The organism is Knoellia sp. p5-6-4, from assembly GCF_029222705.1.
Lineage (GTDB): Bacteria > Actinomycetota > Actinomycetes > Actinomycetales > Dermatophilaceae > Pedococcus_A.
The window spans coordinates 55,559-284,411 of sequence record NZ_JARGZF010000001.1; the positions used below are offsets into that span (position 1 = coordinate 55,559).

The window sequence follows — 228,853 nt, forward strand, 5'->3', positions numbered from 1 at the left end:
CAGCTGCTCCGTCAGCGGACGGCCGTGTCCCGGCATCCGGTCGTGGCGCGGCGTGATGACCCACGTGAGCACGGCGAGGAGCAGCAGCAGCACCGAGTAGATGACGGGCACGATGCGCCAACCGCCCTGGATGACGCCGAAGTAGGTGGAGCCTGCGGTACCCGCGATGAGGGCCGGGCCGATGAACTTCGTGACCGAGGCCCCCACGTTGCCGGCGCCGAACACGCCGAGCGCGAAGCCCTGGTGCTCACGCGGTGTCCAGGCCGAGTTCCAGGCGATGCCGGCACTGAAGGAGTTGCCCGCGAACCCGACGAGGAAGGCCAGCACGAGCAACAGCCCGTAGCTCTCCGCCTGCGACACCAGGTAGGCGGGGATGGCCGTGACGGCCAGCATCACCGCGAAGACCTTGCGCCCGCCGATGCGGTCGGTGACCATTCCCGCCGGGAGGCGCCACATCGAGCCGTTCAGCACGGCTACGGCGGATAGCCACGACAGCTGCACGTCGGTGAGGCCGAACTCCTTGCGGATCGGGATGCCGAGGATGCCGAACATCAGCCACACGGCGAACATCACGGTGAAGCTCAGGGTGGACATCACCAGGACCCGGGTGGCCCCCGACCTCGTCCCCGCGTCGTGATCGTGCATTGCTCTCCTGCCCCACGCTGTCGCAGCCCGCGGGCTGTCACACCACCAGATAAAAGGAGCACGCTCCTTCAAACACTGGGCCTGAATGTATTGACGCACCACCGGGGCGGAGAGGGCCATTGGTCCCTAGTGCGAGGGCCCTTGGGAACGCAATTCTCTGTGCCACTGCGGCAATCCACCAGGCACGTGCCATCGGGAGTAAGGTGCCAGGAGTTCCGCGGAGACATCGGTTTCGACGACCAGGATCCTCTAAAGGAAGGCCGGGCGAGTGGCTGAGCAACCGCCTCGCAGCGCAGCGCTGCTGGTATCGCCTGTGCGCCGCCGCATCGTCGACACCCTCGACCGCCTTCCCCAGTCCCCGGCGCGTGGGACTCCGAGCCGCGCCACCGGCCTGACCGCGGCCGAGGTCGGTGAGCGGCTCGGCCTGCACGTGACCAGCGCGCGCTTCCACCTCGAGCAGCTCGCCGACGCGGGCGTGCTCGCCGCGAGCTTCCACCGCCACGGCACCGGCCGCCCCCAGAAGCGGTATGCCGTCCTGCCGGACCGGGCGCCGGTGCAGCAGAAGGACGATCCCTACCGCATGCTGGCCGAGCTGCTCACCGAGGCGCTCGCGCAGCCCGACGGCGATGCCCTCAGCCCGGAGGACGCGGGCGCCCGGTGGGCCCTGGCCCACGTCAGGCAGCTCAGCGGATCCGGCGATGCCGACCTGCCGCAGGCGAGGACGCCGGGAGAGTGGCTGGCGAAGGTGGGTCGGCTGCTCGACCTGCTCGAGGCCTGGGGGTACGAGCCGAGCGTGCGGACCACCGACCAGGGGCGCACCGCCGAGGTGGCCCTGGCCCGCTGCCCCTTCCTCAGCCTCGCGGAGTCGCACACGGAGGTGGTCTGCGCCGCCCACGTCGGGCTCATCCGCGGCGCCCTCGACGTGTTCGGCGAGCCGGACGCGGAGGTGCAACTCCAGCCGTTCGCCCTTCCCGGCGTGTGCCTGGCCCGGCTGACGACCCTGGCCGCGCTGCAACGACACCCCGAGGAGTCGGCCGATGTGTGAGTACTGCGGCTGCCAGCAGGTCGCGGCCATCGGCGAGCTCACCCGCGAGCACGACGTCGACGGGGCGGCCAAGACCGCGCGCCGCATCGCCGAGATCCTCCAGCCCCACACGGCAGTCGAGGAGCACGGCCTGTTCCCCGCGATGAGCGAGGAGTTCCCCGAGCACGTCGATGCCCTCGAGCGCGAGCACCGCGTCGTCGAGGCCGTCCTGGCGGAGGCCGCCACGGCCACACCGACGGACCCGACCTGGCCGCAGCGGCTCCTCGCGGCCCTCGACCTGCTGCGCAAGCACATCCTCAAGGAGCAGGACGGCATGTTCCCCGCCTCGCTCGCCGTCCTCGACACCGAGGGCTGGGAGCGGGTGGAGGCGGTGCGCCGGCAGGTGGGGTCGGCCGTGGGCCCCGAGCACACGGCTCACCGCCACGACCACCACGCGCACGACCACTCGCACGACCCCTCGCACGACGACGACCACGGCCCCGACCAGGAGGACCACGCGTGAGCACCACCGACCGGCCCGGCACCACCCACGGGACAGCAGGATTCGACGGCCCCCTGTCCGAGGCCCTGGTGGGCACCCGGCGCTTCTTCACGCGCGCCGAGGTCTCCGCGGACAAGCGCAGCCTCCACGCCAAGGGCGGCCGCGCCGGCGACGCGTTCTACCGCGACCGCTGGAGCCACGACAAGGTCGTGCGGTCGACGCACGGCGTGAACTGCACGGGCAGCTGCTCGTGGAAGGTCTACGTCAAGGACGGCATCATCACGTGGGAGGCCCAGCAGACCGACTACCCGTCGACCGGCGCCGACCGGCCGGAGTACGAGCCACGCGGATGCCCGCGTGGCGCGGCCTTCTCCTGGTACACGTACTCCCCCACCAGGATCCGCTACCCCTACGTCAGGGGCGTCCTGCTCGAGATGTACCGCGAGGCCAAGCAGCGCCTCGGTGACCCGGTGCTCGCCTGGGCCGACATCGTGAACGACCCCGCAAAGGCCAAGCGCTACAAGGCCGCTCGCGGCAAGGGCGGTCTCGTCCGCGCCTCGTGGGGCGAGGCCGCGGAGATCGTCGCCGCCGCCAACGTGCACACCATCAAGCAGTGGGGCCCCGACCGCGTCGCCGGTTTCTCCCCCATCCCCGCGATGTCGATGGTCAGCCACGCGTCGGGGGCGCGGTTCACCTCGCTCATCGGCGGCTCGATGCTCTCGTTCTACGACTGGTACGCCGACCTGCCCGTGGCGTCGCCGCAGATCTGGGGCGACCAGACCGACGTGCCCGAGTCGGGCGACTGGTGGGACGCGGGCTACCTCATGATGTGGGGCTCCAACATCCCGGTCACCCGCACCCCGGACGCCCACTGGATGGCAGAGGCCCGCTACCGCGGCCAGAAGGTCGTCGTCGTGGCGCCCGACTACGCCGACAACGTGAAGTTCGCCGACGAGTGGCTGCCCGCCGCACCCGGCACCGACGGCGCCCTGGCGATGGCCATGGGCCACGTGGTGCTCAAGGAGTTCTTCGTCGACCACCAGGTCGAGTACTTCGAGGAGTACACGCGGAAGTACACCGACCTGCCCTTCCTCGTGGCCCTCGAGCCGTATGCCGCCAAGGACGGCTCCACTGCGTACCGCGCCGGCAAGTTCCTCACCGCCTCCGACCTCCGTGGCGCCGAGGCCGCGTCTGAGAACGCCGAGTTCAAGACGGTGCTCGTCGACAGCCGCACCGGCCAGCTCGTGGTGCCGAACGGCACCCTCGGCGACCGGTTCGGCGACAGCGGCGCGGGTAGGTGGAACCTCGACCTCGGCGACGTCGTGCCGGCCCTGAGCCTGCTCGACACCCGCGACGACACCGCGATGGTGGACCTGCCACGCTTCGACCTCGCCGAGGGGGCCGCCCCGGTGCTCAAGCGTGGCGTGCCGGTGCGGCGGGTCGGCGACCGCCTGGTGACCACCGTCTTCGACCTGCTGCTCGCGCAGTACGGCGTCGGGCGAGAGGGACTCCCGGGCTCGTGGCCAGGCGGCTACGACGACGTCGACGGCCTCTACACGCCGGCCTGGCAGGAGCCCATCACGGCCGTGCCCGCGGAGAAGGTGGCCCGCATCGCGCGGGAGTTCGCGCAGAACGCCGCCGACACGCAGGGCCGCTCGATGATCATCGTCGGAGCCGGAACCAACCACTGGTACCACTCGGACACCATCTACCGCTGCATGCTGCTGCTGACGACCATCACGGGCTGCCAAGGCCGCAACGGCGGTGGCTGGGCCCACTACGTCGGCCAGGAGAAGGCACGGCCGATCACGGGCTGGGCGCAGATGGCCTTCGGCCTCGACTGGGCGCGGCCGCCGCGGCAGATGATCCAGACGGCCTACTGGTACATGCACACCGACCAGTACCGCTACGACCACTACACGGCCGACACCATGGCGGCACCCACCGGCACCGGCCTGTTCGACGGCATGAGCACGGCCGACCAGCTGGCCCTGTCGACCCGACTGGGCTGGATGCCGTCGTACCCCACCTTCAACCGCAACCCGCTCGACCTCGCCGACGAGGCCGAGGCTGCCGGCAAGCCGATCGGCGAGTACGTCGTCGAGCAGCTCAAGGCCGGCGACCTGCGCTTCGCGGTGGAGGACCCGGACGCGCCGGAGAACTGGCCGCGGGTGCTGATGATGTGGCGCGCCAACCTCTTCGGCTCCTCGGCCAAGGGCAACGAGTACTTCCTCAAGCACCTCCTCGGCACCGACAACTCCGTGTCGGCGACGGAGACCGCCGAGGCCGCCCGGCCGAAGGACGTGGTCTGGCGCGAGGAGGCGCCCGAGGGCAAGCTCGACCTGCTCTGCGTCCTCGACTTCCGGATGACGAGCTCGACGATCTTCAGCGACGTCGTGCTGCCGGCCGCCACGTGGTACGAGAAGCACGACATCAACACCACGGACATGCACCCGTTCATCCACTCGTTCAACCCGGCGATCAGCCCGCCGTGGCAGACGAAGACGGACTGGGACATCTTCCAGGCGGTCTCCGAGGCGTTCGCGCCGCTGGGCGCCAAGCACCTCGGGGTGCGCAAGGACGTCGTGGCCGCTCCCCTGCTGCACGACACCGCGGAGGCGATGGCGACCCCGCACGGCCGCGTCCGCGACTGGAAGAAGGGCGAGTGCGAGCCCGTGCCGGGCAAGACCATGCCGAAGCTCGTCGTGGTCGAACGTGACTACGGCGCCATCTTCGACAAGATGGGCGCGCTCGGGCCGCTGATGGAGAAGCTCGGCACGACCCAGAAGGGCATCACCTACAACGTCGAGCGCGAGGTCGACTACCTGCGGCACAAGAACGGCGCGATCCGCGGCGGCGTCGCCGACGGGCGGCCCTCGCTCAAGCGCGACGTGCACGTCGCCGAGACGATCATGGCGTTGTCGGGCACGACCAACGGCCACCTCGCCACCCAAGGCTTCAAGACCTTGGAGAAGCGCACCGGCCAGCTCATGCACGACCTGGCCGCGGAGCACGAGGGCAAGCAGATCACCTTCGCCGACACCCAGGCCGCGCCCGTGCCGGTCATCACCAGCCCCGAGTGGTCGGGCTCGGAGTCCGGCGGTCGCCGCTACTCCCCGTTCACCATCAACGTCGAGCGGCTCAAGCCGTGGCACACGCTCACGGGACGCCAGCACTTCTACCTCGACCACGACTGGATCCAAGAGCTCGGCGAAGGGCTGCCCGTCTACCGTCCACCGCTCAACATGACCGAGATCTTCGGGGAGCCCGCGATCGGCAGCCAGAGCGAGCTCGGCGTCAGCGTCCGCTACCTGACCCCGCACAACAAGTGGTCGATCCACAGCGAGTACCAGGACAACCTGTTCATGCTCTCGCTCTCGCGCGGCGGCCAAGCGATCTGGATCTCCGACAAGGACGCCGCCAAGGTCGGCATCAAGGACAACGACTGGGTCGAGGCGGTCAACCGCAACGGCGTCGTCAACGCCCGCGCCATCGTCAGCCACCGGATGCCGGAGGGCACGGTCTACATGCACCACGCCCAGGACCGGCTGATCGACGTCCCCCTGACGGAGAAGACCGGCCGTCGCGGCGGCATCCACAACTCGCTCACCCGCATCCTCGTGAAGCCGAGCCACATCATCGGCGGCTACGCCCAGCTCGCCTTCGCGTTCAACTACCTCGGACCGACCGGCAACCAGCGCGACGAGGTGACGGTCATCCGCCGTCGGTCACAACGAGTCGAATACTGAGGGGCAGTTCCGATGAGAGTAATGGCACAGATGGCCATGGTGATGAACCTCGACAAGTGCATCGGGTGCCACACCTGCTCGGTCACCTGCAAGCAGGCGTGGACCAACCGCGCCGGCACGGAGTACGTCTGGTTCAACAACGTCGAGACCCGCCCGGGCCTGGGCTACCCCCGTGGGTACGAGGACCAGGAGACCTGGGAGGGCGGCTGGAAGCTGGGCCGGAACGGCAAGCTGACGCTGAAGTCCGGCGGCCGCTGGAAGAAGCTGGCCAACATCTTCTCCAACCCCAAGCTGCCGTCGATCGACGACTACTACGAGCCGTGGACCTACGACTACGAGACCCTGCTGAACGCCCCGGCGCAGAAGCACTTCCCGGTCGCCCGGCCGATCTCGCTCATCTCGGGCAAGCCGATGAACGTCAGCTGGTCGGCCAACTGGGACGACAACCTCGGCGGCAGCCACGAGCACGCCAGCCGTGACGTCATGCTCAAGAACATCACCGACAAGGTGAAGATGGAGTTCGAGCAGACCTTCATGTTCTACCTGCCGCGCATCTGCGAGCACTGCCTCAACCCCTCGTGCGCGGCGTCGTGCCCCAGCGGCGCCATCTACAAGCGCGCCGAGGACGGCATCGTGCTGGTCGACCAGGACAAGTGCCGAGGCTGGCGGATGTGCGTCTCGGGCTGCCCGTACAAGAAGGTCTACTTCAACCACAAGACCGGCAAGGCCGAGAAGTGCACCTTCTGCTACCCGCGCATCGAGGTCGGCATCCCGACGGTCTGCTCCGAGACCTGCGTCGGCAGGCTGCGCTACATCGGCCTGGTCCTCTACGACGCCGACCGGGTGCTCGAGGCGGCGTCGGTGGAGGACGACCACGACCTCTACGAGGCGCAGCGCGACGTCTTCCTCGACCCCCACGACCCGGCGGTGCAGCGCGAAGCCGAGCGCGCCGGCATACCTGGTGACTGGATCGAGGCCGCGAAGCGGTCGCCCGTCTACGCCCTGATCAACCGCTACCAGGTGGCCCTGCCGCTGCACCCGGAGTACCGGACCATGCCGATGGTCTGGTACATCCCGCCGCTCTCGCCCGTGGTGGACGTCATCAAGGACACCGGCCACGACGCGGAGGACCCGGGCAACCTGTTCGCCGCGATCGACACGCTGCGGATCCCGGTGGAGTACCTCGCCAACCTCTTCACAGCCGGCGACACCAAGCCGGTCGACGCGGTGCTCAAGAAGCTGGCGGCGATGCGCTCCTACATGCGCGACATCAACCTCGGCCGCGACCCCGACGACTCGATCCCCGAGTCGGTCGGCATGGACGGCGAGACGCTCTACGACATGTTCCGGCTGCTGGCCATCGCGAAGTACGACGAGCGCTATGTCATCCCGACCGCGCACGCCGAGCAGGCCCACGCCCTGGAGGAGCTGGCCACCGAGTGCTCGCTCGACTACGAGGGTGGCCCCGGCATGATGGGCGAGTCCGGCCCGTTCGGCGAGGGCTCCGGCGAGCTCACGCCGGTGGCGGTCGAGAACTTCCAGATGCTCAAGCAGCGGCAGACGGCCGACACCCTCAGCGGGGCCGACCGCGGGAAGCTGCGGGGGCGGGTCAACCTCCTCAACTGGGACGGCAAGGGATCGCCGAGAGGCCTCTTCCCCAAGCGTGGCAAGGGAGATGACCACTGATGCTCGGCCGCACCCGGCACCCGCGCCATCCCGCACCGCGCCTCGACGACCGCCAGCTCGCCACCGCGTGGCAGGTGGACTCCCTGCTCCTCGACTACCCCGACGAGGACCTGCTCGCCCGCCTCGCGGTGGTCCGGGAGGCCGTCGAGCCCCTGCCCGTGCCGGTGCGCGAGCCGGTGCGCCGCTTCACCGCGTTCCTGGAGACGACCCCCGTCGGTGAGCTCCAGCGCACCTACGTCGAGACCTTCGACGTCACGCGGCGCTGCTGCCTCTACCTGACCTACTTCGCGCACGGGGACACGCGCAAGCGCGGCCTGGCGCTCGTGCAGTTCAAGCAGGCGTACCGCAAGGCCGGCGTCGAGTTCGACGCCGCCGAGCTGCCCGACCACCTCAGCGTGGTGCTGGAGTTCGGTGCGGCCCACGACGCCGAGACGGCGTGGAAGCTGCTCAACGACCACCGCGCCGGCATCGAGATGCTGCGCATCGCCCTGGCGGACAAGGCATCCCCGTGGCACGACGTGGTGCTCGCCCTTGTGGCCACCCTGCCGGAGCTCAAGGGCGAGGACGAGGAGAAGATGCTCGCCCTCATCGCCCAGGGGCCACCCTCGGAGGAGGTCGGCCTCGACCTCCAGCCCTACGCGATGGACCCGCGGCTCAACCCCCGCCCGACTGAAAGCGTCGACCTCGGCCACACGATCCCGGTAGGAGCCCCCTGATGGACACCTTCCTGTTCCTGATCTTCCCGTACCTGTGCCTGGCCGTCTTCGTCGTCGGCCACTACTGGCGCTACAAGTACGACAAGTTCGGCTGGACCACGCGCTCGTCACAGCTGTACGAGAACCGTCTGCTGCGCTGGGGCAGCCCGCTGTTCCACTTCGGGCTGCTCGGGGTGATCGCGGGCCACGTCATCGGGCTCGTGGTGCCGAAGTCGTGGACCGAGGCGCTCGGCATCAGCGAGGGCGCCTACCACCTCGTGGCCGTCACCGGTGGCCTCATCGCCGGCGCCGCCACGCTGGTGGGCCTGGTGATCCTCGTCTACCGCCGCCGCACCGTCGGCCCGGTCTTCTCGGCGACAACGCGGATGGACAAGCTCATGTACGTCTTCCTCGGCGCGGTGATCGTGCTGGGCATCTGGAACACCTTGGCCGCCAGCACCTTCGGTCACTACGACTACCGCGAGGACGTCTCCCCCTGGTTCCGCAGCATCTTCCTCTTCCAGCCGAAGCCGGAGCTCATGGCTGACGCGGCGCTCGGGTTCCAGCTGCACGCCCTCGTCGCCTTCGGTCTCTTCGCCCTCTGGCCGTTCACGCGTCTCGTGCACGTCTTCAGCGCGCCGCTTGGCTACGTCACGCGGCCCTACATCGTCTACCGCACCCGCGACGAGGAGCGGGAGGGCACCCGCGCGCCGAGGCGGGGCTGGGAGAAGGCCAGCCGCTGACCGCTCAGTCCCAGGACGGGGCGCGGGTCAGCTGCAGCTGGCTGACCCCGAGGTACCCGGTGCGGAAGCCGGCCTCGCAGTAGGCGAGGTAGAACTCCCACATGCGGCGGAACGTCTCGTCGAAGCCCTGCTCATGGATCTGGGGCCAGTTCTCGGTGAACCGCTCCCGCCACAGGTGCAGGGTGCGGGCGTAGTGCGGGCCGAGCTCACGCCGCTGGGTCACCCGCAGGCCCGTGTGCGACGCGAGCGTCTGGTCGATGGCCTCCAGGGACGGGATCAGCCCACCGGGGAAGATGTACTTCTGTATCCACCCGAAGGACCGCCGGGTGGCGAGCATCCGCTCGTGCCCCATGGTGATCGCCTGGATCGCCACGCGACCACCGGGAGCGAGCAGCCGGTCGATGGCGGCGAAGTAGGTCGACCAGTACTCCTCGCCGACGGCCTCGATCATCTCGACGCTGACGATGGCGTCGAACTCACCCGCGACCTCGCGGTAGTCCTGGAGCCGGATCTCCACGAGGTGACCCACCCCGGCCTCCACCACGCGCTTCTGCGCGAGGTCGAGCTGTTCCTGGGACAGCGTCACCGTGGTCACGTGCGCACCCCGCTGCGCTGCCCGGACGGCCAGGGCCCCCCACCCGGTGCCGATCTCGAGCATCTTGGTGCCCGCACCGACCCCCGCGTAGTCGAGGACGCCGTCGATCTTGCGGAGCTGGGCACCCTCGAGGTCGGTGGCGCTGCGCACGTCGACCGTCTCGTCGAACCAGGCCGACGAGTAGCTCATGGTGGGGTCGAGGAAGGCCTCGAAGAGGTCGTTGCTGAGGTCGTAGTGCGCCGCGATGTTGGCGCGCGACCCCTCGAGGGTGTTCTCCTGGTGCTTGGGGATCCTCTTGTCGACGACGGCGCGCAGCCGCTGGAGCGGTTGAGGGACCAGCGTGCTCAGGCGAGCCGCGAACGGCGTCAGGAGGTCCGCCAGGTCGGTGCCCTCCCCGGCCTTCCAGTCGCCGGCCATGTAGGCCTCGCCGAAGCCGACCTTGGTGTCGCGGCCCAGCCGGGCGAAGAACGCGGTGGGACGCACGATGTGGAACTCGGGGGCGCCCGGGCTGGTGTCACCACCGCACACCCGACCGTCGGGGGTGGTCACCCGGACGGGGACCATGTGGACTGCACGCTCGAAGATGCTCCGGGCGATGCCCGCGTGGAGCGGAGCCCGCGGCGTGCGGACGATCGAGGACCAGCGCATGGTCGTCGTGGACACCGTCATGTCGGTCACACACCTTCCTGTGCAGTGTGGTGGGGGCGCCGGACGACGGGCAGCCGCCGAAGCCAGAGCCAGATGCCGTGCACCCTTATCAGGGTCGAGACTCGTTGCGGCATGAGCGGCTTCGTCACCAGCTGGTGGACGATCGCGCGCCTCGATGCCGGGACGGGGCGGCCGTGCAGCGCCGCGGAGAAGGCGACCCGGCCGTGCCGTCGCAGCACGATCGTGGCGCCGACCCGCTCGGGCTCGAGGGCGAAGCGCATGTCGTAGCGGCCGCTGACGTCGTTGAAGGGTGAGACGTAGAACTCCTTGTCGGTGCCCACCCTCCCGTCGTCGCCCGGCCTCAGCAGGTAGGCGTGGCGTTCGCCGTAGGTGTTGTGCACCTCCGCGACGACGCAGCGCACGGCGTCGTCCCGGTCCAGGCACCAGAAGACGGACAAGGGGTCGAAGACGTGGCCGAGCACGCGAGCGTTGGCGAGCATGAGCACCCGTCCGGCCGGGTCGAGCCGTATGCCGCGCCCCGACACGAAGTGCTCGAGGTTCGCCTTGATGGTGCGGCTGGGGTCGCCGAGGTGGTCTGCGGAGCGGAAACCAGCGAAGGGCCTCAGCCACCACGGGAGCTGCGGGAGGCGGTCGAGGTCGACGAGCCACTGGTACACCCCGTGGCGGAAACCGTGGCGCACCGGACCGGGGCGGTGGTGCGTCACCTGCCCCACGACGAGCGCCGGGACGGCGGGCACGCCTGCCCTGAGGCGTGGTCGGGCGGGCGTCGGCGCCACGAGGGCCGTCGTCACCACTCGACCCCGAAGCGACGCGCGGCCTCCACCCCGGAGCGACACCCGTCCTCGTGGAAGCCCCATCCGTGGTAGGCCCCGGCGTAGACGGTCCGGTCGGTGGCGAGCGAGGCGAGACGGGACTGCGCGGCGACGGACTCCGGTGTGTAGAGCGGGTGCTCGTAGTCCATCACGGCAATGACGCTAGCCGCGGCGATCCGCTCCCGCGCGTTCAGCGTGACGAGGTGCTGCTCGGGCGAACGGTGGCCCTGGAGGCGGTTCATCCAGTACGTCACCACCGGCGCGTTGCCGGGGGTCGAGCACGAGGTCATCAGGTAGTTCCACGAGGCGCGTGCCTGCGCAGCTCGCGGGAGCCGCGCCGGGTCGGTGTGCAGCACGGTCTCGTTGGGGGTGTAGGTGAACGCCTTGAGGGTCTGCACCTCGTCCTCGGTCGGGTCGGCGAGCAGCGACAGCGCCTGGTCCGGGTGCGTGGCCAGGACCACCTTGTCGAACCGTGCGGAGGCCCCGGTGCTGTCCTCGACGTCCACCCCGTCCGGTCCTCGCCACACCGCCGTCACCGCCCTGCCGCGACGCACCGACGGCAGGCGCTCGGCGATCCGCTCGACGTAGGTGCGCGACCCGCCGACGACCGTGAACCACTGTGGTGACCCGGTGACCCGCAGCATGCCGTGGTGGTCGAGGAAGCGGAACAGGTAGCGCGCCGGGTACAGCAGGGCGGAGTCCTGCCCCGCCGACCACACGCACGACACGACCGGCACCGCGTAGTGGTTCACGAAGTGCTCGCTGAAGCCCTCCGTCTCGAGAAACTCACCGTAAGTGGTCGTGTCGGTGTCGTCGGTGCGCTCGAGGAAGGCGGAGGCCCGGCGGTGGAACCGCCGGACCTGCAGGAGCATGGCCACGAAACGGCGGTCGAACAGGCGACCCGGCTGGGCGAGGATACCCTTGAGCCCGCGTCCACCGGCATACTCCAGCCCGCAGTCCTCGCAGCGGATGCTCATGCTCATCTCGGTGGGGCGCGCCTGCACACCCAGCTCGGCGAAGAGCCGCCGCAGGAACGGGTAGGTGCGGTCGTTGTGCACGATGAACCCGCTGTCCACGGCATACCGGCTCCCGTCGGCGGACGGGACGTCGTGGGTGTGGGCGTGTCCGCCCAGCCGCTCCTCGGCCTCGTACAGGGTCACGTCGTGCGTGCGCGCCAGCAGGTAGGCGGCTGTGAGGCCCGACACGCCGGCGCCGATCACGGCGACCGATGGCCGGGAGGGCGATGCAGGTCCGCTCATGCCGGTCCTTCGGTGCGCTTGCCGGTCTGGATTGGTCTCATTGTGCTGCTATGCCGGACTGGCGGCGAGGACGGCCGCGGCCGCCGCGACGGACCCCAGCAGGCCGGCGGTCACGATGAGTCCGTACCGGCGACCACCGCTGGTCAGGGCGACGGCCGACTTCACCACCCCACTGGCCACCAGGAGGCCGAGGACCCCCCAGCGGGCGGCCTCCACGCCGAGGCTGCCCGCGGCCGTCAGCTGCGCGACGGTGGCGGCGGCCGCGTGCAGCTCGGCGAGGGCAGCAACACCTGCCGTCGCCAGGGCGCCGGCGTCGCCGACGACGTCGCGCAGCCACGCCGACACGAAGAGCACCACGGTGATCGCCGCACCGAAGGTCAGCGCCCAGCTGAGCCGGAAGGCACGGGCCGTGGGGTTGCCGGGGAGCGCCTCGGTGTCGGCAACCCTGCCCCAGATGCCGGCCGCGCTGAAGGCGAGCAGCCACAGCGCCGCGGCCGCCAGGGCCCACCCCGTGCTGCGCAGCAGGGCCGGCGACCCCGCTCCCACGACGGCCACGAACAAGAGCAGGGAGGCGAGGTTCGACAGCAGCGCGGCCGAGGCCGCGGGCCGACGCACCTCCGGGGTCTCGCGGGCCCGCTGGCCGAAGCCGGCCGTCGCCGCCGTCGACGAGGCGAACCCGGAGAAGAAGCCCGCCAACGGCAACCCCCAGCGCGCGCCGACCAGCCGGAGCGCCACGTGGCCGGCTGCACCGACTGCCATGACCAGCACGACGTACTTCCACACGGTCCGCGGGTTGAGGGCGCCCCAGGGGTCGAGGCTGCGGTCCGGCAGCAGCGGCCAGATCACCAGGATCGCCGAGGCGAGCAGGAGCAGGTCACCGAGCTCGCGCTGGCTGATGAGCTCGCGGCTCAGCCGGTGCAGTGGGCGCTTGGTGTGCAGCAGCACGGCGACCACGACGCCGATCCCGGAGGCCAGCGCCGGGTTGCGCAGGGCCAGGGCGCCGAGCATGAACGTGACGACCATGGCGACCTCGCCGGTGACTCCCGGGTCCTCGCTGCCCGACCGGGCGTAGCTGACCACGACCAACCCGGCGACGAGCAGGCCTGTGACGAGCAGGAGCCGGGTGTCGACGAGCACGGACAGCGCACCGGCAAGGGCCAGCAGCGCGTGAGTGCGCACGCCGGCGGCCGAACGGACCGTCCCCTGTCCCTTGCGCCGCTCGCGCTCGATGCCGATGAGCAGCCCGATGCCCAGCGCGGCGGCCAGGCCGGAGACGTCGGCCGCCGTGAACTCCATGGGCGCCATCTCACCACGACGGCGCGCGCCACGTCCGGCCATGTGCTCCCATGGTGGCAACTGGTGCCAACCGACCCATCCGCCACGGCGACGACGCCGAAACCCCGACGTGAGGACGACGTGATGCCCGCCCGACGCACCCTGCTCGCCACCGGCGCCGCGGTCACTGCGACGGCCGTGACGGGCTCGCTCGGCACCGACGTGCGCTCCCGCTGGTACCGCGACCTGGACAAGCCGCCGTGGCAGCCGCCCGGCTGGGCCTTCGGCCCGGCGTGGACGACGCTCTACGGGCTCATCGCGCTCGGCTCGGCCCGGGCCCTCGACGCGGCCTCCTCTCCTGCCGAGCGGCGCAGGCTGCAGCGGGCCCTCGCGGTCAACCTGGCGCTCAACGCCGGGTGGAACTGGCTGTTCTTCCGGGCCCGCCGGCCCGACCTCGCCCTCGCCGAGGTCGTCCTCCTGGAGGCCTCGACCCTCGACCTGGCCCGCCGCGCCGGCCGGTCCGACCCCGCGGCCGGCCGCCTGCTCTGGCCGTATGCCGGGTGGGTCGCCTTCGCCACCGCCCTGAACGCCTCGATCGCCCGCCGCAACCGACCCCGGAGGACCTCGTGAAGATCCAGCGCACCGTGACCGTCGACCAGCCCGTGCAGAAGGTCTTCGCCTACCTCTCGGACTTCACGACGACGACGGAGTGGGACCCTGGCACGGTGCGCACCGTCCGGCAGAGCGGCGACGGCGGCGTCGGGACGCGGTACCACAACACCTCCAAGTTCGCGGGGCGCGAGACCGAGCTGGTCTACGTCGTCGAGGCGGTGGAGCCGAGCCGGCGTTTCGCGCTGCGCGGCGAGAACGGCACGCTGGTGGCGCACGACACGATGGAGTTCTCGGGCAGCGACCAGCGCACGACGGTGACCTACACGGCCGACTTCGCGTTCAAGGGACTCACCCGCTTCGTGGCACCCCTGCTCGCCCCAGCCTTCAAGAAGCTGGGTGACGACGCGGAGAAGGGCATGCGCGAGGCGCTCAGCCGGCTCTGAAGCCGACCTCGAACGGCTGGCCGCTGTTCGGCAGGGTGAAGGCACGGGCACCGGCGCCCTCCTCGGCGCTGACTGCCGCCCCGTCGTGCTGCACCTGGTCCGGGGCCGCACCGTGCACGACGAGTCGGAACGCCTGCCGGCGGAACTCCGGGTAGCCCTCGCCGTCGACTGCCGCCCGCACCGTCAGGCTGTCTCCGCTGCGCTCGACGACCAGCGTCGTGCGCAGGTGCCGGCCCTCGTCCGCGGCGAACGTCAGCCCGTCGTCCTCGCGCAGCACCGACTCGTGGCGGCCGTCCATCGCCGGGACGAAGAGGTGCAGCTCGACGGTGTCGGGGTGGTGCCCGTCCGTCGAGGCAGGCGCCTGCGGCCACATCGGCACCACCGCACCGGCCCGGGCGAAGAGCGGGATGTGGTCCATGGGCGTGTCGACCCGCAGGAACCGGGTGCCGTCGTACCGCTCGCCGGAGTACCAGTCGTACCACTCCCCCGCCGGCAGGTAGACCTGGCGAGCCACCTGCCCCGCCTCGACCACCGGGGCCACGAGCAGGTCCGGGCCGAAGAGGTACTCGTCGTCGAGGTCACGCGTGAGCGGGTCGTCCTGGAAGTCGAACACCAGCGGCCGCTGGACGGGCGCGCCGGTCTCCGCGGCGGTCAGGAACGCCGCGTAGATGTAAGGGAGGAGGCGGTAGCGCAGCTGCAGCGCCTCGCGCACGTGCTGGAGGACCAGGTCACCCCAGGCCCAGGCGTACTGGTCGACGTTGCCGATCTCGGAGTGGTTGCGGCAGAAGGGCGTCAGCACGCCGTACTGCATCCACCGCAGGTAGAGCTCGGCGTTGGAGTTGCCGGCGAAGCCCCCGATGTCGGCGCCGACGAACGCCTGCCCCGAGATGCCGAAGCCGGCCGCCATCGGCATGCTCAGCCACAGGTGGTCCCAGCGCGACATGTTGTCGCCCATCCAGTTGGCGGCGTAGCGCTGGATGCCGGCGAAGCCCGCGCGGGAGAGCACGAAGGTGCGCAGGTCGGGCATCGCCTCGCGCAGCCCCTGGGTCGTGCCCATCGCCATCAGCAGGGCGTACTGGTTGTGGTAGCGCTCGTGCGACTCCCGGCCGTGGTCGAAGCGCATCGCCCGGGGGTCGATGACGCCGGTGGCCGGTTCGTTCATGTCGTTCCAGATGCCGGCCAGGCCGGACCTCACGTGCGCCGCGTTGAGCTCACCCCACCAGGACCGCGCCTCCTCGGTGGCGAAGTCGGGGAAGGCGGTGTCGCCCGGCCACACCTCCCCGATGTAGATGTCGCCGCCTTCGGTGCGGCACAGCACGTCGCGCTCGACCGCCTGGTCGTAGACCCAGTAGCCGGGGTCGCGCTTCACGCCGGGGTCGATGATCGTGATGACGCGAAATCCTTTGCCCCGCAACCTCTCCAGCATGCCTGCGGGGTCGGGGAAGGACTTCTCGTTCCAGGTGAAGACGCGGTAGCCGTCCATGTACTCGATGTCGAGCCACAGGGCGTCACAGGGGATGTCGGAGTCGCGGTGGCGCTCGGCGAGCGCCTCGACGGCGTCCTGCGTGTAGTCGAACCAGCGGCACTGGTGGTAGCCCAGCGCCCACAGCGGCGGGGGCGCCGTGCGCCCGGTGAGCCAGGTGTATGCCGTGAGGATGTCCGGCATGCGCGGCCCGGCGAAGATGTACTCGGTGTACTGGCCGCCTGCGAAGTGGAAGCGGTACTCGTCGCGGTGGGCGAACTCGTAGGCGGCACGGTAGCCGTTGTCGACGAAGGACCCGCTCATGGCCCCGGACGGGTAGCTGTGGTGGTAGAAGAACGGGATCGAGACGTAGTAGGGGTCGAACTCCGTGCTGGTGCGGTCGGCCCGCGGGTCGTCCGGGTCGAGGCCCGCACGGAACTCCGCGGTCGCGCTGGGGTTGAGCACGTCGGTGTTCCAGAGCGTGAAGTCGCGGCCCTTGCGGTTGTGCCGTCCCGTCTTCTCGCCGAGTCCGTAGAGAGCGTCCTCCTGGCGGCAGCGACGACGCACGGTGAAGGCGTCGTTGAGCGTGGCGTAGGCCCAGTAGCGCCCCTCGCCGTCCTGCGCCGTCTCCACCACCGGCGTCCCGTCAGGCCGGTGCACGTCCACCCTGAACGGGTCCAGCCACAGGGAGACGACCATCGCCGCCGCACGCAGGCGCACGACGCCGTCGCCCCGTTCCACCGAGAACGCGGGCGTCTGCGCGAGCGGGTCCACCCACACGGCATACGTCGGGGACTCGTCGAACAGCCCGCCCCGGCTGATCTTCACGCGAGCCACGTCGTCGCGGACGACGTCGATGCGCAGCTGCTCTCCTTGGATCCGTGCCAGCAGGCCGGTCGCCGTCTCCGTGACGTCGTCCACCCTCTCGAAGCGCCGGTAGCCGTCGGTCTCGATCACTGGGTCAGGGTCCTCGCTCGCTCGGGTTCGGGGTGCCAGAGGCGAGCATGCCGCAGATGGCTGGGAGACTGAAGCGCCATGAGCCGACTTGAGCCGATCCGTCCCGAGGAGCAGGACAGCGAGCAGCGCGACCTGTACGCCAGCATCACCGGCGGGCCGCGCGCCGATGGTCCGCAGCACTTCGCGCTCACGACCCCAGAGGGCGCCCTCACCGGCCCCTTCAACGCCTTCCTGCTCTCCCCCGGCGTAGGTGGGGCCCTCGAGCGCCTCGGTGCCGCTGTGCGCTACGAGACGGGCCTGACCGGTCGCATCCGCGAGCTCGCCATCCTGGCCGTCGCCGCCCACTGGTCGAGCACCTTCGAGTGGACGGCCCACGAGGCGGTGGGTCGCGCCGCCGGGCTCACCGACGAGGAGCTGGAGGCGGTCCGCCGCGGGGAGGTCCCAGCGCTCGACGACCCGCAGGAACGCGCGTCTGCCGAGCTCGTGCGCTGCCTGCTCCGGGGAGACGTCTCCGACGACGAGTGGGCCCGCTGGGCCGAGCCGCTCGGGAGCAGGGCCGTGTTCGAGCTCAGCGCGCTGGTGGGCTACTACGCCGCCCTCGCCCTCCAGCTGCGGGTGTTCCGCGCCGGCTGACACCCGCGCAAGCAGTGCCCGATACGTCCTACGCAGGGGCACGTATCTTCTGGTCTTTCGCCCACGTCATCCGGCGTACCGCCACCACGATGTGCCCTTGGTCCTCGACCGGAGGGCCGCGCAAGGGGAACACGCAGGGGAAAGGGGTAGCGCATGCACACCATGCGTCGTCTGATCTTGGGGGGAGCCGCGGCCGCCGCGGCAGTGGTGCTCACGGCCGGTCCCGGTCTGGCCCACGAGTGCATCAACGCCAGCCGCAACGGCGCGGCCGGTGCCCAGCTCGTCTTCGGCATGAACGACGAGGTGGTCTGGATGTCCAAGGGCCTGGAGCAGCGGATCGCGGGCGGCCAGGTCGACCTGGAGACCGGCGAGGGCTTCCACGGCCTGGTCGCGTTCGACATGGACGGCGACGGGGTCGGCGACGTCGCCACCTACATCGTCGGTCCGGAGGGCGAGACGCCCCTCAAGGCGCAGTACAACGGCCCCGCGTGCAAGGGCATGACCAACGTCGGGCTCTGGTTCGAGGAGTGCTTCGAGGGCTGACGTCGCCTCGGTGCAGCGTCCGAGGCAGAGGGGGTCGCGCCGCCACCGGTGCGGCCCCCTCGGTGCGCGTAGGGGCCTTCGGCCCTTGGGCACTGCGACGGGCGCCGATCACGCTGGGAGGGAACGAGGAGGGCGCCATCGAACGTACCGAGCAGCGCACCACGCCGCCCCAGACGCAGACCCCCAGGGTCGTCCCGCGACCGGACGGCGAGTGGACGCTGCAGGTCACGGGGCTCACCCGTCGCTTCGGTGAGCGACTGGCCGTCGAGGACGTCAGCTTCCACGTCGCCCCGGGCGAGACCTACGGGCTGCTCGGCCCCAACGGGGCCGGCAAGACGACGACGATCCGCGTCGTGTGCGGGCTGCTGGCGCCCGATGCCGGTGAGGTGAGCGTTGCCGGGCTGCCGGTGACCGCCACCGCGACCGAGGCCAAGGCACACATCGGCTACGTCCCCCAGGAGGTGTCCCTCTACCCGGACCTCACTGCGCGCGAGAACCTGCAGTTCTTCGGCCGCCTCTACCGCCTCGGCGGAGCGGAGCTCAGGGCGCGCGTCGCCGAGGTGCTCGAGCTCGTGGGCCTCACCGACCGACGCGACGACCGGGTGGAGTCCTTCAGCGGTGGCATGAAGCGGCGGCTCAACATCGGCGCGAGCCTGCTGCACCGGCCCGAGCTGCTCGTCCTCGACGAGCCCACGGTCGGCGTCGACCCGCAGAGCCGCCACGCCATCATGGAGAGCATCGCCACCCTCGGCACCGCCGGCATGGCGGTCCTCTACACCACCCACTACATGGAGGAGGCCGAGCGGCTCTGCGACCGCGTCGGCATCATCGACCACGGCCACCTGGTCGCGGAGGGAACCCATCGCGAGCTGGTCGCCCGCGTGGGTGAGAAGGACCGGATCACGCTGTCTGCCAGTGGTTCCCTGGCTCGTTTCGCCGAGCAGTGCCGTCGGCTCGAGGGCATCGAGCAGGTCGACACGGCCGGCTCGTCCGTGCACCTCATCGCCTCCGACGGCCGCCGGCGCCTCGCCGAGGTGCTGGCGGTCGCCACGGCCACCGACACCGCCGTCCGCTCGGTCGAGGTCGAGGAACCCGACCTCGAAGCGGTCTTCCTCCACCTCACGGGCACCGCCCTGCGGGAGTGACGATGGGGCCCGTGCTGGTGATCGCGCTGAAGGACCTGCGCCAGCGCCTGCGCGACCGGTCAGCCCTGGTGCTCGGGTTCATCGCTCCGCTGGCCGTGGCCTGGCTCGTCAGCGCCGCCTTCGGCTCCACCGGGTCCTTCCACATGGACGTCGGGGTCGTCGACCGAGACGGCGGCCAGGTCGCCGCCGGGTTCCAGAGCTTCCTGCGCAGCCCGGAGCTGTCCGACCTGCTCACCGTCACCGTGGTCCCCAGCGAGGCCGAGGCACGGGCCAAGGTCGACGACGGCACCTTGAGTGCGGCCTTCGTCGTGCCCGAGGGCTTCACGCCCGCGGTCGTCGCCGGTGGCGGCCGGCCGATCACGGTGCTCGGCAGCGTCGACTCCACGATCGCCACGCAGGTGTCGACGTCGCTTGCCGCCTCCTTCACCGCCCAGGTCGAGACGGTGCGGCTGTCGGTGGCCACGGCCGTCGACGCCGGCGCACCCCACGAGCACGCCGCAGCCCTCGCGGAGGCGGCGTCGCGGATCCCGCCACCGGAGAGCGTCGCCGCGCAGTCGGCCAGCACGCGGACGATCGACGCGATCAGCTACTACGCCCCCGGCATGGGCATCTTCTTCATGCTCTTTGCGATCAGCTTCGGCTCACGCGGCTACTTCCTCGAGCGCGCGGGCGGCACGATGGAACGCCTCGACGCCGCGCCCATCACCTCGGGAGCGGTGCTGCTCGGCAAGTCGCTGGCCACGTTCGTCTACGGGCTCGCCAGCCTGGGCACGGTCGCCCTCTTCACGAGCCTCGTGTTCGGCGCCGACTGGGGCCCGTGGCCCGCCGTCGTCGCCCTGGTGGTGGCACTCTCGCTCGTGCTGGTGGGTCTGACGGCGCTGGTGATCGCCCTGGCGAGGACCGAACGCCAGGCCGAAGGGCTCTCATCGATCCTGGTCTTCGGGCTGGTGCTCCTCGGGGGCAACTTCATCTTCATCAGCGCCGCTCCCCCGCTGCTGAGGAGCCTGTCGCTGCTGACGCCCAACGGGTGGGCACTGCGCGCTTTCACCGACCTCGCCGGCGGTGCCGACTGGACCGCGGTCGTCACCCCCGTGCTCGTGCTGCTGGCCTTCGCCCTCGCCACCGGGGGCGCAGCCGTCGCCCTCCGGAGAAGGGCGCTCACGCCATGAGGGCCGCGACAGCCCTGGCCGGCGCCGAGCTGCGCCGCGTCGTGCGGGACCGCACGTTCCTGTTCTTCATGGTGCTGCTGCCGATCCTCATCATCCTGCTCATCGGCATCATCATCTCGAGCAACGAGCAGATCCGGATCGGCGTCGTGAACCAGCAGCCTGCGCCGCTGTCCACCAGCCTGGCCCGCGACCTCGGCGCCGACCCGGCCCTGACCGTCGAGACCCTCGACAGCAGGGCGCAGGCGGCGGAGGCGCTGCGCCGGAGCGAGGTCTCCGCCGCGGTGGTCATCCCTGAGGGGTTCGACGCCGGACTCCGCGACGGCGAGCAGGTCACCGTGCCGGTGCTCGTCCCCGGCGCCGCGGAGAGCAGCCAGGCGGCCCTCGCCGCGGTGTCGGCCGTCGTCAGCCGACACGCCGCCCAGGTCCAGGCCGCGCGGTTCGCCGCCGACCGCGGCGGGCGCTCCTTCGAGGAGAACCTCGCTGCTGCCACCCGCCTCCAGGGCGCCGACCCGGCGGTTCCGCTGCGCACCGAGGTCGTCGACAGCGCCAGCAACTACCTGCCGCTCGGCTTCAGCTACAGCGCACCCACGATGCTGGTGCTCTTCGTCTTCATCAACGCCCTGGCCGGGGGTGCGGCGATGATCCAGACGCGGCAGTACGGCATCCTCTCCCGCGCCCTGGCCGCACCGACCCGGCCCCGCGACCTCGTCGGCGGAGAGGCCCTGGCCTACCTCTCGCTCACCCTGGGCCAGGCGGTGCTCATCGTGGCGACCGGCGCCTTCCTCTTCGGTGTCGAGTGGGGCAACCCCCTCGCTGCCGCCGCGCTCATCCTCGTGTGGGCCCTCGTGGGCACCGGTGCGGGGATGCTCAGTGGAACGCTCTTCCGCACTCCGGAGCAGGCCGGCGCGATCGGTCCCGCCGTGGGCATCGCCTTCGGGATGCTGGGCGGCTGCATGTGGCCGCTGGAAATCGTCCCGCCCTCGGTGCGGGCGATCGGCCATGCGACGCCCCACGCGTGGGCGGTGGACGCCTGGGTGGAGGTGCACTCGCGCGGGGGCGGGCTGGCGCAGATCGCCGGCTACCTCGGCATCCTCGCGCTCTACGCCGTGGCCCTGCTCGCCCTCGCCTCCCTGCGCCTGCGCCGTTCGCTCGTCACGCCCTGAGCCGAGGCCTCTCGCACGTCTCGCGCGCAGCGCGAACCGACCCGCCGGCGCGGTAGGTTGCCTCGAGGGAGGGAGAGCCATGCGGATCGCGCTTTTCGTCACGTGCCTCGGCGACGTGCTGTTCCCCGACGTGGGGAAGGCCACCGTCGCGGTGCTCGAACGGCTCGGCCACGAGGTGGTCTTTCCCGCCGACCAGACCTGCTGCGGCCAGATGCACACCAACACCGGCTACCCGGGCGACGCGGCCGGCTTGGTGCGCCACCACGTCGAGGTCTTCGAGCGGGCCCTGGCCGATGGCGCCGAGGCCGTCGTCGCGCCCTCGGGGTCGTGCGCCGGCTCGGTGCGGCACCAGCACGCCATGGTGGCCCGCAGGGCCGGCGACGAGCACCTGGCGGCCCGCGCGGAGACCGTCGCCGCGAGGACCTACGAGCTGTCCGAGCTGCTCGTCGACGTCCTCGGGGTGACCGATGTCGGAGCCTCCTACCCCCACCGGGTGACCTACCACCCGACCTGTCACTCGCTGCGGATGCTGCGCGTCGGGGACCGGCCCCTGCAGCTGCTGCGGCAGGTGCGCGGCATCGACCTCGTCGAGCTGCCGGCATCGGACTCCTGCTGTGGTTTCGGCGGCACCTTCAGCGTCAAGAACGCCGACACCTCGACCGCCATGCTCGCCGACAAGATGAGCGCCGTGCTGGCCACCCGGGCCGAGGTCGTCACGGCCGGCGATGTCTCGTGCCTGATGCACATCGGCGGCGGCCTGACGCGCCTGCGCGCCGGGGTGCGCACGACCCACCTCGCCGAGATCCTCGCCAGCACTGAGAGCGCGTCGGCATGAGCACCTTCCTCGGTATGCCGCGTGGCGGCGACGACGTCGTCCCGGGCCCGCCCGCGGACACCGGGGTGGGTCGGCTGACCGGCAGCCGTCCCTTCCCCGCCGCGGCCCGGGAGGCCCTGGGCAACTCCCGCCTGCGGCGCAACCTCTCGCACGCGACGTCGACGATCCGCGCCAAGCGGGCCCAGGTGGTGCAGGAGGTCCCCGACTGGGAGGAGCTGCGCGACGCCGGCTCTGCGGTGAAAGCCGCCACGCTGGCCCGCCTGCCCGAGCTCCTCGAGGAGCTCGAGGCCAACGTCACCGCCCGCGGCGGCGTCGTGCACTGGGCTCGCGACGCCGCGGAGGCCAACGCGGTCGTCACCTCCGTGGTGCTGGCCACCGGAGCCGACGAGGTCGTCAAGGTGAAGTCCATGGCGACCCAGGAGATCGGCCTCAACGAGGCGCTCGAGGCCGCGGGCGTCACCGCCCTCGAGACAGACCTCGCCGAGCTGATCGTCCAGCTCGCCGACGACCGCCCGTCCCACATCCTCGTGCCGGCGATCCACCGCGGCCGGGCCGAGATCCGCCAGATCTTCGCGGAACGGATGCCCGGCGTGGACGCCTCGACGCTCACCGACGACCCCGCCGTCCTCGCCGCTGCCGCCCGTGCCCACCTGCGCGAGGCCTTCCTGAGGGCGCGGGTGGCCGTTTCGGGCGCGAACTTCGCGGTGGCTCAAACCGGAACGCTTGCCGTCGTCGAGTCCGAGGGCAACGGCCGGATGTGCCTGACCCTCCCGCAGACGCTGATCACCGTGATGGGCATCGAGAAGGTCGTGCCCACCTGGTCGGACCTCGAGGTGTTCCTGCAGCTGCTGCCGCGCTCCTCCACGGGTGAGCGCATGAACCCCTACACCTCCACCTGGAGTGGGGTCACGCCGGGCGACGGCCCCCAGGAGTTCCACCTGGTGCTCCTCGACAACGGCCGGTCGCGGGTGCTCGCCGACGAGTCCGGCCGCGCCGCGCTGCACTGCATCCGTTGCTCCGCCTGCCTCAACGTCTGCCCCGTCTACGAGCGCGCCGGCGGCCATGCCTACGGCTCGGTCTACCCGGGTCCCATCGGCGCCGTGCTCACGCCCCAGCTGACGGGGCTGACCGGCGAGGACGACCCGAACGACTCGCTGCCCTACGCCTCCTCCCTCTGCGGGGCCTGCTACGACGTGTGCCCGGTGAAGATCAACATCCCCGAGCTCCTGGTCCAGCTGCGGGCCGAGCACACCCAGACCCACGCGGAGCGGCACCGCCTGCCGACCGCCGAGGCGGCAGCGATGCGGGCCGCGGCCTGGGTCATGGGCGATGCCCGCCGGTTCGCCCGGGCGGGGCGCGCCGCCGGAGCCGGACGCCACGGCATACGCAAGGGGCGCCCGGTGGTGCCCCTGCCACCGCCCCTGAGCGGGTGGACATCATCGCGTGACGTCCCGCAGCCCCCGTCGGAGACCTTCAGGGACTGGTGGGCGAGGACCCGAGGAGGCCAGTCGTGAGCGGCGCCCGCGACGTCGTGCTGGCCCGCCTGCGCGGCGCCCTGGGCACGCAGCCCCCTGCTCCCCCAGTTCCCCGGGGCTACCGCCGCCACGGCGAGCACGCCGCCGGCTCCGCCGAGCTGGTCAGCCTGCTGGTCGACCGCCTGGACGACTACCGGGCCCGCGTGCTCCGCACCGGCGAGGACGACGCCGAGATCGCGGCTGCCATCGCGGAACACCTTGGCGCACAAGGGATCGACGAGGTGGTCGCCGCCCCCGGCGTCCCCGGCGGCTGGCTGCACGGCATACCGGGGATCCGGCTGGACGACGGGAGTGCCACTCCCCACGAGCTGGACCGCGTCGGGGCCGTGGTGACCGGCGCCTCCGTGGCCATTGCCGAGACCGGCACGATCGTCCTCGACGGCAGTCCAGCCTGTGGCCGCCGCGCCCTGACCCTGGTCCCCGACACGCACGTGTGCGTCGTCTCGACCTCCGACGTCGTGCAGACGGTGCCCGAGGGCCTGGGGCGTCTCGACCCCACCCGACCCCTGACGTTCATCAGCGGCCCGTCGGCCACCAGCGACATCGAGCTGAGCCGGGTCGAGGGAGTGCACGGACCGCGGGCCCTCGTGGTCGTGCTCGCCGGGCCGGACCGGCCCGGGACCAGGGACGGCGTCTAGGCCGCGCCGCCGTCCGCGTCCCGGTCCGCGCCACCCTCCGCGAACAGCAACAGCGTCAGGCGCTCTCGGGCCAGGTCGGTGCCGCCCGGGGGAACATCGGTCGCGACGGCCACGACGTGGTGGGCCAGCTCGCCGAGGGTCGGGAACTCGCGCCCCGCGAAGGCCTTCATGAGCAGCAGGGCCTCTTCGGGGCTGATCGCGAACATGACCGCCAGGATCCCCTTGGCCTGCTCGACCGTGGGGTCCTCGACCTCCGGCGCGGTCGCCGACACGCCCCCGTGTGTGGATTCGACGCTCACCGCTGTCTTCCTCTCTGCGGGCAGCCCGGCCCGCCTGTCGGTGCGGTCCGGTGTCTTGAACCCGCCGGCGACCGTCGGCGCGGCGATTCCGCGCCTACACGGTAAGCCAGGCAGGGAGAAGAGTTACCCAACGGCTGCCGTAAGGGCAAGTCTTCTCCGCCACCGGTGCACGCCTGCTTCCGTCACGGCGAGGGTGTCGGAGGACCTGCTCGAGGGCATCGTCACCCAGCTCATGGACCCGGCTCGAGGCCGACCCCGGCCACCGGCTGCGCCCCGAGGACGGGTGGCAGGCCCACCTGCACTGGCTGGCCCACGAGGTAACGCCTGCGGCCGCTGCTGTCGCAGGACCACGCCAACGACGAGTTCGAGCAGGCCTCGAGGGCCTGCTCGACCGGATCGACCGGGTCGTCAGCCGCTCGCCGACAAGGCTGTCGCCCAGACCCGTGCGGATCTGGGCGACAGCGGGACGCGCTCGTGGAGCTCGCGGGAGGGTGAGCCGGTCAGCGAGCTGCCGGCGCCGCGAGCTGGAGCAGCGCGAACTCGGTGATGCGCACGAGCGCCTGCTTGGCCGACTCCCGCTCACGGGCATCGACCGTCATCATCGGGACGTGCGGCGAGATGGCCAGCGCCTCCCGGATGTCCTCCAGGCCGAACCGCTGCGAGTCCTCGAACTCGTTGACCGCCACGATGAACGGCAGCTGGCGGGCCTCGAAGTAGTCGACCGCGGCGAAGCTGTCGTCCAGGCGTCGGGTGTCGACCAGGACGATCGCGCCGATGGCGCCCTTGACCAGGTCGTCCCACATGAACCAGAAACGGCGCTGGCCCGGGGTGCCGAACAGGTAGAGCACCAGGTCCTCGGAGAGGGTGATGCGGCCGAAGTCCATCGCCACGGTGGTGGAGGTCTTGGACTGCACCTTGTCGATGTTGTCGACCCCCTCCGACACGTTGGTCACGAGGGCCTCGGTGCGCAGCGGGTCGATCTCGGAGACGGCACCCACGAAGGTGGTTTTACCGACGCCGAACCCGCCGGCCACGACGATTTTCGTCGAGGCGCTGGAGCGGTTAGAGGGCGCGAAGTCCACTGAGGGTCCTTTCGATGAGGTCACGGCGTTCGTCGTTGGAGCTGGTTTCGGTGAGGGTGGCCTGGGTCCGCAGGTGATCCGCGGCGACGAGGTCGCCGATGAGCACGCGTGCGACCCCGAGCGGGACCCCGAGCTTGGCCGAGATCTCCGCGACGGACTGGGGGCTCGAGCAGAGGGCGATGATGCGGCCGCCCATGTCGCCGGCGGGCCAGGACTTCTCCCGCGCCGACGGCTGGAGCACGAGGGTGGCCTCGATGGGCAGCTCGACGGCTGCCTGGGTGCGCCCAGCGGTCAGGAAGTAGGGCCTGACCAGGTTGGGGCCCTTGGGCTGTGTGGGGTCCTCGGGCTTCATGGACTACCCCGTCATGTGGCTTCGGGCGGAGGCGTCGATCATCCGCCCGACACGGTCGACGAGGACCGCCATCTCGTAGCCCACCTGGCCGATGTCGGAGTCGGTGCCCGTGAGTGCCGCGAGGTGGGAGCCGTCACCCACGCTCATGAGCAGCAGGTAGCCGAGCTCCATCTCGATGACGGACTGCAGGACCGTGCCCCCCTGGAACAGGCGGGCGGCGCCAGCGGAGAGGCTGGCCATGCCCGAGGCCACGGCGGCCATCTGCTCGGCCCGGTCGGCCGGCAGCTGCTCGCTGGCGGCCATCGGCAGGCCGTCGGCCGACACCAGGATGGCGTGCGAGACACCAGGTGTCTCAGCGGCGAACTTCGACACCAGCCAGTCGTACTGGCCCTGGGTCTCGGCGGCGGTCTCAGTGGGGAACATCGGCTTCCTCTCGGTCGGGGGTTCCGTTCAGGGGGGTCTGGGAGCGAGCCGAGCTCACACCCGTCTGGTGGCGGCTGAGGCTGCGGCGGATCGACTCGGGGTCGCGGCCGCCACGGGTGGGGGGCTGCGAGCCCTCTGCCGCCTCGCCGGTTCCGGGTGCACCGCTGACCCCCGGGCGCCGCACGGGCAGCCCTGAGGCGGTGGCCTGGGGCTGGGTGGCCTCGAGACCTGCCGCTGCCGACGGACCGCCGGCAGGCGCAGCGGGCGACCGGGACGAATCCACTTGTCCTCCATCGGAGTTGGCAAGCCAGGGGGACCCCATGGCCCGGAAGATGGGCGTGTCCTCGTGGGACGAGCCGGACGAGGGCTGGATGCCGGAGGTGCCGGGCTGGCGTCGCGGCAGGCCGCTCGAGGCGGTGGCCCCAGGCTCGGTCGGCTGCCCCGGCTCGGCCACCTGCGGCGCGGGCGCCGGCGCAACGGCGGCGGGCTGCGGCGAACCGAAGGCGTTGAAGGGTGTCGTCGCCTGGTCGGCCGGGGCCATGGCCGCGGCTGCGGCGCTGAACCCGTCGGTCGCCGGGCTCGGGGCGACAGGGGCCGGGACCGGCTCGCTGACCGGGGCGGCGGTCGGGCGCTCCGGGGCGGCGGTCGGGCGCTCCGGGGCGGCGTCTGCGGGCTGGGCCGGGTCGGCCGCCTGCAGCGAGGTCTCGTCCGTCGAGCCCTCGGAGCCCTCAGAGCCCTCGGAGTCGTTCGTCTTCGTCTCGGCCTCCGCGCGGGCAGCGGCGAGCTTGGCACGGTGGTCCAGCCAGGCCGTGAGGTTGGCCGGCATCCGGTGCTCGTCCTCGGCCTCGGCAGCCGCGGCTGCGGCCGCGGCCTCCTTGCCCTTGGCACGGGACTCCTCGCCCGCCTTGCGGGACGGCAGGCGCAGCCAGCCCCGCTTGCTGTCGCCAGCGGCCTCGGCGGCGGCCTCGGCGCGGGTGGCCGGGGTACCGGTGTGCTCGGTGATGCCGGTTGCCATCGGCTTGCGCATCGGCAGGCCGGCGGTGGTCTTCGGCTCCTCGCTCACCTGCTCCGCGGCGGGCGGCTCGCTCGCAGGCGGTGCGGACGGAGCCGAAGGTGCCTTGGCGGCGGGGACGGACGGGGCAGCAGGAGCCGAGGGTGCCTTGGCGGCAGGCACCGCCGGGGCAGCCGGAGCCGTCGGCGGCGGACCCGAGGGGGCGAGGGAGGCGGGGTTGGTCTGCTCGCTGATGTTCGAGGCGCCGGGGCGGCGCGAGGGCAGGCCCTTGAACGTGCGCGCCGGAGCGTCCCCGGCCGGTGCCACGGGCGGTGCCGCAGGCGGTGTCGGACCGGCGCCGGTGTGCTCGTTGACACCACTGGCCATGGGCTTGCGGACGGGCAGGCCGTTCAGGCCCTTCGTCGCCTCCCCCGCGGCGGCGGGCGACGAGCCGCTGGTGGCGGAGCCGCCCGGCTGGATCGGCGCGGAGGCCGGCGCGGCGGCACCGTTCGGCTGCACCGGAGCGGCGGCCGGAGCTGCCGATCCGTTGACCTTTGCGGCGGCCCCCGGGGCCGCCCCCGTCTTCGCGGGGCGGTCGGCCAGCAGCACACCCGGGAGGTGGACCGACACGGTGATGCCGCTCTGGCCCACGTCGTCGTTGCGACGCAGCCGCACGCCGATGCCGTGGCGCTTGGCCAGGCTTCCGACCACGAACAGGCCCATGCGGCGGGCGGTGTCGGTGGTGATGTCGCCGCCGTCGGCCAGTCGCTCGTTGAGGCCGGCCAGCGTGTTCGGCGGCATCCCCAGGCCGGAGTCCTTGATCTCGATGAGGACCCCGCCCTCGGAGGTCCGGGCGCCCCTGATGCTCACGCGGCTCGTCGGCGGCGAGTACGAGAGGGCGTTGTCGACGATCTCGGCCAGCATGTGGATCAGGTCCGAGCCGACGGACGACAGGACGTGGTCGTCCGCGGTCTCGTGCATGTCGATGCGCTGGTACTCCTCCACCTCAGAGACCGCGGCGCGCACGGCGTCGGCGACGGAGATCGAGCGGGCTCCACCTCGGCGGGTGGTGGTGCCGGCCAGCACGAGCAGCGAGTCGCTGTTGCGCCGCATGCGAGCCGCGAGGTGGTCGAGGCGGAACAGGCTCTGCAGGCGCTGCGGGTCCTCCTCGTCGCTCTCGAGGCGCTCGATGAGGGTGAGCTGCTGCTCGATGAGCGAGGTGCTGCGGCGCGAGAGGGTCTCGAACATGTGGCCGACCTGGACGCGCAGGCGGGCCTGCTCGCCCGCCAGCGTCAGCGCCTGTTGGTGGAGGTCGTCGACGGCCCGCGCGAGCTGGCCCATCTCCTCCTTGGTGTGCACCGGGATCGGCTGGAATGCGGGCGCCTCCTCGCCGTCGCGGATGCGCCGCACCGCGTCCGGCAGCCGGTGCCGGGCGATCTCGAGGGCGCCGTGCCGCACCGCACGCAGCGGCACGAGGAGCGAGCGGAGCAGTGCCAGGACGAGGAACAGGGAGGCGAGCAGGGCCAGGACGATCAGGGCGATGTTGGCCAGCGCCTGGGTGCGGTGCTCGCTGGCCTGGGCCCGCAGCCCCGCCTCGAACTCGGAGAGCTGACGGTTCAGCAGCGATCCGTATGCCGTGTTGCTGCGCTCGAAGGCGCCCGCGACGACCGCGAGCTCCTCGGGCGTCATCGACGCCTTCTGGAGGTAGACACCTCGAGCAGTGTTCTCGTTGATGAGCTGGCGTATGTCGGACGCGTTGCTGTTGGCCGCCTCGTCCTTGAGGCGGGTCACGAAGGAGCCCTCGGCACCGACGAGCTTGATCGCGTTCTGGGCGCCGCTGGCGTCGTCCTTGTTGGCGAGGTTCAGCTGCTGGCCGGTCATTGCGCGCTGGGCGGCGACGGTGTCCTGCAACGCCACCAGGGTCTTGACCGAGGACACGTCGTTGAGGCCGAGCTCGCCGATGATGGACGAGACGATGCTGGCGGTGCTCGCCGACTTGTCGATCGCGACGGAGAGCGCGCCGCTCTGGCCGGCAGCCTGACGGACGCCCTTGCCCAGGACGAGCGCCTGCTCGGTCTTGGTGCGGACGCCGTCCGAGACCGACGCCTCGTCGAGGGCCCGGCCGACGTCCTTCACAGCCCGCTCGTAGGCGCCTGCGGAAGCCTTGAGGCCCTGTCCCCCCGGGGCGGAAGACGCGGCGAGCCGCTGGACGGCGAGGTTGAACTCGGCGACGGGACGCAGGAGGAGGGTGCTGTCGGCCGCCCGGGCGAAGGTGCGTTCCTGGTCCAGCTCGGTCTTGACGCGCAGGCCACCGAGCCAGAAGGCAAGCAGCACGGGCGCGATCAGGGCGGCGGCCAGCTTCCGCCGCAGCGGCCACTGGGAGAACGACCACGACACCCGGGGGGTCTGGTCGGCGGCCGACTGCCTTTGGGTCACAGCGACACCTTCCTGATCGGCGGAACCTCAAGCGAACGGAAACATAGGGGCGGCAGCGGACCCACCCACAGACTCCACGAAGCGCTTCACACCTTCGGCGGGGGCAAATCGACCAAAAGGACTAGGGCCGTCCGACCCGAGACTTTCCGAAGTCTTTACCCGAACATGGGTTTCGGTGGCCTGCGGGGCGGGCATCCCAAGGTCACCGCCACGCCCCGACGTGGCGCCGACTGGCTGACTCCTGTGCCACGGCGACCGCGGCGGGCAGAGAGGAACACGACATGACAGCCACGCTGCCGGCCCCGCCCTCGACTCGTCCGTGGGCGTCGAGCGGGCCGGACTGGACCCAGCAACTGGCCGCCCTGCTCCGTCCCGCCACCTTTCCGGCGCGCCAGGACGAGCTGCTGGCGACACTCCTGCGGCGCCGGGCACCGGGCCACCTGCTCTGGCGTCTCGCCCCGCTGCCGCGCACGCGGCGGTTCGGCTCGCTCGAGGAGGTCCTCGCCTACCTCGATGAGCACGTGCCCACGGTCAGCGTGGCCGAGCCGCTCTGACGGGGCTTGACGAGGGTCAGGCTCACCGGCTCGTCAAGGAGCTGTGAGCGCAGCCGGCGCAGCACGCGGGAGAGCAGGCGCGAGACCTGCATCTGGCTCACCCCGAGGGCGCGCCCCACCTCGGCCTGGGTGAGCCCGTCGACGAACCGCAGCCGGATGAGCAGGCGGTCGCGGGGACTCAACGTCGCCAGGGCCACCCGCAGCGAGTCGCGCATCTCCAGCGCGGTGTACTCGTCGCACGCCCCCTCGGCGGCCTCCGTCCCGCAACGACCTGCCGAGGGGTGCTCGAGCGAGACGGCCCGGTAGGCGGCCGCGCAGAGCTGCGCCTCGACGACCTCGGCCCGAGTCAACCGCAGGGCCGCGGCCAGGTCGCTGCGGGTGGGCATGCGGTGCAGCTCGTGCACCAGGCGCTCCTCCTGCTCCTGCAGCCTGGCCCTCGACTCCTGCAGCCGCCGCGGCGGGCGCACGCACCAGCCGCAGTCGCGGAAGTGCCGCTTGACCTCACCGGCCATGGTGGGCACGGCGTAGGCCGCGAACCCGCAGCCCGCCCCGGCGCGGTAGCCACGAACGGCCTTCACCAGCGCCAGCCGGGCCACCTGCAGCAGGTCCTCGTGCTCCAGGCCTCGGCCTGTGTAGCGGCGGGCGACGGCCTCGGCCAGGGGCAGGCTCGCGAGGACCACGGCCTCCTCCAGCTCCGCCCGGCGCGCCGGGTCAGGGCAGGAACGGAGCCGGCTGAGCAGCACCTCGATGCCCTCGTGTCCGTCCTGGGCGGGCGCGAGCTCGCTGGTCTCCTGCAGCTGGGTGGTTCCTGGCGGCATCGCACGTCCTTCGTTCGCGGGACCGTGGCGCCGCTGCTGGACCACTGCTCTGCGGTCAGGGAAGCACCGGCTCCGACCCGGCGCAACCGGACGGCTGCGCTGCGGCGCCCACCGGCAGCCCGGGGCCATCCTCTAGACTCCGCCACTGGTTGAGCCAACAGCCGCTTCTGACGCGTTCGCGCGCCCGGGGCCGCTGTCCCGGGCCGACCACAGGTGGGTGGACACATGAACGACCCGGGACCCGTTGCCCGGCGTGCAGGGGTGCCTGCCGACCGTCCGGCCCTGGAGGGGACCCTCCGGCAGCCGAGGCCCGACCTCGTGGCCCGTTTCCGGTTCGACGCCCTGACGGACAGCTGGTGGTGGTCGGACGGTCTGCTGACCGTCTTCGGCCTCGATCCTGAAGCCTCCCCTCCCTCGCTGGAGGAGCTGATGGGGCAGGTCCACCCCGAGGACCGAGCCCGGGCGTGGGAGACCCTCGAGCGGGCCCTCGTCGACGGCGCGCCGTTCTCGTCACGCCACCGGGTGGTCACCCCCCAGGGCGTCCAGCGGCACATCGTGGCCATGGGCGAGGGCGTCAGGGCCAACGGGAGCGTCATCGCGGTGCGCGGGTACCTCATCGACCTCACCGACTCCCTGCGCAGTGTCGTCGAGAAGGAGACGGCCGAGGGCATCGCGCGCACGGTCGCCACCAGGGCAGCCATCGAGCAGGCCAAGGGAGCCCTCATGGCGACCTACGGCATCTCCGCCGAGGAGGCGTTCGAGGCGCTGCGGGCCTACTCCAACCACACCAACGTCAAGCTCAACGCCCTGGCCGGCTACATCGTGGCGCAGCTGGTCAACCCCGACCTCGCCCACCTGCGGCCCCAGGACAAGCTCGGCGAGATCCTCGCTGCCGTGACGGACCGGCCGGGAGTGCTGCACCGCGCCGTGAGCGACCGGGCGACCTAGCCGGGCCGTGCAGCAGGCGGCAGCCGACGGGGGTCGGCCGCTGGCCACGCCGCCGGGTCGGGCCCGAGGTCGTCGAGGGCCCTGACCTGCTCGACTCCCCACGGGGAGAAGGGCATCCGGCCGGCGCGCACATCCTCCACGACGCGGGCCCACGGCACCCAGGCGGTCTGCGCCACCTCGGCCGGCTCCGGCGACAGCACCACGTCGGACGCGACAGTGGTCGTCAGCACCGGGCAGAGCTCGTGCTCGACCACGCCGAGCATCTCGGCGCGGTAGGAGAAGTCCGGGAGCGCCAGGACGGTCGGGCCCACGTCGAGCCCCAGCTCGGCGGCCGCCCTGCGGCGAGCCGCTCCGTCCAGCGGCTCGCCCGGACCGGGGTGGCCGCACACGGAGTTGGTCCACACCCCCGGGAAGGTCGCCTTGGTGTCGGCCCTGCGCGTGAGGAGCAGCTCCCCCCCGGCGTTGAAGACGTAGAGCGAGAAGGCGAGGTGCAGCGGCGTCTCCCCGTGGTGCACCCCGTCCTTGGGCACCACTCCGATGGCCCGCCCCTGCGCGTCGACCAGGACGACCAGCTCGCGGGTCACCGCACCCGTCCCAGCTCGGCCACGGCCGCGCGGAAGAGGCCCGGCACCGTTGCCGCAGAAGGCACGATGGCACGTCGCGCCCACCCGGCCCGGGTGAGCTGGACGATCGAACCGGTCAGCACGGCATACCGCCAGGTCACCCGACGCCACTCCCGCTCGTAGGACTCGGGCTGCTCCCGGCGCACGGCCTCGACCGCCGCTCGCGCCTGGGCCAGCCCGAGCGAGATCCCTTCTCCCGTGAGGGCATCCACATAGCCGCTGGCATCACCGACCAGCAGGACCCGACCGCATGCCCGGCGCGACGCGCGCTGCCGCAACGGCCCCGCTCCGCGCACCGTGGTGGTGGCCTGCGCAGCCGACAGGCGCTCGCGCAGGCCGGCGAAACCGTCGAGCTGCTCCTCGAACGGCGCTCGCGTCGCGCTGAGCACCGCGACCCCCACGAGGTCGTCGGCCACGGGGGTGACGTAGGCCTCGCCATGCGGCGCCCAGTGCACCTCGACGTGGTCGCTCCACGGCCGCATGCCGTAGTGCCGTCGCTGTCCCCAGCGCTGCGGGCCTCCGGCGGCCACCTCGACGCCGAGGGCGCGCCGCATGGGTGAGTGCAACCCGTCCGCGGCAAGGACGTAGCGTCCCGTGAGACCGGCTCCCTGCGTGCCACCCGGTTCCCGGGTGCTGACGTGGACGGCTCCACCCTCCTGGACCAGGGCGGTCGCAGAACGCCCGACGACCTCGACGCCCGCCGCCTCGGCCGCCTCCCGCAGCGCACGGTGCAGCGTGGTCCGCCGCACCCCCCTGCCGCGGCCCGCGGCGAAGTCGGCGGTCGCCTGCCGGCCCCCACCGACGTAGCGGATGCCCTGCAGCTCGCGGCCGGGCGCGTCGACGCCGAGCGCCCCGAGGGCCACCACCGCGCCCGGCATCAGACCTTCCCCGCAGGCCTTGTCCACCACGCCCGCACGCGGCTCGAGCACCGTCACCGACAGGCCGGCCCGCACGGCATACAGCGCGGCCGCAAGGCCGACCGGTCCCCCGCCCACCACCACGACGTCAGGCACCGGCCACCTCGCGCTCCGTGCCGGAGGCCCCGCGCAGCGCCTCGTCCTCGACGCGGATCCGCACCCGCAGCAGCAGGGCGTTCAGCACCGTGAACACGGCCGCGGTGAGCCAGGCCGAGTGCACCAGGGGCAGCGCCAGGCCCTCGACGACGACGGCGACGTAGTTCGGGTGCCGGAGCGCCCGGTAGGGACCGCCGCTCACGAGCGACAGCCCGGGCACGACGACCACCCTGGTGTTCCACTGGTGGCCCAGGGTGGCGATGCACCACCACCGCAAGGCCTGCGAGGCCAGCACGAGCGCGAGCATGGTGAGGCCCAGGACGGGCACGAACGGCCTGTCGAGGAGCCAGACCTCCGCAACCGCGCCCACCAGCAGACCGGTGTGGAGCGCGACCATGAACGGGTAGTGACCGCGACCGTACTCGACGCCCCCGCGCGAGAATGCCCACGCCGCATGCCTCTTCGAGACGACGAGCTCGGCGAGGCGCTCGAGCCCCACCGCCACCACCAGGGCCGTGAAGAGCACCTCAGACATGACGTCCGTCATGGCCGTCAGGCTGCCCTGGCGCGGAGCAGCACCAGCTCCAGGCAGAAGCCCGGGCCCATCGCGAGCAGCACGCCGTGCGAGTCGGGGGCGGGTGGTCGCTCGCGAAGGGTGTCTGCGAGCACGTGGAGCACCGAGGCCGAGGAGAGGTTGCCGATGCGGTCCAGCGACCGCCACGTCACGCCGAGCGCCTCCCGTGCGACGCCGAGGGCCTCCTCCATGGCCTCGAGCACCTTCGGCCCGCCCGGGTGGGCGACCCACCAGCCGACGTCCTCCAGGCCCAGGCCGTGGTCGGCGAGGAAGCGCACGACGTCGTCGCCGACGTTGGCCCGCACCAGGTCGGGCACCTCGACCCCGAGGACGATCCGCAGCCCCGAGGCGCCGACGTCCCAGCCCATGGCCCCCTCGCTGTCCGGGTAGAGCCTGCTGCGAGTGGCGACGACCTCGGGCAGGAGCGTGGCCTCCCGACGGGACTCTCCGACCATCACCACCGCGGCTGCCCCGTCGCCGAAGAGACCGCTCGCGACGAGGTTCGCCATCGAGGTGTCGTCCCGCTGCACCGTGAGGCTGCAGAGCTCGACCGAGAGCAGCACGGCGATGTCGTCCGGGTGGCCGCGCAGGTGGTCGTGCACGCGCGCGACGCCCGCGGCACCGGCCACGCACCCCAGGCCCACCAGGGGCACCCGCTTGACGTCCTCGCGCAGCCCGATCCGGGCCGCCACCCTCGCCTCCAGCGACGGCACGGCCAGCCCGGTGATCGTGGTGGACACGATGAGGTCGACGTCGGCAGGCACCAATCCCGCGTCGGCGAGCGCCTTCTCGACGGCCTGCGACCCGAGTTCGACTGCCACGCGGATGAACTCGTCGTTGGCCTCACCGAAGTCGGCCAGCGCGGCATACCGGTCGAGCGGCAACGCGAGGTGACGGTGGCTGACGCCGGCGTTGGCGTGCAGCCTCTCGAGCAGGGCACGGTTGACGCCGCGCGAGCCGAGGACGTCGGCGAAGGCCTTCGTGACCTCGGACTGGCGGTAGCGGTGGTCCGGCAGGGTCCCGGCGACTGCGGCGAGGTGGCTCACCCGGCAACCCTAGGCACAGCAGGCCCCCTTGCGCGGCCTGGACGCCGTACTCCACGTCGCCGACCACCCGTCACCGCGCGCCCTTCGCCGTACGCTCGCCCCGTGCGCAGCCTCCTCCCCGGCCTTCCGCCGGTGCTCCCCTCACTGGCGCGAGCCTGCCATCCGGGGCCGACCGTCGCCGTGACGACGCTGACCGCGCTGCTGGCCGCAGGGTCCGGCCACGGCCTGGGCACCGGCGCGCTGGTCACGGCCGCCGTCGGCACCGGGCAGCTCACGATCGGCTGGTCCAACGACCTCGTCGACGCCGGCCGCGACCGGGTCGTCGGACGGCTGGACAAGCCGGTCGCCCGTGGAGAGGTGCCGGAGGCGGTGGTGCGCCTCGCCGTCGGCGTGGCCGGGTTCCTGTGCGTGACGCTGTCCCTGGCGTGTGGTGCGGCCGCCGCCGCCGTGCACCTGCTGCTCGGCGTCGCCTCCGGCTGGGCCTACAACCTCGGCCTGAAGCGCACCGCCTGGTCGGCGGTGCCGTATGCCGTGGCGTTCGGCGCCCTGCCCGCCGTCGTCACCCTGGCCCTCCCCGCCCCCAGCTGGCCCGCTCCCTGGGTGGTCGCTGCGGGTGCGCTGCTCGGCGTGGGTGCCCACCTGCTCAACGCCCTGCCGGACCTCGCCGACGACGAGCAGACGGGTGTGCGCGGGCTGCCGCACCGCCTCGGGGCGCGCGTGGTGCGCCGCCTGGCGCCCACCGTGCTGACCGTGGCCTCGGCTGTCGCCCTGCTCGGTCCGCCGGGCCCCCCGTCTCCCTGGGCGTGGGCGGTCTTCGCGATGTGCCTGCTCCTGGCGGCGGTCGCGGTCGTGGGACGCGGCCGGACCCCGTTCGTGGCGGCGGTGGGCATCGCCGCACTCGACGTCGCTGCCCTGGTGACGGGCGCCTGAGCCGCGCGGTGGCCCCGTCGAGACGGTCGGCCAGGTGGGCAGTGGCTCCCTAGTCCCGATGTACTAGACCGGCTCGCCGCTCACGCGGACCGCGCCTGGTCAGGTCGTGGTCACATCGGCGCAGGCCAACTCCCCGTCGAACCGGCACGGTGACACGCCCTCGTCCGTCTGCCCACAGGCGCCGGTGCGTGGAGCCGTCCGTCCACAGGACTGGTTGTGGAGAACACCCGCCCTCGCCCCGGGCCGGGGGCCACCCGCCTCCAGCAGCGCCAGTGCACCGGTGACTAGTCACCGGGTCCGCACGTCAGAAGTCGCCGCCGCCGAAGTCCCCGCCGAAGTCTCCGAAACCCCCACCACCGAAGTCGCCACCCGCATAGTCGGCGCCACCGGCTTCCGCACTGCCGGTGTCTGACGTGCTGGTGTCGGCTGTGCCCGTGTCCGCGCCGCCGGTGTCGCCGGCCTCGGCCGCCTCCGGCGAGTCTGCGTACCCGTCGAAGAGCGCATCCGCGAGGGCCGAGCCGATCACCACGCCGGCGATGGTTCCCATCATCGAGCCCACGATGCTGCCACCCATACCCATACCCGTGCCCCCGGCGCTGCCACCGAAGCGTCCCCGGCTGAAGGCGTGCTCGAGGTAGCCGGGCCGTCGCAGCTCGGCACGTGTCGCGGAGCGGGCGAGGGACTGTGGGTCCGCACCGGGTGGCCGCTCCCCCGCCGGCAGGTCCCGGCTGAGCTCGGCGAGCACCTGGCTGCGTTGTTCGGGCGTGAGCCGTGCGAAGGCCTCCGCGTGCACCTGTTCGAGCGCCTCGGGCGGGGCGGTGCGCAGCAGGTACCGGTAGCGGGCGACGGCTCGTTCGTCAGGGCCGGCTGCTGGGCGCAGCCCCCCGTCCGGCACGGAATGATCCGGCGGCGGCGGTGCGTACGGCGGTTGCTGCGTCCTCGGCTCACGGCCGAGCAGCCGGTCCAGGAACCCCATGGTGACCTCCACCCTCGGGCCGACCCCGTGGGCCGGCTGGTTCCACCCTGCAGCAGCCCGAGGCGGGCGGCAACGCAGACGACGTCCATCGAGCCCCTGCCCGCCGGCTCAGGACCCGGCGCTCGGGGCTCAGGCTCAGGCTCAGGGCCCCAGCACGGCCCACACGAACTTGCCTCCATCGACAGTGGGAAGTGCGCCCGACCCCCGAGCCAGTGCCTGCACCACGCGCAGGCCGCGCCCCGCGGGGGCATCCGGCGCCGTCAGGCGGGTCACCGGGGGCGCGGGGTTGCGGTCACGCACGCCCACCCGCAGACGGGCCCCGTCCCCGGCCAGGAAGACGTCGATGTCGGTGTTGGCGTGCTGGATCGCGTTCGTGACCAGCTCGCTCACGACCAGGGGGCCCGATGCGAGGTGCTGGTTGAGACTCCAGTCGAGGCAGCACCGGATCAGGAAGCGGCGCGCGTTGCGCGCCGCCATCGCTCCCGGACTCAGCCGCAGGTGGGCGCTGCGTGGCGCACGACGGCTCATCACCTGGGTCCAGCCGTGCAGCATCGAGGAGGCGTAGCTCAGGTGGTCAGCACCCTCACGTCCCGCGAAGTGCGTTGGGGCACCGACGTCACGGCAGGCGAACACCACCGGCACGGCCGGCCAGTCGGCGACGTGCCGACCGGCTGACGCCAGCACGTCCAGCGCCTCGTCGGAGGTGCCCGCCAGGGGTCCGGTGAAGCTGCAGACAACGCCGCGGGGGCACTCGGCGAGGGCGAGCTGGATGCTGTGGTCGACGTCGTCGGCCGTGTCGTCGTAGGGAGGCTCGACCTCGATCAGCCACACGCCCCGCAGCGGGTAGGCGGAGACCCGCCCGGTGGCGCCCATCGGCGCCGGCGCCGACCAGTTCGCGCCTGCCCACGACCCTCGCTCCGCACCCTTCCCGGAGCCCCCGCGCGCTCCCCGGACAGCCGGACGCCGTGCGCGTCTGCGCGGGGTGGCGCCGGAACCCGCGGCGCCTGCCGAGCGTGTAGGACCAGACATCGCAGGCTCCCTGTGTGCCAGCCAGACCGGCGGGCTGGCAGCCCGACATCCCCCTGCGACGCGGTCGCCGACGTCGAACTGCTCGGTGCAACGCTACGCCGTCGGTCCTGCGGAGACTAGGGCGAGCAGCGGGGCCGAGATCAGGCCCCACCTGTCGAGCTCTCGTGGCAGCCGACTGGGGCGCCTGTACTAGGACATCCACCGCTGACGGCTCCACCACATGGCACGAATGTCCTACGGCCGCAGGCTGTTTGGGCCGGGTCTCACTCTCCCTACCGTCAAGGCCCTGGGCTGGTCGCGCCCTCGTCCCGCTCCCGCGGGAGCGCACGAGGTCGCCGCGCCGGAGGGGGGACCATGGCGTCGAAGATGCTGGTCGTGAGCCTGACGGGCGCCGCGGTCGCCGTCATGTGGGCTTCGTCCGCCGCGGGCGGGACGGGCACCCCACCGGCGGTGGGGACAGCCGCCAGCCCGAGCCGACCTCCTGACGTGAGCCGCACGCCCACCGCCACCTCGGCCGAGAAGGACCTGGTCCGGCCCCGTTCCACGTCGGCCCGGCCCACGTCGACGACATCGACCGGCCGGCCGGCCCGGCCCACGGCCCTCGTCCCCTCGAGCACGACGAAGAAGACACCCCCGGCCACCCGTCCCGGCGGCACGAGGACGCCGCCCCCACCGACCAAGGCGAAGCCGAGGCCCGCACCGCCACCCGCACCGCCACCCGCACCGCCGAGGCGGTCGAGCGGACCCACCGGCTGGCCGGCGCTCGATGCCGCGATCGCCCGCATCCCCGGCTACTCCGCGGGCGGCATCCGGTGGAGCGTCACCTCACGCTACGGCCACTGGGGGGCAACGGATCTGGCGACGAGCGAGATCTTCATCTCCCCCGCTGTCAGCCCAGGCCTGCTCGACTCGGTGGTGCGCCACGAGTACGCCCACGTCGTCACCGTCCGCGCCTACGGTGGTGACTGGCGAGCCGCGAAGAGCGCCACGAACGCTGCCTTCGGCGGGTCGGGCCGCACCGGTGTCGAGCTCGCAGCGGACTGCATGGCCAGGGCGATGGGGGCCTCGTGGACGCAGTACACCTCCTGCGCTCGGCAGGACTGGCAGCAGCTCTCCGCCCGGCTGCTGTCGGGCAGGCGCCTGTAGCGGCGCCGGCAGACCAGCCGGCAGTGGCGGGTGCAGTCCCGGTCAGGGCCCGTCCCCGGTGGCGCCGGACTCCTCGCCGGTGGAGCGGGACCGCTCCTCGCCGGTGGGTGCGGGGCTCACCCCGAGCAGGCTGTCGACCTGTTGCTGGCTCAGCACGGAGGGCGCCTCGCTGGCCCCGTCGATGACGTCGGCGAGCAGCTCGATCTCGGACCCGAGGTCCTGGTCGGTCAGCTCGGGGTCCACCGGCATCGTCACCATGCCCGCTCAACGCACGGTCGCGCGCCCCGGTTACGGGGACGGACCCACTTTCGCGCGCAGGGCAGCGCAGTTCACCCGAACGGCTGACCCCGGCCTCGTCGTTTCAGGTGAGGTGCCACCGAGCCCACCCGGCAATCCCCTCGTTCCACGCTTGACCGGTGCAGGTGCTGCCAGGCCGGTGGAGGGGACCTTCCTCCCTGTCGCGGGGCCCCTCGCCCGGCGCACCGTGAAGGGGTGATCACCCCAGCGCGTCCCCTGAGTGCAGCGGCGCCCCTGCCGCGAGGTGCGGCTTGGCGCGCCGTGGCCCGGTCGGTCCTCGTCACGGCCGGCATGCTCCGTCGGCGAGAGGTCCTCCGCCCGCGCGACAAGGTCGGACGCGTCATCCCCTTCGCGGACGGGACGTCCGGGCGCGTGTACCGCGAGACCGCCGTGCGCCGGACACCGGCGGCCCCGTGCGTGCTCGTGGTGTCGTTCAGGCTCCGGCTCGTCCGCGGCCGGGCGCATCCGGTCTTCCGGGCCGAGAGCCTGCTGAACACGCCCCTCTTCGTCGGGTTCCCCGGGTTCGTCTCCAAGCTCTGGCTCGCCCACGACGCCCGCGGGCTCTACCGGGGGCTCTACGAGTGGGACGGTCCCACCCGCGCTGACGCCTACGCGCGCTCACTCTGGCGCGTGCTCGAGCTCGTGTCGCAGCCGGGCTCCATCGACTACCGGGTGCTGCCGGGGCTGGGGCGTGACGCCGTGCTCGCCGAACCCGCACTGCTCGACCGCTTTGCCGCGACCGACGTCGGTGGGGCCGCGTGGTGGCGCGTCGTGGCGGCCTGACCCCGGAGGTGGACGTGCTGGTCGTGGGTGCCGGACCGGCCGGCTTGGCCACCGCACTCCAGGCGCGGGCCCACGGCGCCCGGGTGCGGGTGGTCGAGCGCAGGACCGACGCGTTCCGGCCCTCGCGGGCGATGATCGTCCACCCCCGCACGCTGGAGGGACTGCGGCCGCTCGCCGTGACAGACCGCCTGCTCGAGGTCGGCGACCGCGCGCCGCGCGCCGAGCTGCACCTCGGCAGCCGCACCGTCTCCACACGGCTTGCCGATGTGGCGCTTGCCGACACGGCATACCCGCACCTGACGATGATCCGGCAGATGGACGTCGAGGAGGCCCTGACGGACGCGCTGGGCCAGCGCGGCGTCGAGGTCGAGCGTGGCACGGAGCTGGTGGCCGCCGCGGCAGGCCACGGCCTCGCGCGGGCCACCCTGAGTGCTGCCGGGCGGCTCGAGGAGGCCACGGTCCGGTTCGTCGCCGGGTGCGACGGGCAGTCGAGCACGGTGCGCAGCGTCATGGGCACCGGGTGGCACGGCGGCCCCTACGGCGAGGAGGTCGTGCTCGCGGATGCGGAGCTCGACGGCGGCCTCTCCCCCGGCGTGCTGCACGTCGCTGCCGGCCGTTCCGGGCTGGTGTTCGTCTTCGCACTGGGTGAGGGCGCCACGTGGCGGGTCCTGGCGACCCGTCCCACGACCTGCAGCGGGCTCGCGTACGGGCAGCCGGGGCCCGCGGTGCCGGCCGGCGAGGTGCAGGCGCTGCTGGACGCCGGTGGCATGGGCGCGAGCCTCACCGAACTGCGCTGGTCGGCGGTCGTCCCCCTGCAGCACCGGCTGGCACGCTCCTTCCGGCAGGGGCCGTTCTTCCTCGCCGGCGATGCCGCGCACACGCACTCGCCGGCTGCCGCTCAGGGGATGAACACCGGCATCCTCGACGGGCTCAACCTCGGCTGGAAGCTGGCCTTCGCCGCCCGTCGCGCCGCTGCAGCCCCGTCGCGGTCCGGTGCCGGGGCCCTGCCTGCCACGAACCAGGTGCACGACAGCTCGGCTCTGCTCGACTCCTACGAGATGGAACGCCGCCCCGTCGCGAGGGAGGTGCTCGCGCTCACCCACCTGGTCTTCTTCGCCGAGGCCTCCGCCAACCCGCTGGCGGCCTTCCTGCGCGGGACGCTCGTGCCGCTCGCGGCGCCCCTGGTCCCGTTTGTGCTCCGGCAGCGCCTGCCGATGGCGGAGGTGGTGCGCGTGCTGTCCCAGGGCTGGGTGCGCTACCGCGCCAGTCCCCTGTCCGTCGACGCCGGCCGGAACCGAAGGGGTGCACAGCCCGGCGACCGGCTGCCGGACGCAGCAGTGACCTGCGGGGGGCGCCGGACCCGCCTGCACGAGCGGACCGCGACCCCCGGCATACACGTGCTGCTGCAGCGGGACGGTGTCGTCCCGGACTGGCTGCCTCCGCACGCACCGGTGAGCATCCACCGGGTCGAGAGCTGGTCGGGCACAGGCCTGCTCGCCGTCCGGCCCGATGGACATGTGGGCTTCCGCACGGATCACGCGGACGACGGCGGACTCGCCCCGTGGCTCGACTTGGTCGGCGCGCTGTGACAGGGGCACGCCCGTGGACTCTTGACCTGGGACGGGTACCACGGGTCGTCGTCGTGCTTCCCGCGGGTCGGGGGTGGGGGTGGCCGTGCGGCCGTCAGGACGCCTCTCGTGAACCCGCTTCAGGGTCGTGCGGGTCACGAGAACAGCGAGCAGGAGGATGCCGCCGAGGATGAGAAGCGGGTAGCCAGGGCCTGGCAGCCGGATCAGAACGGTACCGAGGATGGTCATCACAGCTCCGGCGACAATAGGCAGTGTGCTCACGGCCCCCAGCCCAAGGCCGAGGTCATCCCGCGAGGACGCGGTTGGGTGGTCATGCCCCGTCCTCTTGCCCGAGTTTTGGCTCGGACTCAGCGAATTCGACGAGCAGGGGTGGGACGGTCCATCCCTAGGGTGGGTATCCGGTGCGCCGGCCACGGGCGACATTGAGGTTGTTGCCCCACCCTCACCCCTGATCGGAGCCGACCACATGCCTTCCTCATTTCCGACGCTCGCCGCGCGCTCACTGCGCCGCCTCGTCGTCGTTCTCGCCCTCCTGGGCAGCCTCGGCGGTCTTCTGCTCGTCACAGCGCAACCTTCCGCGGCAGCGGTGCCGTATGACCAGGTCGTGTCGTTCGAGTCCAAGAACTACCCCGGACGCTACATCCGGCACCGCAACTGGCTGGGCGAGATCACGCCCCTGTGGAGCGGTCTGGACCGGCAGGACGCGACGTTCATCGTGCGCGGCGGCCTCACCGGTGCGGCGGGCACGGTGAGCTTCGAGTCGGCCAACTACCGCGGCCACTACCTGCGGCACCAGGGTTGGCGGATCAAGCTGGCGGCGCCCGACGGAAGCCAGCTCTTCAGGCAGGACGCGACGTTCACGGCGCGCGAGCTCGGCTACGGAGAGTGGAAGTTCGAGTCGGTCAACTACCCGGGCCACTTCATCCGGCACAGCGGTTTCCAGCTGTGGCTGAACAGGGCCGACGGCAGCGTCCTGTTCGACCGTGACTCCACCTGGCACCGCAAGCCCGCCGCGAATGGCACCCAGGGTCGTGGCGAGTGCACCGACTGGGCCCTCTACAAGCGTCCCGACCTGTCTGGCACGGTCAGTGGCAACGCGGAGCTGTGGACGGAGCAGGCACGCCGTGCTGGGCGCCCGGTGTCCAAGGCCCCGTCCGAGCGCGCCGTGGTGGTGTTCCAGCGCAGCGTCATGGGCGCCGGTTCGACGACCGGCCACGTCGCCCACGTCGAGCGCGTTGCGCGCGACGCCTACGGCAACGCGACGTCGTTCGTTGTCTCGGAACAGAACTGGAACGGCAACAGGTATCCCACCAACCGCACCATCCAGGTGAGGGACCTGCCGCCCACCGGCGTGGACTTCATCCGCTGATCGCGGCGTCTGCGGAACGTCGAAGGAGAGGGCGCCCCCCGGGCGCCCTCTCGCTGTTCCGCGAGTGGTGCGCACTGCCCTGGTAGACACCCGTGACCTGTGCCCTGAGACCGGCGCCTCAGATCCAGCCGCGGCGCTTGAAGAGCACGTAGAGGGTGAGGGCCAGCACCGAGATGACCACCACGCTGGCAACGAAACCGGAGGTCTTGCCGATGCCGGGGTAGGCGACGTTCATGCCGAACCACCCCGTCACCGCAGTCGGGACCGCGATGATCGCTGCCCAGCCCGTCAGCTTCTTCATGACGACGTTCAACCGGGCGTCCTGCAACGCGATGTTCGTCTCGAAGACCGTCGTGACCATGTCGCGCAGAGACTCGGTCCACTCCGAGGCGCGCAGGACGTGGTCGTACAGGTCGGTGTACCAGCCGTCGAGCTCGCCCTGCCCCCCGCCGAGGTCGGACTGGTGCCGCATGACGGTGTTGACGACCTCACGCATCGGCAGCACGACCCGGCGCAGCTGGACCAGCTCCTTGCGCAGCCGGTAGGTCCGCTCCTGGAGCCGACGGGTGCCGCTCTCGGCGAAGAGGGCGTCCTCGAGCAGCTCGATCGCGTCGTCCATCGCCTGGATGGTGTCGAAGTGCCCGTCGACCACGACGTCGAGCAGGCCGTGCAGGAGGGCGCCGGAGCCCTGCTTGACGAGGTCGGGGTGGTCACTCCACCGCTGGACCACCTCGTCCATGTCGAACCGGTCGTCGGGGCGCACCGTCACGACACCGCCGGGCAGGACGAACACCGACAGCCTCTGCAGCTCGAGCCGCGACTCCACCGCTCCGTGCTGCCCGTTGTCGCCCGAGGGGAGGCGGGTGGCGTAGACGGTCACGAAGGTGTGGGTCGCGTGCCGGGTGGCCTTCGGCCGCTCCGCCGACGCCACGGAGTCCTCGACCGCGTGGGGGTCCAGCAGGAGCTCCTGGGCCAGCTTGTCGAGCCCTGCCCGGCTCGGGCCGCACAGGTCAACCCACACCAGGCAGTCGTGGTCCTGCAGGTGGTCCGAGAGCTCGTCCAGCGGGAAACCGTCCACGACGTCCCCCGACCGGCGCCACAGCCTGGTGCGGACGCTGTGCGCGATCTCGGTGGTCACACCGGCAGTCTCCCGCACAGCCGGGGTCGGCGAACCCCGGTTCCGGCACAGCGTCTGCCTCCCACGCGCCGTCTCGGCGCTGGACGTTCAGCGGTGGAGCTCCGGGCCGTGGGCGCAGCACTCGGGCAGCTCGGCGTGCAGGATCTCGATGGCCCGCATGGCCTTGTCGACGAAGCGGGGCGAGGACTCGATGACGAACCGGCGCGGGTGGGCCGACCACGCCTGCAGGATGCGCTCGTCGATCTCGGCCGCCGCCTCCGGTGACTCCGTGCGGAGCGGGTTGCGATGGTTGTAGCCGCGTCCCGGGGACGGCGTGCGCAGGTGGATCACGGCGCCGTAGCGCTCCAGCTCGCGCCGCGGGTCGGTGTGCACCGAGGCCCAGAATTCCGCGGGGTCTCCCGGCCAGTAGGCAACCCCGTCCACCGTCCCACGGTCGCACAGCACGATGGCCGGGCGGTGGGCGTCACCGACCACCTCGAGCTCACGCTGCACGTGGAAGATGGCGCGCTGGGAGGCCTGCCGGCAGGCGGGGTCCTCCTCCCTCGGGAAACCGCCCCCGAACACCACACCGGCGGACTCGGGGAGGATGTGGACGTGGCGGCACACCGCGTGCCGGAGCAGCTCGAGCAGTGCAGTCTTCCCTGCTCCGGGGCCGCCGGTCACCACCACCCGGCGCGGCGTGTGCTCACTCGTGCAGGAACAGGCGACCGTCATCGTGGCTCGCTCCTCCGGTCGACTGCCACAGGGACGTGCGACCTCACTCGGTGCGTCGCACGGCCAGCACGGCGACGTCGTCGTCGTGGGACGGCTCCCGCAACCGGTCCACGAGGTCGGCGAGTCCGTCGGCCACGCCGCGGCCGACGAGGTCGGGCATCGCGTCGTGGACCCGCTTCATCCCCTGGTCGATGTCCTCGTCGCGCCGCTCGATGAGCCCGTCGGTGAACGTCAGCAAGGTGTCTCCAGCCCGGAAGGGCACCCGCGACTGCCTCCGGCGCTGCCGCCCGGCGCCCAGCGGTGCCCCGTCTGCGTAGGGCAGCTGCTCGGTGCTGAGGTCGCCGCGCAGGATCACCCCGGGCGGGTGGCCCGCGTTGGCGATCATCAGCTCGTCGTGGCGGGGGTTGAGCACCATGTAGAGAAGCGTGACCAGCTGCTCGGACCCGTAGCGATCGAGCATCAGGTCCAGGCTGCGGATGACCGCCTCGGGCGAGGGGTCGACGGCGGCGTACGCACGCACGGCCGACCGCATCTGCGCCATGGCGGCGGCGGCGCGGACCCCCCGGCCCATGACGTCGCCCACGAACACGGCCAGCCGGCCGCCGCCGATCGGGATGGCGTCGTAGAAGTCGCCGCCGACCTCGGTGCGGCCCGAGGGGCTGTAGTGGCTCGCGATCTCCCATGCCGGGAGGCTGGGCATGGCTTCGGGCAGCACAGCCTGCTGCAGCTGCACCGCGGCCACCAGCGTCTGGCTGTGCAGCTCGGCGTTGTCGATCGCCACGGCGGCCCGGCGGGCGAGGTCCTCGGCGAACGCGAGGTCCGACGGCCCGAAGTGCCGTTCGGACTCCGCGGCCGCCCAGGTCATGACTCCCAGCACCCTGCCCCGGGCGGACAGCGGCACGGTGAGGGCGCTGCAGAGCCTGAGGTCGCGCGCGATCCGGAGGTGTTCCTCGTCCTTGGCGGAGGCGACGAGCATCTCGTCCGTGACCTCCGGGACGAGCAGGCTCGTGCCCGACCGGATGACCTGCCACGGACCAACCGGGGCGTCCGGGTCCGCGGGGTAGCGGTCCTGGAGGGACCGGGCCAGCTCGACCTTGGCCGGGTCCACGTGGGCGACGGCCAGCCGGTTCAGGCGGGTGCCGTCGACGACGTCGATGCCGCACCAGTCGGCGAACGTGGGGACGGCCAGCTGGGCCACGCGCGCCAAGGTGGTCTCGTAGTCGAGGCTGCTGGCGAGCTCGGCCGAGGCGTCAGCCAGGAACTGGAGCTTGGCGGTCTGGGCGGCCACCTCCTCGGACACGCCGATCCGCTCGAGCGCCTGGGCGCACGTGTCGGCGACGATCTCGAGGAACTCCAGCTCGGCTGCGTCGACGGGACGGCGGCCCTGGAAGGACAGGGCGATCGCGCCGAGGGTCCGGTCAGACGCCCTCAACGGCAGGGCGACGATCGACTGGTCGGGTACCGGGGTGTCCCCGATGACGTCGGGGAACCGCCGCGTCAGCTCCGCCGCCCCGACCACGGTGACCACCCGGCCGGTGCGCACGGCCTCGCTGGACGGCGTTCCGATGGCCAGCGGGTAGCGCCTCCACCGACGCGCGTCGCTCTCCTGGAGGCCCCGCAGGCCGATGATGCGCAGCGCGTCGTCGCCGTCGCGCAGGGTCAGGGTCGCGATCGGCGCCCCGACGGCGTCTGCCGCGTGGGTGATGATGATGCGCTCCACCGCGTCCACCGACTCGGCCACGGCCAGCTCGGAGGTGACGCGGGCCAGCCGGGCCAGGCTGCTGGCGGGGCCCAGCCGGCCGTCCCTGTCCACATCCCCCTGCGCCGGCCCGTCGATCGCGGTCGCGACGCAGAGCATCCCGACGACCGCCCCGTCCCGCCACATCGGAGTGAGGGTGACCCGGCGCTGCACCGGACCAGCAGCAGTGAGAAGCGCCGCGGTTCCTGTCCACGGCGTCCCTGCCAGCACCTGTTCGGCGACCGCCACGAGGCGCGCGTGCTCGGCCCCGTCGAAGACCTCGCTGGGGAGGTCAGCGCCCTCGAGCCGGGCGGAGGACGCCGGTGCCCCGACGGTCCCTCGGGCCGCGGCGTTCGCGTACGTGACCCGACTGGAGCGGTCGACGAGCAGAGCCGCGTCGCCGAAGGCGTCGAGCAGGCCCGGGTCGGCAGGCCAGCAGTCACGCCGTTCGCCACTCACAGCGCACATCATCACAGTCTGCTCGCTGCCCGAACAGCATTTCGCGGAATCCGTAGGACCGAGGCTCCCGAGTCGCGGCCTCAGGCCAGGACGGCTGCCGGCGCCGGGAACGGCGTGCTGTTGACCACGGCGAGCTGCCGCAGGGTCTGGCGGCACAGGGCAGCCAACCCGCGACGGTCGAGCCGCTCGCACACCCATTCCCAGTGGAGCGAGCACCAGTCGCCCGCCGAGACGCCCCCGGCGAGCCCGAGGCCGTCGACCCGCAGGAGGGCCCGCTCCTCGCGCTCCTCGCCCAGGTGCAGGCGACGGCCGTCCCAGCACAGCGGCCGCGACCGGACGACCGCCTCCGGCCCCCGGACCTCCATCACGTGTCCCCAGCGCACGCGGCAGCGGTCGAGCACGTGCAGCGGCTCGTCCACCCGGCCCTCGCGGAGCAGCCCCAGCCAGGGGTAGACACCGAAGACGTGGAACGAGTGGTGCGGCACCGCACCGGCAGGCACCGCGTCGACCAGCCTCGGCCAGGAACGCCGGCCGGCACGGTCGCGGAAACGCGCCTCGAGCGAGTCCCCGAGCAGGCGTGGACCCACCCGGTCCAGCAGCTCGTTCCCGACCCAGTAGGCCTCGACGACGCGCGCGTCGAGGGGGTCGCCGATCCGGTTGGCTGCGGCGATGAGCTCGAGGTAGGGCCACGCGCCCTCGAACCCGCGGGCCAGCCGTCGCAGGTCCGGGTCGTCGACCCCGGCCGCGACCTGCTCGAGCAGCTGCTGCGCCGCGTCGGGCCCGCAGTAGCCGAGCGCGTTCGGCGGGTAGGCGTACGCCGCGAACCGCAGGGCCCCGTGCAGCCCCGACGCTGCGCTACCCGCCGGCACGGACCGTCCCGCTCTCAGGCACGGGCCGCGCCGCGCCCCTCCAGCCGAGCCACACCGCCGCCGCACCCCCGAGCAGCAGTGTGGCGAGCCACAACGCCTGGGGCGCCAGCGCGGTGCCGTTGACGGCGGCGCCCAGGCCGGCTGTGACCGGTGCCGCGAGCACCAGCACGGCCGTGACGTCGACAGCTTGCGCACGGGCGAGGGCGGCGAACCACGAGGCGACGTAACCGGCGAGCAGCAGACCGGTGACCAGAACCCACCCGAGCTGCTCCCGGGTCATCGACCCCAGGGCACCCGCCTGGCCGGTGACCGCGAGCCAGGCCACGAGGGCCACCGAGCCCAGGCCCATCCGTGCCACGCCGACCGTCCACGACGACACGTCGTCCAGCAGCCACTTGGCGACGACGACCTCCACCGACCACAGCAGCGTCGCGGCGAGGATCATGACGCCGGCGGCGCCGAGCTCGCCGGGCAGGCCGCCGGCCAGGCCCACCTGCCCGACGACCAGCAGGCCGATGGCGACCCAGTGGCCCCACTGCAGGCGTTCCTTCAGCAGTGGAAGGGCCAGCAGCGCCACCCAGAGCACGAGGGTCTTGTGGATGAAGGCGGCCTGGGGCGACGACGCCCGGCTGAGCCCCTCGAAGAACAGCACGAACGGCACGCTGCCGCCGATCACCCCGACCGCCGCGAGGGCCAGCCACCGGCCGCGCGTGCGCGGCACGGTCAGGCGCGCCCCGGCTCGGGAGCCCAGCCCGACGACGGCGAGCAGCACGGCCGCCGCCACGAGGTTCTTGGCTGTCGTGTACACCGTGGCGTCGTCGAAGGCCTTGACGCCGTAGGCGTTCACGAAGACCGAGAAGCCGCTGATCGCGGCCGTGACGAGCGCGAGCAGTATGCCGGTGCGGCGGGTGGTGTTCATGGCTCCCTCATCTGTTCGGTGGGCTTAGCCTGTGCGGCGGTCCCTGCCTCTTCTGTGGTCTCTGCGAGCCGCGACGGTGCGGTGGACCGCAGCGCTGCGGCCTCGTACGCCTCCTGCGGCGACAGCCGGCGCAGGGCGAAGCCGGAGTGGCACAGCAGCCAGTCGCCCGGAGCGACGGCCCCGTCGAGGGTCAGCAGCGACACCGTCGCGGTGCGCACGGACGACCGCACCACGGCGGTGCCCACGTCCGGGGCCTCGAGCACCTCGGCCAGCTCACCCAGGCACACGGGCGGCTCCTTCCGGCGTGGTGGTCCCCTCCGACGCCTCCCGCACGACTGCGAGGACGCGGTCGACGGCGGTCGGCACGGCGGCGGCGACGGCGGGCGACAGTGGCGCGCCGTGGTCGAACGACGCCGCCTCGACACCCACCAGCACCACCCGGTCGGGCAGCCGGCGCAGCGCCCTGGCCAGCTCGACGGCGGAGGCCAGGCCGAACGCGTGGGTGCCACCGCGACCGGTCCGTCCCCAGGCAGACTCGCGCAGCCGCTCACCCAGCGCGCCCGTCTCGAGCACCGTCAGGGTGCCGGGTTCCGAGCCGGAGCGGACGGCGTCGACCACGACGGCGAGCTCGTGGCCCGACCACAGCTCGACCAGGTCGGTGGGGTCCTCGTGTGCGACGACGTCCACGCCCGGCACGTGGCACGCCGCGACCCCTCGCGCCACGACGACCCCCACGGCGTCATCGCCCCGGTGCGGGCTGCCCAGCCCCACCACGAGCGGTCGGGAGGTGACCGGCCCCGTCGGAGCACCCCTCACGCCCGTCATCCCCGGTCCACCGTGAGGTCGAGGAAGTGGGTGGCACAGGAGATGCACGGGTCGTAGTTGCGGATGGCCTGCTCGCAGCGGTGCTGCAGCGCGTGGTCGTCGAGCTGGGACCAGCTCTGCACCATGGTGCGCAGGTCGGCCTCGACACTCGGCTGGTTCTGCGAGGTCGGCGGCACGATCTGCGCGTCGCGGATGATGCCCTCGTCGTCGAGGACGTAGCGGTGGAACAACACCCCTCGGGGCGCCTCGCTGGCGCCGAAGCCCTCGCCCGCCCGGGGCGGGACGGGCACGCTGGCCGGGCCGCTGCCCGTCCAGCCGTCGATGATGCGCAGCGCCTCGTGGTAGGCCTCCACCAGCTCGACGGCCCGGACGATGATCGAGCGGAACGGGTTGCGGCAGGTGTCGCCGAGCCCGGCCTCGCGGGCCGCCTCCCGGGCCACGTCGCTGAGCCGGTCGGCGTTCAGGGAGTAGCGGGCCAGCGGGCCCACGACGTAGGGGTCGGGTGAGCCGTCGAGGCGCGCGTGCAGGGCGTTGGAGTGGGGGACGTGGAACTCCTCGATGTGCTTCGTGAAGTCGCGCACGGCGAAGGCCCCGCCGGAGGACGTGACGACGCTCCCGGCCTCGATGGGGTACCCGCTCTCGGCCCGCAGTGCGAGGTACTCGTAGGGCTGCTCCAGGTCGGGGAACTCGAACCCGGCCACGAGCTTCACGGTCTGCACCGCCTCGTCGAGGGCCCGCTGCAGCCGGGGCCGCACGGCCCGCAGCTCCTCGCGGGTGGGGTACCGGTAGAACCCGCCGACCTTGACGTTGACGGGGTGCACCGATCGACCGCCGACGGTGTCCATGAGGTCGTTGCCGGCCTTCTTGATCCGCAGGCCCCGCTCGACCACGTCGGGGTGGTCGGCAGCCATCTCGACCGCGCCGTCGTAGCCGAGGAAGTCGGGCGCGTGCAGGAGGAAGACGTGCAGGGCGTGGCTCTCGATCCACTCGCCGCAGTACAGCAGCCGCCGCATGAGCCGGATCTCCTCCGGCACCTCCACCCCGCAGGCGTCCTCGACCGCCCAGCACGAGCTCATCTGGTAGGCCACCGGGCAGATCCCGCAGATGCGCGCGGTGATGTCCGGCGGCTCCGTGTGGGCGCGGCCGCGCAGGAACGCCTCGTAGAACCGGGGCGGCTCGTAGATGCGCAGCTGCACGTCGGTGACCGTGCCGTCGCGGTACTCGATGTGCATCGCCCCCTCGCCCTCGACCCGCGCCAGGGTGCCGACGTGCATCACCTGGCCGCCGTCGGTGAGCTTGTGGCTCATGCGTCCTCCCCCTCTCCCGCCGGTGGCCCTCCCTGCTCGTGCCGCTCGCTCTCCCGGCGGAACGGCTCCGAGGCCGCGTTGAAGGTCCGGAAGATGCGCACTACCTCGGGCTCGCTCATCCCGAGCTCTCTGAGCCCGTGGGCGATCGAGACGGTGTTGGGTGTGTCCTGGGGGCCGAAGCAGCCGTAGCAGCCGCGGTCGAAGCTCGGGCACAGGGCACCGCACCCTGCCTGGGTGACCGGCCCGAGGCACGGCGTCCCGTGGGCCACGGTCACGCAGACGTTGCCCCGCCGCTTGCACTCGACGCACACGCTGTGCGACGGGATCCGCGGCTTGCGGTCCTGGATCGACGCGGCGAGCACCTCGAGCAGCTGGCGCTTGTTGATCGGGCAGCCGCGCAGCTCGAAGTCGACGGAGACGTGCGCCGAGATCGGCGTGGAGCGCGACAGCGTCGACAGGTACTCCGGGTGGGCGTAGACGATCGAGCGGAACTCGGCGACGTCGCCGAAGTTGCGCAGCGCCTGGATCCCGCCGGCCGTGGCGCACGCGCCGATGGTGATCAGCCGGCGCGACACCTGGCGCACGTGCTGGATGCGCTCGAGCTCCTCCGGGGTCGTGATCGAGCCCTCGACCAGCGAGACGTCGTAGGGCCCCTCCACCACCGCGCGGGTGGCCTCGGGGAAGTAGGCGATCTCCACCTCGCCCGCGAGGCGGAGCAGCTCGTCCTCGCAGTTGAGCAGCGTGAGCTGGCAGCCGTCGCAGGAGGCGAACTTCCACACGGCGAGCGTCGGCCGCGTACGTTCGGTGGCCGTTGCGTCGGATCGGTCGGTGACGGTCATGGCTAGAGCTCCGCCCGGGCCATCAGGGGCTCGAGGACGTCGTAGGTGAGCACCGGGCCGTCCACGCAGAGGAAGTACTCGCGCAGCTGGCAGTGGCCGCAGAGGCCGACCCCGCACTTCATGTTGCGCTCCATCGACAGCCGCAGCCGCGCCGGGGGGACGCCGCGGGCGCGCAGGGCCATCGCGGCATACCGCATCATGACCTCCGGCCCGCACACGAGGGCCAGCGTGTTCACGGCGTCGAAGCCACCCCGCTCCACCAGCTGGGTGACCAGGCCGACCCGCCCCTGCCAGGCGTGCTGTCCGTTGTCGACGGTGACCTGCACGTCGACGGCGTGGTCGGCGGCCCAGCGGCGCAGGTCGTCACCGAAGAGGATGTCCTCGGGGGTGCGGGCGCCGTAGAGCAGCAGCACGCGGCCGTAGGACGCGCGGTCGGCGCACACCTCGAGGACGGCCGGGCGCAGGGGTGCCAGGCCGATGCCGCCGGCGACGAAGACGACGTCGCCACCGCGTCCGGACGACACCTCCCAGCCGGTGCCGAACGGACCTCGTATGCCGAGCTCGGCGCCGGGTGCGGCGTGCACCAGCGCCCGCGTGACCGCGCCGACGTTCCGAATCGTGTGCTCGAGGACCGCGGGCCGGGCCGGGTCGCCGCTGATGGAGATCGGCGCCTCCCCCGCGCCGAACGCCTGCATCATCGTGAACTGGCCGGCGGCGAACGGCATCGGCACCCCGTCGACCGGCTCGAGCACGAGCGTCCAGGTGTCGCGGGTGTCCTGCCGGTGGCGCCGGACGACGAACGGCCGGGGCAGGAAGGGGTCGCGCGGGCGCGCTGCCCGGGAGCCGGCACCGGCCACCGCCGTCATACCGGGGCTCCGTAGACGTCGAGCAGGCGGATGCGCGCGGAGTGCAGCCTGGTGGACATCACCTGCACCACCCGCTGCAGCATCGCGTAGCCGACAGCCGGGTCGGTGTCGCACTTGTCGCGCAGGCAGGCGCCGTCGAAGGCGATGGCGCTGGTCTCCTCGGTGGCCCGCGCGTCGAAGAGCCAGCGGTAGGGCGGCACGAGCCACGACCAGCCCACGACGTCGTCGGCGTGGGCGCTGTCGACGACCACCGGCGAGCCTGCGGGCGCATGCACCTCGAGGCTGACCCGGCCGTGCCGGATCACGTAGAAGGTGTCCGCCGGCTCGCCCTCGTGGAACAGGTGCTGGCCCGGGTGGAAGTGCACGTTGACGGCGCACCCCGCGACCAGCGCGACGAGCGGCTCCGGCAGACCCGCGAAGAAGGGGTGCTGGGGAAGGTACTCGGCGATGGTCTGCACGGCGGTCGTCTCCTCACTCGGGCGCCGGGTCGGGCGGGCTCAGGGGTGCCGGGAGGTTCGAGCCGCGCACCCCGCGCAGAGCGGCCGCCTCCTCGGTGATGTCGATCCCGGCCGGGCACCAGGTGACACAGCGGCCACAGCCGACGCACCCCGAGGACCCGAACTGGTCGTGCCAGGAAGCGAGCTTGTGGGTCATCCACTGGCGGTAGCGGGACCGGGTCGAATCGCGGACGGTGCCGCCGTGGATGTAGGAGAAGTCCGCGTTGAAGCACGAGTCCCAGACGCGGTGGCGGTCGGCGGACTCCCCGCTGAGGTCGGAGACGTCCTCCACCGTGGTGCAGAAGCACGTGGGGCACACCATGGTGCAGTTGGTGCAGGCCAGGCACCTCGAGGCGACGTCGTCCCACCGGGGGCTGTCGACGCTGGCGTAGAGCAGGTCGCGGATCCCGTCGGTGTCGAGCCGGCGCCCCATCCGCTGCGCCGCCTGGTCGGACACGGCACCTGCCGCGGCCAGGTCGCCCGCGGCGGCCGCCGTCGCCCCGATCTCGTCGAGCAGGGCCCCACCCCGCTCGCTGCCGACCTCGACGACGAACCGGTGCTCCGGTTCCAGCAGCTCGGTGAGGGACAGGTCGAACGGCGCCCCGCGGCCCTGCTCGGGCCGCGGTCCGGTGCCCATCGACACACAGAAGCAGGTGCCGCCGGGGTCGGAGCAGGCGACCGCGATGACGAAGGCCCCCTCGCGGCGCTGGGCGTAGTGCGCGTCGGTGAAGCCGCGGCCCGTGAGCACGGTGTCGTGGATGCCGACCGCGCTGAGGTCGCAGGAGCGCACGCCGAGCAGGGCAGTGGGCCGCTGGTCGGCGCCGTCCTCGTCCTCCACGTGGGTCCCGCCGGTCGGGCTGCCCGGCGCGCCACCGACCTCGAAGCCGGTGCCGCCCGCCGTGCGCTGCCCCCGCCACAGCAGCTCGTCGGTCGGGAAGAACACCGGTTTGGCCGACTGCGCCCCGGCGGCGAACCCGAAGAGTGCCTCGTCGTCCCGACGGCGCAGGCGATATCGGCCGGGCTCCTGGTCGTCGCCCCAGCCGCGCGGCAGGTCGGCCACCGCGGTGATCTCCGCGTTGACGACGGCACCGCCTCGCACCGTGGGGCCCATCACGCGGTAGCCGCGCGCGACGAGGGCGTCGAGCAGGGACTGCAGGCCGGTCTCGTCGATCAGCCGTGTGTCCACCATGACGCCCCCCGCTAGGAGCCCAACGAGATCTCTCCCTCACCACGGTAGGCGGGTTCGTCCCCCGGCGAGGGCGGTTTGCCAAGGCCCGGGAAGAGGTCGTCGCCGCGGCGGTGCCGGATGCCCTGGCTGGAGTTACGCTGGCCGGGTGAGCCTGCTCACGGGACGGACCGGGCAATCCGGGAGCCACCTTGCGCTCGTCTACCACGGCGTCGACGAGTTCGTCGGCCGGGTGAGCGGGTACGTGCGCGCCGGGCTGGCCCTCGACGAGCCGGTGCTGGTGCTGGCCTCGCGCGAGAAGGTGGCGCGGGTGCGCGACGAACTGGGGGCCGTTGCGGCAGCCGTGGAGTTCGCCGATGCCGAGGTCGGCTACCACCCCCAGCTCCGGGCGACCTACGAGTGCCTGGACTACATCCAGCGACAGGGGGGCCGCCGCTCGCGGGTGGTGGCCGAGCAGGCTCTCGGCAGGCGCTCGCCCATGGAGGTGGCCGACTACCTTCGGATGGAGTCCGCGGCCAACGTGGTCTACCAGCCCTACCCCGTCGAGATCCTCTGCCCGTACGACGCCTCAGCCCTGAGCAGCGACCTGATCGAGGCGTGTCACCGCACCCACGCGGAGCTGCTGGAGGACGACGGGGCCCGGCGAAGTGCCTTGTTCGTCGACCCGCACCGCTTCATCCCGGACAGCACGACGGTGCCTGCGCCCCCGGCCTCCGCGCCCGCCATCAGCTGCCTCACGGGAGCCGACGTCCCCAGCGCGCGCCGCTTCGCGCGCGAGGAGGTGCGGCGGGCCGGGCTGCCCGACGACGTGGTCGACGACGTGGTCCTCGCCGTCAGCGAGCTGGTGTCCAACGCGCTCACCCACGGTCGTCCGCCTGCCCGCCTGGCGGTCTACACCGAGCACGCGCCGGGGCAGGTGCCGGTGCTGGTCTGCCACGTCCGCGACGACGGGGGCGGCCCCGTAGACGCGCTCGCCGGCTACGCGCCGCCCGCGGACCTCGGCACCAACGGCCGCGGCCTGTGGATGGCCCGGCAGCTGTGCGACTCCGTGGAGGTCAGCACCGACGGTGGGACGACCGACGTGCGCGTGCTGTCGCTGCTCCCGACTGGCTAGGGCTGCACGGGGATGCGGGCGGCGAAGTCCTCCACCTTGTGCTGCCAGCCCTCCTCGAGCGGACCCTTCAGGCCCGTCACGAGCACCCTGTCCTCGGCGACCTCGGTGAGCCCCTTGGCCTGCAGCGCCTCGTTCATCAGGGGCCGCACCCGCTGCCACCGGGCCTGCTCCTCCTCGGTCGGCATCCGGCCCGTCTTCTTGTCCGGCTGGGGCGCGGCCTCCGTGGTCAGCAGGGCATACCTCGTCCCGGGGGCGAGATCCACCTTCTTCAGGAAGCGCCGCATGCCGCCGATGGGACGTCCCATCCGCCCCGGTGAGCTGAAGAGGTAGAGGTCGGCCGACGGCAGCTCCTGCGGCCGCACGTCACGGATGTGGTGCACCGCCACCGCTACCCCCCTGGCCTCCATTCGGTGCTTGAACTCCTGCGCCACCTGGGCGCCGTTCCCGTACTTGGACGCGTGGACGTACTCGATCCTCATGCCTCCATGGGGACCGAGGGTGCACGGCACCCGTCAGGGCCGAACGTCCCCCAGATCGAGTTCAGGTTCGATGCGCGCCCAGACCAGCTTGCCGCCGTCGCCGGTCGGCAGCGCCCCGCAGGCCTGCGACAGCGCCTCGACCACGACGAGCCCTCGACCGTTGAGCGAGTCGTGGTCGGCGTCGACGGTGGCCGGTGCGTCGCGGGCCTGGTCGCGCACCCCCACCCGCACCATCGCCACCCCGTCGCTGACCAGCACCACGCGGACCTGCTCGGCCGTGTGCTGCACCGCGTTCGCGGCCAGCTCACTGACCACGAGGGCGCCGGCATCCGCGCAGGGGGCGACGTGCCACTCCTCGCAGGTGCGAGCGAGGAACCGACGGGCTGCCCCCACCGAGGCGGGGTGCCGCGGCAGGGCCAGTTCGGCCCGGAGCAGGTGTGGTCCGTCGGCGACCAGGGCGGTGGCAGCCAGCATCGAGGACGCGAACGCCAGGCGTGACGTCCCGAGCCGCTCCCGCAGCGCCTCCCGCACCTGCGCGTTCCCACAGGCCACCACGACAGGCGTCTCGGGCCAGGCGTCGGCGTGCCGGGTCAGGGGCGACAGCGAGGCGACCGAGGTGTCGGTGAGCTCGTCCATCCCGTCCGGCAGCACGAGCACGACACCGTCGGGGCACTCCGCGAGCGCGGTCTGGACGGCGTGGTCGACGTCGTCGCCGAGGTCCTCGAGGGGCGCGTCGGCCTCCACGATCCAGACGTCGCCAAAGGGGTAGACCCTCAGGCCGCCGGCTCGGCCGACGGTCGCCGGTGCCGCCCAGTTCGCACCGGCCCACGAGCGTCGCGCACCCTTGCCACTCATCGAATCCCATCTCGCAGCCTTGCCCTGCCGCCTCGAACGCTACTCCCGACCCGAGATGTCCGCCCGGGATAGCGCCGCCGGTGGCAGAGTGGGCGGTGCGACCACGGGCTCGCCCGTGTGCGGACCGAGGCACGGGGAAGGGAGCATGGAGACCTCCACGACCCAGTCCGACCCCTCCCTGCTCGAGGCCTCGTCCGTGGCGAGCGAGCTGGGCTCGGACCCCGCGACCGGGCTCAGCCCCCAGGAGGCGGCTGCGCGTCTGGCCAGCGTGGGGCCCAACGAGATCGCGTCCGCTCCCCCGGTGCCCGCCTGGCGCCGCTTCCTCGAGCACTTCCGCGACCCGCTGGTCTACCTGCTCCTCGCCGCGATCGTCGTCTCGCTCGTCGCGTGGGCGTTCGAGGGCGCCGAGGGGCTGCCGTTCGACGCGATCGTCATCGCGGTCATCGTCGTGCTCAACGCGGTGCTCGGGCACCTCCAGCAGGCGCGGGCCGAGCACGCGGTCGAGGCGCTGCAGCGGATGAGCGCGACCACCGCCACGGTGGTGCGCGGCGGGGCGCAGGTGCGGGTGCCCACCCGCGAGCTCGTGCCCGGCGACATCCTCCTGCTGGCCGAGGGCGACACCGTCGCTGCCGACGCCCGGCTTCTGAGCGCCTCGACCTTGAAGGTCTCCGAGGCCTCGCTCACCGGGGAGAGCGAAGCGGTGCTGAAGGATGCCGCGCCGCTGCGCGCCCCCGCCGCACTGGGCGACCGGCTCAACATGGTGTTCAACGGCACGGCGGTCAGCCAGGGAGTGGGACGCGCCGTGGTCACCGACACGGGCATGGCCACCCAGATGGGGCAGGTCGCCGACCTGCTGCACGTTACCAGGGAGGACCCCACCCCCCTGCAGCGGGAGATCGCCCGGGTGGGCCGGATGCTCGGCACCGCGGTCGTCGTCATCGCCCTGGTCGTCATGACCACGGTGTTCCTCTTCTTCGGCGTCGAGAGCGCCGACGACGTCGTCACCACCCTGCTGCTCGGGGTGTCCCTCGCCGTCGCCGCCGTGCCCGAGGGGCTCCCCGCAGTGTTGTCCGTGGTGCTCGCCCTCGGGGTGCAGCGCATGGCCGCGCACCACGCCATCGTCAAGAAGCTGTCCTCGGTCGAGACGCTGGGGTCGGCCTCGGTGATCTGCTCCGACAAGACCGGCACCCTGACCAAGGGCGAGATGACAATCGGCCGGGTCGTCACCCCGCTGGGTGAGGTCAGTGTGACCGGGGCGGGGTACCGGCCGGAGGGGGACCTCCTCCACGACGGCGCCGATCTCGAGGAGCACGACCCGCTGTGGCTCGCCACGGCATACGTGCTCACCGGCGGCTGCCTGGCCAACAACGCGGTCCTGCAGCAGGAGGCGAACGGTGACTGGGCCATCCAGGGCGATCCCACGGAGGCGGCGTTCCTGGTGGCGGAGGCCAAGCTCGGCACCCACCAACGGCGGGCGGCCCGGTTCAGCCGGGTGGCCGAGATCCCGTTCACCTCCGAGCGCAAGCTCATGACCAGCCTGCACGCGGACGCCTCCCGCGACGGCATGATCGCCGTGGTCACCAAGGGCGCACCCGACGTGCTCCTCGACCGGTGCACGCGGATCCAGGTGGGCGGCGACGTGGAGCCGCTGGACGCGGGGTGGCGCGCGCGGGTCCTCGACGACGTGGAACGCCTGTCGGGAGAGGCGTTCCGCACCCTCGCCGTGGCCTACCAACCCCTCGAGGTGACGGCGACCCCCGCCCTCGAGGAGTCCCTCGAGCACGGCCTCGTCTACGCCGGCATGGTGGGCATCATCGACCCACCGCGCCCCGAGGCCGCCGCCGCGGTCGGGGAGGCCCACCGGGCAGGGATCAGGGTCGTGATGATCACCGGTGACCACCCCCGCACCGCGGCAAGGATCGCCCGAGACCTCGGGGTGGTCTCGTCAGCGGAGTCGCTGGCCGTCACGGGCACCGAGCTCGACGCGCTCGACGACAAGGGCTTCCGGGCCGCGGCCCGGGAGCGCAACGTCTACGCCCGCGTGACGCCGCGCCACAAGCTGCGCATCGTCGACGCCCTGCAGGCCGAGGGCCAGGTGGTCGCGATGACCGGTGACGGTGTCAACGACGCACCTGCCCTGAAGTCGGCCGACATCGGGATCGCGATGGGCCAGACCGGCACTGAGGTCACCAAGGAAGCCGCGAAGATGATCCTCGCCGACGACAACTTCGCGACGATCGTCCGCGCGGTCCGGGAGGGCCGCGACATCTTCCTCAACATCAGGAAGTTCCTGCGCTACCTGCTGTCGTCCAACATGGGCGAGGTCATGACGGTCTTCCTCGGCGTCGTGCTGGCCGGCGTCATCGGCCTCTCGCGGGGTGACGGCGCCGTCGTGCTGCCGCTGCTGGCGACGCAGATCCTCTGGATCAACCTGCTCACCGACAGCGCGCCGGCCCTGGCGATGGGCATGGACGCCGAGACCGAGGACGTCATGAGCCGGCCCCCGCGCACCCTCGAGGAGCGGGTCATCGACCGCCGGATGTGGGGCGGGGTGCTCTTCATCGGCCTGGTGATGGCGCTGGCCTCCCTCGCCGCGATCGACCTCTACCTGCCGGAGGGCCTCCTCGCGGGGACCCACGACCTCGACAACGCGCGCACCGCGGGCTTCACCGTGCTGGTCCTGGCGCAGCTGTTCAACGCGTTCAACGCACGGTCGGAGACGGGCACGGCGTTCCACCGCCTCTTCGCCAACCGCTGGCTGTGGGGTGCGGTGGCCCTGTCGGCGGCGCTGCAGGTGGCCGTGGTGCACCTGCCCGTGCTGAACCGCGCCTTCGGCACCGTGCCGCTGGCCCCCGGGCAGTGGGTGGCCTGTGTCGGGCTCGCCAGCACGGTGCTGTGGGCCGGCGAGCTGCGCAAGCTGGTGCTGCGCCTGACCGCACCGTCGGGCCGGGGTGGGGTCAGGTCAGCGGGATGACGAGCTCGGTGCGCAGGTCCTCCGGCGGGCAGCTGCGCGGGTCGGTCACGTAGACCTCCCGCGGCGGCCCGCTCGGCCGGCGGCCGCTGTCCCCCACCCACTGCGTCAACGTCTGCCACGAGGCTGCCAGGCCGTCGTAGGGGCCGCGGTGCACGAGGGTCGCCCCCTCCCCCTCGGGCAGCTCGCGCGCCTCGATGTCCTGTGCCCCCACTGGGCCCGTCCCCACGGGGACGCACACCTCGATGGGGAACTCCCCGTCGGGCGCCCCCAGGTAGAGCACGAACGGCGGGCCGCTGGGCTGCACCCCCGAGTCCGACAGGTGCTGCCAGAGCGCGCCGAACGCACTGTCCATCCCCGTCGCGATCGACGCGAGAGTCACCTCGCGCCGCACGACCAGCACGTGCTGCGAGGGCAGCGTCGTCACGTGCACCTGCTCGTCCATGCATCTCCTCGGGAGTTCGTCGGCACGACCCCAGCCGCGCCGACGGGCACGCTCAGGTCGCCAGCGGGTAGTGCGGGTGGACCGGCGAACGGCCCTGGAACGACAGGATCGCAGGGTTCTGGACCACCCCGTCGCGGATCTCGATCGCCCGGCGCACCGTCGGGTGCTCCTCCCAGGCGTCGCTGCCGCCGAGCACGTGCCCGAGGAACGGCAGCAGCGCCTCGCTGATCTCCCACGTCGCCGAGCTCCACAGGTAGGACGGGCTGTGGTCGACCGCGTAGTAGAGGACCCCGTCGCCCACTTCGAAGACGGGGTCGGCGAACGTCGTGGGCCGTGCCCAGCTGAACCCCATGCCCTCGTCGCACGAGACGTCGACGACCAGGGTGCCTCGCCGCACGGCCGGCAGGTCCTCCTCGGTGAGGAACACGGCAGGGCGGTCGGTGTCCTGCAGCACGCAGTTGACGACGATGTCGTGCTCGGCGAGGAAGGACGCCAGCGGCACCGGTCCCCGATCGGTGACGGCGTGGCTCATGTGCTCCTCGGTCCGGTCGTCGAAGTGCACGATGCGCGCGGTGTGGATGGGGGCTGCGACGGCAGCCACCTGCCGGTGGGTCAGCACGTCGACGTCGAAGATGCCGAGGCCGTTCAGGGCGGTCACGGCCCCGCGTGCGGTGGCGCCGAACCCGATGACCGCTGCCCTCAGCTTGCGGCCGAAGTCGCCCGTCACCCCAGCGATCTGCATCGCGTGCAGCACCGAGCAGTAACCGGCCATCTCGTTGTTCTTGTGGAAGACGTGCAGGTTGAAGGAGCCGTCGCGGTTCCAGTGGTTCATGGCTTCGAAGGCGATGAGGGTGAGGCGCTTGTCGATGGCGAGCTGCGTGAGCTTCTCGTCCTGCACGCAGTGGGGCCAGCCCCAGAAGATCTGACCCGAGCGCATCTCGGCGAGGTCGCTGAGCACCGGCTTCGGCTGGAGGATGACGTCGCACTGCTCGATGAGCTCCGCCTTGGTCCGCAGGCCCGCCACGAGCTCGCGCAGCGCCTCGTCCGGCACCCCGAACCGCTCGCCGTAGCCCTGCTCGAGGAAGATGCGCTCCCTGAGATCGGGTGCGACGTGCCGCAGGTGCTGCGGGTGGATGGGCAGTCGGCGCTCATTCTCCTTCTGTGAGCGCGCCATGACGCCGAGCGTCAGGGGGTGTTCCCGTATGCCGTCCGCTGCCGTCATCGTCAGACCGTCCTTTGCCGTGGTGCCCCGGCGGGTTCTCGCCGATGAGAACCCGCTCCTCCACCGTAGGAGGGCTCGAGGACCCGCTGTAGGGACTTCCGTCACCCCTGGATGGGCGTGCCGAAGCGGGCCACGAGGTTCCGGACCCTCCACACGTCCACAGCGCGCGTCGGATGGCATGTGAGTGCCACACTCAGCCATGCTGCGCCTCCAGGACCAGTGGGTGTGGGACTCGTGGGTCGCCGACGACGGCGAGCGCTACCACCTCTTCTTCCTCCATGCCCCTCGCTCGCTGGGTGACCCCGCCCTGCGGCACACGCACGCCACGGTGGGGCACGCGGTCTCCGACGACCTCACGCGGTGGCAGCACCTCGGCACTGCGCTGGGTCCTGCGCAGACGGGGTTCGACGACCTCGCCATCTGGACCGGGTCGGTCGTCCACGACGGCCGGCAGTGGCGGATGTTCTACACGGCCATCTCCACCGCGGGTCACCACGTCTACGACCAGCGCATCGGCAGCGTGGTGTCCGACGACCTGCACACGTGGCACCGCTCCGCCGACCAGCCCGTGCTGCCGGTGGACCGGCGCTGGTACAAGACCCTCGACCTGGCACCACCGCCGACGACCGGCCCCCACCTCGAGGGCAGCAGCGAGACGTGGCGCGACCCCCTGGTGCTGGCCGACCCCGCCGGCGACGGCTGGCACATGCTGCTCACCGCCCGGGCGGTCGGAGGCGCCCGCAACGACGACGGGGTGGTCGGTCATGCCCGCAGCGACGACCTGGTCACCTGGCGGGCCGACCCTCCCCTGAGCCGGACCGGCAGCGGTTTCGGGCAGCTGGAGGTGCTGCAGAGCAAGGTCATCGACGGCCGCTCCGTGCTGGTCTTCACCTGCCACCCGCAGGAGATGACGCAGGAGCGGCTGGTGAGGTCAGGCCACTACTGCACCTGGTCGGTGCCGAGCCCCAGCCCCGTGGGCCCCTTCGACATCGACCGGGCCCGGCCGTTCACCGCCGACCCCGACCTCTTCGCCGCTCCCCTGGTGCAGCGCCGCGACGGGAGCTGGGTCCTGGTCGGCTTCCACGACCTCGAACAGGCGGGCGGCGACGGCTTCGAGATCTGCGACCCGATCCCGGTCGGCCTCGACGACGACGGCTACCTCGTGGCGCGGTGACGGGCGGCGGCTGTGACGCGGCGGGAGGAGTGACGCGGCGAGAGCGGTGACGCAGCAGCTGCCCCGCACGCCGGGCTCAGCCGCGCCGCCAGACGTCCACGACCCGCGCACGCCCCGGGTGGCTTGGGTCGTCGACGATCTCGCGACCGTCGAGCCACGACCCGATCACGTGCGCCAGCTCGTCGGGATGGCTGAAGTTGAGGGCGTGTGCCGCCCCTTCGATGAGCACGACCGTGACGTGGCGCGGCGCCAGGCGCCCAACCTCCTGCACGCGGCGCGGCGGCGGCATCAGCGGGTCGCGGCTGCCGAGCACGGCAAGCGAGGGCACCGGGGTCTGCAGCAGCCGCTCGAGGGACGGGAACTGCGTGAGCTCGTGGAAGAGGCGCAGCGCGCTCAACGGGCCGAAGTGGAGGTAGTCGGGTACCGCGACACGGGCCATGCGGGGGCTCTCCCGGAGGGCGTCCGCGCCCAGCTGCACGAGCGCCCGCGCCAGGGGCTGGTTCTGGATGCCGCCGGCAGGAGAGACGAGCACGAGCCGGTGCACCCGCTCAGGAGCCGCATGCGCCACCTCGAGGGCGACCGGGCAGCCCATCGAGTTGCCGACCAGCACGACCTGTTCGAGGCCCAGCGCGTCGAGCACTTCCAGCAGAGCCTGCGCGAGCGAGGGAATGCCGAGGACGCTCTCCGGCTTGGCGCTGCGGCCGTAGCCGGGCAGGTCGGGCACCACGTTGACGCCGCGGGGTGCCAGCACCTGCGCGGTCGGCATCAGGTAGCGGCCCGAGATCCCGAAGCCGTGAACGTGGACGATGGGCGGGCGGTCCTCGACATCGGCGCTCCTGCGGTAGTACACAGGCCTCCCCGCCACCGCGACGGTGCCGTCGGCCCACCCCACGGGCAGGGGCCTCACTCGACTTCGGCCGCGGCCGCGCCGCGCCGCGACCGCAGCACCAGGAAGATGACCGCGATGGCGACGGAGCTGATGCCTCCGGCGACGACGACCGAGGCGAGCGGGTAGCCGGCCAGGACCGACGCCACGGCATACGCCAGCGTGCAGCTGACGACCGACCAGAGGGTCCCGCCGACGGCGGACCACAGCAGGAAGGTCCGGTAGGGCAGTCCGCTGAGCCCGCACGAGGCGTTCACGACGAACCGCAGGCCGGGTACGTAGCGACCGAAGGCCAGCATCACGGCAGCACGCGATCCGATGAGGTCGAGCGCCATCGCCACCTTGTCGTTGCTCAGGGCCCGGTCGAGCTTTGTCTCGAACCGCCGACGGCTCGACCGGGCGACCCAGTACAGCGCCGAGTCACCGCCCACCGCGCCCAGGGCACCCGCAACCATGATCGGCACGAGGTCCAGCGCTCCCTCCACTGCGAGGGTGGAGGCGGTGTTGAGGGTCGTCTCCGCCGGGAACAGGGCGCAGAGCCCGTCGAGGAACACCAGCGCGAAGACCATGAGGTAGGCACCGCTGTCGCTGGCCTGCGCGATCCGCTCGGACAGTTCGGGGCCGTCGAGGAACCGGGCCACCACGACGCCACCGAGGAGGAGCACCACGGCGAGCATGACCCACAGCCACCCGTTGCGGGCCCTCAACAGCTCGTGCCGATCCACCACGCTCCCATCGTGGGCGCGGGCACGCAGCCCCACACCATCTGCGCCGGATGAGGTGGGCCGCGCGGAACTGGTCAGACGGCCTCGAGCACGCTCACGTAGTTGGCCACCGCCAGGCCGCCCATGTTGTGCACGGCCGCTCGGCGGGCGCCGGAGAGCTGCATGTCCCCCGCGGTGCCCGTGAGCTGCATGGCGGCGAGGACGTGCTGGGAGACGCCGGTGGCCCCGACCGGGTGGCCCTTGGCCTTCAGGCCGCCGGAGAGGTTGACCGGCAGCCGGCCGTCGCGCTCGACCCAGCCCTCCTCGATGGCCCGTCGCCCCTCGCCACGCGGCGCCAGACCCATGACCTCGTAGAGCACCAGCTCGGCGATGGTGAAGCAGTCGTGCACCTCTGCGAGGTCGAGGTCGTCGAGGCCGACCCCGGCCATCACCATCGCGCGCTGCCAGGCGGCGACGCTGCCGGTGAACTCGAGCGGGTCGCGCTTGGCCGCGGGCAGGAAGTCGTTCGCGTGCCCGAAGCCGGCCAGGCGAACCGGCGCGGTGGCGGCGCCCGGGGCGGCAGTCGACGAGAGCACCACCGCCGCCGCACCGTCCGACACGGGTGAGCAGTCGGTGCGGCGCAGCGGCTCGGCCACGACCGGGTTCCGGTCCGACACGGTCTGGCAGAACTCCACGCCGAGGTCCTTGCGGAGCTGGGCGAAGGGGTTGAGCACACCGTTGCGGTGGTTCTTGGCGGCGATGAGACCGAGCGTGTCGCCGACCGGGCCGTGCCGCTTCTCGTGGTGTCGCGCCACCTCGGCGAAGATCCCGGCGAACCCGGTGCTCGACGGTGTGCCCGCCAGCTCGTAGTCCGCGCCGAGCAGGGCGGCCCCGACGACGTCGGCCGGGGCGTGGGTCATCTTCTCGGCACCGACCACCAACACCGTCCGGGCCGTGCCCGCCAGCAGCGACTTCACGCCCTGCTGGAACGCGGCCGAGCCCGAGGCGCAGGCGTTCTCGACCCGCGTGGCAGGAGTGTTGGCGAGCGCGTCGGAGACCTGCAGCACCAGTGACGAGGGGAAGCCCAGCGGCACCATGCCGGAGTTGAACTGCCCGAGGTAGATCTCGTCGACCTGGCCCGGCTCGACGCCTGCGTTCTCGAGGGCCTTCGTCGCCACCGAGACGACGAGGGACTCCAGCGTCTCGTCCACCAGCTTCCCGAACCGGGAGTGCCCCCAGCCGGTCAGCAGCACGTCCGTGTCGAACGCCTCGCGCACTCCCATGGTCCACTCCTTCGCCGCCGGGACACCCCTCGTCGGGACAGGCTTCTCAGGCTAGCCAGCCCCGCCGCGCGAGCCATGGTGCGCGGGCACGCGCGGGGCGGCGAGGAGTGGGGCCGGCACACACGGCATACCGCGGGTGGCTCTGGTGGGGTGGCCTGGTGTACGAGCACCTCCACGACCACCACCGCTGGGTCCTCCCGGATGTCCTCGAGGCGCAGGCGCGCGAGCGCGGCGACCAGACGTTCCTCACCGTGATCGGCGAGGGCAGGCTGACGTATGCCGCGGCGGCGCGGCAGGCGCGCCAAGTCGCCGCCCACTGTGCCGGGCTGGGGGTGGCGCCGGGTGACGCCGTCGCGGTACTGCTGCCGAACGGACTCGACTTCGTGCGGCTCTGGCTCGGGCTCGGCCGTCTCGGCGCCGTCATCGTTCCCCTCAACACCGCCCTCACGGGCGACTTCCTGGCCCACCAGCTGCGCGACAGCGGCGCCCGCCACGTCGTCACCACCGAAGACGCCGCCGGTGCGGTGGCCGACGTCCAGCCGACCGTGCCGGGGCTGGAGGTGCTGGCCCTCGACGGCTGGGAGCACGCGCCGGAGCACGACGGCCACTCCCCTGCCGCCTCCGAGACGGCCTGCCTGATGTACACCTCCGGCACCACCGGGCCGTCCAAGGGCGTGCTGATGCCGCACGCCCACTGCTACCTCTTCGGGCTCGGCAGCATCGAGGCCCTCGGCCTCACGGAGACCGACCGCTACTACGTGTCGATGCCGCTGTTCCACGCCAACGGCCTGTTCATGCAGCTCTACGCCACCCTCATCGTGGGCGCCTCAGCGGTGCTGCGCGGGCGGTTCAGCGCGTCGTCGTGGCTCTCGGACATCCGTGAGCACGGGTGCACGGTGACCAACCTCCTGGGGGCGATGACGCAGTTCGTGGTCGCCCAGCCGCCCACGCGCCACGACCGCGACCACGCCCTGCGCGTGGTCTGCCCGGTGCCCAACCCGCCGTCGCACGAGCGGGCCTGGCGCGAGCGGTTCGCCGTGCCCGAGGTCGTCTCGGCCTACGGCATGACCGAGGTCAACATCCCCCTCTACGGGCGGCTCGGCACCTCCCGGCCAGGGACCGCTGGGCTGGTGCTCGACCGCTGGTTCGAGGTCTCCGTGCGCGACCCGGACACCGACGACCTGCTCCCCCGCGGCGAGGTCGGCGAGATCACGGTGCGCCCGAAGGTGCCGTTCGGCTTCATGGCCGGCTACGCGGGGCTGCCCGACGCGACCGTGGCGGCGTGGCGCGGCTTCTGGTTCCACACCGGCGACTCGGGCGTCATGGACGGGGACGGCTGGGTCACCTTCGTCGACCGCACCAAGGACTGCATCCGTCGCCGGGGCGAGAACATCTCCTCCTTCGAGGTGGAGAGCGCGATCGCCCGGCTCGACGGCGTGGCCGAGGTGGCGGCGTATGCCGTGCCGGCCGGTGCCGAGGGCACCGAGGACGAGGTGATGCTCGCGGTGGTTCCCGCACCCGGGGCCCGTCTCGACCCCGACGCCGTCGCCGCGCACGCCGACCTCGTGCTGCCCCGCTTCGCCCGGCCGCGTTATGTGGAGGTCGTGGACACGCTGCCGAAGACCCCGACGCAGAAGGTGCGCAAACATCAGCTGCGCGCGAGGGCCGTCGGGCCGGCGACCTGGGACCGGGAGGCCGTCACGGCGCCTCAGGCGAAGGACTGACCCCCGCGGCCGGTCGCAGCGCCCGCGACCCGTCAGCCGGCGAGCGCCGCGAAGACCTCGTAGACCATGAAGGCCGGCCAGAAGAGCCCCTGGAAGACCGCCAGCACGTACTCCCAGAACCTGTCCGCCTGCTGCCAGAACCAGACCAGGGCCCCGAAGATCCCCAGGCCGTAGACCGCGCCACCGCCGGCTGCACCCGTGTTGCTGCTGCTCATTCCTGCCACCCCTTGGTCCCTGCCACCTGCCACCACCCCCGGCCGCCGGGTGTGACCGCCGGCCTGGACCGCCGGCACCAGTGTGCGCCCGGCTCCACGGTCACGGCAGGGCCGTTCGGCTCCCCCGGCACCGGTGCTCCCTCTGGCGGAGGCTCGCCCTCGTCCGGCCGCCCGATGGTTAGGACATAAGTCCTAGGACGTGCGCCGGGAAACAGGGGTGAACGACCGACTGACAGGGATGCTGCGCACCGAGCATGCTTCTGATCGGGGCGGAGAAAGTGAGGCCCGGCGCAGAACTCGGGGGAAGGGCGCCGGGCCTCACTCATGTCCGGAGACGGGTCTCTACGCGACCATGCCGTGTGGGTCGATCACGTACTTCTTGGCCGCTCCCTTGTCGAACTCCTGGTAGCCCTGGGGAGCCTCGTCCAGGCTGATCGTCGTGGCGTTGACGGCCTTGGCGATCTGCGCCTTGCCACTGAGGATGAGGTTCATCAGCTGACGGTTGTAGCGCTTGACCGGGCACTGGCCGGTGGTGAAGGAGTGCGACTTCGCCCACCCCAGACCGAGGCGCACGCCGATCTGGCCGATCTTGGCGCCCTCGTCGACGCCCCCGGGGTCACCCGTGACGTACAGGCCGGGGATGCCGAGCGCCGCGCCCGCCCTGGCGATCGTCATGATGTCGTTGAGCACCGTGGCGGGCGCCTCCGCGGCGCCGGCACCGTGGCCGCGCGCCTCGAAGCCCACGGCGTCGACGGCTGCGTCGACCTCGGGCTCACCGAGGATCTGCTCGATCATGTCAGGCAGCTCGTTCCCGGAGCTGAGGTCGACCGTCTCGCACCCGAAGCTCTTCGCCTGCTGGAGCCGCTCCGCGTTGAGGTCACCCACGATGACGACGGACGCCCCGAGCAGCTGGGCGGAGTGCGCCGCGGCCAGGCCGACCGGACCGGCACCGGCCACGTAGACCGTCGAACCCGTCGTCGCGCCCGCGGTGTAGGCGCCGTGGTAGCCGGTGGGGAAGATGTCGGAGAGCATCGTGAGGTCGAGGATCTTCTCGAGGGCCTGGTCCCGGTCGGGGAAGCGGAGCAGGTTGAAGTCCGCGAAGGGCACCATGACGTACTCCGCCTGCCCGCCGACCCAGCCGCCCATGTCGACGTAGCCGTAGGCCGCCCCGGGCCGGGCGGGGTTCACGTTCAGGCAGATGCCGGTCTTGCCCTCGTTGCACATGCGGCAGCGCCCGCACGCGATGTTGAACGGGACCGAGCAGATGTCACCCGGCTTGACGAAGAGCACGTCCTCGCCCACCTCGACCACCTCACCGGTGATCTCGTGGCCCAGGCTCTGCCCCACCGGTGCGGTCGTCCGCCCCCGGACCATGTGCTGGTCGCTGCCGCAGATGTTGGTCGTCACCAGCTTGAGGATGGCGGCGTGCGGAGCGCTCTTCTTCAGGCCCAGGCCCTTGACCACATCGTCAGGGAGCTCGAGCTTCGGGTAGTCGATCGACTCCACGGCGACCTCTCCCGGACCCTTGTAGACCACAACACGGTTTCCCGTCATGGTTCTTCTTCCTTTCCTTTGGTGAGAACTTTTCCGCTGGTGAGAACTTCCCGCCGGCCCGGGGCCGTGCGGTGATGACGATGGGCGTGCGCCCGGCTCAGGCCTCCTCGGGTGGGTTCGGGGTGTAGGACTCCTCGGCGGCCGGTGCCTGTGCCCGGCGGGGCAGCTGTCCTCCGAACAGGGCGAGGGCGAGGTACGGCCCGAACGTCCGGGCCGGGTTCCGCGAACCACCGGTCTGGGGGGCGATCAGCAGGATGGCGGCGGCCGCGGCCAGGCCGATCACGAGCCCGGCCCAGCCCAGGGGCGCGCGCGAGTCCACCGCCACCTCCATGACCGCGAAGAGGAGCAGGAAGGTGCCGAGGCTCACGGCGACGATGCCCCGCCAGTGGGGAACGCCCTCCCCCAGCGACGTCGCGCCCAGACCGAGCTCGACCGCGCCGGAGCCGAAGACGGCGATGATGAGCACGGCGCCGACGAACGCGCCGACGAGCCGGGCCAACACGTAGGGCAGGACCTCAGCCCACGGGAACCGCCGGGTGGCGGCGAGCGCACGCGTGACGGCTGGGTTGATGTGGGCGCCGGACACCGGACCGAAGCCGTGGATGACGACCGCCACCACGATGGCGAAGGTCAGGGAGGTGAAGCCCAGGCTCGCGTAGCCCACCTCACCACCGCCCACGCGAAGCGCTGCGACGACGGAGCCGGCCCCCACGAGCACGAGCATCGCGGTCCCGCCGCACTCGGCCACCACACGGCGCCACAGGCCTGCCTGCATTGCGTGCCCCCTTGCACGAAACGGTCGCGGCCCCCGTAGCCCAGTCACGACCTGAGTCGCCGGCAGCCGCGTCCCTGGCAGCTGCGCCCTGCGCCCGCGCCTTCCTGACGCTAGACCGGTACCTCCGCCTGTTCAACCCCCACCGAGCGCTAGTCGGTCGTGGAGGCCACCGCCTCGACCTGGGCCGGGCCAGGCGGGTCCGTCGGGTCCGGGATGTCGGACCGGTGGCCGAGGAGGCGCAGCCAGCGCACGAGCTGCCGGTGCACCTCGTCCGCGCCGGCGAGGGGTGCGTCCTGGTCGAGGGGCCACGCGGTCGGGTGCACGAGCACCGCCTGGGTCTGCCAGCCTCCGAGTCCGCCGTGGTTGCCGACGAGCTCCTCGTAGGCCGCGACCTCGTCCGTCCCCGGGTACAGCGGGCTGTTGAGGACCAGGTCGCCGACGTGCTCGAGCGCCGCGTGCCGCCCGACCTGGTGCTCTGCCCGACCACCGAACGCCCGCAGCGGGTCGCGCCCCTCCACGCGGCCCTCGTCGAGGTAGCGCGTCCCACCACGGCCCAGCGCGACGGTCCCGTGCTCCTGTGAGCGCACCACCACGTACCCGATGCCCGGGTGCATGGCCAGGGAGGCGACCAGCCCCGGGTAGGCGGCGTCGATCTCCTCGCGGCTCATCCGTCCGGTGAAGCGCGTGAAGTAGACCATCGCCAGGTTGCCCGACGCGATGACGACGACGTCACCAGCGCCGGCGCCGTCCGGCGAGGCCTGTGTCGGAGTTCCGGCGACCGTGGCCTTCGGCGCACCGCTCTCGAGGTGCACCTCGTCGCCCACGGACCGGTGACGGGTGGCCCGTCTGACTGCCTTCCCCGTGGCGCCTCCCTGCTCCCCCACCTGGGACAGCAGCGTGTTGGCCGGCCCCGCGGTCTCCTCGAGGTTGGTGGCGGCGGTCACGGTGTCGACACGGCCGGCCAACAGCTCACGGACCAGGTCCTCGAGGCTCTGGCCGTGGCGTTGCCGGAACGTCGCCCCCTGGCTCTGGCCGTGGTCCGAGACGATGACGAACTCGTAGGGCCGGGGCGCCTGTTCGGCCGCGGCGTGGAGCACCCCGATGAGGTGGTCCAGGCCCGCGAGCGAGGCCAGCGACTCGGGCCGGGTGGGCCCGGCGTGGTGGGCGATCTCGTCGTAGTCGGTGAAGTCGCAGAAGATGGACGGCCTCCCCGACATCATCTGCTCCACGATGAGCCCGGCGTTGAGGTCCCTCAGCAGGACGTTGGTGACCGCCCGCAGCACGACGTAGGAGCCGTGCCGCTCGATCCTGGGCTCGACCGCACGGCGGCGCTGCCTTCGGCCCTGGTGTCGCTCCTTGACCATCTCCCCCACCGAGAGGACCAGGGAGCGGGACAACCCGTACGGGTTGATGAAGTAGGTGGCGTAGCCGCGTGACGGACCCCTCCGGGAGCCGGGAGCGGTGACGGCACTCATGGTGAGCAGCGCCGTCGGGGCGTCGCCGGTGAAGATGTTCGAGATCCCGACACCGCCGTCGGCGAGCAGGCCCCGACCGTCCGAGAGTCGCTGCTGGATCACGTACGCGTCCTTGGGGCGGTTGGCCACGAGCAGGCGGTCGTTCTCCTTCTCGTACCACCGGAACGCGGGGACCTGCGAGCTGGCGCCGTGGAGGAGGCCCGCCTGGCTGGCCGGCGTGGTCGACGGCAGCTGGACCTCCCACTCGGTCAGGGTGTGGCTACCCGAGCGGATCCAGCGGCTCAGCGTCGGGAGGTCACCGCTGCGGATCGCCCAGCGCAGCAACGGGGCCGACAGCCCGTCGATCTGCAGGAAGACCACGCCCGGGACCGTGGTCGTGGTGGCCTGGGCCCTCGCCTTGCGGGACTGGCGCAGCAGGTTGGTGAGGAACGCCGTGTCGTCTCCGGCACTGACGAGCCACGTGGCCGCCGTGACGAGCAGGGAGAAGAGCCAGGACGCCCAGAAGGCGTTCCAGAAGCCGTCCACGGAGATGCCCGGCGTCAGGCTCAGGGCGGCGTAGAAGAACGCCGCCTCGGCGAACACGCTCGCCAGCAGGACGCCCAGCCAGCCCACCATCAGGGCCACCGAGGTCACGAGCGGCTGGACGAGCCCGTGGAGCACGCCGAGGATGACGGCGGCGAGCAGCACGTCGAGGGTCGCCGCCGCGTTCACCCCGGGCGTGACCCAGATGGTGACCGAGAGCACGATCCAGCTCAGGACCAGGTTGACCGCCGCTCGCCGGATCTCGGACCACGACGTCGGCTTCCGCCCCTTCAGCAGGCGCCATCCGAGGCCGGCTCGCGACCGCGCGCTGGGGGCAGCGGATCTCGTCGGGCCGGCGTCGCCGCCGGGGCCGCCGTCCGCTGGACCTGTGCTCGTGGTCTCCACCGCCACGATGCTGGCAGCCCTCCCCCGCGATGACCCCACCCCTGGCGGATGAACGTGGGTGGGCTCACCCGTGGCGGCGCCGCCCTCCGACGACCGCCAGCAGCAGGCCGAGGAAGGCGACCACCGGCCCCAGCACCGCCCACAGGGTGACGCCGCTCATGGGACTGCCTCCGACGTAGCCCAACCCCTGGAGGGTCCACAGGGCGCCGACCAGGAAGATCACGCTCCCGAGCGCGATGGCCAGAGCACGACTCACCTGCCGAGCGTAACCCGCCCGCCAGCGCGAGCGCCCAGCCAGCGCGAGCGCCCAGCCAGCGCGAGCGGTCAGCCAGCCCGGTCGAGGTCAGCGCGGTCGGTCGGGCTGAGCTCGACGTCCACGGCCCGAGCGGAGTCCCGGGTCGAGCTCGGGCGGGAGGCGCCGGGAATGGGGATGACCACCTCTGCCAGCGAGAGCTCCCAGGCCAGCGCGACCTGCTGCGGGCTCACGCCGTACCGCCGAGCGACCTCGGCGAAGGCGCCGTGCTTCGAGCCGAGCTCCGCGGCGTTGGAGATGCCGCCCAGAGGGCTCCACGGCAGGAACGCGATGCCGCGCTCCGCGCAGTGCTCGAGCTCCGCCCGGCTGGAGAGGAAGGCCGGCGAGAACTGGTTCTGCACCGATGCCAAGCGGCCTCCCAGCACCTCGTTGGCCTCCTCGATCTGGGCGATGGAGGCGTTGGAGATGCCGGCCCGCACGATGACGCCCTCGTCGAGCAGCTCCGCCAACGCCCCGATCGACTCGGCGTAGGGGACCTTCGGGTCGGGTCGGTGGAACTGGTACAGGCTGATGGCGTCGACACCGAGCCGCTTCGCGGAGTCCCTGGCCGCCTGCTTGAGGTAGGCGGGGTCCCCGTTCAGCGTCCACGACCCGTCCCCAGGGCGCAGGTGCCCACCCTTGGTGGCGATGACCACACCGGAGGAGTCCCCGCCCCAGGACCGCAGGGCCTTGGCGACGAGCTCCTCGTTGTGGCCGACCTCACCAGCCTCGAGGTGGTAGGCGTCCGCGGTGTCGATGAGCGTGACACCGGCATCGAGGGCCGCGTGGATCGTGGCGAGGGAGCGCTGCTCGTCGGGGCGTCCCTCGATGGACATGGGCATGCCGCCGAGGCCGATGCTCCCGACCTTGAGGTCGCCGAGGATGCGCTGCTTCATGTCGTCACTCCTGTTCGTCGCGGTCAGACCTGCGGGTGGTCCTCTGGGGCAAAGTCATCTGCTGTCGGAGTTGTTCCCGGTTGTCCGCGTTGCCGGTGGCGGCAGGCTGCCGTAGACAGTGCGCATGCCCCTTCCGACCGACGTCCGCACCACCCGCTCCGAGCGACTGGACCGCCTCCCCTTCACGCGGGAGCACCGGCGGCTGGTCGTCGGCTCGGGCCTGGGATGGGCCCTCGATGCCATGGACGTCGGGCTGATCAGCTTCGTCATGGCGGCCCTCGCCAAGCAGTGGGGACTGGGCGCCGGAACCCTGTCGTGGATCGCGTCGGTGGGGTTCATCGGCATGGCCGTCGGGGCGAGCGTCGGCGGCCTGCTGGCCGACCGGATCGGCCGCCGGCAGGTGTTCGCCCTCACGCTGCTCGTCTACGGCACCGCCACCGGCCTCTCGGCGCTGTCGTGGTCGGTGGGCGCCCTCATGGCGTTCCGGTTCCTCGTCGGCCTGGGGCTCGGGGCCGAGCTGCCGGTGGCGGCCACGCTCGTCAGCGAGTTCGCCCCCGCCCGGATACGCGGTCGGGTGGTCGTGGCCCTCGAGGCGTTCTGGGCCGTGGGGTGGACGCTGGCCGCGCTGATCGGCTATCTCGTCGTGCCCGGTTCGGACTCGGGGTGGCGCTGGGCCCTGGCCATCGGCGCCGCGCCAGCGGTCTACGCCGCGGTCGTCCGCTTCGCGCTGCCGGAGTCGGTGCGTTTCCTCGAGCAGCAAGGGCGGCACGACGAGGCCGAGACCGCGGTGCGCCGGTTCGAGGCAGCCGCAGGAGTCGCGGCACCGACCGAGGTGCGTCCCGCCGGCCCCAGCCCGACCGGGCCGCTCGACACGACCCGAACGCAGCGTGCCGGTCTGGCCGAGCTCTGGCGCCCGGAGCGGCGACGCACCACCGCTGCGCTGTGGGTGGTGTGGTTCGGGGTGAACTTCTCCTACTACGGGGCCTTCATCTGGTTGCCCACCCTGCTCGTCGCCTCCGGGATGGACCTCGTCCGCTCCTTCGGCTTCACCCTCGTCATCACCCTGGCCCAGCTGCCCGGTTACGCCCTCTCCGCCGTGCTGGTCGAGCTCTGGGGACGTCGCGTCACACTCTCGCTGTTCCTGCTGGCCTCGGCGGTCTCGGCGGTGGCGTTCGGGATGGCCGACACCGAGGCGATGGTCCTGGCGGGCGGCATGGCGCTGTCCTTCTTCAACCTCGGCGCCTGGGGGGCGCTGTACGCCGCCACCCCCGAGGCCTACCCCACGGCCCTGCGCGCGAGTGGCTCGGGAGCGGCCGCCGGCTTCGGCCGAATCGCCTCGATCCTCGCGCCGCTGTCGGTGCCCCCGCTGCTGGGCCTCGGCGGCAGCGCCGTGGTGTTTGCCTGCTTCGCCGCGTTCTTCGTGCTCGCGGCCGCCGGGGCGTGGGGCCTGCCGGAGCGCCGCGGCGAGACGCTCGAGACCGCGGCCTGACCGGGCCGCCAGCCGACCGCCGCTCCTGCCCGGCGCTGGCCGCGGGCCGCGCGACGGGCTGGGCTCCGCTCGCCCTAGCCTTGGGGCATGGACCTGGGCCTCGATTTCGGCACCACGCACACCGTCGTCGCCCTCTCCGACCGGGGCAACTATCCCGTGGTCGCGTTCCTCGACGAGCACGGCGACGCCCACGACCACTTCCCCACCGTTGTCGCCGACGACGACGGTGCGCTCGTCTACGGCTTCGCGGCGCTCGAGGCGGCCCGTCGCGGCGCCCCCTTCGTGCGCTCGTTCAAGCGCGTGCTCGCCGAGTCGAGCGTCACTCCCGACACGGTGCTGCGGGTCGGCCACCGGGACGTGCTGCTGCTCGACGTGCTCACCGGCTTCTTCCAGTCACTGCAGGACGCCCTGCGAACGGCGTCGACCGCCGAGGGCCTGCTCGACAGCGCGGCCACCCGGACCGTGTTGGGCGTGCCCGCCCAGGCCAACAGCGCCCAGCGCTTCCTGACGCTGGAGGCCTGCCGGCGCGCGGGGTTCCACGTCGCCGGCATGGTCAACGAGCCCTCCGCGGCGAGCTTCGAGTTCGCCCACCGCCAGGCCCGGTCCATCTCGTCGCGGCGCAACCTCGTCATCGTCTACGACCTCGGCGGTGGGACGTTCGACGCCTCCCTGGTGCAGCTCGACGGCACGGCGCACGAGGTGCTCGACTCCTTCGGCGTGAACCGGCTCGGCGGTGAGGACTTCGACGAGGCCCTCGCGGGGGTGGCCCTGACGGCTGCGGGTCGCGCGCGCGACGATCTCACCGAGGCCCAGCGGTCGGACCTCCTGGACGAGTGCCGCGACGCCAAGGAGCGCATCACCCCGCAGTCGCGCCGGATCAACCTCGAGGTGCCGACGGCCGGTGGTGAGACGCAGGTCGTCACCGTCGGGGTCGACGATTTCTTCGACGCCGCAACGCCTCTCGTCGAAGCGACCACGGATGCGATCGAGCCCCTGGTGCGAGCCCTGGGCTCTGCTGCGGACGGGGGCGACGAGCTCGAGGGTGTCGCCGGCATCTACATCGTCGGTGGGGCGAGTGCGCTGCCCCTCGTTCCACGCCTGCTGCGAGCCAGGTTCGGCCGCCGCGTCCACCGGGCGCCGATGCCGAGCGCGTCGACAGCCGTGGGCCTGGCGATCGCCGCCGACAGCGCCGCCGGGTTCTCGCTGCGCGACAGGCTCTCCCGCGGCTTCGGGGTGTTCCGCGAGCGGGAGGGCGGGGCCGCGGTCTCGTTCGACCCCGTGCTCGACAGGTCTCTGCTCACCACCGAGGTGGTCGGTGCGCCGTCGTCAGCCGAACCGGTTGTCGTCACCCGCCGTTACCAGGCGGCACACAACATCGGCTGGTTCCGTTTCGTGGAGTACTCGTCGGTGGACGACCAGGGCGAGCCCCGCGGCGACCTCGCGCCGGTGGCCGAGATCGTCTTCCCCTTCGACCCGGACCTCCAGCGGCAACACCCCGGCTCACCGTCGGAGCCGACGTATGCCGCGCAGGCGCTGCGCGGCACACCCATCGTGCGGTGGTCCGGGCCCATCGTCGAGGAGCGCTACACGGTCGACCCTGCCGGCATCATCTCGGTCGTCATCACCGACCTGAGCACCGGCTACCGGCAGGAACACGTCCTGTCCACGTGACCCCGGCAAGGGAGCCGACGGCCCACCGGGGCTCGCTCAGCGGCCGCCGAAGGTCTCGAGCAGGACGGCGCGCTCGGCGTCGGTGAGGTTCGTCGCGACCAGCTTCTTGGACACCCCGCGGAACCGGTCGCCCAGCCGGTCGAGGTCGCCCTCGTCGGTGACCACGAAGAGGGCAGAGGTCCCTTCGGTCACCTCGGTGCGGATCGTCTCCAGCTGGTCCTTGGTGATGCCCGTGCCCTCGGTGGCCTTGCTCAGCGCGCCGATCGCTGCACCCACGACGCCGCCGACCACGGGCACGAAGAAGAGCGCGCCGACCAGCACGCCCCAGAAGGCTCCCCAGCCCGAGCCGCGGACCGCGTCGTCGTGGCTGTGCCGCGTGGTGGGCCGTGACTGCCCTTCCGGCCACGACACCACGGCGTGGTCGAGGATCTTGACCATGCCCTCGGAGGCGGCATCGGCGAGCACGTGGGCGGCCCGCTCCGCGCCGTCGGGCGACTCGAACTTCCACACGGTGAAAGCGGTCATGGGGCACTCCTCACGTTCGGTTGGTGCAGGCCCCTCACCCCTGCCGCCGAGGCTACCCCGGCCGGGTAGGACGAGCAGGGGTTTTGTCGAACCTAGGCCAGCCGGAGAGGGCTGGCCCCGGCCCGGGAAATGTGGTCCCGACGAGCCATCGGCTGCCCGGCCCGGCGGGCCTAGGTTCGAGTCAGAGGCGATCGAGGAGGCTGTCATGGGAGGACTCGAGTCGAGGAGCTTCGACTCTCCGGAGGAGGTGCGCCCCTTCACGGACAAGGGTGCGGCAGAGGTCGTCACGCTGGCCGGCAGCACCGTCCTGAAAGGACGCTTCGAGCCGGGGTGGCGCTGGTCGGAGCACGTCCGCCCGCTGGCGGGCACCGACAGCTGCCAGTCGCCCCACCTGCTCTACGTCCTCTCGGGCCGGATGCACCTGCGCATGAACGACGGCACCGAGGGCGAGGCCGGACCCAACGAGGTCGTCCGGGCCGAGCCGGGCCATGACGCGTGGGTCGTGGGCGACGAGCCTTGTGTCGTGGTCGACTTCGGCGCATCACCCTCCTACGCCCGGCCGGCGTAGCCGGCACCCGTCCCCGCGCCGAGCCCCGCGGCATACCCGTCTGAGTTCTTGATTCATTCCAGTAAATGCAGCAGACTCCAGGCGTGCCCACCACCACGGACCTCGAGCGCATGCTGCGCGGCGCAGACCTCCGTGTGACCCGCCCTCGCCTGGCCGTGCTCGCCGCCGTGCGCGAGCACCCGCACGCCGACACCGACTCCATCATCGGCGCCGTGCGCGAGGAGCTGCCCGGAGTCTCCCACCAGGCCGTCTACGACGTGCTGCGCGCCCTGTCCGCGGCGGGACTGGTGCGCCGCATCCAGCCGGCCGGGTCCGTCGCCCGCTATGAGGCGCGCGTGGGCGACAACCACCACCACGTCGTATGCCGCGTGTGCGGCACCATCGCCGACGTCGACTGCGCCGTCGGCGACACCCCCTGCCTCACCGCCTCGGGCGACCACGGCTTCGCCATCGACGAGGCCGAGGTCACCTACTGGGGCCTGTGCCCCGAGTGCGCGACAGCAACCGCCACACGCTGACCGCGCCACCAACCAAGCCCCCACCCCACAATGAAGGAGATGGACTCACGTGGTCGAACACGGCAGCGAGAGCGAGAACCCGGTAATCCCCGCCCCCGAACCGAAGACGGATCGGCGGCCGCACAGCAACAGGGACTGGTGGCCGAACCAGCTCAACCTCCAGGTGCTCCACCAGCACTCCTCCTACGCCAACCCCCTGGGTGGGGGCTTCGACTACGCCGAGGCGTTCCAGGGCCTCGACGTCGAGGCCCTGAAGCAGGACCTCATCGACGTGATGACCACCTCGCAGGACTGGTGGCCGGCCGACTTCGGCCACTACGGAGGCCTGTTCATCCGGCTCAGCTGGCACGCTGCCGGCACCTACCGCATCGAGGACGGCCGTGGTGGCGCCGGTGACGGCTCCCAGCGCTTCGCCCCTCTCAACAGCTGGCCCGACAACGCCAACCTCGACAAGGCCCGCCGACTGCTCTGGCCGGTCAAGAAGAAGTACGGCCAGAAGATCTCCTGGGCCGACCTCCTGGTGCTCGCGGGCAACGTCGCCCTGGAGTCGATGGGCTTCAAGACCTTCGGCTTCGGCTTCGGCCGTGAGGACATCTGGGAGCCCGAGGAGATCTTCTGGGGCCCCGAGGACACCTGGCTCGGCGACGAGCGCTACAGCGGCGACCGAGAGCTGTCCGGCCCGCTGGGCGCGGTGCAGATGGGCCTGATCTACGTCAACCCCGAGGGCCCCAACGGCAACCCCGACCCGATCGCAGCGGCTCGCGACATCCGCGAGACCTTCCGCCGGATGGCGATGAACGACGAGGAGACCGTCGCCCTCATCGCCGGTGGCCACTCGTTCGGCAAGACCCACGGCGCCGGCCCTGCCGACAACGTGGGCCCCGAGCCGGAGGCCGCTCCGCTGGAGGAGCAGGGCCTCGGCTGGCACAGCACCTACCGCTCCGGCAAGGGCGCCGACACGATCACCAGCGGCCTCGAGGTGACGTGGTCGAACACGCCCACCCGTTGGGGCATGGGCTTCTTCGAGAACCTCTTCCGCCACGACTACGAGCTCGTCAAGAGCCCGGCGGGTGCGCACCAGTGGGTCGCCAAGGAGGCCGAGGCCACCGTGCCCGACGCCTTCGACCCGGAGAAGAAGCACCGTCCGACGATGCTCACCACCGACCTCGCGCTCCGGCTCGACCCGGAGTACGAGAGGATCTCGCGCCGGTTCCACGAGAACCCGGACGAGTTCGCGCTGGCCTTCGCCAAGGCCTGGTACAAGCTGCTCCACCGCGACATGGGCCCGGTCTCCCGCTACCTCGGCCCGTGGGTGCCCGAGCCGCAGCTCTGGCAGGACCCGGTGCCGCCGGTCGACCACGAGCTCGTCGGGGCCGAGGACATCGCGGCCCTCAAGCGCACCATCCTCGACTCCGGCATCTCCCCCTCCGACCTCGTCTCCACCGCGTGGGCCGCTGCCGCCAGCTACCGCGACACCGACAAGCGGGGCGGAGCCAACGGCGCGCGGATCCGCCTGGCACCGCAGAAGGACTGGGAGGTCAACGCCGGCACAGCACCGGTCATCGAGCGCCTCGAGCAGCTCCAGCAGGAGTTCAACGGCGCGCAGACCGGCGGCAAGCGGGTCTCGCTGGCAGACCTGATCGTGCTCGGTGGCTCCGCCGCGGTCGAGCAGGCCGCCAGGGCCGCCGGCGTGGAGGTCGAGGTGCCGTTCGCCCCCGGACGCACGGACGCCACGCAGGAGCAGACCGACGTGCAGTCGTTCTCGGTGATGGAGCCGCGGGCCGACGGGTTCCGCAACTACCTCCGGGCCGGCGAGAAGCTGCCGCCCGAGACGCTGCTGCTCGACCGGGCGAACCTGCTCTCCCTCACCGCCCCCGAGATGACCGTCCTCGTCGGCGGCATGAGGGCGCTCGGCACGAACCACGGTGGGGCACAGCACGGGGTCTTCACCGACCGCCCCGGCGTGCTGAGCACCGACTTCTTCGTGAACCTGCTCGACATGGGCACGGAGTGGAAGGTCTCGACCCACTCCGAGAACGTCTACGAGGGCCGCGACCGCACCACCGGCGAGGTCACCCGCACGGCCACGGCCGTCGACCTCGTCTTCGGCTCGAACTCGCAGCTGCGGGCGATCGCCGAGGTCTACGCCGAGGACGACACCAAGGAGAAGTTCGTCAAGGACTTCGTCGCGGCGTGGGTCAAGGTCATGAACCTCGACCGGTTCGACCTGCGCTGAGGTCCGACCTGCCCTGACGCGCAAGGGCCCCGGTCACCCCTGAGGTGACCGGGGCCCTCGCGTTCTCCTCAGACCGGACGCCGGGCGGGCGCGTTCTCCGCGGTCCGGCCCGGGTCGCGCTCGACGACGTCTCCGAGGGCGTCGTCGATCCTCGCCATGAGCTCGTCGGGAATGGTCACCCCGGCGGCCTTGACGTTCTCGCTGACCTGCTCCGGACGCGACGCACCGATGATCGCCGAGGCCACGTTTTCGTTCTGCAGCACCCATGCGACAGCCAGCTGGGCCATCGAGAGCCCCAGCTCGTCGGCGACCGGCTGCAGCTGCTGCACCCCAGTCAGGACGTCGTCGCGCATGAACCGGGAGATCATGTCCGCGCCGCCCTTCTCGTCGGTGGCGCGGGACCCCTCCGGCGGCTGCTCGCCGGGACGGTACTTGCCCGTGAGCACGCCCTGCCCGATGGGTGACCAGACGATCTGCGACACGCCGAGCTCCTTCGACGCCGGGACGACCTCGCCCTCGATCACGCGCCACAGCATCGAGTACTGCGGCTGGTTCGAGACGAGCTGGAAGCCGAGCTGTCGGCTGAGCTCGACACCGGCGCGGATCTGGTCGGCCGTCCACTCGCTGACGCCGATGTAGAGCGCCTTGCCCAGCCGGACGATGTCGGCGAACGCCTGCATGGTCTCCTCCAGCGGCGTCTCCGTGTCGAAGCGGTGGGCCTGGTAGAGGTCGACGTAGTCGGTCTGCAGGCGCTGGAGGGAGCCGTTGACCGACTCCATGATGTGCTTTCGCGACAGCCCGGTGTCGTTCTTGCCCTTGGGCCCGGTGGGCCAGTAGACCTTGGTGAAGATCTCGAGCGACTCCCGGCGCTCCCCCTTCAGCGCCTCGCCGAGCACCGTCTCGGCTGCCGTGTTGGCGTACGCGTCCGCGGTGTCGAAGGTCGAGATGCCCGCGTCGAGCGCGGCTCTCACGCACTGGGTGGCGGTGTCGTTCTCCACCTGGGAGCCGTGGGTGAGCCAGTTCCCGTAGGTGATCTCCGAGATCTTGAGGCCGCTCTGTCCGAGGTACCTGAACTCCATCCCGCCACCGTAGGGCCCGGCGCCCGAGGGCGCGCTCTGCGAGATCTGCACAGAACCTTCACACCATCTGCGCCGCTCCCTCCCCGGCTCTCTCCTACGCTCCAAGGGTGAGCCACAAGCCCCGTGTCCTGGTCGTCGAGGACGAGCGCACCATCGCCGAGGCCGTCGCCGCCCGCCTGGAGGCCGAGGGCTTCGAGGTCGACCAGGTGCACGACGGCCTCGTCGCCCTCGAGCGTGCTGCCGCGTGGGACCCCGAGCTGGTGGTGCTCGACGTCATGCTTCCCGGCCTCGACGGGCACGAGGTGTGCCGGCGCCTCCAGGCGGACCATCCGGTGCCCGTGCTCATGCTCACCGCCCGCGACGACGAGATCGATATCCTCGTCGGGCTCGGCGTGGGCGCGGACGACTACATGACCAAGCCGTTCTCCATGCGGGAGCTGGTCGCGCGCATCCGGGCGCTGCTCCGCCGCGTCGAGCGCGCCCGCTCCGTGACCGTCACGGCCCCCGACGTCCGGGTGGGCGGCCTGCGCATCGACGGCCCGTCGCGCAGGGTGTGGTCGGACACCGACGAGGTGCACCTCACGCCGACCGAGTTCGACCTGCTGTCCTGCCTCGCCGCCCGGCCGGGGACGGTGCTCACACGGGAGCTGCTCCTGGCGCAGGTCTGGGGCTGGGCTGACGCCTCCGGCACCCGCACCGTGGACAGCCACGTGAAGTCGTTGCGGCGCAAGATCGGTGCAGACCGGGTGCGCACCGTCCACGGTGTCGGCTACGCGCTGGAGACCGGGTATGCCGCGGAGCGCCGGTCATGAGGTACGACGTGCGCCCCCTCGACCGGGTCAGCTCCATCAGGACGAAGCTCGGTCTGCTGGTCGCCGTCACGATCGTGGTCGCCTCCGTGCTGGCGGTCATCGGCACCCGGCTCGGCGTCTCGCCGTGGGCCACCGTGCCGGTCGCCGTCGCGGCGGCACTGGTCGTGACCCAGGTGCTGGCGAAGGGCATGACGGCACCCCTGCGCGAGATGACGGTCGCCGCGCAGCGGATGGCGCAGGGTGACTACTCGCAGCGGGTGCACACCTCCTCGCGCGACGAGGTCGGCGAGCTCGCCCGGGCCTTCAACCGGACGGCGGCAACGCTGGAGATGGTGGACCGGCACCGGCGCGACCTGGTGGCCAACGTGTCGCACGAGCTGCGCACCCCCATCTCCGCGCTGCAGGCGGTGTTGGAGAACCTCGTCGACGGGGTGTCGAGCCCGGGACCCGCGGAGCTGCGCACCGCCCTCGCCCAGACCGAGCGGCTGGGGCGGCTGGTGGGCGACCTGCTCGACCTCTCCCGCGTCGAGGAGGGCGTGACACCGCTGCGGGTCAAGGAGATTCGGCTCGCCGACATCTTCGACGACGCCATCGCGCAGGCGCGCACCGATGGCGTGCACTACGTGGTCGACGTCAGGCCCCACACCCTCACGGTGGAGGCAGACCCCGACCGGCTGCACCAGCTGCTCGCCAACCTCCTCGACAACGCCGCCCGCCACAGCCCGACCGGTGGGGAGGTGACGATCAGCGCCGCTCGCCACGATGACGAGGTGCTGCTCTCCGTCTCCGACCAGGGGCCGGGCATCGCCGCGTCCGACCGCAACGCGGTCTTCGAGCGGTTCACGACGAGCTCCGCCCAGAACAGCGGCACCGGTCTCGGCCTGGCCATCTCCCGCTGGGTCGCCCAGCTGCACGGCGGCAGCATCGCCGTCGCCGACACCGACCGCGGCTGCCGCATCGAGGTGAGGCTGCCGGCCGAGGCGCACCAGCCGACCACGCGAAAGGAGCCCGTCGTGAGCACGTTCACCCCACCGGCCCCGGCCCCCGAGACCCCGGTCGGGCCACCCCACGCCGGTCTGGCCGCGTACTGGCCCGACGCCCCCCGCCGCCGCCCCGGCATCGTCGCCGCGGCCGCAGCCGCCGGTGCGCTCGCAGCCACCGTCCTGCCCGATCGCGACCTCGGCCTGGGGACTGCCCTGGTGTTCGGCGTCGTGGCCGGCACGGTCTTCGTCGCCGCGACGACGCGCACCGCCCGACGTCGCTGGACCCGCGTGCAAGCCGTCGACGCCGCCCTGGTGGGGCTGCTGCTCGTGCCGCTGTTCGTCCGCGACGCGGAGTGGATCACCATGTTGTGCCTCCTCGCCGCTCTGGCGTTGACGGCGGCGAGCTCCACCCAGGCCTCCTCAGTCCTCGCCCTGGTCGGGACCGCGGTCGCCGTGCCGCTGGCAGCACTGCGCGGGCTCCCCTGGCTCCGTCGCACGCTCAAGCCTCACGGCAGCGTCCAGGCCTGGCTGCCGGCGGCCCGCACCGCCCTCATCTCGGCCGTGCTGCTCCTGGTCTTCGGCGCCCTGTTCGCCTCTGCCGACGCCCTGTTCGCGTCCTGGGTGGACGCCGTCACGCCCGACATCACCTGGAACGACCTGCCGGCGCGCGTCATCCTCGCCGCCTTCATCGGCGCAGGCACCCTGGCGGCGGCCTTCGTGGCCCTCGCCCCACCCGCCGTCGAGCGCCTCCGGCTGCCGTCGCCCGTCAGCCGCAACGAGTTCGAGTGGCTGGCCCCGGTGCTGGTCGTGGACGCGGTCTTTCTGGCGTTCCTCGTCGCGCAGGCGACCGTCCTGTTCGGCGGCCACGACTACCTGCAGCGGACCACTGGCCTCACCTACGCCGAGTACGTGCACGAGGGCTTCGGCCAGCTCACCGTCGCGACGATCCTCACGCTCACCGTCGTGGCGTGGGCAGCGCGCAAGGCCTCGTCCGGGCGCCGACGCGACCTGGCGCTGGGGGCACTGTGCGCGATGACGCTCGTGGTCGTCGTCTCGGCGCTCTACCGGATGCACCTGTACGAGGAGGCGTACGGCTTCACCCGGCTGCGCCTGCTGGTGTCCGTCTTCGAGGGCTGGCTGGGGGTCGTCGTCCTGCTCGTCATCGTCGCAGGGGTCGTCGGCGGCAGCGGCTGGCTGGTCCCGGTCGCGGTCCGGCTGGGAGCGGCCGGGCTGCTCGGGCTGGCCCTGCTCAACCCCGACCTCTACGTCGCGGAGCACAACATCGCCCGTGAGGACTCCCCCGTCGGCATCGACTGGGAGTACCTGGGCGACCTTTCGGCGGACGCCTACCCGGCCCTGGTCGACCTTCCCGACGAGCAGTTCACCTGTGCCACCCGCGGCCTCGAGCCGCTGGGTGACGACGACTGGCTCGAGTGGAACCTGTCCCGCGAACGGACGAGGGACCTGATGGCGGACCGGCCCCCGACAGGCGCGGGCGACACGACCACGCCCTGCCCCTCCAGCCCCAGGTGAGACCAGGACGCGTCACACCAGCCAGGTGCCGTCGCGCATGAGGGTGCGGCCGGCGATCTCGTTGGCCTCGCGCCAGGCCTGCACGCGGGTCGGCCGCAGCACCAGGAAGACGTAGCCCTGGCTCGTCCGTGGGTCCCAGTCGGCCTGCGTCGCGTAGGCCTCGCCGACGGGGTCGTCGGCCACGACGTCGACCGACCTCTCGAGCACGACGTCGATCGCGACCACGTCGCGCGTCGGCCCGACCGCGAGGCGAGCCGTGCCGGAGGTGGTCAGGTTGCGTGCGGTGACCGACGTCGCCTCGACCGCGACCACCACCCGCTCCCCCACCCAGGCCAGCGACAGCGGGACGAGGTGCGGGGTGCCCGCGGCAGACGCCGTGGCGACCCACACGTCGATCGCGGGTGTCGCCAGCATCGCCAGCGTGTCGGCCTTGCGGGTCGCTCGGTCACGCGCGGGGGCGCTCACCACCGTCAGCGCACCTCATTGATGCGGACCATGTTCCCGGCCGGGTCGCGGAAGGCACAGTCGCGGATGCCGTAGGGCTGCTCCGTGGGTTCCTGGACCACCTCGGCGTCACCGGCCTGCAGCTTCTCGAACGTTCCGTCGAGGTCCCTGGTCGCCAGCACGATCATGCCGTAGGTGCCCTTGGCCATCATCTCGGCGATGGTTCGGCGCTCCGCCTCGGTGACGCCCGGGTCGGCCCCCGGCGGGTACAGCACGATGCTCGTTGCGGGCTGGCCGACCGGACCGACGGTGATCCACCGCATCGCGCCCCTGCCGACGTCGCCCCGGACCTCGAAGCCGAGTGCGTCACGGTAGAAGGCGAGCGAGGCATCCGGGTCATCGTGCGGCAGGAAGGCCGAGCTGATGGTGATGTCCATGGTTCTCACGCTAGGTGCGAGAGGGGCATCGGCGCTTCTCGATTCCTGACCGGTCGGGTGACCTGCTTTGCCACACACGCCGGCATCGCGGCCGCTCCACCGGCGGCCAGGGCCCGGTAGGTGCTGGGCGGCATGCCCACCAGCTCGGTGAACCGGGTGCTGAAGGTGCCCAGCGAGGCACAGCCGACGGCGAAGCACACCTCGGTGACGGTGAGGTCGCCCCGGCGCAGGAGCGCCATCGCGCGCTCGATGCGCCGGGTCATCAGGTAGGAGTACGGCGACTCCCCGTAGGCGGACCGGAACTGGCGGCTGAGGTGCCCGGCCGAGAGGTTCACGCCTCGGGCCAGCGCCTCGACGTCCAGCGGCTGCGCGTACTCCCGGTCGATGCGGTCGCGGACCCGGCGAAGCAGCGCGAGGTCACGCAGTCGCTGCGACTCGGCCGTTCTGGTGCCCACGTGCCGCATCGTCCCACAGCCGGTGCTCCTAGGTGTCGGAGCTGTAGGCGCCCGGCGTGATGACCACCACCGGGTCGAACTCGGTGACCTGCACGTCCGCCGGGTCCATCGTCACCCCGGCTCTCTGAATGGCGGCGGGCAGGATGTCACGGTTGAACGCGTCCAGGAGGTCCTTCGAGTGCCACACCTCGGTCACCTCGAAGCCGTTGGCGGACGGTGCGGCCACGTGGAGGATCAGCCCGTCGCGGTTGTCACCCATGAGGTCCACCACCGCCTGGTGCATGGCCCGGTACGTGCCGATGTCCTGCGCGACCCGCATCGTGTAGCCGTACATCGTCAGCTCCTTCTCTCGGTCCTCCCATGGACTCGCCGTCCTGAGGTCGTGTCAAGGGCAGGTTGGCGTAAGCCACTCCTGCGGCCGGCCTACTCGCCGAAGTAGACCCGGCGCGCCGTCTCGTCCGGGACGAGCCCGTCCGGCCCGCGGGCCTCGATGGTGGCGAACCCGCCGAGTGTGGGATCCGTCTCACGGGCGGCGGCGTTGCGCTCCCGCCGCCGGTCGGCCTCAGGCCCCACTTCCGCCTCCAGGAGCGCGCACCACCGGTCGTAGGCACGCAGCACGTCGTAGTACGCCTGCCGTTGCCGCTCGTACTCGGTCGTCGCCCGAACCCAGTCCCCGTCCGCCAGGAGCAGTTCGCTCAAGGCGCGGACGTCCCGGAACAGCAGGGACGTGCCGAGTCCCTGGGTGGGGTCCACCGCCCCCGCCGCGTCTCCCACCAGCACCAGGTGCCCGAGCGCGATCCGGCTCGACCAGGTGCAGCTGTTCGGGAAGAAGCCCACCGGGCCCGCCGCATGCGCGCCCTCCAGCGTTCCCTCCGGCATGAACGTCGCGGCGAACGACAGGAACGCGTCGGCATCGTGTCCAACCCCCTTCGCGCGAACCTGCTCGGCCGTGAGCCGGACGTAGAGGCGGCACGAGTCGGCACCGTTGGTGAACCACGCCACTGCCCCGGCCGGTGTGGTGGCCCACGCGATGCTGTCGTCCCAGCGCGCGCCCGACACGAGGAGGCCGCCGAACCAATGGTGCTCAGGGTCGGTCACGGTGTCCGCCCCCAACCACCGCCGGGCGCCCGACCTCTTCCCGTCGGCACCGACGACCAGCCTCGCCCGGATGTCCACGGCGCGTCCGTCGCTGACGACGGACACCGTGGGGCTGTCGCCGTCATGGACCCCGACGACCTTCGCCGACCGCAGCACGGTCGCGCCCTGCGACTCGGACCAGGTCAGCACCACCTCCTGCAGTCGCGGGTGGGAGAACCCCACGGCGGGCAGGGCGTCGATCGAGACCGTCTCCCAGCACAGCGAGTCCGTGCGCCGTCCGTCCTGGTAGAAGTCGAGCACGGGCAACGGCACGACGCCGACCTGCTCCAGGGGTTCGCCCAGTCCCGCGCGCAGGGCCTCGGAGTGTCCCCAGGGAAAGGTGAGCTCACCCCGGATGCGGTCGCGGAAGCGTCCCTCCTTCTCGACCACGAGGACACCGAGACCGGACCGCGCCAGCACACCTCCCAGCGCCGACCCTGCGAGCCCGCCGCCGGCGACCACCACGTCGTATGTTCCGTCGGCCATGACTGGTCCCAGGGGTTGCAGGTGCGTCACCGTCCATGCAATGCCCGGGGCGCGCGTTCGTCAACCTCCTCCACGTGCCCCGCGACACGCTCCCCGCAGGGCAGGCCGGCTGCCACCAGACGACCCCGCCCCCGGTCGGCTGGCGCGGACCGCTCACCGATTCAGGTCTGGTGCGGCGATGCCCGCCGGAGGACAGTGTGGAGAAGAGGGGGCGGCACCGGTCCTGCCAAGCGAACGAGGTTCCCCACATGACTGCCACACCACGCCGCCTCGCCGCCTTGGCCGCGGCCAGTGCTGCCGCCCTTGCCCTGCTCATCCCCTCCGCGCCGGCCACGGCATCTCCCCCAGTCCGCGTTGTGACCGCGGCAGCTCCCGCCGCTGCCCGCGCCGACGAGGACGACTCGAGAGCGGCTCTGCGAGAGGCAATGCAAGCCGTCATCGACGCAGGGGCCACGGGCGTCAACGCCCTGGTGGACGACGGCGACGACATCACCCGCCTCGCCGTCGGCCGCGCCCGCCTCGACCCGGAACGCCGGCTCCACCCCCAGGACCAGGCACGAGTCGGCAGCATCACCAAGACCGCGATCGCCGTGATCGCGCTCCAGCTCTCGCGTGAGGGCAAGCTCGACCTCGAGGACTCCATCGACGACTGGCTGCCGGGGGTGGTGCCCGGCGGTTCCGCGATCACCCTGCGCATGCTCCTCAACCACACCAGCGGGATCTTCAACTACACCGACGACCCCGACTTCTTCGCCAAGGCCTTCGCGGACCCGTACCGCGCGTGGACACCACGCGAGCTCATCGACCTCGCCCTCGAGAACAAACCGATGTTCCGGCCGGGCACGAGCTGGTCGTACAGCAACACCGGCTACATCCTGCTGGGCCTCGTGATCGAGAAGGCTTCCGACACCTCTGTCGCAGACCTGGTCAAACGGCGGGTGACCAGGCCGTTGCACCTCGAGGACACGTACTTCGCGAACGCGCCACGCTTCCGGGGCCCGTACGCCCACGGGTACACGCCGCCGGGTCTCTACTCCGCCGGCTACCTCGACACGTCGGGCTGGACGCCGACGTGGGCCTGGGCCGCTGGTGCCCTCGTGTCCAACACCAAGGACCTCAGGACGTTCTACCAGGCGCTGCTGTCCGGTGACCTGCTGCCCCGCTCCCTGCTCCGCGAGATGACCACCACCGTCAGCGTCTTCGCCGGGGCCGGGTACGGCTTGGGCATCCTCACGGTCGACACGCCCTGCGGGACGATCTGGGGCCACACCGGCGGCATCCCGGGCTACATCACCATCTCGTACCACAACCGCTCCGGCACTCGCAGCGCTGTCCTGGTGATGTCGACCGAGCCCAACGAGGCCATCGCGAAGAAGTTCGACGAGCTGGTCCTGCAGGCCGTCTGCACGATGTTCGGCAAGCCTGTCCCGGAAGCGGCCACCACGACGCCTCAGGCGGCGGGCGCGCCGGGCGCGGCGGCGCCGGTCGCCGCTGACCTGGGGTCGCGCAACTGACACGAGAGCGCGCCCACCTCTCCGGGAGAGACCCCTGAGAGGTGGGCATCTGGCCCACCTAGGGGTGGTGCCCCGTTGCCCTGTCGAGGAACCACAGTGGTGAGCAGGCCACCACCAAAGCCCTCGACACGAACGGAATCGCCATGACCCTGACTCCTCGTCGCCGGTCCGCCCTGCTCGGTCTCGCGCTCGCGAGCACAGCCGCGTTGGCCGCGGGTGGCTCAGCGGCCCTCGCCACTCGTGCCGCGAGCGACGTCCCCCGTCAGCACGTGAACGCCCCCGAACCCCCGGTCGGGGTCGGCCATCGCGCAGCAGCCACGTCGACGACGCCTCCGCCGACACCGGCACGCCCCTCGACCACGACGACGTCCGCACCTTCGGGGGTGCGGCCGCTGACCCTGGCGCAGGTCGTCGCGCTGGCCGTCCAACGGGGCGACGGCCGCGTGGACAAGGTCGAGGTGCAGGACGCTCCGACGGGACCCTTCTACGAGGTCGACGTGACCCGCCGGGACGGCACCGACGTGGAGGTCACCGTGGTCGGCCGCACAGCGCGGGTGACCGGGCAGGACCGTGACTCCGACGGTGCGAAGCCCCAGCACCGGGCCGCCCTGCGACTGACACTGCCCGAGGCTGTTGCGTTGGCCGTCAAGGCGACCCGCGCCAGTCTCGACTCGGTCGAGGTGCAGGACGCACCGACGGGACCCTTCTACGAGGTGGACCTGACCCGCCGGGACGGCACCGACGTGGAGGTCACCGTGGTCGGCCGCACGGCGCGCGTGACCGAGGACGACCGGAAGCGGGGGCAGCACTGACGCCGAACCCCCAGAGCCCCCGGAGTCTGACGGGTGGGAGGTCACCCATCCCTCCACTCTCAACGTATAGGGCACAGGGGGCCTTGCGGCAAGACCCGGGTCGTGCCGCAGAATCGCCGGCCGAGGCCAGCACCAGTGATGGGAATCGCACAATGCCCTTGACCACCCACGCGTTCGACCTTCCGGAGCACCTGGCCGCAAAGGCCGACCCGACGCTGATCGCCGACGACGAGCAGCACTTCGCGGCAATTGCTGCGAGCCTCGAGCAGACGGTCGCCGAGCTCTCCGAACGCCTCGACGCCGAGCGCGTCTCGCCCGCCCGAGCGGGTCAGGAGGTGCTGGAGCGAGACCTGGAGGTCCATCGCCTGACCGCACGCCTGCGCGCCCTGCGACGCTTCGGCCTGGACCTGTGCCTCGGGCACATGGTGATCGGAGACGAACCCGCGCCGGTCTACGTCGGACGGTTCGGCCTCACCGACCGCACGGGGCGCCAGCTGCTGGTCGACTGGCGCTCGCCCGCGGCCGAGCCGTTCTTCGCGGCGACCCACGCCAACCCGATGGGGCTGACCAGCCGGCGCCGGTACCGCTGGACCAGCGGCAGGGTCACCGACTACTGGGACGAGGTCTTCACGGCGGAGGCGTTCGAGGGCCACGCAACCGCGCTCGACGACCAGTCCGCCTTCATCGCCAGCCTCGGCGCCACCCGGTCTGCGCGCATGCGGGACGTGCTCGGCACCATCGCCGCCGACCAGGACGCCATCATCCGTGCGGGCTCGCGCGGGGCCCTCGTCGTCGACGGCGGTCCGGGCACGGGCAAGACCGTCGTCGCCCTGCACCGGACGGCATACCTCCTCTACTCCGACCCGCGCCTCGGGCACCGCCGTGGCGGCGTGCTGTTCGTCGGACCGCACCAGCCCTACCTCTCCTACGTCGGAGACGTCCTCCCCAGCCTCGGTGAGGAGGGCGTGCAGACCTGCACCCTGCGCGACCTCGTCCCCGAGGGAGCCGAGGCGGCGCCCGAGCCCGACCCGGACGTGGCCCGTCTCAAGGCCTCCGTCACCCTCGTCCGGGCGATCGAGCCGGCCGTCGCCCTCTACGAGGAACCGCCCACCGAGGGCATGTCGGTGACGACCCCGTGGGACGAGATCTGGCTCAGCCCGGACGACTGGGCCACAGCGTTCGACGCCCCGGCACCCGGCACACCGCACAACGAGGCCCGCGACGCGATCTGGGAGGAGCTGCTCACGATCATCGTGGACCGGCACGACGACGAGGCCTCGCCCGTGCTGGTCCGCAGGTCGCTGGAGCAGAACCGCGAGCTGCGCTCGACCCTGAACCGCGCCTGGCCGCTGCTCGAGGCGACCGACCTCGTCGGTGACCTGTGGTCGGTGCCCGCATACCTGCGCAGGTGCGCTCCGGCGCTGGGCCTCGAGGAGGTCCGCCGGCTCCAACGCCCCGACGCCAGTGCGTGGACGGTGTCCGACCTGCCTCTGCTCGATGCGGCACGCCAGCGACTCGGCGACCCGGCGGCCTCTCGGCGCAAGCGGCGTCGCGAGGCGGTCCTCGCCGCCGAACGAGAGGAGATGGCGAAGGTCGTCGAGCACCTCATCGCGACCGACGACTCCGAGATGCACGTCATGTCGATGCTGCGCGGGCAGGACCTGCGGAGTGCGCTGGTCGACGAGGCCGCAGAGCCCGGCGCCGACCCCGACCAGCTCGCCGGACCGTTCGCGCACGTGATCGTGGACGAGGCCCAGGAGCTGACCGACGCCGAGTGGCAGATGCTGCTGGGCCGCTGCCCGTCCCGCTCATTCACCATCGTCGGAGACCGCGCCCAGGCCCGGCACGGGTTCACGGAGTCGTGGCAGGAACGGCTCGGGCGGGTCGGGTTCGACCGCGTGAACCTGGCTTCCCTGAACATCAACTACCGCACGCCGGAAGAGGTCATGGCGGCGGCCGAACCGGTCATCCGGGCCGCCCTCCCGGACGCCAACGTGCCGACCTCCGTCCGCAGCGCCAGCGTGCCCGTCACCCACGGATCCACGGTGGAGCTGGGCACGATCCTCGACGCGTGGCTCGATGCGCACGTCGAGGGCATCGCCTGTGTCATCGGCACCGGTGACGTCCATGCCGGCAGGGTTCCCGTGACCTCCCGGGTCCGGTGGCTGACGCCAGAGCTGGCGAAGGGGCTCGAGTTCGACCTGGTCGTCCTCATCGACCCGGAGGCGTTCGGCACGGGTGTCGAAGGAGCCGTCGACCGCTACGTGGCGATGACCCGGGCAACCCAGCAGCTCGTCATCCTCACCAGCCCCTGACCGCGAGAAGGAGCGGTAAGGGAGGCCAAACCCGTTACGACACAGCGCTTCTCGTGGTCGTCTCCGGCAGCGGGTCACGCGGTGGGCGCGTCGCCGCGCTGGCCTGCAGCGCCGCGTCGAGGGCGTCGAGGATCAGCCCCAGCCCGACGTCGAACTCGTCGCCGAAGGTGTACCCCGGTCGCAGGTAGTACTCGCTGACCATGTCGGCCATGTGTGGGTACTCGTCCGTGGCGAACTGTTCCACGATCGGGCCGGCCACATCCGTGGTGACCGCTTCAGTGGCCTCGAACGGGAGGCTGGCCTCCTGGAGCGCGAAGCCGTAGGTGTAGCTGTCGATGAGCGCATACGCGTGGGCGGTCATCTCGCGCGAGAAGCCTGCCGCGCGCAGGGCGCCGAGCACCGCGTCGTGGTGCCGCAGCGTCGCCGGACCGGGGGTGGGACGCGACTCCAGCAGCCCGATCGCCCAGCGGTGGCTCCGCAGCACGCTGCGTGCGGAGTGTGCGCGTCGGCGCATCTCCGAGCGCCAGTCGCCGCCGCTGGACGGCAGCTCGATCTCGCTGAAGACGATGTCGACGAGCCCGTCGAGGATCTCCTCCTTGTTGGCTACGTGGTAGTACACCGACATCGGTTTCACGCCGAGCTCGTGGGCGAGTGAACGGATGGTCAAAGCGCCGAGACCGCCCTTGTCCGCGATCGCCAGGGCACCACGGAGCACCAGGTCCCTGCTCAGCCGGGGCCGGTTCGGTCCGCCCCCGCCTTCGGTGTCAGCCATCCACTTTCCCATCGGTCCAGGTCGATCCCTAGGCGGGTCTTACTTTGTACGGTACCGTCGTTCGTACAAAGTACCAAAGCGGCCCGGGGACCGCCCGCCGGCGGTGCTCGGGGCCAGACCACAGATCGGAAAGACATGGCCAAGACCACGAGGGAGTCCGCTCTCACCCAGCAGCCCGCGGCCTCGGAGCACGAGATGCGGGCCATCGCCCAGGACGGCTACGGCACCGTGGACGTCCTTCGGCTCGAGCGGGTCCCCCGCCCCGAGCTCGCCGACAACGAGGTGCTCGTGCGGGTGCACGCGGCCGGGCTGGACCGGGGCACCTGGCACGTGATGACCGGCCGCCCCTACCTGATGCGCGTGATCGGCTTCGGGTTCCGTCGTCCCAAGAACGGCGTGGCCGGTATCGACGTCGCGGGCACGGTTGTCGCCGTGGGTTCGGCGGTCACGAGGTTCGCGGTGGGCGACGAGGTCTTCGGGATGAGCCGAGGGTCGTTCGCGGAGTATGCCGCGGCCCGCGAGGACAAGCTCGCTCGCAAGCCCGCGAACCTGTCCTTCGAGCAGGCGGCGGTCGTTCCGATCTCCGCAGGCACTGCCCTTCAGGCGCTGACCGACTCCGGCCGAGTCGAGCCGGGCCAGCAGGTGCTGGTCATCGGCGCCTCGGGTGGGGTCGGCGGCTATGCCGTGCAGCTCGCCAAGGCGCTCGGTGCCGAAGTCACGGCCGTGTGCAGCACCGGCAAGCTCGACCTGGTGAGGGCCCTCGGAGCCGACCACGTCGTCGACTACACCCGTGAGGACTTCACCGACGGTGCCCACCACTACGACCTGGTCCTCGACATCGCAGGGAACACTCCCCTGTCGCGCCTTCGTCGCACCCTCACGCGCACCGGGACGCTGGTCATCGTCGGTGGCGAGGAAGGTGGCAGGTGGACCGGGGGTTTCGGCCGCTCGCTGCGGGCGCCGCTGCTCTCCCCCTTCGTCTCGCAGCGGCTGACCATGCTGGCCAGCAAGGAGCGCGCCAGCGACCTCGAGCGGCTCACCGAGCTCATCGAGTCCGGCAAGGTCACACCCAGCATCGACCGCACCTTCCCGCTGGAGCGGGTGCCGGACGCCATGCGCCACCTCGAGGCCGGCGAGGTCCGGGGAAAGGTCGCCATCACCTTGAGCACGCCGTAGCCGCTGCGGCGCCGGGAGCCGGCGCCTTGGCCCCGACCGTCCGGGACAGGACCACGATGTCTAACCCCACCGCGCCACCACCCATCGGGCACGACGGCCCGTCACTGCCAGCAGTCCTTCGGCCGCCAAGGTGGGGGGCCAAGAGCTCACGCCACCTCGCCGCACGTGTCGCCGGTGGCGGCATCCTGCTGCTGGCAGCGCTGGCCGCCTTCGCCAACATCGCCGTCCTCCAAGGGCTGGTGACCGACGGCGACGCGACCAGGACGGCCGCGGACATCCTGGCCTCCGACGGCACCTTCCGCTTCGGCGTCGCCAGCCTGTATGCCGTGGCGGCCCTGGACGTCCTGGTCGCCTGGGCACTCGTGGGAGTCTTCCGCCCCGTCCACCCCGGCCTCGCGAGGCTCGCTGCCTGGTTCAGGCTCGCCTACGCCGCAGTCTTCCTCGTGGCCATCGCCCAGCTCGCAGGAATACCCGACCTGTTGAGCACCAGGGACTCCGCGGCGTTCACCCCCGCCCAGGTCGACGCCACGGCCCTGGCCAAGGTCGACACGTTCACAGACATCTGGATGGCGGGCCTGCTGCTGTTCGGGGTCCACCTGGCCCTGCTCGGCTACCTGGTTCTCCGCTCCGGAGAGATGCCGAGGCTCCTCGGCATCCTGCTCGTCGTCGCCGGGCTCGGGTACGCCTTCGACACCATGGCCGCGGTCCTGTCCGCGGGGTCACTGCCTGCCGTGTCCACGGTGACCTTCGTCGGCGAGTCCCTGCTCGCCGTCTGGTTGCTGGTTCGTGCCCACCGGCTCGCGCCGGACCACCCGTCGTTCGACGCCGCACCCAAGACTGCCGTCACGGCATGACCACCCGGGGCGCACCGGCACTGCAGGACCGGCTGTGGCTGCCGTTTCACGCAGTCAGGGTCCGGACCGCGTCCGCAGCGGCGCACATCTCGGAGGAGTCCTCATGAACCGCACGCTCACCGCCGTCCTTCTCATGGCAGCAGCCATCCTGACCAACGCAGCCTTCACCGTGCTCGGTTCCGTGTTCAACTACCCCGACGTGCTGAAGGAGTCCACTGTCGACATCCTGGCGAGCTTTCGCGCCCACCAGGGACAGGTCACCTTCTGGTTCGCCATGATGGCGGTCTCCGCGGCCCTGTTCGCGCCCATCGCGATAGGCGTGGGCCGCCTGTCCACCCACCGGGCCATGGGCTGGGCCGTCCCGGTTGGCATCGCCGCCGCCGTGGTCCAGGTCATCGGCCTCTCCCGCTGGCCGCTGCTGGTGCCCGGGTTTGCCGCCGATGCTGCCAGCACCGACCCGGCCACCGCGGCGAGCGGTCGCGACGCGTTCGAGATGGCGCACTTGATCTTGGGCAACGTCATCGGCGAAACCTTGGGGTACATCTTCACCGCCGCATGGACACTGCTCGTCCTCGTCGCCCTGCACCGGACCCTGGCTGGTCTGTGGTTCACCGTCCTCGGCGCCGTCTCGGCGATCCTCATCGTCGCCGGAGTCCTGTCCCCGCTGGACCTGCCCATCATCGACAACGCGAACTTCGTCGGCTACGTCCTGTGGAGCGTCTGGGCCATCGTGTTCGCCGTCCTGCTGGTGGTGCGGCGTCCTCGCGCCACGGTCGATTCCCCTCAGGCAGCCGCCCTCCTCGGGGAACATGGCTGACCGCCGAAGGCCTCCTCAAGCCGGCGACGGCTGACCCGGCAGTGGGATCCAACCCAGTGCCCGGGCTCCACTAGCGGCTGGGGTTCGAGGCGGTCCACGACGACGGCGACGCCGTCATCATGCTCTGGCGGGCCGCCACTCCGTGGCCAACACGGCATACCGCCGCTTCGGGTGGCAGGTGGTCCAGCACGAAGGTCACTGCGCGGTGCACCTCCGGCGCCTCGATGACGTGGTAGTCGTCGAGCACCAACAGGGTCCGGCCCGGCTCGAGGTCGAGGTCGTTGACCACGGCGGTCAACACCACCTCGACCGGCGCCTCGGCCCCCGTGGCGACGAGCTGGGCCGCCTCGGGGAGCCGGCCCTGCACCTGCAGGGCGGCGACGACGTTCTCGAGGAACCGCCGCGGGTCGTTGTCGGTTGCGTCGAGCGAGAGCCACGCGACCTGGGGGTCGTCGTCGGCCTCGGCGAGCCACTGGCAGAGCAGCGTGGTCTTGCCGAACCCGGCCGGAGCCGACACGAGCACCAGTCGTGGGCGCTCCCCCGGCCCCAGGCGTTGCGCAAGGCGCGACCGCGGGACGAGGTCGCGGCGCGGGGCCGGCGGATGGATCTTGGTTGCCAGCATCGCCACAGGACGAGCATACGATCGACGGCATGGACTTCGACCGCTACACCGTCGTGCTGCTGGTGACCCCTGAGCACCCGCCGCAGCTCTCGGAGGACGAGGCCGACCGGCTCCAGGACGCGCACCTCAGCCACCTCGCCGACCTGCACGACCGCGGTGTGCTGCTCGCTGCCGGCCCGCTCGGCGAGCCTGGCGGTCGGCGGCACTACCGCGGCCTGTCGATCCTGCGTTGCGACCCCGAGGAGGCGCTGCGGCTGAAGGGCGAGGACCCGGCCGTGCGAGCCGGCGTCTTCGAGCTGGTCGCCATGCCGTGGATGCTGCCAGCCGGCGCCATCCACTTCACCCCGACGACGTTCCCCCGGTCGACCCGCGACGTGTGATGCCCTTGGCGTGGAAGGGGATCGGCTCCCGGGCGGCGACACCTGACCGCTCAGCCGCTCCCGCCCGGCTGCCATCGCCGCCGGTCGTCCATCCTGTCCTTTGCTAACTTCAGCGGGTGGACATAACGCGGATCGGACCTGCCGACTGGGAGAGGTTTCGGGCGGTGCGGCTGGCGTCGCTGTCCGAGTCTCCGGCGGCCTTCGGCTCACGACATGCCGACTGGGTCGATGCCCCCGCCGAGCGCTGGCAGTCCCGCCTGACTCAGGTTCCGCTGACTCTCCTGGCGCAGGAAGCCACACAGGTGGTGGGTGTCGTCAGTGGACAGCCTGTCGGAGAGGAATGGGTTGAGCTGATGTCGATGTGGGTGGCTCCGGCTGCTCGAGGCACGGGTGTTGCCGGTCAGCTCATCGGCGCGGTCGCGGAGTGGGCCGCTGGCCAGGGCAGGATGACCTACCTGATGGTTCGCAGCGACAACCCCCGCGCGCGGAAGTCGTACGAACGGGCTGGGTTCGTCGACACAGGAATCCCTGACGGTTGGCCTGCCGACGAGCCCCCGGAGCACCGGATGGAGCTGCGCACCTGACGCCGCTGCCCGAGCGGTGCCACAGACCGGCGATGTGCGTCCACGCGTCGATGCCCTGCTCACCGGTGAGGGGCGGGCGTGTGTGTCAACGGCCCAGGCCGCACTGCGTACCGCTGACGGGCTGGATAACCTCTCCGCATGGGGACCCGGGTTGAGCAGTACCTCGCGCATCTGGATCGCCTCAGCGGCGGTGTTGAGCCGCGGTTCTACCCGGTCGATCGCCAGGCCGGCGGCCCGCACAAGGTCACCAACATCATCTACCGCGACTTACCCGAGCCCGGCATGCTCACCGGCCTCACCTACGGCCTGTCCACGGCCGACCACGAGGAGTGGAGGCTCGGCCGGCCCGAGCTCTGCATCAGCATGGCGTCTGACGACGAGCGGTGGGGTCACGCCATCGGGCACCTCGCCAGCAGCCTGGTCCACGACTGCCCATTCGCGTACGGCGACACCATCGACTTCGGCGAGCCCATCGCGACCGATACGACGATGACTGCGTTTGTCGTATTCGCTCCTGCCGTGATGGAGCGAGCCGACTACCTCAACGTTCTCGGCGCACCTGAGGGCGCGGGCCCGCAAGACGTGGTCAACATCGCCGGCATGTACCCCATCCACGACAGCGAGCGCCTGTTCATCCGAGCTGAAGGCCTCGAGCGGTTCTGGCAGCTCGACTGGGACCCCTTTGACCCAGCTCGCCCGGCCATCGTCTGACACGTTCGCACCTGCTGCTCTCCCCGAGTTGGTCAACTGGCTCACGGTCGAGAACCTCGACTTGGGCGATCTCGTCACCAACGACGTCGAGGGTGAGCATGCCGGGGTGAACGGGCGCAGCCAGTCCAAGCGGGTGCGCCGCGAGTGCCCCCTCGGGTCAGCCGGGGAGGATCGTGAACGACGCCCCCTCCGCTTCACGTGCCGACCCATCGTGAGCCCGGCAACCGGCCCCGATGACGACGACGTCCAGCGGAGTGCGCTCCCGTAGGCCGTGACGCTGGGGCGGAGGGCCCCGCTCACCCCCGCAGCCCTAGTGCTCGGGGAGGGCAGCTTTGTCGCGCTCGGCACGGCGGTGGCCGTCGGCACGCTCGACCAGCGCGTCGACAGCCATGTGCGAGAAGAGGAGGAGGGTGAAGCGGTGGCGCACCAGGTCGAGGTCACCGCCGCGTGGCTGGCGGGAGAGCTCGAGCACGGCACGAGCCACCTCGGCCAGGCTCCAGCGCCGCTGGTCCACAGCCAGGCTGAGCAGGCCCACGGCCTCCGACGGAGTGATCGCGAAGATCAGCGCCACCATGGCCTTGGCCTGCTCGATCTCGGCGTGCTGGACCGTGGCCTGCTCGACGTCGGCCTTCTCGATCTCGGCCCGAACCCGACCCGGGTCGTCCGCGCTCATGGTTGCACCGCCGAGCCGGCAGGAAGAGTCACGACCACGCTTCTCCCCATCCCCCGATTTCCCGCAATGTGGCGGAACCGTCACACAGTGCGGTCTTTTCACGCAATTGTGGCACGCCCGAGACCGCAGGACGCCGATGTCGCGGCACGAGCTCGCGACGGCCGAGCACCCCTCCCGGTGCGGAACCTCCCCGACGGCGGGCGCACCGATCATGGCACTGCTAGGTTGCGGCAACCACCTCTTGGGAACTCAGAGAGAGGCACGGCGACGGCGACAGACGGACACGAGGGCCCTGACGACGCGGCGTACATCACTCCTCGGGTGCGCCTGGTCCTGGCGAGCGCGCTCATGCTCTTCGTGGAGCTGGCGCTCATCCGATGGACGTCGTCGAACAACCTGTACCTCGTCCACCTCACCAACTTCGTCCTGCTCGCCAGCTTCCTGGGCATCGGCCTCGGGTTCCTGCGAGCGTCGGCGCCTCAGGAGCTGTTCCGAGCCGCGCCGATGCTGCTGGCAGCACTCGTCGGGTTCGTCCTGCTCTTCCCGGTGCGGACCGGCACGGGACGCGGCGGGCGCTGGGAGCTCGTCGGCCTGTTCGACACTCCGCCGCTGCCGCGCCCGCTCAGCCTCACGATCGTGTTCCTTCTCACCGTCGCGGTCATGGTCGCGCTCGCGCAGGAGGTGGCTCGCACCTTCGCCCAGTTCCCGGCGCTGGAGGCATACCGACTGGACGTGCTCGGCAGCCTCAGCGGAATCGTCGCCTTCGCAGTGGTGTCGTTCCTGCGGATGCCGCCGCTGGCGTGGGGACTTGTCTCGGCGAGTGTCCTCGGGCTCCTGCTCGGGCCGCGGCTGTGGGCCGCAGCGCCCGTTCGGAAGAACGGGCGCGATCGGGTGGGTCGCCGGCTCCGGGCCTGGCCCGTGCTCGGCCTCGTGACACTGGTGCTGGTGCTCGGCGTCGAGTCGTTCGCCGGGACGTTCCAGTGGTCGCCCTACTACAAGATCCACACCCAGGACGTCGCCGACGGGCTCGTGCGGGTCGAGGTCAACAACACACCGTTGCAGACCGCGCTGCCCGTCGCGGAGATCCGTCGCAGCTCTCCCTTCTACCTCTACCCGTACGCCTACGCGACCACCCACGACGACGTGCTCGTCGTCGGCGCGGGCACAGGCAACGACGTCGCGGTCGCACTGGCCGAAGGTGCCCGGCACGTCGACGCCGTCGAAATCGACCCCGCTCTCGTGGAGATCGGCCGGGACCGGCACCCCGACCGGCCCTACTCCGACACCAGGGTCACGGTGCACGTCGACGACGGGCGGGCGTTCATGGAGCGCACCGACCGCCGTTACGACCTCATCCTGCTGGCACTGCCCGACTCGGCGACCATCGTCACCGGGCAGTCCGCGTTGCGGCTGGAGAACTACCTGTTCACCACGCAGGCGCTCGATCGTGCCCGGTCGCTGCTCAAGTCGGACGGCACCTTCGCGATGTACAACTACTACGAGCCCTGGCTCCTCGACAGGTACGCCAACACGATCAAGACGGTGTACGGAGTCGCGCCGTGCGTCCAGCTCGGACCCGCCTACGGGCCGCGCCAACAGGCGGTGCTGTCGCTGCACAAGGACGCCGGCACCGGGGGCTGCCCGCAGACCTGGGCGCCACGCGGCACGGCCCTCGAGCCGTCGGTCGACGACCGGCCGTTTCCCTACCTCGGGACCCGGTCCGTCCCCACGTTCTACCTGTGGATGCTCGGGTTGGTGCTGCTGGCGTCGGTGGTCCTGGTGAGGGTCACCGCGGGACCGCTGCGCCAGATGGTGCCCTACGTGGACCTGTTCTTCATGGGCGCAGCGTTCCTTCTCCTCGAGACCAAGAACGTGGTGCAGTTCGCGTTGCTGTTCGGCACGACGTGGGCGGTCAACGCGGCGGTGTTCGCTGGGGTGCTGGTCAGCGTGCTGGCCGCGATCGAAGTCGCGCGGCGGGTGCGCATCCGGCATCCGTTGTGGTTGTACGCAGCCTTGCTCGCCGCCCTCGCGGCGGCCTGGCTGATCCCGCAGGAGTCGTTGCTCGACCTGGCGCCCGCCCCCCGGTTCGCTGCAGCAGTGACGATCGCCTTCCTCCCGGTGTTCCTGGCCAACCTGGTGTTCGCGGTCCGGTTCAAGGACACGGCGTCGTCCACAACGGCGTTCGGCGCCAACCTGCTCGGTGCGATGGTCGGCGGGGCACTGGAGTACCTCTCCCTGGTCCTCGGGTTCGATGCGCTGCTGGTCGTCGTCGGCCTGTTGTACGGACTCGCCCTGCTCACCGGCTACCGACACCTCGTCGCACGCCGCACCTGAGCGCCTGGCTGAGTGATGCGTTCGCGCGGATCAGGGACGTCCTGGCCTGGTTGGCGACCTCCGCCTGAACGGGGGACCTCTCAACGGCGGTCAGTCGGCCGGGTCCTGCTGCAGCAGCTCCGTGAGCGAGGCGGCCTCCTCGGCGCAGGCAGGGCAGCCGAGCAGGTGGCGTTCCATGGCGACGTCGCGGGGACCCCCCTCCAGCACGGCCTCGACGTGGGTGTCCAGCCGCTCGAAGCACTCCTCGCAGGAGAGCCATGGCGTGGTGTCCAGCAGGAGGTCGGCGACGACGCGGGGAGTCAGCTGGCGTGGCGAAGGGGTGGTCATGAGGTCCCTGCCTCGGGTCGGAGGGTGCTGCGGTGTCGCGCGCCCCCGCCAGGGGACGACGCCGCGTCGAGGTGTCCGGTCAGGGTCAGCTCGTCGCGGAGGCGAGACCTGACGTCGTGCACGGTCTTGTAGAGGGCGCCTCGCGTGGTGCCCAGGCGTTCCGCGAGGACGTCGATCGGCACCTGCTCGACCAGCAGCGCCACAGCGATGCGGCGCTGGTAGGGGGTGAGCCGGCGCCGCATCGCGTCGGCGACGGCCCGAGCCAGGTCGGTCGCCTCCGCCTGCTCCTCGGGTCCCTCGCCGGCTGTCGCGGGCACGTCGAGGTCTCCCAGCTCCACCTGCCGGTGCTGCCACTGCAGCCGCCGCACGTCGGTGCCCGCCTGCACGATCGCGAACTTGAAGGCCCACGTCGTGAACCGGCTGCGCCCCTCGAAGGTGTGCAGCTTGCCGAGCAGGCTCGTCATGGCCTCGTCGGCGGCCTGGTTGACGATCTCGTCGACGGCGGCCGGTGACGGGTCCGGCAGCGCGTTGCGCAACCGCCACACCTGGTGCGCCGCAGCCCGAACCATCAGACCGTGCAGCTGCCGCTGGGCTGCGGTCTGCTCCGGCCCGGGGGTCGTCAGGGCCGCGATCCAGTCCAGCGGTTCGTGCGGTCGGGTCCGCGGGCCCTGGTCCGTCGACACGCGCCCGCCGCAGCCTGCGCTGCCCACCGTCATCGGCGCAGCCCCTCCAGTGGCGAGAGGATCCGTGCCGCGAGCTCGGGTGGGCACCCACGGTCGACCAGCTGGAGCAGAGCGTGCAGGTCGACCCGCTGTCGGGCCAGCTCGTCGGCCAGAGCGGGCGGGAAGCCGTACTCCAGCAGGCGGCACCGTCGCCAACCGACGATGTCGGTCGCAGCACCAGAGCCCAGGCACGGACGCCGGGCGGGAGAGAAGTTCGTCGTCATGCCCTGTCTGCTGCGCGCGGAGGTCGATGTCTTACCGCAGTCCGCGAGGTCGGTAAGACCGACGCGAGCCGTGCGCTCTAACACGATGACAGCCTCCCACGTGCTCGGCGTCCCGTCACGGGTCGCGCACCGCGGAGGACGCGCCTGGACCGAGGAGGACCATGATGGCGACCACATCCACCGACCAGCCGGCGGGAAGGGCTCGACTGCGCACCGACCCCGCGCACCAGGCCTACGTGCTGCTGCGCAGCACCTTCGTGGTCGCGCCCGTGGTGTTCGGAGCCGACAAGTTCACCAACCTGCTGACCGACTGGGAGACCTACCTCGCGCCGGGCATCAGCGACCTGCTTCCCGTCACGCCACAGCAGGCGATGTATGCCGTGGGGCTCGTGGAGATCGCGGCGGGCCTTCTGGTGGCGGTCCGTCCGCGCGTCGGCGCCGCAGTGGTGGCTGCCTGGCTTGCCGGCATCGTGGCCAACCTGCTTCTGTTGCAGAGGTTCTACGACATCGCGCTGCGTGACGTCGGCCTGCTGGTAGCAGCAGTCGCGTTGCAGCGCCTCGGCACTCGGTACGACTCCGCGCACGCCTCATGGCGGCGGAAGGCAGCGCCGTGAGCGCGGAGCCAGTGACCCACGGCTCCGGTGGCCGGGCACTGCGTGGGGTGGCACCCGGGCCGCGACCACACGGTGGGCGACCCGGCGCCGCAGCCGAGACGGCCACCTCCGGCGCCCGGCTGCTCCTGAGCGGTCTCGGGATCGACCTGACGAGCGAGTCGCTGCAGCGCACGCCCGAGCGCATGGCCGGTGCGCTGTCCGAGCTGCTCACCCCGAGGCCGTTCGAGCTCACCACCTTCCCCAACGACGGGGGCTACGACGAGCTGATCGTGGCACGCGGCATACCGATGCGGTCGCTCTGCGAGCACCACATGCTGCCCTTCGTGGGCACCGCCCACATCGGCTACCTGCCGGGCGAGCGCATCCTCGGCCTCTCGAAGCTCGCACGCGTGCTGGAGCACTTCTCGCGACGCCCGCAGGTGCAGGAGCGCCTGACCACCCAGGTGGCGGGCTGGCTCCAGGAGCACCTCCAGCCGACCGGCGTGGGCGTCGTCATCGAGGCCGAACACTTCTGCATGACCCTGCGCGGGGTGCAGGCCCCCGGCACCACCACCATCACCTCGAGCCTGCTCGGCTCGCTGCGCACCGACGCCCGCTCCCGCGCCGAGTTCCTCGCGCTCACCCACGGCCCTCGCTGAGGCCCGGCACCACCACAGGAGGTCTGATGTCCAGGAGCACTGTTGCGATCGTCGGAGCGGGGCTCGCCGGCGCCAGGACAGCCGAGGCGTTGCGGGCCCGTGGCTACGACGGAGACGTCGTGCTGGTGGGCGAGGAGCCCCACCCGCCCTACGAGCGGCCGGCGCTGTCCAAGAGCCACCTCATCGACGGTCCCCTCGGCGAGAAGATCCTCGTCAACGCCGAGGACTGGTACGACGAGCACGAGGTGGAGCTGGTCACGGGACACGCCGTGACCGGCTTCGACCCGCGCGAGCGCCGGCTGTCCGTCGCCGGCACGGCCGAGATTCGTTACCGCGCACTGGTGCTCACCACGGGCGCAGGGTCACGACGGCTGCGCCTCCCCGGTGCCGACCTCGCAGGTGTCCACCACCTGCGCACCGTCGAGGACAGCACCGCCCTGTATGCCGCGTTGGGGCGCCGTCCCCGGACCGTCGTCATCGGGGGTGGCTGGATCGGTCTGGAGGTCGCCGCCGCGGCAACGTCGCACGGAGCGGAGGTGACGGTGCTGGAGCAGGCACCGGTGCCGATGGAGCACGTGCTCGGCGCCCGGATGGCTGGCGTGCTCCTTCGCGCCCACCGCGACCACGGAGTCGATGTCCGCGGCGGGGTGCACGTCACCGCCCTCCGGCAGGGCGGCCGCGGTCGGGTGGCCGGCGTGGTGCTCGCCGACGGCCGCAGCCTGGACGCCGACGTCGTGGTCGTCGGGATCGGGGCGGAGCCCCGCACCGAGCTGGCCCTGCAGGGCGGTCTCGAGGTGTCGAACGGTGTGGTGGTCGACGCGGGCCTGCGCAGCTCGGCTCCCGCCATCTACGCGGCGGGAGACGTGGCCAACGCCTGGCACCCGACCCTGCACCGACGGCTGCGCGTGGAGCACTGGGACAACGCCCTGCACCAGCCCGACACGGTGGCCGCCTCGATCCTCGGCGTCGACTCCCCCTACGACCGGCTCCCCTACTTCTTCAGCGACCAGTACGACCTCGGGCTCGAGTACACAGGGTGGGTCGACCCTGCTGCAGCCCATGAGGTGGTCGTCCGCGGAGACGAGGAATCCGGCCGGTTCATGGCCTTCTGGGTGCGTGACGGAGCGGTGGCAGCCGGCATGGGCGTGAACGAGTGGGGGCAGGTCGACGCCGTGCAGGCGCTCATCCGCTCTGGTGCGGTCGTCGACGCCTCGCTCCTGGCCGATACCGACGTGCCCCTCGAGCAGCTGCAGCCTCCTGGTGCGTCATGAGGCGTGGTGACCCGGCGGCCGTCGACGCAGGCGGCACCGGCTGTGTCGGTGCGACAGCAGTCCCAGCCACGCGCCCGCGCAGGACCGACGGGTTCGCGCCGCTGCGCGGTTACGCGGCGCTCGGCGACGGCCGCAGCGTCGCCCTCGTCGCCGAGGATGGCTCGATCGACTGGCTCGCCTGGCCCAACCTCGACTCCGACGGCTGCCTCTTCGCCCTGCTCGACCCCGACCGAGGAGGCGCGTTCACCCTCGCCCCGGTCGAGGCCTTCACCGTGCAGCGCCGCTACCTGCCCGGCACCAACGTGCTCGAAACGGTCTTTCGCACCGAGTCCGGATCGGTCCGGGTGCTCGACGCGCTCACGCTCAACGGCAGCCGGCTGGGCCCGGTGCGAGAGCTCCAGCGGCGCGTCGAGGGACGCGAGGGCACCGTTAACCTGGCCTGGTCGGTGCGGCCGCAGTTCGGCTTCGGGAAGCGCCGGGTGCGCCTCGGCGAGCGGGCCGGTGTGCCGGTCGCCACCGCAGGCTCTGACGTCGTCGCCGTGATCTCCTTCGGCGCGGGTGTGCCCTCGGCCACCGACGGCCGCATCCGGGGTCGGCTCACCACCACGCCCGGCTCCCACAGCGTGCTGGCCCTGTGCGGCGCATTCGGTGAGCCGCTGGTGATTCCGTCGGCAGGTGACCTGGCCGAACGCTTCGACCGCACCCTGGAGGGGTGGCGCCGCTGGTGCGGCAGACTGACCTACGACGGCCCGTGGCGGGAGGTCGTGCTGCGCAGTGCCCTGGCGCTGAAGCTGCTGGTCTTCAGCCCCTCGGGCGCGGTGGCGGCAGCGGCGACGACGTCGCTGCCCGAGCTCGTCGGCGGCGAGCGGAACTGGGACTACCGTTACTCATGGGTCCGCGACGCCGCCCTCACCCTGGGCACTCTCCTGCGGCTGGGCTGCACGGCCGAAGCCGAGGCCTACTTCTGGTGGCTCGTGCAGGCCACCCAGCTGACGCATCCACGACTGCAGCCGCTCTACCGTCTGGACGGCGGACCGCGGGCCAGCGAGCGGGCGCTGCCGTTGAGGGGCTACCGCGACTCCCGACCGGTGAGGGTCGGCAACGCCGCCGCGACCCAACAGCAGCTCGACACCTACGGCGAGCTGCTCGACTGCGCCTGGCTGCACGTCGAGGCCGGCGGGAAGCTCGACCCCGACATCGGCCGGCGACTGGCACAGGTGGCCGACCTCGTCGCGCGCCAGTGGTCCGAGCGCGATGCCGGGATCTGGGAGGTGCGCAGTGCACCTCGGCACTTCACGCACTCGAAGATGTTGTGCTGGGTTGCCCTCGACCGGGCCTGCCGCCTGGCGGCCCGTGGGCTCATCCCGACCACCCGGCAGGCGCAGTGGCGCCTCGCCGCCGTCGAGTGCGGGCGATTCATCGAGCAGCGCTGCTACTCCCCCACCCTCGGCAGCTACACCAGGTCAGCCGAGAGTGAGGAGCTGGACGCCGGTGTCCTGCTCGGACTGCTGGCGGGGTACGGCGAGGCTCGCGCGGACCGGTGGCGCGGGACCGTCGACACCATTCGCGGTCGCCTCGGGCGGGGCGACCTGCTGCGGCGCTACACCGGAGACGACGGCCTGGCCGGCCACGAGGGCGCGTTCGTCGCCTGCTCGTTCTGGCTCGTCGAGGCGCTGGCCCGCACCGGGCGCGTGGCCGACGCGGCCGCCCTCATGGACCGGCTCGTCGGACTGACCAACGACGTCGGGCTCCTGGCGGAGGAGATCGACCCTGCGACGGGGGACTTCCTCGGCAACCTTCCCCAAGGGTTGAGCCACCTGGCCCTGGTCAGCGCCGCCATGGCGGCCTCGGAGGGGATCGACCACCCATGAACCTCCTCCAGGCGGTGGCCGGCGGGCTGGTGGGGACTGTGGTCCTCACCTCGGTGCTCCGCGCCGCAACCGAGCTGCACCTGACCCGCATGGACCTGCCGTTCCTGCTCGGCACCGCTGTGACCGACGACCGCACCGCGGCGAAGGCGCTCGGTTACGTGCTGCACCTGCTGTTCGGCCAGCTCTTCGCCCTGGTCTACCTCCTGCTCTTCACCGCCCTCGAGCGGCACGACTGGTGGCTCGGTGCGCTGTTCGGCGCCGGCCACGGCCTGTTCGCTGGCACCGTGCTCATCAACGTGCTCCTCCCCCTCGTCCACCCACGGATGGGCAGCGAGATGAGCGACGCGACGGAGGTGTCCCTCCTCGAGCCACCCGGCTTCCTCGGCCTCAACTACGGTCCCCAGACAGCGAGCGTCGGACTGTTCGCCCATGTGGTGTTCGGCATCACCATCGCCGCTTTCGTCACTGGTTCCGGCTGACCCGGACAAGGGTGCTGGTTTCAGTCGACCAGGAGCGCAGGCCGCGAGACCCAAGCCTGGCGGCCTACGCGAATCGCCCTGCGTTGGCTCACCGAGCGCTGGTGTCCAGCATCGGCAACGCCGTCACCGCCATGGCTCGCCGCGTCCGTGGACGAACGTCCGCCAGGCGTGACCCCAGGGCACAACCGCCCTGATCACGACGACCAGCGAGCAGTTGACGATGGTCTCGCGGATGCCTTCGTCGACGTCACCGGCCAGAACGCGCGGCAGCGCAACTCGCCCGCGTCCTCCAACATGGCGTACAGCACCGGCGCCGCTCAGCCGACTACGTCGCCAGCATCCAGCTCACCGCCGCCTCGGCGTGGATGGCGGTGGTGTCGTAGAGCGGCATGGGCGAGTCGCTCGCGCCGACGAGCAGCGTGATCTCGGTGCACCCGAGGATGATCGCCTCGGCACCGCGCTCGGCGAGTCGATCCATGACCTCCCGGTAGCGCTCCCGGGACTCGTCACGGATGACGTCGAGGCACAGCTCGTCGTAGATGATCCGGTGCACGTCCGCACGGTCGGCCGCCTCAGGCACCAGGACCTCCAGCCCGTGCTGGCGCAGCCGGTCCGTGTAGAAGGCCTGCTCCATGGTGAAGGCGGTGGCCAGCAGGCCCACCGTTCGCCGGCCGTCTGCCACCAGGCGGGCGGCGGTGGCGTCGGCGATGTGCAGCAGCGGTATGCCGGTCGCGGCCTCGATCTCGTCGGCCACCTTGTGCATGGTGTTGGTCGCGACGAGCAGACCTTCGGCGCCCGCCCTCTCGAGGCCCTGGGCGGCCTCGACGAGCACCGCCGCGGTGCCGGCCCAGTCACCCTCGTGCTGCATCGCCGCCACGGCCGCGAAGTCCACGCTGTGGAGCAGCAGCCGGGCGGAGTGCAGCCCACCCAGCCGGGTGGCGACGCCCTGGTTGAGCAGCCGGTAGTACTCGGCCGTGCTCGTCCAGCTCATCCCACCCAGCACACCCAGGAGCCGCATCACGCCACCCTAACCCGGGGCCGGGAGCGCAGGTGCTCTGCGATGAACTCGGCGCCGTCCCTGAACGTCCAGCCGAGCCGGCTCCCCCGGCGTCCCTCCATGGGCACCCGGCCGCGCCCCCGTTCGTCAGTTGCACCCAAGGTGACTTGCCATGATGAGGCGTTGCGCCACGCGGCCTCGTAGTCATGTCACGTCATGGTCTTTGGTCCTTGGAGGTCTGGCGGGCGACACGCGGCGGCGAAACGATGGAGCCGCACCAGACTCTGCCGAGCCTGCGTGTCGATCTCGAACACATCGCCCAAGGAGGAGTCATGCCGACGATCATCGTGACCCACGAAGTCACCGACACCGACCGCTGGCTCTCATCGCCGAAGCGTGAGGAGATCCTGCCCTCATTGGGCGCCAGCAACATCCGGACGTTCGTGAACCCACAGGACCGGACGAAGGTCGGATTGGTCATGGACATCGCGGATCTCGACGTTCTCTTTGCTGGCCTGGAGCAGCCTTCGGACGAACTGGCTGAAGCGATGAAGTACGACACGGTTCGCCCCGAGACAATGGCAATCCTCGTCGCGTCCTGAACTCTGCGATCTCACACGCCGCTCTGCGGCTTCACCGGACCCCGCGACGGGCTGGACTTGAACCGGTTCCTCCGGCTCACGCAGACCACCACCGTGCACCACGCGGGGTGGTGGACGTCAAACAGGCAAGCGATCACGCGCACGCGAGAGGCACCCCCCGTGACACGAGCCACGTGGCCGCCAGGCTGGCTGCGCGGTGTCGATGTTGCGTGGGCATCCGACCTAGGAGGACCGATGGACAAGGCCCCAGCAGGGCGAACTTCAGGTACGGCTCGGCGTGCCGGACGTCGATGTGCCTTCGTCACCGCCGAAGGGCACTGAGCATGGCGGCGCTCGACGACCTTCTGCCCTTGGGCACCGGGTTGGAACGCTCGTACCCGGTCTGCGTCCGCGGCCGTGTGAAGTTCCGGGTCAAGCAGGTCGTCTACGTGGCGTTTTCCCTCGACGAAACCGTCATGGGCTTCGCGTTCCCCAAGGAGGAGCGCAAGGCGCTGCTCGAGAGCGAACCGCACAAGTTCCACATGCCGTCACCATCGGACCTGCGCTTCAACTGGGTCCACGCCGACCTTGCCGCAATGGAGCCGACCGAGGCCCGAGAGCTGGTCGTCGATGCCTGGCGCATGGTCGTGCCCAAGAAGATCTCCCGTGCCTACGATTCGGCGCACCCCGACGGACCAGGCTGAACCACGATCTCCCGACGGCGCAGGTCGCTCATTTGCCGCGCGGAACTCATGCTCCGAGGCCTGACAACAGAGATGGACAGAGCCTCGGGGACAGGACTTTGCGAACTGGTGCCTTGCCCGACTGAGCCGGAACCGGCCGCCAGCCGGCCTGAGCGAATCGTGCTGACTCGGTAGCGTGCCACCCATGCCCATCAAATTCGAGAACGTCGGGATCGCCGTCCGCGACCTCGAAGCGGCGATTGCCTTTTTCACCGATCTCGGCCTCACCCTCGTCGGCCGTGACACGGTCAGTGGAGAGTGGACCGACACCGCGGTCGGCCTCGACGGCAACCACGCCAACATCGCCATGCTCCAGACGCCAGACGGCAACGGTCGCCTCGAGCTCTTCGAGTACATCCACCCCGAAGCAATCGAGACGGAACCCACCCGGCCCAACGAGATCGGCATGCACCGCGTGGCGTTCTCGGTCGACGACATCGACGAGGCCCTCGATATCGCCGCGAGACACGGGTGCCGCCCGCTGCGCGCCGTGGCGACCTATGGGGATGTGTACAAGCTCACCTATGTCCGCGGCCCCAGCGGCATCCTCGTGATGCTCGCCGAAGCGCTGAAGAAGAGCTGACCCGGGGCCACGGGTCGGTCCTCGACAGCCACGCCGCGCAACGCTGCTACCGATCGCCCGGATCCCGCCTCCGATGAAGGCAGCCGGCCTGAGGACGTCCGAAGAAGCCCGACCGCTGCCCGCTGGCGCAAGAGGCGTCACTTCGCCGCTGGGCGGGCTCGGCCAGTCAGCTCTCCAGCTGCCTCACGATTCGCTGAACAGTGAGCCAGCTACGGGTGGTGATGTCCTTGCCGCAGGACCTCTCCAGCCACGACATGAAGCCAGAGGCTGCGCCAGGGTCGCTGTTGTCAGTGACGGCTAGAACGGCGCGAGCGGCGCGGTCATATCGGACAACCCGTGTGGACCGAACTGGCTCCGCCGCCATGACGTCAGGGGATAGCTGAGCGTCCTTGAGGAACGTTGCGGTGAGGTAGGTCCGACGATCATGCGTCAACCCGGGAAAGGGGTCGCTGTCCACGAGCGAGCGCAGTTCAGAGGAATCGCGGATGATCGTTCGGCTGCTGACACGGAGACTGCTGACGAGCGCCTCCTCAATCCGTGTCTCGAGCGAGGTCACGTCCGCTTCGGCCGTGCGGAACGTGATGTTGCCGCTCGCAAGCACCGACCCCACCGCCGTGAACCCGAGCCCCTCGAACACCCCGCGCAGCTTGTCATTCGTCATGTTCGCGCCGCTCGGGGCGATACCGCGCAGAAGTGCGACGTAGCGCTTCATGATGCCGACCATAGGTCAACCGCCCTCTGCAGCTCCCTTGGGCACCGCAAGCGGGACTGTGGAATCAAGCAGTCGGTCAACCGTCAGGCAGGACGCGGTCACCGCCGCGATCCGACAAGACAGCCCCTGGCCGGCCAGGCTCAACCAGATCAACAATGATGGGTACATCGTCGCGATCGTCAGCGGTGACTGGGCACGCAGCCTCACCTCAGAGCCCGTCACCGCCGCTTCGTGCCCGAGGAGGATCTGCTTGTGTCCACGTTCGTCATCGTCCCCGGAGCCTGGGATACACCCTTGACCATGGAGCCGGTCATCGAACCGTTGGCTTTGGCTGGCCACGACGTGATCGTCGTTGATCTGCCGTGTGGGAAGGCTGGGGCGACCCTGGAGGAGTACGCGGACGCCGTGCGCGCCCTCCTGCCCGATGACTTGACGGAGGTCGTGCTGGTCGGTTACTCGTTCGGGGGCTTCACCGCCTCCATGGTCGCCGTCGACCACCCCGACGTGCCGGTGGTCTACGTCGCGGCTTGGATCCCGCGGGATGGTTCCTCGGTGCTCGACCTCTTCGTGGGCGGCGATCCGTTCGAGGCCGGCGAGGAAGCAGGAATCGCCGCCTTCGACGGACTGGTACTAAGGGCCGGCCCTGGTTTGTGCGCCCTGAACATCGACATGTACGTCGCCTCATCCGAGCCTGCCGAACGGGACGCGGTACGGATCTACCTGGAACGGACGCAACGCGCGCAGGGCATCGCTGCGTTGCGCCAGAAGTGGCGCGGGAAACCACCGGCTTCTCGCCGCTGCACCTACATCCTGACGACCGCCGATACGCTGGTGCCGCCGGAGGCCCAACGGGTGATGGCAGCGTCGGTGGGCGCCGAAATCGTCGAGATCGCTGCGGACCACGGGATCTTCCGCGAGCAACCCGCGCGTCTCGCCGAGCTGTTGATCGCCGCCTCCCACTGACCTCCTACCTCGTCAGCACCTGGAGGACGAAGACGTCGGCACAACGACTCGGCCGCGGCCCAGGTCCCAAGCAGCCGCCGAGGTAGTACGTGGGCGAAGCGCGCGGAGTCTGTGCTGCCCTTCCAACAGGTGACTGCCTTCCGATGGAGGCGAGCAGCTCGCCCTTCGTGCCCTGGGCCAAGATCCGGCCTTTGCCGATGAGGACGAGTCGTCCGCGACCACCGCTGCCCCATGCCGAGCGAGTCGTCGCGGACGCGTCGTCCGGCCTCCCCCTCGGTCAGGCTCACCAGGTCGAGCATCTCGTCGACCCGACCGGCCCGCAGGCCCATGGTCTTCTGTGCGAGCGTGAGGATCTCGCGACCTGTGCGGCCACCGTTCTGGGCGGAGGCGTCGAGGCGCCGTACCGCTTGGTGACGCCCTCGACGCGGATCATCGCTCGTCATCCATTCCTTCGGTGACCGCTGACGGCTTGAAGCCCTTGACGACGAGGTAGATCCCCAGGCCCAGCTCCCAGAAGAACTCGGGGACCGCTGCCAGTATCTGCCAGGTCCCGTCGAGCTCGATGACGCCGACCATCGCGGCGGCACCGGACAGGATGATCAGCGGCCCCCCGACCAGCCCCAGGGCGGCCAGCTTGCGCGGCACCAGCCGGGAGCGGTACATCAGGTAGCCGAGGATCAGGCCGTTGCCGACCCCGACCACGAAGCTGGGCCCGAGCCCGAACGTCCACTCCTGGAGGGTGACGAAGGCGTCGCCGGTGACGCTCAGGCCGGCGGTCGCGCCCGCGTCGCCGCCGGCGTACGTCTGCCGCAGGGTCACGACCGTGAGCACGCTGAGGACGCCGACTGCGATGAAGACGGACTCCATGATCCGCGCCGCCACGTAGCTCATCGCAAGGCTCTCGTGCTGTCGTTTGAGGACCGGCCACAAGTAGGTGGCAGTGCCGATGTTCGCGATGATCAGCACGGCCTCGGAGACGGCCCCCCAGAGCACTCGAGTGTCCTCCCCGGGGCCGGTGACGTAGTCGCCGTCGAAGAGCGGTGGGTAGAACGCGAGCTTCGAGGCGATCGACGTGATGTAGGTGACGATGAACAGCCAGCCGACAACGGAAGCGGTGGTCCTCAGCGAGTTCCTGGGCACCGGCCCACGTCGGAGGGTGGGGGCTTTCTGGAGCGTGCTCATGGGGTTCTCCTTGTCGTCATGCGTTGGGTGGGCTGCTGTGCTGGCAGCTCATGGGAAGTCGACCTGGGCGACCGAGATGATCGGGACACCGATGTCCCGTACCTTGTGCAGGACGCCGTGCAGCGCCGCCTGGTCCGGAACGCGACCGCGAAGCACGGTGCTGCCGTCCTCGCCCGGGTTGAGGTCAAAGCCCTCGAACCACGAAGCCCAGCGAGGGTCCAGTCGACCGTCGAGGCGAATCTCGTACCAGCCGCCCGGCTGATCTCTGGTGGTCCGGTCCACTGACCGCTCCCTCGTCGTTTCCGCCCACCGGGTGTCTGGTGGGCTCCGGTTGATGTCCGGAACGTAGGAGTCAGGGTGATGAGGGCGCGTCATCACAGGTGACGAGCGCGGTGATGATTCGTGGATGAGGGCCAGGGACCAGCTTCCAGCGGCTCCCCCGCGAGGCGAAGCGTCAGAGGTCGAGCTGGTGGGCGCGACGCACCGCTGCACGTCGATTGTTGACCCCGAGCTTGGTGTAGATGTGCTGAGTGTGGGTGCGGACCGTGCTCAAGGAGACGCTGAGCTCGCGAGCGATGGCCGGCCCGTCGAGGTCGGACCCGAGCAGCCGCATCACCTCGAGCTCACGCTCGCTGAGCGGCTCGACGTACGAGGGCCGTGGGTCCGGGGTGTCCACCGGTCCTGCCTTCCTGGTCCTCGGCGAGTCGGTCCGACCGCCGCGTAGAGGTCCCCCCGCCGAGGACGCCGACCCACCGGCGGCCGCACGCACTTCAGCCAGGAACTGGGGGTCGCCGTCGAGGTCCTCCAGCTCGTCGAGGAGACCGTGCAGCCCCACGGCATCGTCGGCGATCACCCGAACCCACGCTTCGGGATGAGCCAGGGCGAGGGCCAGGTGCAGCGACTCGAGCGCCTGGGTCCGGTCGCCCACGACGTGGCGGGCCAGCGCCGTCAGGACGGCCACCTCGACGGTCGTACCGATCCGCCCACCGGCGTCAGCGGCCTCTCGGAGTCGTCCGAGGAGATGCAGGGCGTCGGCGATCGTCACGTGGTCCTGGGACAACGCGTACTCGGCGAGCAGGATCCGCGCAAGCGTGAGCTGCTCGTACTCGCGAACGTACGTGACGTCCTCGCGCGGAGACAGCCGTCGTTCCCTCGCCCACCGTCGCGCTGCGGCGAGGTCACCGGCACGGACCCAGAGCCGCGCGCGGGTCGCGCCCACCGGGCGCACGTTCGGTGAAAAGTCCCCGACGTAGAGGCGACCCGCCTCCTCGAGAAGGGCGTCGGCGCCACTCCAGTCGCCCACCGCTGCCCGCACGTCCGCCATGGCAACCCGCCACCGGTAGGGCTGCTGGGGCAGGCCGGCGCCTTCCCCCAGGTCGGCCGCCCGGTCTAGATGGCGAGCCGAGGTGGCGGCATCGCCGTACTGCCAGGCGACTCGGCCCAGGGCGACCCACATGTCGGCCGTCCCACGCACCACCGCGCCGGTGGTCGCCGATCGGGCGAGGCCCAGGGCCTCGGTCGCCAAGCGCTGGGCGTCGCCGAGCCGGCCAAGTGTGAGGGCCAGGTCCACGAGGGTCACCGTGCACCCCAGGACGTCGGCGACGTGCCCGGCTGCCGCGAGGTCGTGGGCTGCGGCCGTGTACGCCTCGTACGCGGACCGCAGGTCGCCAACCGCCCACGACGCCAGGCCCTTCAGCGCACGAGCGGCGGCCAGGGTGAGCAGGTCGTCGGTACCTGCCACGGCCAGGGCACCCTCGGCGTCGGAGATGGCGAGGTCGAGGTCACCGGCGACCAGCGCCAGTCCCGCCCGCTGGGTCGCGATCAGTGCCGGGAGCCGTTCAGCCTCCGCCCGGTCGCGCACCACCACGGCATCAGTCGGCCCTGCCAGCACCGCCTCCAGGTCGTCCAGTCGCTTCCCCACTCCACCAAACTCGTTGTCGGCCATCAACGCCGCGATGAAGATCCCCGCCAGCACCGGCCGCCTCTCCACGACCTCGTCGGGGATGATGTCGATCCACCTCCGGATCACGCCCTCGCTTCGTTGCCGGCGGAGGGCCGGGGCGGCGATCTCGACGAGGTCGGCGGCCCGGACCAGATCCCCGGCTGCCACCGAGTGCCGAACCGCCGCATCCATCTCGCCCACCTGCTCGAACCACGCGCTGGCGCGCCGGTGCAACGCGCTCACGTCGATGGACGTTTCGGTGAGCAGCCGGGAGCGGAGCACATCAGCGAACAGGTGGTGGTACCGGTACCAGTGGCGACGGTCGTCCAGCGGCACGATGAGCAGGTTCTGCCGCTCCAGCGCGACCAACGTCGACCCTCCGTCCTCTTGGTCGGTCACCGCATCACAGAGCGGTCCGCTCAGGCGCTCAAGCACCGACGTCTCGAGAAGGAAGCGGCGAACCGCAGCAGGTTGCCGGTCGAGCACCTCGTCGGCGAGGTAGTCGACGACGAATCGGTCGTCGCCGGCGAACCCGGAGATGAAGGCCGTCTTGTCGTCGCGGTCGCGCAGCGAGGCGGCCGCCAGCTGGAGTGCGGCGATCCATCCCTCGGTTCGGGCCTCGAGGGACGCGACGTCTGCGGTACTCAGGTCCAGGCCGTGGATGCCGTTGAGGTACGTGCCTGCTTCGTCAGCACTGAAGCGCAGGTCCTTGGCGCGCACCTCGACCAGCTCGCCCCGTGCGCGAAGTCGGGCCAACGGGAGGGCGGGGTCGGCACGGGTGCCGATGACGAGATGGAGCTGTGGCGGTCGGTGGTCGAGCAGGAAGGCAAGGTCGTCGCTGATCGCGGGGTCGTCGACGAGGTGGAAGTCATCGAGCACGAGGGTGACTTCGCCAGGGTGGACGCTCAGCTCGTTGACCAGGGCGGCGATGACACCCTCGAGGGTCCCGATCGCCGAGTCCAGGAGATCCAGTGCCGATGCGGCGGCGCCAGGGCTCGCCCGCTCCACTGCGTGCAACACGTAGGACCAGAACCGGCGTGGTTCGCCGTCACGCTCGTCGAGGGACACCCAGGCGACCGCGTGCCCTCCCGGTTGCTCGTCGAGGCCTGCTGCCAGCTGTGCCAGAAGAGTCGTCTTTCCGAAACCTGGTGGGGCCGACACCACGGTCAGGGCACAGGTGGAGGCACGGTCGACGATGTTGGTGAGGCGACGGCGCGGGACCAGGTCCCGGTGAGGCTGCGGAACGAGCAGCTTGTTCTCCACGAGAAGGTCACCCATCGGCGGCTCCCTTCGGTCCAAACCGTGCAGTTGGAGCGTAGAGGAGCGACCCCGGCGGCGTCTGCCCACCCCGAACCCCGGCATGCACTGGCTGGCCGGTCCTCCGCTCGCGGCGCTCCTCCTACTGATGCGGGCCCTGATGCGGCTCGGGTTCGTCCACAAACCATCCCTCAGCCCGACCCGACGACTCCCGCACACTTGGTCGCACCGAAGCCGCAGGTCCTCAGGCCACGCACCAGCCGGCAATCATGATCTGGAGCGCGGTCTTCCCGACCCTCACCGTGCTCAACCTGTCGATCGGCACCTGGTTCCCCGACGGGGGCCGGTCCTGCGAACCTTCGTGCTTGCCACCATCGCGGTGCCGATCGTCATCTACGGGATCATGCCCCGGCTGCACCGCATCCGGATGCGGCTCCTGTCGCGACGGGCCCACCCCGGACTGCCCATTGGCACCACACGCCGCCTGCTGGATGCTGGTCACTGGCCAGCTCCATCCGATGACGAGGCAGGCGGTATGGAACCACCTGATCCTGACTCGCCACGTCGAGGCGTCACCCTCGCGCCGCTCGACCCACCCCGGGCCGGGCGGCGGTTCATCACGCTGTACGCCCTGTCCTACGCGGGCGGGTCACTGCTCTTCCTCGGCCCGCTACTGGTGTCGCTGGCGCTGAAGGTCAACGACCTGGTCGGGATCGCCGACGCACCGAAGAACCTCTCCCTCGTCACGGGAGTCGGCTCCCTGCTGGCCATCGTGAGCAACCCGCTCTTCGGCCGCTTGAGCGACCGCACCACCTCACCGCTGGGCATGCGACGCCCGTGGATGATCGCCGGCCTGGCCGGCGGCACGATCGGGACGCTGACCGTCGCCCTCGCCCCCAACATCGGGGTCGTGCTCGTCGGCTGGTGCATCGCGCAGGTCTTCCTCAACGCCCTGCTCGCCGCCCAGGCCGCGATCCTGCCCGACCAGGTGCCCACCGTGCAGCGTGGCCTGGTCTCCGGCATCCTCGGCGTCTGCCTTCCGGTCGCCTCGGTGGCCGCCACCTACCTGGTCCAGGCCTTCGAAGGACGCCAGCTGATGACGTTCCTCGCGCCCGTGCTGGTCGGCGGCGTGCTCGTCGTCATCTTCACCACCTCCCTGCACGACCGTCGGCTCGACGTGGCCGACAGGCCGCCATGGTCGCTGCGCCAGGCGGTCGGGACGTTCTACGTCAGCCCACGAGCCAACCCCGACTTCGCCTGGGCCTTCATCAGCCGGTTCATGCTGGTCATGGCCTACGCCTTGCTGGTGACCTACCAGGCCTACTACCTGATCGACGAGGTCGGAGTCTCGCAGAGCGAGGTCGCGCACCAGATCTACCTCGGAACCCTGGCCCAGTCCCTTGCCCTCATCAGCGCCTCACCGCTCACCGGCCGTCTGTCCGACCGACTCCAACGCCGAAAGATCTTCGTCATCGCAGCCGCCGTGATCTATGCAGGGGCACTGTTCCTGATCGCCACGGCCCACGGGACCGGTGGCTATCTGGTCGGCATGGCCATCGGCGGCCTGGGCTTCGGCATGTACATGGCCGTCGACCTCGCCCTCGTCGTCGACGTCCTGCCCGACACCGGTTCTGCCGCGAAGGACCTCGGCGTGCTGAACATCGCCGGGGCCTTGCCCTTTGCTCTCGCGCCGGCTCTCGCGCCGGCCGTTCTCGCCATCAGGGAGAACAGCTACTCCGTCCTGTATCTCGTCGCGGGCACCTGCGCTCTCCTTGGAGCCCTCGCCGTTGTCCCGATCAGAAGTGTCCGATAGACGCCCCGGTCGACACCGCGCCTCGCCAGGCGCCGGTCCTGCGTCAATGAAACAAGCAGCCGAGTTGAGGATGTTGGTTCGGGTGTCGTGGCTGCGGCAACTTGGCCAGTCAGCGCGAACGAGCGCTGTACCGTCGCCTTATGCGATCACTGCGTCGCGTCGCGAGCACCTGGCGCTGGGCATGGCCGCTGCTGCTCGCCCTGACCTCAGTCACTGTGTTGTTCGCGATCACTCCTCCAGGTGGCCCGGGGTGCCCCTCGGTCTGGAGCGCGGCGCAGTACCACGGGCACGGGATGGGGCCGCACTTCTACGACTGTCGAACCTGGGGGGAGCAGACAGACGCCACGATCCATTGGGCATACCTCAGCTTGGTTGTCGGGCTAGGCCTGCTGTTCGGCGGGTACGCACTCGAAGGGCTGCTGCGCCAATCCCATCGCTCGTACGAGGCCAAGGACGAGGCCGCCTCGCTGTACCCGGCCAGGAGGTTGGTAGCGACCGCGCTGCTTGGCCCCAGTCCCACATCGTCAACGCGATGGGCATCTTCCGCACGTGCGTCAAGACATGGATCGACCGCTACGCAGCCGAGGGCGAGGCCGGGCTGCACGACCGGCCGTCCCGGCCGCACACCTGCCCACGACGGACCCGCCCCGAGGTCGAGCGCCGTAGGCCTACCGGCAGGTCTTCACCAGCAACGCCGAGCGCGCCGATGCCGTTGCGCCCTGGCTGGAGCACACTCGACGACGCCACAGCGCACTCGGCGGGCTACCCCGGATCAGCCGCCTGTGACCAAACTGATGGCCGGGTGCACCTAGCGCAGGTGCTCACCGGACCGATGTAGGCGTGGTGCCGGGGATACCTCGGCGCCACTGGCAGCCGAAGAGCGAGCCGCCGCGCGGTCCATCGACCCTAGGCTCTTCGTCACCGGGACGTCCGCCTGCAAGACGCGAGCTACGCCATCCCCGGGCCCGCAGGTGCACGCAGTGGCGGGCCCCTGCGGCATGTCCCGATGTGCGGACTCTGGCTCGAGAACATCAGAGCTGCACCATGCCGATCAGCGCCAAAGGGATGACTCCGACCAGCATGGCGATCAAGCCAAACCTCGCTGTCCTCCACTTCCATGGCTGGTTCCCCGGCGCCAGTAAGGGGATGCAGGCCAAGGCACCGGCCACTGTGAGGGCAATGAGCGCCCAGAACAGGGCTTCAACCAGGCGGATGGGTAATGCAGCTGCGACGTCTCTTGCAAACCATCCGACGACCGAGCCCAGCGCAAGCGAGGCGATCACGAGTGCGACGGGTTGAACGCCTTCCTGCTTGGTGCTTTCCTTCATGCCCACGCGTCCCGCTCCTCTGTTTCGATGACTCATCACTGGCTCGAGTGCGCGTCCCACAGTCGCTGACGCCCCCCGAAGGACCTATAGCTCGACGCCTCACCTGGCGACCGTCCCTGGGGCCTTCTCCAGGTGTGAGAGCTCGCCGTCCGCGCAGAACCTCGTCTGGGCGACGGCCGGGTCGCTGGGGCTGATGTGGGTCGATGACTTGTCAGCGTGCGGCCAGTCGGTGAACCGCTGCGCGGTCTCGTCGACCGCCAGGAAGTCCCCTCCTTCTTCCCCCAGCGACGACTCGGCCCATACCCCCATAAGCTGCTGGTCGATTCCTCGGACTCGGAACTGGGGCGCGACCAGGTAGATCGGTTCGGGGTCCGGCAGCCGGACCGCCCGTGACCGCGTCGTGTCCTCGACAGGACCCGGCTTGGCCCGCAAAAGGGCGTCGCCCGCACTGCCGCCTGCGGGAATGCAGTCCACCGGGGGTGTCGGCTGCTCCCGGGAAGCGGACGGCCGGGTGCAACCCGTCACAACGACAGCCGACAAGACCAGCGCCGCTGCCTGTGCGGGGCGTGGGCGCCACGGTGTCACCGTCTGCTTGCCCTTCATGGTGCCCTCAGATGCTCCGGGTCGATGACCGCCCGCCGGGGTCGGCGCCGCACCCGCACCGCGACCAGGGCGACCAGGATGAGCAGGAGACCAGCTGCGCCGACGCCGAGGGGCAGCGCGATACCGGGCCCGTCCGGGTGCTCGGGGGCCGCGAGGGGCGTGCCCGTCGGTGTCTGCCCGCGGGGTGCCGTCGAGGTGTGGGCCTCGACCAGGGTGCCGGGTCCGGTGACCGCCTCGACCTCGGCCACGAGCTCGTTGGACACGAGCCTGGTTCCGTCACACAGTGAGGCCCGCAGCTCACTCCTCGCACGTCCGGCAAGGACGAGGTACTCGGGCCCCTCCCGCACCCCGATGCCACAGGTCGCATCGCCAACAGGGGACCGCACGATGATCGTGGCGGAGGGCTCGTCCTTGAAGACCTCCGCCACGGCGACCTCGTAGGCCGCCCAGGGGTCGCTCCCCGTCCCGACCGGGTCGGGCACTTCGGTGAGGGTGCCACGCACCACCACGTCGGCGCGCTCCACCTGCTGCGCGGTGCTGTCATTCGGCGGGCAGCTGCAGGCGTGCGCTTCGGGGGCCGGCGCCGTCAGGACGAGGACGATCACCAGAGCCAGGAACGCGGGCACCCGCACCAGGAGGCGCGCTTCATCGTCCTCGGATGGCACCACGTGGCGCCCGGTTTCCCACCGACCGCTCCTCCGCGCCCACGGGAACACGGTATGCCGCCCGAACGACGTGCGCGGTCGGTTCGGTCATCACCTGCGAGTACCAGCAGAGGTCGGACGTCCTCATCTGCCTGACAACGCGTGGCGCCGAACAGCACGTCACACCGGGTGCGCCGATGCCCGCGCTCCTCTCGCGGTAGCCCCGAGCGCCGGCCACAGGGAACGGCAGCCGCCGTAGCGCATTGAGCTATCTGAAGGTTGTTACCGCCGGAACATCTGCGGGCGCCCATTCACGGGCGCAGCGTGGTCAGGGCTGATTGGGCCGCTGCGACGCGAGTGGCGTAGGCCGGGTCGTTTGCTCGGTTGGTCAGCTCATAAGGGTCGGCGCTCAGGTCGTAGTACTCCTTGAAGCCCTGCGCGTAAACGATGTACTTGGCCTGGACGCTCTTGACCGCCTGCCAACTGTTGGCCCGCCGGGGTCCTTCCATGTAGACCCATGTGCGGCTTGGGCCGCCTTGGGGGTCGGAGATGATGTTCTTCAGACTGATGCCGCGTGCAAGCGGCATGGTGATGCCCGCGAAGTCGGTGAAGGTGGGGGCGAGGTCGAGCAGGCTGACCTGTACGGCCACGCTCGCGGCTGGTCGCCCTGGCATCCGCACGAAGAACGGCATGGTGGCCAGTTCCTCGTAGGCGTAGGACTTGGACTCCACACGGTGGGATCCGAACCCGTACCCGTTGTCGCTGGTGAAGAAGACGACGGTGTTGTCGAGCAGCCCCTTTTGTCGCAGGTGTCCGAGGATGGCTGTGATGCTGTCGTTGACGGCCATCAGTGATCGGGCCTTGTTGGTCCGTTCCTGTATCCAGCGGGAGATGGTGGTCTGGTCCGCCAGCGGCAGGGCGCGGATCTCTGGCGGCTTGTCCGAGACGTCCACCTCGTTGAAGTTGGGTGGCCAGGGCGCGAGTTGCACTGCGGCGGTGGCGTACCGGTTCGGCGGTTTGGCGGGAAGGTGGGGTTGGTTGTAGCCCAGGTAGAGGAAGAACGGCTTGCCCACCGGCGTGCTGTTGATGAAGTTCTTGGCCGCCACCGTGAGGTAGTCGGCCGTGTAGTAGCCCTTGGACTCGGTCGCCTTGGCAGCAGACCCGTCGGCCCGCCAATAGTCCCATCCTGGCGGGACATTGGTGTTCGGCCGCGTCCAGGGGAAGTCGTTGAGGTACTTGCCGGCCAGGCCCGTCCGGTAGCCAGCGCCTCTCATAACCGTGGCGATCGTGCGGCTGTCGTTGAGGTTCATGCCATCTGCATTGGTCCGGACGCCGACCTCGCTGCTGTAGCGCCCGGTCAGGATCGAGGCCCGGCTGGGACAGCACATCGGCACCTCTACCGCAGCCGACGTGAAGTTCAGCCAGGTACCGTCGTTGCGGAACGTCAACGGCGCCAGCTCGTCCTTTCGCATGTCGTCGACAAGCAGGAACAGAACGTTCGGCTGCGAGCTGATCGCTTGCGCCTTGGGCGGTTCAAGGGCCGTTGCAAGGGTGCCGCAGAGGGCTGCACCCAGGGCAGCGACCGGCCACTTCATCGACCGTCTCATGCCCGTGACCTCCGGGTGGCTATAAACATCTCTCTTGGCAGTGGCTGAGAGGACCCCGCCCGTGGCTCGTGCGGAGTCTGTTCGTGCACCCACAACGTTAGGGAACCTAACGACGCAGGACTTCCCGCCCTCGACGTACTTGCAAACCGCGGCTCGTCATCGCGGTCGGAGGCAAGTCGTCGCCACAGGAGGAACTCATGACTCAAAGCGACTCGCAAGGGCAGCGAAAGCTGCCCCCTCAAGGTGTCATGACCCGGCTGGGGCACCCACGACTGCCCCTCCTCGATTAAGGACCAGGCACGAGCAACCATTACCAGGGACCGCGCCGCCGACTCCGAGGGGATAACCCGTCGAGGCTGGCGTGGAGCCGCCGCGCATTCCCGCACATGCTCCGGCACCTTCGTCACCACGCTGCTCGACACGTGATGGGGGCCGCAGCCTCAGGGTCGGGCGGCGCGCTTCGCGCAGGCGAGGGTCTCGCCTGATGAGGCCCTGCCTGACTTCTTCCCCGAACGGGAAGAGGTCAGCGGCGGCTCGGACGTCCACGCACGTCGACAAACGGCGCGGACACCGACTTCAGGCCGAAATCGGCACCGTTAGACGCGCACGTAGTCAGACAGCGGCCGATTCCTGACCCTCGAAGCAGCCCCACCACGAAGGCCCTGACCGGCGTCTCCGCTGGTCAGGGCCTATTAATCGATGTTAGTCGATACTGGGTTTGAACCAGTGACCTCTTTCCGGGTCAACGAGTTTCGTCCGTCCGCGGACGTCCGCCAGCGTCTCTTCTGAGCACGAGCTACTCCCCCACCGTCCGCCAACATCCGCTCAAGTCGGGCGTCGTTGTCACCCACGTAGTCACCCAGCCCGATCCCGGCTGCAGTCCCGAACCAGCAGCGCCACACGTGGGAAACGGAGCCCACGGGGACTGGGCTTCGTGCCCTGATCGTGGGCTCGCGGGGAGAGACGCACGCGGTCAGAGCGTCGCGCGCTGCCCAGCTGGGACCTTTGACTCAGCCACTAAGTGCGTCCCCTTCGCCGAGAATGGGCGCCTGACCGGACCCCGAGGATCGGTCCAGGTGCTGTGAGAGCCGATTAGTGGGTACAGATCGCAGGATATGGCCATGGGAGCCTGACCCGGTTTCCCGGACACGGTTGGTGTGGTGATCGGGGACATCCTGGGTGTTCGGTAGGGACTGGCGGGCCTGATACGTCGGCTCGTCTTGGCGGGTGCCAGTGACGCGGACGACGACGTTGCCGCGCTTGGGGGTCGGTGTCGACGATGCGGTGCCGAGCTGCGCATCCGATGACCTGACCTGCCGGTGGGGGCCCTGGAGGGCCCTACGCGACGTCCCAGTGGTAGTTGGTGTCCCAACGCCAGGAGGCCCACACCGCGGCACGAAGGCAGGTGCCTCCGAAACGACGGGACTGCTCTTGGGTTCACGCTTGCTGCCGGGCGCGAACGGCTTCGCGGTCCGGGCTGGTCGCCATGGTCGCCGACGGTGCGATGCGGGGCCAGGTCCAGGCGTACCGCACGATGAGGGCGAGAAGGATCAGTTCCAGTACGACGCCAAGGCCGTAGAAGTACAGCCAGGACTCGCCCACCGCGTTGAATGCCGTGACGGGGACGTAGAGCGAGGCCACGATGAGGTTCGTGATGCGGCTCGCCCGGGCGGGCAGCGTCATCGACAGCACGACCATGAGGATCGGGATGGCCACAAGGGTCAGCGCCGTGGTCGAAAAGGTCTGGGAGAGGTCGAACTCGAAGACCTTGCCGTCGAGGATGTCTTCGACGACGCCCGGCGTGAAGAAGTTGAGAATGTCCACGTAGGCGTACAGGAACATGAAGCTTGTCCACGTTGCGGCGAGCTTGGCTCTCACCGGGATCCGCTGGTCTTCCAGTGTGGCGGTGGTGGGTTGACGTGTTCTCATCATGGGCTCCGTTGCTGTGGTGAGGATCGGTGGGTCCACGATCGCTGAGCCCGGCGGCGGGCGCCTCGGCCCGGAGGCTGCGGTTCGCCTGGCCGATGGGATGGTCTACCTCTCGTTCCTTCGGCGGCTACGCCGAGGCGCGCCGATCCCTACGCTGGAGCCGTGGTCACTGTCCGGCGCTCCATCTGGCATGAGCCGCGGCCTGCTGACGCCCCACCCATCGGTCAGCTCGACTGGCTGCTGGTGGGCGTGTTCGCGGCCGCCGCCTTGGTCGAGGGCATCACTCGGCCGGGCTTGGCCTGGCGACCCCTTGTGACGGTGCTCGCCCTGGCGCTGATGCCTGCCCTGCTCTGGCGGCGGGGTCGCCCCCTGGTGGCCGCCCTGGTCGGATGGGGCGCCGTCGGGCTGCTCTCGGTCCTCCAGTTGACTGCGCGCGCCGGGGACCTCGGCCTCTATTCAACGATGGCCGTCCTGATTTTGCTCTACTCCCTGGTGCGGTGGGGCTCGGGCCGGGAGATGGTCTTGGGGACGGCGTTCGTGACGGTCGTCGTCGCGCTGGGGATGTACGTCTCTTCCGCGGGCTGGGCCGACGTTTTCGGCGGGAGCGTCCTCTTGCTGTTGTTCGTCGCCCTCGCGGCGGTGTTTCGCTACCGCGCGGACCTCTGGCATCGCCAACAGCGCGAGATCCGCAATCAGGAGCGGGTGTCGCTGGCGCGCGAGCTCCACGACACCGTGGCCCACCACGTCTCGGCCATCGCGGTGCAGGCGCAGGCCGGTGGCGTGGTTGCCGGGATCGAGCCTGAGAAGGCTGCCGAGGTACTGGCCGCGATCGAGTCTGAAGCGTCGCGAACCCTGGCGGAGATGAGATCCATGGTGCGGGTGCTGCGTGAGGAGGAAGCCGTCGCCTACTCACCGCAGCTGGGTGTCGCGGACCTGCCGGCTCTGGCGCGCGCCGACGCGACGCCCACCGTCGAGGTCTCGCTGGACGGTTCGTTAACCCGGCTGGCGCGACCCGTGGATGCCGCGCTATATCGGCTCGCGCAGGAGTCGCTGACCAACGCCGTACGACACGCCCGGAGCGCGACCCGCGTCGGGATCGACGTACGCCGGGAGGGCGACGCCGTCAGGCTGCGGGTCAGCGATGATGGACAGACCGAGCCGGGGCCAGCCCCGGAGCCTGGGTTCGGCCTGCTGGGCATGGCCGAACGCGCCCGGCTCCTCGGGGGATCGCTCTCCGCGGGGCCGGGGCCCGAGGGTGGCTGGGTGGTCGAGGCCGTGCTGCCGGTGGGGGCGCTGGCATGAGCATCCGCGTTGTCGTAGCCGACGACCAGGACTTGGTCCGGACCGGGCTGGTGATGATCCTCGGCGCGCAACCCGACCTCGAGGTCGTGGGGCAGGCAGCAGACGGGCTCGCAGCGCTCGACCTGGCGACCCGGCTGCGTCCCGATGTCCTCCTCGTCGACATCCGGATGCCCGGGCTCGACGGTGTCGAGGTGACGCGGCGCCTGGCCGGGCCAGACGTGACGGACCCGATGGCGGTCGTCGTGATCACCACCTTCGACCTCGATGAGTACGTCCTCGGCGCCCTACGCGCCGGCGCCCGCGGCTTCCTGCTCAAAGACGCCGGGCCGGAGCTCCTCGTGCAGGCCATCCACGCGGCGGCCAACGGGGACGCGCTGATCGCCCCCAACGTCACCCGCCGGCTGCTTGCGACCTTCGCCGACCAGGCGCCGGTGGTACCGGTCCAGCCCATCGACCCGCTCACCGAGCGCGAGGAGGAGGTGCTCGCGCTGGTGGCACGGGGCCGGACCAACGCCGAGATCGCCACCGAGCTCTTCGTCGGCCTGAGCACGGTCAAGACCCACGTCGCATCGTTGATGACCAAGCTCCGCGCCCGCAACCGCGTCGAGATCGCGATGTGGGCATACGGCACCAGACGCGTGCGAGCCGACTAGTGGGTACAGATCGCAGCGCAGGCCCGTGGGGTCCGGTAGCCCAGCGATGAGTGCGGCCGGTCGTGGAAGCCTGTGACAGCTGGGGACCTTGGTCCCTGTCGGGTGGCACCGTGAGGAATGAGACTGCGCGGGTCGGAAGAAAGAAGGTCTGGCCATGAGTCAGACGACAACACCGACGGGACCGACCCCCGGCCGCCAGGAGAGTTCGGTTCGGCAGGACGAGGCTCTCGAGCCGGAACCAGACCCTCGTTCCACCCGGGCACGACCCGAGGTGCACGGTGGTATCGACGTGGTCAATGGCGCCTTGCTCCGCCTGCAACTGGACGCAGCCGCTCACTGTGGCGCCGCCGCCCTGCCAGGCCGAGCAGGGCAGTCGTCACGATCCACCTGAGGAGGCCACCGTGCAAACCATCCAGCAAGCAGCTGCACAGTTCCTGTCCAAGAAACGGATCGCAGTCACTGGTGTCTCCAGAAGCGCCCAGAACCACGGCGCCAACGTCGTCTTCAACCGCCTGAGAGACCGTGGGTACGACGTGTTCCCGGTCAACCCGAACACTGAGCAGGTCGAAGGTGTAACCAGCTACCACGATCTGCACAGCATCCCCGGAGGCGTCGACGCGGTCGTGATCGCCACCGCACCCTCGAGGGCCGAGGGGACGATGCGCGAGTGCGACGAGCTGGGGATCGAGCACGTCTGGATGCACCGCTCCTACGGCGCCGGCAGCGTCAACGAGGCCGCGGCCACCTATGGACGGGAACACGGCATCACCGTGATCGACGGAGGGTGCCCACTGATGTTCGACCCGACGGCCGACTTCGGCCACAAGGTCATGCGCGTGGTCTACCGGAGCCACGTTCCCAGGACCGTGTGAAGGCTCGGTCATCGCCCACCCACGAAGGGGAAGACACCATGTCCTTCCTGGAAGTGACCGTCCGCGCCGAGGTGCGGCCGGGTCAGTTTGACGGCTTCAAGGCTGAGGCGGCCGAGATCGTGCGCCTCACCGCAGAGCAGGACACCCACACCTTGCGCTGCGACTGGTTCATCTCTGACGACCAGACCCACTGCCAGGTGCACGAGCTGTTCTCGGACGAACAGGGTTTGCTCGAGCACAAGATGCACACGATGGAGGCGACGACTCGCCTGTTCCGTGAGTACGCTTCCGGCCACCAGGCGACGCTCTTCGGCCAGGTCTCGCCCAGCTTCACCGACATCGTCCGAGCGCGCACGGGGACAGCGCCCCCCGTCTTCACCTTCCTGCAGGGACTCGACCCGAGCGGGCCCGGCGCCAGGACGGCCAGGCCCGAGGATGTGCGGAACCCGGCCGGCGAACGCCTCGAGGTGCATGCGCACATGCGGGTCCGACCGGGGCAGCTGGCGGGGTTCACCGCCCAGGCCGCCGAGCTCGTCGCGATCACTCGCGAACTGGACACCCAGACCAGCCGGTACGACTGGTATCTCGACGAGGACAGCTCCGTGTGCGAGGTTCACGAGGCCTACGTGACCGGCCACGGCCTGTTCGAGCACAACGCGCACATCGTGGGCGCGCGGGCGACCCTGTTCGAGCGCTACGCCGACGACCACCGGATGTCCGCCTTCGGCCACGTCTCACAGGAGCTCAGGGAGCTCGGCCGCAAGCACGCCGGCGGAATCGCCGTGTACTCGCTGCTGCAGGGCCTCGGAACCGCTGCCACGGTGTAGCAGGCCCAAGGGACACCAGCCATGACCCGCACGCGCCCACTGGAACGGGTGACCGCCTCCGACCCCTTCCTGCTGCTGTGGGAGGACTACGGGTGGCCCACCGACATTGGAGGGGTAGCCTTCCTCGACGGCACCGACCTCCTCGACGCGGGGGGCACCGTACCCATCGACAAGGTGCGACGCCACCTCGAGCCCAAGCTCAGCTCCGTGCCCCGCTCCCGCCAGGTGCTCCACCAGCCGCCACTCGGGCGGGGCTGGCCCCTGTGGGTCGACGCACCCTCCTTCGACCTCGCCGAACACGTCCGGGTCCGACCGCTGCCCGAGCCGGCCGACGAGGACCAGCTGCTGCGAGTCGCAGCGGCCCTGGCCGCCTTCGGCGCCTTGCTGGATCCGAGCGCTGACACGCCCAGCCCACCGGCACGATCCTGGTCCCCTAGTCCTGCGCCCACGCCAGCCCAGCTCCTTCGCGACAACATCGTCCGCCGGCGGAGTGAACTCGGACGGGCTCTGGCGGGACTCGCCCACCCGCGCGCGACGATCCGTCTGGCCCGGCAGGTGCTGCCGGCGTGGCGGGAGGTCCTGTCCGAGGCGCCCGCGCCGAGCACCAGCCTCAAGGTTCCGGTCAGTGCCGACCGGCGGTTCCTCGTCATCCGTGCCGAGCTTGGCACCGCGAGGCAGGTCGCGCGCTCACACGACGCCAAGGTCAACGACGTCCTGCTCACCGTGGTGGCCGCAGGCCTACGTGAGCTGCTGGGCAGTCGCGGTGAGGATGTCCGTGGGCTGGTGAGCAACGTGCCCGGTCCGCCCACGCCGCTGTTCCTCGCAGGCGCGAGAGTGCTGGAGATGTTCCCGCCCATGCCCACGATGGGCAACCTCACCCTTGTCGTCGGGGCGCTCTCGTATGCCGGACAGCTCACCATCACCGCGTCTGTCGACGCCCAGCACCGCGCCGACGCGGGGACGTTCACCCAAGGCGTCCGAGCGGCGCTCGACCACCTCACGCGCACGCTCGCGCGCGCTGTCTCATGAGCGCCAACGACGTGGGACCCGGCGGTCGGGCAGTCCGGGGTCCGGGCCCAGCCGCCGATGTCCCACCTGAGGAAGCACGCCACGTCGCGCACGAACCTGCGAATGACGCCCTGACGGGTTTCGTCCAAGCAGATGGATGCGAGCTGTACTACGAGCAACGGGGCGAGGGGGTGCCGATCCTGCTCATTCCTCCCGCGGGAACGACCGCCTCGACCTGGGGGCCGGTGACGCAGGAGCTGGCCCGGGTCGCGAGGGTCATCACGTACGATCGCCGCGGCTACGCCCGCAGTGCCGGCCCACCCGTCCGCACCGTCTCACGGCATACGGCCGACGCCGCCACGATCCTGGAACACCTGGCCACCACGCGGGCCATCGCCGTGGGAACCAGCGCCGGGGCCACCATCGCGGTCGACCTGGCCGTTCAACGGCCAGACCTCCTCCGGGCGGTCGTCGCGCACGAGGCTGCTTGGCGTGCCAACCGCCACGTGCCGACCCGATCCCAGCTGGCGTCTGTGGTCCATCTCGCCTGGCTGAGTGTCCTCAAGCGGCACGAGGAAGCGGCTGAGATCTTGCTGCGTGCCGCTTACTCCTACCGAGAGGGCGGCACCGCGTGGGACGCCTTCCCGGAGGAGTGGAGACGGATCGCCCGGGAGAACGCTCGAGCGGCGCTGTGGGACTTCCGCAACTCGATCGGTAACCACCCGTCCCCTGCGCAGCTCGCCACCCTCCGTCTCCCGGTCGTGTGCAGCTACGGCGCCCGCAGCCCCCGCAACATCGTCCGCCTGACCCGTGCTCTGGCGGCTGCCATCCCGACCGCGCGTACCCAGGAGGTCCCTGGTGCAGGGCACGCGGCACCATTTGATGCCACAGCCGACTTCGTCCACCTCATCACCGACGTCATGACCAGCAGTGCCGACGTCCGCGCCATCGACTGGTCCGCTGCTTCAGGACCGCGCTGGAACGAGCCTCAAGGGCGAGTCGGGGCGGTCGCAAGCCGCGCACCGACAGGGTTGAGGAAGGGATTAACGGCTCCGATCGAGGCCTTCACCCGGTGGCTCTACCGCGGGGGTCGACCGAACTCGCTGGCACGCGCCCTCAACGGTGCGTGGGCGCGAGTCTTCGCGACAGGTCGCGGCCCCACAGCGGTCGCAACCCTCGAGGTCGTGGGCCGCAGATCGGGACGCCCCGTGAGGCTGCCCGTCGTGATCGCCGACCTGGCTGGTGAGCGATACCTGGTGTCCATGCTCGGGGACGGCACCAACTGGGTGCGTAACGTCCGTGCTGCGGGCCACCGGGCCGTCCTCATCAAGGGCGGCCGAACACCGATCCGCCTGGAGGAGGTGCCGATCGAGCAGCGTGCCCCGATCATCAAGCGCTACTGCCAGGTCGCCACCAGCGGCCGCGTCCACATCCCCGTCGACCCCGCAGCGCCCGCTTCCGAGTTCGAGGCGATCGCCGCCCACTACCCGGTGTTCCGCATCACGAGGCTGCGCTGAGAGCAGACAAGCGCCACACCCTCATCATGCACCGGCGCACCCGCGGCATTCGCGTCGTCGAGGGCACGGCAGCCGTAGGGACGCTGCGCGCGAAATGCGGCAAAGTCAGCAGTGAGTGGCCGTGGTTCCGGTGGGTCCGACTCGCCCGCGAACACCTCCTCAGAAGAACACGCTCTTGACCGACCCCCGCCTGAACCCAGGAACCGGTCCGCGTGTGCCGGAGCCGACCTAACACCTCGAAGGCGGGCATCGCCACGCTCCGCCGGGCGCGAACCGCGCCATGACGGCATCCGCGACGATCCACCGCATCTCGCACACGCTTCCGGCTACTCAGCGGCGCCTCGAGAGCGGCTCACCGGCTCCTCGTGTTCCACGCCCACACCCTCCTCAGGGTGGGGCTAGGAGAAGTGGCACTCGGGCACGACGGAAGGCGTCAACCCAGGAGCCGAGCGCGAACACGGAAGAAGTCACGTACTCACTCAGTGCGCGGAAGGGGCCAACCCCGGCCTCTCGGGTCTGCTGCACGAACGGGGATCCTTGGCGCGGGTCAGACGTCACGCGCCGCGGCCGTCACTGCAGACCGTGTTCGTACGCGTAAGCGGTGGCGGCGGTGCGGCTGGGCAGTCCCAGTTTCGTGAGGATGTGGCTGACGTGGGTTGCCACGGTCTTCTCGCTGACAACGAGACGCTCGGCGATCTCACGGTTGGTGAGCCCCTTGGCGATGTGGGCCAGGACTTCTTCCTCACGGCTGCTCAGACCGCTGGACGGTGGGGCTGCGAGGTGCAACTCAGCCCTGGCAGCGGCCGCGTCGCGGACCGCGTCGAGGCGATCGAAGACGGCGACTGCACCGGCGAGCTCCATCTCGGCGCTGTCGTTGTCGCCAACCGCTCGGCACGCGGCCGCGATCAGGACCCTCGTGCGTGCGGCCTCGTAGGCCGCGTCCATCTCGCGCCATCCGGCGAGCGCTTGCCGAAGGGCGGTCTGGGCGGGTTCGGGCTGATCCTCCGCCAGGAGCACGGCGCCCAGAGCCTTCAGGTGCAGCGCGGTCGGCAGCGGCCTCCCGAGCGCGCTGGACACCGTGCCGAGCTCATCGGCGGCAGCTCGCGCGTCGGTGACATCACCGTCCGCGAGGGTGATCTCGACGTAGCCGGCAGCCAGTCGAGCGCGGGACATCGGGTCACCGGCCTCGCGATAGGCACGCCGGATGGCGGCAGTGGCCGCCTCGACCCTTCCCGTGGCCAAGCGCAGCAGCGCGAGCCCCGGCTGCGGATCGTGACCGAGCTCGCTGGCCAGCCGGAACTCGGCCTCGGCTGCGCGGTCTTGGGCACGGACCCGGTGCAGGTCGCCCTTCAGGTAAGCCGCGGCGCCCAGGGCCGGATGCCCCGTCGGCTGCGCCAGGCGTCGGCAAGCCTGCTCGATCTGATCGGCCGCGGCGTCCCAGTCGCCGCGAAGGTACAGCATCTCAGCGCGATGGAGAAGGCACTGACCTCTGTACAGCATGAGCTCTGGCTGGCTGTCGACCCAGTGGCTCAGCGAAGCGGTCCACGCGTGGGCGCGACGGACGTCCAACAGTTCGTTGCAGCCCTCGATGACGGTGCAGTAGGCATCGCCGATGGCGACCGCCGAGACGTCGTTGGCCTCGATGGCGACCATCCCCTCGTCGAGCAGCGCAACCCCTTCATCCACCTGGTCGAGGTAGATGAGGCACCTGCCTTCGCCGATGCGTGCCAGCGCTGCGAGTTCTGGATCGTGGAAGAGGACGCCGATCTCGGCCGCCGCGTGGAACGCCTCATACCCGGCGCTCACGTCGCCGGAGAACGTTGCGCGCATCGCGTTCGCGTAGCGCAGGTAGCCGCGTTCGACGCAGTCGATCTTGCGGTCGTCCAGCAACCGCTGGGCGCGGTCGATCCAACCGCCTGCGCGCGCCAAGTCGCCGTCGTTCAACAGCGCGAAAGCCAGCCAGAAGGCGCACCGGACCGCCCGTGCGATGTCGCCGCCGTGGGAACACTTCTCGTGCGCATTGATCCAGGCGGCCCGGCTCTCGTCGCTGAGTCCGGCGAGATAGGCCGCGGACGCCAGCCGCTCCAGATCGTCGACCTCAAGCGGCTCCACGACTGCGGCCGCGGACAACTCGTCGTATGCCCGCCGCCAGGCCTGTCGGTTGAACGCGTCCCGTGCGCTTCCGATGCCGGTGCTGCCCACGGGCTCATTGTCGCGCGACTACGGCGCCTACGCCCAGAATGACGCCGCCTCGGCCGGCCCCGCCGCGATGAACCACATCTCCCGGATTCGACCGTCGTCGAACCGGTAGATGAAGGAGTCATGCATCTCCAACGTCCGCCCGTTGCGGCCAAAGACGGCGCGTTCCCACTCCGCCCCCCATTCGTCGTCAGCCAGGCAGAACAACTGCTCGAGCTTCACGTCCCCCTCGGTCAGCTCGAAGACGGTGCGAAGGGCTGCCAGCAAGCCGTCGACTCCGTAGTGGTCGCCTGCGAACGGAATGGGACCGCGGCCGTGGAAGACCATGTCGTCGGCGAAGATTCGGGTCAGCGTCTCGCGGTCGTTGTCGACGATCGCCTGGGTCATCCGGGCAATGGCCGCAATATTCGGGTGGCTGCTCATGGTGTCCTCCTTCGCTCGGGCTACCTCACGAAGCCACAGTAGGAACCACATACCGACTGCCACATCGGGAACACTGACGATCCCGCGACAAGGACCGATCAGCAATTCCACTGATCCCGAGTGCGGATTCTTGGCTGGACCACCGCGGCTTTGCCCCTTGCGATAGGTGACCTCCTGCGGATGGAGGCTCCCGCCCGGCGCCTCGACTTCACAAATATCTGTATCACCACCTAGCTGAAGCGCCCCGAGTTCACTGCCGCACCGATACGAGTCGCAGTGCTCGGTGGAGGTCGCCGGAGTGGAACACTCGACGCCCCACCTGACGCATCGCGCCCCTCCGACTGCGCCTTGCACTCCCCCGCGCATTTTCGTAGCTGGCGAGTTCGTCGACACGGTGGCCGGCATTGCGGACCCACGCACGGAGATCGTCGGGCCGCGCGCGCCCGGCGGAGGGACCTGGATCGAGCTCTCCAGCTCCCTCAGACCGGCGCACCAGCCCGGATCGCCCACCGCGATCGCCACGGAGCTGGGCTTGGGCAATACGCCGACGGCCGCCAACGTTCTCTTCTGAGCACGAAGTACTGCCCCCATCCGGACGCCCGGCGCCCACCCATTAGGGGCGCCCCGCGTCGCGCACAACGATGCGGCCCAACCTTGGCGCTTCACGTTGCTGGGGGTGAGCGGCCCAACTGTTGGCGCGCTGGAGCTGGCCGAACTGTCTGCCGTGACGGACGCTGTGAGGCTTGAGTGGCTTTGCCCGTCACGGCGCCGCCGTCGTGCTCGTGGCCCGCAGCCAGGTGCCGGCCGTCAGGACGGACGCGGATCCCAGGTCGACCGGGATGACGACCGCCGCCGTCGCTACGGCAGACGGATGATCTGCCGCAACGACGAGCCGACGTCCACACAGGATGCGGCGGCATCGGGACCTCGTGTGCGAGGGACCTCGCGCGCTATTGAGGGACTTCGGCCCTTTTCTCCGGGTGTCGCTCAGCGTTGCGTGGTAACTGCCGGAGGCCCACGCCGGGGGTCGCCACTCGGACACTCGAGTGACAAGTTCAGGAGGAGGTGAGGGGGCGGTGAAGTTGCCATGCGCCGCGACTTCAGCATTGCTCGCGCTCGTGGTCAGTTTGGGTGCATGCGGCGCTGGCAGCGATAAGCCCCGCGTTCGCTCAGGGGGAGAGGTCGCGAACGGGCAGACGACGCAACCGACAACGGGCGAGACACCATCAAGCAGCCAGAGAATGATCCCGTCGAGCTCACCGACGACATCCCCAACCAGCCCGACGTTCTCGCGTACCTCGCCACCAGACAGGGATCTGGTATCGAACCTGGACGCCCGGGCCGCACAGTTCATGACGCTCAGGAGCGCGCAACGATCTCAATGGCACGGCATGGCGGCATACCGGCTGCGGCTCTCAACAGGCAGCGCTTGGGCGATCGCAGGAAGCCCCGACAGGGTCGTCCCGCTAGTTCTGAAGGATAGCGCCTACTCCCCCGCCGCCTCCCTGCTCTTCCGATCGGGCCCTTACGTTCTCTTCTTCCCGGAAGAAGTGCCGGAAGCGTTCTACACGCACCTCGGTCCCATCCCTGGCATGGCATTCATCGACTCTGATCTCTACCGATAGCCCCGACACAAGGCTCGTGCGCCGCCACGCACCCGCCCAGCATTCTTTTCTCGACGGTCGGCAGTGCGGCTGATTAGGCCGGGAAGACGCCGCGTGAGCGCGCAGCCCGCGCACGGCATCACCAACTTCCCTCAGCAACTCCGCACCCCTTCGACCGCTCGCTTTTCAAACGCCCCACGCGGTTTCATGGCAATCGCCGGAAGAGGAGCATGGGAGGGCATCCCGTTAATCCAATCCGGGGTCCGCCCGTAAGGAAGCACCAGCGATGACAGCTACGTCGGACGCCTCCACACTTCCCACGGACTGGCCCACGGCCGCAGGCAAACGTGGGTACGGTCGGGGACTCGGCGGCTGCGTTGTGGTAGGAGTCGCCCTTGGACCCCACGAAGGCGACCGCACCGGCCGAGGCGAGGCGTCCGCTGTAGCGAATCGCGAGATAGCGCCGCTACCTCGGGCTCGAGGCTCTGGCCCGTTCACGCGCCGTCCTGACCACCACCGACGCCAAGGAGGACATCACCACCATCGTCAACGCCCTCAGCGCCTGACACGCACACACGGATCGCTGACGTACACCACGCTCCGGGACTTGACCCTCGAGGTAACGCCTTCGTGCGAATGACGGTGGCCCTCCTAAGCCAAATCACGTCGTTCGCTCTCGGCTCGCGTGGGTCGACCGGACGACCGTGTACCGGGGCGGGCGCACTTTTCGGTGAGGACCGCGACTTCAGGTATCGCCGTCCGCACCCACGAGCCGCGAGAAGGCCGGTCGCTTCGGTCTTCGCTCAGTTCGCCCACCATCATCGCGTTTTGAGTGAAGGGTCCGGGGTGCTCCCCCGAATATTGTTAGAAGACGCGATGGGAGATGCGTAGACCCCTCGCTTGAAGTGCTTCAGGGTCTACTGCTCTAGCTTGGGAATCGGATCCATCGGCGTCCCCATCCCCAGTGGGGAGCGCCTCCTCCGACGACGAGTTTCCTGATTCCTGCTCGAGAGGGCATATTTCGGATATCAGCGACGCCCCTGAGTCCGCCACGCGCATGAACGACCGCACCGGACTTGCTCGTCAACATGCCGCATCAGCATGTCGTGGTCAGCCCTATCCGTGCAACATCCGACCACGGAGGCATCACGGAACTAGGTGATCGTATGCTTCCGTTTCCCGGTCTGAAGATCAGCACGCCCATATACGTCCTTAGGGGACTGGTGACTTTGGACTTACCGGTGCTTCGTCTCCTAGGCCCGGTGCGCTCCCGCTTACGTGGGAGACATGAGGCATCTGGCCTAGACAGGTGGGTTCGTATAGTCGCAGGGCAGTGTCGGCGCGCCTGGCGTTCGCGGTCCTTGGCGGGCAAGCACGACGGTCCCCGAGGCGCATCCTTGGACAGGGAAGCGCGTGAGGGACCGACCATCACAGCCATAGCCCCTGCGTTCAACATGAACGCCACCTACCCGTCCACCTCCGGCGCGGTCCTCACGGCCCGCTCGACGTTCGGCTCGGCAGAGGGCAACTTCGCCTGGAACGAGTTCGGCACCGACATCGGAACCCTGACCCGTCACCGCCGGCACCACGGTCAACGCCGTTCTCTTCAACCACAAGACGTCGATCGCGCAAGGTACGAAGGCCTCCGGCCAGACCTGGACCGCGACGGCAACGATCACCTTCAGCTGAGGACATCATGAAGAAGATCTACGCCCTGGTGGCTACTCTGTGCCTGGCCCTCGTGGCCGGCGTGATGCTCGCCGCTCCCGCCTCCGCCCTCGGCAAGGTGAGGTGCGACCTGAACAAGTCCGGTGTCGAGCTGAATTTCCCCAGTCACGTCGGCACCGCTCGCGCCGAGATCGACCCTATCGTCAACCACAACCAGTACGGTGCCTCGCACCTCCACGATTTCTTCGGAGCTGCTTGGATGAAGGGCGTTGCGGGAGAACCGCACTGGGTGACGCAGGTCGGGAACGCGGCGAACTACTCCAGCCTGACGAACACCAAGACGTCGTGTCGGATCGCAGGGGACACGGCCGGCTATTGGACTCCGGCGCTGAAGTACATCAGCGGACCCAAGGCCGGCCAGTACGTCCCGGTGACCCAGTTCACCGCGTACTACAGGGGCTTCAACGGCCAGACCACTCACGCCGGCTCCCAGGCTCACCCGGCTGACGTGAGGCTCGTTGCCCAGGACATGGTCGGCAAGGGCCTGTCCGGCTGGACCTGTGGCCAGAACTCGACGGTTACGGGTGGTGTCAACGGGATTCCCAACTGCTCTGCCTCGAACGGCGGCCCAGGGGATCAGCTCACGGCACACATCAACTCCCCGTCTTGCTGGAACGGCAACGCGCCGAACCACTCGAGCAGCGAGGTCGGCGACACCCGTGACAACGCCGACTGGACCTACCCGGCGAACTCCGCCAGTGCCTGCCCGGCGAGCTACCCGATCGAGGTCACCCAGCTTCGCCAGACCATCCAATACGCGTACTACGGCGCGGGCGCCGACGGCACCAACGTCGCCCTCGAGTCGGACCCGCCTGGCGGCGACGGCACCACGATGCACGGCGACTTCTGGAACACCTGGAATCAGTCGATCTTCGAAGGGTTCATCCGTAAGTGCGTGCAAGGTCTCTCGGCGACGACCTACACCGGTTCTTGCGGCCCGTGACCGACGTCGCTTAGACAGGCGCCCCTGCTCCTACCCTGGGGCAGGGGCGCACTCATCTGGAGGAGGTGAAGACCCTGGGCACGCCCACACTGCAGGCATCGTTGGTCTCCGGCGACCAGCCCGCAGACGTCCGCGTCATTCACTCCTCACTCGCCACAGACAGGAACAGGACCGTCACAGGGAGGCAGAACAGGGCTGTTCGCCTCGCTTGGGCATGCCCCCTGTGCCGGCAACTTCCTGACCGGGCGGACGAGCCCGCGCGGCTACATGGCGAGTCCGCACCACGCGCGATCAACCGATGATGCGAACGGGGTGTGTCTCTCCGCCGCCTGTCGGCACGTGAACGCCCCTCTGCGCCCGCCCGAGGTGAGCGCTACCGACCGTCAGGGCGACGCGTCGAGTCGGTGTCGCACCACTCTCCGGCGCAGGGTAGGCGACGCCTCGACCTCGTAGCCGGCGTCGAGGAAGACCTGGAGCAGCCCGACCGACGCCTCGTCCCAGATCACGGTCTTCCCCGGCGGTGGCTCGGTGGGGTAGCCCTCGAGGACGCGGGCGCCGACCTGTCTGCCGTACTCGACGGTGGCGGCGGCGAGCTCGTACATCAGCCCCTCTCGACGGAAGCCCTTACGCACGACGAAGCAGGTGACCGACCAGACGCCCTCGAGGGCGGGGTCCATTCGCATCCACGACTTCTGCCGGGCCCAGATCCTCGGGTAGTTCTCCCGCGGCTCTACCGCGACCCAGCCGGCCGGCTCGTCGTCGACGTACCCAATGAGGCCGGACGTGGGGCCGCCCGTGCCGCAGCCGGCCTGCTCCAGGAGCGCGGCGTCGCGCTCCTCCTGAGTCGTGTCGCGCCAGATCCAGCCCGGGACCTTGAGCGCCTGGCAGCGGCACTTGCGGGCGCCGCCGGAGTCGAACACGGCCTCCACGTCCTCGCTCGTCGCGTCGTTGGCCGGTCGCCAGCTGAACTCGGGCATACCGCGAGACTAGTGGCGGGCCGGGCGCCAGTTGCGACGCCATGACAGTCGATCCGTGACCTCGTCGGTGCGTCACTCCGCCGCCTGCCGGCCGCGGTCTTGGGGGGGACCGTCGGTGCGCGCGGCGTGCCGTGCCGGTAGACCTCCTCCAACGTCCTCGTGTCGGGTCCGCCCCTGCAGTGAGGAGATCCGGGCACCTCGGTCGCTCGACCAAGAACCGGGGTGCCACTCGTTGGATCGTGCCCGGTCAGGAACTCGGTGACTGCGTCGGATCGGTAGGAGGCGAAAGCCGTTCCTGCAGCGCCCGCGCCAGGCATCCGTACGCCCCGTCGAGCAGGTCGGGTACGCGTCGCCTCACCTCCTCGGCGGCCCCGCACGTGTCGAGGGCGTGCAGGATTGCGTGGAGGAGCACCTCGGCGTGGATGTGGACGAGGCCGAGGCGTTGCTGCTTGTGGCCGGTGTCGTGCAGGTATGCACGAAACGAGGACCAGCGGGTGGTGCCTTCCTTGTGGTATTCCCACACCTCCCACTCCTCGCCGGGACGGGGCCCGCCGACCGGGACCAGCAGCGAGCAGTTGGCGTCGAAGCCACGCGCGATGGCAAGCGCGTCCTGCATCGGCCGGTGGTCGCGCACCTCGTCGCCCTCGAACACAGGCGTCAGGTCGACACCGCCGCCGTCCGCGTCGATCTCGTCTTGCAGCTCCAGCCAGATCTCGACCGCCTGAGGATCGACCTCGACGTACGGTCGTACTTCAGCGACCGGAACGAAGCCCCATGCCTCGCCGGAGTCGCCGGACCGATACGAGCTCGTCGTCAGGGCGCCCATCGTGTCGCCGTACGCGCCGTCGGAGAGCAGCAGGAACTGCCGGTAGGACGGCGGAAGATGCACGCCCAACCTACGTTCAGCGGCAGCCACAGCGGACTCAGTAGCAGGCGCGCGGAGGAGGCTGCCGGTGCGCGCGGCCGCCGCGACGGGGCGCTCCAGCGCTCCGAGGCGCGCCAAACAGGCAGCACTCCACTGGCGCAACAACCCGTCAAGGTCGTCGGCCGGCCACTCTTTCAGTCGGACCACCCCAGAACCCTAGAACCGGGTGCGCCTCCGCACAGCCGATCAGCCGCAGCACAAAGCGCTGCAAATGCACCCCACGTGGCCTGTCGGTCTCTCCGACACTTCGGGCCTTTGGCAGAACAACTCCGGGGCGCGTCTTTCCGCCGCGTGTCTACTGATCGCCGCTTCGGCCGTGGGCGCATGCCCGGGTTGGGCGTCGGTCAGCCCACCGAGTTGGGTATGAACGGCGTGAGGCAGACCGGATGGCCGGCCGGATCGAGTAGCACTCGGCAGCGTGGATCCGGCTGCTCTGGAAGCCTGGCGCCAAGCGCGACCGCCCGCTCCTCAGCCGCGTCGAGATCGTTCGCGGTGAGATCAAGATGCACGACCGCGGTCCCTGGCCAGTGTGGGGGACATAGTCCTCGACGTGTTGCGCGATCAGCACAGCCTCGGGAACCTCGATCCCGACGCTCGACCCCTTCCCCCACATCTGACGCCCCCGAGCAGCCCGCGATAGAAGTCGGCAAGCCGCTGCGGGTCGGGGGAGCCCAGGGAGATGCCCACCAGCTTGGCTTGGCCAAATGCGGTCACAGCGGCACCCTATGCGCTGTGTCGCGCCTGGACCGGTTCTCAACGTCCGAATTGCTGCCGCGAGCCACCCGCTCGAACGAGAGGATCGGAGATGTGTCTATTCGCCGCGAGGCCACAGCTTCGCCAGCACCAGGGCCCACCGACGCCGCATGCTCGAAGGTGCTACTCCCTCGGCACCACACACTCGCAGTCCGGGGCAGTTGGCACCCAGCCACGCCCCGACCGCGCGTAGCTTCGGAAGAAGTCAGCAGTGAGTGAGCTCAGAATCCGCCGCGGTGGCGCACACCACGGGGCACCCCCACTTACGACGAGGGACCCCCGCGGACGGTCGTGCCGAGTGAGTGCGAACGACTTAGTCACTCAGTTGGTCACTCAGAGCCATGGAAGAGGTCAGATTTAGCCCTTCCCGGCGGACAAGAGAACAACCCCCGATCCGCGCTTCCGCAGCTCAGGGGCCGTTCGTGTTGGTGGGCGATACTGGGTTTGAACCAGTGACCTCTTCCGTGTCAAGGAAGCGCGCTACCACTGCGCCAATCGCCCTGGGGTGTTGCTCGGGGTCTTGCGTGATCGAGGTGGAGACGGGATTTGAACCCGTGTACGCGGCTTTGCAGGCCGCTGCCTCGCCTCTCGGCCACTCCACCGTGAAGGCGGTCTTGATCCCTCCGAGCGGATGACCGGTCTCGAACCGGCGACCTCAACCTTGGCAAGGTTGCGCTCTACCAACTGAGCTACATCCGCGCTGCTCACAGCGTTGTTATTCCTTCGCTGTGCGGCGGGAGAGACATTAGCCGATCCCCGCCGTGAACTCCAAACCGGCTGTCCAGCGGCCCCGGTCACCGCCTCGACGGACCCCGTTGGACCCGCCGACACCCCCGTTCAGGAGGCCGACCGCGCCGCCCTCCGGGCGGCCTTCCGGGCCGCCTTTCGCGCGACCCGCTCGGGGTCCTCGGGGAGCGGCGTCAGGGGTCTGGACTTCTTCCGCTTCGCAGCAGCCGGCTCCTCACTGCCGTCCCCCGCCCCCGCACCGGCCGGCGCCCCGACAGGCTCGTCCGGCGTCCCCACAGGCCCACCAGGCGCCCCGCCGAGCCCCCCGAAGACCTCGGCCGCAGCCTCGGGCTCCCCCGCCCCTCCCGAGCGGCCGGCGGCCTCCTCGGCGGTCCGGCGACGGCGCACCTCCCGCTTGACCCACCCGACAGCCCGGGCCCGCGCGCTGGGCCGCTCCTGCACGGGCCACAGCAGCCGGATGGCGGCGTTGAGGGCAGCGCCGATGAGGATGGCGATGGCGAGGAAGTACAGCCAGATCAGCAGCACGATCGGCGTGCTCAGCGGCCCGTAGATCGACGTGCCCCCCAGAGAGGCCGCGACCGTGCCGCGGAGCACGAACGACGACAGCGCCCAGATGACCAACGTCAGCACGGCGCCGGGCATGTCCCTCAGCCACGGCGTCCGGCGTGGCGTGGAGATGTGGTAGAGCGTCGTCAGGCTGGCGACGGCGATGAACGTCACCACCGGCCAGTAGAGCCAGAACAGGAAGTCCAGGCTCTCCGGCAGCAGCGCCTCCAGCCACGTCGGGCCGATCAGCACCAGTGGGATGACGATGATCCCGACGACGAGCGAGACCAGGTACAGCGTCAGCGACAGGGCACGGGTCTGCACGATGCCTCGCACACCCGACTGCCCGTACATGATCGAGATGGTGTCTACGAAGACGTTGAGGGCGCGCGACCCCGACCAGATCGACAGCAGGAAACCGACGGAGATGAGGTCCAGGCGCCCCCTGCCCAGCACGTCGTTGACGGTCGGCAACAGCGCGTCCGTGATCAACGTGTCGGTGAGGAAGCGCTCCGCCCAGGTCTGGATCCCGCCGGTGATCTCGTCGACCGTCTCCTGGCCGAGCCACTGCCCGACGTAACCGACCCCGCCGAAGAGCCCCAGCACCAGTGGTGGCAGCGACAGCAGCGCGAAGAAGCCCGCCTCGGACGCCAGCCCGGTCACGCGGTAGCGCAGACAGACCCGGATCGTCTCGACGGTCAGGCGCGCCAGAGCCGTCGCCCCCGGCACCCGGGCGAGGTGTCTCTTCACCCGCGCCTTCACGCTCACCACTCCGCAACGGTATCCCGGCGCCTCTCCGTCGGCCCGCATGTGACACGTCTGACGCGGCAACGGCCTGATCACGCCGCCCTGTCCGCCCTAGGCTGCCGAGGTGAGCACCCACGCCGTCACCAACCAGGTACCGCCGCTTTCCGGCCACAGCCTGCTGACCAGCGACCCCGCGCTCGAGGAGGGCCTGCGACGCTGGGCCGGCGCGACGGCATACGAGGACATCGCCGTCCTCGCGGAGCTGGCCGGCCGTCCCGAGGCCCAGCGGGCCGGCGACCTGGCCAACCTCCACACGCCGGTGCTGCGCACCCACGCACCCACCGGTGAGCGGGTCGACGAGGTGGAGTTCCACCCCTCCTGGCACGACCTCATGGACACCGCCGTCGTCCACGGCCTCACGGCCGGACCGTGGACCGAGCCTGCGGGCAGCGGCGCCCACGTGCGCCGGGCGGCCGGTTTCATCGTCTGGTCCCAGGTGGAGGCCGGGCACCTGTGCCCCGTGTCGATGACGTATGCCGCCGTGCCCGCCCTGCGCGCCAACCCCGAGCTGTCTGCGGCATGGGTGCCGAAGCTCGCCTCCCGGGAGTACGACTTCGGTCTGCGCCCCCTGTCCGGCAAGCGCGGCGCCATCGCCGGCATGGGCATGACGGAGAAGCAGGGCGGCTCCGACGTGCGCGCCAACACAACCGTCGCGACCGCTGCACCGGGTGGCCCCCTGGCCGGCGGCCACACCTACCGGCTCACCGGCCACAAGTGGTTCCTCTCGGCGCCGATGAGCGACGCCTTTCTCGTGCTCGCCCAGACCGAGGCCGGCCCCACCTGCTTCCTCGTCCCCCGTGTCCTCGACGACGGGACCCGCAATCCCTTTGCGCTGCAACGCCTCAAGGACAAGCTGGGCAACCGCTCCAACGCCTCGTCCGAGGTCGAGTTCGACGGCACCTGGGGTGTGCGCGTCGGCGACGAGGGACGCGGCGTGCGCACCATCATCGACATGGTCGCCTCCACCAGGCTCGACTGCGTGCTCGGCTCCACGGCCACCATGCGGCAGGCCGTGGTGCGCGCCGTCCACCACGCCCGGCACCGCTCCGCCTTCGGGGCTCGGCTCGTCGAACAGCCGCTGATGCGCAACGTGCTCGTCGACCTCGTCCTCGAGACCGAGGCCGCCACCACGCTGTCGCTGCGCCTCGCACACGCCGTCGACGAGGGCGACTCCGACTTCTCCCGGCTCGCCGTCGCGGTCGGCAAGTACTGGGTGTGCAAGCGCACTGCGCCGGTCGTGGCCGAGGCGCTGGAGTGCTTGGGCGGCAACGGCTACGTCGAGGAGAACGGCCTCGCCCGCCTCTACCGCGAGGCGCCGCTGAACTCGATCTGGGAGGGCTCGGGCAACGTCAACGCCCTCGACGTGCTGCGCGCCGTCTCGCGCCAGCCGCAGGCCGTCGAGGCGTTCGTCCGCGAGGCCAAGCGCGGCCTCGGCCACAGTGCCGCACTCGACGACGCCATCGACGGCCTCGAGGAGGTGGCCCGGTATGCCGCAGAGCCCGGCGCCGCCGTCGGCGCCCGTCGGGTCGTCGAGACGCTGGCCGTGACCCTCCAGGCCGCGCTCCTGGCCCAGCACGCGCCGAGCGAGGTGGCCGACGCGTTCGTCGCCAGCCGGATCGCCGGCGGTCACGGTCACACGCTGGGCACCCTCGACGGCTCTCTGGTGCAGGACAGCGCGGAACGGATCCTCGAGCGCGCACTCGTGCTCTGACACGCCGGCGGTCGGGCCGGCGTGTCAGAGCGCACGGGTCAGGCCTCGCCCTCGTCCCTCTCCCCCGAGGCCATCGCCGGCGCGGAAGGCGGGTTCTCAGGGCTGTCCTCGTCGGTGGGCCGGGCCACCAGGTTCTGTCCGGTCTTGGCGTCGAAGATCTGCATCTTGCTCGTGTCGTACCAGAGCTCGACCTCCGCTCCCTCCCTCACCCGCGAGGCTGCGTCGAGGCGCGCGGTGATCGTGATGCCGTCCCCGTGCAGGTCGTAGCCGGTGTCCGCCGCCAGGTCCTCGAGGTCCTTGGAGTGCGCTTCCTCGGCCCGCAGGGTGAAGTAGACGAACACGTCAGAGCCCATCGACTCGACGAGGTCGACAGTCGTTGTGAAGCGCCCACCCTCGCTGTCGCGCACGATCTTCGCGTCCTCGAAGTGCTCGGGGCGGATGCCGATGATCACGTCGCGGACGTCACCGGCCTTCTCGATGGCCTTGCGTGCGCCCTCGGGCAGCTTGGCCTCGCCCAGCGGGCTCGTGATCCTGCCCTCGCCCACCTTGCCCGGCAGGAAGTTCATCGACGGGCTGCCGATGAAGCCTGCGACGAAGAGGTTGACGGGGTGGTCGTAGAGCTCCTGCGGGGAGCCGACCTGCTGGATGAGACCCCCTCGCATCACGACGACCCGGTCGCCGAGGGTCATCGCCTCGGTCTGGTCGTGCGTGACGTAGATCGTCGTGGTCCCCAGCGCCTTCTGGATGCGGGACACCTGGGTCCGCATCTGCACCCGCAGCTTGGCGTCGAGGTTCGACAGCGGCTCGTCCATGAGGAAGGCCTTGGGCTGGCGCACGATCGCCCGTCCCATCGCCACGCGCTGGCGCTGGCCACCGGAGAGGTTCGACGGCTTGCGGTCGAGGTGCTGGGTGAGCTCCAGCATCTCGGCTGCCTCCTTGACCTTCTTGTCGATGGTGGCCTTGTCGACGCCGGCGAGCTTGAGCGGGAAGCCCATGTTCTCGCCGACGGTCATGTGGGGGTACAGCGCGTAGGACTGGAACACCATGGCGATGTCACGGTCCTTGGGGGCCTTGTCGTTGACCATTTGGCCGTCGATGATCAGCTTGCCCTCGGTGATGTCCTCGAGGCCGGCAATCATGTTCAGCGTGGTCGACTTCCCGCAGCCCGATGGGCCGACGAGGATGATGAACTCACCATCGGCGATGGTGAGGTTGAAGTGGTCCACGGCCAGCGCACCATCGGGGTAGCGCTTGACCACGTTCTCGAGGACGATCTCGGCCATCTCTGCTCCTTCAGTCGTTCACGGTGATCGGGCGCTCAGCCCTTGACGGCGCCGGAGGTCAGGCCGGCCACGATGCGCCGCTGGAAGAGCAGCACGAAGATGACGATGGGGACGGTGATGACCACGGCCGCAGCGGCGATGGGCCCGACGGGCTTCTCGAAGGTCGTGGCACCGGTGAAGTACGACATGGCCGCGGGCACCGTTCGGGATGCCGACGTGGAGGTCAGCGAGATAGCGAACAGGAAGTCGTTCCAGCAGGCGATGAAGACGAGGATCGCGGTGGTGAACACCCCAGGCATGGCCAGTGGGGTGATCACCTGGCGGAAGGCCTGGAAGGGCGTGGCCCCGTCCATCTTGGCCGCCTTCTCCAGCTCCCAGGGGATCTCGCGGAAGAACGCCGACAGGGTGTAGATCGCCAGCGGCAGCGCGAAGGTGACGTAGGGGATGATCAGGCCCATCCACGTGTCGAACAGCCCTATGCTCGTGAGGATCTTGAACAGCGGCGTCACGAGCGCGATCTGCGGGAACATCGAGATCAGCAGCGACACGGCCACGATCGTCTTCTTCCCCGGGAAGTCCAGGCGCGCAATCGCGTACGCCGCCATCGTGCCGAACACCAGCGCGATGAACGTGGCGATGAGGCAGATGCCGATCGAGTTGATCAGCGCGCGGGTGAAGTCGCTGTTCTCGAAGATCTGGGTGTAGCTCTCGGTGGAGGGCGAGACCGGCAGGAACCTGCCGTCGTTGAGCGTCCCCGCGTCCTTGAGGGACATCGAGATGATCCAGACGACCGGGATGAAGGCGTAGAGCAGGACGATGGTGTTGATGCCCCACCACGTCCACTTGCGCTGAGCGGTCTCCTGGCGCATGTCAGCGCCTCCCTTCCGTGTCCGCACCTGGTGCCGCCGCCCCGAACAGCTTGATGAAGAGGAAGGCGATGATGGCGATGGTGATGAAGATCAGGATCGCCATGGTCGAGCCGATGCCGAGGTTGAGGCCTCTGATGAGGTTGTTGTAGGCGACCATCGACACCGACGACGTGCCGTTGGCGCCGCCCGTCAGCACGAAGATGTTGTCGAAGATGCGGAACGCGTCGAGGGTGCGGAAGAGCAGCGCCACCAGGATGGCCGGCTTGATCAGGGGCACCGTGATCTGCCAGAAGCGCTGCCATGCCGTGGCCCCGTCCATCGAGGCGGCCTTGAGCAGGTCCTCCGGCACGAGCGCGAGCCCGGCCATGAGGAGCAGCGCCATGAACGGCACCGTCTTCCACACCTCGGCGAGGATGATGATCGCCACGGAGGGCCACCTCTCGGTCAGCGGCGCGTTCTCGCCGGCGAGCCACCCGAGGTTCTGCGTCCAGGCGAACCGCCACGAGAAGGCCGCCACGACCGTGACGATCGCGTAGGGCACCAGGGCGGAGGTGCGGACCAGGCCGCGGCCGACGATGGTGCGGTGCATGACGATCGCGAGCAGCATCCCGAAGACGAGCTCGAGCGCTGCGCTCACGACGGTGATGAGCATCGTGATGCCGAATGCGTCCCACCAGATGGGGCTGGACAGGACCGTGACGTAGTTCTCGAGCCCGATGAACTCGTTCTGGTCGGGGGTGCGGAGGTCGGCGCGCTGCAAGGAGAGCCAGAAGGCGTAGAGGATCGGGTATGCCGTCACCGCCAGCATGGTGATGACGGCCGGCGCGCAGAGCAGCAGGCCCAGCCGACGCTCGGCCCGCTTGCCCTCGCTGAAGCGCTGACGGGCGATCTCGGTGCCGCGGTCGGTGCCGGCTCCCCGTGCCTGGTCCCGTTCGACCTCGGCGCCGGGCTGCGTGGGGAGGTTGGTGCTCACGGCAGGATCCCCTTTCCGTCAATGGCCTGCTGGATGGAGTCATCGAGCTCGGCCGCACTCTGCTCGGGGTTGATGTCTGCCGGTGGCGACAGCGAGGTGGAGACGATCGTCGAGATGTTCTGGTAGATCGGCGTCACCGGGCGAGGAACTGCGTTCTTGAGCTCCTCGAGCATGACGTCACCCATCGGGTACTGCTTCCGGAACTCCTCGTTGGAGGTGTAGATCCGCTCGAAGACGGGAGCGTCACCGGCATCGAGCGCCGCCCGCAGCTGGTTCTCCTCCGACCGCAGGCACATCCCTGCCTCGAAGGCCTCCTCCTTGTGCTCGCTGTAGGTGCTCACCGCGTAGTTCATCCCGCCCAGGGTCACCTTCGGCGCGTCACCCTCGTTGACGGTCGGGAACGGCGCGTAGCCGAGGTCGTCCGCGACCTCCTTGCTCTTGGGGTCGGTCTCGCCTGCGCTGCGCATGGCGCTGAGCACATAGGGCCAGTTCAGGGCGAACGCGGCTCTGCCGGCCTGGAGGTCGGCGAAGACCTCGGGCTCCTGGGAGTTGGACAGCGATGCACTGGTCAGGCCCGAGGTGGCCAGCTTGTTGAGCAGGGTGAGGCCCTGAACCGCCTTCTCGTCGATGGTTGCCTCGGTGCTGTCCTCGTTGACGAACGTGCCGCCGTAGGCGTTGAGCATGTTGTTCACGTTCACGACGTAGCCCTCGTACTGGGCGGCCGTGAACGCGATCTGGTACGGCTTGCCCTCGTCCTTGAGCTTCTGGGCTGCGGCCATCAGCTGGTCCCAAGTCTTGGGTGCCTCGGGCACGAGCGACTTGCGGTACCAGAGGATCTGGACGTTGGTCGTCCTCGGCACGGCGTACAGCTTGTCCTTCCACGTCGCGGTGTCGACCGGCGGCTGGAGGACGCCCTCGATGGCCTGGGCCTTCTTGTCGCCGGTGATCTCCTCGATCCACCCCGCCTCGGCGAACTCGGCTGTCCAGGTGACGTCCATCCCCAGGAGGTCCATCCCCGTGTCCTTGGCCGCGAGCCGGCGGACGAACTGCTCGCGCTGGCCGTCGGCGTCGCTCGGCAGCAGGTTCCCGACGATGGTGTACCTGCCGGCCGCCTTCTTGTTGCAGTCCGCGAGGATGTCCTCGAAGCCGACCGCACTCGCTCCGCCGTAGAGATTGACGACGACGCCCTCGTCTCCGCCGCCGGCGCAGGCGGCAAGCCCGCCGGTGAGCCCCAGCACGGCCCCCACGGCCAGCACGCGGGCGCGTCGCCGCCTCCCTGCCCTACCTCGTCCGGTCAGTGACCTCATCGTCGCTCCTTCGGCAGGCGGCGGCGTGTGATCGGTGTCACACATCCTGTGGGTCGAAACTAGGCACTCGTGGCGGTGCGCGCAACAGTTGTGACGCAGGAGTCATCCGCCCCGTCTCAGGTCGCCGCCAGCCGGGCCTTCTCCGTCTCCACGTCGTAGTCGGCGGCAGGCCACTGGGGGTCCATGGCCCGCAGGTGCTCGAGCACGAGGTTCTGCACCGCGAGCCGGGCGTACCACTTGCGGTCGGCCGGCACGACGAACCACGGGGCCTCGGCAGTGGAGGTCTTCTCCAGCACTGCCTGGTACGCCTCCTGGTAACGCGGCCACAGCATTCGCTCGTCGACGTCGCCGGGGTTGAACTTCCAGTTCTTGTCCGGCCGGTCGAGGCGCCGCATGAGCCGGGACTTCTGCTCATCGGACGAGACGTGCAGCATCACCTTCACCAAGGTCGTCCCGGACTCGACGACGGACTGCTCGAAGGCGTTGATCTGGGAGTAGCGCCGCGACCAGGTGCTGCGCGGCACCAGTTCGCGCACCCTCACGATCAGCACGTCCTCGTAGTGCGAGCGGTCGAAGACGCCCACCTGCCCCGGCTGCGGGAGCGCGTTGCGGATGCGCCAGAGGAAGGGGTGCTTCCTCTCCTCGGCCGTCGGCGCCTTGAAGGCGGTGTAGCTGACGCCCTGCGGGTCCATCTCCCCCACGACGTGCCGCATGATGCCGCCCTTGCCCGAGGTGTCCATCCCCTGCACGACCAGCAGGAGCGAGCGCCGGCCGCCCATCCTCGACTCGGCGTACAACCTCTCCTGCAGCTCGCTGGTCTCACCGGCGAGAGGCACCATCGCCTCCTCGGCCGCCGCCTTGTCGCCGTCCCAAGCCGGCGTCGCCCGCGTGTCGGTGTCGAAGAGGCTGAAGCCCTCGCCGACGCGCAGCGCCTCGGTGAACGAACCGGGCTGCATCGGCTTAGCGGCCGCCTTCGGCGTCGGCAGCACCTCAGCCGTGGCGAGCGGGTCGCCGCCCGACGCGCCCTTGCCCCGAGCCTTCCCGGCCTTGGCCTTCCCGGACTTCTTGCCGCTCTTCTTCTCCGACTTCGCCATGGAGGGCATCGTGGCATCAGCCCATGCCGTGCGCGACCTCTCCGACTCCCTCGCGTGCCAGCGCGGTCAGCCGCGACACCGCCCGGAAGTACTTCTTCCGGTACCCGCCCTTCATCAGCTCGGGCGTGAACAGCTCGCCGAGCGGGTGGCCGCTGGCGAACACGGGGATGTCGTTGTCGTAGAGCCGGTCGGCCAGGACCACCAGTCGCAGCGCCACCATCTGGTCCGAGATTGGCCGCACCCCCTGCCAGCCGACCGAGGTGACCCCGTCGAGCAGCGCGTGGTAGCGGCTGGGGTGCACCTTCGCGAGGTGAGTCGTGACGTCGTCGAACCGGTCGCACAGCCCGCCCACCTCCGAGACGCGGGCGGCCACCTCCTCGTCCGACAGCGGCGGTGGGCTCGGCGCCAGGCCTCGGTGCCGGTAGTCCTCGCCGTCGACCGTGAGAACCTCGAACCGGTCGGACAGCGCCTGGATCTCGCGGAGGAAGTCCTCGGCGGCGAAGCGACCCTCGCCGAGGGCGCCGGGCAGGGTGTTGGACGTCGCCGCGAGCCCCACCCCGGACTCGCTCAGCCGGGTCAGGAGGGTGGCCATCAGCACGGTGTCGCCCGGGTCGTCGAGCTCGAACTCGTCGATGCACAGCAGCCGGTAGCCCTGCAGGGCCGTGACGGTCTCCGAGAACCCGAGCGCGCCCACGAGGTTGGTGAGCTCGACGAAGGTGCCGAACGCCTTGGGTTCGGGAGCGGCGTGCCACAGGCTCGCGAGCAGGTGCGTCTTGCCCACGCCGAAGCCGCCGTCGAGGTAAACGCCCTTGGGCCCCTGCTGACGGTCGCTCCCCCGGCGCCACCAGCGGCCGCGACCACCGCCCGCCCCGTTCCCGGCAGCGCCGTCCAGCCGCGCGGCATACTCCTCCAACCGCTGCACCGCAGCGGCCTGGCTCGGCTGGGCGGGGTCGGGCCGGTAGGTGGAGAAGCGCTCGGCGTCGAAACGCGGCGGGGGCACGAGCTCGCGGATCAGCCGCTCGCGGTCGAGGAGGGGCTCGCGGGTGGTGATCGAGGTGGACACACCGGCAGCGTAGTGAGTGGCACACTGCGGGGCATGCGCCTGCTCCTCGACGAGACCGGCTCGCACTCCCCCGGCGAGACCCTCGACGAGGCCGCCCTGGCCGAGGTCTACGCCCCGCCCGCCGGCCCGTGGCTGCGGGCGAACTTCGTCTCCACCCTCGACGGCGCGGCCACCGGCGCCAACGGTCGCTCCGGCACGATCAACACCGCCGCGGACGGCGTGGTCTTCCGGCTGCTGCGACGGCTGAGCGACGTGGTCGTCGTGGGCGCGGGCACGATCCGCGCCGAGGGCTACACGCGGCTCGGCGCCGAGGACGGGGGCCCGCTGCCACTCGCCGTGGTGAGCAACAGCGCCCGGGTGCCGCAGGCCCTGCTCGCTCCCGCGCCGGGCCGGGGCGACGTCCTGCTCGTGACGCACCGTGCCGCGCCGGCCGACGCGGTCGCGGCGGCTCGCCGAGCCCTGGGCGACGCCGGCGTGCTCCTCTGCGGCGACGACGCGGTCGACCTGCCAGAGCTGCGCCGGCAGCTGACCGACAGGGGTATGCCGCGCGTGCTCACCGAGGGCGGTCCGAGCCTGCTCGGCGCGATGCTGTCAGCCGGCGTCGTCGACGAGCTGGACCTCACGTGGTCGCCCGTCGCCGTCGGCGGCGACCAGGGCCGGATCGCCCGTGCCCCGGCGTTCGAGGTGCCGCTGGCGCCGATGGCCCTGGTGGAGGGCGACGGCACCGTCATGGGCCGCTGGCGGGTGGTGCACCCGGCGGCCGACCACTAGGGGGAGACGAACTCCCGCACGGCGTTCTCCCAGCGCTGCGGATCGGTGTTCCACTCCTTGGTGTGCCGCGCGGTCTCCCACGGCTCGAACCGGACCAGGTCGGGCCGCGCCTCGGCCAGCCGCTCGGACGGCCCGACCGGCACGAACTCGTCGTCGACGGAGTGGATGAGCAGGATCCGGTGCCGCAGCTCGTCGGCCCTGGCCACCCAGTTGGTCTTGGCCACGTCGACGGGGTCGTGCACACCGACGAGCCTGCGGGCCCAACGCTTGCCCATGAGGGTGCGGCTGAGCGTCCCCACGGGAGCCGGCACGCCGTGGCCCCGGGCGTGGTGGGCGAGCACGTCGTTCCAGTCGATGACCGGCGCGTCGAGCACGACGTGGCTGACGTGCCCGGTGAGCCACGAGCGGTCGAGCGTCTGCAGCACGATGGCGCCGCCCATGGACCATCCCACCAGCACCAGCTCGCGCGCTCCCTGCTGCACGGCCCACAGGGCGGCATCCTCGATGTCGCGCCACTCGGACAGCCCCAGGTTGTAGCGGCCGTCGGGACCGCTCGGCGCACCGAGGTCGTTGCGGTACGACGGCACCAGGACGTTGATCCCGCTGTCGCGCAGGGGTGTGATGGCGCGCAGACACTCCTCGCGCCGCGCGCCCCGCCCGTGGACGAGGACCGCCCAGCGGTCCGTGGGCCGCTCGGCCTCCACGACCCAGGCTGCCATCGGCCCGAGCTCGGTCGGCACCTCGACATGCCGGGTCGGGAGGCCGAGAGAGCGGTCCGGGGACGAGCCGTAGTAGTACTGGTTCCACCGGGCGAACCCCGGCGCCAGGCGTCCGAAGTCGACACCGAGCAGCTCGCGTCGCACCCTGCCCCGCTCCTGGTCGAGCTCCAGGACGTCACCGACCCGGCAGTGGCCCTCCGTGCCGTCCAGCCACAGCCCGTACCGCCCCGGCACGGCGCTGTCGGCGCTGAGCCCCAGCGTCACGCTGTGGTCGTCCACCGCGAGGATCTCGGTGTCGTCGGGCCGCTCCCGGTCGGGGGTGAGGGCGCGGCGGGCGAAGTAGGCGGCGGCGCTGATCGAGGACAGGGCACCGAGGGCGGTGACGGAGCCACCGGTGATCGCCGCACCCAGCGCGGCCCGCCGGACGACGTCGCGACTGGCCCCCATCAGGTCAGTCCCCGCCGCTCAGCACGTCGGCGAGGTCGAAGCTGACCGGCTCGTCAAGCTGCTCGTAGGTGCACGAGCGGGGCTCGCGGTCCGGCCGCCACCGGACGAACTGGGCGGTGTGCCGGAAGCGCTCGCCCTCCATGTGGTCGTAGCGCACCTCGACGACCCGCTCCGGCCGCAAGGGTGTGAACGAGAGGTCCTTGCCGGCGGCCCACCGGCTCTGCTCGGCGTTGCGGGGGGTGCGGGTGCCCTCCTCCTGGCGCGCCCACGCCCAAGGGTGGTCGTCGAAGGTCGTCACGAGCGGCTGCAGCTCCTCGAAGAGCTCACGGCGGCGCGCCATCGGGAAGGCGCCGATCACCCCCACGCTCACCAGCTCTTCGCCCCGGTAGAGCCCGAGCAGCAGGGAGCCGATCGCGTCGGGCCCGCTCTTGTGGGTGCGGTATCCGGCCACCACGCAGTCGGCGGTGCGCTCGTGCTTGACCTTGAACATCACCCGCTTGTCGGGCTGGTAGGTGCCGTCGAGCGGTTTGGCGACGACGCCGTCGAGCCCGGCGCCCTCGAACTGCTCGAACCACTCGAGCGCCAGCGCACGGTCCCGCGTCGCACGCGTCAGGTGCACCGGCGGCTCGGCGTCGGCCAGCGCCTCCTCGAGCAGCGCCCTCCGCTCGGCGAACGGACGCTCACGCAGGTCGTCGTCACCGAGGGCGAGCAGGTCGAAGGCGACGAAGTGGGCCGGCGTCTCCTGCGACAGCTTCCTGACCCGGCTGGAGGCCGGGTGGATGCGCTGCTGGAGCAGGTCGAAGTCGAGGCGGTCGCCGGTCGGGCCGACGACGACGATCTCGCCGTCGACGACGCACCTCTCCGGGAGGTTCGCCTTCACGGCCTCGACCACCTCGGGGAAGTAGCGGGTCATCGGCTTCTCGTTGCGGCTTCCGATCTCGACGCGGTCGCCGGAGCGGAACACGATCGAGCGGAACCCGTCCCACTTGGGCTCGTAGAGCAGGTCGCCCTCCGGCATGGCCTTGACCGACTTGGCCAGCATCGGGGCGACGTGCGGCACCAGCGGCAGCCCCCACTCGGCGTCGCGGTCCGCCTTGGGCCCGAGGTAGTCGCGGTCCTGGCGGTCCTGGCGGCGCTTGCTCGGCTGCACGCGCGGCGGCTCCCCCGGCATCTTCGGGTAGTCGGGCGGGAACGGCATCTCCCCCAGCCCACGCTCGTGGACGTCCTTGTCCCACAAGGCGATCGCTGCCGACACGTCACCGACGGCGTCGTCGATGTCCGCCCAGGCGTCGCCGTCGGCCGCGAGCATCGAGGGCACCGTCCGCACGGTGAAGTCGCCGGGACTCACGCCCTTCAGCGCCTCCCAGCTGACCGGCATACTCACCGGTGCACCCGGCAGCGGACGCGGGCTCCATGCCGAGGCGATCGTGCGGTCACGGCACGCCTGGTTGAAGTCGACGAAGACGCGCTCGCCCCGCTCCTCCTTCCACCACGCCGTGGTGACGAGGTCGGGCAGGCGGCGCTCGAGCTCGCGCGCGATGCCGATGACGCCGTGGCGCACGTCGAGGAACTCGTGGGTGGGGCGCACGCGGCAGTAGACGTGCACGCCGCGGTTGCCGGAGGTCTTCGCCCAGCCGGTCAGCCCGATCTCGGCGAGCACGTCGCGCAGCGCGAAGGCCGCCTCCACGGCGTCGGTGAAGGTACGGCCCGGCTGGGGATCGAGGTCGATGCGCAGCTCGTCGGGGTTGTCGACCGCTTCCGTGCGCACGGGCCACGGGTGGAACGTCACGGTGTTCATCTGCACGGCCCACACCGCGGTCGCGGCCTCGTCGACCACCAGCTGCGGGTGCCTGCGCCCCGAGGGGTAGGTGCACATCACCGTGCGCGCCCACTCGGGCACCCCGCGGGGCGGGTTCTTGGAGTAGAACTCCTCCCCGTCGACGCCCTCGGGGAACCGCTGGAGGGTCACGGGGCGGTCGCGCAGCGCACCCATGAGCGGCTCGGCCACCGCCATGGTGTAGGCCGCCAGGTCACCCTTGGTGATGCCTGCGTCAGGCCACATCACCCGGTCAGGGCTGGAGACGCGCACCTCGCGCACCCCGTCGGGGCCGGGCACCTCCAGGACCAGCGGCTTGGCGCTCATGGCGGGAGCCTAGTCGGCGCGACCACCGGCGGCGGGAACGTTCGGGAGGCCGTCGCGGTTGTCCCCAGCATGGAGCAGACCAACCGCACGTATGCCGTCACGAAGTCCGAGGACGAGTGGAAGGCTCAGCTCAGCCCGGCGGAGTACCAGGTGCTGCGACAGGCGGGCACGGAGCGCCCCTTCGTCGGCGAGTACACCGACACCAGGACCGAGGGCGTCTACGCCTGCCGGGCCTGCGGTGCGGAGCTCTTCACCTCCGACACCAAGTTCGAGAGCCACTGCGGCTGGCCGTCGTTCTACGCCCCCCTCGCCGAGGACCGGGTCGAGTACATCGAGGACACCAGCCTCGGCATGAAGCGCGTGGAGGTGCGCTGTGCGACCTGCGGCAGCCACCTCGGGCACGTCTTCGAGGGCGAGGGCTACGACACGCCCACCGACCAGCGCTACTGCATCAACTCCATATCCATGACGCTGCGCCCGAAGGCCGGCTGAGGTCCCGCTCAGATCCGGCGCAGCGTCTCGGGGTCCTCGGCTCCGCCGAAGTACCTGTCGAGCACCGCCCGGAACGACGCGCGCTGCTCGTCGGTCTCGGCGGCGTGGGCGAACAGCGTCATCGACGACTTGAGCTTCATCGCGTCGACGGTGCCGAGGACCGCCACCGGGTCGTGCGTCGGCAGGCCTGCCAGGGTGTCGGCGCACTCGACGAGCCGCGGCCCCAGCGTCGGGTGCGCGAGGTAGGCGCGCGCCTCGTCGAGGCCGGACAGGGCGTAGAACCGGGCGGACTCGCTGCGGCCGAGTCCCGCGACCTGGGGGAAGACGAACCACATCCAGTGGCCCGTCTTGCCCCCGGCCCGCAGCTCGCGCAGGGCTGAGGCGTACCTACCGCCCTCCTCCTGGGCCGTGACGAACCGGGTGAGGTCGAAGGGCGCACTCATGCTGCCCATCCTGCCGGGTGCGCGCTGCCTGCGTCACCGATGCGTCCATGGCATACGCACCGCCGGACCTGCCCTACGTCCTGTGGCTGGCCACCAGCTGCGCGGGAGGGGCGGGGGGCTGGGTCGGGTCGACCCCGTGGACCTTGGGGATCACGACGTCCCGCACGTACCGCTCATGGTCGGTCGTCGGGTTCTGCAGCATGTCCGCGAAGAGCTGGCTCATCTGGTCCTGGTCGACGCCCTCCCACACCAGCACCATCAGGTCGCCCATCGGCGTCGGCTGGTGGAAGACGTGCTCCGCCGTCACCCCACCGCGACGCAGCAGCTCGCGCTGCGCGTCCCCCCTGGCGCCGGACGTGGCCTCGTCCAGGAACTGTTTCCAGCCCCCCATGTCGGCGATGGGCATGACTGCCACGGCGAACTTCTCCATCGGAGACCTCCTGTGCTGGTGTCCCCTGCTCCTGCAGTCTCGTCGCGAGGTCAGGACCGAACCATGGCTATTCGGGATGGCACATCCGAGGGAGGTGGGCCAGTGACCGCCCTCAGCGCAGCGACTGGAGCAGCTCGCCGACCTCGACCCGGCGCCCGGTGTGGAACGGCACCTCTTCCCGGACGTGCATCCGCGCCCGGGACGCCCGCAGCTCGCGCATGAGGTCGACGATGCGGTGCAGCTCGTCAGCCTCGAACGCCAGCACCCACTCGTAGTCGTTGAGGGCGAAGGACGCGATGGTGTTGGCCCGTACGTCGGGGTAGTCGCGCGCCATCTGCCCGTGCTCGCGGAGCATGTCGCGGCGCTCCTTGTCCTCGAGCAGGTACCACTCGTATGAACGCACGAACGGGTAGACGCAGATGAAGTCCTTGGGCTCCTCGTCGGCGAGGAACGCCGGGATGTGGCTCTTGTTGAACTCCGCCGGCCGGTGCAGCGCAGCAGCCGACCAGGTCGGCTCGAGCAGCTGCCCGAGTCGCGTCTTGAGGAAGCGCCGGTAGGCGCCCTGCACGTCCTCGATGCGCTCGGCGTGCCACCACACCATGAAGTCGCAGTCGGCCCGCATGCCGCCGATGTCGTAGACCCCGCGGGTCAGCACGCCCTCGCCCTCGAGCTCGGCGAAGAGCTCCTCGACCTCCTTGGCCATGACGTCACGCTCGTCACCGAGCGGCGCGGTCACGGCGAAGACGGACCACATGGCGTAGCGGATGGAGGCGTTGATCTCGCGGATGCGCGACGGGGAGGGCTTGCCGGTCATGTGCCCCATTGTCACCCGTGCGCCCCGGCGATGGTCAGGTGGGTCGCGACCCCGGCGGCCGCTGCCCGCCCGCTGGCGATGCACGCCGGTATGCCGACGCCGTCGTAGGCGGCCCCGGCGACTTCCAGCCCCGGCAGGTCCGCGACGGCTGCCCGCACCCGGGCGACGCGCGCCGTGTGGCCGACGGCGTACTGCGGGAGCCCACCACCCCAGCGCTGGACGTTGGCGTCCAGCACCCGGGTCAGCGGGCGGCCCAGCGCCTGGCCGACCTCCTCTGCGGCCAGGGCGACGAGGCCGTCGTCGGGGCGCTGCAGGTCGGCCTCCTCCCGCGCCCTGCCGACCGACGCCCGCAGGAAGAACACGTCGTCGGACAGGGCGCCGACCCACGCCCACTTGTTGGACGAGAACGTGCTGGCCTTTATGCCGCGGCCGTCGACGGGCGGCACGAGGAAACCCGATCCGGGGAGGTCGCCGAGACCGTCCTTGGCGACGGCGAGGGTGACGATGGCCATCGACGCGTACTCGATCGCTGAGAGCTCCTCGGCTGCGGCCGGTGCGTGCCGACGCAGCAGGCGGGCCGCCGGCGCAGCAGGCACGGCCAGCACGATGGCGTCCGCCTCGAGCCGTTCGGGAGCCGGACGCGGGCCCGTGACGACGGTCCACCCACCGTCTGGGCGCCGGTGGAGATCGCGAGCGATCAGCCCGGAGCGGATCTCCACGCCCCGCGCCCGGAGCGCGTCGACGAGCAGCTCCGCGAAGCGCCCCATCCCGCCGACCACTCCGGCGAAGACGGGACTGGTGTTCGGCGCCCCGGCCGCCGCCGCAGCGCGGGCGGCGGCGCCGAGGCTGCCCCCGGAGCGGGCCACCTCGAACAGGCCCGGCACACACGCCTGCAGGGACAGGCGGCTGGCGTGCCCGGCATACACGCCGCCCAGCAGCGGCTCGACCAGGCGGTCCACGACCGCGGTCCCCAGCCGCGCGCCGACGTAGTCGCCCACCGCGACGTCGTCCTCCAGCGCCCCCGCGGGCCACGGCTGCTCGTCGGCTGCGCGGGCCACCTCCTCGTTCGTGAGCAGGCCCCGTGCCGCCTCAGGCTCACCGGGCACCCCCATCAGCGTGCCCTTCGGCAGCGGGTGCAGGTCGCCTCGCGACCAGACGCTCGCCGCCGTGGTGGCGGGATGGGTGAGCAGGCCTCCGGCACCGGCCTCCTCCACCAGCTCGACCGCCTCGGGTCTGCGCGCGAGCACCGACTCGGCGCCGACATCGACGCGCCGACCCGCCACGGTCTCGAGGCGGAGCTTGCCGCCCGGCCGGTCCGAGGCGTCGACCACGCAGATGTCGCAGTCGGGCAGGCGGTGTGAGAGGTCCCAGGCAGCGGCCAGCCCTGCGATGCCCCCTCCGAGCACGACGACGCGGGGGGCGGGAAGGGAGGTGCTGGACACGGGCCCACTCTGCCAAGGCCGTGACCGAATCGACACCGCGGGGTGGGAACCCGGGACGGGCGACGACCCCTCCCACAGGTGTCCAGCCGTGCAGCGCCAGTCGAGCCCAGGGGGCCGCCATGAACGTCAACCGTCACCTCCGCCGGACCACCGCGGCGCTCGTCGCCGGGGCAGCAGCCCTCCTGCTCGCGTCCGCGTGCAGCGGATCCGGGAGTGACTCCTCGACGGGCGCGGTGGCCCGCGACAGCGCCGGCAGCGAGGCGCAGCCCCCCAGCGCCGGGCAGGACAGGTCCGGCGGCGCCAAAGGCGGCCCCGACAACGGCAGCTTCGGCCGGGTCGACCCCGCAGCGGTGACCGCCCAGTCCGAGTACCTCGCCCGCAGCGCCGTGCTGGCCCTGAAGGTGAAGAGCATCGCTGCGGCGGCGGCCTCCGTGCGCTCCATCAGCACCGCGCACGACGGGGTCATCCTGAGCGAGAGCATCGGGGACGGCGGCGAGACCCCCGTGCCCGACCGGGGCAGGATCACGGCGATGAACTACGGCCAGATCACCATCTCGGTGCCCGGGAACCGGCTCGACCAGGCGCTGGCCGCGCTCAGCGAGGTCGGAACCGTGATCCGGCGAGAGTCCACCAGCGAGAACGTCCGCGAGGAGTACATCGACACCGAGAGCCGGGTGAAGACGATGCGGGCGAGCGTCGACCGCGTGCGGGCGCTGATGGCGCGAGCCACCGACATCGCCCAGATCGTGACGCTGGAGTCCGAGCTCAGCCGGCGCCAGGCCGACCTCGAGGCGCTCGAGGCGCAGCTCGCCTCGCTCAAGGACCGGGTGGCTCGCGCCCCCATCCAGGTCAGCCTGACGACCGACTCCGACGTGATCGTCTCCGACGACAACGATGGCTTCCTGGCGGGTCTCCAGGGCGGCTGGAGTGCCTTCACCGCGTCGGTGGTCGTGCTGCTGACCGCGCTCGGCGCCGTGCTGCCCTTCGCCGTCACCGCCGCGGTGGTCGCCCTGCCGGTGTGGTGGGTGGTTCGACGCCGTCGGGCCCACCGCTCCCCCGTGAACGCCGCCGGCTGACAGACTCGGGCCCCATGGGTAGACGCGACGAGGGGTGGTGGCGCTCCGCCGTCGTCTACCAGGTGTACGCGCGGTCGTTCACCGACAGCAACGGCGACGGCGTGGGTGACCTGGCCGGCGTGACGAGCCGCCTCCTGCACATCGCCGACCTCGGCGCCGACGCCATCTGGCTGACGCCGTTCCAGCGCTCACCGCAGGCCGACCACGGATACGACGTCGGCGACTACTGCGACGTCGACCCGCTGTTCGGCACCCTCGGCGACTTCGACCACCTCGTCTCTGCGGCGCACGCCCTGGGACTGCGCGTCATCGTCGATTTCGTGCCCAACCACTGCTCCTCCGAGCACCCGGCGTTCCGCGCGGCGCTGGCCGCTGGGCCAGGCAGCCCCGAGCGAGCCCGGTTCCACTTCCTGCCCGGGCGCGGCGTGCGAGGTGAGCTGCCACCCAACAACTGGCCCAGCGTCTTCGGCGGGCCTGCGTGGACGCGCGTGACCGAGCCGGACGGCAGCCCTGGTCAGTGGTACCTGCACCTGTACGCGCCCGAGCAGCCCGACTGGAACTGGCGGCACCCGGCCACCGGGGCGCTCATGGACGAGGCCCTGCGCTTCTGGCTCGACCGCGGGGCCGACGGCGTGCGCATCGACGTCGCGCACGGTTTGTTCAAGGCCGACGGCCTGCCCGACCACCGGGCTCCCAGGGAGATCGAGCCCATGCGGCTGCGTGGCAACCCGCTTGCCTGCGACCAGGAGGAGGTGCACGAGGTCTACCGGCGCTGGCGCGGCATCTGCGAGGAGTACTCCCCCGAACGCGTCCTCGTGGGCGAGGTCAACCTGCTGCCGCAACGAGCGGCCCGCTACCTGCGGCCCGACGAGCTCCACCAGGCGTTCGCGTTCGCCTTCCTCGCCGCCCCCTGGGACGCCCAGGCGTGGCGGGCCGCGGCCACCGAGCTGCTGGAGTCTGCCGAGGCAACCGGTTCGCCTGTCACGTGGGTCGTCGAGAACCACGACGTCGTGCGCACCCCCACCCGCTACGGCGGCGGCTCGCGGGGCACGGCCCGAGCCAGGGCCGCCGTGCTGGCCGTGCTGGCCCTTCCGGGTTCGGCCTACCTCTACCAGGGTCAGGAGCTCGGGCTGCCCGAGGTCGACGTGCCGGTCGCGGCGCGGCAGGACCCGGCGTGGCTGCGCTCCGGCGTGACGCGGGACGGCGCACGGGTGCCGCTGCCGTGGACCTGCGACCCCGCGGGCGCCCACGGCTTCTCGTCGGAGCCCACCGCCCAGCCCTGGCTGCCGCTGCCCGTCGACGGCTGGGCCGCCCTCTCCGTCGCCGCCCAGAGCGGTCGGCCGGAGTCGACCCTCGAGCTGTGCCGGCGGGCGCTGGCGCTGCGTCACCGGCTCCACGCCGAGGGACGGCTCGCCCCCGACGACGCCACAGCGGTCGTGGTGCAGGGCGGGGGCCTCCTGGTGGCGGACCGCGGCAACCTGCGCCTCGTCGTCAACCTCGGCGAGGAGCCCGCGGTGCTCCCGCCGGGCGAGGTGCTCCTCACGAGCGGACCGCTCGTGGTGGTGGACCAGCTGCCGCCGGACACGGCCGCCTGGCTCAGTGGGTGGTGAGCGCGCCAGCTCAGCGCGTCGTGAGCAGGCCGCTCAGCGCGTCGTGGGCACCGCTCAGCGGGCGCTGATCTCGTGCACCAGCTCCGTGACGCGGGTGAGCACGTCGGGGTCGGTGTCGGGCAGGACGCCGTGGCCGAGGTTGAAGATGTGGCCCGGGGCCTGGCGGCCCTGCTCCACGATCTCGCGCACCTTGGCCTCGAGGGCGTCCCACGGCGCGAACAGCAGGGCCGGGTCGAGGTTGCCCTGCACCGCGTAGTGCCCACCGAGCCTGGACAGCGCGTCGGAGAGGGAGATCCGGAAGTCCACGCCGACGACGTCGGCGCCGGCCGCGCCCATGAGCGGCAGGAGCTCGGAGGTGCCGACGCCGAAGTGAATCTTCGGCACTCCGAGGTCGGTCACGGCCGCGAGCGCCCGCGCCGAGTGCTTCTGCACGAAGCGCTCGTAGTCGGCCCGGGGCAGCGCACCCACCCAGGAGTCGAACAGCTGCACCGCCGAAGCCCCGGCCGACGCCTGCACCCGCAGGAACTCCCCGGAGATCTGGGCCAGCCGGGCGCACAGGTCGTCCCACAGCTGCGGGTCGCCGTACATGAGCGCCTTGGTGTGCTCGTGGTTCTTGCTGGGCCCGCCCTCCACGAGGTAGGAGGCGAGGGTGAACGGCGCCCCCGCGAAGCCGATGAGCGGCGTCGTGCCCAGCTCGCCCGTGAGGATCTGCACGGCCTCGGTGATGTAGGGCACGTGCTCGGGCGTCAGCTCGGGCAGCCGGTCGAGGTCGGCACGGGTGCGGAACGGCTCCGCCACGACGGGCCCGACCCCGGGCTTGATGTCGAGGTCGACGCCCACGGCCGCCAACGGGACGACGATGTCGGAGAAGAAGATCGCGGCGTCGACCCCGTGGCGGCGCACCGGTTGCAGCGTGATCTCGGCGACCAGGTCGGGCCGGCGGCACGACTCCAGCATGGGGATGCCCTCGCGCACGCGCCGGTACTCCGGCAGGGACCGACCGGCCTGACGCATGAACCACACGGGCGTGTGCGTCACCGGTTGCTGGCGCGCGGCCCGCACGAGGTTGCTGTCGTCGAGCTGGGGGTTGTCGAGCATGTGGGAGGCGGTCACCGGGCGAGTCTTTCACGCCGCCCTCGCGACGGCTCAGGCGGCGATGACCGCGACCCCGACCAGGCTGAGAGCCACCCCGACGGACTGGATGAGCAGCAGCCGCTCGTGCAGCAGGAACCGCGCGAGCAGCACCGTGACCACCGGGTACAGCGAGCCCAGCACGCTGGCGACACTCACCAGGCCGCGGGAGGAGGCGAAGGCGAACAGGCCGTTGGCCGCGAGGTCGCCGACCCCGATCGCGAGCAGGCCCGGCATGTCGCGGGCCACCATGCCACCGGCGGTGCGCAGCGCCAGGGCCGCCACCACGAAGACCGTGACCGAGGTCAGCCGCATGCCCCACAGCGTGTGCAGCAGCGACTCGCGCGCCCCCCGGTCGAGACAGTAGAGGGCCAAGCCGAAGCCGACGGCCGCCACGCTCGCCAGCAGCACGGGTCGGGCGGACACGTCCCCGGACAGCTCCGGCCCTGAGGCGAGCGCGATGCCCAGCACGGCCAGCAGCATCCCGAACCACGTGCTGGCGGGCGGTTGCTCACCGCCGAGCAGCCCGAGCAGCACCGGCACCACCACGCCCAGTGACGCCACCGGCGCCACGACGCCCATGGTGCCGCTGCTCAGCGCCGAGTAGAAGCTGACGAGGCCGATCGTTGCCGACGCCCCGGCCGCGACCGACCACAGCGGCCAGCCGTCGACGGACATCTCGCCCCACTGGAGCAGGACGACGACGGAGACCACGACCAGGCCCAGCCCCTGCGACCAGGCGACCACCGCTGCTGCCGGCCGGCTCTTGGACTTCAGGCCCGCGAAGAAGTCCGCGGTGCCCCAGCACACGCTCGAGGCGAGGGCGAGCAGCGACAGCATGGCGGCACGGTACCGAGCCGCGCCGGGGCCGGGCGACGACGCCCCGCGCCGCCCGGCTCGGCTCAGCTGGCTGGCTCCGTGGTGCCCCAGACCTGCTTGCTGTGCTGGTAGGCGCTCTTCTCCAGCTTCAGCGCGGCGGCCCGGGCCTTGGCGAGAGCGGCGGAGTCGAGCGTCTCCGCCGACACCAGCTCGAGGGTCTCCCTGGTCGGGTCCGTCCCGCCCCAGCCGACCCGCACGTTCCCGACGCCGGGCGCGTAGTACTTCAGCTGCAGGGCCCCCGGCTCGTCGTCGCTGGACTCCTCGGTGACCTTGACCCCCTCGTAGCAGCCCGCCTGGACGCACGTGCGCTGGTCGACCTTGATGACCCGGGCCCGGTCGGACCAGCCCACCTCCGGCCCCCAGCCCTGCGAGTAGCTCGGGTCACCCGCCGTGTCGCCCTCCCGGATGGTGATGCCGGCCTGGGCTCCCTTGACGCCGTGGACCCACGCGGGCGTCTCGACGACCTTGCCCTCCTCGTAGACCTCGGGGTACTGGCCCAGGTGCCAGATCGTCTTGTCGTCGGCCTGGGCGAAGAGCGCCAGCTCGGCCTCCTCGAGCTGACCGTCTGAGTAGTCGAGCTCCAGCACCATGACCGCTTCGACTCCCGCGACGACCTTCGTCAGGTCGGTCACCGTGAACTCGACCCGGTGCGGGATCTTCTCGTCCTCCTCGATCGTCTGGCCCCGGTAGACCATGTGGGTGCCGGGCTTCATCGGCAGCCAGGTGCTGTCCACCGTGGTGGGGCTCGTGAACCTGGAGACGTCGAAGCCCTTGGCCGGTCCGGTCGTGGGCTGCTCGACCGGTGTGGGCGTAGCCGTCGTGGTCGTCGACGACGTGGTCGTGCCCGCGCCGGCCGGCTCGGAGGCGTCGCCGCAGGCCGCCGCCGCGAGGGTGAGTGCCGTCCCCAGCACGATGGCCGCGGAGGTTGTCGAACGTGGTTGTCGCATCTGGCCCTCCCTGAGGTCCATCGGCCCCGGCCCTGCGGGCCCACCCGTCGGGGCGACTTCGGGTATGCCTTCAGGTTCACCCCGGGCCCGTGGCACCGGGCAACCTCCACAATGCCTAGCCCGGCTCCGCGGAAGGGTGGAGTACGGGTCGCGGGGGCGACACGAGCACGCGGACCTCCCCGGGAAAGGCGCCCCCGCGGCATACGCTGTGGAGGTGGGCAGCAGATCGGTCACCGGTGACCAGTCACCCGAGTTCGCGCAGGCGCTCAGCGAGCTGCGCGGCGCACGGCTGCGCCCCGAGGTGCGTCTGAGCGAGGTGCCTGCACCGCAGCGCATCGCACCGTATGCCGTGGCCCTCACCGCCGAGGTGGTGGGCAGCGCCGGGTCCGAGGACGAGCTCGCCTCCGGACGGTTCGTCCTGCTGCACGACCCCTCCGCACCGGAGCCGTGGGACGGGATGTGGCGGGCGGTGACGTTCGCGCGCGCCGAGCTCGAGCCCGAGCTCGCGAGCGACCCCATGCTCGGGTCGGTCGGATGGGCCTGGCTCATCGACGCCCTCGACGGCCACCGGCTCCCCTACACGGCCGAGGCCGGCACGGTCACCCGCGTGGTCTCGGAGAGCTTCGCCGGCCTTTCAGACCGCCCGGCCAGCGTGGAGATGGAGGTGCGCGCCTCCTGGACCCCGCTGGGCGGGAGCCTCGGCGACCACCTCGAGGCCTGGTGCGACCTGCTCTGCACGATCGCCGGGCTGCCCCCGCTGCCCGAGGGCGTCATCGCCCTGCCCGGGCAGCGGCGCTGACCTCCCGGGCACGTGGCCGGTAGGTTAGCCGCGTGACACCATCGGAACCCGCGGCGGCGGCGGCCGCGGTCGAGCCCGCGCTCGAGCCTGCCGTCGAGCCCGCGCCCGAGGCGCTCACGCCGCTCGACGCCCCCGCCGAGGGTGTCCCCGACGTCGTCACCGACGAGCGACGGCTCCTCGAGGCGGCAGAGGCGATCCGCGCCGGCGAGGGCCCGGTGGCCCTCGACGCCGAGCGCGCCTCGGGGTACCGGTACGGGCAGCGCGCCTACCTCGTCCAGCTGCGCAGGGAAGGTTCCGGCACCTGGCTGATCGACCCCATCGCGGTACCCGACCTCTCCCCCGTCGGTGAGGCCATCGGCGGCGCGGAGTGGATCCTCCACGCCGCGACCCAGGACCTACCCTGTCTCGCCGAGGTGGGGCTGCGACCACGGCAGCTGTTCGACACCGAGCTGGCCGGGCGGCTGCTCGGCCTCCCCCGCGTCGGGCTCGCCGCCGTGGTGGAGCACTACCTCGGCCTCTCGCTGGCCAAGGAGCACTCGGCGGTCGACTGGTCGACCCGACCGCTGCCCGAGCCGTGGCTGCTCTACGCGGCTCTCGACGTCGAGGTGCTCGTGGAGCTGCGCAACCTCATGGGCGTCGACCTCGCCCGGCAGGGGAAGGCCGGCTGGGCCCGCGAGGAGTTCGAGGCCCTGCTGGACTTCACCGGACCGGGACAGCGGGTCGACCCGTGGCGCCGCACCTCCGGCATGCACAAGGTGCGACAGCGGCGCGGGGCCGCCGTCGTGCGCGAGCTGTGGGAGACCCGCGACCGCATCGCCATGGACCGTGACGTCTCCCCCGGCCGGGTCCTGCCCGACGCGGTGCTCGTCGAGCTGGCCATGGCGGCGCCTCGGAGCGTGCACGAGCTGCCGCGCGGCCACCGCGCCATCCAGCGCTACCAGCGGCAGTGGCTCGAGGCGGTGCGGCGGGCCCATGCGATCCCCGAGACCGACCTGCCGCCGCTGACACTGCGCTCCGACGGGCCGCCACCCCAGCGCGCCTGGGCCGACCGCGACCCCGTGGCCGCCGAGCGGCTCACCGCCACCCGTGCCGCGCTCACCGCGTTCGCCCAGGAGCACGACATCCCGGTCGAGAACGTCATGTCGCCCGACCCCCTTCGCCGGGTCATCTGGACCCCGCCGGCGGACCGTTCAGCCGCCGGCTTCACTGCCGCGCTGCTCGCGCTCGGCGCCCGGCAGTGGCAGGTCGACATCGTGGCGCCCATGGTGGCTGCGGCGTTCGAGGCGCACCCTGACGCCTGACGTCCCGCAGGCACGCCGGACGCTCGTACGGGGGGCACCGGGCCCCTCGCCCCACTCCCGGGGTGACGGCTCTCACCCGAGGGACTGACTGACTCTGCGGTTACCGGCAAGTAGCATCGCTGGAGTACCCACCGGCTCGCCGGTGACGTCCCACCGACCACCTAGCCAGGAGGCCACCCGTGCCCCGCACTCTGCGTGAGGTCGTGTTCGTCGACGGTGTGAGGACGCCGTTCGGCAAGGCCGGGGAGAAGGGCATGTACGCCCAGACCCGTGCCGACGACCTCGTCATCAAATGCATCCGCGAGCTCATGCGCCGCAACCCCGGTCTGCCACCGGAGCGGGTCGAGGAGGTGGCGATCGCCGCCACCACCCAGATCGGCGACCAGGGCCTGACCATCGGCCGCATGGTCGGCCTGCTGGCCGGTCTGCCCAAGACCACCCCCGGCTACTCCGTCGACCGCATGTGCGCCGGAGCCCTGACCGCGGTCACCACCACGGCCTCCTCGATCGCCTTCGGCGCGATCGACGTCGCCATCGCCGGTGGTGTCGAGCACATGGGCCGCCACCCGATGGGTGAGGGCGTCGACCCCAACCCGCGGATCGTCGCCGAGAGGCTCGTCGACCCCTCTGCCCTGGTCATGGGCAAGACGGCCGAGAACCTGCACGACCGCTTCCCCGAGCTGACCAGGGAGCGCTCCGACGCGTTCGCCGTGGGCTCCCAGGACAAGCTGGCCAAGGCCTACGCCAACAACCAGATCCAGCCCGACCTCGTGCCGGTCGCCACCCGCCACGACCAGCTCGGCTTCGGCCTCGCCACGGCCGACGAGCCGCCGCGCCCGGGCACGACCACCTCGGACCTGGCCGGCCTGAAGGCCCCGTTCCGCCCGCACGGCAAGGTCACCGCGGGCAACAGCGCCGGCCTCAACGACGGCGCCACCGCGTGCGTCCTGGCCAGCGCCGAGGCTGCCGAGGAGCTCGGCCTGACCGTCAAGATGCGCCTGGTCGACTACGCCTTCGTGGGTGTCGAGCCCGAGGTCATGGGCATCGGCCCGGTCCCGGCCGCCGAGAAGGCCCTGAAGAAGGCAGGGCTCACCATCGACGACATCGGCCTCTTCGAGCTCAACGAGGCCTTCGCCGTGCAGGTCCTGGCGTTCCTCGACCACTTCGGCCTCGCCGACGACGACGAGCGCGTCAACCCCTACGGCGGCGCCATCGCGGTCGGCCACCCGCTGGCCTCCTCCGGCGTCCGCCTCATGAACCAGCTGGCCCGCCAGTTCGAGGAGCACCCCGAGGTGCGCTACGGCATGACCGCGATGTGCATCGGCATCGGCATGGGCGCAGCCGTCATCTGGGAGAACCCGCAGCACGCCGACTACGGCAAGGAGGTTGCCGCGTGAGCGAGCAGCAGACCCCCCAGACCCCGCGCACGGACGGCTTCGAGGAGGTCGTGACCCACGCACACGTGCGCGACGTCCAGCTCCCCGGCGGCGCCGGCACCCTTGCGCTCATCACCCTCGACAACGGCTTCGACCACACCAAGCCCAACACCTTCGGGCCGCAGGGCATCGCGGGCATCCACGCGGCCGTCGAGGGCCTGCGCGGGCGCGCCGAGGCCGGCGAGGTCCAGGCCGTGGGCATCACCGGCAAGCCGTTCATCTTCGCCGTCGGCGCCGACCTCAAGGCGGTGGCCGGAGCGGCCGAGCGTGGGCAGGCGCTGGCCGTTGCCCGCGCCGGCCACGCGGCATACGCGGCCGTCATGGACCTGCCGGTCCCGACCTTCGCCTTCGTCAACGGCGCCGCCATGGGCGGCGGGGTGGAGATCTCGCTCGCGTGCGACTACCGCACCATCTCCTCCGGCGTGCCCGCGGTGGCGCTGCCGGAGACCTTCCTCGGGCTCGTCCCCGGTTGGGGCGGCTGCTACCTGCTGCCGAACCTCATCGGTCCGGCGAACGCGCTCAAGGTCATCATCGAGAACCCGATGAACATGAACCGGATGCTCAAGGGCCCGCAGGCGTTCTCGCTCGGCATGGCCGACGTCATGTTCGAGCCTGCCGACTTCCTCGAGGAGTCACTGCGCTGGGCGGCCGGCGTCGTCTCCGGCGAGGTCACCGTGCAGCGTCCCGAGGTCTCGCGCGAGGAGGCCGAGTGGGCTGCGGCGGTCAAGGCTGCCAAGGGCCTGGTCGACCTCAAGACCGGCGGCAGGTCGCCGGCGCCGTACCGCGCGCTGCAGCTCGTGCAGGCAGCCCGCACCGCCACCCGCGACGAGGCGTTCGCGGCCGAGGACGAGGCGCTGGCCGACCTCGTCATGGGTGACGAGCTGCGCGCCGGGTTGTACTCGTTCGACCTCGTGCAGCGTCGCGCCAAGCGACCGGCCGGCGCGCCCGACAAGGCGCTCGCCCGCCAGGTCACCAAGGTCGGCATCGTCGGGGCCGGCCTCATGGCCAGCCAGCTCGCCCTGCTGTTCGCGCAGCGGCTCGAGGTGCCGGTCGTGATGACTGACCTGGACGAGGAGCGCGTGGCCAAGGGCGTGGCCTACGTCCGGGGCGAGGTCGACAAGCTGCTCGCCAAGGGCCGGCTGGGCCAGGACAGGGCCAACCGCCTCAAGGCGCTGGTCACCGGCTCCACGTCCAAGGACGGCTTCGCCGACGCCGACTTCGTCATCGAGGCCGTCTTCGAGGAGATGGGCGTCAAGAAGACGGTGTGGGCCGAGGTCGAGGCCATCGTGAGCCCCGAGTGCGTGCTCGCCACCAACACCTCGTCGCTGTCGATCACCGAGATGGCGGCCGACCTGACGCACCCCGAGCGGGTCGTCGGCTTCCACTTCTTCAACCCCGTCGCCGTCATGCCCCTGCTCGAGATCATCAAGGGCGAGCGCACCGACGACGCCACTCTCGCCACGGCGTTCGCCACCGGCAAGGCGCTGAAGAAGACGACCATCCTGGTCAAGGACTCCCCCTCCTTCATCGTCAACCGCCTCCTCGGCCGCTTCATGGGCGAGGTCGCGAAGGTGGTCGACGAGGGCACCCCGATCGAGGTGGCCGACAAGGCCTTCGCGGGCCTGGCCCCGATGCCGCCGTTCGTCCTGCTCGGCCTGGTGGGTCCGGCGATCGCCCTGCACAACAACGAGACCCTCGCCAAGGCCTTCCCCGACCGCTTCTACGTCTCGGAGAACCTGCGCCGGGTCGTCGAGGCCAGGAAACCGGCGATCTACATCTGGCCCGAGGGCAGGCCGGTCGTCGACCCCGAGGTCGAGGCGCTCTTCGAGAAGCCGGCCGACCCGGTGGTGCTCACCGTCGAGCAGGTGCGCGAGCGCGTGCTGTCGGTGCTCGCCGAGGAGGCCCGCCTCATGCTCGACGAGGGCGTCGCCCAGGCACCGATGGACATCGACCTCGCCATGATCACCGGCGCCGGGTTCCAGTTCTGGAACGGCGGGCTGACCCCGCTGCTCGACCGTGAAGGCATCTCCGAGAAGGTCGCCGGCAAGCGCTTCCTGCCCCCGGGTGTGGCCAGCGTCCCGGCCTGACCCACGGAGCCCACGTGGCCGGCACACCGAAGTGACGGTGTGCCGGCCACGTGGGTGGCTCACCCGGCGCCCGGTGACGGTGCGGTCGCTCACCAGCTGAGATCGCACTGGGCTGCTGTGCTGGGTGCGGGTACCGTGCTCTGGGTTTCCGCCCCTCGGCCGGCTACTTGGGCCTTCGGCGCGTCGGTGTGCATCTATCTCATATGTGAGTTATCTTCCTTGGCGTGACTTCGACCTACCTGACGCGCATCGGCACCCTCATTCGTGACGCCCGCCGCCACAAGGGCATGACCCAGAACGAGCTTGCCGAGTCCCTCGGCACGAGCCAGAGCGCCGTGGCCCGCATCGAACAGGGCAAGCAGAATCTCAGTCTTGAGATGCTTGCCCGCATCGGCGAGAGCCTCGACTCCGAGTTCGTCTCGCTCGGCCACAGCGGGCCGCAGCACCTGCGCATCGTCGGGGGCACCCCTCTGTCGGGGTCGATCGACGTCAAGACCTCCAAGAACGCCGCGGTTGCGCTGCTGTGCGCCTCGCTGCTCAACAAGGGCCGCACCACGCTGCGCAGCCTGGCCCGCATCGAGGAGGTCAACCGCATCATCGAGGTGCTCACCTCGATCGGCGTGCGCACCCGCTGGCTGCCGGACAGCAACGACCTCGAGATCACGCCGCCGGCCCAGCTCGACCTGGCCAACATCGACGTCGCCGCCGCGCGTCGCACCCGCACCGTGATCATGTTCCTCGGGCCGCTCCTGCACGAGCTCGAGCAGTTCCAGCTCCCCTACGCCGGCGGCTGCGACCTCGGCACCCGCACCGTCGAGCCGCACCTGGCCGCGCTGCGCTCCTTCGGGCTCGGCGTCACGGCCACCGCCGGCTTCTACGACGCCTCGGTCAACCCCCAGATCACCCCCGGCAAGCCGATCGTGCTCACCGAGCGCGGCGACACCGTCACCGAGAACGTGCTGCTCGCCGCCGCCCGCCACGAGGGCGAGACCGTCATCCGCAACGCCAGCCCGAACTACATGGTCCAGGACCTCTGCTTCTTCCTCCAGGAGCTCGGCGTCGAGATCGAGGGCATCGGCACGACCACGCTCACCGTGCGCGGCCGCCGCCACATCGACGTCGACGTCCAGTTCTCTCCCTCGGAGGACCCGATCGAGGCGATGAGCCTGCTCGCCGCAGCGGTCGTGACCAGCTCGGAGATCACCATCAAGCGGGTGCCGATCGAGTTCCTCGAGATCGAGCTCGCCACGCTCGAGGGCATGGGCATGAAGTACGGCATCACCGAGGAGTACCTCTCCGCGAACGGCCGCACCCGACTCGTCGACCTGACGACGATGCCGGGGCAGCTGCACGCGCCGATCGACAAGATCCACCCGATGCCGTTCCCCGGCCTCAACATCGACAACCTGCCGTTCTTCGCCCTGATCGCCGCCTGCGCCGAGGGCACGACGATGGTGCACGACTGGGTCTACGAGAACAGGGCGATCTACCTGACCGAGCTCACCAAGGTGGGCGCCAAGGTGCAGCTGCTCGACCCGCATCGGGTGATGATCGAGGGCCCCACCCGCTGGCGGGCCGCCGAGGTCATCTGCCCGCCGGCGCTGCGGCCGGGCGTGGTCGTGCTGCTCGCGATGCTGGCGGCCCCCGGCACGTCGGTGCTGCGCAACGTCTACGTGATCAACCGTGGCTACGAGGACCTCGCCGAGCGCCTCAACGCCCTCGGCGCGACCATCGAGACCTTCCGCGACATCTAGGACCGGCCGCCCACCCCGAGGGCGGGCCCACACACGATGGGGTCGAACTGTGGGGTCGGCGCACACGCCCGCCGCCGGGGTCGCTACCTAGTCTTCGGCGCATGTCGACGACGACCGAGCCAGCCCCGCAGCTCGACCTCACCGGGCGCACGGCCCTGGTCACCGGCGCCGCCAGCGGCATCGGCGCGGCCTGCGTGACGCGCCTCGCCGGGGCCGGCGCGAAGGTGTATGCCGTCGACCGCGACGGCGAGGGCCTTCGCCAGTTCGCCGACGTGGGCGCGGTGACGCCCCTGCCCGTGGACCTCGCCGACCTCGACGCCGTGGACACCCTGCCGGCGCAGGTCGACATCCTCGTCAACAACGCGGGCATCCAGCACGTCAGCCCCATCGAGGACTTCCCGACGGAGACCTGGGACCTCATCATCCGGCTCATGCTCACCTCGCCGTTCCGCCTCGTGCGGCGCGTGCTCCCCCACATGTATGCCGGTGAGTGGGGCCGCGTCGTCAACGTGTCCAGCGTCCACGGCCTGCGCGCCAGCCCGTACAAGTCGGCTTACGTGTCGGCCAAGCACGGCCTCGAGGGCCTGTCGAAGGTCACCGCCCTGGAGGGTGCCCCGCACGGCGTCACGAGCAACTGCGTCAACCCGGCCTACGTGCGCACGCCACTGGTGGAGCGGCAGATCGCCGACCAGGCCCGGGCGCACGGCATCGGGGAGGACGAGGTGGTCGAGAAGGTGATGCTGACCCCGGTCGCCGTCAAGCGGCTCATCGAGCCCTCCGAGGTGGCCGACCTCGTCGCCTACCTGTGCGGGCCGTCGGCCGCGTCCATCTCAGGGAGCTCCTTCACCATGGACGGCGGCTGGACCGCCCACTGAGCCCGCCATGAGCCTGACCGGAGACAGTCCTAGGATCGCCCCGATGGAGACCGACGAGCCCGCCGCGCTGCGCCTGCTCCGACTGCTGGCCGAGGGAGCCCCCGTGGCCGAGCTGTCGACGGTGGACGACTCCGACGGTGAGGCACGCGAGCTCGCCCTGCGGGTGCGCGCGGCCCTGGAGTCCCGCCGGCGCCGGGAGGCCGAGCTCACCGCCCTGGTCGACACGGCCCGCGACCTCGCCGCGCTCCGCGACCCCTCGGGCGTCCTCGACGCCATCGTGCGACGCGCGAGGACCCTCCTGGGCACCGACGTGGCCTACCTGACGCTCTACGACCCCGAGGCCGGCGACACATTCATGCGGGCGACCGACGGCTCGGTGAGCGCCGAGTTCCAGGTGGTGCGGCTCTCCTTCGGCGACGGCCTCGGCGGCCTGGTGGCCAAGAGCCGCAAGCCGTACTGGACGGCCGACTACTTCCACGACGACCGGTTCCAGCACACCGGCCAGATCGACAGCGCCGTGGGCGACGAGGGCCTGGTCTCCATCTGCGGCACCCCGCTGCTGGCGGAGGGCGAGTTCCTCGGTGTGCTGTTCGCGGCGAACCGCTCGACCCGCCCCTTCAGCCCCGACCAGGTCGCCCTGCTGGCCTCGCTCGCCGCGCTGGCCGCCGTGTCGATCGTGCAGACCCGGGCCGCCGCCGAGACGGCGGACGCCCTGGCCCAGCTCTCGGCCGCCCACGACCTGGTGCGGCACCACACGGCGGGCATCGAGCGGGCCGCCGCGGCCCACGACCGGTTCGCGGCGCTGGTGCTCGAGGGCGGTGGCGTGGAGGACATCACGGCCGCCCTGGCCGAGCTGCTCGGCGGCTGGGTCGTCCTGCTCGGTGACGAGGGCGAGCTCCTGAGCCAGTCGGACGGCTCGTCCCAGGAGGACCCCGACCTCGCCGCCCTGCAGGCGAACCCGGCCGTGCGCGACACCACCCGCACGGGCCGCCTGGCGCACGACGGCACGACGTGGGCCATCGGCGTGCAGGCCGCGCACTCGCAGATGGGGGTGCTCGTCCTCGGCGGAGTGGCGCACCTCGACGAGTCCGACCAGCGCACCCTGGAGCGCGCGGCGGTCGTCTCGGCCCTCGTGCTCCTCTTCGAGCGCGCCGCCGCTGACGCGGAGCAGCGGGTGCGCACCGACCTCGTCTCCGACCTCATCACGGGGCGAGGCGACACCAGCGCCCTCCAGGCCAGGGCCCGGGCCAGCGGCGTGGACCCCACCCGGCCCCACGTGGTCCTCGTGGCGACCGCCGGCGACGACGTCCCCCGCAGGACGCTGCTGATGTCCGCGCACGCCGCAGCGGGACCCGGATCCATCGCCGGCGAGCACGACGGCCGGGTGGTCGCGCTCGTGCCCTCCGAGGACCCCCAGGGCGCCGCAGCCGAGCTCGCCCGCCGGCTGCGCCGGCTCGGCAGCATCACGGTCGGCGGCGCCGGTCCGGTGCGGGCGCCAGAGGACGTGCCCGCGTCCTGGGCGGAGGCGGCCCGCACCTCTGCCGCGCTGTGCGCGCTCGGGATGGGGGGCACGGGAGCCTCGGCAGCGCACCTCGGCTTCGCGGGTCTGGTCGTCGGGAACGACCCGGACGTCGACGGCTACGTGCGCCGCCACCTCGGACCGCTGCTCGACTACGACGAGCGCCGAGGGGCCGAGCTGGTCAAGACGCTCGCGGCCTACTTCGACGCCGGCACCAGCCCGCGCCACGCCGCCACGGCCCTGCACGTCCACGTCAACACGGTCAGCCAGCGGCTGGACCGCATCTCGGCGCTGCTCGGCGCGCAGTGGCAGCACCCGCGGCAGTCACTGGAGCTGCAGCTGGCCCTGCGGCTGCGTCACCTGATGACGTCGAGCTGACCCTCGATGGCGTCGGCGACGGCCGCCACCCCGGGGGCGTCCAGCCTGCCGCGCCGCAGCGCCCCTCCGGCCCAGGGCTCATGGGCGCGCAGGATCGAGGCCCGGGCGGGCGCGGCGGACAGACCCGAACAGGCCGCGGCAGGTCCTCGTGCTGTTCGACGGTGCCGGGGTCAGGACAGGCGGGCCACCAGCTCGCTGGCGATGCTCTCGGGAGTCAGCCCGAGCCGGTCGAGGATCTGGCCGCGCGAGGCGTGGTCGATGAACTCGGTGGGGATGCCGTGCTGGTGCACGGGCACCGACAGCCCCGCCTCGGTGAGCGCGGCCGCGATGTGCGTTCCCACGCCGCCGATCTCGAGGTTGTCCTCGATGACGGCGACGGCGCGGGCGGAGCGGGCGGCCTCGACCAGGTCGGGGCTGACCGGGAGCGACCAGCGCGGGTCGACCACCTGGACGCGCAGGCCCTGGGCCTCGAGCTTCTCCCCGACGGTGAGCGCCGGCGCCGCCATGCAGCCGATGCCCACCACGAGCAGGTCGATCCCGTCGCCGTCGCCCGCGGGCTGGCGCAGCACGTCGACGCTGCCGAGGCTTGCCACGGCCGGGATCGGCTCGGGCGCAGTGCCTTTCGGGAAGCGGATCACGCTCGGCGCGTCGCTGATGTCGACCGCGTCGCGCAGGGCGGCGCGCACCTGCTCGCCGTCACGGGGCGCCGCGAGGTGCAGTCCGGGCACCATGCCGGTGAGCGTCATGTCCCACATGCCGTGGTGGGAGGCGCCGTCGGGACCGGTGATGCCCGAGCGGTCGAGCACGAACGTGACGCCTGCCTTGTGCAGCGCACAGTCCATGAGCAGCTGGTCGAAGGCGCGGTTCAGGAACGTCGCGTAGACGGCGATGACCGGGTGGAGCCCGCCGAAGGCCAGGCCTGCGGCCATGGTGGTGGCGTGCTGCTCGGCGATGCCGACGTCGAAGATCCGTTCGGGGTGTGCCGTGGCGAAGTCGCTGAGGCCGACCGGGATGAGCATGGCTGCGGTGATGCCCACGACGTCGTCGCGCTCCGCGCCGATGGCGACCATCTCGTCGCTGAACTCGTCGGTCCAGGAACGTCCGGAGATCTCCAGGGGCAACCCGGTCTCGGGGTTGATGACGCCCACGGCGTGGAAGCGGTCGCCCTCGTGGTTGCGGGCGTGGTCGTAGCCGCGGCCCTTCTGCGTGATGACGTGGACGAGGACGGGAGCGCCGTACGAGCGGGCCCGGCGCAGCGCCGCCTCCACCGCCTGCTCGTCGTGCCCGTCGACCGGACCGAGGTACTTCAGGCCGAGGTCCTCGAACAGCCCCTGCGGGGCAACGATGTCCTTCAGGCCCTTCTTCATGCCGTGGAGCGTCTCGTACATCGCACCGCCGACCACCGGGGTGCGGTGCAGCGTGTGCTTGCCCCAGTCGAGGAAGCGCTCGTACCCACGGGTGGTGCGCAGCGTGGCGAGGTGGTCGGCGAGGCCGCCGATGGTCGGGGCGTAGGAGCGGGTGTTGTCGTTGACGACGATGACCAGCGGCAGGTCCTTGTCGGCGGCGATGTTGTTGATCGCCTCCCATGCCATGCCGCCGGTGAGCGCGCCGTCGCCGATGACGGCGACCGTGTGCCGGTCGCGCTCGCCCCGCAGGCGGCGCGCCTTGGCGATGCCGTCGGCCCACGACAGGGACGTGGAGGCGTGCGAGTTCTCCACGACGTCGTGGGGAGACTCGGCGCGGCTCGGGTAGCCGGAGAGGCCGCCACGGGTGCGCAGGCCCGTGAAGTCCTGCCGGCCGGTCAGCAGCTTGTGCACGTAGGACTGGTGGCCGGTGTCGAAGACGATGGCGTCCCTGGGGCTGTCGAAGACCCGGTGCAGGGCGATGGTGAGCTCGACCACGCCGAGGTTGGGGCCGAGGTGGCCCCCGGTCTTCGACACGGAGTCGACGAGGAAGGTGCGGATCTCCTCCGCGAGGCCCGGCAGCTGCGAGGCGGAGAGCCGCTTGAGGTCGTCAGGGCCGGTGATGGTCTCGAGCACACCCACGATGAGGACAGTCCTTTCCAGGGGAACCGTCTGAGTCTATGCGCTCCCCACGGACACCTCGAACTCGTCCGGCAGCCCGGTCACCAGCGCGGTGCCGTCGTGCCCCGCCTGCACCGAGAACGGGTGGCCGTGGAACCGCAGCCCGTGGACCGTGACGGCCCCGAAGGGCGCGGTCGGAGGCGGGGTCACCAGGAGCCCGCCACCCCCGTCCGGCCTCAGCCCGAGCGCCACGGTGACGAGCACCGCGGCCGACGCGGCCGACCAGGCCTGTGGCAGGCAGGACGCGGGGTACGGCGCGGGCCGACCCAGGAGCGGCAGGCCGGAGTACAGCTCCGGGTAGCGGTAGCCGAACGCCTCCCCCGCGTCGAGCAGCGCACGGGCGACGCGTCCCGCGGCCGCCCGGTGCCCCTCGCGGGCCAGGCCCCAGGCGGCGATGGCCGTGTCATGGGTCCAGATCGAGCCGGTGTGGTAGCCGATCGGGTTGAAGCCCCCGTTGCGGCTGCCCAGCGTGCGCACGCCGAAGGCGTCGAGCATCTCGGCACTCGTGAGCACCTCGGCGACGCGCACCGCCTGGCCGCCGGTCACGGTGCCGGTGCCGAGGACGTGGCCCATGTTGGAGCCGAGGCCGTCGACGGCCGCTCCGGACCCGTCGAGCGCCATCGCCAGGTGGTCGCCGGCGTCCGTGGACACCCAGAACCGCTGCGCCACGCGGTGGCGGAGGGCGGCCGCCGCCTGCTCCGCCTCGAGCGCCCCCTCCTCCCCCAGCGCCCCGAGGAGGCGGGCCGCGTGGTCGAGGGCCTCGACGGCATACGCCTGGGCCTCGACCAGCGCGATCGGTCCTTCCGCAATGCGTCCGTCGCGCCAGCGGATCGCGTCGACGGAGTCCTTCCACCCCTGGTTCGCCAGACCGGTGCCGGTCGTGTCGAGGTACTTCAGCAGGCCGTCGTCGTCGGGCTGGCCCGGGCCGGTGAGCCACCCGACGGCGGCCCTCAGGGCGGGCAGCAGCTCGCGCACCTCGCTCTCGGGCAGCCCCCACTGCCAGGCCTCGCCGAGCAGGGTCACCCACAGCGCGGTCGCGTCGACGGTGCCCCAGTAGACCGGCGGGAGCGACAGGCCGCTCTCCGGGTCGTGGTATGCCGTGCGGCGCAGCTCGTGGGGGATCTTGCCGGGCGCCTCCGCGGTCTCCTCGTCGAACCGCCGCCCCTGGCGGCGGGCGAGCGTGCGCAGGGTCCCGGCCGAAAGCTCGGTACCGAAGGGCAGCATCATCCGGGCCGTCCACAGCGAGTCACGCCCGAACAAGGTGAGGTACCAGGGCGACCCGGCCGCCGCGAACACGTCGTCCGGCGCCTGCGGGTCGCGCAGCAGCAGGTGGCGCAGGTCGTCGACGGCGGCCGTGAAGGCCCTCCCCAGCCGGGGGTCGTCGGACTCCACCACCAGGCCCTGCCAGAGCGCCGCATCGGACCCACGGTCGGCGTCCAGCGCCGACACGGCGGTGCGCCGGACGTCGGCGCTGAGCACCACGGTGGCGGTCGCCTGCGGGGGGACCTCGAGCGCGAAGACGGCACGGACGACACCTCCCTCCCCGGTGACCTCCTCGGGCGCCGGGTCGAAGGCGACGGCCGTCTCGTGCCGGTCGAGCGCGAACGTGGCGACGACCGGTGCGATGCGCGGCTCGACCGGCTGCTCAGCGGTGTGCCCCGCCTTCACCGCGGCGATGCCGCGTCCGTCGGCCGCGACCTCGAGCTGCAGCCGGCAGCTCACCGGGTCGGGTCCCCGGTTGGTGACGGCGACCCGTTCGCGCAGGTGCGGCCCCTCCAGTTCCCTGGTGCGCCGGACCTCGACCTGGGGGTCGGCACCGGGGACGCCGAGGTTGCGGGCCGACAGGAGGAACTCGGCCGTGGCGCCGCGCGCCTCGCTCGCCACCCACGCAGGGGCCTCGCCCTGCACCGTGAGTGCGAGGTGGCTCAGGACGCGGACGTCGTCGACGTAGAGACCGTGCGCCGAGCCGGCGGTGACGTCACCGGAGCGGCCCGACAACACGGTGGTGTTGCCGTCGACGCAGGTCGTCAGGGTGTGCAGCCATGGCTGGCGGGCCGGTCCGTCAGCCGGACCGGCTGCAGCTCGCGACTGCGGGGGCACGCTCCGACCCTAGACCTGCCCGTCACAGGCGGGGGACGAATCGCCTGCCCTGGAGGGCCTCGTACAGCAGGGCGGCGCTGCGCTTGGCCGCGAGCAGCCGCACCCCCTCGGCCTCGATGTCGGCCATGATCTGCGCCAGCCCGTCGGCGGGGACCCGGTCACCGAGCTCCACGCGCGACTCACGGTAGGCCTGGCGCATGGCCACCAGCTGCGCCTCGATGTGCCGGGACGCCACCCAGGCGAGCGCCACCGGGTACCGCCGCCAGCCGGCATACCCGCGGTAGTCGGGCGGGCAGTGGTCGAGCAGCCACGACACGGCGGGCACCTGCCACCCCTCGCTCTCGGGCGGGGGGACGCCATCGGGCCAACCGGGGGGCACAGCGCTGCTCACAGCGCCATTGTCCGCGACGGGGCCGACAGACCCCGTCCCGGACCCGACCGCCGGCTCAGTCCTGCGGCACCCCCGTCTGGTCACGCACGTACTGCCAGAAGCTCTTGCGTGCCTGCTCCGTCTCCCGGTGCAGGGGCCCGTAGTGGGTGGGGCGTGGGCGCCGGTCCTGCCAGAAGAGGCCGGTAGGCCACGGGTCGGGCGTGGCCGTCAGCCAGACGGTGGTGTCGGCGCCGGCCTCGGCGGTGCGCAGCAACGGACCCATGACGCGCACGAAGCCGGGCAGCGCCTCGTCGAGGCCGGGCGTGCGGCCCCAGCCGGGGTGCAGGGACGCCACGTCGATCCCGTGCCGGCCCAGTCGCTGCGCCCACTGCTCGGCCAGCACCACCTGCATGCGCTTGGTGCGCGCGTAGGCCGTCACCCCGGAGTACTCGCCCCGGGCGTACTCGTAGTCGTCCTCGGGCAGCCCCTGGCCGTACATGCCACCGGAGGCGACGACGAGCACCCGGCCACCACGCAGCACCTCGGCCAGGCGGAAGGTCATCAGGTGCGGCCCGAGCACGTGGGTCGCCAGCGTGAGCTCGTGGCCCTGGGGTGTGGTCCCGCGTTCCGGCGGCAGCAGGCCGGCGTTGTGGACGAGGGCGTGCAGGGAGGTCACCTCGCGCGACAGCGTCGCGCAGTAGTCCTCCACCGCTTCGAGGTCGCCGACGTCGCAGGCGGCGGAGTGCAGCCGCGCGTCGGGGTGCTGTGCCCGGATCTGCTCCTCGGCGGTGTGCAGGCGGTCGAGGCTGCGCCCGACCAGGTGCACGTCGGCGCCCAGCCCGGCCAGGCCGGCGGCCGTCGACAGGCCCAGTCCCCCGCTGGCGCCGGTGACCACGACGTGCTTGCCGCGCAGCGCGTCAGCGGGCGGGTCGGCAGGCCACCAGTACTGCCGCAGGGCGGGGCCGACCCTCGACCACCCCAGCACGACGGACTTGTCGAGCAGCCAGTCCAGGGCAGTGGCAGGACGCGATGAGCTCATGACGCCAACGTAGGCGTCGTGGCCTGCAACCGCGCGCCGCCGGGTGAGCCACCGACCCCGGACACGACGGAGGGGTATGCCGCGTGGTGACCACGCGGCATACCCCTCTCGTTGCGGTGCTAGGCGTCAGCCGTTCACGAGGGAACGGAGGACGTACTGCAGGATGCCGCCGTTGCGGTAGTAGTCGGCCTCGCCGGGGGTGTCGATGCGGACGACCGCGTCGAACTCGACCGCCTCGCCGCCCTCCTTCTGCGCCACGACCTTGACCGTGCGCGGCGTGGTGCCCGAGTTCAGCTCGGTGACACCGGAGATCGAGAAGGTCTCGGTGCCGTCGAGGCCGAGGGAGTCCGCGGACTCACCGGCGGGGAACTGCAGCGGCAGGACGCCCATGCCGATGAGGTTGGAGCGGTGGATTCGCTCGTAGCTCTCGGCGATGACGGCCTTGACGCCCAGCAGGCGGGTGCCCTTGGCGGCCCAGTCGCGGGACGAGCCCGAGCCGTACTCCTTGCCGGCCAGGATCACCAGCGGCACGCCGGCCTCCTGGTAGGCAGCCGAGGCGTCGAAGATCGTCGTCTGCTCGCCGCCGGCGAGGAAGTTGCGGGTGAAGCCACCCTCGACCCCGTCGAGCAGCTGGTTCTTCAGGCGGATGTTGGCGAAGGTGCCGCGGATCATGACCTCGTGGTTGCCGCGGCGCGAGCCGTAGGAGTTGAAGTCCCTCCGCTCGACGCCGTGCTCGGCGAGGTACCTGCCCGCCGGGCTGTCTGCCTTGATCGAGCCCGCCGGGCTGATGTGGTCGGTCGTGACCGAGTCACCCAGCTTGGCGAGCACCCTTGCGCCCTCGATGTCCTCGACCGGGGTCGTCTCCATCTGCATGCCCTCGAAGTACGGGGGCTTGCGGACGTAGGTGGACTCCGCGTCCCACTCGAAGGTGTTGCCCTCGGGGGTGGGGAGCGACTGCCAGCGCTCGTCACCGGCGAAGACGTCGGCGTAGTCGCTGGTGAACATCTCCTTGGTGATGCTCTCCGAGATCGTCCGCTCGACGTCCGCGGGCGCCGGCCACAGGTCACGCAGAAAGACGTCGTTGCCCTCGGTGTCCCTGCCCAGCGGCTCGGTCTCGAAGTCGAAGTCCATCGTGCCGGCCAGGGCGTAGGCGATGACCAGCGGCGGCGACGCGAGGTAGTTCATCTTCACGTCGGGGTTGATGCGGCCCTCGAAGTTGCGGTTGCCCGAGAGCACCGACACGACGGCGAGGTCGTTGTCGTTGATCGCCTTCGAGATCTCGTCGTTCAGCGGGCCGGAGTTGCCGATGCAGGTCGTGCAGCCGTAGCCGACGAGGTGGAAGCCGAGCTTCTCGAGGTAGGGCCACATGCCGGCCTTCTCGTAGTAGTCGGAGACCACCTTGGAGCCGGGCGCCATCGAGGTCTTCACCCAGGGCGCGACCGACAGGCCCTTGTCGACGGCGTTCCTGGCCAGCATGGCCGCGGCCATCATCACCGACGGGTTGGAGGTGTTGGTGCAGCTCGTGATCGAGGCGATGGAGACGATGCCGTGGTCGATCTCGAAGGTGTTGCCCTCGGCGGTGGTGACGCTCACCGGGCGCGACGGACGGTCGACGCCGTTGCCCTCGTCGGCCGGCTTGTCGCCGCCGTTCTGGCCATCGGTGCTGCTGCCGGCCTGAGCCGTGGGGTCACTGGCGGGGAAGCTCGACGCCTGGCCCGGGTCGCCCTCGTGGTGGGAGACGTAGGTCGGCAGTACCTTGCGGAAGGCGGACTTGGCGTCGGTGAGCGCGATGCGGTCCTGCGGGCGCTTGGGGCCGGCGATGGACGGCACGACGGTCGACAGGTCGAGCTCGAGGTACTCGGAGTAGCGCGCCTCGGGCTGGTCCGGGCCGGCCTGGAGCCACATGCCCTGCTCCTTGGCGTACGCCTCGACGAGCGCGACGGACTCCTCGGAGCGGCCGGTCAGGCGCAGGTACTCCAGGGTGACGTCGTCGATCGGGAAGATCGCGCAGGTGGAGCCGAACTCCGGGCTCATGTTGCCGATCGTGGCGCGGTTGGCCAGCGGCACCTGGGAGACGCCGTCGCCGTAGAACTCGACGAACTTGCCCACCACACCGTGCTTGCGCAGCATCTCGGTGATCGTCAGCACGACGTCGGTGGCCGTGGCACCGGAGGGGATCGAGCCGGAGAGCTTGAAGCCGACGACGCGCGGGATGAGCATCGAGACCGGCTGGCCGAGCATGGCCGCCTCGGCCTCGATGCCGCCGACGCCCCAACCGAGCACGCCGAGGCCGTTGACCATCGTGGTGTGCGAGTCGGTGCCGACGCAGGTGTCGGGGTACGCCACGCCGTCGCGGACCATGACGGTCCGGGCGAGGTGCTCGATGTTGACCTGGTGGACGATGCCGGTGCCCGGGGGGACGACCTTGAAGTCGTCGAACGCGGTCTGGCCCCAGCGAAGGAACTGGTAGCGCTCGCGGTTGCGCTCGTACTCGATCTCGACGTTCTTCTCGAACGCGTCGGGACGGCCGAAGACGTCGATGATGACGGAGTGGTCGATGACGAGCTCGGCGGGGCTCAGCGGGTTGATCCGGGCCGCGTCACCGCCGAGCTCGGCGACCGCCTCGCGCATGGTGGCGAGGTCGACGACGCACGGCACGCCGGTGAAGTCCTGCATGATCACGCGGGCCGGCGTGAACTGGATCTCGGTGTCGGGCTCGGCGTTCTCGTCCCAGCCGCCGATGGCCCGGATGTGGTCGGCGGTGATGTTGGCGCCGTCCTCCGTGCGCAGGAGGTTCTCCAGCAGCACCTTGAGGCTGTAGGGCAGGGTCTCGCTGCCCTCGACCGCCGAGAGCCGGTAGACCTCGTAGGAGTTTCCTCCCACCTTCAGCTCGCCGTGTGCATTGAAGCTGTTCGCGCTGGCCACAGCCTGCTCCTTCCGCAGCAGAGTCTCATTTATCTTGACGTCAAGATATCTAACCACATCGGCACCGTCCAGTGCTCCCCCGCCCGCGTACGGCGCGACGGGGAGGCTGCGCCGCTACGAATCCAGTCGATCCTTCTCCAAAGCCTCCCGCAAGGAAAGGGGCAGCGGCTTCTTGGCCCGCACGGCCAGGCCCGCGGCGACGTAGGTGATGGTCACGACCGCGCACAGCAGGCCGTCGCCGGCCCGGTGGATCTCGTGGCGCAGGGTGAAGGACGACTCCCCCACGCGCACGGGCCGGACCACGATGTCGGCGTGGTCCCCCGCCTGGAGGCTGGCCAGCCACTCGATGTCGGCGTGGCGCACCAGCGGCACCGCGTCATCGGCGATCGCCTTCTCCAGCGGGTACCCCAGGGACGCGAGGTAGGCCAGCCGCGCGTCGTCGCACCACGCGAGGTACCACGCGTTGAAGACCACCCCCGCCTGGTCGACCTCGAAGAAGCGCACCTCGACGGTGTGGGTGAACGGCTGGCTCACTCAGGCTCCCTGCGGCTCGAAGACGGCGAGGCACTCGACGTGGTGGGTCATGGGGAAGGCGTCGAAGGCGCGCAGCGCGCGCAGGCCGTAACCGGCCTCCTTCAGGTATGCCGTGTCGCGGGCGAGCGCGGCCGGGTCACAGGCCACGTAGGCGACGACCCTCGGGCCCAGGCTCGCGACCTGCTGCGCGACCTGTCGGCCAGCGCCGGTGCGCGGTGGGTCGAGCACCACGAGATCAGCGCGAATTCCCTGTCGCACCAGTGGCTTCAGCACCTTGTCCACCCGCCCGGGTCGCAGCTCCACCCACGGGTGCGTCCGCGTGTTGCGGCGGGCGCTGGCCATCGCCGGCCCCTCCGCCTCGACGGCGAGCACCGCCCCGTCCGGCCCGACCGCGTCGGCGAGGGCGAGCGCGAAGAGCCCCACGCCGGCATACAGGTCGACCGCGCGCTCACCCTGTCGCGGACCCAGCGCCTGGAGCACCGCGTCGACGAAGGTCGCCGCGGCACCGGGGTGCACCTGCCAGAACCCGCGCGAGCCGACCTCGAAGGTCGCCTCCCAGGCCCCCGCGCGGACCGACTCTCGGACCACCGGGGCGGTCTTCTCGCCGCTGGGCACCGGCACCACCACGGCTTGCTCGGTGGTGCTGGGCGCGACGACGTCGACGGCCCGCTCACCCGGCCAGCTCCTGCCGAGGACTCCGGCCTCCCGCACGCGGTCGTGGGCGATGAGGCAGTCCTCGACGGTGAGGACGTCGTGGGAGCGGTGCCGGCGCAGGCCGGGTCGGCCCTCGGCGTCGACGGCGAACTCCACGCGCGTGCGCCAGCCGAGGCCGTGGCGGTCGCCCGGCACCGCCTCGACCTCGATGTCGACGTCCAGCCCCGCCAGGCGGGCGAACTGCTCGCGCACCACGCTCGCCTTCAGGTGCCGCTGCTCGCTCAGCTCGACGTGCTGGAAGTCGCAACCACCGCACAGCCCGGGACCGGCATACGGGCAGGGCGCGGCGACCCGGTGCGGGCTGGCCTCGAGGACGTCCACGGCATCGGCGCGCACGAACCGCTGGCCGGGCCTGGCCTCGGTGATGCGTACCCGGACCCGCTCCCCGGGCAGCGTGTGGCGCACGAACACGACGCGCCCCTCGTGCCGGGCGACGCAGTGGCCGCCGTGGGCCACCGGTCCCACGACCACCTCGACCTCGTCGCCGGTGGCCAGCTCGCCGAGGTCCGGGGCGTCGGTCATTCGCCGCGCCGCACGGCGCCGACCGAAGGACCGTCGAGCCGCTCCTCCTGGCCCTCCGAGGAGGCGAGCTGCCACGGCACGCTCGCGACCATCACGCCCGGGGTGAACAGCAGTCGTGACTTCAGCCGCAGGGCGCTCTGGTTGTGCAGCACCTGCTCGTACCAGCGGCCGAGGACGTACTCCGGGATGTAGACCACGACGACGTCGCGCGGGTTGCCGCTGCGGATGGACTTCACGTAGTCGACGACCGGCCGGGTGATCTCCCGGAAGGGCGAGTCGAGCGCCTTGAGGGGGACGGGCAGGTCGCGACGGTCCCACTCCTGCTGCAGCGCCTTGGTCTCCTCCGTGTCGACGTTGACCGTGATGGCTTCGAGCACCGAGGGCCGGGTCGCCCTCGCGTAGGCCAGCGCGCGCAGCGTCGGCTTGTGGATCTTGGAGACCAGGACGATCGCGTGCACGCGCGAGGGCAGCCGCTGGTGGTCGATGTCGCTCTCGGAGACAGCGAGCTCCTCGCGGACCCGGTCGTAGTGCCTGCGGATGCCGAGCATCAGGAAGAACAGCACGACCATGGCGGCGATCGCGTAGCCAGCGCCGTGCATGAACTTCGTGGCGAGGACGACCAGCAGCACGATGCCGGACATCGCCGCGCCGATGGCGTTGATGATGCGGCTGCGCTGCATCCGGGCCCGCGCGGCGGGGTCCCGCTCCAGGGGCAGGTGCCGGTTCCAGTGCCGGATCATGCCGGTCTGGCTGAGGGTGAAGGACACGAAGACGCCGACGATGTAGAGCTGGATCAGCTTCGTCACCTGGGCGTCGTAGAGGACGATGAGGAACGCCGCGGCGCCCGCCAGGATGATGATGCCGTTGGAGAAGGCGAGCCGGTCGCCGCGGGTGTGCAGCTGGCGGGGCAGCCAGCCGTCCCGCGCCAGGATCGACCCCAGCACCGGGAATCCGTTGAAGGCGGTGTTGGCCGCCAGGAAGAGGATGAGCCCGGTCACGATGGAGACGAGGATGACTCCGGGGGTGAAGTCGTCGAAGACCGCATGGGCGACCTGGCCCATGATGGTCTCCTGGACGTAGTCCTCCCCCACCGGCTGGCCGTTGCGCCTCAGCTGCTCGGCCGGGTTCTCGGCGTACTTCACGCCGGTCCACGTGGCGAGCGCGATCATCGACAGGAGCATCGTGACGGCGATGGTTCCCATCAGCAGCAGGGTCGTGGCGGCGTTCCTGCTCTTGGGCTTCTCGAAGGCGGGGACACCGTTCGAGATCGCCTCCACGCCGGTGAGCGCCGCGCAGCCCGAGGAGAACGCGCGGAGCATGAGGAAACCCATCGCGAGCGCGCTCATGGCGGCGTGCTCCGGGTCGGCCACGAGCTCGAGCGAGGCGCTCTCCGCCTGGGGCAGCGTGCCCGTGAAGTGCCTGACCATCCCGACGGCGGCCATGCCGAGGACGCTGACCATGAACAGGTAGGTCGGGGCGGCGAAGGCGGCACCACTCTCCTTGACACCGCGCAGGTTGATCGTGGTCAGCAGCACCACGAGCCCGACCGCCACGAGCGCCTCGTGGCCCCGCACGAAGGGCAGCGCCGCAGCGGCGTTCTGCACACCGGAGGAGATCGACACGGCGACGGTCAGCACGTAGTCGACCAGCAGGGCGCTGGCGACGGTGAGGCCCGCCCTCGGGCCGAGGTTCACGGTGGCCACCTCGTAGTCACCACCACCGGAGGGGTAGGCGTGCACGTTCTGGCGGTACGACGCGACGACCACCAGCATGACCGCCACGACGCCGAGCGCGATCTCCCAGGAGTGCGTCAGCGCCAGGGCACCACCGGCCAGACCGAGGGTCAGGAAGATCTCGTCCGGTGCGTAGGCCACCGACGACAGGGCGTCGCTCGCGAACACGGGGAGGGCGAGCTTCTTCGGGAGGAGCGTCTCCCCCAGCCGGTTGCTCTGCATGGCACGACCGACGAGGAGGCGCTTGACGAGGCGTCCAGAAGTTGGCACGCAGACACTCTAGGCCGCCGCCGCATGGGCTTGCGCATCCGTAGGCCCGCACCGTGTAGCGTCGCTGTCGTGCATTTCGTGATCATGGGCTGTGGCCGTGTGGGCTCCACGCTCGCCCGCAGCCTCGAGCGTCAGGGACACGACGTCGCAGTGGTCGACCAGGACGAGTCCGCGTTCCGCAGGCTGGGCTCCAGCTTCGAGGGCCGGCGCGTCACCGGGGTCGGCTTCGACCGCGACACGCTGATCGACGCCGGCATCCAGCAGGCCTACGCCTTCGCGGCGGTCTCGAGCGGTGACAACTCCAACATCCTCGCGGCTCGTGTGGCCCGCGAGACCTTCGGGGTCGAGCACGTGGTCGCCCGCATCTACGACCCCGGCCGTGCCGAGGTCTACCAGCGCCTCGGCATCCCCACGGTGGCCACCGTGAAGTGGACGGCCGACCAGATGCTGCGCCGGCTCCTCCCCCAGGGCCACGTCCCCGAGTTCACCGACCCGTCGGGCAAGGTCGTCCTCGCCGAGGTCCCCGTCAACCCGGGCTGGGTCGGGCGCCGGATCACCGACCTCGAGGGCGCCAGTGGTGGCCGCGTGGCCTTCCTGACCCGCCTCGGCTCCGGCATGCTCCCCGGCGCCGACACCGTCTACCAGGAGGGCGACCTGCTCCACATCGCCACCCTCGCCGGGGAGCTGCCCGTGGTCGAGCGCGTGCTCGACTCCGCTCCCCAGCCGGCCGAGGCCTGAGGCAAGGAAGGACCCCCATGCGAGTCGTCATCGCCGGAGCGGGCAGCGTCGGGCGCTCCATCGCGCGCGAGCTGATCCACAACGGCCACCAGGTGCTCCTCATGGACCGCGAGCGCAAGGACGTGCAGGCCAGCCGGGTGCCGGAGGCCAACTGGCTGCTGGCCGACGCCTGCGAGATCGCCGCCCTGCACGAGGCCGGCCTCGCCGACTGTGACACGGTCGTCGCCGCCACCGGCGACGACAAGGTCAACCTCGTGGTGTCGCTGCTGGCCAAGACCGAGTTCGGGGTGCCGCGCACCGTGGCCCGCGTCAACAACCCCAAGAACGAGTGGATGTTCGACGAGGCCTGGGGCGTCGACGTCGCCGTCTCCACCCCGCGGCTGATGACGGCCCTCGTGGAGGAGGCCGTCAGCATCGGCGACCTCGTGCGCATCTTCCAGTTCCAGCAGGGCCGGGCGACGATGGTCGAGCTCACGCTGCCCGCCGACAGCCCGTATGCCGGCAAGCGCGTCGGCGACATCACCTTCCCCGGTGAGACGGTGCTGGTGGGCATCATCCGCGAGGACCACCCGATCGCCCCGTCGCGCGACGACTCCCTCGAGCCCCACGACGAGCTGCTGTTCATCACCACGCCGGAGTTCGAGGACTCCCTCGAGGCGATGCTCAGCCCCGGAGACCGCCACCCGCGCGAACGCGACTGAGGGCCGGGCCGGTCACGGCCTGGGTTCGCCGCCGGCGTGGTGCGCGGCCTGCCAGGTCTGCTCGCTGTCGGGCGCCGGCACCACCTGCGGGGTCTGGCCGCGCAGGAGCATCCAGCCCATGACAGCGACCGCGACCACCCAGGCCGGCCACCCGAGCGCCACCTTGGCGACCCCCAGCCAGGCGACCTGCCCGGCGAAGTAGAGCGGGAGCATGATCGCCACCCGCACGGCATACAGGGCCACCAGCACCATCGTGAGCCGCTGGCACACCCGCACCAGACCGGGGTCGCGTCGCCACGCGAACGGGTCCTCGGCCATCCGCGGGTCACCCACGCCCACCATGAACCCGACCACGGGCCAGCGCACGAGCACCGAGACCAGCGTCCCCACGCCCCACGCGGCGCTGGTGAGGATCCCGGGCAGGAAGGCGTCCTCGGCGCGCCCGCTGCGCAGCGCGAAGAACGCCGCGATGGCGGTGGCGAACACCGCGGAGAGGATGAACTGAAGGCTCTGCCGCTGGACCACGGCCACGACCGCGAGGACCGCCGTCAGCACGCCGGCGGTGACCACCGCGGTCATGATGTCCTTCTGCCACGTCCACACGACGACGAACGCCACCATGGGCAGCGCCGACTCGATGGATCCGCGCCATCCGCCGAGCGCTGTCGAGAGCCGGTGGCGGATGACCTCCTCGACCGTCGGCGCCGGGTGGGTCGCCGCGACGGGCTCCTGCTCAGTGGCCACGGGACGGCACGATCTCGTAGGCGGGGTTGAAGATGGTCGGCATTCCTCTCAGGTACGTGACCCGTCCGGTCGCGCGCAGGTAGGTGCCCGGCTCGATGCCACCGATCGTGCGACGCCCGAGCCAGATGAGGTTGATGGTCCGGCTGCCGTCGTAGAGGTCGACGACGAGGGCCGGCACGTTGACCCGCGGGCGCAGCGTCACGGCCCGCACGGTGCCGGTCACGGTCGCGACCTGGCGGTCCTTGAGGTCGGACATCCGGGTGGCGCCGTGCCGGGCCGTGTCCTCCTGCAGCTCGGCGGCCTCGATCTGCTGGGCCGTCCTCGTCAGCCGCTCACCGAGCCGCCCGAGGAGCGAGCGGTGGTGGCCGTCCGCTGTGCTGGTGCCCGAGGATGCAGGGGTTGCCGCCATCGAAAGCCCTACCGGACCTCGGTGATCTCGGGCCCGCGCTCGAACGGGTTGAGGTCGTCGGCGCTGCGGCCGGTGCCCTCGTCGTCCACCTCGTCCTCGACCGCATCGGTGACCTCCTGCGGGAGGCGCAGCGGGAGCAGCTCGCGCGGCGCCATGGCGACGTCGCCACGCACCACCACGGTCTGGCGGAGCACGTCCATGAGGGCCTCGGCGGCCTCGTCCTCGATCGCGGCACGGCCGGAGAAGACGGCACGCAGGAACCATCGCGGCCCGTCGACACCCACGAACCGCGCGGGGGCGAAGACGGTGCGGCCGTCCGGGCCGGCGCTCGGCATGCGGGTGCGCAGCTCGGTGCCGAGGACGCCGCGCTGCTCGTCGGCCGTGCCGCCCTGGCTCACGATCGACTCGGCGATCTCGGAGCGGATGTCGTCCCAGATGCCCATGGTCTTGGGCGCCGCGAACGCCTGGAGCTGCACAGCCGAGTCGCCGAGGACGGCGGTGGCCCCCACGACGTTCTGGGTCGCCTCCTCCACCTCGAGCCGCAGCTCCATGCCCGCCACGCCCTTGATCCACAGCGCGCCGAGGTCGAGGCGGCCGGTGGGGCCGTCGACCTCGCTGGCGTCGAAGGGCCCCTGCGCCTCGGCGGCACCCGCGTCGCCCGTGGCCTCGGCGGCCGACGATGTGGGCTGGCCCTCGACGTCCTCGGGAGCGCGGTGCTCCCGGGCCTCGTCGGGGGTGACGGTGTCGTCGCCGGTCGGCTGCTGGTCCTTGTTGCGTCGGAAGATGCTCACTGCCTCGTCAATCTCTCGATGGTGCGTCTGGTGCCAGTGCGTCCGGGGTGGCGCCGAAGCCACCACTGGCCCCGTGTCCAGTCTCCCCCCGAGCGGTCTCGGTGAGCGTGTCGACCTCGGTGAAATCGGCCAGTGCGACCTGCTGGACGACCAGCTGGGCGATCCGGTCACCCCGCTGGACGGTGAACGGCTCCCGCGGGTCGTGGTTGACCAGGTTCACGAGGATCTCTCCACGGTAGCCCGCGTCCACGGTGCCGGGCGCGTTCACGATGCCGATGCCGTGCCGAGCCGCCAGGCCCGAGCGCGGGTGCACCAGGCCGACGAAGCCGACGGGCAGCGCGACGGCCACGCCGGTGGGCACCAGGGCCCGTGCCCCCGGCTCAAGCGTCACCTCCCGGGCGGCCCGCAGGTCGGCTCCGGCGTCACCGGGGTGAGCGTATGCCGGGAGCGGCAGACCGGGGTCGAGTCGCCGGATCTGCACGGGGACGCGAGAAGGGCCAGTCACGAGGACTGACCCTATCTCTGCCGCGGCTCTGCTCAGGCGGCGCACTCCGTGCACACCATCTGGCCGTTGACCTCCTTGGCCAGCTGGCTGCGGTGGTGCACCAGGAAGCAGCGCGAGCAGGTGAACTCATCGGCCTGGCGCGGCAGCACCCGCACGGAGAGCTCTTCGCCGGAGAGGTCGGCCCCGGGCAGCTCGAATCCCTCGGCCTGCTCGGTCTCGTCCACGTCCACACTGGACGCGCTCTTGTCGGCCCGTCGGGACTTCAGCTCCTCGATGGAGTCCTCGGACAGCTCGTCGTCAGTCTTGCGCGGCGCGTCGTAGTCAGTCGCCATGATCGCTGTCGCTCCCCTTTGCTTAGGTTTCGTGCGTCGGTGGTGTGGTGCCCGCCCTGGCCGGCGCGCGTGTCTGCTGCATCAACGCAGCCGGTCCTGCTTTTGTGCCCGGTTCTGGTGGTCGGCGTCAGCGGATTGTGCCCTATCCACATCCCCCCGGCATCACCCGGGGCCCAGATGCCCACCGACCGGACCGGAGACCTTGGCAAACAGGGCAATCCGGGCATTGTGAGCAGGGCCACACGGGGGCGGCAAGCACGCAGGTCAGGCGGGCGCCTTGACCGTTCCTTTACTGCCCGTTCACCGAGATATCGGCAACCCGGATGCCTGCCTTGGGCGTCTTTCCCCTTAGAGTCCTTGCGCCAGCCGGGAGCGAGACGCTTGAGAAGAGGTGCACCATGACCGAGTTCCACGCCGAGATGCGCGATCGTGCCACGACCGCGGTCGAGTCGCTGAAGCAGGCCCAGGACAGCGGCGACGACTTCCTCGTCGAGGTGCGCGAGGCAGAGCTGGAGAACCTCGCCCGGCTCGCGAGCGAGCACGGGCTGCGGATTCCGGAGCTCCAGGCCTTCACGGCGGCCTGATCCCTTCGTCCAGCCCACTCAGCCCGCCGCTTCGACCTCGGGAGCGAAACGCCGTCGCAGGACCTCGGCGACAGCGCCGGGCGTGAACCACTCCGGGAGCGACTCGCCGCGCGCGAGTCGCTCCCGCACCTCGGTGCCCGAGATGACGTGGACCCGGGTCCCGCGCGAGACCTGCTCCACCGGCTCGTAGCTGCCGGTCGCCTCCACGTAGCCCAGTTGCGGGTAGGCCACCATCGAGATCTCGAGCTCGTGCTCGTGACGGCGCACCAGCGCCTGCGCGGCATACGGGTCGAAGAACGGCCCCCCCGAGCTGTCGGTGCCGGGGCCGGCGTGGTCCCGGCCGACGATCATGTGGGTGGCACCGAAGTTCTGGCGGATGATCGCGTGCCACAGGGCCTCTCGTGGCCCACCCATCCGCATGGCCAGCGGCAGGAGCGCCAGCGTGACCTCGCCCCGCGGGTAGCTCGGCATGAGCTGGCGGTAGCAGGCGACCCGGGTCGCGACGTCGATGTCGCCGGGCTTCGTGGGACCGACCACGGGGTGCACCAGCAGGTGGGCCCCGGTCTCCCGGGCCGCCCGGACCGTGAGCTCCTGGTGGGCGCGGTGCATCGGGTTGCGGGTGTTGAACGCCACGACCCGACGCACGCCGAGCTCGTCGAAGTGCCGTCTCAGGGCGGCCGGCGAGAACCGCAGGTCGGCACCCTCCCGCCCGGCGGTGTGCACGGCGCGCGGCAGCACCTCCAGGGCACCGGCGACGTACCAGGACTGGGTGTCGTTCAGCAGCCGGTGGACCGACGGGTGCGCCGGGTCGCACTTGCCGAAGACCGCTTCCGCCTCGCTGCCGGGATCGACACGCCAGGAGCTGCGGGGTTCGAGCGCGGCCAGCAGGCGCCCCTGCCCGTCCCGCAGGGCGAGGCGCCCGGCAGCGGTCGCCCGGCGCAGGGTGGGCTCGTCGACGTCGAGGACCACCGGCATGGGCCACAAGGTGCCGTCGGCCAGGCGCAGCCGCTCGCAGACACCTCGGTGGTCCTCCTCGCCCATGAAGCCGGTCAGCGGCGAGAAGGCCCCGCAGGCCAGGAGCTCGAGGTCGCACTGGAGCCGCTCCGTGAGCACCCGGTCCGGCCAGTGCGCGGCAGCCTGCTCCAGCTCGCCGGCCCGCTCCGGGCCGACGACCAGGTCGACCAGCCGGTTGCCGTGTGGTCGCGACAGTCCCCGGTCAGCGTGCATCTGCCCCCTCCAGCGGTCGGGTCCGCTCGTGCCGTCATTCTGGGGCGCGGCGCGGGGCGGCGGCTCACACGTTTGACGGAGATGGCCCATCAGGGCCCACGAGCCGCACGGCCGCCGCCACGACCTCCTCGAGCCTGGCGAACAGGCCCGGCGGGCCCGCGATGACCATGCGCGAGTCGGCAGGCTCCCCGTACAGGCCCCCGAAGGCCCCTCCTGCCTCGGTGACCACCAGCCAGGCGGCTGCCATGTCCCAGGCGTTGAGGCCGCGCTCGTAGTAGGCGTCGAGCTCGCCGTCGGCCACGTGGCACAGGTCGAGGGCCGCGCTGCCGATGCGCCGGATGTCGCGGACCTGCGGGATCACCTCCAGCAGCACCTTGGCCTGCCAGACGCGCACGCTCGCCTCGTAGCCGAACCCACTGCCCACCAGGGCCTGTGACAGGTCTGCCTGGTCACCGACCCGCAGCCGCTCGGGATCCTTTCCCGCCGACCTGCGCCAGGCGCCGCCGCCGAGGCGGGAGTGGAAGGTCCGTCCCCGCTCGGGGTCGACCACCGCGCCGGCGACGGGGCGCCACCGACCCGGGGTCGCCGGGTCGCCCACCACGGCGGCGACCGACACGGCATACGCGGGGATGCCGTAGAGGTAGTTGACCGTGCCGTCTATGGGGTCGACGACCCAGGTGACGCCCGAGGTGCCCCTGTCGCCCCCCTCCTCCTCGCCCAGGAAGCCGTCACCGGGGCGGGCGGCCCGCAGCCGTTGTCGGAGCAGGTCCTGCGCGCGCTGGTCCATGACGGTCACCACGTCGGTGGCGCTCGACTTGGTCCGGGCGACGCCGAGGCCGTCGGGCCGGTCCTCCACGATCAGCCGGGCCGCCTCCTGCGCGACCTCGACGGCGAGCCGCTCGAGCTCCTCGAGCGGCAGCCCGTCCGGGACCTCGACATCTGGGCCGGCCGGCACGGCGCCCACCCGTCAGTCCTGCCCGCACAGGGCGGGCTTGGCCACCCGCAGGTTCGGGCAGCAGCCGGGACGACAGACCGAGGGCCGCACGTCCGAGCCGGGCCACACCGGCCTGGCAGGCTCCTCGCCCCGCGCCTCCCCCGCCCGCTCCAGGAGCAGGTCCACCAGGCCGGAGACGAACTCCGCGTCGGTGCCCACCGTGGGGACCCGCACCATCCTCAAGCCCAGCCGCTCGGCCGTCTCGGCCGCCTCGGTGTCGAGGTCGTAGATGACCTCCATGTGGTCGGAGACGAAACCGATGGGCGCCAGCACCACGGCGGCCGCGCCCTCGGACGCCAGCTCCTCGAGGCGGTCGTTGACGTCGGGCTCGAGCCACGGCTGGGTCGGCGGGCCGGAGCGCGAGCAGAACACCAGCTCGCCCTCGAGGTCCAGGTCGAGGGTGGCCCCCACCTCCGCGGTGATGGCTGCCCCCAGGGCGATGTGCTGGCGGCTGTAGAGGTGGCCCTCGGAGTCGCCCGGGCCGGAGGTCTCGTCCATCGCGGTGGGGACGGAGTGCGTGACGAAGAGCAGCCGGATGGCGGCCGGCGCGACGCCCTCGCGCACCAGGCTGCGGACCGCCTCGGTGACCAGCCGGGAGTTGACCCGCGAGAACCCGGGGTGGTTGTAGTAGGGCCGGATCTTGTCGACCTCGATCTCGATGCCCTCCTCCTGTGCCTGGGCGACCGCCCCCGCGAGGTCCTCGCGGTACTGCCGGCACGAGGAGTAGGAGGAGTAGGCGCTCGTGACCACCGTGACGAGGCGGCGCAGGCCTCGCCCGTGCGCCTCGCGCAGCGCCTCGATGGTGAAGGGCGTGAAGTTGCGGTTGCCCCAGATGAGGGGCGTGTCGACCTCGCGCCGGTCGAGCTCGGCTCGCAGCGCGGCCAGCAGGGCGCGGTTCTGGTCGTTGATCGGGCTCCTGCCGCCGAACCGGTAGTAGTGCTCCCCCACCTCCTGCAGCCGCTCGTCGGGGATGCCCTTGCCGGCGGTCACGGTGCGCAGGAACGGCAGGACGTCCTCGGGCTTCTCGGGCCCGCCGAAGGAGAGGAGCAGGATGCCGTCGTAGGGCTGGAGCGGGTTGTCCGGGGCGGCAGCGGGCTCGGTCACGTCAGGTCTCCGGTGCGTAGGGGTTTGGGGGCGTGGATGTCGAGGATGACAGCGGCCATCCTGATGACGAATACGAGGCCGACGCAGCCCCAGATTGCCGCTGTGCTGATGAGGTCGTAGTGGTGAGCCGCCACGATCAGCGCCGAGCCGAGCAGAGCCGGCAGGGCGTACATCTCGCGCCGGAGCACCTCGGGCACCTGGCCGGCCAGGAGGTCGCGCAGCATGCCGCCCCCCACCGCCGTGATGCCGCCGACCACGACGGCGGCCAGCGGGTCGACGCCCGCGCCCAGAGCCTTGAGCGAGCCGCCGACCGCGAAGGTGGCCAGCCCGGCGGCGTCGAGGACGAGGACCACCTTGGAGATCCGTGCCACGCCCGGGTGGAACAGGAACGTGATGATCCCGGCGACGACGGCCGCGCCCAGCAGCCGCCAGTCGCTGATGCCGACCGGCGGGATGTCGCCGATGAGCAGGTCGCGCAGCACGCCCCCGCCCAGGGCCGCCGCGGACGCGAGGACGAGCACGCCGAAGAGGTCTAGCCGCTTCCTCACGGCGACCAGGCCACCGGTCAGGGCAAAGGCGAAGATGCCCACCAGGTCGAGGGCCAGCTGGAGGTTCGCATCGAGGGTGAGCATCGCGAGCCCAACCTACCGCCGCGGCGTGGGCGCTTTGCCCTTGCGTGGCAAGGTGGCAGAGTCAGGGGTCGAGTATGGCGAAGTCGGGAGAGGCAATGCAGGACCTGCGTCTGATCGGTGTCCACGAGGACGGGCAGCACCTGCTGCTTGCCGACCCCGAGGGCAACCGCTACCGCGTGCCGCTCGACGAACCGCTCAGGGCGGCCATCCGCAAGGACCGGCCGCGCCTGGGGCAGCTGCAGATCGAGATCGAAGGTGGAATGCGACCCCGTGAGGTGCAGGCGCTGATCCGCGCCGGAGCGACGGCCGAGGAGGTCGCCGAGCGCGCCGGCTGGCCCGTCGAGAAGGTCCGCCGCTACGAGGGCCCGATCCTCGCCGAGCGCGAGCACGTCGCGGGCCTGGCCCGCTCGGTGCGCCTGCGCGGGCGTGGGGGCAGCCAGGGCTCGGCGCCCACGCTGGCCGCCCGCGTCAGCCAGCGCCTGTCCGGCCGCGGGGTGGACCCCGCCACGGCCGAGTGGGACTCGGCCCGCAACGAGGAGGGCGAGTGGACCGTCACCCTCGCCTTCGCCGCCGGCGGCCGCCAACGGCAGGCCCACTGGCACTTCGACGTCTCGGCGCGCACGGTCGTCGCCGCCGATGACGAGGCCCGCTGGCTGAGCGAGGACGACCAGCCCTCCACCGGCAGCCCCATCCCGGCCCCCCACCTCGTCGCCACCCCCGTGCGTGCGACCACGGTCTACGACGTGGAGGCCGAGGGAGGGGTCGCCGCGAGCGCCCGCCCCAAGGCGGCGTCGCCCGCCTCCGAGCGTCCCTCCCGCGAGGAGCCCCTCGACCTGATGACGGCCATGCGCGAGCGCGCCTCGGCCCGCGGGCGCCGCTCCGGCGGCCGTCGCAAGAGCGCCCCCGCGCAGACGCCGGTCGACGAGGCTCCCCGCAGCGACGCCCTCCCCCTCGAGGACATCGCCTACGACCCCGAGACCATGCCGCCTCCCCCGGCGGCCCGCGGCGCCCACCCCGCCGACGGACCCGAGGCCGCCGTCGGCGACGACGTGCTGCCCGCGGCCGAGCCGCACGAGCCTGACGTCGCGCACGGGGCCGAGGTCAGCGAACCCGAAGCAGAGGCTGAGCCCGAAGCTGAGCCTGAGGCGGAGCCGGAAGCCGAGGCCGAGGCGGTGCCGCACGCCGCGGCTGGCGTGGAGCCGGAGGCCGAGCCCGAGGCGGAGCCGACGTCGGCTCGCCCGACCCGCAAGAAGGGCCGGCCCAGCGTCCCGAGCTGGGACGACGTGGTCTTCGGTGCCCGACCGCGCGACTGAGCGGTATGTCGCGTGGTCACCACCCGGCATACCCGTGTGCGTTTATCGGGTGACCCGATAAACGGTCACTTCTCCCCCCGTGCCACTTGGGGGTAGGCGCACCTTTATCGGGTGACCCGATAAAGGTGCGGCGCCCGGTGAGGGGTCAGCAGGGTGGGACGGGGCAGAGGTCGAGGTCGAACGGCAGCGTGTCGGGCGAGGTCGCCGCGGCGCGGGCAGCGGCGGAGTTCATCCGGCGCATGAAGTGACGTCGGCAGAGCACCTCGTACTCGACCAGCCCGGCCTGACCCGGCTTGGTGTCTCCCACGACGACCTGCTCGCCCTCGACGACCATGACGCCGTCGACGACGCGGGCGTTGTGGGTGGCCCGACGGCCGCACCAGCACAGGGCCTCCACCTGGAGCACCTGCACCCGGTCGGCGAGCTCGATCATGCGGCGCGAGCCGGGGAAGAGCTGGGTGCGGAAGTCGGCGGTGATGCCGAAGGCGAAGACGTCGACGGCCATCTCGTCGACGATGCGGGCGAGCTGCTCGACCTGCTGCGGCGTGTAGAACTGCGCCTCGTCGCAGATGAGGTAGTCGACGGTGTGGCCCGTGGTGGCGAACTCGACGACCTCGTCCCAGAAGTCGAGCTCGTCGGTGACCTCACGGGCCGTGGTCGACAGGCCGAGGCGCGAGGAGAGCACCGACTCGCCCATGCGGTCCATCTTCGTGAAGATCAGCCCGGCACGGCCCCGCGCCTGGTGGTTGTGGTCCATCTGGAGGGCAAGGGTCGACTTGCCGCAGTCCATGGTCCCGGAGAAGAAGACGAGCTCAGCCACGAGGGGACAGCCTAGGCGCTGTCGCGAGCCGGGACGTGGAAGAGGGGCACGGCCGACTCCTCCTGTGTCAGCGAGCCGTGCAGGCCGAGCAGGGCGAGCAGCTGCGGCCGGGCACGGCGGGAGTCGACGATGGCGAAGTTCTGCCGCATCGCCACGATGATGTCGCCGACGCGCGGCAGGTTCTGCTCGCTCACGGGGCCGAACCAGCCCTCCTGCACGGCCTCCTGCTTGGTGCGGATCCAGGCGCGCTCGCCCACCCGCTCCTTCCAGGTCGCCAGCACGTCCGCCGCGGCGCCGTCCTCGCAGTAGAGCTGCAGCGCCCGCGCCTCGCCGCCGACGTGGCGCACGCCGGCGGCGAGCTCCGGGTCGTGGGCCAGGTCGATCCGCAGCGCGTGCGGGGCATCGACCATGCCGTGGTCTGCGGTGATGTAGACGGCGGTGTCGGAGGGGACCGAGCGCACCAGCCGGCTGAGCTCGGCGTCGATGGCCTCGAGCTCGTCGCCCCACTCGTAGGACTGGCAGCCGTGCACGTGCCCCACCTTGTCGAGCTCGCCCCAGTAGAGGTAGACGAGGGAGCGACGCTCGGCGCGCAGCGCTGCGAGTGCCGCGTCGACCCGGGCCGACAGTGCCCCGGCGGCGCGGAACCGGCCGCCGCGCAGGGCGGCCCGGGTCAGGCCCGAGCCGTCGAAGAAGCCGGGGCCGATCGAGGTGACGGCCACGCCGTCCGCGGTGGCCCGCTCGAACACCGTCGGCTGGCTCTGCCAGGTCGTGGGGTCGGGGCCGTCCTCCCACGACAGCTCGTTGAGCAGGCGGTCCTCCCCGGGCACGAGCACCTCGTAGCCGAGCAGCCCGTGCGCCCCGGGCGGCTGGCCGGTGCCGAAGGTGCCCATCGAGGTGGCCGTCGTGGAGGGGAACCCTGCGGTGATCCGGTATGCCGCCGGCAGCAGCGAGCGCAGGAACGGCGCGTGCCCGCCGCGCCGACGGACCAGCTCGTAGCCCAGGCCGTCGACGAGCACGACCACCGCGCGGCGGGCCGGTCGCATCGGCACCGACCCGACCTGGTCGAGGCCGGGCACCCCGAGGCTGGTGGCGACCCCGGGCAGCACCCCGGCAAGACCGGCGCCGTCGTACCGCGGCTCGAGCAGCCCCAGGTGCGGCACGAGCGCCCTAGCGCCCGATGCTGGCGGAGAGCTCGCGGGCGAAGCCGAGCGCCTGCTCGAGCGCCGTCTCCCCCTCGGCGTCGGCGCTGATGCGCAGCGAGATGTCGTCCGAGGAGATGGTGCCCTCGAAGCCGTGGTCGGCGTCGCAGCCGGGGTCCGAGCACGTCGCCGGCAGCAGGTCGACCCGGTTGACCGCGCCCCAGCCGAGGGTGAGCGTGATCTCGCGGCCGAGCGAGCCCGGGCGGTAGTCCTGCGGGCGGGGCACCACGTGGGTGAGCATCACGCCGCGCACCGCGCTCAGCGGGACGCTCTCTGTGGTGGCCGTCGCGACCTCCTCGTTGCCGGTGTGCTCGTCGGCGTGGTCGTCGGCGTGGGCGATCACGAGCCGCGTGGCCGTCAGGGCCAGCACGGTGATGTGCCGGCGGACGACGTCATGGTCGAACGTCGTCTCCTGGTGGACGAGGTGCGAGACGACCTCCTCGTGGCCGAGCGCTGCCTGCACCACGTCGGCGACCAGGGCCGGGTAGTAGCCCGCCCGCTGGATGGCGCGGGTCAGGTCGTCGGGCAGGGGCACAGCGTGCGCCACGGCGCGGTGAGGAGAGGTCGAACCCATGGGGCCATCTTGCCCTAGGTGAGGGAGCGCCGCCCCGGGTCCTTGCGCCGCGGGGGTGCGGCGACCGTCACCTCGGCGCCCAGCACGTCCACGCCCCCTGGGTGGGCGTTGACCGGGTTGAGCACGAGGGACGCCACCTCCGGGAGGTTGTCGGCGAGCACGGAGACCCGCGCGATGAGGTCGGCCAGGGCCGCGCGGTGCACCGGTGCCGCCCCCCGGTGACCGTGGAGCATGGGGGCCGCCTTGACGGAGGAGATCAGGTCCGACACATCGACGTCGGTCAGGGGCGGGATGCGGTGGCCGATGTCGCCGAGCAGCTCGGTCGGCGGCCCGGCCACGCTGAAGCTCACCACGGGCCCGAACAGCGGGTCCTCGTCGCTGCGCACCACACAGGGAACCCCGGGGGTGGCCATCTTCTGCACCACGAAGGTGTTGGCGGCCAACGGGGCCAGGCGGTCGTTGAGGCCGGCGAACGCCGCCCGCACCTCGGCCTCGGTGGCGAGGTCGACACGGATGCCACCCATGCCCGGCTGGTGCCGCAGCAGCGGCGCGACGGACTTGACCACCACGGGGTAGCCGAGCGCCTCGGCGGCCGCCACCGCCTCGTCGACGGTGCGCACCGGCACGCTCCCCCACAGCTCGATCCCGTAGGCGGCCAGCAGCTCGGTCACCTCCTCGAGGGTGAGCTTGCGCCCCTCGGGGTGGGTCTCGAGCGCCGACGTGACGACGCGCTCGGCCGCAGCGCGGTCGATGCCGGTGGGCAGCACCGGCACGCCGCGGTCTCGTCCCAGCCACTCGGCATACCGAGTGGCGGCGGCCAGCGCACGGACGGCGTCCTCGGGCATCGCGTAGGCGGGCACGACCTCGCGGCGCTCCTCGGGGTCGGACGCGCTGCCCGAAAGCCGGTCGGTGACCCCGCGCATGCCGAGGAAGGTTGCGAGACATGGCTTCTCGGACGTCAGGGCGGCCTCGCGCACCGCGGTGGCGACGTCCTCGTCGGAGGTGACCAGCGGTGGGATGAAGCAGGTGAGCACCGAGTCGACGCGGGGGTCGGCGAAGGCCTTCGCCAACGCCTCGGAGAACTGCTCCCCCTTGGCCTCCGACGGGAGGGAGACCGGCCCGTGCGCGACCTCCAGCCCCCAGCTGACGCACGCCTCGGCGGTGAGCGCACCGAGGGCGTCGGAGTTGCCGACGACCGCGACCCGGTTCCCCTGCGGGAGCGGCTGGTGCACGACGAGCTGGGCGACGTCGAACATCTGGTGCACGTTCTCGACGCGAATCACGCCGGCCTGGCGGAGCATGGCGTCGAAGGCCTCGGGGCGCACCCGGGTCTGCCGCGCGCGGTGGCCGGGCGGCACGCCGTAGCTCGAGACCCCGGACTTCACGACGATCACGGGCTTGGTCGCCGCCAGCCGTCGCGCGATGCGCGAGAACTTGCGGGGGTTGCCCATCGACTCGAGGTAGAGGCCGACCGCGTGGGTCTGCGGGTCGTCGATCCAGTACTGCATGAGGTCGTTGCCGGAGACGTCGACCCGGTTGCCGGCCGAGGCGAACACCGAGACGCCGAGGTTGCGGCGGGCCGCGGAGGCGAGCACGGCGATGCCGAGGGCGCCGCTCTGCGAGAAGAGGCCGAGGTGGCCCGGCGGCGGCAGCTGTGGGGCCAGGGAGGCGTTGAGGCGCACCTGCTGGTCGCTGTTGATCACCCCGAAGGAGTTGGGCCCGATGACCCGCATGCCGGCGCCCCGGGCCGTGTGCAGCAGCTGGTTCTGCAGCTCCTCGCCCTCCGGTCCCGCCTCGGCGAAACCCGCCGAGACGACGAGCAGCGTCTTCACCCCCGCCTCGGCGCAGTCCTCCACGACCTCGATCACCTGGCTCGCCGGCACCGCCACGACCGCGAGGTCGACGTGGTCGGGCACTTCGCTGACCCGGGCGTAGGCGGCGAGGCCGAGCACCTCCATGGCCTCGTTGTTGACGGCGTAGACGGCCCCGTTGAAGCGTGCCGCGATGATGTTGGCCAGGATCTGGTGGCCGATGGAGTCGGTGCGCCGGCTGGCCCCGATAACCGCGATGGTGTCGGGGTAGAGCACCGAGCGCATGCTGACGGCCTCGGCGCGGTGCTCGCGCGAGAGCCGCACGGCCTCGGAGCGCTCGGTCGGCTTGATCTCGAAGCGGATCGAGACGATGCCGTCCTCGAAATGGCGCTCGACCTCGTAGCCGGCGTCGCTGAACACCGACAGCATCTTGCGGTTCTGCGGCAGGACCTCGGCCACGAACTCCGTGATGCCGGCCTCCTGCGCGATGGTCGCGAGGTGCTCGAGCATCACCGAGCCGACCCCGCGGCCCTGGAACTGGTCGGAGATGTTGAACGCCACCTCGGCGCTGCCCTTCCCGACCCGGTCGTAGCGGCCGATGCCCACGATCTCGTCGCGGACCGTCGCGACCAGCGCCACCCGGTCGGTGTAGTCGACGTTGGTGAAGCGCTTGACGTCGCGGTCGCTCAGCTGCCGCAGCGGCGCGAAGAAGCGCATGTAGATCGACTCGTCGGACTGGCGCGCGTGGAAGCGCCGGATCCGGTCGGCGTCAGCCGGGGTGATGGGGCGGACGTGGGCCACGGAGCCGTCGCGGAGGACGACGTCCGCCTCCCACTGCACGGGGTAGCCAGGCGGCAGCGTGGCGGCGTCCGTCATGCGGCCAAGGATGTCATGCCGGGCAGCCGTGCCGGTGGCACCACGGCGTCCCCCGTATGCCGTGGGCGCACCGGCGACCTGTCGTGCCCGGGGACCTTGGCCTCTGCCCCCGCCCGCGGCTTGTGAACCAGCATGGGTCCGTGAGGACGTGGTGGTCGGCACCGGCAGCGACCGCGCTGCTGGTGCTCGCGGCATGCGGGGGGCAGGCTCCGAGCCCGGCACCGGCGGCACCGACCACCGCGTCCCCGTCGACCACGTCGGCAGGGGCCCCCAGGCCCACGGCATCGAGCCCCACGCGGCCCACAGGGTCCACCAGCGCCCCGTCGACCACCCGGACCACGGGTGCGCCCCGTCCCCCGCGGCCCCCACAGGCCCCGACCCCCAGCACCACGCCCCCGGCACCGCGGACCAGCGCGTCCACCGCGCTGCCCAGCGCCCTGCGCGGCCGGGTGGTCGCCGCGCTGCCCACCTCCCGGCGGGTCGTCGCGCTCACCTTCGACGGCGGCGCCGGCAGCCAGGGCGCCGCGTCGATCCTGGCGACCCTGCGCGCGCAGGGGGTGCCCGCGTCGTTCTTCGTCACCGGCGCCTTCGCGAGCGCCAACCCGGCGGTGGTGGGCCAGATGGCGGTCCTGGGGCCGGTCGGCAACCACACCTGGAGCCACCCGGACCTCACCGAGGCCACGGACGCCGCGGTCCGTCAGGAGCTTGCCACCACCCGGGCCGCCATCCTCCGCGCCGGCGCGCCGGACCCCCGCCCGTACTTCCGTTTCCCGTTCGGCGCGTGGGACGCCCATGCCCTGGCCCTCGTCAACGCCGACGGCTACGCCGCCGTCGGCTGGACCACCGACTCGCTCGGCTGGAAGGGGACCTCCGGCGGCATGACCGTCGACGGGGTCGTCGCCCGGGTGCTGGGCGGGATGTCGCCGGGGCAGGTGGTGCTCCTGCACGTCGGCGCCAACCCGGACGACGGGACGACGCTCGACGCGAGCGCCCTGCCCCGCATCATCGCCGGCTACCGCCAGGCGGGCTACGGCTTCACGACCCTGGCGGCGCTGCGGTGAGCAGTCGCTCGGGACGTGGGAGAGGAGAATGACGCCGTGGAGTTCAGCGAAGTGGTGCGGCGCCGACGGATGGTCCGGCGCTTCGACCCTGACCGGCCCATCGACCACAACACCGTGCGGAAGGTCCTGGCTGCCGCGCTGCGCGCGCCCAGCGCCGGCCACACCCAGGGGTGGGACTTCGTCGTCCTGGACACGCCCGAGGCGCGACAGCACTTCTGGGCCGCCACGGCCGACCGTGAACCGGACGCCTGGCTGCTCGGCGTCAGCGCGGCCCCCACCCTCATCGTCTGCTGCTCCAACCCCGAGGCCTACCTCGACCGCTACGCCGAGCCCGACAAGGGCTGGACCGACCGCGACCTCGCCCGGTGGCCGATCCCCTACTGGGACGTCGACACCGGCATGGCGGCCCTGCTCATGCTGCTCTCCGCCGTGGACCACGGGCTGGGCGCCCTGTTCTTCGGCGTGCCCGCCGGCACCCACGACGAGGTCCGGCGTGCCCTCGGCATACCCCGCTCCCACCGCATCGTGGGGGTGGTCGCCCTCGGCCACGAGGCCCGGCGGGTCACCAGCCCGAGCCTGAAGCGGGGCCGGCGGACGCTCGAGGACGCCGTGCACTGGGGCACCTACGGCGAGTCGGCTCCGGGGCTGCACCACGCGTAGGTGATGATGGGGTGTTCCACCCCCATCCCCGCCGCAGGAGACGCACCACGCATGGCCCGCCGCACAACCGCCCCCCAGGACGCCGGAGACAGCGCGGACTACGCCGAGAAGATCGTCGACATCGACGTCGAGGAGGAGATGCAGGGGGCGTTCCTGGAGTACGCCTACTCGGTCATCTACTCCCGCGCGCTGCCGGACGCCCGCGACGGCCTCAAGCCGGTGCAGCGGCGCATCCTCTACTCGATGGCCGAGATGGGCCTGCGGCCCGAGCGCGGCCACGTGAAGTCCTCCCGCGTCGTCGGCGACGTGATGGGCAAGTACCACCCGCACGGCGACTCGGCGATCTACGACGCCCTCGTGCGCATGGCGCAGCCGTTCACCATGCGGCTCCCGCTCGTCGACGGCCACGGCAACTTCGGCTCCCTCGACGACGGCCCCGCGGCCAGCCGCTACACCGAGGCCCGCCTGGCGCCGGCGGCCCTGCTCATGACGACCGGCCTCGACGAGGACACCGTCGACTTCATCCCCAACTACGACGACCAGCTGCTCCAGCCCGAGGTGCTGCCGGCCGCGTTCCCGAACCTGCTCGTCAACGGCGCCAGCGGCATCGCCGTGGGCATGGCCACCAACATGGCCCCGCACAACCTCGTCGAGGTCATCGGCGCCGCCCGCCACCTCATCGCCCACCCGAGCTGCTCGCTCGACGACCTCATGAAGTTCGTCCCGGGCCCGGACCTGCCCGCGGGCGGCAAGATCGTGGGCCTCGACGGCATCCGCGACGCCTACCTCACCGGCCGCGGCTCGTTCCGCACCCGGGCGACCACCCGGATCGAGAAGATCACGCCGCGCAAGATGGGCATCGTCGTCACCGAGCTGCCCTACCTCGTCGGCCCTGAGAAGGTCATCGAGAAGATCAAGGACAACGTCCAGTCCAAGAAGCTGCAGGGCATCTCGGACGTCAAGGACCTCACCGACCGCAAGCACGGCCTGCGCCTGGTCATCGAGGTCAAGAACGGCTTCAACCCCGAGGCGGTCCTCGAGCAGCTCTACAAGCTGACGCCGATGGAGGACAACTTCGCCATCAACAACGTCACCCTCGTCGACGGCCAGCCCCGCACCCTGGGCCTCAAGGAGCTGCTGCGCGTCTACGTCGACTTCCGCACCGACGTGGTGCGCCGGCGCAGCGAGTTCCGCCTCGGCAAGCGCAAGGACCGCCTGCACCTCGTCGAGGGCCTGCTCATCGCGATCCTCGACATCGACGAGGTCATCCAGGTCATCCGCACCTCCGACGACGCCGGCACCGCCAAGGCCCGCCTCATGGACGTCTTCGACCTCTCCGACCCGCAGGCCACCTACATCCTCGACCTGCAGCTGCGCCGCCTGACCAAGTTCTCGCGCATCGAGCTCGAGAACGAGAAGAGCGAGCTCGAGCGTCAGATCGAGGAGCTCGAGGCGCTCCTGGGCGACGAGAAGCTGCTCCTGAAGCTGGTCTCCACCGAGCTGGCCGACGTGGCCAAGGCCCACGGCACGCCGCGCCGCACCGTGCTGCTCGAGTCGGCCGGCAGCCCGGTCAGCGCCGCCACCCCGCTCGAGGTGGCCGACGACCCCTGCTGGGTGCTGCTGTCGTCCACCGGCCTGATGGCGCGCACGACCAGCGCCGACCCCATCCCCGCCGAGGGCGGGCGGAGCAAGCACGACGTCATCGTCGGCGCGGTTCGCACCACCGCTCGCGGCGAGGTCGGCCTGGTCACCTCCCGCGGCCGGATGGTGCGCCTGTCGGCGCTCGAGCTGCCGACGCTGCCGCCCACCAACGGCTCCCCCAGCCTCTCCGGCGGGGCGCCGCTGGCCGCCTACGTCGACCTGCCCGCCGGGGAGGAGCCGCTCACCATCGTCTCCCTCGACCCCGAGGCCGGCGGCGTCGCGCTGGGCACCGCGTCGGGGGTCGTCAAGCGGGTCACCGCCGACTACCCGGGCAGGACCGACTTCGACATCATCGGGCTCAGGGACGGCGACAGCGTCGTCGGCGCCGTCCAGCTGCGCACCGGCGAGGAGGACCTGGTCTTCATCACCACCGACGCCCAGCTGCTGCGCTTCCCCGCAGGCGCGGTCCGACCGCAGGGCCGTGGCGGTGGCGGCATCGCCGGCATCAAGGTCGCCGCCGGCCAGCAGGTCGCCTTCTTCGGCGCGGTCGACCCCGGCTCCGACGCCGTGGTCGTCACCTCCTCCGGCTCCTCGGGTGCCCTCCCGGGCACCGAGGCCGGCTCGCTCAAGGTGACCCCGTATGCCGAGTACCCGGCCAAGGGGCGCGCCACCGGTGGCGTGCGCTGCCACCGCTTCCTCAAGGGCGAGGACACCCTGGTGCTCGCCTGGGCCGGCGCCACGCCGGCGCGGGCCGCAGGCGCCAACGGCGTGGCCCTCGAGCTCCCCGCACCCACGGGCCGGCGCGACGGCTCCGGCACTCCGGCGTCGGCGGCCATCGCCCGGATCGCGGGTCCGGTCCCGGGTGCGGGCCAGCCCGCTGCGGCACCCGCGGCTGCGGACCCCGCGACCGAGGGGTGACCGGACCCCGCCCCGAGGTGTCCGCCGGCCACGGGTCGAGCGCCCCTGACGCCTGCTCGGTCGGCTTCGACCGGACCTCGCTGAGCGCCCACGGCACCGCGGCCAGGGCGGGGTTCTGGCTGGCGCTGGAGCAGGAGGGGCCGTGGGGCCGGGTGGCCGCCACCGAGTCGCACCTGCCCGCGGAGACCGGCCGCCGGCTCGACGAGGAGTGCGCCCGGCGGGGCGGCCGGCTGGCCCTCCTGCGGCGACCCGGTCGCCACCCGGACCCCCGCCACGGGGGCGGTCGCACGGCATACCTGGCGTTCTCCGGGCCCGCACCGTGGCTGCTGGTGGCCCACGGCGTGAGCCTGGACGACCTGCTGGCCGTCGACCTCGACGCGCTGGCGCGGGGCGACCGGGCTGGTGTCACGGCGAGCGTTCCCGGCGCCGAGCCCGCCGACCCGGTGCTGCTGGTGTGCACGAACGGACGCCGGGATGTCTGCTGCGCCGTCCGCGGCCGGCCGGTCGCGATCGAGGCCGCCGCGCTGGCGCCCCAGCGGGTCTGGGAGAGCTCGCACACCGGCGGCCACCGGTTCGCCCCCACCGGGGTGCTGCTGCCGCACGGCGTGGCCCTGGCCCGGCTCGACGGAGCGCGGTGCGCGCAGGTGCTGGACGCCGCCGACCGCGGGCACCTGCCGCCGTGGGTCCTCGGGCCGCGGCACGACCGTGGCCGCAGCGCCCTTCCCGCCGAGGCCCAGGCCGCCGAGTCGTTCGTGCGGGAGCTGCTCGGCGAGACCTCGCTGACGGCCCTGGCCACCGAGGTCGAGGAGACGTCCGAGGAGGGCGCGCGCGTCGTGGTGCGGCACGTCGACGGGCGGGTGTGGACGGTGCTGGCCCAGCGCTCAGCGGCAGGAGTCGACCTCGCCGAATCATGCGGTAAGCGGGCAATCCCGGCGCAGGAGTGGCTGCTCCGCCTGCTGTGACGTCCTGCGGTTACCAGAACGTTATCCAAACGCTTGCACAACGCCGTTGCGGCCCTGTGGTGAAAGCGTTTTTATTGGGGGCGGTCAACCTCAGTGCCGAGGCCAATCCCGCCTCGGCAGGACGCGAAATGGAGGCGGGCATGGCCCACCAGATGAACAAGGGTCGCCTCGCGGCCCTGGCCGGCATCGCAGCGGTGTCACTGACGGCCGCTGCCTGTGGCGGCGGGGACGACGGCGGCGGGGGCAGCACTGCTGGCGGCGGCACGACGCAGGACTGCGCGGCGTACAAGCAGTACGGCGACCTGAAGGGCAAGACGGTGACGGTGTACACCTCGATCGTGGCCCCCGAGGACGAGCCCCACCAGAACTCGTACAAGCCGTTCGAGCAGTGCACCGGGGCCACCATCAAGTACGAGGGCTCCAAGGAGTTCGAGGCACAGCTGCCGGTGCGCGTCCGCGGTGGCAACGCGCCGGACATCGCCTACGTGCCGCAGCCCGGTCTGCTGCGGACCCTCGTGGCCACGGGCAAGGTCAAGGAGGCCCCGGCCGAGGTCGCCACCAACGTCGACAAGTTCTTCGGCGAGGACTGGAAGGCCTACGGCACCGTCGACGGCAAGTTCTACGCCGCCCCGCTCGGCGCGAACGTCAAGTCGTTCGTGTGGTACTCCCCCAGCATGTTCTCGGACGCCGGCTACACGGTGCCGAAGACCTGGGACGAGATGATGCAGCTGACCTCCAAGATCGCCGCGGACAACCCCGACGCCAAGCCGTGGTGCGCCGGCATCGGCTCGGGCGACGCCACCGGCTGGCCGGCCACCGACTGGCTCGAGGACGTGCTGCTGCGCACGGCCGGCCCGGAGACCTACGACCAGTGGGTCAACCACGAGATCCCCTTCAACGACCCCAAGGTCGCCGAGGCACTCGACAAGGCCGGCGCCATCCTGAAGGACCCGAAGTACGTCAACGGCGGTCTCGGTGACGTCAAGACGATCGCCTCGACCACCTTCCAGGACGCCGGGCAGCCGATCCTCGACGGCTCCTGCTACATGCACCGCCAGGCCTCGTTCTACGCGGCCAACTGGCCCGAGGGCACCAAGGTCGCCGAGGACGGCGACGTCTGGGCCTTCTACCTCCCGGCGGTTGACGAGGCCAAGGGCAAGCCGGTCCTCGGTGGTGGCGAGTTCGTAGCGGCCTTCGCCGACCGGCCCGAGGTCAAGGCCTTCCAGGCCTACCTCTCGTCCGTCGAGTGGGCCAACGAGCGCTACAAGACCTGTGGCACCGGTGGCTGCGTCACGGCCAACAAGGAGGCCGACGCCAACCTGCTGAAGAACCCGGTGGACAAGCTGTCGGCCGAGATCCTGCAGGACCCGAAGGCCGAGTTCCGCTTCGACGGCTCCGACCTCATGCCGGGCGCCGTGGGTGCCGGCACCTTCTGGAAGGGCATGACCGACTGGATCGTCGGCAAGGACACCAAGTCCACGCTCGACTTCATCGAAGGCTCCTGGCCGAAGTCGTAACAGTCCGCAGTTCGCTGCTCGTGGGCGGGGGTGGGGTCACCGCCCCCGCCCACGAGCGCATCGTGAAGGAGGTGTGCCCGTGACGACGCCCGAGAAGTTCACCCAGATGTTCGTCGCCCTCGGCCTGTTCATCGTGGTCTTCGGCGGGATCCTGTTCATCGCCTCGCGCTTCGCCGGTCGTCGCGGCGAGCGCGTCCAGGCGGTGTCCTTCGTCGGTCCCGCCCTGCTGTTCCTGGCCGTGGGCCTGCTGTACCCGGCCATCCTCACCATCATCGCGTCGTTCCAGAACTCAGCGGGCACGGAGTCGGTGGGCCTGCGGAACTACATGGACATCTTCACCAAGCCCGAGCTGCTCATCGTCCTGCGCAACACCGCGGTGTGGGTGGTCCTCGTGCCGTTCCTGGCGACGGCGATCGGCCTCGCGTACGCGATCCTCATCGACCGGGCGCGGGTCGAGGCGTTCGCCAAGGCCCTGATCTTCCTGCCGATGGCGATCTCGATGGTGGCGGCGTCGATCATCTGGAAGTTCATGTACGAGTACCGGCCCACCCCCCGGCCGCAGATCGGCGTCTTCAACGCCATCCTCAAGGAGCTCGGGCTCGACACCTACCAGTTCCTGCTGGGCGACCCCTGGAACACCCTGTTCCTCATCGCGATCATGGTCTGGATCCAGGCCGGCTTCGCGATGACCGTGCTCTCGGCCGCGATCAAGTCGATCCCCGACGACATCATCGAGGCGGCCAAGCTCGACGGCGTCGAGGGCTTCAAGATGTTCCGCTGGGTCACCCTGCCGAGCATCCGGCCCGCGGTCATCGTCGTCCTCACCACGATCGGCATCGGCACGCTCAAGGTCTTCGACATCGTGCGCACCATGACCGGCGGCCAGTTCAACACCTCGGTCATCGCCAACGAGTTCTACAACCAGAGCTTCCGGTACGACCAGTCCGGCCTCGGCGCCGCCTTCGCGGTGATCCTGTTCGTCCTCGTCATCCCGATCGTCGCCTACAACGTCGTGCAGCTGCGGAAGGACATGTAAGTGAGCACCTCGACCCCGCAAGCCACCGCCACCGCCGAGGAGCTCGTCGCGCAGCCGCGGCCGAAGCGGCCGCGCCAGCGCAGCGCGGCCGGCAACGCCGCCCGGGCGGTCACCTCGCCCTGGGCCTCCCTCGTCGCGATCATCATCGCTGCGCTGTGGACCGTTCCCACGCTGGGCCTGTTCATCACCTCCTTCCGGCGCCAGATCGACATCCAGCGATCGGGCTGGTGGACCGTCTTCACCGACCCCGGTGAGCTGACGACCGCCAACTACCAGGAGGCGCTGACCGGGGGCACGACCGGACTCGGGCAGTACTTCGTCAACACCCTCGTCATCACCATCCCGGCCGTGCTGCTCCCGCTGCTCCTCGCGTCACTGGCGGCCTACGCCTTCGCGTGGATGGACTTCCCCCTGCGCAACACGCTGTTCGTCATGGTCTTCGCCCTCCAGATCGTCCCGCTGCAGGTGGCCCTCATCCCGCTGCTCGACATCTACGTCAACACCCTCGACCTGGCCAACACCTACTGGAGCGTCTGGCTCTCGCACACGATCTTCGCGCTGCCCCTGGCCACCTTCCTCATCCACAACTTCATGAAGGAGATCCCCAAGGAGCTGCTCGAGGCGGCGCGGGTCGACGGTGCGGGCCACGTTCGGGTGTTCTTCCAGCTGCTGCTGCCGCTGCTCACCCCGGCACTCGCCGCGTTCGGCATCTTCCAGTTCCTCTGGGTGTGGAACGACCTGCTCGTGTCACTGGTGTTCCTCGGCGGTACTCCCGACGTGGCGCCGCTGACCGTGCGGGTGGCCGAGCTGTCCGGTACCCGCGGCAACGCGTGGTTCCTGCTCTCGGCCGGTGCCTTCATCTCGATGGTCGTGCCGGTGGTCGTGTTCCTCGCGCTCCAGCGGTACTTCGTCCGAGGTCTGCTCGCCGGCGGCCTCAAGGGCTGACGCCATGGCACAGGGATGCCGCAAGGAGGTGCCCTCATGAGCACCATCACCGATGTGGCGCGGGCGGCCGGGGTCTCGGTGGCCACGGTCTCCCGCGCCCTGCGGGGGCTCGACCGCGTCAACCCGGAGACGCGGGCGCGCGTGCGACGGGTCGCGGCGGAGCTGGAGTACGTCGCCTCCCCAACGGCGGCGAGCCTCGCCTCGGGACGCACCCGCGTCGTGGGCGTGGTGGCGCCCTTCCTGACCCGGTGGTTCTTCTCGACCCTCATCAGCGGCATCGAGAAGACGCTGCGCTCCTACGGCCACCACGTCCTGCTGTTCGACCTCGAGGACGAGTCGTTCGACCGCCGGATGCGACTGACCCAGAGCATGCTGTGGAAGCGGGTCGACGGCGTCATCGTGCTCAACATCCCCATGGACGAGCAGGAGCAGGCCCTGATCGACCGCCTCGACCTGCCGGTCGTGACGGTGGGCAACGTGGTCGGCACGTGGCCGTGCGTGCGGATCGACGACCGGGCCGCCATGACGCTCGCCACCGAGCACGTGCTCGACCTCGGGCACACCGAGGTCGCCTACGTGGGGGCGGTGCCCACCCAGAGCGCCCACCTCCAGACCCCACAGGACCGCCGGATGGCGTTCCTCGACACCCTGGCGGCCCGGGGCCTGTCCTGCCCCGACGCGTGGGTGATCGAGTCGGACTGGACGGCGACGGGGGCCCGGCGCGACGCCCATGACCTGCTCACCGGCGAGCGCCGCCCGACGGCGGTGGTCGCCGCGTCGGACGAGATGGCCTTCGGCGTGATGGCGCTGGCCCGACGGCTCGGGCTCGAGGTCCCCCGGGACCTCAGCGTGGTGGGCATCGACGACCACGAGCTGGCCGACGTGCTCGACCTCACGACGGTGCGCCAGGACGTCGACGCCCTCGGCCGGCGCGCGGGCAGGATCCTCATCCACCGGCTGCTCGACGACGGCAGCCCCCTGCCCCCCGACACGCTCTTCCCCGTGGAGCTCGTCGTGCGCGCCTCGACCGCTCCCCCGCGTTCGTCCGACTAGAGCGCAAGTCGGAGCGCCACGCCTTCCCCCGCGGCGAGCCGAAGGGTGCCCAGGCTCACCTCTGCCGGCTCGGACAGCTCCCCGGGCGATCGGCCCGGGGCCGTCCTCAGGAGCAGTCGTGCGCTGCCCTGCAGGTTGGGGGGAAGCACCGCGGTGAGCGGCTCAGCCGCGAAGTTCACGACGACCAGGACGCGCTCGCCGTCGACCTCTCGCACCCAGGCCAGCAGCTGTGCACCCGCGTCGACCGTGCGCTGCCGTCCCTCGCGCAGGGCCGCTGACCCCTCCCGCAGTCGGGCGATCCGCCGGGTGAGGTGAAGCGTCGACGCCGGGTCGTCCTCCTGCGCGGCCACGCACAGGTCCTCTGCCCGTTCCACCAGGGGCAGCCACGGTGTGCCGGTGGTGAACCCCGCTCCGGCCCCGCTCTCGGAGGGTCGCTCCCAAGGGATCGGCGCGCGCTCCGGGTCGCGACCGTCGAGGTCGACCACCCGGTCCGCGGGGATCTCTGCGTCCGGCAGGCCCAGCTCCTGGCCCTGGTACACGAAGGGCGTACCCCGCAGGGCGTACACCATGAGCAGGACCGCCCGGGCCCTGGCCGCCCCCAGGCCGTCGTCGTCGACACGGGAGGCGATCCGCGGCAGGTCGTGGTTCTCCAGGAACCAGCAGGGCCAGAGGTCGGGCACCTCACCCGTCTGTGCCTCGAACCTGTCGATGAACTCGCGGTAGCGGCCTGCGTCCCAGGGAAGCTCGACGAACTCGAAGTTGTGCGCGAGGTGCATGCCGGTGCCGGTGAGGAAGGTGACGAACCGTGGCAGGTCCCTCGCCCACAGCTCGCCCACGAGCATCCGGTCGGGGTACTCGTCGACCACCTGGCGCAGCCGGGCCAACCTGTCGTGGATCGTCTCCCAGTCCTCGTGGTGCGGGACCGCTGCAGCCGGGGTGTCCCGCAGCTGTGGGTCCTTGGCCACCTTGATGATGGCGTCGAGGCGCAGCCCGTCGACCCCGCGGTCGAGCCAGAAGCGCACGGTCTGGTGCATCGCCGCCTCGACCTCAGGGTTGTCCCAGTTGAGGTCGGGCTGCTGCGGGGCGAACGAGTGCAGGTAGTACTGGCCGGTGACCTCGTCCAGCGTCCATGCCGGGCCGACGGCGCGGAACGCGGACGCCCAGTTGTTCGGCGGCCCTCCGTCGGGGCGAGGATCGGCCCACACGTACCAGTCACGCCTGGGGTTCGTCCGGCTGGAGCGGGACTCCCTGAACCAGGGGTGCTCCTCCGACGTGTGGTTGGCCACCCAGTCGAGCACCACGCGCAGCCCCCGGGCGTGGGCGTCGCTGACCAGCCGGTCGAAGTCGGCCAGGGAGCCGAACACCGGGTCGATGTCGCAGTAGTCGCTCACGTCGTAGCCGAAGTCCGCCATGGGCGAAGGGAACACCGGCGAGAGCCAGAGAGCCTCGGCCCCCAAGCTCGCGATGTGGTCCAGGCGGCGTCGCAGGCCCTCGAGGTCGCCCACGCCGTCGCCGTCGGAGTCGGCGAAGGAGCGGGGGTAGACCTGGTAGACCGCCCCGCGGCGCCACCACGGCAGGTCGACGCCGGCCACCTAGTTGACGCCGCCCTCTCGCTCGCTGATGTCCTCCGGGTGGCGCATGTAGGTCTTCTTGGCGAAGAAGGCGCGGTTGGCCATCCAGGTCAGCGCCCAGAGAACCACCCCGATGGCGAGCAGCACTGCGGCGATCTTGTACTGGATCGTGTCGCGGCCGGTCCACGGGGTGACGAAGAACGCGCAGGCCAGCGCCCCGACGACGGGGAGCGCGGTGGGCGCCACGAAGTGCGGGCGGTCCTTGACGTCCTTGCGCAGCACGAGGACCGAGATGTTGACGATGGCGAAGACCCCGAGCAGCAGCAGCGCCGTGGTGCCGCCGAGGGCGGTGACGGCATCGTCGGCGAGGTTGGTCACCACCACGATCAGCCCCAGGGCGATGGCGGTGGTGAACAGGATGGCCGTCCAGGGGGTCTGGCGCGTCGAGTGCACCCACCCCAGCACCGGCGGGAGGACGTCCTGACGAGCCATGCCGTAGAGCAGGCGGCTGGCCATCAGCATGTTGATCAGCGCGGAGTTGGCGACGGCGAACATCGAGATGAAGGGCAGGAGGGTGTCGATCGGCACCGCGGGGGCCGCGACCTCCACGACCTTGGTGAGCGGGGTGTCGCTCTGCCCCAGCTCGCCGACCGGCACCACCGCCACCGCGAAGAGCGCGACGAGGATGTAGACCACGCCGGTGAGGCCGATCCCGGTGATCATCATCTTGGGGAAGTTCTTGACCGGGTCGTGGGTCTCCTCGGCCATGTTGACGGAGTCCTCGAACCCGACCATCGCGAAGAACGCCAGCGAGGTCGCGGCGGTGACGGCCAGGAACACGCTCTTGTCCCCGGGACTCTCGAAGACCATCGTGCGCGAGAAGTCGGTCTTGCCGGCGAAGAGCGCGTAGAAGCCGACCATGATGACCAGCAGCAGACCGGAGAGCTCGACGCAGGTCAGCACGATGTTGGCCTTGACGCTCTCCCCCACCCCCCGGAAGTTGACCGCGGCCACCAGCGTCATGAAGCCGAGGGCGATCGCGGTCACCATCGTGGTGTTGCCGTCGTCGAGGCCGAAACCCTTGGCGAGGTTGGAGGCGAACGCCTTGGAGGCCGTCGAAGCGCTGGTGATGCCCGAGCACATGACCGTGAAGGCCACCATGAAGGTGAGGAAGTGCACGCCGAAGGCCTTGTGCGTGTAGAGCGCGGCCCCGGCGGCCTGGGGGTACTTCGTCACGAGCTCGAGGTAGGAGAAAGCCGTGACCATCGCGATGGCGAAGGCCAGCAGGAAGGGCGCCCAGGCCGCACCACCGACCTCTTGGGCAACCGTGCCGGTGAGGGCGTAGACGCCTGTGCCGAGGATGTCGCCGACGATGAAGAGCAGGAGAAGCTTCGGGCCCATCACCCGGCGCAGCTGGGTCTGTTCCTCGCCTGTCTCGACGGATGCTGGAGAGCTCATGGGGACTCCTCGGGGGCGCGGTGGTCCGGCGGTCGGCACCACAGTGGCGCACAACCCCCGGGACGGCAACGGCTGGGACCACAGCGCAAGGGCCGGTATGCCGCGTGGTCGCCCACGCGGCATACCGGCCCTGCGCGGTGGCGGGACCCAGGCAGGGGTCAGGCGTCGATGCGCTCGCGGTCGAGCTCGGCCGCGGACTCGATGATGAAGTCCTTGCGGGGGCCGACGTCGTTGCCCATGAGCAGGTCGAACATCCGCTCGGCGATCTCGGCGTCCTTGAGGGTCACGCGGCGCAGGGTGCGGTGGCGCGGGTCCATGGTCGTCTCGGCGAGCTGGTCGGCGTCCATCTCGCCGAGGCCCTTGTAGCGCTGCAGGGGCTGCTTGATGTTCTTGCCGCGCTTGTTGAGGGAGGCGACCGTCTTGCGCATCTCGCCCTCGGAGTAGGTGTAGATGAGCTCGTTCTTCTTCGCGCCCGGGTTCACCACCTCGATGCGGTGCAGCGGCGGGACGGCGGCGTAGACCCGGCCCGCCTCGACCAGCGGGCGCATGTAGCGGAAGAACAGCGTCAGCAGCAGCGTGCGGATGTGGGCGCCGTCGACGTCGGCGTCGGTCATGATGATGACCTTGCCGTAGCGGGCGGCGTCGAGGTCGAACGAGCGGCCCGAGCCGGCCCCGATGACCTGGATGATCGCGGCACACTCGGCGTTCTTGAGCATGTCGGTGACCGAGGCCTTCTGGACGTTGAGGATCTTGCCGCGGATCGGCAGCAGCGCCTGGTGGTCGCTGGAGCGGGCCAGCTTGGCGGTGCCGAGGGCGCTGTCCCCCTCGACGATGAACAGCTCGGACTTCTCGACGTCGGTGCTGCGGCAGTCGGCCAGCTTCGCCGGCAGCGACGAGCTCTCGAGGGCGTTCTTGCGGCGCTGGGTCTCCTTGTGCAGCCGCGCGCTGATGCGCGACTTCATCTCCGCGACGACCTTCTCGAGCAGCAGGGCCGCCTGAGCCTTCTCGCCGCGCTTGGTCGAGGTGAGCAGCGCGGTGAGCTCCTTCTCGACGACCTTCGCGACGATGGCGCGCACGGCGTTGGTGCCGAGCACCTCCTTGGTCTGGCCCTCGAACTGCGGCTCGGCCAGGCGCACGGTCACGACCGCGGTGAGGCCGGCCAGCACGTCGTCCTTCTCGGGCTTGTCGCCGCCGACCTTGAGACGGCGCGAGTTGACCTCGAGCTGCTTGCGGAAGACCTTGAGCAGGGCCTGCTCGAAGCCGGCGACGTGGGTGCCGCCCTTGGGGGTGGCGATGATGTTGACGAAAGAGCTGAGCTTGGCGTCGTAGCCCGTGCCCCAGCGCACCGCGATGTCGACGCCGCACTCGCGCTCGACCTCGGTCGGGGTCATGTGCCCCTTGCCGTCGAGCACCGGGACGGTCTCGGTGAAGGTGCCGCTGCCCTGCAGCCGCCAGACGTCGGTGACCGGCGGGTCGGTGGCGAGGAACTCGGCGAACTCGCTGATGCCGCCGTCGTGGACGAAGGTCTCCTCATGGGCGCCGTCCTCGCCCGAGGTGCCGGGAAGGCCGCGCTCGTCGCGAATGACCAGGGTGAGCCCCGGGACCAGGAAGGAGGTCTGCCGGGCGCGCCCGATGAGCTGGTCGTAGTCGAAGCGGGCGTCCTTGAGGAAGATCTGGTGGTCGGCCCAGTAGCGCACCCGGGTGCCGGTGACCCCGCGCTTGGCCTTGCCCACCACGGCGAGCTCGCTGGAGCGCTCGTAGGGCGTGAACTCGTGGTCGGGGGCCTTCTCCCCCGTCGCCACGTCGGGGAAGTAGCCCGGCTCGCCCCGGCGGAAGCTCATCGCGTAGGTCTTGCCGCCGCGGTCGACCTCGACGTCGAGGCGGGCGGACAGCGCGTTGACGACGGAGGCGCCGACGCCGTGCAGCCCACCGGAGGCGGTGTAGGAGCCGCCGCCGAACTTGCCACCGGCGTGCAGCTTGGTGAAGACGACCTCGACACCGGTCAGGCCGGTGCGAGGCTCGATGTCGACGGGGATGCCGCGGCCGTTGTCGCGGACCTCGACCGAGCCGTCCTTGTAGAGGATGACCTCGATGCGGTCGCACTCTCCGGCCAGCGCCTCGTCGACCGCGTTGTCGATGATCTCCCACAGGCAGTGCATGAGGCCGCGGCTGTCGGTAGAGCCGATGTACATGCCGGGGCGCTTGCGCACGGCCTCGAGGCCCTCGAGGACCTGCAGGTGGTGGGCGCTGTAGTCGGACGAGGACTTGCTCGTCGCGGCCTTCTTCGCGGTGGTGGCGGTGGCGGTGGCCACGGTGGTCCCTTCTGCTCACGAACTGCGGCGGCCCGCGCGCAGGCGCCGGCCGGTGAGGGCAGGCTATCCCGGCGGCCGAGGTGGTCCGCGCAGGCACGCGGCCGCCTGTGCGGGGAAGGGGCCTTTGTGCCCACCGAACCGGGGCGGTGGTCTGCACCGAACACCTCATGAAGTCGAGACCATGGTCTCGGGCAGCGGCGTAGGCCACTCGCCCGGCGGCTTCATCGCCTGTTCGGGCAGGCCCCTTGGCCCGAACAGCGCGACATGACGCAGACCACATCGCGGGCCAATGCGAGGTGGGAAGGATTGTCCATGCTTGACTGTTACATCCAGCGCCGGGACGGCAGCGGGCTCGACCTCGGGCTCAACCCCAACGCGGCGACGGACGTCAAGGCAACAGACGTCAACGGAAGTACAACCGGTCCGCACCGAGCACATCGCGGACCCACTGACGAGAGAAGGCTGACGTGACCACTGCACTGGCACCCTCCCTGACCGCGGCTGACCGCTGCGACCGCTGCGGCGCCCAGGCCTACGTGCGCGCCCGCCTCTACACCGGTGGCGAGCTCCTCTTCTGCGCCCACCACGGCCGCGAGCACCTGCCGAAGCTGCGCGACGTCGCAGAGATCCACGACGAGTCCGACCGGCTCAACGAGACCCCGGAGTCCGCTCCGGTCGACGAGCGCTGACGCTCACCGGTGGCTGACACCGGTCTGACGCCCCCACACCGCTCACCAGCACGCGCCCACCGCCCGTGACGGAGATCTGGGTCCCTGCGGTCCTGATCCTCATCGGGCTGGTGGGCATCGTCGTGCCCGTGCTGCCCGGACTGCTCCTCGTCCTCGGCGCGGTGCTGCTGTGGGCGTGGGAGGTCTCGACCCCCCTGGGTTGGTGGGTGTTCGGCATCTCCGCCGCCCTGTATGCCGGTGGGGTGGCCCTGCAGTACCTCGTCCCCGGCCGCCGGATGCGGCAGGCCGGGGTGCGCACGTCGACCCTCGCCCTGGCCGTGGCGCTGGGTGTCGTGGGGTTCTTCGTGGTGCCGGTGGTGGGGGCAGCGGTCGGCTTCGTCCTCGGGATCTACCTGGTCGAGCACGGTCGCTCGCGGGACGCCCGGGCCGCGTGGAACGCGACGAAGACCGCCCTCAAGGCGGTCTTCCTCAGTGTCGGCATCGAGCTGCTGGCCGGCCTGGCGATCACCACGACGTGGGTGGCGGGAGTTCTCGCCAGCCGGTAGGGACGAGCCCGAGCGAGTCGGTGGTGGGGATCGCTAGTAGCGGTCTCCGCGGCGGCGGTCCCAGCGGTGCTCGAGCCGCTGCATGAACGACTCGTGCCCACGACTGCCCCGGCCGCCCTGGCTGCCGCTGCGGGGTCCACGAGCAGCCCGCATGCTTCCGCCCTTGCCCTTCGCGCGGCCCTCGGCCCTCCGGACGCTGCCGTCGGGCTGCACCGCCCCGAGCTCCATCTTGGCTCGCCGCGGCGGGGTCAGGGCGAAGACGACCGCGAGCACCATGACGGCGAACCCGGCGGCACCGACCCACATCGTCGTGCTGACGCCGACGAACACGAGCGCGAGACCTGCGAGGACCCCGACTCCACCGATGATCATGCGACGGCGGGCAGCGGCCCGCGCCCCGGCGCCCTGCATCTGCGAGGCGAACTTGGGGTCCTCGGCATACAGCGCCTGCTCCATCTGCTCAAGCAGCTGCTGTTCGTGCTCTGACAGCGGCACGGTGACCTCCCGGTGTTGCCTGCGATGCCATCGTCTCTAACGCACGAGCGGGCCGAATCGTCCCCTGCGGATGAACCGCCGTCGTCGCCGGTCAGCAGCCTGCGTTGGGTTCAGGATAGGTCCCCCCGCTGAGTTCGGAAACCGGTATGCCCATCCTCGATCAGGCTCGCCGGACGCACGCTCCCGGCGCCGAATCGGGCGCTGGCGCGGTCGACCGCGCGGTCGGCCTCACGCCACCCGTGGTCGGGCTCGTCGAGCAGTCCCTGGATGGGCGCTCCGTCGGAGTCGACGAGCTGTTCGACCCGCACCCCGACCAGCCGGATGCGGGCCCGCTGGAGCCCGAGGGCGTCGTAGAGGGTGCGGGCGGTCTCGTAGATGTCACGGCTGACGTCGGTGGGGTCGCGCAGGGTCTTGGAGCGGGTGATGGTGGTGAAGTCCGAGAAGCGCACCTTGATCGAGATGGTGCGGCCCATGAGCCCGGCAGCGCGCACCCTGGCCGCGGTGCGGTCGCTCAGCTTGAGCAGCTGGCGGTGGATGTAGGCGGGGTCGTCGACGTCGTGGGCGAAGGTCTCGTCCGAACCGATGCTGCGCTCGCGGCGCACCGGTTCGACGCCGCGCGGGTCACGGCCCCAGGCGAGGTCGTGCAGGTGGGCGCCGGCCGCCTCTCCCATGGCGCGCTTCAGGGTGGCCACCGGGGTGTGGGCGATGTCGCCGACGGTGCGCAGCCCGAGCCGCAGCAGGGCCTCCTCCGTGCGGTCGCCCACCCCCCAGAGTGCGCCGACCGGCAGCTGCTGCACGAAGCTGACCACCTCGGCGCGCGGCACGACCACCATGCCGTCGGGCTTGGCCAGCCCCGAGGCGAGCTTGGCCACGAACTTGGTCGGGGCCACGCCGACGGAGCAGGTGATGCCCTGCTCGTCGGCGACGGTGTCGCGGATGAGCTGGCCGATGGTCGCCGGGGAGCCGAGCCGCCGCACCGCCCCCGCCACGTCGAGGAACGCCTCATCGAGCGACAACGGCTCCACCGCGGGGGTGACGGAGGCGAAGGTGGCCATGACCGCGTCGGAGATCCGGCTGTAGAGGCGGTGGTCCGGCGGCAGGACGGTGGCCTGTGGGCACAGCCGGCGGGCCCTGGCCATCGGCATGGCGGAGGTGACACCGAACCGCCGCGCCTCGTAGGTGGCCGAGAGCACGACCCCGCGGTTTCCGCCGCCCCCGATGATCACGGGGGTGCCCACGAGGTCGGGGTGGCTGAGCAGGGTCGCGGACGCGTAGAAGGCGTCCATGTCGACGTGCAGGACGGTGCAGCCGGTGTCGTCCGGCGGGGAATCGGAGGTGCGCTCGGGGAGCACGAACTGGCGGCGGCTCACCGCTGGCCTCCCCCGGCCGGGTGGCGGGAGGGGCTGGGGGCGCTGCCGCCGCGCAGGTCAGTCGCGGCTGGCGAGGACGTGCAGGGATGCACCGAGCTGTCCGAGGAAGCCGAAGTCGGGGTGCCGGCTGGCTTCCTGCTCGAGCCGGAGAAGGGCCAGGCGGTCGGCCTCGGAGTCGACCAGGGCCGACGGGACGAGGTCGCTGAACAGGCGCACCCCGTGGGAGTCGCGGACGGTGAACCCGGCGGCGGTGACCATGGCGGTGAGGGCCTGGGCGTCGAACCGTCGTGGCAGCGGGTCACCGGCACCCCACCGGCCGTCGGCGCTGGTGAGGGCGGTGTGGGCCTGAGAGAACTGCCCTGCCAGCACCCGGGCGAGCACCACCGCCAGGCGCTGGGCTGCGACCAGGCTGAGGTGGCCACCGGGGGCCAGGACGCCCGCGAGCGAGACCAGCGTGGCCTTCGGGTCGTCGACCACCTCGAGGGTGCCGTGGCAGCAGACGAGGTCGACCGGCTCGCCGCCGAGGAGCTCACCGAGGGTGTCGGCGTCGCCCTGCAGGGCGGTGATGCGCTCGGCGACACCGGCCTCGGCGCTGCGCCGGGACAGCGAGGCGAGGGCGTCGGGGCTGGGGTCGACCACGGTGACGTGGTGGCCGTGGTCGGCGAGCGGCACGGCCAGGCCACCGGTGCCCCCGCCGAGGTCGAGCACCCGCAGCGGCCGACCGAGCTCGGCCTCCTGGCGGGTGACGAGGTCGAGCACGGAGGACCAGACCGCCGAGGTGCGCAGCGAGGTCTCGACAGTGCCCCGGCGCCCGCGTCGGTGCTCCTCGGCCACGGCTGGCTCCTCTGCTGGTGGGATGGCTGATGTGACGGCTGCACGTCGTGCTCCACCCTAGTGCCCCGAGCTTCCCGGGCTGGAGTGCCACAGCTTGCGCGGCGGGCTGAGGTCCTCGGGCACCACCGCGCCCGTCGCCAGGCGGCGGCTGCCCTGCACATCGCTGCCGGCGGGCCTGGTGTCGGCGTACGGCGACTGGCGGAACCCCGAGGCGTGCACCAGCACCCGGCGGCCCCGCGGACGCCCCTGCTGCCCCTCGCTGCCGTCCTGCCCGGCCGCTGCGGCCTCGTGCGCCTGGAACTGCGCCCGGGCGGTCGCCTCGTCGTCGTCGATGGCCGTCAGGACGGCATCGAGCCCACCGACGGCCCAGGCGTCCCAGAGCCGGGACAGCTCCCAGGCTCCGGTCGCCCGGATGGACACACCCCGGGCGCCGGTGCGGCGCACCACGCCGCGGACCAGCAGCATCCACGAGTGGAACACCACCTCGGCGTAGGGGCCCTGGACGTCCTCGAAGAAGGTGGCGTCGACCGGCCCGGTGGAGTCGTCGAGGGTCAGGAAGACCACGCGGCGCCCGGAGCGCACCGGAGGCGTCTGGGTGGCCACCTTGACCCCGGCGACCCACACCGTGGAGCGACTGCGGGCACCCAGCAGGTCGCGGCTGCGGGTGACGCCGAGGGCACGGAGCATCGGCTCGTAGAACCCGACGATGTGGGCGCTGGCATCGAGGCCGAGGATGTCGAGCTCGGCCCGGACCCGCTCGGGGCCGGTCATCTCGGGCAGGCCGGTGCCGGCAGTCAGCTCGGGGCTGTCGCCGAGGTCGAGGGCGAGCTGGGTGGGCTGCTCCGCGGCCGCCGCGACCGGCAGTGCCGCCTGGGACTGCGCCGCCGCGCGACCGCGCACGTCGGCGCCACCCACGTCAAGGCTCGGTATGCCGTCCTGACCCGGCCCGTCGGCATACGTCGCCCCGCTCTTTCGTCCGTTCCGCGGGCTCACCCGGCGGCTCGAGCTCGCGACCGAGCGGGACCACCGGTCGAGCTCGGAGACGTGCAGCAGCAGGTCGCGCCGGGTCACCCGGCCGCGGCGGCCGAGGCCGCCGGTGCTGGAGGCCATGCCGTAGAGGGAGTCGAACCCGCCGGCGAGCACCAGCCGCTCGGCGACCGGGCGGGAGACCCGGGCCCGGTTCCAGAAGTCGGCGAGGCTGAAGTAGGGCTGGCCGGCGACGATGCGCGCGACCTCGGCCTCGCTGATGCCCTTGACGTCGGACAGCGACAGCCGGATGCCGTAGGCCCGCCCGTCCGGCAGGTCCGGGTGTGCCGGCGCCTCGCGCGAGCACTCCAGGTCTGGGGTCCCCGCGCTCAGCGCGGGGCGGATGCGCGGAGGCGGCTCCTCCCACGGGTCGACCTTCTCGACGCGGTACTCCCCCGTCGAGGCGTTGACGTCGAGGCCGAGCACCGCGATGCCGAGGCTGCGGGCGTCGTCGAGGATCAGGCGCTTGGGGTACATCCCCGGGTCATGGGTGAGCACCCCGGAGAGGAAGGCGGCCGGGTGGTGCGTCTTCAGCCACGCCGAGTGGTAGGTCGGCAGCGCGAAGGCGGCGGCGTGGGCCTTGCAGAACCCGAACGAGGCGAAGGACTTGAGCACCTCCCAGATGCGGTCGACGTCAGCCGGGGCGTAGCCGCGGGCCGTGGCGGCGGGGCGCCACCATGACTCGACCTCCTGCTGGCCCCTCGGGCTGCCCATGGCACGGCGCACCTCGTCGGCCTGGGCCAGCGAGACGCCGGTCGTCTCGGCGACGATCTTGAGCACCTGCTCGTGGAAGACGACGACGCCGGCGGTCTCCTCCAGCGCGGGCACCAGCGTGGGGTGGAGGTACTCGACGGGCTTCCACCCGTGGCGGGCCTCGAGGAACGGCGTGATCATGTCGGACTTGACCGGGCCTGGCCGGAACAGCGAGATGTCGATGACGAGGTCCTCGAAGCGCTCCGGCCCGAACTTGCCGATGAGCTCGCGCTGGCCGGGGCTCTCGATCTGGAAGCAGCCGAGGGTGTGGGCGGTGCGGACCAGGCGGAAGGTCGCCTCGTCGTCGAGGGGCACCTGGGCCTGGTCGTCGAGGTCGACCTCGACCCCGTCGACCCGGGCCACCTCCTGCACGGCGTGGGCCATCGCCGACTGCATCCGGATGCCGAGGACGTCGAGCTTGAGCAGGCCGAGGGTCTCGACGTCGTCCTTGTCGAACTGGCTCATGGGAAAGCCCAGCCAGCTGGCCTCGACGGGGGTGCGGTCGAGCAGGCCGCTGTTGGACAGCACCACCCCGCACGGGTGCAGCGCGATGTGCCGGGGCAGGCCGTCGAGCCGCTCGACGAGGTCGAAGAGCAGGCGCAGCCGCGGGGAGCCCAGCCCCCGGCTGCGCAGCTCGGGCAGCTCGGCGATGGCGCTGCGGGCGTCACGGGCGCGGATGTGCGGGAAGGCCTTGGCGATCTCGTCGACCTCCTGCGGCGGCAGGCCGAGGGCCGCACCGACGTCGCGCACCGCGTGGCGCACCTTGTAGGTGTCCATCATCGACACGCAGGTGACCCGGTCGCCGCCGAACCGCTCGAGGATGCGCTCGTAGACCTCGGTGCGCCGGGCCGACTCGACGTCGATGTCGATGTCGGGCAGCTCCGCCCGCAGCGGAGAGCAGAACCGCTCCATCAGCAGGTCGTAGCGGATGGGGTCGACCCCGCTGATGCCGAGCAGGTAGTTGACCAGCGACCCGGCGCCCGAGCCGCGCGCCGCCACCCGCACACCCATCTCCTTGATGAGGTCGACCACGGCGGCGACGGTGAGGAAGTAGGTGGGGTAGCCGAGCTCGGCGACCACCTTCAGCTCGTCGGTCAACCGGCTCTCGATGGCGTGCCGGTCGCGCTCCCCCACGTCCGGGTAGCGGGTGGACACGGCGGCCCGGCAGCGCTCCTCGAGCACCGACTGGGGGTTGGTGCCCGGCTCGATGGCCAGGGCGGACGGCTCGGGCAGGTGGACGGCGCCGATGCCGAGGTCGCGGCGGGCGTCCTGGGCGCACTCCAGCGCGAGCGCCAGGGTGCGTGCGACGAGCGCGTCGGCCCGGGCGGTGTCGCCGGAGGTCACCTGCCGGGCGACGGCGTGCATGGCAGGGGTGCTGGCCAGGTGGGCGGCGTCGGTGACGCGGTCGAGGTGGCGGGTCTCGAGGAGGACGAGCCGCCGGGCCGCGTCGAGCACGTCGACCACGGCGCTCTCCCCCGGGTCGACGTGCCGGACCGCCGCGGTCAGCACCGCGGGCACGCCGCTCTCATCGGCCAGCCCCAGCAGGCGGGCGGCGTGCCCGCGCGAGGCGGGCGTGCCCTCGGGACCGCCGTGGCAGACCACCTCGATCGCCAGCGCGTCGGCCGGCAGGAGCCGCTGCCAGACGGCCAGCAGTGCCCGGGCCCGGTCGGGGCGCCGGGCGAGCAGCGCCCGACCGACGTCGGAGTCCGGCCCGAGCAGCACCACCAGCGGGCTGGGCTCGTCTCCGTGCACCACGCTCACGCTGCGCGCGGCGATGGTGCCCGGGGTCGTGACCGGCTGGCCGCGCTCGCCGCGCAGGTGGGTGTCCGTGACCAGCCGGCACAGGGAGGCCCAGCCCACGCCGGCGGGCACCCCGGCGCCGCGTCCTCGGGCGAGCACCGTGACCCGCGGGTGGCGCGGGTCACGGACGGCGCCGCCGCGCACCGGGGTGCGCTGCTTCACCTGCTCACCGGCGCGTTCCGTGCCGTCGCCGAGGGGCTGCGGCTCGGGCTCGACGGCGAGGTCGACACCGAGGACCGGCGCGATGCCGGCGGCCGTGGCTGACTGGACGAACCGGACCGCTCCGTAGAGGCCGTCGCGGTCGGTCAGGCCCAGAACGGGCTGGCCGTGATGGGCTGCGCGCTCCACCAGCGCCGCCGGGGTGGATGTACCGTAGCGCATCGAGAACCCTGAGGCGACGTGCAGGTGGGCGAAGTCACCGTTCACGCCCACGCCGTCGGGACGAGCACGTCGTGGTGCACCGGGCTCACGGGCAGGCCGAGGTTGCGGCAGACCAGTCCGATGAAGGTCTCGGCCTGCCGGAGCAGGTCGTCGGCCTCCCGGGCGCTGACCGCGAGCCGCGCAGGACGCTCGGGGTGTTCGGGCCGCTCGGGCCGCTCGGGTCGCTCGGGCCGCTCGGGCCGCTCGGGTCGTGCGGTGGCGACCGCGAAGAACTCGGCCCACTCGGTCAGCTCAGGCGCTGCCGCGGGCACCAGCTCCCAGAGGCTCTGCGGCCCGCCCGGACGGGACCCCCTGGCCCGGGCTGACACCAGCGCCGCCGCAGCCCGCATGGCCCCCAGCCGGGACTGGCGGTAGCGCTCGGTGACGTCACGGGTGTGGCAGGCCTGCAGCAGGTCGGCCCGGGCGCGCTCGACCAGCTCGAGCGTGGTGGCGGCCGTTGCCCGGGGCGGGGGCGTGGCAGGTGACGGGGGCGTGGCCGGCGACGGGGACCGGGCGGACAGGCTCATCGTGGTCACCGCCCTCTCAGTCCGCGACCCGCAGGAGGCGCCACTGCTGCGAGCAGGCACCGGACCCGGGGTCGATGCCGAGGTCGTAGACCCCGGTGCCGGCCATCCGGCCCGCGCTCGCCTCGACGCGCCACACCTGCCGCTCCCGGGCGTCCCCGAGGACGTCGGCGCCGACGTGAGGGCCGGGGGTGCCGGTGTCAGGGCCGGAGCCGACCGTCGCGACCGCAGCGGGGACGCGTCGCTCGTCGAGCGCGTCGCGCCACCACGGACGGCGCTCCTTCCAGTGGTCGAGCACCTGGCGGACGACGTAGAGCCGCCCACGCCAGACGAAGGCGTCGGGAACCGCCCCGGATCCGGTGGCACCACCCGGAACGGCCTGCTCGGTCGTGGCCCGGACCTCGATGGGCTCTTCGTATCGGCGCACCACGGCAGACTCCTTCCAGGGTTCAGGGGATGTGGGGCCCTGGCCCTGCGAGGGCGGGGTCGAGGCGCCTGTCGCAGGGCCAGAGCCGTACCGGCCCGGTGTCAGACCCGAGGCGGACGATGGGAGTCCGGGAGAGGACACCACTGCCGCGGGGGCGTACGCCGGATCCGGCATGTTCGAACAAGTGTTCGAATAAAACGAATGTACACCCTTCCTCCGACAGCGCGTCAAGAGCAGCGCCGGGGCCGGTGATCACCACTACGCTCACGCCATGACTGAGGGGAGGGTTACGCCGCAGGAGAGCTCGAAGGAGAGCCCGCTGGAGCACCCTGCCGTCCAAAGGGTGCTCGCGGCCTTGGCAGTCCACCAGGTCCATCCACAGGTGGTCGTCCTCCCCGACGCGGTGCGCACCGCCACAACCGCTGCCGCGGCCCTCGGCGTCACCCCCGCGGAGATCGCGAACTCACTCGTGTTCCGTGCCCACGACCCAGACGGTTCCATCACCCCCCTGCTCGTGCTCACCTCCGGCGCCCACCGTGTCGATGTGGCAAAGGTCGCCGACCTCACCGGCATCACCTACATCGACCGCGCCGACGCCGAATTCGTCCGCAACGCCACCGGCTTCTCGATCGGCGGCGTGGCGCCGGTGGGGCACCCAGTCACAGTGCGCACCCTGGTCGACGTCTCGCTCAGCCGTCACCGCCATGTTTGGGCGGCCGCTGGCCACACGCACACCGTCTTTCGCACCACCTACGAGGAGTTGCTGCGCGTCACCGGCGGCCATGCCATCGAGGTGGCCTGACTTCCCTGATCAGACTGCGCTGCCGCTCACGCGCGAGGACCAGACGACGCAGGCCTCCGGTCGGACAGTGGTTCGCGCGGGCTGTCGATGAGCTTGACCACCCGAGCCGGTACGCCAGCCACGACTGCGTTGGCGGGAACGTCCTTGTTGACCAGCGCTCCTGCTGCCACGATCGCCCCCCTTCCAACGGTGACTCCACCGAGGATGGTCGCACCGGCACCGATCCAGCACCCGTCCTCGATCCGGATCTCAGGCCACCTGTTCCGTCCGGCACGACGTTCCGGGCCGCCGATGTCGTGGGTGTCGGTGATCAGGCGGACGAAGGGACCGAGGAAGACCCGGTTGCCGATCGTGGTCCCACGACGTGCGTAGAGGTCGCGGTTGATGAAGCAGTCGTCACCGATCGTCAGTGGACCGTTCATCTCGGCGTTGCGGTACAGCCGAACCGAGTTCCCGATGCGGATCTCGCGACCTTCGGACGCGTACATTGCCACGTTGCCCTGGATGGAGCAGCCCGTCCCGACGATGACATTCGGGTTGTCCTGCCAGCGAGGCTTCACCAGGGGCTGCACCTGCTTCTTCAGGGCCAGCAGCTCCCTCTCCAGTCGCGCCACTTTGCTGCGCCTCGCATACCGCCGGTCGAGCTGCGCACTGGCCACCTTCTTGACGAGCCTCTTCACGGCGCGCACCCTACTCGCCGCCTGGTGTCTGCACCCAAACCGTCCACACAGACTGCGTGGTCGGGGCAGCCGCCCCGACCACGCGACAAACGGCTCTTCTCAGGCGGGTCAGAACCCCTGGTGGATGCAGAGGACGTTGCCGTCCGGGTCGAGGAACCAGGCAGCCTTGTCGCCGTCCATCTCGGCGATGTGGTTGACCGTCTTCAGGCCCGGCAGGTCGTAGTCCTCGAAGGTCACGCCTCGGGCCTCCAGCTCGGCCATCTCCTTCTCGACGTCGCCGACCTCCCAGCTCACGGCTGTGCTCTTCGACTGGCTTCCGGCCTCACGGGGAAGCAGCACGAGCGAGTCGCCGTGGGCGAGGCCGAACCGCAGCTCCCCCATGCTGTTCGCCCCCTCGAAGGGCAGGCCGAGCCGGTCTGCGTAGAACTCCTTTGCGCGATCGGTGTCCGTGACAGGGAGCATCGTCGCGATCGTGCTCGTGGTGAGGGACATGGGTGAGCACCTCCTTCGACGTCTTCCAGCGTGCGCCTGTCCCGCCACGCGGCACCATCCACCACAGTGACTAGCCCCCGCGGCAGAATGGGGCGCATGACGACGCCCCGACCGGTCGAGTGCTGGCTCACGGACATGGACGGCGTGCTCGTCCACGAGGAGCGCGCCATCCCCGGCGCGAGCGACTTCATCGCGGCGCTGGTCACCTCAG

General features: G+C 71.3%; 211 protein-coding genes, 3 tRNA genes and 1 pseudogene (2 of these 215 cut by a window edge). 91 read left to right on the forward strand and 124 right to left on the reverse strand.

Translation table 11 applies throughout. The annotated features are described in order from the left end of the window. Nucleotides 1-645, reverse strand: the start of a protein-coding gene (locus P2F65_RS00295; RefSeq protein WP_275803031.1) for a nitrate/nitrite transporter. 717 nt of this gene lie to the left of the window's left edge; the window shows 645 of its 1,362 coding nt (coding positions 1-645); the start codon lies at nt 643-645; the stop codon falls past the left edge of the window. Between the two features lie 268 nt (nt 646-913). Between P2F65_RS00295 and P2F65_RS00300 the strand changes: the two genes are divergently transcribed. From P2F65_RS00300 to narI, 6 genes are read left to right on the forward strand one after another with little or no spacing between them, the layout of a single operon-like run. Then, on the forward strand, nt 914-1,690 hold the full coding sequence (locus P2F65_RS00300; RefSeq protein WP_275803033.1) for a helix-turn-helix domain-containing protein: 777 nt from the start codon (nt 914-916) through the stop codon (nt 1,688-1,690). Further along, nucleotides 1,683-2,192 carry a hemerythrin domain-containing protein gene (locus tag P2F65_RS00305; protein WP_275803035.1) on the forward strand — a complete coding sequence of 170 codons (510 nt, stop codon included), beginning with the start codon at nt 1,683-1,685 and terminating at the stop codon, nt 2,190-2,192. The genes P2F65_RS00300 and P2F65_RS00305 overlap by 8 nt, the downstream gene beginning before the upstream one ends. After that, on the forward strand, nt 2,189-5,920 hold the full coding sequence (locus P2F65_RS00310) for a nitrate reductase subunit alpha (protein ID WP_275803037.1): 3,732 nt from the start codon (nt 2,189-2,191) through the stop codon (nt 5,918-5,920). Before P2F65_RS00305 ends, P2F65_RS00310 begins: the two co-directional genes overlap by 4 nt. A gap of 12 nt (nt 5,921-5,932) precedes the next feature. Then, the gene (narH, locus tag P2F65_RS00315; protein ID WP_275803039.1) at nt 5,933-7,606 is read left to right on the forward strand and encodes a nitrate reductase subunit beta; all 1,674 of its coding nucleotides are present in this window, start codon (nt 5,933-5,935) and stop codon (nt 7,604-7,606) included. Then, nucleotides 7,606-8,322: a nitrate reductase molybdenum cofactor assembly chaperone gene (narJ, locus tag P2F65_RS00320; protein ID WP_275803041.1), complete on the forward strand. Its 717-nt coding sequence runs from the start codon at nt 7,606-7,608 to the stop codon at nt 8,320-8,322. Before narH ends, narJ begins: the two co-directional genes overlap by 1 nt. Then, nucleotides 8,322-9,044, forward strand: a complete 723-nt coding sequence (gene narI, locus P2F65_RS00325; protein ID WP_275803043.1) for a respiratory nitrate reductase subunit gamma — start codon at nt 8,322-8,324, stop codon at nt 9,042-9,044. The genes narJ and narI overlap by 1 nt, the downstream gene beginning before the upstream one ends. 4 nt (nt 9,045-9,048) lie before the next feature. On the opposite strand, the gene P2F65_RS00330 is transcribed toward narI, so the two are convergent. The 4 genes from P2F65_RS00330 to P2F65_RS00345 are packed head-to-tail and all read right to left on the reverse strand — an operon-like array spanning nt 9,049 to nt 13,717. Continuing rightward, nucleotides 9,049-10,308: a cyclopropane-fatty-acyl-phospholipid synthase family protein gene (locus P2F65_RS00330; RefSeq protein ID WP_275807181.1), complete on the reverse strand. Its 1,260-nt coding sequence runs from the start codon at nt 10,306-10,308 to the stop codon at nt 9,049-9,051. 5 nt (nt 10,309-10,313) lie between these two features. Beyond that, entirely contained in the window at nt 10,314-11,099 is a 786-nt protein-coding gene (locus P2F65_RS00335) for a DUF1365 domain-containing protein (protein ID WP_275803045.1), read from the reverse strand. Continuing rightward, nucleotides 11,096-12,379, reverse strand: a complete 1,284-nt coding sequence (locus P2F65_RS00340; RefSeq protein ID WP_275803046.1) for an FAD-dependent oxidoreductase — start codon at nt 12,377-12,379, stop codon at nt 11,096-11,098. The genes P2F65_RS00335 and P2F65_RS00340 overlap by 4 nt, the downstream gene beginning before the upstream one ends. A 48-nt stretch (nt 12,380-12,427) precedes the next feature. Beyond that, complete coding sequence (locus P2F65_RS00345) at nt 12,428-13,717, reverse strand: DUF4010 domain-containing protein (RefSeq protein ID WP_275803048.1); 1,290 nt, start codon at nt 13,715-13,717, stop codon at nt 12,428-12,430. Between the two features lie 81 nt (nt 13,718-13,798). Between P2F65_RS00345 and P2F65_RS00350 the strand changes: the two genes are divergently transcribed. After that, nucleotides 13,799-14,284: a TspO/MBR family protein gene (locus P2F65_RS00350; RefSeq protein ID WP_275803050.1), complete on the forward strand. Its 486-nt coding sequence runs from the start codon at nt 13,799-13,801 to the stop codon at nt 14,282-14,284. Next, the gene (locus P2F65_RS00355) at nt 14,281-14,709 is read left to right on the forward strand and encodes an SRPBCC family protein (RefSeq protein WP_275803052.1); all 429 of its coding nucleotides are present in this window, start codon (nt 14,281-14,283) and stop codon (nt 14,707-14,709) included. Before P2F65_RS00350 ends, P2F65_RS00355 begins: the two co-directional genes overlap by 4 nt. On the opposite strand, the gene P2F65_RS00360 is transcribed toward P2F65_RS00355, so the two are convergent. Next, nucleotides 14,696-17,128: a TIM-barrel domain-containing protein gene (locus P2F65_RS00360; protein WP_275803054.1), complete on the reverse strand. Its 2,433-nt coding sequence runs from the start codon at nt 17,126-17,128 to the stop codon at nt 14,696-14,698. The two genes, P2F65_RS00355 and P2F65_RS00360, sit on opposite strands and share 14 nt — an antisense overlap. Nucleotides 17,129-17,206: 78 nt before the next feature. On the opposite strand from P2F65_RS00360, the gene P2F65_RS00365 reads away from it, so the two are divergent. From P2F65_RS00365 to P2F65_RS00400, 8 genes are all read left to right on the forward strand, one after another. Then, nucleotides 17,207-17,761, forward strand: coding sequence for a carboxymuconolactone decarboxylase family protein (locus P2F65_RS00365; RefSeq protein ID WP_275803056.1), 555 nt, complete (start codon nt 17,207-17,209; stop codon nt 17,759-17,761). A 153-nt stretch (nt 17,762-17,914) separates the two neighbouring features. Beyond that, nucleotides 17,915-18,304 carry a hypothetical protein gene (locus tag P2F65_RS00370; protein WP_275803058.1) on the forward strand — a complete coding sequence of 130 codons (390 nt, stop codon included), beginning with the start codon at nt 17,915-17,917 and terminating at the stop codon, nt 18,302-18,304. Between the two features lie 62 nt (nt 18,305-18,366). After that, entirely contained in the window at nt 18,367-19,449 is a 1,083-nt protein-coding gene (locus P2F65_RS00375; RefSeq protein ID WP_275803060.1) for an ABC transporter ATP-binding protein, read from the forward strand. Between the two features lie 11 nt (nt 19,450-19,460). Continuing rightward, entirely contained in the window at nt 19,461-20,618 is a 1,158-nt protein-coding gene (locus P2F65_RS00380; protein ID WP_275803062.1) for an ABC transporter permease, read from the forward strand. Further along, nucleotides 20,615-21,781, forward strand: a complete 1,167-nt coding sequence (locus P2F65_RS00385) for an ABC transporter permease (protein ID WP_275803064.1) — start codon at nt 20,615-20,617, stop codon at nt 21,779-21,781. Before P2F65_RS00380 ends, P2F65_RS00385 begins: the two co-directional genes overlap by 4 nt. Before the next feature lie 79 nt (nt 21,782-21,860). After that, nucleotides 21,861-22,616, forward strand: a complete 756-nt coding sequence (locus P2F65_RS00390; protein WP_275803066.1) for a (Fe-S)-binding protein — start codon at nt 21,861-21,863, stop codon at nt 22,614-22,616. Then, nucleotides 22,613-24,130: a LutB/LldF family L-lactate oxidation iron-sulfur protein gene (locus P2F65_RS00395; protein WP_275803068.1), complete on the forward strand. Its 1,518-nt coding sequence runs from the start codon at nt 22,613-22,615 to the stop codon at nt 24,128-24,130. Before P2F65_RS00390 ends, P2F65_RS00395 begins: the two co-directional genes overlap by 4 nt. Then, entirely contained in the window at nt 24,127-24,789 is a 663-nt protein-coding gene (locus P2F65_RS00400; RefSeq protein WP_275803069.1) for an LUD domain-containing protein, read from the forward strand. The genes P2F65_RS00395 and P2F65_RS00400 overlap by 4 nt, the downstream gene beginning before the upstream one ends. Here the strand turns inward: P2F65_RS00400 and P2F65_RS00405 are convergent. The 5 genes from P2F65_RS00405 to P2F65_RS00425 all read right to left on the reverse strand — a co-directional run bounded on the left by P2F65_RS00405 (nt 24,786) and on the right by P2F65_RS00425 (nt 30,372). Further along, nucleotides 24,786-25,088 carry an ANTAR domain-containing protein gene (locus tag P2F65_RS00405; protein ID WP_275803071.1) on the reverse strand — a complete coding sequence of 101 codons (303 nt, stop codon included), beginning with the start codon at nt 25,086-25,088 and terminating at the stop codon, nt 24,786-24,788. The two genes, P2F65_RS00400 and P2F65_RS00405, sit on opposite strands and share 4 nt — an antisense overlap. Nucleotides 25,089-25,588: 500 nt before the next feature. After that, the gene (locus P2F65_RS00410) at nt 25,589-26,170 is read right to left on the reverse strand and encodes an ATP/GTP-binding protein (protein ID WP_275803073.1); all 582 of its coding nucleotides are present in this window, start codon (nt 26,168-26,170) and stop codon (nt 25,589-25,591) included. After that, nucleotides 26,151-26,522 (reverse strand): DUF742 domain-containing protein, encoded by a 372-nt coding sequence (locus tag P2F65_RS00415; RefSeq protein WP_275803075.1) that lies wholly within the window; start codon nt 26,520-26,522, stop codon nt 26,151-26,153. Before P2F65_RS00415 ends, P2F65_RS00410 begins: the two co-directional genes overlap by 20 nt. A 3-nt stretch (nt 26,523-26,525) precedes the next feature. Continuing rightward, complete coding sequence (locus tag P2F65_RS00420) at nt 26,526-26,945, reverse strand: roadblock/LC7 domain-containing protein (protein WP_275803077.1); 420 nt, start codon at nt 26,943-26,945, stop codon at nt 26,526-26,528. Next, a complete protein-coding gene (locus P2F65_RS00425; RefSeq protein ID WP_275803079.1) occupies nt 26,932-30,372 on the reverse strand; it encodes a sensor histidine kinase in 3,441 nt (1,146 codons plus the stop codon). Before P2F65_RS00425 ends, P2F65_RS00420 begins: the two co-directional genes overlap by 14 nt. A gap of 281 nt (nt 30,373-30,653) precedes the next feature. Here P2F65_RS00425 and P2F65_RS00430 point away from each other — a divergent pair, with 281 nt between their 5' ends. Beyond that, entirely contained in the window at nt 30,654-30,926 is a 273-nt protein-coding gene (locus tag P2F65_RS00430; RefSeq protein ID WP_275803081.1) for a DUF2795 domain-containing protein, read from the forward strand. On the opposite strand, the gene P2F65_RS00435 is transcribed toward P2F65_RS00430, so the two are convergent. Further along, nucleotides 30,878-31,744: a sigma-70 family RNA polymerase sigma factor gene (locus P2F65_RS00435; RefSeq protein WP_275803083.1), complete on the reverse strand. Its 867-nt coding sequence runs from the start codon at nt 31,742-31,744 to the stop codon at nt 30,878-30,880. The two genes, P2F65_RS00430 and P2F65_RS00435, sit on opposite strands and share 49 nt — an antisense overlap. 225 nt (nt 31,745-31,969) lie before the next feature. On the opposite strand from P2F65_RS00435, the gene P2F65_RS00440 reads away from it, so the two are divergent. Further along, nucleotides 31,970-32,692, forward strand: a complete 723-nt coding sequence (locus P2F65_RS00440; RefSeq protein ID WP_275803085.1) for a PAS and ANTAR domain-containing protein — start codon at nt 31,970-31,972, stop codon at nt 32,690-32,692. Here the strand turns inward: P2F65_RS00440 and idi are convergent. The 4 genes from idi to P2F65_RS00460 are packed head-to-tail and all read right to left on the reverse strand — an operon-like array spanning nt 32,689 to nt 35,948. Next, nucleotides 32,689-33,276 (reverse strand): isopentenyl-diphosphate Delta-isomerase, encoded by a 588-nt coding sequence (idi, locus tag P2F65_RS00445; protein ID WP_275803087.1) that lies wholly within the window; start codon nt 33,274-33,276, stop codon nt 32,689-32,691. The genes P2F65_RS00440 and idi overlap by 4 nt on opposite strands. Continuing rightward, the gene (locus P2F65_RS00450; RefSeq protein WP_275803089.1) at nt 33,273-34,328 is read right to left on the reverse strand and encodes an NAD(P)/FAD-dependent oxidoreductase; all 1,056 of its coding nucleotides are present in this window, start codon (nt 34,326-34,328) and stop codon (nt 33,273-33,275) included. Before P2F65_RS00450 ends, idi begins: the two co-directional genes overlap by 4 nt. Next, nucleotides 34,321-34,875: an isoprenylcysteine carboxyl methyltransferase family protein gene (locus P2F65_RS00455; protein WP_275803091.1), complete on the reverse strand. Its 555-nt coding sequence runs from the start codon at nt 34,873-34,875 to the stop codon at nt 34,321-34,323. Before P2F65_RS00455 ends, P2F65_RS00450 begins: the two co-directional genes overlap by 8 nt. 5 nt (nt 34,876-34,880) lie before the next feature. Continuing rightward, the gene (locus P2F65_RS00460) at nt 34,881-35,948 is read right to left on the reverse strand and encodes a 3-oxoacyl-[acyl-carrier-protein] synthase III C-terminal domain-containing protein (RefSeq protein ID WP_275803093.1); all 1,068 of its coding nucleotides are present in this window, start codon (nt 35,946-35,948) and stop codon (nt 34,881-34,883) included. 102 nt (nt 35,949-36,050) lie between these two features. Here P2F65_RS00460 and P2F65_RS00465 point away from each other — a divergent pair, with 102 nt between their 5' ends. Beyond that, a complete protein-coding gene (locus tag P2F65_RS00465; RefSeq protein ID WP_275803095.1) occupies nt 36,051-36,878 on the forward strand; it encodes a UbiA family prenyltransferase in 828 nt (275 codons plus the stop codon). 304 nt (nt 36,879-37,182) lie between these two features. Here the strand turns inward: P2F65_RS00465 and P2F65_RS00470 are convergent, their stop codons facing one another. Next, a complete protein-coding gene (locus tag P2F65_RS00470; RefSeq protein ID WP_275803097.1) occupies nt 37,183-37,854 on the reverse strand; it encodes a hypothetical protein in 672 nt (223 codons plus the stop codon). Nucleotides 37,855-37,995: 141 nt separating this feature from the next. After that, nucleotides 37,996-38,727: an ATP-binding protein gene (locus P2F65_RS00475; RefSeq protein WP_275803099.1), complete on the reverse strand. Its 732-nt coding sequence runs from the start codon at nt 38,725-38,727 to the stop codon at nt 37,996-37,998. Nucleotides 38,728-39,237: 510 nt separating this feature from the next. On the opposite strand from P2F65_RS00475, the gene P2F65_RS00480 reads away from it, so the two are divergent. Further along, a complete protein-coding gene (locus P2F65_RS00480) occupies nt 39,238-40,029 on the forward strand; it encodes a hypothetical protein (RefSeq protein ID WP_275803101.1) in 792 nt (263 codons plus the stop codon). Nucleotides 40,030-40,071: 42 nt separating this feature from the next. On the opposite strand, the gene P2F65_RS00485 is transcribed toward P2F65_RS00480, so the two are convergent. Next, nucleotides 40,072-40,287 carry a hypothetical protein gene (locus P2F65_RS00485; RefSeq protein WP_275803103.1) on the reverse strand — a complete coding sequence of 72 codons (216 nt, stop codon included), beginning with the start codon at nt 40,285-40,287 and terminating at the stop codon, nt 40,072-40,074. A gap of 234 nt (nt 40,288-40,521) precedes the next feature. Here P2F65_RS00485 and P2F65_RS00490 point away from each other — a divergent pair, with 234 nt between their 5' ends. The 3 genes from P2F65_RS00490 to P2F65_RS00500 all read left to right on the forward strand — a co-directional run bounded on the left by P2F65_RS00490 (nt 40,522) and on the right by P2F65_RS00500 (nt 44,067). Next, nucleotides 40,522-41,109 carry a hypothetical protein gene (locus P2F65_RS00490; protein WP_275803105.1) on the forward strand — a complete coding sequence of 196 codons (588 nt, stop codon included), beginning with the start codon at nt 40,522-40,524 and terminating at the stop codon, nt 41,107-41,109. Next, complete coding sequence (locus P2F65_RS00495) at nt 41,085-42,698, forward strand: FAD-dependent monooxygenase (RefSeq protein ID WP_275803107.1); 1,614 nt, start codon at nt 41,085-41,087, stop codon at nt 42,696-42,698. Before P2F65_RS00490 ends, P2F65_RS00495 begins: the two co-directional genes overlap by 25 nt. Before the next feature lie 466 nt (nt 42,699-43,164). Further along, a complete protein-coding gene (locus P2F65_RS00500; RefSeq protein WP_275803109.1) occupies nt 43,165-44,067 on the forward strand; it encodes an AbfB domain-containing protein in 903 nt (300 codons plus the stop codon). Between the two features lie 118 nt (nt 44,068-44,185). Here P2F65_RS00500 and P2F65_RS00505 read toward each other — a convergent pair whose 3' ends face one another. From P2F65_RS00505 to P2F65_RS00560, 12 genes are all read right to left on the reverse strand, one after another. Continuing rightward, the gene (locus tag P2F65_RS00505) at nt 44,186-45,205 is read right to left on the reverse strand and encodes a magnesium transporter CorA family protein (RefSeq protein WP_275803111.1); all 1,020 of its coding nucleotides are present in this window, start codon (nt 45,203-45,205) and stop codon (nt 44,186-44,188) included. 87 nt (nt 45,206-45,292) lie between these two features. After that, nucleotides 45,293-45,919, reverse strand: a complete 627-nt coding sequence (locus P2F65_RS00510) for an ATP-binding protein (protein ID WP_275803113.1) — start codon at nt 45,917-45,919, stop codon at nt 45,293-45,295. A 43-nt stretch (nt 45,920-45,962) separates the two neighbouring features. Continuing rightward, on the reverse strand, nt 45,963-48,116 hold the full coding sequence (locus P2F65_RS00515) for a SpoIIE family protein phosphatase (protein WP_275803115.1): 2,154 nt from the start codon (nt 48,114-48,116) through the stop codon (nt 45,963-45,965). A gap of 80 nt (nt 48,117-48,196) precedes the next feature. Beyond that, a complete protein-coding gene (locus P2F65_RS00520; protein WP_275803117.1) occupies nt 48,197-48,985 on the reverse strand; it encodes a DUF6390 family protein in 789 nt (262 codons plus the stop codon). After that, nucleotides 48,972-49,904 carry a DMT family transporter gene (locus P2F65_RS00525; RefSeq protein ID WP_275803119.1) on the reverse strand — a complete coding sequence of 311 codons (933 nt, stop codon included), beginning with the start codon at nt 49,902-49,904 and terminating at the stop codon, nt 48,972-48,974. The genes P2F65_RS00520 and P2F65_RS00525 overlap by 14 nt, the downstream gene beginning before the upstream one ends. Beyond that, nucleotides 49,901-50,191 (reverse strand): HypC/HybG/HupF family hydrogenase formation chaperone, encoded by a 291-nt coding sequence (locus P2F65_RS00530; protein WP_275803121.1) that lies wholly within the window; start codon nt 50,189-50,191, stop codon nt 49,901-49,903. Before P2F65_RS00530 ends, P2F65_RS00525 begins: the two co-directional genes overlap by 4 nt. Then, nucleotides 50,178-50,720, reverse strand: a complete 543-nt coding sequence (locus tag P2F65_RS00535; RefSeq protein ID WP_275803124.1) for a hydrogenase maturation protease — start codon at nt 50,718-50,720, stop codon at nt 50,178-50,180. The genes P2F65_RS00530 and P2F65_RS00535 overlap by 14 nt, the downstream gene beginning before the upstream one ends. A gap of 5 nt (nt 50,721-50,725) precedes the next feature. Continuing rightward, a complete protein-coding gene (locus P2F65_RS00540) occupies nt 50,726-52,036 on the reverse strand; it encodes a Ni/Fe hydrogenase subunit alpha (protein ID WP_275803126.1) in 1,311 nt (436 codons plus the stop codon). Then, the gene (locus P2F65_RS00545) at nt 52,033-52,875 is read right to left on the reverse strand and encodes a hypothetical protein (protein ID WP_275803128.1); all 843 of its coding nucleotides are present in this window, start codon (nt 52,873-52,875) and stop codon (nt 52,033-52,035) included. Before P2F65_RS00545 ends, P2F65_RS00540 begins: the two co-directional genes overlap by 4 nt. 2 nt (nt 52,876-52,877) lie before the next feature. Continuing rightward, on the reverse strand, nt 52,878-53,741 hold the full coding sequence (locus P2F65_RS00550) for an FAD/NAD(P)-binding protein (RefSeq protein ID WP_275803129.1): 864 nt from the start codon (nt 53,739-53,741) through the stop codon (nt 52,878-52,880). After that, on the reverse strand, nt 53,738-54,199 hold the full coding sequence (locus tag P2F65_RS00555; protein ID WP_275803131.1) for a cyclic nucleotide-binding domain-containing protein: 462 nt from the start codon (nt 54,197-54,199) through the stop codon (nt 53,738-53,740). The genes P2F65_RS00550 and P2F65_RS00555 overlap by 4 nt, the downstream gene beginning before the upstream one ends. A 13-nt stretch (nt 54,200-54,212) precedes the next feature. Beyond that, entirely contained in the window at nt 54,213-55,427 is a 1,215-nt protein-coding gene (locus P2F65_RS00560) for a 4Fe-4S dicluster domain-containing protein (protein ID WP_275803133.1), read from the reverse strand. A gap of 145 nt (nt 55,428-55,572) precedes the next feature. Here P2F65_RS00560 and P2F65_RS00565 point away from each other — a divergent pair, with 145 nt between their 5' ends. Beyond that, a complete protein-coding gene (locus P2F65_RS00565; protein ID WP_275803136.1) occupies nt 55,573-56,538 on the forward strand; it encodes a sensor histidine kinase in 966 nt (321 codons plus the stop codon). On the opposite strand, the gene P2F65_RS00570 is transcribed toward P2F65_RS00565, so the two are convergent. Together P2F65_RS00570 and P2F65_RS00575 are read right to left on the reverse strand one after the other, a co-directional pair. Then, on the reverse strand, nt 56,535-57,017 hold the full coding sequence (locus tag P2F65_RS00570; RefSeq protein ID WP_275803138.1) for a hypothetical protein: 483 nt from the start codon (nt 57,015-57,017) through the stop codon (nt 56,535-56,537). The genes P2F65_RS00565 and P2F65_RS00570 overlap by 4 nt on opposite strands. Before the next feature lie 33 nt (nt 57,018-57,050). After that, a complete protein-coding gene (locus P2F65_RS00575) occupies nt 57,051-57,872 on the reverse strand; it encodes an ATP-binding protein (RefSeq protein ID WP_275803140.1) in 822 nt (273 codons plus the stop codon). Nucleotides 57,873-58,017: 145 nt separating this feature from the next. Here P2F65_RS00575 and P2F65_RS00580 point away from each other — a divergent pair, with 145 nt between their 5' ends. Further along, nucleotides 58,018-60,846, forward strand: a complete 2,829-nt coding sequence (locus P2F65_RS00580; protein WP_275803142.1) for a cation-translocating P-type ATPase — start codon at nt 58,018-58,020, stop codon at nt 60,844-60,846. Here P2F65_RS00580 and P2F65_RS00585 read toward each other — a convergent pair. After that, the gene (locus tag P2F65_RS00585) at nt 60,830-61,288 is read right to left on the reverse strand and encodes a GyrI-like domain-containing protein (protein WP_275803144.1); all 459 of its coding nucleotides are present in this window, start codon (nt 61,286-61,288) and stop codon (nt 60,830-60,832) included. The two genes, P2F65_RS00580 and P2F65_RS00585, sit on opposite strands and share 17 nt — an antisense overlap. 52 nt (nt 61,289-61,340) lie before the next feature. Further along, on the reverse strand, nt 61,341-62,510 hold the full coding sequence (locus P2F65_RS00590; RefSeq protein ID WP_275803146.1) for a N(5)-(carboxyethyl)ornithine synthase: 1,170 nt from the start codon (nt 62,508-62,510) through the stop codon (nt 61,341-61,343). Nucleotides 62,511-62,709: 199 nt separating this feature from the next. On the opposite strand from P2F65_RS00590, the gene P2F65_RS00595 reads away from it, so the two are divergent. After that, nucleotides 62,710-63,684, forward strand: a complete 975-nt coding sequence (locus P2F65_RS00595; protein ID WP_275803148.1) for a glycosyl hydrolase — start codon at nt 62,710-62,712, stop codon at nt 63,682-63,684. A gap of 76 nt (nt 63,685-63,760) precedes the next feature. Here P2F65_RS00595 and P2F65_RS00600 read toward each other — a convergent pair whose 3' ends face one another. The 3 genes from P2F65_RS00600 to P2F65_RS00610 form a co-directional block, all read right to left on the reverse strand. Next, entirely contained in the window at nt 63,761-64,576 is an 816-nt protein-coding gene (locus P2F65_RS00600) for an alpha/beta hydrolase (RefSeq protein WP_275803150.1), read from the reverse strand. Between the two features lie 11 nt (nt 64,577-64,587). Further along, on the reverse strand, nt 64,588-65,298 hold the full coding sequence (locus tag P2F65_RS00605) for a DedA family protein (protein ID WP_275803152.1): 711 nt from the start codon (nt 65,296-65,298) through the stop codon (nt 64,588-64,590). Between the two features lie 71 nt (nt 65,299-65,369). Then, nucleotides 65,370-66,557, reverse strand: a complete 1,188-nt coding sequence (locus tag P2F65_RS00610; protein WP_275803154.1) for an acetyl-CoA acetyltransferase — start codon at nt 66,555-66,557, stop codon at nt 65,370-65,372. Between the two features lie 107 nt (nt 66,558-66,664). On the opposite strand from P2F65_RS00610, the gene P2F65_RS00615 reads away from it, so the two are divergent. After that, entirely contained in the window at nt 66,665-68,281 is a 1,617-nt protein-coding gene (locus tag P2F65_RS00615; RefSeq protein ID WP_275803156.1) for an AMP-binding protein, read from the forward strand. 32 nt (nt 68,282-68,313) lie between these two features. On the opposite strand, the gene P2F65_RS00620 is transcribed toward P2F65_RS00615, so the two are convergent. From P2F65_RS00620 to P2F65_RS00645, 6 genes are all read right to left on the reverse strand, one after another. Beyond that, complete coding sequence (locus tag P2F65_RS00620; RefSeq protein ID WP_275803157.1) at nt 68,314-68,496, reverse strand: hypothetical protein; 183 nt, start codon at nt 68,494-68,496, stop codon at nt 68,314-68,316. A gap of 342 nt (nt 68,497-68,838) precedes the next feature. Further along, the gene (fdhA, locus tag P2F65_RS00625) at nt 68,839-70,050 is read right to left on the reverse strand and encodes a formaldehyde dehydrogenase, glutathione-independent (RefSeq protein WP_275803159.1); all 1,212 of its coding nucleotides are present in this window, start codon (nt 70,048-70,050) and stop codon (nt 68,839-68,841) included. A gap of 97 nt (nt 70,051-70,147) precedes the next feature. Next, nucleotides 70,148-70,825: an MIP/aquaporin family protein gene (locus P2F65_RS00630; RefSeq protein ID WP_275803161.1), complete on the reverse strand. Its 678-nt coding sequence runs from the start codon at nt 70,823-70,825 to the stop codon at nt 70,148-70,150. A gap of 149 nt (nt 70,826-70,974) precedes the next feature. Continuing rightward, nucleotides 70,975-73,227, reverse strand: a complete 2,253-nt coding sequence (locus P2F65_RS00635; RefSeq protein WP_275803163.1) for a phage holin family protein — start codon at nt 73,225-73,227, stop codon at nt 70,975-70,977. A gap of 64 nt (nt 73,228-73,291) precedes the next feature. Then, nucleotides 73,292-73,483, reverse strand: coding sequence for a hypothetical protein (locus tag P2F65_RS00640; RefSeq protein ID WP_275803165.1), 192 nt, complete (start codon nt 73,481-73,483; stop codon nt 73,292-73,294). A 68-nt stretch (nt 73,484-73,551) separates the two neighbouring features. Further along, nucleotides 73,552-74,415, reverse strand: a complete 864-nt coding sequence (locus P2F65_RS00645) for an aldo/keto reductase (RefSeq protein ID WP_275803167.1) — start codon at nt 74,413-74,415, stop codon at nt 73,552-73,554. A gap of 124 nt (nt 74,416-74,539) precedes the next feature. Between P2F65_RS00645 and P2F65_RS00650 the strand changes: the two genes are divergently transcribed. Both P2F65_RS00650 and P2F65_RS00655 read left to right on the forward strand, forming a co-directional pair. Next, a complete protein-coding gene (locus P2F65_RS00650; protein ID WP_275803169.1) occupies nt 74,540-75,904 on the forward strand; it encodes an MFS transporter in 1,365 nt (454 codons plus the stop codon). Nucleotides 75,905-75,991: 87 nt separating this feature from the next. Continuing rightward, the gene (locus P2F65_RS00655) at nt 75,992-77,575 is read left to right on the forward strand and encodes an Hsp70 family protein (protein WP_275803172.1); all 1,584 of its coding nucleotides are present in this window, start codon (nt 75,992-75,994) and stop codon (nt 77,573-77,575) included. A 36-nt stretch (nt 77,576-77,611) separates the two neighbouring features. Here P2F65_RS00655 and P2F65_RS00660 read toward each other — a convergent pair whose 3' ends face one another. Then, the gene (locus P2F65_RS00660) at nt 77,612-78,100 is read right to left on the reverse strand and encodes a DUF1269 domain-containing protein (RefSeq protein ID WP_275803174.1); all 489 of its coding nucleotides are present in this window, start codon (nt 78,098-78,100) and stop codon (nt 77,612-77,614) included. Between the two features lie 205 nt (nt 78,101-78,305). On the opposite strand from P2F65_RS00660, the gene P2F65_RS00665 reads away from it, so the two are divergent. From P2F65_RS00665 to katG, 3 genes are all read left to right on the forward strand, one after another. Beyond that, nucleotides 78,306-78,668, forward strand: coding sequence for a cupin domain-containing protein (locus P2F65_RS00665; protein ID WP_275803176.1), 363 nt, complete (start codon nt 78,306-78,308; stop codon nt 78,666-78,668). Nucleotides 78,669-78,733: 65 nt separating this feature from the next. After that, a complete protein-coding gene (locus tag P2F65_RS00670; RefSeq protein WP_275803178.1) occupies nt 78,734-79,186 on the forward strand; it encodes a Fur family transcriptional regulator in 453 nt (150 codons plus the stop codon). 49 nt (nt 79,187-79,235) lie between these two features. After that, a complete protein-coding gene (gene katG, locus P2F65_RS00675; protein WP_275803179.1) occupies nt 79,236-81,422 on the forward strand; it encodes a catalase/peroxidase HPI in 2,187 nt (728 codons plus the stop codon). Nucleotides 81,423-81,490: 68 nt separating this feature from the next. Here katG and P2F65_RS00680 read toward each other — a convergent pair whose 3' ends face one another. Then, nucleotides 81,491-82,501, reverse strand: coding sequence for an aldo/keto reductase family protein (locus tag P2F65_RS00680; RefSeq protein ID WP_275803180.1), 1,011 nt, complete (start codon nt 82,499-82,501; stop codon nt 81,491-81,493). A gap of 107 nt (nt 82,502-82,608) precedes the next feature. Here P2F65_RS00680 and P2F65_RS00685 point away from each other — a divergent pair, with 107 nt between their 5' ends. After that, on the forward strand, nt 82,609-83,313 hold the full coding sequence (locus P2F65_RS00685; RefSeq protein WP_275803181.1) for a response regulator transcription factor: 705 nt from the start codon (nt 82,609-82,611) through the stop codon (nt 83,311-83,313). Further along, nucleotides 83,310-85,829 (forward strand): DUF4153 domain-containing protein, encoded by a 2,520-nt coding sequence (locus P2F65_RS00690; protein WP_275803182.1) that lies wholly within the window; start codon nt 83,310-83,312, stop codon nt 85,827-85,829. Before P2F65_RS00685 ends, P2F65_RS00690 begins: the two co-directional genes overlap by 4 nt. Before the next feature lie 12 nt (nt 85,830-85,841). On the opposite strand, the gene P2F65_RS00695 is transcribed toward P2F65_RS00690, so the two are convergent. From P2F65_RS00695 to P2F65_RS00715, 5 genes are all read right to left on the reverse strand, one after another. After that, the gene (locus P2F65_RS00695) at nt 85,842-86,294 is read right to left on the reverse strand and encodes a pyridoxamine 5'-phosphate oxidase family protein (RefSeq protein WP_275803183.1); all 453 of its coding nucleotides are present in this window, start codon (nt 86,292-86,294) and stop codon (nt 85,842-85,844) included. Nucleotides 86,295-86,299: 5 nt separating this feature from the next. Next, nucleotides 86,300-86,710, reverse strand: coding sequence for a VOC family protein (locus P2F65_RS00700; protein WP_275803184.1), 411 nt, complete (start codon nt 86,708-86,710; stop codon nt 86,300-86,302). 5 nt (nt 86,711-86,715) lie between these two features. After that, complete coding sequence (locus P2F65_RS00705; RefSeq protein ID WP_275803185.1) at nt 86,716-87,165, reverse strand: helix-turn-helix transcriptional regulator; 450 nt, start codon at nt 87,163-87,165, stop codon at nt 86,716-86,718. A 28-nt stretch (nt 87,166-87,193) separates the two neighbouring features. Then, on the reverse strand, nt 87,194-87,499 hold the full coding sequence (locus tag P2F65_RS00710; protein WP_275803186.1) for a hypothetical protein: 306 nt from the start codon (nt 87,497-87,499) through the stop codon (nt 87,194-87,196). Between the two features lie 89 nt (nt 87,500-87,588). After that, entirely contained in the window at nt 87,589-88,788 is a 1,200-nt protein-coding gene (locus P2F65_RS00715; RefSeq protein ID WP_275803187.1) for an NAD(P)/FAD-dependent oxidoreductase, read from the reverse strand. Between the two features lie 248 nt (nt 88,789-89,036). Between P2F65_RS00715 and P2F65_RS00720 the strand changes: the two genes are divergently transcribed. The 3 genes from P2F65_RS00720 to helR all read left to right on the forward strand — a co-directional run bounded on the left by P2F65_RS00720 (nt 89,037) and on the right by helR (nt 93,429). Then, nucleotides 89,037-90,302, forward strand: coding sequence for a serine hydrolase domain-containing protein (locus P2F65_RS00720; RefSeq protein WP_275803188.1), 1,266 nt, complete (start codon nt 89,037-89,039; stop codon nt 90,300-90,302). A 143-nt stretch (nt 90,303-90,445) separates the two neighbouring features. Then, nucleotides 90,446-91,114, forward strand: a complete 669-nt coding sequence (locus tag P2F65_RS00725; RefSeq protein WP_275803189.1) for a hypothetical protein — start codon at nt 90,446-90,448, stop codon at nt 91,112-91,114. 152 nt (nt 91,115-91,266) lie between these two features. Further along, complete coding sequence (helR, locus tag P2F65_RS00730; RefSeq protein WP_275803190.1) at nt 91,267-93,429, forward strand: RNA polymerase recycling motor ATPase HelR; 2,163 nt, start codon at nt 91,267-91,269, stop codon at nt 93,427-93,429. Between the two features lie 34 nt (nt 93,430-93,463). Here helR and P2F65_RS00735 read toward each other — a convergent pair whose 3' ends face one another. Continuing rightward, complete coding sequence (locus P2F65_RS00735; protein ID WP_275803191.1) at nt 93,464-94,201, reverse strand: TetR/AcrR family transcriptional regulator; 738 nt, start codon at nt 94,199-94,201, stop codon at nt 93,464-93,466. A gap of 135 nt (nt 94,202-94,336) precedes the next feature. Here P2F65_RS00735 and P2F65_RS00740 point away from each other — a divergent pair, with 135 nt between their 5' ends. The 3 genes from P2F65_RS00740 (at nt 94,337) to P2F65_RS00750 (ending at nt 97,048) form a co-directional block, all read left to right on the forward strand. Beyond that, nucleotides 94,337-95,377: an NAD(P)-dependent alcohol dehydrogenase gene (locus tag P2F65_RS00740; RefSeq protein ID WP_275803192.1), complete on the forward strand. Its 1,041-nt coding sequence runs from the start codon at nt 94,337-94,339 to the stop codon at nt 95,375-95,377. Between the two features lie 56 nt (nt 95,378-95,433). After that, a complete protein-coding gene (locus tag P2F65_RS00745; RefSeq protein ID WP_275803193.1) occupies nt 95,434-96,231 on the forward strand; it encodes a DUF4386 domain-containing protein in 798 nt (265 codons plus the stop codon). A 103-nt stretch (nt 96,232-96,334) separates the two neighbouring features. Then, entirely contained in the window at nt 96,335-97,048 is a 714-nt protein-coding gene (locus tag P2F65_RS00750) for a DUF4386 family protein (protein ID WP_275803194.1), read from the forward strand. A 70-nt stretch (nt 97,049-97,118) separates the two neighbouring features. On the opposite strand, the gene P2F65_RS00755 is transcribed toward P2F65_RS00750, so the two are convergent. After that, on the reverse strand, nt 97,119-97,676 hold the full coding sequence (locus P2F65_RS00755) for a hypothetical protein (RefSeq protein WP_275803195.1): 558 nt from the start codon (nt 97,674-97,676) through the stop codon (nt 97,119-97,121). Between the two features lie 23 nt (nt 97,677-97,699). On the opposite strand from P2F65_RS00755, the gene P2F65_RS00760 reads away from it, so the two are divergent. The 3 genes from P2F65_RS00760 (at nt 97,700) to P2F65_RS00770 (ending at nt 99,345) form a co-directional block, all read left to right on the forward strand. Further along, the gene (locus P2F65_RS00760; protein WP_275803196.1) at nt 97,700-98,050 is read left to right on the forward strand and encodes a YciI family protein; all 351 of its coding nucleotides are present in this window, start codon (nt 97,700-97,702) and stop codon (nt 98,048-98,050) included. A gap of 164 nt (nt 98,051-98,214) precedes the next feature. After that, the gene (locus P2F65_RS00765) at nt 98,215-98,634 is read left to right on the forward strand and encodes a GNAT family N-acetyltransferase (RefSeq protein WP_275803197.1); all 420 of its coding nucleotides are present in this window, start codon (nt 98,215-98,217) and stop codon (nt 98,632-98,634) included. Between the two features lie 138 nt (nt 98,635-98,772). After that, nucleotides 98,773-99,345, forward strand: coding sequence for a suppressor of fused domain protein (locus tag P2F65_RS00770; RefSeq protein WP_275803198.1), 573 nt, complete (start codon nt 98,773-98,775; stop codon nt 99,343-99,345). A gap of 310 nt (nt 99,346-99,655) precedes the next feature. On the opposite strand, the gene P2F65_RS00775 is transcribed toward P2F65_RS00770, so the two are convergent. Next, on the reverse strand, nt 99,656-100,018 hold the full coding sequence (locus tag P2F65_RS00775; RefSeq protein WP_275803199.1) for a hypothetical protein: 363 nt from the start codon (nt 100,016-100,018) through the stop codon (nt 99,656-99,658). A gap of 321 nt (nt 100,019-100,339) precedes the next feature. Between P2F65_RS00775 and P2F65_RS00780 the strand changes: the two genes are divergently transcribed. Continuing rightward, the gene (locus P2F65_RS00780) at nt 100,340-102,352 is read left to right on the forward strand and encodes a methyltransferase domain-containing protein (protein WP_275803200.1); all 2,013 of its coding nucleotides are present in this window, start codon (nt 100,340-100,342) and stop codon (nt 102,350-102,352) included. Nucleotides 102,353-102,442: 90 nt separating this feature from the next. On the opposite strand, the gene P2F65_RS00785 is transcribed toward P2F65_RS00780, so the two are convergent. From P2F65_RS00785 to P2F65_RS00795, 3 genes are read right to left on the reverse strand one after another with little or no spacing between them, the layout of a single operon-like run. Continuing rightward, nucleotides 102,443-102,679 (reverse strand): hypothetical protein, encoded by a 237-nt coding sequence (locus P2F65_RS00785; protein WP_275803201.1) that lies wholly within the window; start codon nt 102,677-102,679, stop codon nt 102,443-102,445. Then, complete coding sequence (locus P2F65_RS00790; RefSeq protein ID WP_275803202.1) at nt 102,676-103,362, reverse strand: sigma-70 family RNA polymerase sigma factor; 687 nt, start codon at nt 103,360-103,362, stop codon at nt 102,676-102,678. The genes P2F65_RS00785 and P2F65_RS00790 overlap by 4 nt, the downstream gene beginning before the upstream one ends. Nucleotides 103,363-103,391: 29 nt before the next feature. Then, nucleotides 103,392-103,625: a hypothetical protein gene (locus P2F65_RS00795; protein ID WP_275803203.1), complete on the reverse strand. Its 234-nt coding sequence runs from the start codon at nt 103,623-103,625 to the stop codon at nt 103,392-103,394. Nucleotides 103,626-103,789: 164 nt separating this feature from the next. Here P2F65_RS00795 and P2F65_RS00800 point away from each other — a divergent pair, with 164 nt between their 5' ends. From P2F65_RS00800 to P2F65_RS00820, 5 genes are read left to right on the forward strand one after another with little or no spacing between them, the layout of a single operon-like run. Beyond that, nucleotides 103,790-104,239: a hypothetical protein gene (locus P2F65_RS00800; RefSeq protein WP_275803204.1), complete on the forward strand. Its 450-nt coding sequence runs from the start codon at nt 103,790-103,792 to the stop codon at nt 104,237-104,239. Next, nucleotides 104,236-104,877 (forward strand): GTP cyclohydrolase I FolE, encoded by a 642-nt coding sequence (gene folE, locus P2F65_RS00805; protein ID WP_275803205.1) that lies wholly within the window; start codon nt 104,236-104,238, stop codon nt 104,875-104,877. The genes P2F65_RS00800 and folE overlap by 4 nt, the downstream gene beginning before the upstream one ends. Nucleotides 104,878-104,903: 26 nt before the next feature. Beyond that, nucleotides 104,904-106,148 (forward strand): FAD-dependent oxidoreductase, encoded by a 1,245-nt coding sequence (locus P2F65_RS00810; RefSeq protein WP_275803206.1) that lies wholly within the window; start codon nt 104,904-104,906, stop codon nt 106,146-106,148. Continuing rightward, a complete protein-coding gene (locus P2F65_RS00815) occupies nt 106,145-108,019 on the forward strand; it encodes a glycoside hydrolase family 15 protein (protein ID WP_275803208.1) in 1,875 nt (624 codons plus the stop codon). Before P2F65_RS00810 ends, P2F65_RS00815 begins: the two co-directional genes overlap by 4 nt. Further along, complete coding sequence (locus tag P2F65_RS00820) at nt 108,016-108,498, forward strand: hypothetical protein (protein WP_275803210.1); 483 nt, start codon at nt 108,016-108,018, stop codon at nt 108,496-108,498. The genes P2F65_RS00815 and P2F65_RS00820 overlap by 4 nt, the downstream gene beginning before the upstream one ends. A 325-nt stretch (nt 108,499-108,823) precedes the next feature. Here P2F65_RS00820 and P2F65_RS00825 read toward each other — a convergent pair whose 3' ends face one another. Next, nucleotides 108,824-109,516: an aspartate/glutamate racemase family protein gene (locus P2F65_RS00825; protein WP_275803212.1), complete on the reverse strand. Its 693-nt coding sequence runs from the start codon at nt 109,514-109,516 to the stop codon at nt 108,824-108,826. Nucleotides 109,517-109,827: 311 nt separating this feature from the next. Here P2F65_RS00825 and P2F65_RS00830 point away from each other — a divergent pair, with 311 nt between their 5' ends. The 3 genes from P2F65_RS00830 (at nt 109,828) to P2F65_RS00840 (ending at nt 111,402) form a co-directional block, all read left to right on the forward strand. Further along, nucleotides 109,828-110,097 (forward strand): hypothetical protein, encoded by a 270-nt coding sequence (locus P2F65_RS00830; RefSeq protein WP_275803214.1) that lies wholly within the window; start codon nt 109,828-109,830, stop codon nt 110,095-110,097. A 323-nt stretch (nt 110,098-110,420) separates the two neighbouring features. Next, nucleotides 110,421-110,780: a hypothetical protein gene (locus P2F65_RS00835; protein ID WP_275803216.1), complete on the forward strand. Its 360-nt coding sequence runs from the start codon at nt 110,421-110,423 to the stop codon at nt 110,778-110,780. Between the two features lie 184 nt (nt 110,781-110,964). Continuing rightward, entirely contained in the window at nt 110,965-111,402 is a 438-nt protein-coding gene (locus P2F65_RS00840) for a VOC family protein (protein ID WP_275807184.1), read from the forward strand. A gap of 166 nt (nt 111,403-111,568) precedes the next feature. Here the strand turns inward: P2F65_RS00840 and P2F65_RS00845 are convergent, their stop codons facing one another. Beyond that, nucleotides 111,569-112,114 (reverse strand): DUF1697 domain-containing protein, encoded by a 546-nt coding sequence (locus P2F65_RS00845; protein WP_275803218.1) that lies wholly within the window; start codon nt 112,112-112,114, stop codon nt 111,569-111,571. 252 nt (nt 112,115-112,366) lie between these two features. Here P2F65_RS00845 and P2F65_RS00850 point away from each other — a divergent pair, with 252 nt between their 5' ends. Further along, nucleotides 112,367-113,077: an alpha/beta fold hydrolase gene (locus tag P2F65_RS00850; RefSeq protein WP_275803221.1), complete on the forward strand. Its 711-nt coding sequence runs from the start codon at nt 112,367-112,369 to the stop codon at nt 113,075-113,077. 429 nt (nt 113,078-113,506) lie between these two features. Here the strand turns inward: P2F65_RS00850 and P2F65_RS00860 are convergent, their stop codons facing one another. From P2F65_RS00860 to P2F65_RS00875, 4 genes are all read right to left on the reverse strand, one after another. After that, nucleotides 113,507-114,259: a DUF4386 domain-containing protein gene (locus P2F65_RS00860; protein WP_275803223.1), complete on the reverse strand. Its 753-nt coding sequence runs from the start codon at nt 114,257-114,259 to the stop codon at nt 113,507-113,509. A 48-nt stretch (nt 114,260-114,307) separates the two neighbouring features. Beyond that, the gene (locus P2F65_RS00865) at nt 114,308-114,541 is read right to left on the reverse strand and encodes a hypothetical protein (RefSeq protein ID WP_275803225.1); all 234 of its coding nucleotides are present in this window, start codon (nt 114,539-114,541) and stop codon (nt 114,308-114,310) included. Between the two features lie 172 nt (nt 114,542-114,713). Further along, complete coding sequence (locus P2F65_RS00870; protein ID WP_275803227.1) at nt 114,714-117,479, reverse strand: LuxR C-terminal-related transcriptional regulator; 2,766 nt, start codon at nt 117,477-117,479, stop codon at nt 114,714-114,716. A gap of 223 nt (nt 117,480-117,702) precedes the next feature. Beyond that, complete coding sequence (locus P2F65_RS00875) at nt 117,703-117,960, reverse strand: hypothetical protein (RefSeq protein ID WP_275803228.1); 258 nt, start codon at nt 117,958-117,960, stop codon at nt 117,703-117,705. Between the two features lie 33 nt (nt 117,961-117,993). Between P2F65_RS00875 and P2F65_RS00880 the strand changes: the two genes are divergently transcribed. Beyond that, on the forward strand, nt 117,994-119,271 hold the full coding sequence (locus P2F65_RS00880) for an MFS transporter (protein WP_275803230.1): 1,278 nt from the start codon (nt 117,994-117,996) through the stop codon (nt 119,269-119,271). Nucleotides 119,272-119,767: 496 nt separating this feature from the next. Next, nucleotides 119,768-119,914, forward strand: a pseudogene (locus tag P2F65_RS00885) (leucine zipper domain-containing protein); the annotation flags it as partial. A gap of 388 nt (nt 119,915-120,302) precedes the next feature. Here P2F65_RS00885 and P2F65_RS00890 read toward each other — a convergent pair. The 5 genes from P2F65_RS00890 to P2F65_RS00910 form a co-directional block, all read right to left on the reverse strand. Continuing rightward, nucleotides 120,303-120,605 carry a hypothetical protein gene (locus P2F65_RS00890; RefSeq protein WP_275803232.1) on the reverse strand — a complete coding sequence of 101 codons (303 nt, stop codon included), beginning with the start codon at nt 120,603-120,605 and terminating at the stop codon, nt 120,303-120,305. Between the two features lie 93 nt (nt 120,606-120,698). Further along, entirely contained in the window at nt 120,699-121,202 is a 504-nt protein-coding gene (locus P2F65_RS00895; RefSeq protein WP_275803234.1) for a hypothetical protein, read from the reverse strand. After that, nucleotides 121,199-121,870 carry a hypothetical protein gene (locus tag P2F65_RS00900; protein ID WP_275803236.1) on the reverse strand — a complete coding sequence of 224 codons (672 nt, stop codon included), beginning with the start codon at nt 121,868-121,870 and terminating at the stop codon, nt 121,199-121,201. The genes P2F65_RS00895 and P2F65_RS00900 overlap by 4 nt, the downstream gene beginning before the upstream one ends. A 287-nt stretch (nt 121,871-122,157) precedes the next feature. Beyond that, complete coding sequence (locus tag P2F65_RS00905; protein ID WP_275803238.1) at nt 122,158-123,441, reverse strand: sulfatase-like hydrolase/transferase; 1,284 nt, start codon at nt 123,439-123,441, stop codon at nt 122,158-122,160. Between the two features lie 1,449 nt (nt 123,442-124,890). Beyond that, the gene (locus tag P2F65_RS00910; RefSeq protein WP_275803240.1) at nt 124,891-125,421 is read right to left on the reverse strand and encodes a DUF6326 family protein; all 531 of its coding nucleotides are present in this window, start codon (nt 125,419-125,421) and stop codon (nt 124,891-124,893) included. A gap of 123 nt (nt 125,422-125,544) precedes the next feature. On the opposite strand from P2F65_RS00910, the gene P2F65_RS00915 reads away from it, so the two are divergent. From P2F65_RS00915 to P2F65_RS00940, 6 genes are all read left to right on the forward strand, one after another. Then, the gene (locus tag P2F65_RS00915) at nt 125,545-126,684 is read left to right on the forward strand and encodes a sensor histidine kinase (protein ID WP_275803243.1); all 1,140 of its coding nucleotides are present in this window, start codon (nt 125,545-125,547) and stop codon (nt 126,682-126,684) included. Then, entirely contained in the window at nt 126,681-127,337 is a 657-nt protein-coding gene (locus tag P2F65_RS00920) for a response regulator transcription factor (protein WP_275803245.1), read from the forward strand. Before P2F65_RS00915 ends, P2F65_RS00920 begins: the two co-directional genes overlap by 4 nt. A 338-nt stretch (nt 127,338-127,675) precedes the next feature. Then, complete coding sequence (locus P2F65_RS00925; protein ID WP_275803247.1) at nt 127,676-128,209, forward strand: CoA-binding protein; 534 nt, start codon at nt 127,676-127,678, stop codon at nt 128,207-128,209. Nucleotides 128,210-128,247: 38 nt separating this feature from the next. Beyond that, a complete protein-coding gene (locus P2F65_RS00930; protein WP_275803249.1) occupies nt 128,248-129,036 on the forward strand; it encodes a hypothetical protein in 789 nt (262 codons plus the stop codon). 21 nt (nt 129,037-129,057) lie between these two features. Continuing rightward, nucleotides 129,058-130,065, forward strand: a complete 1,008-nt coding sequence (locus P2F65_RS00935; RefSeq protein ID WP_275803250.1) for a wax ester/triacylglycerol synthase domain-containing protein — start codon at nt 129,058-129,060, stop codon at nt 130,063-130,065. 170 nt (nt 130,066-130,235) lie between these two features. Then, entirely contained in the window at nt 130,236-131,561 is a 1,326-nt protein-coding gene (locus tag P2F65_RS00940) for an alpha/beta hydrolase (protein WP_275803252.1), read from the forward strand. 570 nt (nt 131,562-132,131) lie between these two features. Here P2F65_RS00940 and P2F65_RS00945 read toward each other — a convergent pair. After that, nucleotides 132,132-133,763 carry a helix-turn-helix transcriptional regulator gene (locus P2F65_RS00945; protein ID WP_275803254.1) on the reverse strand — a complete coding sequence of 544 codons (1,632 nt, stop codon included), beginning with the start codon at nt 133,761-133,763 and terminating at the stop codon, nt 132,132-132,134. Between the two features lie 27 nt (nt 133,764-133,790). After that, on the reverse strand, nt 133,791-134,183 hold the full coding sequence (locus P2F65_RS00950) for a nuclear transport factor 2 family protein (protein WP_275803256.1): 393 nt from the start codon (nt 134,181-134,183) through the stop codon (nt 133,791-133,793). 3,058 nt (nt 134,184-137,241) lie between these two features. Between P2F65_RS00950 and P2F65_RS00955 the strand changes: the two genes are divergently transcribed. Beyond that, entirely contained in the window at nt 137,242-137,487 is a 246-nt protein-coding gene (locus P2F65_RS00955; protein ID WP_275803258.1) for a hypothetical protein, read from the forward strand. Further along, a complete protein-coding gene (locus P2F65_RS00960) occupies nt 137,484-138,458 on the forward strand; it encodes a DUF1996 domain-containing protein (RefSeq protein WP_275803260.1) in 975 nt (324 codons plus the stop codon). Before P2F65_RS00955 ends, P2F65_RS00960 begins: the two co-directional genes overlap by 4 nt. Before the next feature lie 383 nt (nt 138,459-138,841). Here the strand turns inward: P2F65_RS00960 and P2F65_RS00965 are convergent, their stop codons facing one another. The 7 genes from P2F65_RS00965 to P2F65_RS00995 form a co-directional block, all read right to left on the reverse strand. Then, entirely contained in the window at nt 138,842-139,435 is a 594-nt protein-coding gene (locus tag P2F65_RS00965) for a GNAT family N-acetyltransferase (protein WP_275803262.1), read from the reverse strand. Between the two features lie 247 nt (nt 139,436-139,682). Beyond that, nucleotides 139,683-140,507: an SMI1/KNR4 family protein gene (locus tag P2F65_RS00970; RefSeq protein WP_275803264.1), complete on the reverse strand. Its 825-nt coding sequence runs from the start codon at nt 140,505-140,507 to the stop codon at nt 139,683-139,685. Nucleotides 140,508-140,704: 197 nt separating this feature from the next. Then, complete coding sequence (locus P2F65_RS18440) at nt 140,705-140,971, reverse strand: VOC family protein (RefSeq protein WP_345803665.1); 267 nt, start codon at nt 140,969-140,971, stop codon at nt 140,705-140,707. 568 nt (nt 140,972-141,539) lie between these two features. Beyond that, a tRNA-Val gene (locus tag P2F65_RS00980) sits at nt 141,540-141,614 on the reverse strand. A gap of 30 nt (nt 141,615-141,644) precedes the next feature. Next, nucleotides 141,645-141,715, reverse strand: a tRNA-Cys gene (locus tag P2F65_RS00985). Between the two features lie 24 nt (nt 141,716-141,739). Next, a tRNA-Gly gene (locus P2F65_RS00990) sits at nt 141,740-141,812 on the reverse strand. A gap of 138 nt (nt 141,813-141,950) precedes the next feature. Beyond that, the gene (locus P2F65_RS00995; protein WP_275803268.1) at nt 141,951-143,177 is read right to left on the reverse strand and encodes a YihY/virulence factor BrkB family protein; all 1,227 of its coding nucleotides are present in this window, start codon (nt 143,175-143,177) and stop codon (nt 141,951-141,953) included. A gap of 100 nt (nt 143,178-143,277) precedes the next feature. Here P2F65_RS00995 and P2F65_RS01000 point away from each other — a divergent pair, with 100 nt between their 5' ends. Further along, nucleotides 143,278-144,924, forward strand: coding sequence for an acyl-CoA dehydrogenase family protein (locus P2F65_RS01000; RefSeq protein WP_275803270.1), 1,647 nt, complete (start codon nt 143,278-143,280; stop codon nt 144,922-144,924). Between the two features lie 38 nt (nt 144,925-144,962). On the opposite strand, the gene ugpC is transcribed toward P2F65_RS01000, so the two are convergent. The 6 genes from ugpC to zapE all read right to left on the reverse strand — a co-directional run bounded on the left by ugpC (nt 144,963) and on the right by zapE (nt 151,465). After that, nucleotides 144,963-146,207: a sn-glycerol-3-phosphate ABC transporter ATP-binding protein UgpC gene (gene ugpC / locus P2F65_RS01005; protein ID WP_275803272.1), complete on the reverse strand. Its 1,245-nt coding sequence runs from the start codon at nt 146,205-146,207 to the stop codon at nt 144,963-144,965. Between the two features lie 35 nt (nt 146,208-146,242). Further along, nucleotides 146,243-147,076: a carbohydrate ABC transporter permease gene (locus tag P2F65_RS01010; RefSeq protein WP_275803274.1), complete on the reverse strand. Its 834-nt coding sequence runs from the start codon at nt 147,074-147,076 to the stop codon at nt 146,243-146,245. A 1-nt stretch (nt 147,077) separates the two neighbouring features. Continuing rightward, complete coding sequence (locus P2F65_RS01015; protein WP_275803276.1) at nt 147,078-148,049, reverse strand: sugar ABC transporter permease; 972 nt, start codon at nt 148,047-148,049, stop codon at nt 147,078-147,080. Then, on the reverse strand, nt 148,046-149,356 hold the full coding sequence (locus P2F65_RS01020; RefSeq protein WP_275803278.1) for an ABC transporter substrate-binding protein: 1,311 nt from the start codon (nt 149,354-149,356) through the stop codon (nt 148,046-148,048). Before P2F65_RS01020 ends, P2F65_RS01015 begins: the two co-directional genes overlap by 4 nt. Before the next feature lie 116 nt (nt 149,357-149,472). Beyond that, entirely contained in the window at nt 149,473-150,450 is a 978-nt protein-coding gene (locus P2F65_RS01025) for a polyphosphate kinase 2 family protein (protein ID WP_275803279.1), read from the reverse strand. Nucleotides 150,451-150,466: 16 nt separating this feature from the next. Further along, the gene (gene zapE, locus P2F65_RS01030) at nt 150,467-151,465 is read right to left on the reverse strand and encodes a cell division protein ZapE (protein ID WP_275807186.1); all 999 of its coding nucleotides are present in this window, start codon (nt 151,463-151,465) and stop codon (nt 150,467-150,469) included. 81 nt (nt 151,466-151,546) lie between these two features. On the opposite strand from zapE, the gene P2F65_RS01035 reads away from it, so the two are divergent. Beyond that, nucleotides 151,547-152,284: a dihydrofolate reductase family protein gene (locus P2F65_RS01035; protein ID WP_275803281.1), complete on the forward strand. Its 738-nt coding sequence runs from the start codon at nt 151,547-151,549 to the stop codon at nt 152,282-152,284. Here the strand turns inward: P2F65_RS01035 and P2F65_RS01040 are convergent. Both P2F65_RS01040 and P2F65_RS01045 read right to left on the reverse strand, forming a co-directional pair. Continuing rightward, a complete protein-coding gene (locus tag P2F65_RS01040; RefSeq protein ID WP_275803283.1) occupies nt 152,281-153,450 on the reverse strand; it encodes an alpha/beta fold hydrolase in 1,170 nt (389 codons plus the stop codon). The genes P2F65_RS01035 and P2F65_RS01040 overlap by 4 nt on opposite strands. A gap of 4 nt (nt 153,451-153,454) precedes the next feature. Beyond that, nucleotides 153,455-155,593, reverse strand: a complete 2,139-nt coding sequence (locus P2F65_RS01045) for an ATP-dependent DNA ligase (protein ID WP_275803285.1) — start codon at nt 155,591-155,593, stop codon at nt 153,455-153,457. Between the two features lie 69 nt (nt 155,594-155,662). Here P2F65_RS01045 and msrB point away from each other — a divergent pair, with 69 nt between their 5' ends. Further along, nucleotides 155,663-156,085, forward strand: coding sequence for a peptide-methionine (R)-S-oxide reductase MsrB (gene msrB, locus P2F65_RS01050; RefSeq protein ID WP_275803287.1), 423 nt, complete (start codon nt 155,663-155,665; stop codon nt 156,083-156,085). A gap of 8 nt (nt 156,086-156,093) precedes the next feature. Here the strand turns inward: msrB and P2F65_RS01055 are convergent, their stop codons facing one another. The 4 genes from P2F65_RS01055 to hemG form a co-directional block, all read right to left on the reverse strand. After that, nucleotides 156,094-156,528 (reverse strand): DUF1810 domain-containing protein, encoded by a 435-nt coding sequence (locus P2F65_RS01055; protein ID WP_275803289.1) that lies wholly within the window; start codon nt 156,526-156,528, stop codon nt 156,094-156,096. 73 nt (nt 156,529-156,601) lie between these two features. Continuing rightward, a complete protein-coding gene (locus tag P2F65_RS01060; RefSeq protein WP_275803291.1) occupies nt 156,602-156,958 on the reverse strand; it encodes a hypothetical protein in 357 nt (118 codons plus the stop codon). Nucleotides 156,959-157,070: 112 nt separating this feature from the next. Beyond that, nucleotides 157,071-157,772 (reverse strand): hydrogen peroxide-dependent heme synthase, encoded by a 702-nt coding sequence (hemQ, locus tag P2F65_RS01065; RefSeq protein WP_275803293.1) that lies wholly within the window; start codon nt 157,770-157,772, stop codon nt 157,071-157,073. Between the two features lie 11 nt (nt 157,773-157,783). Continuing rightward, nucleotides 157,784-159,214, reverse strand: coding sequence for a protoporphyrinogen oxidase (hemG, locus tag P2F65_RS01070; protein ID WP_275803294.1), 1,431 nt, complete (start codon nt 159,212-159,214; stop codon nt 157,784-157,786). Nucleotides 159,215-159,333: 119 nt separating this feature from the next. On the opposite strand from hemG, the gene P2F65_RS01075 reads away from it, so the two are divergent. Together P2F65_RS01075 and P2F65_RS01080 are read left to right on the forward strand one after the other, a co-directional pair. Further along, nucleotides 159,334-160,290 carry a DUF4349 domain-containing protein gene (locus P2F65_RS01075; protein ID WP_275803296.1) on the forward strand — a complete coding sequence of 319 codons (957 nt, stop codon included), beginning with the start codon at nt 159,334-159,336 and terminating at the stop codon, nt 160,288-160,290. A gap of 14 nt (nt 160,291-160,304) precedes the next feature. Continuing rightward, nucleotides 160,305-161,900, forward strand: coding sequence for a glycoside hydrolase family 13 protein (locus tag P2F65_RS01080; protein ID WP_275803299.1), 1,596 nt, complete (start codon nt 160,305-160,307; stop codon nt 161,898-161,900). A gap of 54 nt (nt 161,901-161,954) precedes the next feature. Here the strand turns inward: P2F65_RS01080 and hemE are convergent, their stop codons facing one another. The 3 genes from hemE to P2F65_RS01095 all read right to left on the reverse strand — a co-directional run bounded on the left by hemE (nt 161,955) and on the right by P2F65_RS01095 (nt 164,857). After that, nucleotides 161,955-162,998 (reverse strand): uroporphyrinogen decarboxylase, encoded by a 1,044-nt coding sequence (gene hemE, locus P2F65_RS01085; RefSeq protein ID WP_275807188.1) that lies wholly within the window; start codon nt 162,996-162,998, stop codon nt 161,955-161,957. A 48-nt stretch (nt 162,999-163,046) separates the two neighbouring features. Then, entirely contained in the window at nt 163,047-163,871 is an 825-nt protein-coding gene (locus P2F65_RS01090) for a DMT family transporter (protein ID WP_275803301.1), read from the reverse strand. 62 nt (nt 163,872-163,933) lie between these two features. Next, nucleotides 163,934-164,857, reverse strand: coding sequence for a hypothetical protein (locus tag P2F65_RS01095; protein WP_275803303.1), 924 nt, complete (start codon nt 164,855-164,857; stop codon nt 163,934-163,936). Between the two features lie 214 nt (nt 164,858-165,071). Between P2F65_RS01095 and P2F65_RS01100 the strand changes: the two genes are divergently transcribed. From P2F65_RS01100 to P2F65_RS01130, 7 genes are all read left to right on the forward strand, one after another. Beyond that, nucleotides 165,072-165,656: a DUF3000 domain-containing protein gene (locus P2F65_RS01100; protein ID WP_275803305.1), complete on the forward strand. Its 585-nt coding sequence runs from the start codon at nt 165,072-165,074 to the stop codon at nt 165,654-165,656. Between the two features lie 32 nt (nt 165,657-165,688). Next, on the forward strand, nt 165,689-166,957 hold the full coding sequence (locus tag P2F65_RS01105) for an HRDC domain-containing protein (protein WP_275803307.1): 1,269 nt from the start codon (nt 165,689-165,691) through the stop codon (nt 166,955-166,957). A 179-nt stretch (nt 166,958-167,136) separates the two neighbouring features. Continuing rightward, nucleotides 167,137-168,354 (forward strand): thiolase family protein, encoded by a 1,218-nt coding sequence (locus P2F65_RS01110; protein ID WP_275803309.1) that lies wholly within the window; start codon nt 167,137-167,139, stop codon nt 168,352-168,354. Further along, nucleotides 168,351-170,480 carry a 3-hydroxyacyl-CoA dehydrogenase NAD-binding domain-containing protein gene (locus tag P2F65_RS01115; protein WP_275803311.1) on the forward strand — a complete coding sequence of 710 codons (2,130 nt, stop codon included), beginning with the start codon at nt 168,351-168,353 and terminating at the stop codon, nt 170,478-170,480. Before P2F65_RS01110 ends, P2F65_RS01115 begins: the two co-directional genes overlap by 4 nt. A 224-nt stretch (nt 170,481-170,704) precedes the next feature. Beyond that, nucleotides 170,705-172,234 carry a UDP-N-acetylglucosamine 1-carboxyvinyltransferase gene (locus P2F65_RS01120; protein ID WP_275803313.1) on the forward strand — a complete coding sequence of 510 codons (1,530 nt, stop codon included), beginning with the start codon at nt 170,705-170,707 and terminating at the stop codon, nt 172,232-172,234. Between the two features lie 101 nt (nt 172,235-172,335). Continuing rightward, nucleotides 172,336-173,109, forward strand: coding sequence for a 3-hydroxybutyrate dehydrogenase (locus tag P2F65_RS01125; RefSeq protein WP_275803315.1), 774 nt, complete (start codon nt 172,336-172,338; stop codon nt 173,107-173,109). Between the two features lie 43 nt (nt 173,110-173,152). Next, on the forward strand, nt 173,153-175,006 hold the full coding sequence (locus P2F65_RS01130; protein WP_275803317.1) for a helix-turn-helix domain-containing protein: 1,854 nt from the start codon (nt 173,153-173,155) through the stop codon (nt 175,004-175,006). 170 nt (nt 175,007-175,176) lie between these two features. Here P2F65_RS01130 and dxs read toward each other — a convergent pair whose 3' ends face one another. From dxs to P2F65_RS01170, 8 genes are all read right to left on the reverse strand, one after another. Then, nucleotides 175,177-177,051 (reverse strand): 1-deoxy-D-xylulose-5-phosphate synthase, encoded by a 1,875-nt coding sequence (dxs, locus tag P2F65_RS01135; protein ID WP_275803318.1) that lies wholly within the window; start codon nt 177,049-177,051, stop codon nt 175,177-175,179. 36 nt (nt 177,052-177,087) lie between these two features. Beyond that, complete coding sequence (locus P2F65_RS01140; RefSeq protein WP_275803320.1) at nt 177,088-179,190, reverse strand: glycogen debranching N-terminal domain-containing protein; 2,103 nt, start codon at nt 179,188-179,190, stop codon at nt 177,088-177,090. A 22-nt stretch (nt 179,191-179,212) separates the two neighbouring features. Continuing rightward, nucleotides 179,213-179,515 carry a hypothetical protein gene (locus tag P2F65_RS01145; protein WP_275803322.1) on the reverse strand — a complete coding sequence of 101 codons (303 nt, stop codon included), beginning with the start codon at nt 179,513-179,515 and terminating at the stop codon, nt 179,213-179,215. Nucleotides 179,516-179,636: 121 nt separating this feature from the next. Then, entirely contained in the window at nt 179,637-180,599 is a 963-nt protein-coding gene (locus tag P2F65_RS01150; protein WP_275803324.1) for an SDR family NAD(P)-dependent oxidoreductase, read from the reverse strand. A 126-nt stretch (nt 180,600-180,725) separates the two neighbouring features. Next, complete coding sequence (locus P2F65_RS01155) at nt 180,726-183,524, reverse strand: aconitate hydratase (RefSeq protein ID WP_275803326.1); 2,799 nt, start codon at nt 183,522-183,524, stop codon at nt 180,726-180,728. A gap of 114 nt (nt 183,525-183,638) precedes the next feature. Then, a complete protein-coding gene (locus tag P2F65_RS01160; protein ID WP_275803328.1) occupies nt 183,639-184,058 on the reverse strand; it encodes a thioesterase family protein in 420 nt (139 codons plus the stop codon). Beyond that, entirely contained in the window at nt 184,059-185,294 is a 1,236-nt protein-coding gene (locus tag P2F65_RS01165) for a class I SAM-dependent RNA methyltransferase (protein ID WP_275803330.1), read from the reverse strand. It abuts the gene before it with no gap. Next, nucleotides 185,291-187,249 carry an APC family permease gene (locus P2F65_RS01170; RefSeq protein ID WP_275807191.1) on the reverse strand — a complete coding sequence of 653 codons (1,959 nt, stop codon included), beginning with the start codon at nt 187,247-187,249 and terminating at the stop codon, nt 185,291-185,293. The genes P2F65_RS01165 and P2F65_RS01170 overlap by 4 nt, the downstream gene beginning before the upstream one ends. A gap of 117 nt (nt 187,250-187,366) precedes the next feature. On the opposite strand from P2F65_RS01170, the gene P2F65_RS01175 reads away from it, so the two are divergent. Both P2F65_RS01175 and P2F65_RS01180 read left to right on the forward strand, forming a co-directional pair. Beyond that, a complete protein-coding gene (locus P2F65_RS01175; RefSeq protein WP_275803332.1) occupies nt 187,367-188,035 on the forward strand; it encodes a TrkA family potassium uptake protein in 669 nt (222 codons plus the stop codon). Nucleotides 188,036-188,052: 17 nt separating this feature from the next. Next, complete coding sequence (locus tag P2F65_RS01180; RefSeq protein WP_275803334.1) at nt 188,053-188,736, forward strand: TrkA family potassium uptake protein; 684 nt, start codon at nt 188,053-188,055, stop codon at nt 188,734-188,736. A gap of 12 nt (nt 188,737-188,748) precedes the next feature. Here the strand turns inward: P2F65_RS01180 and P2F65_RS01185 are convergent, their stop codons facing one another. From P2F65_RS01185 to P2F65_RS01205, 5 genes are read right to left on the reverse strand one after another with little or no spacing between them, the layout of a single operon-like run. Beyond that, the gene (locus P2F65_RS01185) at nt 188,749-189,480 is read right to left on the reverse strand and encodes a DUF3159 domain-containing protein (RefSeq protein WP_275803336.1); all 732 of its coding nucleotides are present in this window, start codon (nt 189,478-189,480) and stop codon (nt 188,749-188,751) included. Continuing rightward, a complete protein-coding gene (locus P2F65_RS01190; RefSeq protein WP_275803338.1) occupies nt 189,470-189,889 on the reverse strand; it encodes an OB-fold nucleic acid binding domain-containing protein in 420 nt (139 codons plus the stop codon). The genes P2F65_RS01185 and P2F65_RS01190 overlap by 11 nt, the downstream gene beginning before the upstream one ends. A gap of 8 nt (nt 189,890-189,897) precedes the next feature. After that, complete coding sequence (locus tag P2F65_RS01195; protein ID WP_275803340.1) at nt 189,898-190,680, reverse strand: DUF3710 domain-containing protein; 783 nt, start codon at nt 190,678-190,680, stop codon at nt 189,898-189,900. Between the two features lie 7 nt (nt 190,681-190,687). After that, a complete protein-coding gene (dut, locus tag P2F65_RS01200) occupies nt 190,688-191,185 on the reverse strand; it encodes a dUTP diphosphatase (protein ID WP_275803342.1) in 498 nt (165 codons plus the stop codon). Nucleotides 191,186-191,217: 32 nt separating this feature from the next. Continuing rightward, nucleotides 191,218-191,517: a DUF4193 domain-containing protein gene (locus P2F65_RS01205; protein WP_275803344.1), complete on the reverse strand. Its 300-nt coding sequence runs from the start codon at nt 191,515-191,517 to the stop codon at nt 191,218-191,220. A 398-nt stretch (nt 191,518-191,915) separates the two neighbouring features. Between P2F65_RS01205 and P2F65_RS01210 the strand changes: the two genes are divergently transcribed. After that, nucleotides 191,916-192,101 carry a hypothetical protein gene (locus P2F65_RS01210; protein ID WP_275803345.1) on the forward strand — a complete coding sequence of 62 codons (186 nt, stop codon included), beginning with the start codon at nt 191,916-191,918 and terminating at the stop codon, nt 192,099-192,101. Nucleotides 192,102-192,119: 18 nt separating this feature from the next. Here the strand turns inward: P2F65_RS01210 and sat are convergent, their stop codons facing one another. The 4 genes from sat to P2F65_RS01230 all read right to left on the reverse strand — a co-directional run bounded on the left by sat (nt 192,120) and on the right by P2F65_RS01230 (nt 196,058). After that, on the reverse strand, nt 192,120-193,328 hold the full coding sequence (gene sat, locus P2F65_RS01215; protein WP_275803347.1) for a sulfate adenylyltransferase: 1,209 nt from the start codon (nt 193,326-193,328) through the stop codon (nt 192,120-192,122). Between the two features lie 64 nt (nt 193,329-193,392). Further along, nucleotides 193,393-194,292 (reverse strand): inositol monophosphatase family protein, encoded by a 900-nt coding sequence (locus P2F65_RS01220; protein ID WP_345803666.1) that lies wholly within the window; start codon nt 194,290-194,292, stop codon nt 193,393-193,395. Between the two features lie 3 nt (nt 194,293-194,295). Then, the gene (locus P2F65_RS01225) at nt 194,296-195,426 is read right to left on the reverse strand and encodes a ferrochelatase (RefSeq protein ID WP_275803349.1); all 1,131 of its coding nucleotides are present in this window, start codon (nt 195,424-195,426) and stop codon (nt 194,296-194,298) included. Next, nucleotides 195,423-196,058 carry a trimeric intracellular cation channel family protein gene (locus P2F65_RS01230; protein ID WP_275803351.1) on the reverse strand — a complete coding sequence of 212 codons (636 nt, stop codon included), beginning with the start codon at nt 196,056-196,058 and terminating at the stop codon, nt 195,423-195,425. Before P2F65_RS01230 ends, P2F65_RS01225 begins: the two co-directional genes overlap by 4 nt. Before the next feature lie 74 nt (nt 196,059-196,132). Here P2F65_RS01230 and sepH point away from each other — a divergent pair, with 74 nt between their 5' ends. Further along, a complete protein-coding gene (gene sepH / locus P2F65_RS01235) occupies nt 196,133-197,371 on the forward strand; it encodes a septation protein SepH (RefSeq protein ID WP_275803353.1) in 1,239 nt (412 codons plus the stop codon). Between the two features lie 145 nt (nt 197,372-197,516). Here sepH and P2F65_RS01240 read toward each other — a convergent pair whose 3' ends face one another. From P2F65_RS01240 to P2F65_RS01255, 4 genes are read right to left on the reverse strand one after another with little or no spacing between them, the layout of a single operon-like run. After that, entirely contained in the window at nt 197,517-198,191 is a 675-nt protein-coding gene (locus tag P2F65_RS01240; RefSeq protein ID WP_275803355.1) for a thymidine kinase, read from the reverse strand. An 11-nt stretch (nt 198,192-198,202) separates the two neighbouring features. Next, on the reverse strand, nt 198,203-199,351 hold the full coding sequence (locus tag P2F65_RS01245; protein WP_275803357.1) for a nucleotide pyrophosphatase/phosphodiesterase family protein: 1,149 nt from the start codon (nt 199,349-199,351) through the stop codon (nt 198,203-198,205). 7 nt (nt 199,352-199,358) lie between these two features. Then, a complete protein-coding gene (locus P2F65_RS01250; protein ID WP_275803359.1) occupies nt 199,359-199,964 on the reverse strand; it encodes a DUF5998 family protein in 606 nt (201 codons plus the stop codon). A 14-nt stretch (nt 199,965-199,978) separates the two neighbouring features. Then, nucleotides 199,979-202,651, reverse strand: coding sequence for a bifunctional GNAT family N-acetyltransferase/acetate--CoA ligase family protein (locus P2F65_RS01255; protein WP_275803361.1), 2,673 nt, complete (start codon nt 202,649-202,651; stop codon nt 199,979-199,981). A gap of 140 nt (nt 202,652-202,791) precedes the next feature. Here P2F65_RS01255 and P2F65_RS01260 point away from each other — a divergent pair, with 140 nt between their 5' ends. From P2F65_RS01260 to P2F65_RS01295, 8 genes are all read left to right on the forward strand, one after another. Beyond that, a complete protein-coding gene (locus tag P2F65_RS01260; protein ID WP_275803363.1) occupies nt 202,792-203,712 on the forward strand; it encodes a polysaccharide deacetylase family protein in 921 nt (306 codons plus the stop codon). Nucleotides 203,713-203,748: 36 nt separating this feature from the next. Then, a complete protein-coding gene (locus P2F65_RS01265; RefSeq protein WP_275803365.1) occupies nt 203,749-204,372 on the forward strand; it encodes a nitroreductase family protein in 624 nt (207 codons plus the stop codon). A gap of 51 nt (nt 204,373-204,423) precedes the next feature. Beyond that, nucleotides 204,424-206,931, forward strand: coding sequence for a DNA topoisomerase IV subunit A (locus tag P2F65_RS01270; protein ID WP_275803367.1), 2,508 nt, complete (start codon nt 204,424-204,426; stop codon nt 206,929-206,931). Beyond that, nucleotides 206,928-207,893: a sucrase ferredoxin gene (locus P2F65_RS01275; protein WP_275803369.1), complete on the forward strand. Its 966-nt coding sequence runs from the start codon at nt 206,928-206,930 to the stop codon at nt 207,891-207,893. The genes P2F65_RS01270 and P2F65_RS01275 overlap by 4 nt, the downstream gene beginning before the upstream one ends. Before the next feature lie 140 nt (nt 207,894-208,033). Continuing rightward, nucleotides 208,034-209,410, forward strand: coding sequence for an ABC transporter substrate-binding protein (locus P2F65_RS01280; RefSeq protein ID WP_275803370.1), 1,377 nt, complete (start codon nt 208,034-208,036; stop codon nt 209,408-209,410). A 79-nt stretch (nt 209,411-209,489) separates the two neighbouring features. Beyond that, nucleotides 209,490-210,446, forward strand: a complete 957-nt coding sequence (locus tag P2F65_RS01285) for a sugar ABC transporter permease (protein ID WP_275803372.1) — start codon at nt 209,490-209,492, stop codon at nt 210,444-210,446. After that, the gene (locus tag P2F65_RS01290) at nt 210,447-211,391 is read left to right on the forward strand and encodes a carbohydrate ABC transporter permease (RefSeq protein WP_275803374.1); all 945 of its coding nucleotides are present in this window, start codon (nt 210,447-210,449) and stop codon (nt 211,389-211,391) included. It begins immediately after the preceding gene. A gap of 36 nt (nt 211,392-211,427) precedes the next feature. Continuing rightward, nucleotides 211,428-212,444 (forward strand): LacI family DNA-binding transcriptional regulator, encoded by a 1,017-nt coding sequence (locus P2F65_RS01295; protein WP_275803376.1) that lies wholly within the window; start codon nt 211,428-211,430, stop codon nt 212,442-212,444. Here the strand turns inward: P2F65_RS01295 and P2F65_RS01300 are convergent. From P2F65_RS01300 to P2F65_RS01310, 3 genes are all read right to left on the reverse strand, one after another. Beyond that, a complete protein-coding gene (locus tag P2F65_RS01300) occupies nt 212,441-214,036 on the reverse strand; it encodes an alpha-amylase family glycosyl hydrolase (RefSeq protein ID WP_275803378.1) in 1,596 nt (531 codons plus the stop codon). The two genes, P2F65_RS01295 and P2F65_RS01300, sit on opposite strands and share 4 nt — an antisense overlap. Continuing rightward, nucleotides 214,037-215,473, reverse strand: coding sequence for an APC family permease (locus tag P2F65_RS01305; protein ID WP_275803380.1), 1,437 nt, complete (start codon nt 215,471-215,473; stop codon nt 214,037-214,039). A 158-nt stretch (nt 215,474-215,631) separates the two neighbouring features. Beyond that, on the reverse strand, nt 215,632-217,785 hold the full coding sequence (locus tag P2F65_RS01310; RefSeq protein WP_275803382.1) for a DNA topoisomerase IV subunit B: 2,154 nt from the start codon (nt 217,783-217,785) through the stop codon (nt 215,632-215,634). Nucleotides 217,786-218,252: 467 nt separating this feature from the next. Here P2F65_RS01310 and P2F65_RS01315 point away from each other — a divergent pair, with 467 nt between their 5' ends. Then, nucleotides 218,253-218,474 (forward strand): hypothetical protein, encoded by a 222-nt coding sequence (locus tag P2F65_RS01315; RefSeq protein ID WP_275803384.1) that lies wholly within the window; start codon nt 218,253-218,255, stop codon nt 218,472-218,474. 65 nt (nt 218,475-218,539) lie between these two features. Continuing rightward, nucleotides 218,540-219,019, forward strand: coding sequence for a DUF456 domain-containing protein (locus P2F65_RS01320; protein WP_275803386.1), 480 nt, complete (start codon nt 218,540-218,542; stop codon nt 219,017-219,019). A gap of 33 nt (nt 219,020-219,052) precedes the next feature. Here P2F65_RS01320 and P2F65_RS01325 read toward each other — a convergent pair whose 3' ends face one another. The 6 genes from P2F65_RS01325 to P2F65_RS01350 form a co-directional block, all read right to left on the reverse strand. Further along, nucleotides 219,053-219,514 carry a DUF3040 domain-containing protein gene (locus tag P2F65_RS01325; protein WP_275803388.1) on the reverse strand — a complete coding sequence of 154 codons (462 nt, stop codon included), beginning with the start codon at nt 219,512-219,514 and terminating at the stop codon, nt 219,053-219,055. Nucleotides 219,515-219,624: 110 nt separating this feature from the next. After that, nucleotides 219,625-220,884 (reverse strand): DNA polymerase IV, encoded by a 1,260-nt coding sequence (gene dinB, locus P2F65_RS01330; RefSeq protein WP_275803390.1) that lies wholly within the window; start codon nt 220,882-220,884, stop codon nt 219,625-219,627. Between the two features lie 57 nt (nt 220,885-220,941). Further along, nucleotides 220,942-221,718 (reverse strand): methyltransferase domain-containing protein, encoded by a 777-nt coding sequence (locus P2F65_RS01335; RefSeq protein WP_275803392.1) that lies wholly within the window; start codon nt 221,716-221,718, stop codon nt 220,942-220,944. Nucleotides 221,719-221,775: 57 nt separating this feature from the next. Then, nucleotides 221,776-225,723, reverse strand: coding sequence for a DNA polymerase III subunit alpha (dnaE, locus tag P2F65_RS01340; protein ID WP_275803394.1), 3,948 nt, complete (start codon nt 225,721-225,723; stop codon nt 221,776-221,778). Next, nucleotides 225,720-226,244, reverse strand: coding sequence for an SAV_6107 family HEPN domain-containing protein (locus P2F65_RS01345; RefSeq protein ID WP_275807196.1), 525 nt, complete (start codon nt 226,242-226,244; stop codon nt 225,720-225,722). Before P2F65_RS01345 ends, dnaE begins: the two co-directional genes overlap by 4 nt. A 16-nt stretch (nt 226,245-226,260) precedes the next feature. Then, complete coding sequence (locus P2F65_RS01350; RefSeq protein WP_275803396.1) at nt 226,261-226,671, reverse strand: DUF6504 family protein; 411 nt, start codon at nt 226,669-226,671, stop codon at nt 226,261-226,263. A 268-nt stretch (nt 226,672-226,939) separates the two neighbouring features. On the opposite strand from P2F65_RS01350, the gene P2F65_RS01355 reads away from it, so the two are divergent. After that, nucleotides 226,940-227,470, forward strand: coding sequence for a YbaK/EbsC family protein (locus tag P2F65_RS01355; protein ID WP_275803398.1), 531 nt, complete (start codon nt 226,940-226,942; stop codon nt 227,468-227,470). A gap of 26 nt (nt 227,471-227,496) precedes the next feature. Here P2F65_RS01355 and P2F65_RS01360 read toward each other — a convergent pair whose 3' ends face one another. After that, complete coding sequence (locus P2F65_RS01360) at nt 227,497-228,150, reverse strand: acyltransferase (protein WP_275803399.1); 654 nt, start codon at nt 228,148-228,150, stop codon at nt 227,497-227,499. Between the two features lie 108 nt (nt 228,151-228,258). Then, entirely contained in the window at nt 228,259-228,642 is a 384-nt protein-coding gene (locus P2F65_RS01365; RefSeq protein WP_275803401.1) for a VOC family protein, read from the reverse strand. Between the two features lie 96 nt (nt 228,643-228,738). On the opposite strand from P2F65_RS01365, the gene P2F65_RS01370 reads away from it, so the two are divergent. Next, on the forward strand, nt 228,739-228,853 hold the 5' end (the start) of the coding sequence (locus tag P2F65_RS01370) for an HAD-IIA family hydrolase (protein ID WP_275803402.1). It continues 686 nt past the right edge of the window; 115 of the gene's 801 nt are visible here — the first part of the coding sequence; the start codon lies at nt 228,739-228,741; its stop codon lies beyond the right edge, outside the window.

What these genes read in the sequence shown, in the direction of transcription:
- P2F65_RS00305 (WP_275803035.1), top strand. Translation starts at nt 1,683, where the DNA reads ATGTGTGAGTACTGCGGCTGCCAGCAGGTCGCGGCCATCGGCGAGCTC.
- narH (WP_275803039.1), top strand. Translation starts at nt 5,933, where the DNA reads ATGAGAGTAATGGCACAGATGGCCATGGTGATGAACCTCGACAAGTGC.
- narJ (WP_275803041.1), top strand. Translation starts at nt 7,606, where the DNA reads ATGCTCGGCCGCACCCGGCACCCGCGCCATCCCGCACCGCGCCTCGAC.
- narI (WP_275803043.1), top strand. Translation starts at nt 8,322, where the DNA reads ATGGACACCTTCCTGTTCCTGATCTTCCCGTACCTGTGCCTGGCCGTC.
- P2F65_RS00330 (WP_275807181.1), bottom strand. Translation starts at nt 10,308, where the DNA reads ATGACGGTGTCCACGACGACCATGCGCTGGTCCTCGATCGTCCGCACG.
- P2F65_RS00340 (WP_275803046.1), bottom strand. Translation starts at nt 12,379, where the DNA reads ATGAGCGGACCTGCATCGCCCTCCCGGCCATCGGTCGCCGTGATCGGC.
- P2F65_RS00345 (WP_275803048.1), bottom strand. Translation starts at nt 13,717, where the DNA reads ATGGCCGGACGTGGCGCGCGCCGTCGTGGTGAGATGGCGCCCATGGAG.
- P2F65_RS00350 (WP_275803050.1), top strand. Translation starts at nt 13,799, where the DNA reads ATGCCCGCCCGACGCACCCTGCTCGCCACCGGCGCCGCGGTCACTGCG.
- P2F65_RS00365 (WP_275803056.1), top strand. Translation starts at nt 17,207, where the DNA reads ATGAGCCGACTTGAGCCGATCCGTCCCGAGGAGCAGGACAGCGAGCAG.
- P2F65_RS00370 (WP_275803058.1), top strand. Translation starts at nt 17,915, where the DNA reads ATGCACACCATGCGTCGTCTGATCTTGGGGGGAGCCGCGGCCGCCGCG.
- P2F65_RS00385 (WP_275803064.1), top strand. Translation starts at nt 20,615, where the DNA reads ATGAGGGCCGCGACAGCCCTGGCCGGCGCCGAGCTGCGCCGCGTCGTG.
- P2F65_RS00390 (WP_275803066.1), top strand. Translation starts at nt 21,861, where the DNA reads ATGCGGATCGCGCTTTTCGTCACGTGCCTCGGCGACGTGCTGTTCCCC.
- P2F65_RS00395 (WP_275803068.1), top strand. Translation starts at nt 22,613, where the DNA reads ATGAGCACCTTCCTCGGTATGCCGCGTGGCGGCGACGACGTCGTCCCG.
- P2F65_RS00415 (WP_275803075.1), bottom strand. Translation starts at nt 26,522, where the DNA reads ATGAAGCCCGAGGACCCCACACAGCCCAAGGGCCCCAACCTGGTCAGG.
- P2F65_RS00420 (WP_275803077.1), bottom strand. Translation starts at nt 26,945, where the DNA reads ATGTTCCCCACTGAGACCGCCGCCGAGACCCAGGGCCAGTACGACTGG.
- P2F65_RS00430 (WP_275803081.1), top strand. Translation starts at nt 30,654, where the DNA reads ATGACAGCCACGCTGCCGGCCCCGCCCTCGACTCGTCCGTGGGCGTCG.
- P2F65_RS00435 (WP_275803083.1), bottom strand. Translation starts at nt 31,744, where the DNA reads ATGCCGCCAGGAACCACCCAGCTGCAGGAGACCAGCGAGCTCGCGCCC.
- P2F65_RS00440 (WP_275803085.1), top strand. Translation starts at nt 31,970, where the DNA reads ATGAACGACCCGGGACCCGTTGCCCGGCGTGCAGGGGTGCCTGCCGAC.
- P2F65_RS00455 (WP_275803091.1), bottom strand. Translation starts at nt 34,875, where the DNA reads ATGACGGACGTCATGTCTGAGGTGCTCTTCACGGCCCTGGTGGTGGCG.
- P2F65_RS00470 (WP_275803097.1), bottom strand. Translation starts at nt 37,854, where the DNA reads ATGGGGTTCCTGGACCGGCTGCTCGGCCGTGAGCCGAGGACGCAGCAA.
- P2F65_RS00475 (WP_275803099.1), bottom strand. Translation starts at nt 38,727, where the DNA reads ATGGGCGCCACCGGGCGGGTCTCCGCCTACCCGCTGCGGGGCGTGTGG.
- P2F65_RS00480 (WP_275803101.1), top strand. Translation starts at nt 39,238, where the DNA reads ATGGCGTCGAAGATGCTGGTCGTGAGCCTGACGGGCGCCGCGGTCGCC.
- P2F65_RS00485 (WP_275803103.1), bottom strand. Translation starts at nt 40,287, where the DNA reads ATGGTGACGATGCCGGTGGACCCCGAGCTGACCGACCAGGACCTCGGG.
- P2F65_RS00500 (WP_275803109.1), top strand. Translation starts at nt 43,165, where the DNA reads ATGCCTTCCTCATTTCCGACGCTCGCCGCGCGCTCACTGCGCCGCCTC.
- P2F65_RS00510 (WP_275803113.1), bottom strand. Translation starts at nt 45,919, where the DNA reads ATGACGGTCGCCTGTTCCTGCACGAGTGAGCACACGCCGCGCCGGGTG.
- P2F65_RS00525 (WP_275803119.1), bottom strand. Translation starts at nt 49,904, where the DNA reads ATGAACACCACCCGCCGCACCGGCATACTGCTCGCGCTCGTCACGGCC.
- P2F65_RS00540 (WP_275803126.1), bottom strand. Translation starts at nt 52,036, where the DNA reads ATGAGCCACAAGCTCACCGACGGCGGCCAGGTGATGCACGTCGGCACC.
- P2F65_RS00545 (WP_275803128.1), bottom strand. Translation starts at nt 52,875, where the DNA reads ATGACCGTCACCGACCGATCCGACGCAACGGCCACCGAACGTACGCGG.
- P2F65_RS00550 (WP_275803129.1), bottom strand. Translation starts at nt 53,741, where the DNA reads ATGACGGCGGTGGCCGGTGCCGGCTCCCGGGCAGCGCGCCCGCGCGAC.
- P2F65_RS00560 (WP_275803133.1), bottom strand. Translation starts at nt 55,427, where the DNA reads ATGGTGGACACACGGCTGATCGACGAGACCGGCCTGCAGTCCCTGCTC.
- P2F65_RS00570 (WP_275803138.1), bottom strand. Translation starts at nt 57,017, where the DNA reads ATGAGGATCGAGTACGTCCACGCGTCCAAGTACGGGAACGGCGCCCAG.
- P2F65_RS00575 (WP_275803140.1), bottom strand. Translation starts at nt 57,872, where the DNA reads ATGAGTGGCAAGGGTGCGCGACGCTCGTGGGCCGGTGCGAACTGGGCG.
- P2F65_RS00580 (WP_275803142.1), top strand. Translation starts at nt 58,018, where the DNA reads ATGGAGACCTCCACGACCCAGTCCGACCCCTCCCTGCTCGAGGCCTCG.
- P2F65_RS00585 (WP_275803144.1), bottom strand. Translation starts at nt 61,288, where the DNA reads ATGGACGAGCAGGTGCACGTGACGACGCTGCCCTCGCAGCACGTGCTG.
- P2F65_RS00590 (WP_275803146.1), bottom strand. Translation starts at nt 62,510, where the DNA reads ATGACGGCAGCGGACGGCATACGGGAACACCCCCTGACGCTCGGCGTC.
- P2F65_RS00595 (WP_275803148.1), top strand. Translation starts at nt 62,710, where the DNA reads ATGCTGCGCCTCCAGGACCAGTGGGTGTGGGACTCGTGGGTCGCCGAC.
- P2F65_RS00610 (WP_275803154.1), bottom strand. Translation starts at nt 66,557, where the DNA reads ATGGGAGTGCGCGAGGCGTTCGACACGGACGTGCTGCTGACCGGCTGG.
- P2F65_RS00620 (WP_275803157.1), bottom strand. Translation starts at nt 68,496, where the DNA reads ATGAGCAGCAGCAACACGGGTGCAGCCGGCGGTGGCGCGGTCTACGGC.
- fdhA (WP_275803159.1), bottom strand. Translation starts at nt 70,050, where the DNA reads ATGACGGGAAACCGTGTTGTGGTCTACAAGGGTCCGGGAGAGGTCGCC.
- P2F65_RS00630 (WP_275803161.1), bottom strand. Translation starts at nt 70,825, where the DNA reads ATGCAGGCAGGCCTGTGGCGCCGTGTGGTGGCCGAGTGCGGCGGGACC.
- P2F65_RS00645 (WP_275803167.1), bottom strand. Translation starts at nt 74,415, where the DNA reads ATGAAGCAGCGCATCCTCGGCGACCTCAAGGTCGGGAGCATCGGCCTC.
- P2F65_RS00650 (WP_275803169.1), top strand. Translation starts at nt 74,540, where the DNA reads ATGCCCCTTCCGACCGACGTCCGCACCACCCGCTCCGAGCGACTGGAC.
- P2F65_RS00655 (WP_275803172.1), top strand. Translation starts at nt 75,992, where the DNA reads ATGGACCTGGGCCTCGATTTCGGCACCACGCACACCGTCGTCGCCCTC.
- P2F65_RS00660 (WP_275803174.1), bottom strand. Translation starts at nt 78,100, where the DNA reads ATGACCGCTTTCACCGTGTGGAAGTTCGAGTCGCCCGACGGCGCGGAG.
- P2F65_RS00665 (WP_275803176.1), top strand. Translation starts at nt 78,306, where the DNA reads ATGGGAGGACTCGAGTCGAGGAGCTTCGACTCTCCGGAGGAGGTGCGC.
- P2F65_RS00670 (WP_275803178.1), top strand. Translation starts at nt 78,734, where the DNA reads ATGCAGCAGACTCCAGGCGTGCCCACCACCACGGACCTCGAGCGCATG.
- P2F65_RS00680 (WP_275803180.1), bottom strand. Translation starts at nt 82,501, where the DNA reads ATGGAGTTCAGGTACCTCGGACAGAGCGGCCTCAAGATCTCGGAGATC.
- P2F65_RS00690 (WP_275803182.1), top strand. Translation starts at nt 83,310, where the DNA reads ATGAGGTACGACGTGCGCCCCCTCGACCGGGTCAGCTCCATCAGGACG.
- P2F65_RS00700 (WP_275803184.1), bottom strand. Translation starts at nt 86,710, where the DNA reads ATGGACATCACCATCAGCTCGGCCTTCCTGCCGCACGATGACCCGGAT.
- P2F65_RS00710 (WP_275803186.1), bottom strand. Translation starts at nt 87,499, where the DNA reads ATGTACGGCTACACGATGCGGGTCGCGCAGGACATCGGCACGTACCGG.
- P2F65_RS00715 (WP_275803187.1), bottom strand. Translation starts at nt 88,788, where the DNA reads ATGGCCGACGGAACATACGACGTGGTGGTCGCCGGCGGCGGGCTCGCA.
- P2F65_RS00720 (WP_275803188.1), top strand. Translation starts at nt 89,037, where the DNA reads ATGACTGCCACACCACGCCGCCTCGCCGCCTTGGCCGCGGCCAGTGCT.
- P2F65_RS00725 (WP_275803189.1), top strand. Translation starts at nt 90,446, where the DNA reads ATGACCCTGACTCCTCGTCGCCGGTCCGCCCTGCTCGGTCTCGCGCTC.
- helR (WP_275803190.1), top strand. Translation starts at nt 91,267, where the DNA reads ATGCCCTTGACCACCCACGCGTTCGACCTTCCGGAGCACCTGGCCGCA.
- P2F65_RS00735 (WP_275803191.1), bottom strand. Translation starts at nt 94,201, where the DNA reads ATGGCTGACACCGAAGGCGGGGGCGGACCGAACCGGCCCCGGCTGAGC.
- P2F65_RS00740 (WP_275803192.1), top strand. Translation starts at nt 94,337, where the DNA reads ATGGCCAAGACCACGAGGGAGTCCGCTCTCACCCAGCAGCCCGCGGCC.
- P2F65_RS00745 (WP_275803193.1), top strand. Translation starts at nt 95,434, where the DNA reads ATGTCTAACCCCACCGCGCCACCACCCATCGGGCACGACGGCCCGTCA.
- P2F65_RS00750 (WP_275803194.1), top strand. Translation starts at nt 96,335, where the DNA reads ATGAACCGCACGCTCACCGCCGTCCTTCTCATGGCAGCAGCCATCCTG.
- P2F65_RS00760 (WP_275803196.1), top strand. Translation starts at nt 97,700, where the DNA reads ATGGACTTCGACCGCTACACCGTCGTGCTGCTGGTGACCCCTGAGCAC.
- P2F65_RS00770 (WP_275803198.1), top strand. Translation starts at nt 98,773, where the DNA reads ATGGGGACCCGGGTTGAGCAGTACCTCGCGCATCTGGATCGCCTCAGC.
- P2F65_RS00775 (WP_275803199.1), bottom strand. Translation starts at nt 100,018, where the DNA reads ATGAGCGCGGACGACCCGGGTCGGGTTCGGGCCGAGATCGAGAAGGCC.
- P2F65_RS00785 (WP_275803201.1), bottom strand. Translation starts at nt 102,679, where the DNA reads ATGACCACCCCTTCGCCACGCCAGCTGACTCCCCGCGTCGTCGCCGAC.
- P2F65_RS00795 (WP_275803203.1), bottom strand. Translation starts at nt 103,625, where the DNA reads ATGACGACGAACTTCTCTCCCGCCCGGCGTCCGTGCCTGGGCTCTGGT.
- P2F65_RS00800 (WP_275803204.1), top strand. Translation starts at nt 103,790, where the DNA reads ATGGCGACCACATCCACCGACCAGCCGGCGGGAAGGGCTCGACTGCGC.
- P2F65_RS00810 (WP_275803206.1), top strand. Translation starts at nt 104,904, where the DNA reads ATGTCCAGGAGCACTGTTGCGATCGTCGGAGCGGGGCTCGCCGGCGCC.
- P2F65_RS00815 (WP_275803208.1), top strand. Translation starts at nt 106,145, where the DNA reads ATGAGGCGTGGTGACCCGGCGGCCGTCGACGCAGGCGGCACCGGCTGT.
- P2F65_RS00820 (WP_275803210.1), top strand. Translation starts at nt 108,016, where the DNA reads ATGAACCTCCTCCAGGCGGTGGCCGGCGGGCTGGTGGGGACTGTGGTC.
- P2F65_RS00825 (WP_275803212.1), bottom strand. Translation starts at nt 109,516, where the DNA reads ATGCGGCTCCTGGGTGTGCTGGGTGGGATGAGCTGGACGAGCACGGCC.
- P2F65_RS00830 (WP_275803214.1), top strand. Translation starts at nt 109,828, where the DNA reads ATGCCGACGATCATCGTGACCCACGAAGTCACCGACACCGACCGCTGG.
- P2F65_RS00835 (WP_275803216.1), top strand. Translation starts at nt 110,421, where the DNA reads ATGGCGGCGCTCGACGACCTTCTGCCCTTGGGCACCGGGTTGGAACGC.
- P2F65_RS00840 (WP_275807184.1), top strand. Translation starts at nt 110,965, where the DNA reads ATGCCCATCAAATTCGAGAACGTCGGGATCGCCGTCCGCGACCTCGAA.
- P2F65_RS00845 (WP_275803218.1), bottom strand. Translation starts at nt 112,114, where the DNA reads ATGAAGCGCTACGTCGCACTTCTGCGCGGTATCGCCCCGAGCGGCGCG.
- P2F65_RS00860 (WP_275803223.1), bottom strand. Translation starts at nt 114,259, where the DNA reads ATGAGCACGCTCCAGAAAGCCCCCACCCTCCGACGTGGGCCGGTGCCC.
- P2F65_RS00870 (WP_275803227.1), bottom strand. Translation starts at nt 117,479, where the DNA reads ATGGGTGACCTTCTCGTGGAGAACAAGCTGCTCGTTCCGCAGCCTCAC.
- P2F65_RS00880 (WP_275803230.1), top strand. Translation starts at nt 117,994, where the DNA reads ATGGAACCACCTGATCCTGACTCGCCACGTCGAGGCGTCACCCTCGCG.
- P2F65_RS00895 (WP_275803234.1), bottom strand. Translation starts at nt 121,202, where the DNA reads ATGAAGGGCAAGCAGACGGTGACACCGTGGCGCCCACGCCCCGCACAG.
- P2F65_RS00905 (WP_275803238.1), bottom strand. Translation starts at nt 123,441, where the DNA reads ATGAAGTGGCCGGTCGCTGCCCTGGGTGCAGCCCTCTGCGGCACCCTT.
- P2F65_RS00920 (WP_275803245.1), top strand. Translation starts at nt 126,681, where the DNA reads ATGAGCATCCGCGTTGTCGTAGCCGACGACCAGGACTTGGTCCGGACC.
- P2F65_RS00930 (WP_275803249.1), top strand. Translation starts at nt 128,248, where the DNA reads ATGTCCTTCCTGGAAGTGACCGTCCGCGCCGAGGTGCGGCCGGGTCAG.
- P2F65_RS00935 (WP_275803250.1), top strand. Translation starts at nt 129,058, where the DNA reads ATGACCCGCACGCGCCCACTGGAACGGGTGACCGCCTCCGACCCCTTC.
- P2F65_RS00950 (WP_275803256.1), bottom strand. Translation starts at nt 134,183, where the DNA reads ATGAGCAGCCACCCGAATATTGCGGCCATTGCCCGGATGACCCAGGCG.
- P2F65_RS00955 (WP_275803258.1), top strand. Translation starts at nt 137,242, where the DNA reads ATGAACGCCACCTACCCGTCCACCTCCGGCGCGGTCCTCACGGCCCGC.
- P2F65_RS00960 (WP_275803260.1), top strand. Translation starts at nt 137,484, where the DNA reads ATGAAGAAGATCTACGCCCTGGTGGCTACTCTGTGCCTGGCCCTCGTG.
- P2F65_RS00965 (WP_275803262.1), bottom strand. Translation starts at nt 139,435, where the DNA reads ATGCCCGAGTTCAGCTGGCGACCGGCCAACGACGCGACGAGCGAGGAC.
- ugpC (WP_275803272.1), bottom strand. Translation starts at nt 146,207, where the DNA reads ATGGCCGAGATCGTCCTCGAGAACGTGGTCAAGCGCTACCCCGATGGT.
- P2F65_RS01010 (WP_275803274.1), bottom strand. Translation starts at nt 147,076, where the DNA reads ATGCGCCAGGAGACCGCTCAGCGCAAGTGGACGTGGTGGGGCATCAAC.
- P2F65_RS01020 (WP_275803278.1), bottom strand. Translation starts at nt 149,356, where the DNA reads ATGAGGTCACTGACCGGACGAGGTAGGGCAGGGAGGCGGCGACGCGCC.
- P2F65_RS01025 (WP_275803279.1), bottom strand. Translation starts at nt 150,450, where the DNA reads ATGGCGAAGTCGGAGAAGAAGAGCGGCAAGAAGTCCGGGAAGGCCAAG.
- P2F65_RS01035 (WP_275803281.1), top strand. Translation starts at nt 151,547, where the DNA reads ATGCGCCTGCTCCTCGACGAGACCGGCTCGCACTCCCCCGGCGAGACC.
- P2F65_RS01040 (WP_275803283.1), bottom strand. Translation starts at nt 153,450, where the DNA reads ATGGGGGCCAGTCGCGACGTCGTCCGGCGGGCCGCGCTGGGTGCGGCG.
- P2F65_RS01045 (WP_275803285.1), bottom strand. Translation starts at nt 155,593, where the DNA reads ATGAGCGCCAAGCCGCTGGTCCTGGAGGTGCCCGGCCCCGACGGGGTG.
- msrB (WP_275803287.1), top strand. Translation starts at nt 155,663, where the DNA reads ATGGAGCAGACCAACCGCACGTATGCCGTCACGAAGTCCGAGGACGAG.
- P2F65_RS01055 (WP_275803289.1), bottom strand. Translation starts at nt 156,528, where the DNA reads ATGAGTGCGCCCTTCGACCTCACCCGGTTCGTCACGGCCCAGGAGGAG.
- P2F65_RS01060 (WP_275803291.1), bottom strand. Translation starts at nt 156,958, where the DNA reads ATGGAGAAGTTCGCCGTGGCAGTCATGCCCATCGCCGACATGGGGGGC.
- hemQ (WP_275803293.1), bottom strand. Translation starts at nt 157,772, where the DNA reads ATGACCGGCAAGCCCTCCCCGTCGCGCATCCGCGAGATCAACGCCTCC.
- P2F65_RS01075 (WP_275803296.1), top strand. Translation starts at nt 159,334, where the DNA reads ATGAACGTCAACCGTCACCTCCGCCGGACCACCGCGGCGCTCGTCGCC.
- P2F65_RS01080 (WP_275803299.1), top strand. Translation starts at nt 160,305, where the DNA reads ATGGGTAGACGCGACGAGGGGTGGTGGCGCTCCGCCGTCGTCTACCAG.
- hemE (WP_275807188.1), bottom strand. Translation starts at nt 162,998, where the DNA reads ATGCTCGACAACCCCCAGCTCGACGACAGCAACCTCGTGCGGGCCGCG.
- P2F65_RS01090 (WP_275803301.1), bottom strand. Translation starts at nt 163,871, where the DNA reads ATGCTGTCGCTGCTCGCCCTCGCCTCGAGCGTGTGCTGGGGCACCGCG.
- P2F65_RS01095 (WP_275803303.1), bottom strand. Translation starts at nt 164,857, where the DNA reads ATGCGACAACCACGTTCGACAACCTCCGCGGCCATCGTGCTGGGGACG.
- P2F65_RS01125 (WP_275803315.1), top strand. Translation starts at nt 172,336, where the DNA reads ATGTCGACGACGACCGAGCCAGCCCCGCAGCTCGACCTCACCGGGCGC.
- P2F65_RS01130 (WP_275803317.1), top strand. Translation starts at nt 173,153, where the DNA reads ATGGAGACCGACGAGCCCGCCGCGCTGCGCCTGCTCCGACTGCTGGCC.
- P2F65_RS01150 (WP_275803324.1), bottom strand. Translation starts at nt 180,599, where the DNA reads ATGAGCTCATCGCGTCCTGCCACTGCCCTGGACTGGCTGCTCGACAAG.
- P2F65_RS01165 (WP_275803330.1), bottom strand. Translation starts at nt 185,294, where the DNA reads ATGACCGACGCCCCGGACCTCGGCGAGCTGGCCACCGGCGACGAGGTC.
- P2F65_RS01170 (WP_275807191.1), bottom strand. Translation starts at nt 187,249, where the DNA reads ATGCAGAGCAACCGGCTGGGGGAGACGCTCCTCCCGAAGAAGCTCGCC.
- P2F65_RS01180 (WP_275803334.1), top strand. Translation starts at nt 188,053, where the DNA reads ATGCGAGTCGTCATCGCCGGAGCGGGCAGCGTCGGGCGCTCCATCGCG.
- P2F65_RS01190 (WP_275803338.1), bottom strand. Translation starts at nt 189,889, where the DNA reads ATGGCGGCAACCCCTGCATCCTCGGGCACCAGCACAGCGGACGGCCAC.
- P2F65_RS01205 (WP_275803344.1), bottom strand. Translation starts at nt 191,517, where the DNA reads ATGGCGACTGACTACGACGCGCCGCGCAAGACTGACGACGAGCTGTCC.
- P2F65_RS01210 (WP_275803345.1), top strand. Translation starts at nt 191,916, where the DNA reads ATGACCGAGTTCCACGCCGAGATGCGCGATCGTGCCACGACCGCGGTC.
- sat (WP_275803347.1), bottom strand. Translation starts at nt 193,328, where the DNA reads ATGCACGCTGACCGGGGACTGTCGCGACCACACGGCAACCGGCTGGTC.
- P2F65_RS01230 (WP_275803351.1), bottom strand. Translation starts at nt 196,058, where the DNA reads ATGCTCACCCTCGATGCGAACCTCCAGCTGGCCCTCGACCTGGTGGGC.
- sepH (WP_275803353.1), top strand. Translation starts at nt 196,133, where the DNA reads ATGGCGAAGTCGGGAGAGGCAATGCAGGACCTGCGTCTGATCGGTGTC.
- P2F65_RS01250 (WP_275803359.1), bottom strand. Translation starts at nt 199,964, where the DNA reads ATGGGTTCGACCTCTCCTCACCGCGCCGTGGCGCACGCTGTGCCCCTG.
- P2F65_RS01255 (WP_275803361.1), bottom strand. Translation starts at nt 202,651, where the DNA reads ATGACGGACGCCGCCACGCTGCCGCCTGGCTACCCCGTGCAGTGGGAG.
- P2F65_RS01270 (WP_275803367.1), top strand. Translation starts at nt 204,424, where the DNA reads ATGGCCCGCCGCACAACCGCCCCCCAGGACGCCGGAGACAGCGCGGAC.
- P2F65_RS01280 (WP_275803370.1), top strand. Translation starts at nt 208,034, where the DNA reads ATGGCCCACCAGATGAACAAGGGTCGCCTCGCGGCCCTGGCCGGCATC.
- P2F65_RS01295 (WP_275803376.1), top strand. Translation starts at nt 211,428, where the DNA reads ATGAGCACCATCACCGATGTGGCGCGGGCGGCCGGGGTCTCGGTGGCC.
- P2F65_RS01305 (WP_275803380.1), bottom strand. Translation starts at nt 215,473, where the DNA reads ATGAGCTCTCCAGCATCCGTCGAGACAGGCGAGGAACAGACCCAGCTG.
- P2F65_RS01345 (WP_275807196.1), bottom strand. Translation starts at nt 226,244, where the DNA reads ATGAGCCTGTCCGCCCGGTCCCCGTCGCCGGCCACGCCCCCGTCACCT.
- P2F65_RS01355 (WP_275803398.1), top strand. Translation starts at nt 226,940, where the DNA reads ATGACTGAGGGGAGGGTTACGCCGCAGGAGAGCTCGAAGGAGAGCCCG.
- P2F65_RS01365 (WP_275803401.1), bottom strand. Translation starts at nt 228,642, where the DNA reads ATGTCCCTCACCACGAGCACGATCGCGACGATGCTCCCTGTCACGGAC.